Source organism: Bacillus sp. ChL18 (assembly GCF_026241425.1).
Lineage (GTDB): Bacteria > Bacillota > Bacilli > Bacillales > Bacillaceae > Bacillus > Bacillus velezensis.
Genome location: NZ_JAPHWE010000003.1, coordinates 1 through 230,686, shown reverse-complemented (window position 1 = coordinate 230,686; position 230,686 = coordinate 1). Strand labels below are relative to the sequence as shown.

Genomic DNA, 230,686 nt, shown 5'->3' with positions numbered 1-230,686 from the left:
GCTGACCCTGCTGAAGATCCGGGAGCGTCTGGTCTTTGTCTTCCTCATGATCGTCGTCATCCTCGTACATATCATACACGGCTTTCCAGCCAGGCGATTGAACCGTTTTCCCTTTTGCGGTAAATGTTTCGCCGCCGATATCGGCTGTGACCTTTGTTTCTTCGTATTCGAACGCCGGCATTAACACGGCGAGAAAACGTTTGGCGATCAGATCGTAAAGCTTTCGTTCTTTGTCGCTGAGGCTTGAAAGGATCAGCGGCTCCTCTGTCGGAATAATGGCATGGTGATCCGATACTTTCGCATCATTGACGAATCCTTTATGCGCTTTGACGCCCCGCTTCAGTATTTGATTGACGTATTGCGCGTACGGCTTAACTTCCATGCCGTTTAAACGGTCTTTTAAAGTCGGCACGATGTCTGCGGAAAGGAATCTGGAATCTGTCCGCGGGTAAGTGACAAGCTTATGCTGTTCATACAGCTTTTGAAGCACGGACAGCGTTTCTTTTGCGGAGAAACCGAAGCGCTTATGAGCGTCCCGCTGCAATTCCGTCAAGTCGTAAAGACCGGGTGCGAAGCTTTTCTTCGCCGTTTTTTTCAATTCTGAAATGACTGCCGGCTTTCCTTGCAGGTCTTTTGCCAAACGGCCGGTCACCGTCTGATCGAATGTTCTAGTCTGCTTTGTTTTTTTATCCTGCCATGTCAGCGTCATCTGATCAGCCGCCGCGCGGAGACCGTAATAAGGAACGGGTTTGAACGCCTGAATGTCCGCTTCACGCTTGGCGATCATCGCCAGTGTCGGAGTCTGGACGCGTCCGCATGACAGCTGCGCGTTAAATTTTGTCGTCAGCGCGCGAGTCGCGTTGATGCCGACGATCCAATCCGCTTCCGCTCTGGCAACGGCGGAATGATACAGGTTTTCGTACTCTTTGCCGTTGCGGAGCTTTTGAAATCCTTCTTTAATCGCCTTATCCGTCACAGAGGAAATCCACAGCCGCTTAATCGGTTTGCGGACGTTTGCCTTTTCGATAATCCAGCGGGCCACTAGTTCCCCTTCCCGTCCTGCGTCTGTAGCGATTACGATCTGGCTGACGTCTTTTCGGACAAGCTGAGCTTTGACCGCATTGAACTGTTTTCCTGTTTTTTTAATGACGACGAGCTTCAAAGGCTCCGGAATAATCGGCAGATCCTCAAGCCGCCATGATTGAAATTCTTTGCCGTATCCTTCAGGGTCAGCGAGCGTTACCAGATGCCCGAGCGCCCATGTGACGATGTAGCGGTCGCCTTCAAGATATCCGTTTCCTTTTTTATGACACTTCAGCACGCGGGCCAAGTCCCGGCCGACTGAAGGTTTTTCAGCTAATACAACTGTTTTTGACATGCTTTTCACTTCTCTTTCTTTCACAATCATCCTGTTATTATAACAGACTTCCTCACGCTCTCTCTAATCGAGGACGTTTTTTGTGTCAATTTCTGAGAAAATGACGTGGGTCACGGTTTGGGCATACGGAGAGGTGCGGTTGATGAAGTGTTCGATCGTTTCCAGGCTGTCCGCGTTCATCTTCAGCATATAACACGCCGCCCCGGCGACCCGAAAACAAAATTCAATGTTGGGAATGGATTGAATGTAGGTTTTGAATTGATCGTATTTTCCGTTTTTCACCGTCGCTTCGACAATGCAGGAGACGGGAAGTCCGATCTTTTTTTGATCAATGTCCAATGTATAGCGCTTAATAACGCCGAAAGATTCAAGCTGTCTGACACGTTCTGTGACGGACGGGGCTGACAATTTGATTTTTCTGCCAAGCTCCCGCATGGACAGGCGGCTGTCCCGCTGCAGCTCTTTAATGATGCTCAGATCAACATTATCTAGTTTCATGACTGTAGTCCTTCCTTACCCTTTTGGCTATATTATCAAGAGAAATCCGAAAAATGACAAGAACAACAGGCTGAATTAATAAAGGTTTTTTAGGAACTGACGCGAAATGGTCATATTAGGACTGCCCTTTGCTTATAGTATAGAGGAAAAAAGATGTCCGACAGGAGGGAGCTGTATGTTACACACGCCGATCGGCAGACTTCGCACGATGGGGTTTATTGAAGGAATGTCGCTTTTGGTGCTGCTGTTTATCGCGATGCCGCTGAAGTATTGGGCTCATCATCCGCTCGCCGTCACCATTGCCGGTTCCATTCACGGCGGTTTGTTTATCATTTATCTGGCGGTGCTGGCGTATGCGGCGTTTACTGTCAAATGGCATGTGAAATGGTCAGCCGCCGGTTTTATCGCGGCCTTTATTCCGTTCGGTAATTTTATTTATGACCGCGGCCTTAGAAATTATCAATAAAAAAGCTCCTCTGCAGAAGAGGAGCTTTTTTATTGCGTTACATCCATTTCGTCACCCAGGCGATATAATAAGCGCCGGGGATGAACACGAGCTGGGCGAGAAGCGTGCCCGCCACCCTTGATGTCACCATCGTCAATGATGTCCATTTTAAGGAGACGTAGCTGCGCTTGCCCTTCGCCACATCGTCTGCCAGTACGGATACTTTCGGGTCAACAAATACAGCCAACAGCATAGTCGCAACTCCGTTGATTAAACCTGATGCCATCACGGCCGTCGTGCTGTGCTCAGGCGCCAAAAGGCCGGCGTACAGAGCGGACAGAACACCGATCGTGTAAATAGACGTAATGACCATATTAATGACAAACAAGCGTTTCGGGATCATTCGGAATTGAAGCCCTTTTAAATAGGAGACTGACGGCCGTCTGATATAAGAACGCGCATGCTTCAGCCCGTTCAGTGAAAATCCTTTTTTAAATACCTGCATGACGGAGCCTCCTCCGTCCGCCAAGTGTATAATCGCCCGGGTGAATAACGCGACGAATGTCGGCAAAAGACAGATACCGAGTATCGTTCCGACCGTGGAGCCGAATATTAAAAATCGAAACTGGGCGCCCACAAGAGACAGGGCGTTTGATCCGGCGGCATCAATCAGATGTCCGGTAAACGGCTGCTGAACCATGTTTGACATGCGCGACACGATGACCATGACATTAAATAATGACAGCGCGGACGCGATAAATCCGACTCTCGCGCCGGAAAGCCGTGTTGCATAGGCAAGCGTTTCAATCGAATGTATCAGCAGCAGAAAACAGAAGATAAACAGTACTTGTGAAGTAATAACGTGCAATGTATGATTCCTCCAAATCTTTTCTACTGATTAGACTCTGCAGACTGCGGCGAGGTTTCGGCCTGTTACATAAAAAAACCGCCCGGATGCCCGGTGCGGTTTTGTCTTATTCTTTTCTTACGCAAATAAATAATATATGTTGCCCGCCTTAGCCCGCGGGTGATTCGTATAAACAGTTCCGACAGAATCATTCTTCGAAAGTAAACACCATGGAAGTTCTTGAACACAAGACAACGAAAGCCCTACCTCTCAATCGTCACTGCGGCTCCGAAGCCGCGCCGGTGTGAATTGTAAAACAAAAAGTCTTTTTTCCATCTCTTCGTTAGGGGCGAATGTCAGAAGGAAAAGAATAAGCTCAGCTTTTTTTCAAGCTGTCCGTTGAAGCCTGAAGCTTCTATATCAAAACAGAAAAAAGAAGTTTACTTTCTTTTTTATTTGCATGTTGTCACTTAACAATTAATTATAACAGATTGCCCCTGAATAATCAAATGATTTATTAAAGTTCCAGCTCGGCCGGCGTTTTTTCACCCGCGTTCATGAGCTTGATCTGCTTCGGTTCAATTTCAAGAATCACCAGATTCGGATCATCTTTTCCGTCAAACCAGCGTTCCAGTTTCGGATCCCACAGCTTTTCTTTTAAATCGGCTGAGTTGTTCAGTTTGGCGGTTCCGGCCACTTCCACATAAGCGTCACCGAATCCTTCACAGTCATACCCTAACAAGATATGAACATTCGGATTGTTTTCAATTTCTTCCGCTTTATGAGTGTCTTTGCTCGTCGGCGTGTAAATCGTTAAGCCGTCATGGAAAAATGTCATGTAGCGTGAATGCGGTTTGCCTTGCTCTACCGTCGCAAGCGAACCGACTTTATGATGATCCAGTACTTCAAGCACTTTTTCTTTGATTTCATTTTGATTCATGAAGAATCACTCCTTTTTAACGTCTCCGCTGTTACTTTTCCACATTGGGGAGACATTTAAACCAAGAAATGTGCTCTTCTGCCGATCTTCGCTCCATTCCCGCTTCAGCATGCTGTAGGTCACCGTGTCATGATAGGCGCCCTGTACGAAAATGCCTTCTCTCGTCAGTCCTTCTTTCTGAAATCCGAGCCGTTCTGCCACCGCCCTGCTTTTCGTGTTTTTTTCAGCCGCGCTGATCATGATGCGGTTCAGGCCGAGATCCTGAAATGCATGGGTGATGACCGCCCGGCAGCTTGCGGTGATAATGCCGAATCCTTCATGCTCTCGATCCAGCCAGTAGCCGATTTCGGCTTTTTGATTGACTGGATCGGCATTATGGATGCTGATCATGCCGCAAAACCGGCCCTTCACAAAAATTCCGGCGTCAAACCCATTCTCTTCCGCGTATTTATAGCGCCATTCAGGGATGATCACATCTCGGTACGTATCAATATCAGCCAGTTCTTCCGCCCAGCTGAGCCATTCGCTGAGATGGTTTTGATTTCGCTTCATAACAGAATACAATTCGTCCGTATCTTCTTTGGCAAGCAATCTGATCGTCAGATGTTCCCGGATTTGACAGGAAAACACGACCACACCTTCTTTCCTTTATTAGCCATTATACAGGTAAATTCATTTTTTTCCATACAAAAAAAGATGAGGCGTGCAGCCTCATCCTTAAATGCGCGGGTCGGTGAAAACATCGTGATCATCCGTGCTTGTCGATGACATTTCCGTAATGACCGCCCCTTCTTCTCCCGCTTGAAACCAATGCTTCGTATCCGGCGGAATGGTGTATTGTCCGCCCGGCTCAAGCACAATCTCATGCCAGACGGTGTAGTATTCCTTGTCTTCTTCCGGCGGGAGGACGCTTGGGTTCTCTGTCTTTTCACCTTCCACGTAGAGGTACACCTTCCCCCAGCGGCAGCGGAATGTCTCTTGTTTTCCCTTCTCGCCGCCGACCGGCGGATGGCGGTGTTCCGGACACGTCTGGCCCGGGAAGAGCACCAATTCTTTCGAACAGTAGCGGTCTGTATTCACGTAAATAAACAGCTGAAGCCCGGTTTCCTCAAGCTTGTCTAAGCCGTAATCCATGATTTGAATGTCTTCGACTTCATCATCAGTCAGAACGATTCCCGCTTTTTGATAGTATGCATTCACGTCATGTTTCGATATCGTCATGCTTCAGCCCCCTTATGTGGTCACAAATTTGCCGCCGTTGACATGCAGCGTCTGCCCGGTCATATAAGATGATTCATCTGAGGCCAAGAGCACATAGCAGCCGACATGTTCAACAGGCTGGCCTGCCCGGCCCATCGGCGTAGTCTGACCGAAGGAAGCGACTGTTTCTTCTGAGAATGTCGCCGGAATAAGCGGTGTCCAGATCGGCCCCGGCGCCACGGCGTTGACACGAATACCGTCGTTGACGAGCGCTTGCGCCATGGATCTCGTAAAACCGTTAATCGCGCCTTTCGTAGCCGTGTAGTCAATCAGCTGCGGATTGCCTGTGTAAGGATTAATGGATGTCGTATTGATGATCGCGCTGCCCGGCTTCATGTAATCAATCGCTTTTTTAGTCAAATAAAATTGTGAGTAAAAGTTTGTCTTAAAGGTTCTGTGAAGCTGCTCGCTTGTGATGTCTTTAATGCTTTCTTTCGGATGCTGTTCCGCGGCGTTATTCACGAGAATATCAAGACGCCCGAATTCTTCAACCGTTTTTTCAACGGCTTCATTACAAAAGTCTTCCTCACCGACATCGCCGGGGATTAACAGACATTTTACGCCTTCTTCTTCCACTCGTTTTTTTGTATCTTTCGCATCATCGTGTTCATCAAAATAGACGATCGCGACATTTGCGCCTTCCTTCGCGTAAGCAACCGCTACGGCGCGTCCGATACCGCTGTCGCCCCCTGTGATAAGTGCGGTTTTTCCTTTTAATTTATCAGCGCCTTTATATTCTTTGTATTCGTAAACAGGCGCCGGATTCATTTCGCTCTCAATGCCCGGCTGGCGGTTTTGTGATTCCGCCGGGAATTCCTTCGGATAGTTTTCCATGTCAAGTTCCTCCTTCTTGTTCGATCTCATATTTCTTGTCTACCTCGGCTGTCTTTTGGATAAACATGAATGAGACAGTTCAAAACGTTTTCGGAGAAAAATGTTTCACATGGAACGCAAGAAAAAAACCCGGCTGGCAGCCGGGTTTTTATTTTCTATTATGAACGTACCGCTTGTTTGCGGAGCACGTCTTTTCTCACTTTTCCAAGGTTGTTTTTCGGAAGTTCGCTGACGAACTCAATTTCCGGAATTTTAAAGGCGGCAAGACGTTCTTGAAGGAATCGGGTCACTTCTTCTTCTGTCAGGCCTTCTCTGCCGTTTGTCACGATGAACGCTTTCGGCTTTTCGCCGTAGAGCGGATCAGGGATACCGACAACCGCCGTTTCGAGAATGCCCGGCACTTGCTGAATGACCTCTTCAATCTGGTCGGGATAAATATTGTCCCCGCCGTAGATGATGACATCTTTATAACGTCCGGTGATAAAGATAAATCCGTCTTCATCCACATAGCCGGAATCGCCGGTATGGAACCAGCCGTCTTTCAGCACTTTTCGTGTCGCTTCTTCGTTACCTTCATAGCCTTTGAATAAAAACGGACTTCTCACAGCGACTTCTCCGATTGAGCCTTGCGGAAGGACTTCGCCTGTTTCCGGATCTACAACGCGGACGTCCACTTCTTCCATCGGTTTACCCGCGGAAGCGGCTTTATCCATTCCCATTTGCGGATTCCAAGAGCTGATGCCCCACGCTTCCGTGCTTCCGTATCCGTGCATGAGCGGGATGCCGATGTCGAGATACTGCTGGATCAGACTGCTTGGCACCTTTGTGCCTCCCGTCATCATATAAACGATAGAAGACATGTCAGTCTGATGCGTTTCCCATGCTTTCAGCAGGTATGTGTAATAGACAGGCAGCGCCATCACGGTTTGAATTTTCTCTTTTTCGATGAGCTTCAGGTTTTCCACAGGGTCCTGATTGTCTGTCATAATGAATGTCGTTCCGCTCATCGTGCCGACCATCTGGCAGATAATCGCGCTCGTATGGTAATTCGGATGGCATGCTAAGAAGCGGACATGCTGCATTCTCCCCGTGTATGCCAATGTCGCGTTTACGTAGTTGTATATGCCGCCGTGAGTGATCATGCAGCGTTTCGGATTGCCGGTTGTGCCTGAGGTAAACATCAGCAATGCCGTATCGTTTTCAGACACCGTTTCGACATCCGGTGTATCACCGGAGCCTGTCAATAAAGCGTCAAACTCAGGCGTTGTCTCCGCAGCTGTTCCTGTTACGACCTTCAGTTTAAGAGAAGATGCAAGCGCAGGAAGCACTTCTTCCATGATCTCTTTAAATTCAGTGCTGTAAAAAACAGCTTTCGGTTCACAGGCTGCTAAAATGCCTTTCATTTCGTAAGGTGTTAATTGCCAGCTGACCGGCACAACCACCGCGCCGATTTCGAGTGCCGCAAACATGACAATGGATGCCGCGTGGCCGTTTTTGCAAAGCATCGCCACTCTGTCGCCTTTTTTTATTCCTTTATCAAGAAGCGCTTGTGCAAGCTGGTTGATTCGTTTTCGATATTCCGCGTAGGTCAGGGTATACGCACCGCTTTTTACAGCTTCGATCTCTTCGCTATTTGAAATGTCATGCAGAATCAGATGCTGTAATGTCTCCATATTTTCATCTCCCATAATGATAAATCACAAAAAAACTCTGTCAGATTTTCTTTCTCACGCAACCCATTTTAAACCAAAAAATATAACTTGTAAAACTATTTTGTTTTAGAACTATTCCATCAGTGAATGATACAATAGTCCCGTGTTTTTAGTTTCTTCCCTTCCCCTTACCCTCATACATGCACAAAAAAACACACCCCACATGAGGTGTGCGCTTCCTGTTTACCGCTGTCCTTTCTCCTGAATGAAATGATAAAACAGCTTGTTTAAACGTTTGTATAAATCGGCCTCATCCTCCGTCTGGAAGGCTTTTATACTGTCTTCAGACTCGATAATGGCCGAGCTGACCGCACTTAGTATTTCCGACCCTTCAGCGGGCATATCAGCCGGCGCCATCATCACCAAAGCGCGGTCGACGGTCAGGGAATTTCCGTCCATGCCTTTGACACTGCATGGAGCTGTCAAATCATAAATTTTGAAAAAAGGCGTGACAATTTCTTCATTTTTGAGATGGTACAGGGCCATCACCGTTCCCGGAATGCCGAGTCCGCCCTGTCGTTCACGCTCAGCAAGGCGCTGTGCGGTTTTTTGGGCATTATGAACCAATCCTTCTTGTTCCAGCATGTCAAACATACGGTTCAAAAACAGCTCATACGCCGTGTTTGAATCAATGGATTTGACCGAAAAGTTCCGCAGCACGCTTTGGATAACCGCCGCGTAATGCGCCATACGGCCGGCCGCTTCCAGCATATCAGGCGTCTCCGGCTGCTTCTCTTCTCTTTTACCGTTTCTTTTTTTGTCAAGAATCAGCGGAATTTTTCTTTTGATGTACTGCTTGACCTGATCAGCGTCTTCTTCGTTTAAAAGCGGACTGACCATGACGTAATCAATGTTTTCATACGGGATCGGAACGGTGGATACGATCATGTCATACGCGGTGATGTCTCGATCCTTCAGTTCGATGAGGGAAGACATATCAAAGGAACGGATTTCCGGAAGCTCTTTTTTCAGCCTGGATGCGAGCATTTTGGACGACCCGATGCCGCTAGAACAGACGATCAGCGCTTTGATCTTCGCTTCTTCCCGTTTGATTTCCAGAGCGGAGCCGAAGTGAAGAACAATGAAAGCGATCTCATCATCAGAGAAAAGAAGCCCCGGAAAGAATTTTTCCATTCCTTCTTCTACGGCCATGTACAGCAGAAAGTAGTCGCGTTTAATTTGCTCGGTCATCGGGTTGTACATGTCGATATTTTCTTTTACCCGGTTGATCGCAGGCTCCAGATGGGCGATTAAACCGTCGTATAAAGAACCGTTTTCCGTCAGATCAATTTTAATTTTTTCAGAAATGAAGCCGATCAGCTGCTTCGTTTGCAAGGCCGTTTCAACCTCTATGTCTTCCGGTTTGAATTCCGTTTTGTATTTGCGGTTGGCGCTCCGCAAATGAATGGTGATATAACCGATCTCAGCTTCCGGAATTGAAACGCCGAACGCTTTTTCAAGCTCTTTTGCCATTTCCAGCGCAGAGCCGTACTCCCTCGTCTGCTGCAGCGCTTTTAGTTCCGAAGCCTCCATCGTGATGGTTTCTCCGAGCCTGATCCGGTCCATCGCAAAGGTTAAATGAACCGCAAGCGCCATGTATGAGCTGTCAGATAAGGCGATCGCGATTTTTTCCTTGAGCTGAATTAAGAGCCGGTCCATTTTCAAAAGTTCCGCTTTATTTACGACGCCGAACATTTTTTCAGCATCGTCCGGTTTTCCTTTAATATTCAATTCAACCGCTTCCAAAAAGCTTTGAATATCAAGGCGGTTGACGATGAGATTGCCGACGATTTTCCGTTTCGCATTTTCCGGCCCCGTCAGCTGAATGCCGAAGCCCCTTTTTCGGATCAGCGTCAAGCCGAAGGGCGCAATCCAAGTCTCCAGCTCATCCAGGTCATAGCTGATCGTCGCGTTTGTCACTTGCAGTTCGTTCGCCAGACTGTAGAGCTTGATCGGCTCTTGAGACTCTAATAGTGAACATAGAATTAAAAGTTTCCGCTCCTCAGCGCTGTATTCATGCTGTTCATAGGACAGGTCTGACAGGAGTTTTTGTTTGTCCTCCGGGTTTCCTACCGCTTTCAGTCCTTTGCCGGGCTGTTTATCAAGTGCCAGACCGAATGATTCCATCATCGGTTTGATTGTTTTCAACTCGCGGTGAACGGTTCTTGTGCTGACTTGTAAAGCTTCCGCCAGTTCATGCACTGTCTCGTACCGGTTCTGCAGTAATAGATGTTTCATTAATTTTTGTTCTCTCGCTGTCATATACATGAAACGCGCCTCCAGATTTTCTAGTTGTGAGAAGTATGGCATATGGGGAGTGCTGCCGGGGAAAGTGGTGTAAGTTATAATATAAAACGCTTTCAATGATTATTCAACCATTTTCAAATGGCAATTTGGCACTGGGCCGTGTGACAGTATTGAAAAAGAAAAATGTGTCAGATAATATGCCATGACGCTTGTTACTCTTGATCCGCACGGCTATACTTCAAAGTGACCTTACTTGTTTTTAGACATTGCACACCACATAAACAAACGCCCGGAAGATAGCTTCCGGGCGTTTGTTCTGTTTATGGAATATCGCAGCCTTGGACACCGGTATAAATCCGGAACCACTGATCATGGCTGAGTTTGTACGCGGAGGCACGCACCGCGGCGGAAATGCGGTTCTTTTTTCCGCTGCCGACAATCGGCATGATGTCCGCCGGGTGGGTGAACAGCCATGCGTACATGACTTCGTCAATGGAAGCGGCGCCGATTTCTTCCTGTACGGAACGAAGCGCGGCACGGATACGGACGTCCTTATCTGATTGTCCGGTAAAGACGCTCCCGCCCGCAAGCGGTGACCACGCCATCGGCGGAATGCGTTTTTCCTGACAGAAATCCAGCGTGCCGTCATGAATATTTTCCAGCTCGTACGCCGAGATTTCAATTTGGTTTGTGATGAGCGGATCATCCAAATAGGATTCGAGCATTCTGTACTGGTGCGCTTTAAAGTTCGACACCCCGAAATATCTGACCTTTCCCGAGCTTTTCAGCGCATGAAACGCTTCAGCCACAGCCTCCGGGTCCATAAGCGGGTCCGGTCTGTGAATGAGCAGCACGTCCAGATAATCCGTATTCAGATTCAAAAGCGACTGCTCCGCCGACGCTAAAATGTGAGACTTCGATGTATTATAATGATGCGATTTGTTTCCGGGCCGTTCCGGTGATTCAATGACAATCCCGCATTTTGTGACGATTTCGATTCGCTCCCTTATTGAAGGCGAAAGGGACAAAGCGCCGCCGAACAGCTTTTCACACGTATAACCGCCGTATATATCGGCATGGTCGAAGGTGGTGATGCCTTGGCTGATGCACCATTCAATCAGATTCAGCAGCTCTCCGTCTGAAACATTCCATTCGTTCAGACGCCAAAGCCCGTGTATCACTCTTGAAAATTCCAGGTCTTCAGCCAATTGAATGCGCTGCATGTGAAATCCCCCTTTTTCTTAGAGCCTCTTGTATCTCTGTTTTCAGGAATTGCCCATGCTGTTTCATTCTGCTTCGGCGGCCGATTTTCCTTTCAGCCCGCAAAAATCGTCATTTAATGATTCTGAAACTGCTTTTTCGCTTTTTCAACGACGTAATGGCTTCCGCCGCGTTTTTTGACGTCTTGAATCATCATCGCGATCAAAAGGTCTTTCTTTTTATAATCGTAACCGACAAACCAGCCGTTTTCTTTGCCGTCTTTATCTTCTTTAGACGTTTTCAGCTCGGCTGTACCGGTTTTTCCGGCTACGGTAATGCCGCTTACGGCCGGCTGATATGCAGAGCCGCGCGGATCTTCAACGACGCCTCTCAGCCCTTTCGTGATTTCTTCGGCATTGGCTTTCGATACCACTTGCTTATGCCAGATTTGCGGTGTTTTTTCTCCGTCTTTGATCAATGTCGGTTTGACGAGATTTCCGTCTGTTACAAATGCGGTATAGTCAGCCGCTAAGTGCAGCGGAGACATCATCATCTGCCCCTGGCCGTAGCCCGTATCTCCGAGAAGGATCTCGGAATCAAGCTTGCCGTTAGCGATTGAAGACTTTTCAATCGGAAATTGGTACGGAATCTCTTCATCAAAGCCAAATGTTTTTAATCCTTTTGTAAACGCGTCCGCTCCGGCATCTATGGCATTTTGCGCAAAGTAGATGTTGTCCGATGTGATCAGCGCGTTTTCGAGATCCACTTCATTCAGGCGCTCTGATACGCGTGTGACATGGTAACCGCCCCAGCTTGAATCTTTCTGCCACTCTTTTCCGGTGATTTTTTTCTTTTCTGACGCTTTCAATGTGCCGTTTGTCAGGCCGACTGCCGCGGCAATCGGTTTAATCGTTGATCCCGGCGCATAGAGTTTGTTGAATTTCGCTGAAAACGGATTGTTTTTATCTTCATTCAGCTTTTTCCACTCTTTGCCGCTCCAGCCGAAAATAAAGCCGTTCGGGTCATAAGACGGTGCGCTGACGAGCGCGAGTGTCTCTCCCGTTTGCGGTTCGAGGGCGACTGCCGCTCCGCTGTCATCTTTCATAGAATCATACAGCTTCGTCTGCGTTTTCATGTCAATCGTTACATGAATATCCTGCCCGCTTTCGGCTTTCTTTTCAGCAATGACCTCACCTGTTTGCGGGACGTAAATTTTCCAGCCGGCCGTGCCGCGCAGCTTGTCTTCATATACATTCTCAAGGCCGGCGATGCCGATTTTGGAAGTATCGCTGTATTGGCCGTCTTTCGCTTTTTTCAGCTGCTCTGCTGTGATGGTTTTAATATAGCCGGTCAGATGGGCCGCTTTTTCACCGTACGGATAGTAGCGGGAGCTGACCTTCGTTTTCGTCACGCCGTCTAATGCGAGCAGGCTTTTGACCTTGCTTTCATCATCCGGTCTGATTTTTTGAATCGGGACATAGGAGTCGTCTTTTACCCAGCCCTGGTTCAGTTTGCTTTTGATATCGTCTTCAGAAAGGTCCAGTTTTTCAGACAGTTTTTTGATCACGCTGTCTTTATCCTTGCCGAGTTTTCCAGGGATAATGCCGATTTCCGGCACCTCGGTATTCACGGCGAGACCTTTTCCGTCTTTGTCGTAAATTTGTCCGCGCTTCGGTTCTTCATTTGCGATCTGCACGGTTTTGTCATCGGAAAGCTGTTTGAAAATAAAAGAAGGATTCCAGTCAATGTTCCATGATTCTCCATCGTCTGTTTTTTCTTTTTTCAGGACGGCCGTGTTTTCAAAAGCGACCTTACCTGCTTTTGTATCCATGCTGACTTTATAATCGATGTGCTGGAGGTCATCTTTTTTCTTGTCGTCTTCGTCCTGTTTTTCGGCAGTGACTTTCAGATTTTTGACCCCTGCTTGTTCATAAATGGTTTCATATCGTTTTACAAAATCCTTTTTGGATAGTTTTTTCTTTTCATCCTGGGTGAGGCTTTGGTACATCTTATCGTAATGACCGCCGTTCCAGTCTTTTACGAAATCTTTCATTCTGTCTTCGGCCGATTCCGTTTTCGAGCAGCCGATCAAACCTATGATTCCTGCGAGTAAAAGTAATAGGTATAACCCTTTTTTCACTGTCTATTCCCCTGCCTTCCAACTGTTATTTTCTCCTAAACCAAATCAGGCTGGCAAGAATTTTTTTCTCATAGTGTTTAAAATTTTTTTGTTTTTCCTGCCGTCACGGGCCATATTCTTATACAATGTATCTATTAAAAAAAGGGGGAATTTCAGATGATCAGAGAAGCAGCCATGCTTTATGTAAAAGAAGGTCTTGAGGGAGAATTCGAAGAGGCATTCCGCCGGGCGGAGCCGATTATCGCGGGTATGAAAGGTTATCTGTCCCATTCCTTGTCCAAATGTATGGAAAAGACGCATAAATATTTGCTGCTTGTGGAATGGGAGACATTGGAAGATCATACAAAAGGCTTTCGCGGATCGCCGGAATATCAGGAATGGAAAGCCTTACTGCACCGTTTTTATTCACCATTTCCCATTGTGGAGCATTTTCAGGATCTATCAGACTCAGATCGCGTGAAGCGTAAAACCGATTAAGGAGATTGACCATACAAAAACGGCGGTATAGATATTGAATTTCCCGGAGCCGTCGTTTTCTTTCCGTTTTTCCTCCAGCCCCTGAATGAACATGACCGCACCGAGAAACACGAGCATAACCGGCTGTATGACAGAGGTATGTTCCGCATACGTAAATGCGGCGGCCGCAAGTATAATAATCAGCATCGCGAGTGACAGTTTTAAGGCGCGCAGCAAAGCAATCCATCCTTTCTGTTATCATTTTTTGAACACAATTCTATTTCTGTCTTTATCCCCCATTATTCTAGCGTATTTTTTGCGCGGATAGAACGAAAGTCGGACAATTTTAAGTTTGTTTTAAGGAGCACGAAAAGCGCGCTCCCGATGAAAAGGAGCGCGCGGTTATGAGCGGGCGAGGCTTCCGTATCCGAGCCCCCGCAGGACGCATGCCATGACTTCATATCCCTTGCTGTTGGGGTGTATGCGGTCATGAGAGAGATATTCATTCATTTTTCCTTTGAAAGCGCTGTGGACGTCGGCGATTTTGACGTGCGGCGCCGATGCGAGTGTGCTGAGGTGCGCATTATAAGAGGATATCCATTTTTCTGCAATGGAGATGCCCGGGAAAGGATTGTATAAATTAAAGACGCGGATCTCATAAGGAGACGGGTGCGGCCCTTTTAAGGCAGCGATCTTGGCTATCATCTTTTCAAAGTTCTCATGGCAGTGACTGGACACGCTGGTGAACACCGAAGCGTCCGATGTTTGCTGATATGCCTGAACCGAATCGATCAAATCGTTGCCGCAGCCTGTAATCGTAATCATATCAGCAGCCTGAATCCGCCTCTGAATGTACGGCAAGGACATAAGCCCGAGAATTTCTCCCGTCTCAAGGCCTGATTTGGCAAAGATGGATACGTCGGTTCTTGTCTGTAAATCTTCTGCCATCATACGCCCGAACCGCTGGACAAAACCGGCGGAAAACGGCCCGGATCCCCTTCCCGTCGTCAAAGAATCCCCCAGCGCCGTATAAACAAGTCCCATTTACTTTCCTCCACTCGTTACTATCGATATTGTAATGTACGCGAGTGAAGAAAAATTGGCTCGGTCAATAACCCAATTTCTCAGAAATATGCTGTGCGGCGTTTTTGACCTTTTCGGTTAAATACGGCAGCCTGTCCTCTGAAAACCGGGCTTCGAAGCCGGCGATGCTGATTCCGGCAGCCACCTTACCTTCGTGATTGAAAATCGGCGCTCCGATCGCCGCCGTGTAATCCTCTAATTCCGAATAGCTGATCGTATAACCTGATTGTAAGGATCTTTCAATAGATTGAAGCAGTTCAGCCCGATCCGTCATCGTGCCTGAGGCGATAGCGGCAAGCTTTGTCTTCTGAATGTATGTGTCGATCTCCTCTTTTGGCAGAAACGATAGAATGCTTCTGGCGCACGCTCCCGCGTACAGCGGCGACCGGCGGCCGATTGCCGTATACAGGCGGACGGTTTGGGCGCCTTCAATTTTTTCGACGTAAATGGCTTCATCCCCGTCCCTCATGATCAGCTGAACGGCCTCATCCACTTCGCCGCACAGCTCTTCCATAATCGGTTTGGCTATTTTCCTGATATCCAGACGTTCAGAGACGAGCTGGCCGAATTGTAAAAAGATCAGACCAAGCTGATAACGGCCGTCCGCCGCCCGGGTGAGAAACCCCGTTTCCTCCAGTGAGCTTGCCATCCGGTGAACCGAGGTCTTCGGCATCTCCGATAGAGAAACCAGTTCATTTAAGCTCAGGCTCGGTTCAGTGAGAAACAAATGAAGCAGTTCCATTGATTTGATGACGGTTTTGTTTTTGTTTTCCATGGTCTTTAGCCCCTTTGTCAGATCAGCCATTCCATTTTGAGCCTTGCTTTCAGCTCCTTCAGCTGCTGTTCCTTCTCCAAAAGCAGCATTTCCGCTTCCTCCAGCGAAACGGCCCGGAACGTGATGTGTTCCCCCGGCATCGTTTGGGCGACGAGAGGAAGATCGGCGGATATGATATGCGCCATCCGCGGATAGCCCCCCGTCGTCTGTCTGTCAGCCAGCAGAATAATCGGATTGCCGTCCGGAGGCACCTGCACCGTTCCGAACGTTACGGCCTCAGATACCATCTCCAGCGGCTCCCGCAATTCAAGCGGAGCGCCCTTCAGCCGGTAGCCCATTCGGTCGGATTGAGGCGTGACCGTATATGACTCTTGATAAAAACACAATTTTGCTTCTTCTGTAAAAGCGTGAAATTGAGCGCCTTCAAGCACTCGTATGACCGGATTTTTTTTCAGCGGCAGAAACCCTCTGCTGCTGACAGACCAATCAGGCGCTGAGAAACCATGCTGTCCGAAAGAATCGCTCAGACGGTACGCGATTGATTCCGAACATGGCGTCATACGGCCGAGCGGCAGCTCATCATCTTTTTGCAGCGCTCTTCCGCAAAAGCCGCCGATCCCCGCTCTGACATACGTGCTTTTGCTTTCCATGACGGCGGGCACGTCAAATCCCCCCGCGACGGCGAGATATGCGCGGCTCCCCATCTTGCACGGCCCGAATGAGACGACGCTGTTTTCCTTTATCAAAACCGGTTTCCACAGAGGAGCGGGCTCCCCATTAATATGAAGGGCAAAATCAGCTCCCGTGACGGCAATAACCGCAGGTTCTGAAAATTCAAAGGAAGGCCCGGGCCCCATGAGCGTAATTTCCAGTCCCGCCTCTTTTTCTTGATTTCCGGCAAGAAGATTGGCGATGCGCAGAGAGATCGTATCCATTGCGCCGCTTCCCAGCACACCGTATTTCTGATACCCCGTGCGTCCCGTGTCCTGAACCGTCGTCAAGAGACCGGGCTTTACCACTTTCATACTCATTCGGCTCCCTCCTTGATGCGGCTGTACTCCTCTGCCGTGATCCGGACGAATTTCACCGTATCGCCCGCTCTCAAAAGACTCGGCGGATGTTCTTCCGGCCTGAAAAGCCGGAGCGGGGTGCTGCCGATCAGCTGCCAGCCGCCGGGAGTGGATATCGGATACACACCGGTCTGCATTCCCGCGATTCCTACTGAACCGGCCGGGATGGACGGCCTTGGCGACGCCTTTCTCGGCGCTCTGATCCGCTCAGACATTCCTCCTAAAAACGGAAATCCCGGCGCAAATCCGAGCATATAAACGAGATATTCGCCTTCAGTATGAATACGGATGACGTCTTCCGGGGTCAGATCGTTCATCTCAGCGACCTCTTCTAAATCGGGACCGAAATCACCGCCGTAGCAAACGGGGATTTCCATCACCCGGCGCTCTTCTTTGCGGTCGGTCATTATATGGCTGAGACGTTCTGTCACTTCTTTCTTGACAAGGGCAAAAGGAGAGACGCCTTTTTTTATGTTTGAGACGGCATACATATCATAAAAGATCGTTAAGCTTGTGAATGCCGGAATACATTCAACGAAGCCCGGGAACGGCCGTTCTTCCATACAGGCTGCCGCCGCATGCACCCGGCTGTTGACCTCTTCGCTGATGTGCCCGCCAAAGCGGATGATAACGGCGGAATCACCGTACGGCTTTATATCAAGCGCTGTATTTCCGCTATACTGCATCATTGTCATCACCTCGTTGTATTCTTTCTCACTTACAGGACAGCAAGCGATTCATTTCGTATATCGGTGATCAGCATGTGCCCCGGTGAATGTGTTATCACAATATCAGGCTTTGCTTCCATGATCACCGCCTGGGGTGTAACGCCGCAGGCCCAGAATACGGGAACTTCACCTTCCCGCACTGTTACGGCATCTCCGAAATCCGGCTGTTGCAAATCGCTGATACCGATGCTTTGCGGATTTCCGATGCGGACGGGGGCGCCGTGCACGGCGGGAAAACGTGACGTGACCTGCGCCGCGCGGACTGCAAGCTTTTCCGGAATCGGTCTCATGCTGACGACCATCTTTCCCGAAAACGGGCCGGCGGGAACACAGTCAATATTTGTTTTATACATGGGAACGTTCACGCCTTCATCAATATGCCTGATTGGAATGTGCTGATTAATAAGGGCTTGCTCGAATGAAAAACTGCAGCCGATCAAAAACCCGACATAATCACCCCTCCAATACGGCGTAATATCCGTTACCTCTTCAGTAAGCACGCCATGCCGATAAATCCTGTATTTCGGAAAGTCCGTCCGGATATCAGCTCCCTGCGCAGCTATTGCCGGAACGGGTGAACCCGCATCCGTCACGTCAAGCACCGGACAAGGCTTTTGATTGCGCTGGCAGAATAAGAGAAAATCAAAGGCAAGATCCTTTTGCAAAACGACGAGATTGGCTTGTGCGTAAGAAGCGGCCATCCCCGCCGTCGGCCCGGTCATCTGCCCTTTCCTGATCAGCTGTCTGACTTCTTCGGGGCTCATGTCACTCATATGTTTTTTCATATCATCAGCTCCATAGCTGCGGCATTTGCGTGAATAATGTATAGATGCCCATAACCGCCATGACAACTACTACGATCGCCCCTGCAATCGTGAGCCAGATCGGATGCTTGTAATCGCCGACGATTTTTTTCTTATAAGCGCCCAACAGAATCATCGCTAATGCAAGCGGCAGGATTAAGCCGTTAAGCGAACCGACCGCGACCAGAATTTTGGCAGGCTGGCCGATCGTGACAAAAATAAGAGTGGATACGATGATAAAACCGATAATTACGCCATGTGAGTGCTTTTCGATTTTTGTTGAAAATGATTTAAAAAATGATACCGATGTATAGGCGGCGCCGATGACAGACGTGATAGCGGCAGACCACATGATGACGCCGAAAATTTTATAGCCTACATTTCCCGCCGCAAGCCGGAATACAGAAGCCGCCGGATTATCAGGATCAATGCTCAGGCCCTTTGAGACGACGCCGAGCACGGCGAGAAACAGGGCAATCCGCATAACCGATGTAATCAGAACGCCTGTGATGGAGCTTTTCGTAACCTGAGGGATGACTTCTTTCCCTTGGATGCCTGAATCAAGCAAACGGTGACCGCCGGCAAATGTAATGTATCCGCCGACCGTGCCGCCGACAAGCGTCACGATCGCCAGCACACTGATATGATCAGGCATAAAAGTTTTCACAACGGCGTGTCCGACCGGCGGAGCCGTCGTTACGGCAACATACACCGTCAATACGATCATGACGATTCCGGCGATCTGCATAAAACGGTCCATGACTTTTCCGGCTTCCTTTATGACAAAAATCAGAATCGCAACCGCAGCGCTGATTAAAGCGCCGATCTCCGGTTTGATTCCGAATAATACTTGAAGACCGAGACCCGCGCCGCCGATGTTTCCGATATTAAACGCAAGCCCGCCGAGCACGACCAAAAAAGCAATGGCATAACCGGCGCCCGGAAGCACCATATTGGCAATCTCTTGGCCGCGCTTTCCGGAAACCGCGATAATCCGCCATACATTGGTTTGCACGAAAATGTCCAAAATAATAGAAATTAAAATGATAAAGCCGAAGCTTGCCGCCAATGTATTGGTAAACGTGGCCGTTTGCGTCAGAAAGCCGGGCCCGATTGATGATGTCGCCATCAAAAATGTCGCGCCTAAAAGAATCGACCATTTGCCGGAAGCCTTTCCGGCTGTTTTTTTCTTTTGCTCCATGCTGTCTTCCTCCCTCTGCTGCTCAGTCTTTTGCAAGCGCGCTGATTTGAATGTCTGCCGCTTTTAATTCTTTTTTGATTGTTTTTGCGAATGTGAGGGCGTGGGCTCCGTCTCCGTGAATGCAGACCGTGTCCGCTTTCAGGCTTACAGCTTGTCCCTTACGTGATGTCACCGTGCTGTCTTTCACCATTTGAATCACTTGACCGACCGCTTTTTTGTCATCCTGAATCAGCGCATCCGGCTCTGAACGCGGCGTCAGTGTGCCGTCTTCCTGATAGGTGCGGTCCGCAAACACTTCGCTTGCCGTCCTCAGTCCGATTCGATCTCCCGCTTTAATCAGCTCGCTTCCGGAAAGCCCGAAAAGAATAAGCCCGGGATCAAAATGACAGACCGCCTGAGCGATGGCTGCTGACAGGCCGGGATTGACGGCGGCCATATTATATAAAGCGCCGTGCGGCTTCACATGCTGCATCTCGACACCTTCTGCTTTTAAAAACCCTGACAGCGCGCCGATTTGGTACAGCGTCAGATCATACGCTTCCTCGGGTGTAATCGCGATCTGCCGCCGCCCGAATCCCTGCAGATCGAACAGCCCGGGATGAGCGCCGATTTTCACGCCTTTTTCCGCCGCAAGCGCAACCGTTTTACGCATCACGCTAGGATCACCCGCATGAAAGCCGCAGGCGATGTTTGCAGATGTCACATAATCCAAAATCTCTTCATCCAGTCCGATTTTATAAGCACCGAAACTCTCTCCTAAATCACAATTGATGTCAATCTGAAACATAAGATCCCTCCTGTATTGTAAACGTTTTATATTATTATCATTCCGCTATTCGGAATGACTATTCCGAATTGTTGAATTTCTCTTCATTATATTTAATTCTGACAGGTTTGAACATCCTTTTGTCAGAAAACCTACCATGGACCTAGTCATAAATCTGACAAACAAAAAAAGAGAGCCTCATACTGAGACTCTCTCTTTTTTCTATTATAACACCCAGTGGCGGATCGCTTTGGCGACCCCGTTTTCCGTGTTGACATCAGTCACCCAGTCAGCTGTTTCTTTCACAATGTCCTGCGCATTCCCCATGGCGACGCCGACACCCGCTTTTTCAATCATGGCAATGTCATTCAGACTGTCACCCATGGCCATCACATTTTCCATCGTGAAGCCGAGTTTTTCCGATACCTTCGCCAGCGCAGCCGCTTTGTTGATACCGAGGGCATTGACTTCGATGTTGATCGGACTGGAGTTTGTGATCTCGAGCTCCTTGTATTCCTTGAGCTCTTTCAGCACCTCATTCCGCACTTCGTCATCCTCGATTTCGAATCCGAACTTGAGCCACTGATGATCCGTAATCGTTTCCGGGAATTCCCCTCTCCACACTCTATCGACGGTAGAGGCCCAGAAATTCGTGTTGTGCTTATTCCTCAGATCCCATAATTTTTGAATATGATCGGTATGAAGAAGCTTGCGCTCAACCAGCTCAAAGTTGGAATCCCAGATTTCGCTGCCGTTTGCCGTGATTAAAAAGGATGACAGCTCGAGAGACTCAGCCAGTTCGCGGCAGGTCATCAGCGTGCGTCCTGTGCTGATGACGACGTGAATTCCCTTCGCCTCCGCTTCCTTGATCGCCCGCCGGTTTTCCTCCGGGATGAGCTGCTCGTCATTGAGCAGGGTTCCGTCCATATCAATCGCGATCAGTTTAATATCTGCGTCTTCTCTTTGTATCGGCATATATGTACCTCACTTTTTATAATGTAGTCGTCTCTATTTTAATACATATGACCCACAGGAACAAAAAACCGCTTCCTGCGTTTGGCGGGGAGAACGTTGAGGAAAAGAAATATTGAGGTGATGGAGGATGAAAGAAAGAAAACAAAAGAACAAACCGAATGAAAATCCTGAACATCATGATTTAACCGATCCGATTCCGCTGGAAGAGCTGAAGGAAAACGCTAATGACGAAAAACACAAACATGACCAAAGGGACAATTCACAAAGTGAAAGAGATTATGATACAAAATAACACGCTTGTCCGAAAGCCGCCGCTGGAGGCGGCTTTTTTTACGATGGCTGGATAAATATGCTGAGCTCAGCTTCCGCCACAGGCTTCCCGGCAACGGACGCTTTCGCCCGGCCGAACACAAAACCGCGCCTGATTCGCGTGACCTCAAACAAAAGATCCAGACGGTCTCCCGGCAAAGCGGCACCTAACCTTTCCGCTTTCTTCACCGCGGATAAGAGACCGAGGCCGTCACCGCCGGTAATTCCCGCGCAAGCCGCCGTTTGGGCCATTGCTTCAACGACGAGCGAAAATGGCATCTCTCTTTGGGATTCAGTTATAAACCAGTCATTTTCACTGATATTTTTGTAAGCAGCCGCCCATTTTCCGGCTTCACTGTTCGTCGTGCCGTCAATTAAAAGAAACGGATAACGATGTGGCAATAGCTTCTGATTCATCACGCAGCCTCCCTTCCCTCTCATTATAACGCAAGAAAAAACCCGCGTCCCCCGACGCGGGTTCATTTTTATTGATTGAGCTTTTTGAGCACGATGCCGTGCAGCGGTTCATGCGGCTGAATACCGCAAATGTCTTGAAGAACGCCGCTCGTGCCTTTTTCCGCGATAAGCTTTTGCAGCTCAACCGCTTCCGGATCATCCTGATAGTCAAAGCGCAGGGCGGCGGCGATGCCTTCTGCCAGCGCGTTCGGTTCTTTTATTTTTTTGGCCGGCCCTACTAATCTATCATTCGCTCCGAGTTTTCTGAGCGGTGATCTGGCGACTCTTGTCACATCATCCGTGATGTATTCATTTTCAAAGCGGCTGATGATTTTTTTCATGTACTGCTCGTGTTCGGCTTGCTTAAAGCCGTACGCTTTCACCAAGTACTCGCCCGTTTCTGAAAGTGCATCGTACACGACACGCCGGATTTCCGGATGGCCGATGGCCTCTTTGACGGTTTTTAATCCGCGCTGATAGCCGACGTACGCCGTAACGGCATGACCGGTATTGACGGTAAACAGTTTCCGTTCAATGAACGGCGTAAGGTCATCCGTAAATAACGCGCCTTCCAGTACCGGCTGGCCGCCGGCAAAGCCGGTTCTGTCTATGACCCATTCAAAAAACGGTTCTACGGATACTTTCAGCGGACCTTCATGGTGCTGAATCGGCACGATCCGATCCACCGCAGAATCCGGGAAGCCGACCGTCCGGTTCACGAGTTCCCGTTCCGCTTCCGTCAAATGTCCGAAAACTTCTTTTTTCAGAAAACTGCTGCCTCCGATCATATTTTCACAGGCAATGATATTGAGAGGCTCAGAGGACGTTCTGCGCTTCAGCCCTTCCGCGATGGACGGGGCGATGAGTCTGAGAACGTTCGGGCCCACCGCCGTCGTAATGATCGCCGCTTCATTGATCAGCCCGTACAGTTCTTGTTCTTGCACCGCGCTGTTGATGGCTGAAACGGGGCCGATGATTTCGGTCTGCCGGCCGCCGTCGGCAAGCTCCACGGTATATTCCTTCTTTTCATTGAGAAGGCTGACCATCGTTTCATTCACATCAGCGAAAACTACCTCATAGCCGGAATGATGGAGCAGGGCGCCGATAAAGCCCCGCCCGATGTTTCCCGCTCCGAAATGAAGGGCAATCATGTCAGTTCACCTCGCTGAAAATAGCGGCCAGTTCTTCTTCCGTCTTTGCACTGATCAGCCGTTCGATGTTTTCTTCCTCTGAGCAGATGATGGCGATGTTTGACAGGATGTCTAAGTGTTCATTGTTTTTTCCGGCGATACCGAAAACGACCTTTGCCGTATTGCCTTCACCGTATTCCACACCGTCCGGAATCTGGATGACGGAAATGCCTGAATGAAGCACCTCATCCTTCGCATCTTCCGTGCCGTGCGGGATCGCGATGAAATTCCCCATAAACGTGGATGATGTTTCTTCACGTTCGAACATTTTTTCCACATAGCCGTTCTTCACGTAGCCGTTATCGATCAATGTCTGTCCCGCGAGGCGGATGGCATCCTCTTTTGAGTTCACCGTCTGGTTCAGTTTGATGTTCGCTTTAGCCAATACTTCCATGATGAAGATCCCTCTTTCTGTTTGATTAGTTTTTAAGCTTTTCAATCAGTTCATCGTATTTCGGACTGTTCAAGAAATTATCAACCGAAATGTGCACCGCCTGCGGCAGCTTCGCTTTCGCGCGGTCAGTCAGGTCCTTATGCGTAATGACGATATCCGCATCATTCGGCAGATTATTGATCGACGTATTTGTCACATCAATATCCAGGTCTGCTTTTTTCACTTTGTTTCTTAAAATGGAGGCGCCCATTGCGCTCGATCCCATACCCGCGTCACACGCGAAGATAATGCGGCTGACTTGGTCGGCGGAAATATCAGCGGCGCTGTTTTCCGGCTCTTCCTCTTTGTCCGCCAATGCGGCCGCCGCTTCACTTTTCCTGCCTTTCATTTCCTGCATTTTTTCCGCCGCGGCTGTCAAATCTTCTTCGCCCGCTTTAGACGATTTCAGAATAAGCGCCGAAACGATAAACGATACGGCCGCGGCAACGATGACGCCCGCCAGCACGCCGAGGTAGCTTCCTTTCGGCGTCAGCGCTAAAATGGCGATGATGCTTCCCGGAGATGATGCGGCGACAAGACCCGCGTTAAAAATCGAGAATGTAAGCAGTCCGCTCGCTCCCCCGGCGATCGCCGCGAGGATCAGCATCGGTTTCATTAAAATGTAAGGGAAATAGATTTCATGAATCCCCCCGAAGAAATGAATGATCGCCGCTCCCGGAGCCGTCGATCTTGAAGAGCCTTTCCCAAAGAACATATATGCCAGTAAAATACCGAGTCCCGGCCCGGGGTTCGCTTCCACTAAGAACAGAATGGATTTACCCGCTGTGGCGGCCTGCTCGATTCCGATCGGACTTAAAATGCCGTGGTTGATCGCGTTATTCAGGAACAGGACTTTCGCCGGTTCTACGAAAACGCTTGCAATCGGCAGCAAATTCGCGTGGACAATGACTTCCACACCCGCCGCCAGCAATTTGTTAAGAGACAGGACGACCGGGCCGATCGCATAAAACGCGATAATCGTCAGCACCGCGCCGATAATTCCCGCCGTGAAGTTGTTGATCAGCATTTCAAAACCCTGTCTGACTTTATCTTTAAACACACGGTCTAATTGTTTAATGAGATAACCGCCCAAAGGCCCCATAATCATTGCCCCTAAGAACATCGGAATGTCCGCTCCGACAATGACTCCGATGGCCGCCGTCGCTCCGACGACTCCCCCGCGGTGATCGTAAATCATTTTTCCGCCCGTATATGCGATTAAAAGCGGCAGTAGATACGTAATCATCGGGCTTACCAATGTATTCAGCTGCGGATTCGGAAACCATCCCGCTGGAATAAACAGCGCGGTGATAATTCCCCATGCGATAAATGCGCCGATATTCGGCATGATCATACCGCTTAAATAACTGCCGAACCGCTGTATCTTCACTTTCATGCCAGCTTGCTGTTCTTGCTGCATGTTCATTCCCTCCCTGTTTGCTTGCCTTCAGATGAAAATAAATAAGACACGGGGTTTCTCTCTCCCCCCTGTGTCTTCATCATAAAACGCTTACAATCCCCATTCAATGAAAAGTAAAGAGGAGTTTGGCACAGAGACTGTGACAACTCCTTAACAAAAAAAGACACCTCATCAAAGGTGTCTTACCGCTTTCTGTATATAATGTGTCCTTTTGTGACGACGAGTTTGGCAATGAGCCGCTCACTGACAATAAACACCGGATACGCACATACGAGCGCGAAAATGGCGGCCGGCACATACCGCGCTGCCGGAAACATCGGCATGACGGCGGTTCTGGCCATCTGCACAAGATAAATCAAAAGCACCGTGATCGCAATGGCCGCAGCCATAATCGGAGCGGATACTTTATATTCACGCAATTTCACATGGCAATGCCCGCACTGAAACTGGCACGGGATCATGGATGATCTGACCATGTCGCCTGTAATCGGCTTGCCGCAGTTCGGGCAGGTCGTTTCTTTCATGTTTATTCCTCCATTCAACTCTTCTATTATAACAGAGTCTGACTACGTCTTTTACATTTGTGATTGTTCAACATTTTTTCACATATTTTATCATCAGGCTCTTGTGTGCATTTGTGAAAACATCTACTCTTAGAGGGAGGTTCATCACTCATTCGCATAAAAAGGAGGATGCAGAATTGCTTCCGATTCACAGACAGCAAACCTTGCTTGAATGGCTGAAAGAAGAGGGCGCGCTGAAAATCTCTGACATAAGCGAGAGATTCGGCGTCTCCGAGATGACCGTGTACAGAGACGTCAATCAGCTGGCGGATGCAAACCGGATTATCCGGACACCCGGCGGCATTACGCTCCCTCCCGCTTCAGAACAAAGCGCCAATCAATGCGGCTATTGCCTGCGGCCGATTCAGCATTCGTATTCTGTTCAGCTTATTACCGTTTCACAAGCCGTTGAGCAGATGTGCTGCATTCATTGCGCGATTTTGCGGTATGAGGATAAAAAGGAAGAAGTGTCCCACGTCATTTGTAAAGATTTTCTTCTCCAGACGACGCTGACGGCCGCTTCCGCATACTTTTTAGTCCATGCCGATATTGACCTTCACTGCTGCCGGCCTCAGGCGATTCCCTTCTCAACGCTTGATTACGCAGAACGGTTTCAAAAAGGATTCGGCGGGATCATTTGCACCTTTGACGAGGCGGCGGACATCATCTTACACGACAGGCAGAAGGGATGCACCTGCAGCAAGACATAACAACAACCAACCGGAAGGCGGTGTCATCATCCATGAGACAGAACAAACGCTGGCTCATCTTTTTGCTGTTCCTTGTTTTGATTCCGAAAACAAGCTTCGCCCACGCCTACATCACAAACTCAAATCCGGGTGTGAACAGCGAATTAAAACAAGCGCCGAAGCAGATTGAAATTGAGTTTAATGAACAGATTGAAGAAGGCTTCCACTCCATTAAGGTCTATAATTCATCCGGCGAACGGGTTGACGCGGGCAAAACGGTGATTCAAAAAAATAATGCCCGCATCATGACCGCGGCATTGAAAAATAATCTGCCGCATGATATTTACAGAGCGGAATGGAACGCGGTATCGGCCGACGGACATCCGGTATCCGGCGTCATCCCTTTCAGTATCGGAAAAGCCGGCGGAAAACTTCAGGAGCAGACATCATCGCAAGCGGCGCTTCATCCCGAAGCGGCCATCGACCGCGGTATTTTGTACACCGCTCTCTCCCTGTTTATCGGCACGGCTTTTTTCCATCTGTTTTGGTACAGAAATAATAAAGATTCATCAAAAGCAAAACGAACTGTAAAGCTGCTCGTGATTTCTTTATGTTTAACGGGGCTCGCGCTTATCTGCCAGCTCCCGATCCAGACGAAAGAAAACGCGGGCGGCGCTTGGAGCGCCGCGTTTCAGCCGGACTATGTAAAAGAAACGCTTCTGAAAACGGCAGGCGGGTACGTCTGGATGATCCAGATCAGCTTATTTATCCTGCTCGCCCTGTCCATGATCCCGCTGTTGAAGAAGAAAGCATTCCGGTCATTTGCGTACTGGACGGCACCGCTGTTGTTCTTCTTCGCTTCGCTTTTGGCAAAAGCATTTGCCGGGCATGCGGCGGTTATCGACGAAAAAGCGGTCGGCATCGCGATGGACTTTCTCCATTTATCGGCCGCGTCTGTATGGATGGGCGGTATCGCCGCGCTTGTGCTGCTTCTTTCATCAGAGTGGAGAAAACCCGATAAAACCATCGCTTGGGAAACGGTCAGACGGTTTTCTCCTTGGGCGTTCGCCTCTGTCGGTGTGCTGTTATTTTCAGGCGTGCTGAACGGATTTTTCATTATCCGCACGTTTGATTCACTCTTTCACACCGCTTACGGTAAGACGCTCCTTTTGAAAATCGGACTGTTTGTCATCATGCTTGTGCTCGGCGCCGTTCACGTATGGATGACGAAGTTCAGCAGAAAAAGGAGCATCAGCGCAACGATAAAGGCCGAATGGGCACTAGGCATTGCGGTGTTATTTACAACCGCCGTCTTCACAAGCCTGCCCAGCCCGCCGCCGCCTGCGCCATTGCCTTTTAACGGCTCAGAAACGATCGGAAACGGGGAAACCCTGTCCTTGCACATTACGCCGAACCAGCCGGGTAAAAATGAATTTCAAGTCATTGTCACCGATCACAACGGCAGCTTGGTAAAAGACATTCAGCAATTTACGGTCACTGTTTACCAGACGGGCTTCAGCGGCAAACAGCATGAAAGCACCTTTGATTTGAAGAAGACGAAGGAAGGCACATTTGAAGCCGCCAACCTGTCCATCACCGAAAAGGGAAACTGGAAGATCAAAGTCCACGGGCTGACAAACGATTTTAATGAAATCAACCAAATATTCTCAACGACAAACTAAGGAGTGTATCTCATGTTGAAAAAAAAGGCTTTATTATTCATATCCGCCGTGACCCTGTCACTCGTCGGTTTTACGGCGACAGCAAGCGCCCACGTCTCAGTCAAACCCGCGGAATCCGCGGCCGGTTCTTGGGAAACGTACACGATGAAAGTGCCTGTGGAAAAGAATGAGCCGACAACGAAAGTCGTGCTGAAAATGCCCGCCGGCGTTGAATTTCAGCAGTATCAGCCGATTCCGGGCTGGAAAACATCCGTATCCAAACATGATGACAAAGCGGTCTCCGTCACTTGGGAAGCAAAGGACGGCGGCATTCAGCCCGGCCAATTCCAGCAATTCACGTTCGTTGCGAAAAATCCTGAAAAGAGCGGAGATGCCGCTTGGGACGCTTACCAATATTACAAAGACGGCAGCATTGTAGAATGGACGGGTGATGAGAAAGCCGACACGCCCCACTCGATTACGAAAATCACGAAATCGGCCAGCGTGACGGATGCGCACGGAGCTGAACAGTCAAACGAAGAAAGCAAATCCGGCGTATCAGCGCTTGATATTGCGGCCATCGTTCTGTCAGCTGCTGCGATTATCCTTTCCATCGCGGCGCTTGTAAAGAAAAAACGCGCGTAAGCAAAAAGCGATCCGGCTCTAAAGAGCCTGCGATCGCTTTTTTTCTTATCCGCGGCCTGCCTGGAATGACGGATATTTGGTCATTCCTCCGTCAGCAAACAGCGTAATGCCGGTCACGTAGCTTGATTCCTTCGAAGCAAGCCAGACGGCGACAGCCGCGATTTCTTCCGGCTCACCGATATATCCCATCGGAATCATGCTTTCCACATCTTTTCTCTGAACGGGATCCGCAAATTTTTCCGCGTTGATCGGCGTATTGATGGCTCCCGGTCCGATATTGTTAACACGGATGCGCTTCGGCGCGTACTCAAGCGCCAGCGTTTCCGTCATCAATTTGATGCCGCCTTTACTCGCCGCGTAGTGAACAAACAGCGGCCATGGAATCATTTCATGTACGCTCGACATGTTAATGACATTTCCTTGAATATCATTCTCTACGTAATATTTAATGGCTTCGCGGCTTCCTAAGAAAGCGCCGGTCAGATTGGTATTGATGACTTTGTTCCAGTCTTTAAGCGGCATTTCATGCGACTGAACCGGATTTTCCATGCCGGCGTTATTGATCATGACATCCAGTGTGCCGAATTCCTTCACCGCGGTCTGCACGATGTTTTTGACATCTTCTTCTTTTGTGACGTCTCCTTGAACGATGACCGCTTCGCCTCCCGCTTTTTGAATCTCTTCTTTAACGGTTTGGGCGTCTTTTTCATTACTATAGTAGTTAACCACGACTTTCGCCTGCTCCTGTCCGAAGCGGATCGCCATCGCTTTTCCTAATCCTGATGAAGCTCCCGTAATGGCAACGACTTTTCCTTTTAAATCCGTGTACATGTTCAAACCTCCTGCATATGTTATGAATTTGATTTCGCAACGCCTAAGAATACCGCGGCCACAATGATCAGGATAATCCCGATGGCAATGGCGACCAGCTGACGCTTCGTTTTGCTCTCACGGAGAATGAAGATTCCGCCGAGCGTGCTGATGACGATCCCCATTTGAGAGAGGGAAAAACTTGTCGCAACTCCGACGCGCGGCTGTGAGATGAACAGAAACATATTCCCGAGCGCCCAGATGATTCCCGGCAGAATGTTCTTGAGGGCGTACTTATTAAACGGTTTATGCTTGTACGTCAGGAGCAGTCCGCCGATGACCATCCCGATCGCCTGCGGCAGTAGCGCTGACCATCCGGATACGCCGAACAGCCGGGCCACAACGACATAGACCAAATAACCGAGCGTGGAGATCAGCAGGATGACAATGCCTTTTTTTAAGTTTCCCGGTTCTCCGTCCGCCCGCCCCTTTTTATCTTCTAAAGATGTGAGCACAATCCCGATGATGATAAAAATAAGGGCGAGAATACCCAGCGTAATCGCGATCGGGGTTGACCATTCTTTGAATACGATCACACCGAACAAAGAAGTCGAGACGAGCTGCATTCCCGTTGATATCGGCATCGTTTTTGAAACACCCATCAGCTGTATGCTTTTAAGCTGATTGCTTTGGCCGAGCGACCAAAACAGCCCCGAGATGATGCCGACAATAAAAATGCGCCCAGACAGCACCGGGTGGACAAACAGATACAGCACAAACGAAACGATGAGCGCCCCGATTGTCGTTCCCAGCGTCTGGCTGTAAGGCCCGCCGCCTAATTTGACGTTAAATAACACGATGCTCCCCCAAAATAAAGCCGGGAGAAGAGCCAGTAATATATCCATGATGGCGACCTTCTTTCAATCGTATTTGCTGTTATTTTGTCTGGAATCGAACCGATTATTCCCGCAAGATCAAAAAAGCCTGCCGGCGATATTCACCGGCAGACCGCTCAATAAAAACAGCCCCGCTTAGAAGCGGGGCTTTCTTTTCGGCTCATTAAAGTCCGATAGACATGTATTTGGTTTCCAGGTACGGTTCAATGCCTTCCGTACCGCCTTCACGGCCGATGCCGCTTTCTTTCATTCCTCCGAACGGCGCTTGAACCGCGGACGGACCGCCGTCATTCCAGCCGATGATGCCGTATTCAAGCTGTTCAGAAATATAGATGCCGCGGCGGTAGTTTTCTGTGAAGAAATAAGCCGCAAGCCCGAACGGCGTATCGTTCGCAAGCTTGATCGCTTCATCAATATCTGAGAACGTAACGATCGGCGCAACCGGGCCGAATGTTTCTTCATGCATGATGTTCATGGATGTATCTACATTTGAAAGCACGGTCGGCGTTACGAAATAGCATCCTTTTTCATCGTTTTGGTCATACGTTCCGCCCGTCAGCACTTTTGCGCCTTTTTCCACGGCGTCATTAATTTGGCCGACGATTTTATCGAAGCCTTTTTTGTTGATGACAGGGCCGACGTTTACGCCTTTTTCAAGGCCGTTTCCGACTTTGAGTTTCGCAGCTTCTTCACTCAGTTTTTTCGCAAACTCGTCTTTTACGGATTCGTGTACGATCAGCCGGTTCGCACAGACGCAGGTTTGGCCGGCGTTTCTGAATTTAGAGGCCATTGTTTGGGCTACCGCCAGATCAAGATCAGCGTCTTCATCCACGATCAGCGGCGCATGTCCGCCAAGCTCCATTGACATATGTTTTACGGTGTCGGCGCTGTTTTTCATCAGGATTTTTCCGACAGGCGTTGAGCCGGTGAAAGTAATTTTGCGGATTTTCGGGCTGCTGGTAAAGACGTTTCCGATTTCGGCTCCGTCACCGATCACCACTTGCAGCACGTCCTTCGGAATTCCCGCTTCATATGCGAGACGCGCAAGGGCGTAAGCGGAAAGCGGCGTATCCTCCGCCGGTTTGATGATGAACGTACAGCCTGCCGCCAAAGCGGGCGCGGCTTTTCTTGTAATCATCGCATTCGGGAAATTCCACGGCGTGATCGCGGCTACCGGGCCGACCGCCTGACGGGTGACGACAATCCGTTTGCCCGTTGTCGGCGCAGGTACGGTTCTGCCGTAAATCCGTTTTGCTTCTTCGGCGAACCATTCAATATAGCCGGCGCCGTATAAAACTTCTCCGACCGCTTCTTCATACGGTTTGCCGTTTTCTTTCGTAATTAATTCCGCAAGTTCTTCTTTATGTTCAACAATCAGCTCATACCATTTTCTTAAAAGTGAGGCACGTTCTCCTGCTGATGTTTTGGACCATGATTGAAACGCTTGATGTGAACGTTCAATCGCTTTTTCAACATCTTCGGCCGTCTGCTGAGGGATGCTTTGGATCGCCTCTCCCGTTGCCGGATTGTACACTGTTAATTGTTCTGGCATATTGAACATTCCTTTCTCTGCTATAGTAAAGCCATTGAATGCTTGTTGATGTATCTTATACTTTTATGATAGCAGACACATCCGCCGGCATTCCAATAATTGAACTCACAGAGCTGCTTCGATAATGGAAAGGCCTTCTTTGAGCTGCTCATCCGTCACGACAAGCGGCGTCAGGAATCTGATAATGTTGCCGTTTATGCCGGCCGTCAGCAGCAGCAGTCCGTTCTCGTTCGCCGTTTTAGCGATCGCCGCGGCTTTTGCTTTGTCCGATTCCCGCGTGTCCGGATCTTTGACAATTTCGATGGCCGCCATCGCGCCGAGTCTGCGCACTTCTCCGATGCAGGCATGCTCTTTTTTCCACTCGAGCGCTTGATGCTCAATGATCCGGCCGATCTCCTCGGAACGCTGATTCAGCCCTTCTTCTTCAATAATATCCAAGACCGCAAGCGCAGCCGCACAGCCGAGCGGGCTTCCCGCATATGTGCCCCCGAGTTCCCCCGGCGCGGCGGCATCAAGCATTTCCGCCCGGCCGATGACGCCGCTCAGCGGCAATCCGGCCGCAAGTGATTTGGATACGGTGATCAAATCAGGAACGGCTCCGAAATGCTCAATCGCAAAATATGTTCCCGTTCTGGCAAAACCGGTCTGGATCTCATCCGCTACAAAAACGATGCCGTGTTTTTTACAAAAAGCGGCGACGTGCTGCACGAAACGTTTTGACGGAATGATGAAGCCGCCTTCTCCCTGAACCGGCTCCATTACGACACAGGCGACGGTTTCCGGTGCAACTGCGGAGATAAAGAAATCCTCAAAAGCGCTGATGATAAAGTCGTCATACTGCTCGTCGCTCATGCCGGCCGGCTTTTGATAATAGTAAGGAAACGGCGCCTGATACACCTCTGAGGCAAATGGGCCGAAACCGAATTTATAAGGCTTCACCTTGCTCGTCATGCTCATCGTCATGTTCGTGCGGCCGTGGAACCCTCTTGTAAATGACACGACAGCCTGGCGCTTCGTATATTTTCTGGCGATTTTCACGGCGTTTTCCACCGCTTCCGCTCCCGAATTGAGAAAAATCGCTTTTTTCGCATGATCTCCCGGCGCAAGGGCGCAAAGTTTTTCGGCCAGCTCAATATAAGACGGATACATCATGACGTTAAATCCCGGGTGAATCAGATCCTCCGCCTGTTTCTTCACGGCCTCCACCACTTTCGGATGGGAATGGCCGACATTCAGCGTTCCGATCGCTCCGGCAAAATCAATGAATCGTCTGCCGTCCAAATCGTACAAAAGCGCCCCTTCCCCTTTTACGGCCATGCCGCGGTTTCCGTTGCCGACCCCCTTGGAAACGAATTGATCCCGTTTTTGCTGCCACTGGGCAGTTGTCACTTCCGTTGATGCTGTTCGACTCATAGATTCCATCCCCCTGCATTGTTTTCTTATCATTCTGACTTCTTTTTGGTATGATAAAAAGTACCAAAATCAATTTATCCATGGTATCAGAAAGGAGCAGGGTCTGGATGCTGACGATTTCCATTGATCATTCGGAAACGGCGGATTATATCTATCAGCAGATCTATCAGCACATAAAAGCGGCCGTTTTGAAGCGCAGCCTGATGCCTCATACAAAGGTGCCGTCTAAACGGGAGCTTGCCGAGACGCTGAAGGTCAGCGTGAATTCAGTGAATTCAGCTTATCAGCAGCTGCTTTCGGAAGGTTATTTATATGCGGTCGAAAGAAAAGGCTTTTTCGTGGAGGAAATTGATACGGTTTATCATGAAGAAGCGCCTTCGCTCCTATTGCCTGATGATTTAAAAGAGCGGGAGACGGATAAGAGCGGCTGGATTTCATTTTCACATATGAGCGTGGATACGGCGCATTTCCCCCTGAAAAGCTGGTTCCGCTGTGAGCATAAAGCAGCCGCCCGTTCATTTCATACACTCGGTGAACTCGTCCATCCGCAAGGTTTATATGAAGTCCGTGAAACAATTTCGCGGCTTATTTCCCTGACAAGAGGCGTTACATGCCGCCCGGAACAAATCGTGCTCGGAGCGGGCACGCAAATGCTGGTGCAGCTGCTGACGGAACTGCTGCCAAAAGACGCGCTCTACGCCATGGAGAACCCGGGATATATGAGGATGTACCGGCTGCTGCAAAACCTCGGGAAAAAGGTTGCGACGATCAGCCTTGATGAAAAAGGCATGTCCATGGACGAAATCGAAAAACGCCGGCCCTCTGTATTGATCACCACGCCTTCCCATCAATTCCCCTCAGGCGTGATCATGCCCGCTTCCCGGCGGATTCAGCTTTTAAACTGGGCCGCCGAACAGAACGGCCGCTTCATCATTGAAGATGATTATGACAGTGAATTTAAATATGACGCCGATACGATACCGGCGCTTCAAAGCCTTGACCGGTTTCAAAATGTCATCTACATGGGGACCTTTTCAAAATCCCTTTTCCCAGGTCTGCGCATCAGCTATATGGTTCTGCCGCCCGGGCTTTTGCGGACGTTCAAAGAGAGAACGTATGACCTGCATACGTGCAGCACGCTTGCCCAGCTCGCGCTGAAAGAATTTATCGAATCAGGTGAATATCAGAAACATATTAAAAAGATGAAGCAGCATTATAAGAACATGCGGGAACGCCTCATTTCGGCTTTGGAAGAAACATTCGGAGATAGAATCAGTGTAAAGGGCGCCAATGCGGGGCTTCATTTTGTCACTGAGTTTGACTGCGCCCGTTCAGAAAAAGAGATATTGGCACGGGCGGATGCAGAACAGCTCGATCTGTTTGCGATGAGCCGGTTCCGTCTGAAAACGGGAGGCGATTCAAATAAGCCGCAGCTCATTCTGGGATTCGCCCGCCTGAAGGAGAGCGATATTCAAGAAGGCGTCTACAGGCTTTACCGGGCAGTTTTCGGCGCATAAAAAAACCCCCGGAATTCGGGGACTTATTACCAGCGGTCCGGCTCTGTCTGCAAAATCGCCTCCAGCAGGCCGGGAAACGCCGTTTGTAAATCATCTTTGCGCAGGGAATAATAACGGTGCTTCCCGTCTATGCGCACTTGGGCGATCCCCGCTTCCCGCAGCACTTTGAAGTGATGGGACAGCGTTGATTTAGCGACCCGGACATCAGCGCAGGTTCCGCACGTTTTTTCTGTTGTTTCCGCCAATTGTTTGACCAGCTCTAAGCGGAGCGGATCACTCAGAGCATGAAGAACCTTTGTCAGCTGTAAGCGTTCGGTTTCAGGATGGTTTGGAATGTTCATGAGTCAAATGTAACACATAAAAGCGGCGGGTGACAATTTAGGTGGTGAGGGTTTTTCCTTTACCTTTCGCAATGAAACATGTTACAGTTAGTTCGATAATATTCGAACTATAACAAATTAACCCAATCAGGAGGAATAACAATGATCGTCTTACAGGCTTACATGAAAGTAAAAGCGGATAAACGCGAGGAATTTTTAGGAGAAGCGCAATCACTTGTTCAGCATTCACGCGCGGAAGAAGGAAATGTGCAATACGATCTTTTCGAAAAAGTCGGTGAGGAAAATACATTCGTCATGCTTGAACAATGGAAAGATGAAGAAGCGATGAAATCCCACAACGCAACTGACCATTTCCAAGGATTCGTGGCAAAAGCGAAAGAAGTGCTGAGTGCGCCGCTTGACGTCGTCCGCACAGAACTGTCAGAGTAACGAAAGGATGAATGACATGAACGAAGTCCTTCAATTATTAACAGACCACCGTTCCATCCGCAGCTACACAGATGAACCCGTATCGGATGAACAGCTGGATCTTATCATCCAAGCCGCTCAGGCAGCGCCGACTTCCATTAACGGCCAGCAATTTACCGTTATTGCGGTGAAAGATAAGGAGCGGAAGAAAAAAATATCCGAATTGGCGGGCGGCCAGCCGTGGATTGACCAAGCGCCGGTTTTCCTTTTATTCTGCGCTGATTTTAACCGCGCCAAAATTGCGCTTGAAGAATATAATGATACACAGCTTGAGATCACGAACGGTTTAGAATCCGTTCTAGTCGGAGCCGTAGATGTCGGGATTGCGCTGGGTACGGCAACGGCTGCGGCTGAATCAATGGGACTCGGCACTGTGCCGATCGGCGCCGTGCGCGGCAAGCCGGACGAACTCATTGAATTGCTGAAACTTCCGAAATACGTTTTCCCGGTTTCCGGTCTCGTCATCGGCCATCCGGCAGACCGCTCCGCGAAAAAACCGCGTCTGCCGCAAGCAGCCGTTCTGCATCATGAAACGTATCAAGAAGAAGATTTAAGAACACATATCGAGGCCTATGACAAGCAGATGTCCGAATACATGAAAAAACGCACCGACGGACAGGAAACGAGAAACTGGTCACAAGGCATCACCTCCTACTATAAGCAGCTTTATTATCCTCACATTCGTGAAATGCTTGAAAAACAAGGGTTTAAGACGGATAAATAAGCGGATCAGCCTGCCGGAACACTCCGGCAGGTTTTTTCTATTTCTCAAACAAAAGCGTTGACACTATGTAAAAATTTTTGTTAATATTTTCATCATATACTCATTGGTTTCCTGTGAACCGATGGGTTTTCTATTGTGACGAAAGAAGGAATCTGGGCTTATGAATGATAAGAAAACGGATATTCTGCTGGCGGCAAGGAAGCTTTTTTCCGGGAAAAGCTTTTCGTCGGTTTCGATGCAGGCGATCGCAGAGGAGTGCAAAGTCTCCAAAGCGTCTTTATACAAACTGTTTGAATCAAAGGAAGACCTGCTCCTGGAGCTGCTCGATTTTAACCAGAAACAGATGGTAGCCGCCGCTTCATTATTGAATGAAGAAACAAGCCTCTCCCCTGAGGAACGGTTTGCCAAAAAACTGATGGCTGAGCTTGAAGGCTTCAGGCGCAATCAGCAGTTTTTTAATATGCTGATGTACGGAAGCCCCTCTTCCATTAATGAGCGGGTAAAACGGCATATTCACAGGGCCCGCTCCACCTTTATCTGCTGGCATCGCGATTCACTGATTCAGACGTACGGCGAAGACATTATTCCTTATGTATGGGAGCTGGTGATCGTCCTGCAGGGGCTCCTGAGAGAATGCATCACGCTGATTAAGCTGGAAAAAGAACCGCTCGCCCTGGAGCCGCTCACGGAGTTTATCATCCGCCATCTCAATCTCATCGTCGAAAACAGGACAACCGAAACCGCTTTGCCTCAGGAGATGATTGACCTTTATATCGCCTCCGCTTCCTCATTTGAGCCGAAAGACAAAACCGTATTGCTGGCTGAAAGCCTGAAGGAACTGAAAGAAGCGGTCTCAGTCCTTCCGGAGGAAAAATATGACGTCGCAGGACTCGCTTCCGCGGCGGCTATGCTGGAGAAAGAATCAGCGGACAAACAGCCGCGGGATTTTCTTATAAAAGCGCTCATCGGTTATTTGGAGCAGGCCGGACCGCTGCACCAGCCGCTTGCAGCCGTTAAAACATTGCTCAAACTATAAAGAAAGAAGGAATCAGCTTGAATAAGAGTATTGAAACTGCACCATACAAACGCTCTGTCATTGTCGGGATTCTTTTGGCGGGAGCGTTCGTCGCCATTTTGAACCAGACACTGCTTATCACGGCGCTGCCGCACATTATGAATGACTTCAATATAGACGCCAACAAAGCACAATGGCTGACAACATCGTTTATGCTGACGAACGGGATTTTGATTCCGATTACCGCATTTTTAATAGAGAAATTTACGAGCCGCACCCTCTTGATTTCCGCCATGAGTATTTTCACGGCGGGCACCATTGTCGGCGCATTCGCCCCGAACTTTCCGGTGCTCTTAACGGCCCGGATTATTCAGGCGGCCGGCGCCGGAATTATGCTGCCGCTCATGCAGACGGTATTTCTCACGATTTTCCCGATGGAAAAGCGCGGCCGCGCCATGGGTATGGTCGGCTTGGTTATTTCGTTCGCGCCGGCGATCGGCCCGACGCTTTCCGGATGGGCGGTCGAAGCATTCTCTTGGCGGTCTTTGTTTTATATCATCTTCCCGATCGCGGTCATCGATTTGCTTTTAGCGATTATTCTGATGAAAAACGTCACGACATTACGAGAAACACAGATTGATATTTTATCCGTGATCTTATCGACCCTCGGATTCGGCGGCCTGCTTTACGGCTTCTCAAGCGCCGGTTCATCAGGGTGGACCAGTGCTGAAGTGCTGACTTCGCTGCTTGTCGGAGCGGCCGCGCTGATTTTCTTTATCGCAAGACAGATGAAGCTCAAAAAACCGATGCTGGAATTCCGCGTGTTTTCTTTCGGGATTTTCAGCCTGACCACCCTGCTCGGAACGCTTGTCTTCGCGCTGCTGATCGGAACGGAAACCATTCTTCCGCTTTACACGCAAAAAGTCCGGGGCGTATCCGCGTTTGATACCGGATTAATGCTTTTGCCGGGCGCGATTGTGATGGGAATGATGTCTCCGTTTATCGGCCGGGTGTTTGACAGAATCGGCGGAAAAGGCCTTGCGATGACCGGATTCTTCATCATCCTGCTCACGTCCCTTCCGTTTATGAATCTGACAGACTCGACGTCTCTCATTTGGATTGTCGTCGTTTATACCGCGCGGCTTTTGGGAACAGCCATGATTATGATGCCGGTGACGACAGCGGGAATCAACGCCCTGCCTCGCCACTTAATTCCGCACGGCACAGCCATGAACAATACCGTCCGCCAAGTCGGCGGTTCTATCGGTACGGCGCTTTTAGTTTCCGTAATGAGCAGCCAGGCCGCACACGCCAATGCGTCAACTCCGGGAAACGCCGCCCTGCACGGTATGAATGCGGCATTTGTCGTAGCCGCCTGCATCGCGCTGGCCGGCTTCCTCTTATCTTTTACATTAAAGAAAAAACCGCGTCAGCCCGAGCAGCAGCAGGCCGTTACGCGGTAAACCAAAAAGAACCCGATCACGTATGTGACCGGGTTCTTTTTTTACTTCTCGATTCCGTCTTTTACTTCTTTCACCATCTGCGCCATGGATTCCAGGCCGCCTCCTGATAAATACCATGTAGCTGAATCAAGGTAGACAACATGGTTGTTTTTCACAGCTTTCACCGATTTTACATAATCATTTTCAACCACTTGTTTTGTTGAAGATTTTGTGCCGATCGCTGTTCCGCGGTCAACGACAAACATGTAATCAGGATTTGTTTTGGCGATATATTCATAGGAAATGCTTTGTCCGTGCAGTGAGGCTTCGATGTTTTTGTCAGCCGGTTTGACGCCGAACACATCATGAATGAAGCCGTATCTTGATTTAGATCCGAACGCGCTGATTTTGCCGTCGTTCGCCATCACCACTAACCCGTTTTTATCCGTGCTGCTTGTCTTTTTCTTCAGATCGGCAATGGATTTGTCAATTTTCGCAAGCTTATCTTTCACTTCATTTTCTTTGTTGAAGATTTTGCCGATCACTTCGGTGTTTTGCTTGAATCTGTCAACGTAGTTTGTATAGTCATCATCAAGATAAATCGTCGGCGCGATTTTTGAGAACTCTTTATAAGAATCAGATTGTCTGTGGGCGATAATGATTAAATCCGGATCAATATCCGCGACTTTTTCAAAATCCGGTTCTTTTAAACCGCCGGTATTGGCGTATTTATCACTTTTATATGAAGATAAGTATTTTGGAAGGTTTTGTTTCGGAAGTCCCGCCACGTGATCCTGTAAACCGAGTTCATCCATCGTGTCCAGCATTCCGAAGTTGAATACGACGACTTTTTTCGGATTCTTCGGCACTTTGACTCCTTCTTTGTTCAGATCATCTTTGATTGTGATTGTTTCTTTTGATTTACCTGATGTTTTGTCCCCGTTTCCGCATGCAGAAACAACAAAAATCGTAACGAGCGCAATGAATAGCAATGCGAATTTTTTCATAATTTTCACCTCATCTGGTTTTTAAGAAAAGTACACACCGATCCGCTGACTGTCAATCTCTTGAATCGGGATGGTCATATCATAAATATCTTCAAGCACGGAGGTTTCAATGATCTCCTCCGCCGGCCCTTCTTTGACGATCCGTCCGTTTTTCAGTGCGACGATATGGTCTGAATATACGGATGCGAAGTTGATATCGTGAATCACTACGACGACCGTTTTTCCGAAGTCTTCCACAAGCCGCTTCAACAGCTTCATCATTTCAACGGAATGCTTCATATCTAAATTGTTCAGCGGCTCATCGAGAAAAATATAGTCCGTATCCTGAGCGATGATCATCGCGATAAACGCCCTCTGACACTGGCCTCCGCTGAGCTGATCGAGGTATTTATCCTTTAATTCATCCAGCTTCATATAACTGAGGGCCTGGTTGATATGCACCCAATCTTCATCCGTCAGTTTCCCTTGGGAATACGGAAATCTGCCGAAGCTGACCAGGTCTTTAATCGTCAGCCTGATATTGATTTGGTTCGTCTGCTTCAAGATGCTGATTTTTTTTGCCAGATCGTTGCTTTTGCAGGCCCCGATCTCTTGCCCGTCGACCGTGATTTCCCCGGAATCCGTCTTAATCAGCCGGCTCATGATAGACAGCAGCGTGCTTTTTCCCGCGCCGTTCGGACCGATAAATGAGGTGAGCCTGCCCTTTTGAATGGATAGAGACGTTTTCTCAAGGACGGTTTTCCCTCCGTATTGTTTGCTTACATTTCTGACCTCTACCATGATTTATTCTCCTTTAACAGCAGATAGATAAAATAAATCCCGCCGGCAAAATTAATGATGACGCTCAGCGTCGTGGAAAACGTGAACACTTTCTCCACGACGAACTGGCCTCCGACGAGCGCGACGATGCTGATCAGGACAGAACCCGCGATTAAATACGTGTGCCTGTAGGTTTTTAAAAACTCTCTCGCCAGATTGACGACAAGCAGTCCTAAAAACATAATCGGCCCGACAAGAGCCGTAGAGACAGACACAAGAATGGCGACGACAATGAGCATCTGTTTCACAAGCTTATCGTAATCAATCCCAAGGTTGACGGCGTGCTCCCTGCCGAGCGACAGCACGTCAAAAAACCGCGTGAACCGCCAGACATAAATGCCCGTCAGAAGAAAGACAGCACCGGCAAACCATAAAAGATCGGTGTTGATATTGTTAAAGCTGGCAAACATTTTGTCCTGAACAACCTGGAACTCATTCGGATCAATCAGCATCTGCATAAAGGATGACAGACTGTTGAACAGCGTGCCGAACACGACGCCGACAAGCAGAAGGAAAAACACGTTCCGCCCCTCGCCTTTAAACATGAGCTGATACAAAACGAGTGACAAGAGCACCATCAGCCCGACGGAGATGACGAAATTAAGATTTTTGTTCATCATGACGATATTCATTGAACCGAACAGGAACACGATGACGGTCTGAATGAGCATATACAGGGAATCGAGGCCTAAAATACCCGGTGTCAGTATGCGGTTATTTGTAATCGTCTGGAAGATGACCGTTGAAAACGCGATCGCTCCTCCGGTGAGCATCATGGCAAGCACTTTGAAGCATCGTCTCGGCAGGGAGTATTCCCAATTGCCCAGTCCGTAGAACAGGAAAAATCCGATACATATCATGGCGAGCGCCGCCAGCAGCGTAATTTTTTTATTATGACTCATATGCTTTTCTCCTTAACAGCATATACAGGAAGATGCCGCTGCCGATAACACCGACCATCAGGCCGATGGAAATTTCGTACGGGAAGATGATCACCCTTCCCAAAATGTCGCAAAACAGCACAAAAACAGCGCCCAGCAGAGCGGTGTGAGGCAGGCTGCTCCTCAGGTTGTCCCCTTTGTAAATCGACACCATATTGGGAATGATCAAACCGAGAAACGGCAGCATCCCGACGGTCAGGATCACCAGTGAAGCGATGAGCGACACGATAATCAGACCGATATTAACGACGCGTTTGTATTTCAGGCCGAGATTGACGGAAAAGCTCTCTCCCATTCCCGCCACCGTAAATTTATCCGCATACACATAAGCGATGATCACCAGCGGGATACTCAGATATAAAAGCTCATACCGGCCTTTGACGACCAGTGAGAAATCCCCCTGCAGCCAGGACGACAGGTTTTGGATCAGGTCGTATTTATATGCGATAAACGTGGCGACTGAACTGACGATATTCCCAAGCATTAAACCGACGAGAGGAATAAAAATCGCATCATTAAACTTGATTCTCTCGAGGATTTTCATGAACAGGAAATTTCCCGCCAACGCGAAAACGAAAGCGATAGACATTTTCACAAGCGGACTGGCTGACGTAAAAAGCATTAATGAAATCAAAATTCCGAGCCTTGCCCAGTCCATCGTTCCCGCAGTCGTCGGCGATACAAATTTATTCCGGCTGATCTGCTGCATGATTAATCCGCAGATGCTCAGGCTCATGCCGGCGATGATAATGCTCACCAAACGCGGCAGCCGGCTGTCAAACAATGTACCTGCCTGTTCTTTATTTAAATGAAAAATATCCAGCGGCGACAAATCTTCTACACCGATAAATATAGAAGTACACGCCAAAACCGCCAGTAGCAAAAGTAAGTAACGTAGCTTCATGCTGCCTCCCTGCACCCATCACAAACGGTATGACTGATTGCCAAACAACTCCCATATACCCCACTCGTAATGATTATCATTATCAACGACAATTATAATCTTATCATCTTTCCAAGCGCAGTCAATACAGTTTTGCTTTCAAAAGCGGTCATCCGCGGGCCGTACACTAAATTGTCTTACAATCAGTCTATCAAGAATTTGCAGGATTTTCTATAACCTTCATTTGGCTGCTTATCATTTTTTGCACATGATGACACGCTTGAGGGAAACAAATCTGACAAACAGCGGAAAAATTCCTCCATGAAAACACAAATGTTCTCCCCACGTAGAAAAAATCCTTGATTTACATGTTTGAAAGAGAGATAATAAAAATTAAATTTGTGAGAAAATTTAAATATTAGGGGATGTAAATCATGAAAGTTGTAAAATTCGGAGGCAGCTCTCTTGCGTCAGGAGCCCAGCTTGAGAAAGTGTTTCAAATCGTGACGGCTGATCCCGCGCGGAAAGCCGTCGTCGTATCGGCACCGGGAAAACGCTTCTCGGACGATACAAAAGTGACGGATCTGTTAATCCGCTGTGCGGAGCATTATTTGCAAAAAGGTGCAGCGCCCGAGCTTGCCGAAACGGTCATTGAACGGTACGCAGCCATCGCGCGTGAGCTGAACCTGGATTTCTCTATTATAGAGAGAATCCGCAGTGACCTATTCGCTCTCTTAAACAGCTGTAAAACCAATCCCGAACAATATATGGATGCGGTGAAAGCGAGCGGCGAGGACAACAACGCGAAGCTGATCGCAGCCTACTTCCGGCGCCAGGGCGTGAAAGCGGAATACGTAAGTCCGAAAGAAGCGGGGCTGTTTGTGACGAATGAACCCGGAAGCGCGCAGGTGCTCCCTGAGTCTTATGATCATTTGTACCGTCTGAGAAACCGTGAAGGCTTGATCATTTTTCCGGGATTTTTCGGTTACACGAAGGAGCATGAGATTGTGACGTTTTCCCGGAGCGGTTCTGATATTACCGGCTCCATTCTCGCCAGCGGCTTAAAAGCTGACCTGTACGAAAACTTTACTGATGTGGACGCCGTCTATTCCGTCAACCCGTCAATCGTGCGGCATCCGAAAGAAATTAACGAACTGACGTATCGGGAAATGCGTGAGCTCTCCTATGCCGGATTTTCCGTTTTTCATGATGAAGCGCTGATTCCCGCATTTCGGGCCGGCATCCCCGTTCAGATTAAGAATACGAATAATCCGAATGCAAAAGGAACACGCGTCGTCAGCAGCCGTGACAATACGAACGGGCCAGTCATCGGCATCGCAAGCGACACGGGCTTTTGCAGCATTTACATAAGCAAATATTTAATGAACCGGGAAATCGGTTTCGGCCGCAAAGCCCTTCACATTTTGGAGGAAGAAGGATTGACGTATGAACACGTTCCATCCGGCATTGACGACATCACGATCATCCTTCGGCACAATCAGATGGACTCAGAACTGGAACACAGGCTCGTCACCCGTCTGAAGCAGGAACTTCAAGCAGATGAAGTCACAGTCAGGCACAATCTGGCGCTGATTATGGTCGTCGGGGAAGCGATGCGCCATAATGTCGGCACAACCGCCAGGGCATCCAAAGCACTGTCGGAAGCCGGCGTCAACATCGAGATGATCAATCAAGGGTCATCGGAAGTCAGCATGATGTTCGGAGTGAAAGAAGAACAGGAAAAACACGCGGTGCGGGCACTGTATGACGAATTTTTCGCCGGAGTCTTACTCTCATAGGACACCGCCTCTTTTTTCTCTTGTCCACTAATATCCCTTACAAAGCAGCTTCTTTTACATATTGTATGGTATAGACAATATGGAGGTGAAGCTCATGTCAGGATATTCTGGAATCAGCTCTTTCGCTTTGATCGTTGTTTTATTTATCCTGTTGGTTATTGTAGGTACTGCCTATGTTGGCGGTTTCTAAGCATCGCTCCGTCTATATGAGGACGCTGCGGGTTTTGACCTGCGGCGTTTTCTTTTGTTTTCCGCCGCTGTCCGAGTCCGGACGCGCAAAAAAAGACTGCCGGGAACATTCCCATGCAGTCTTTTCCTTTGTTCAGGCTATTTTCTTCTCACGTCATTCCTCTTTCAGCTACATGGAAGTCAGCCTGATCTGTCTGGCCTGCTCCTGTCACTGTAAAAATCGCGGCGGCTGCTAAACAAATAACAAACCATTTAGATTTCAATTTCATACAAACCCTCACTCCTTTGTATTTGTTTCCTTGCCTCTTCGACTTTCAGAAAATAGTCAGAAGAAATCTTAAAGCAATTTTGTTCATAGTAATATTTAGCTGCTTCTAGTGCTAAATCCTCTATATCGGCGTATAAATTTTTATCTTCCAGGTAACGGAAACACGCGCTGATTGTTTCCTCATCCGGTTTCGCCTGATACAGAGCCTGCAGCCATTCGAATTTTACCGTGTAAACGGGATCGTCTGTTTCTTTAGCATATTCATATCCCCGCTTGTGATATTCCGACGCTTTTTCTTTTTTTCCGAGTTTAAAGTAAATGAGTGTGATTAGAAAATATGCTTGAGGAAGAGAATTGACGATTCTTTGTGATTCAAATGTATCAACCGCCCGTTCAAAGTACGGAATCGCTTCGCCGATGCGGTCCTGATTGTAGTAGCACAGTCCGAGGTTATACAGCGCCCTCCCGACAAGCTGCGCTTTTTGTTCTTTTTCGGCCATTTGCAGAGCGTGCTGAAAATGTTTGGCCGCCTGTTCAAAGCGCCTTTCATCCATTAAATTGACGCCGAATACAAAATGGCATTGAATGATCCGGACGTTATATGTGTCCTGCTCTACGTAAATTTCATAAGCGTTTTTTATATGTATCAAAGAAAAATACGTTTGTTTCATATGATAATAAGCTTCGGCCACTTTAAAATAAAACTCCGCCCGTTCCACATGGTCCGATACGAAGGCCAGTTTTTTCTCAGCTTGTTTATAATATGTAATCGCTGAGATAAATTCTCTTTTATCAAATTCAAACATGCCTTTGAAAAAGTTGACGTAATAATCGAGAAGCCCTTTGAGGCCGGCCTGGCTGTTATCAATGTTATCAAGAATTTCCGACAGGGTCGGCTGGTCTTCTATCTTCAGTTTTTCCAGCGGCTCCAAGTAGTCCAGCATCAGCTGATGGCGAAATTCCATGAGGGAATAATAAAGCACTAAGTTCGAATCAGGCTCCATATGGTCAAGCTCTTGTTTGATCTCGGCCTTCAAGATCTCCGCATCCGGCACGCTGAATGTTCTGATGTATCGATACCACTCGTTAATTTTCTGCCCGACTGCTGAAGAAGGAATTAACCCGCTCTTCATTCCTTCACCCTCCCCATCCAAGACCTGTTTACCAGTTATTTTATCACGTTTCCGTCTCTTTCCATCCCGAAAAACACGCAAACTTTGTTTCGGCAGAGCGCAATTTTCCGAGTGGAGTTAAAACAGACGGCGGCCAGACGGGACCGCCGGTTTCAAGATGATTCATTTTTCGTATTCAGCGGAAGGCGGATTGTAAAGGTCGTGCCTTTCCCTTTTTCGCTGTCAATATCTATCGTGCCTTTGTGCATTTCGACGAGCTGCCTGACGATGGAAAGGCCGAGTCCGTATTCGCCGTATGCCGTATTCGTCCGGGACACATCCGCCTTATAAAACCGCTCCCATATATGCTCAATTTCCTCTTTGGAGATGCCGATCCCGGTGTCTTCGATTTCAATCACCGTTTCTTTATAGCCTTCATACCCGCGCAGCGTGATGTCTCCCTTTTGCGTAAATTGAATGCTGTTTTTCGTGATGTTGACGAGAATCTGGATCAGCCTGTCATAATCGGCGAACACTTTGACGCCGTCCTCCACTTGAATCCGCAGCTGATTTTGTTTTTTCTCCGCCTGCTGATTGAGATGCTCTTTAATAATTTCAAACACCTCGATGAGCGGCAGACTGAGCTTGTCCAGTTTGATTTGCTGGGATCTGATTTTTTCATAATCCAGATTTTCTTTCACGAGCCTGAGCATCCGCTTCGTTTCTTCGCTGATCAGCGAGAAGCATTTCTCTTTATCTTTTTCCGGGATGGTGTTGCTGTTAAGCCCCTCCACAAGTCCGTTAATGGTCGTCAAAGGCGTTCTCAGCTCATGGGAGACATCGGCGATAAATTGGCGCCTCCGTTTTTCCAGGCGGTCAATCTGCTCTCTCGATTGCTTCAGATTTTTGGCCATGGTGTTGAAATCGGACGCCAGCATGCCGATTTCATCGCCGCCGCTGTTCTTGAGCGAAATATCGTAATCACCGGATGCCACTTTTCCGGTCGCATCCCGCAATGTCTGAATCCGCTTGACGTGAAATTTAGATAAAAGCCAGCTCAGCAGAATCGTGATGATAAGGGTGCTGATGATCGCGTAAATCATATAGCGGTTGACCTGGCTGATCATCTGCTCGACTCCTCTGACTGGAGACACGAGCAGCACCGCGCCTTTAAATTGATCGTTGATAAAAAGCGGTTTTGCGACAAGCGATACTTCCAAGCCTTCCGTATTAAAACGGTTCATCTCCGCTCTGATCTGAACGGTTTTCCCTTGCTTCAGCATGTGCCACTCTTTACTTTTCAGCTTCTCGCGCGGCGGCATATCGTCAGGAAAAAAGTAAGGCCGCTGATGTTCATCAAAAATAATAAACCTGGTCTCGCGCGTTTTTAACATGTCCTGATACGGATACAGGCGGCGCAGATCAAGATCGCGGCCGTTCAGCTCACTTGTGATCTGCTGCGCGTAAGAAGACAGCTCATCCACTTTATTTTGATACGCAAAATCTTTCACAAAGTGCGAAAACAGGGAAATGATGATGAAAAAGGCCAAAATCAAAATGCTGACATGGCTTAACAGCAGCTGATATAAGTATTTAATCCTCATCAAATTTGTATCCTACCCCCCACACCGTGTATAAAAACGGTTTTTCGTCACTGGACAGTTTTTTGCGCAGCCGTTTAATATGAACATCAACCGTACGTTCATCTCCGTAAAATTGATAGCCCCACACCTGCTCAAGCAGCTGCTCTCTCGAAAAGACCTGGCGCGGATTTTGTGCGAGATAAAAGAGCAGATCGAATTCTTTCGGCGTCAGATTCTCGACAGGTTTTCCGTGCAGAAACACTTCCCGCGTCTTCTTATTGATTGAAAAACACGCCGTTTCGATCAAGTCGTCGCTTTTTACGGCCTGCCCCGTCGCCCGGTATCTTCTGATCACCGCTTTAATCCGCGCTACTAGTGTCAGCGGGCTGAACGGCTTGGTGACATAATCGTCGGCCCCCATTTCAAATCCGATCACCTGATCAGACTCCGTGTCCTTTGCGGTCAGCATAATAATCGGCACACTGCTCGTCTCTCTTATTTTCCGGCAGATCGTCACTCCGTCCATGGATGGAAGCATAATGTCCAGAATGACCAAATCCCAGTCCTCTTCCGTGAACCGCTGATAGCCTTCCACTCCGTCATGGACAAATTCGGCTTCAAACCCTTCTTTAAAAAAGAACATTTCCGTCATGGTGCATACGCTTATATTGTCTTCTATCATTAATATCTTCATTGGTTCCTCCGCTTATCTTGACGCTTTTTCTTATAATAGCACCATTTTACTCGGATGTTTTCGGGTTTCACAATTGTTAGTTTTTATTTCATCACCCGGAAATAGTTTGTTCATATTTTTTTCATACATTTCTCCTACTATATACATATCGGATGACCGGTGCTAAAGAAGGCCGGTTTTACAAGATCTGACACCCACACGGAGGAACAGACATGAACTTTATAAAAAGAGCCTTTTGGAGCATGAAGGAAAAAAAGGGAAAAACATTTTTGCAGCTGGTTGTGTTTTCAGTGATTTGCATTTTTGTCCTGTCCGGTCTTACGATCCAGTCAGCGGCAAAGAAATCAAGCGAACTGGCAAGGCAGCAGCTCGGCGGGAGCGTCACACTCCAGGCTGACCGCCAAAAGCAAATGGCGCAGCAGCAAAAAGACGGTGAAAAGAGGACGTTTGAATCAACGCCGATTTCCGTCTCAGATGCCAAGAAGCTTACATCTTTACAGCATGTTAAAAATTACAACTTCCTCACGACAGTGTCAGCAAATGCAGAAAGCTTTGATGCGATAAAAAGCTCAGGCGAATCAGCCAGTTCCGGCACCGGCCGTTTTCAAGGCGGCGGAAGACAGATGATTTCAGCGGATATCTCGATCGAAGGCGTGCTCTCTACGGCATTGCTTGATGATTTCACAGGCGGGAGTTCAAAAATCACTGACGGACGAGCTATCACAAAAACAGATGCGGACGCAAAAGTCGCCGTGATCAATGAAACGCTGGCAGACCAAAATAAGCTGAAAGTCGGCGGCTCCATTACCGTTTCCTCAGCAGCGGATGATTCTGTGAAAACGAAGCTTAAAATTGTGGGAATCTATAAAACAACATCATCAGGAGACGATCAGGCACAGCATTTTTCATTCTTAAATCCTGACAATAAAATCTATACGCCTTACACCGCCGCGGCGGCGTTAAAAGGGTCTGATTACAAAAACAAAATCAGCTCAGCCGTTTATTATATGGATGATGCAAAATATATTGACTCATTCGTTGCGGCTGCGAAAAAAACATCCATAGATGATAAAACCTACACGCTGACGACAAATGATCAGGTGTATCAGCAAATGGCCGGTCCGATTGAAAATGTCGCGTCATTTTCTAAAAACGTGGTATACCTTGTATCCATCGCGGGCGCGGTCATTCTCGGGTTGATCGTGATGATGTCGATCAGGGAACGCAAGTATGAAATGGGTGTCTTGATGGCGATCGGCGAAAAGCGCTGGAAGCTCATCGGACAATTCTTAACGGAAATTCTGGTTGTCGCCGTGATTGCCATCGGGATCGCATCCGTCACGGGCAGCCTTGTGGCGAATCAGCTCGGAAATCAGCTTCTTTCCCAGCAGGTCAGCTCAGCCGATGATTCAAAGCAAACAAGCGGCTGGGGCGGCGGAGAAATGCCGCGGGGAGGCGGATTGTTCGGTCAGCATTCATCCGGCGCGGATGTCATCAGTACAATGCAGGTAAACGTCTCGCTGAATGACCTTCTGATTCTTGGCGGGATCGGCGTCGCAATTGCCGTCATCGCCACATTACTGCCGTCTGTATCAGTCATGCGGCTTCACCCTAAAACGATCCTGACCAAGCAGGAATAAGAGGAGGCAGCATAATGAGCCTATTAACCTTTCAACAGGCCGGCTACTGGTACCAAGACAAATCACAGCCGCTGTTTAAGGATATAACGATCAGCTTTGAAAAAGGGAAGTTTTATACAATTGTCGGCGCCTCCGGAACGGGGAAAACAACGTTTCTGTCTCTGGCGGGCGGCCTTGACACACCTAAAGAGGGAAGCATCCTTTATAACGGAGAAGACATCTCCAAAATCGGATTAACCAAATTCAGAAATCAATATGTCTCTATCGTCTTTCAATCTTATCATCTGATCCCGTATATGACGGCGCTCCAGAATGTCACAACGGCGATGGAGATCACCGGCTCTAAGGAGAACAACAAAGATGCGTTCGCGCTCAGCATGCTGAAAAAAGTCGGCATCACCGAACAGCAGGCCCGTCAGCGGGTGCTGACATTAAGCGGCGGACAGCAGCAGCGCGTTTCAATTGCGCGGGCTTTCTGCTGTGACACGGATTTGATTTGCGCGGACGAGCCGACGGGAAATCTCGACGAGGATACGTCAAAGGAAATCGTCCGGCTCTTTCAGGATCTGGCGCATAAAGGCGGCAAATGCGTCATCATGGTGACGCACGACGAACAAATCGCCAAAGTTTCGGATATCAACATCCGCTTATCAAGAGGAAGTTTCACGGTCAAAGAAAACGGCACGGCCGTTTCCTGATACCGCGCCCCTGCCAGCGCAGACAGGGGCGCACCCTATATCCCCCTATTCAATAGAAGTGAACGTAAAAAGAGCGAGGGCTGCATCCCCTCGCTCTTTTTATTTATATCAGCTGTAAATAACGGTCAATATTTGATTGTCCGGCTGCTTTGATCAATTCTTCCGCCTTTTCCTCTTCCCCCGGCAAAGCGAGCCGGAGTTTGTCTTTAATGTCTTTTTCAGAAAGACCGTTTCCCGGCGCTCCCTTCGGACAGTCGATACGTGTTTCATAGACATGACCGCCGGAAGCCGTGACCCGTACAATTGTAAAACGGCCCTTCGGAACGGCGTTGTCAGCCGGCTGAATTTGGTCATCACAGCTGCGGTGAATCCGCTCAAATCCTTTTTGAAGGGATTCCGGAATCGGCTCAGATGTGAAATGTTCAACTGAAAAATCCTTACCGTGCAAAGCTAAGGTGATCACATATTCCACGCTGAATCTTCCCGCTTCGCCTGTTTTCGGACGCCGTTCTGTCAATGCGGCGTCCCCGCCCGGCGGAAAAATCACGTCGATCCGTTCCGTTTGGCCGAAAGTGAGACCATGTTCGGCCTTCAGCTTGAGAATGGCGTCCGCTGCATGATGAGCCGCCGAGCAAAACGGATAAACCTTAAACCAAAGTCCCGGGCTCACAATCCGCCAAGGGTTTCCCCACCTGTTTACAAGCAGGGTTTCTGCCCGTTCAAGATCGCCGTACAGTCCGAAAAAACCTTTCTCCCCGTCGAGCGCATGAACTGAGCCGCCGAAACCGGCCTTTGCAAGCTTTACGGCGAACAATCCGGCTTGAGCGGCCAGTCCGGCGTGGAGCGGCTTCATTTCTGTCCCGAATTGCACTCTCATGCCTCCGGAACGGGCAGCCGCAAACCCGATTGCTTTCTGCAATTGGATTTGATTCAGATTCTCCGCGAATCCGACGGCGCATGCGGCCGCAATGGCACCTAACGTTCCTGTATTGTGCCAGCCTTTCTCGTAATGATGCCTTCCAGCTGACTCGCCGAGCCGCGCCATCACTTCGATTCCCGTCACATAAGCACCGAGAAAGCGGCTCTTGTCTATCAGGCCGGCTGATGCGGCTGCAATCAAAGCCGGAAGGATGACTGCGCTCGGATGTCCTCTTACATCAGAATGAACATCGTCAAAATCAAGCGCATGTGCGATGAATCCGTTAATGAGCGCGGATTGGGACGGCGTGGTTTTTTGATTTCTGCCGATAAGCGGCGCTATCGGCGCCCCGCCTTCTTCTTCGGCCAGTTTTACCAGCTTTTCAACTCCTTTATCCCGTCTCCCCGCAAAAGCTGCCGCTGTAAAATCAAGCAGTCCTTTGCGCGCTTCTTTCATCGCTTCAGCGGATGTTTCCGGCACAGACGACATGACGGCCTGAGCAAGCCCGGCCGTCAGATTTTCCGTATTCATTCCGTCTGCTCCAATACATTGACGGCAAGCCGGGCGAAAAACTCAGCCGCTGCCGGGAGCGCTTTTTCGTCGAGTGTGAAGGCGGGATGGTGCCATTCTTCTGTTCCGTTTGTTCCCATCCAGACGAAAAAGCCGGGGATTTTTTCTTGATATAACGCGAAGTCTTCGCCGCCGGGCGACTGTTCTGCCCGAACGGTCTGAAGCCCAAGATCTTCAGCCGTTTGTTCCGCCGCCTGTATGAAACGGGCGTCGTTCATCACTGACGGAAGGTAAGGATACCAGCGGAATTCGGCTTCTGCCCCGAACCCGGCCGCGATTCCTTCGGCAACCCGCTTCATATGTTTCGGCACAGCGTCACGCGCTTCTTTTTGAAACGTCCGGACGGTGCCTTCCATTTCAACATGGTCCGGGATGACATTCCAAGAGCTGCCGCCTTGAACTCTTGTGATGCTGACGACGGCATTGTGAAGCGAGCTGATATTTCTGCTGACAACCGATTGCAGGCCGCCGATAATCTGCCCTGCCGCCTGAATCGGATCAATGCTGTTATCAGGGATTCCGGCGTGGCCGCCTTTTCCTTTAACGGTGATTTCAAAGCGGTCGACACTCGCCATCAGCGGGCCTTCTTTCAGACCGACCGTGCCGACGGGGAGGTCAGGTTTGTTATGCATGCCGAATATCGCCGATACACCGTCAAGCGCGCTGGCTTCAATGACCTGTCTTGCTCCGGCGGCGATTTCTTCCGCGGGCTGAAAAATAAACCGCACCGTTCCTTTCAGCTCATGCTTTCTCTCATTTAATAAAAAAGCCGTGCCGAGGATAGATGCCGTATGGAAATCATGGCCGCAGGCGTGCATCACGCCGCTGTTGCGCGAAGCAAACGGAAGGTTTGTGTTCTCTTCGATCGGCAATGCGTCGATGTCTGCTCTGACGGCGATGACGGGGCCGCTTTTGTCTCCTTTGATTTCAGCAATCACTCCGGTTTGAAGTTTCGGCACATCAAGAACCGTGATTCCTTCTTCCTCCAGCCAGCGGCGGATTTTATTCGTCGTTTCGAATTCCTCGCCTGACAGCTCAGGGTGTTCATGAAGGTCGCGGCGGATATTGATTAAACGTTTGTTTAATGATTCATACGTTTCATTTGCCATTTCTTCTTCTTCCCTTCTTAGACAAGTTCGGCGGGCTCTCCCACTTGCTTAATGAATTTTTTCGTCCGTTCGTTCTGCGGATTGTCAAACAGCTCTTCCGGCGTTCCCTGTTCGATGATGCGTCCGTCCGCCATAAATATGACCTTGTCGGCCACTTCACGCGCAAACGCCATCTCATGCGTGACGATGATCATGGTTGTCTGTTTTTCGGCAATTGATTTGATGACTTGGAGCACCCCGGCTACAAGCTCAGGGTCAAGGGCCGAAGTCGGTTCATCCAGTAAAATCGCGTGAGGATCAACGGCCAAGGCGCGTGCAATCCCGATCCGCTGCTGCTGCCCGCCCGACATCGTAATCGGGTAGCTGTCCGCTTTGTGTTCTAAACCGACTTGCCGCAGCAGATCCATACCGATCTGTTCCGCTTCTTTTTTCGGTTTCTTTTGCGCGGTGATCAGCGCCTCTGTCACATTTTGCAGGGCGGTTTTGTTTTTGAACAGGTTGTAATTCTGAAACACCATCGCCGTCTGCTGGCGAAGCTTATGAACGTCTTTGCGCGAATAGGACGCTGCATTCAGTTTTGCATCACCGATTTCAATGATGCCGTCATCCGGGCGCTCCAGCAGATTCAAACAGCGGAGGAGCGTTGATTTTCCCGAGCCTGACGGGCCGATGATGGCCGTGACTTCGCCGCTTTTGATCTCAAGGTCGATCCCGTCAAGTACGGTAAGGTCTTTAAATGCTTTTCGAATATGTCTGACTTGTATCATCCTGAGCCTCCTCCTATGTGCGATAAGGCTTGCTGATCGCCCGTTCGAGCAGATCCTGCAGCACACTGTAAATAATCGTAAGAATCCAGTACATGACCGCGACGGCTAAATACGTCTCAAAATATTTGAGGTTGCCTGATGCGTACATTTTTCCTTGGGCGAACATTTCCATCACTCCTAATGTAAAGGCGAGCGATGTTTCCTTTAACAGGCCGATAAACGTATTTCCCGTCGCGGGAAGCGCGTTTCTGACGGCTTGCGGGAAAATGATCCGTCTGTACGCCTGGGATTTTGTCATTCCGACAGACAAACAGGCTTCAAGCTGCCCCTCATCGACTGAGTTGAGCGCCGCGCGGAAGATTTCAGCCAAGTAGGCGGCATTCTTCAGGCTTAACCCGATAATCGCCGCAGTTAACGCCGTCATCTTGCTCATTCCGGGAAAGAGCTGGGGCAGGCCGTAATAAATTAAGAAAAGCTGCACGAGCGTCGGAACGCCCCGGAAAAATGAAATATACACCTTTGACAGCTGGTGAAGCACAGGAACACGATTTTTTGTGATAAGCGCTAATATAAGGCCGCCGATCACGGCAAATACCATGGCCGCGACGGCCATTAGTAATGTGATCGGCAAGGCTTCGATTAACGCGGGAAAAGCTGAAAACATAAATCCCCAATCAATGCTGTTCATTCTCGATTTTCACCGCCGTTTCTTAATGCTTTGTTTCTGTTGTGATGTCTTCTTTAAAGTACTTTTCAGACAGCTTTTTCAGCGTGCCGTCTTTTCGCAGGTCTTCAATGGCTTTGTTTACTTTTTTGCGGATTTTATCGTGAGCCGCATCTTTCGCAAACGGGAAAGCGACTTTTTCATAGACAATCGGGTCTCCTGCTAATTTCAGAGGCAGACCTGTCTTTTTGATCTGGGCGATCAGGACGCTGCGGCTGTTCACATAAGCGTCAACCCGTCCGTAAGCCACGTCTTTCAGCGTGCCTTCTTGTGTTTCATACGTTTTAATGTTGATTTTTTTATCCGGGTCCTTGCTCTCAAGGTTTTTCGCGTGGTTTGAGCCCAGAACGGCCGCCACTGTTTTTCCTTTTAGATCGTTGACTGATTTGATGTCTTTGTTATCGTTTTTGACGACGATTTGAGTGCCCGCATACGAATACGGTTCTGTGAAGTTATACGTTTTCTTGCGTTCGTCCGTGACAGCGACCTGGTTAGAGATGGTGTCGAGTTTGCCGGTCTGGAGCTCTCCCATCAGACCGCTGAATTCAAGCAGCTTCCAGTCCAGTTTCATGTTGATTTTTTTCGCGACGGCTTCCATGACATCCACGTCAAAGCCGGTCAGCTTGCCGTTTTCTTTATATGCAAACGGATAGCTTTGTCCCGTGGCGCCTACATGCAGTACGTTATCGCCGCCTTCGTTTTCTTTTCCGTTTCCGCATGCTGATAAAACCGCCAAAAGCGCGGCAGACAGCAGCAAAGCCCATGTTTTCTTCTTCATTGAAATCCCGCCTTTTCCTATTAAAATGTTAATCCTGCAATTGTTTTTTTAAATAAATGGTGATGTGCCCTTTTCCTAAATCCTTTTCGCCTGCACGAACGTAGCCTTTCCGCTCGTACATGCCGATCAGCCACGGATGCTTGTCCGCTGTGCCCAGTGACACGAAAGGCGCTTTTAATGTATCGCGGAGCACTGTATTCTCCAGCCACTCCAGCATGTCTGAGCCCGTCCCTTTTTTTCCGGTTTCAGGATCGACGGCGAACCACCAAATATGAGGGACACCGTACGGCCCGGGATTCGGCCCCCACGGCATCCGCAGAGAAATCGTCGCCAGAATCCGTCCGTCTTCCTCCAAAACGTAACAGGCGTTTTTTTGTATGTTATTTAAAACGAGTTCTTTATCCGCCGTGGCAGCGGCAAAGTTGATGCCGAGCTTGCGGATCGGTTCATACGCCCGCAGTGTCAGTGAAAGCAGCTCATCAGCGTCTGCCTCCGTTGCGAGCCGGTATTGTCTTGACATGATGAGCCCTCCTTTAGTCGGCATATCGGTTTGCCGGTTTTTCCAGTCCGAAATGTTCTCTGAGCGTCGTTCCTTCATACTCTTTTCTGAACACGCCCCGTTCTTGTAAAATCGGAATCACTTTGTCTACAAAAAGAGTGAGACCTTCAGGCAAAAGCGGCGGCATGATGTTGAAACCGTCACAAGCTTGTTTTCCGACCCATTCTTCCATCTTATCGGCAAGCTGTTCTGGCGTTCCGACAAAGATATGATGGCCTCTTGAACCCGCCACATATTTGTAAAGTTCGCGGATGGTCATGTTATCGCGTTTGGCCATCTCCTGAACGAGCTTGAACCGGCTTTTAACGGCATTCGACGCATCCGCATCCAATTCAGGCAGCGGGCCGTCAAGCGGGCAGGCGGAAAGGTCGACGCCGCCCAGATAGTTTTGCAGAATGTTCAGGCCGACAGACGGGATGATGAGGTCTTGGAGCTCTTCATATTTTGCCTGCGCTTCTTCTTCGGTATCGGCAATAACGGGAAAAATTCCCGGCATGATCGCGATTTTTTCAGGATCACGGCCGAAAGAAGCCGCTTGTTCTTTAATAGATTGATAGAATTCCTGCGCGGACTCCAAATGATTTTGCGCGGTGAAAATGACTTCCGCCGTTTTGGCGGCCAGCGCTTTTCCGTCTCCTGATGATCCGGCCTGAATAATGACCGGGCGCCCTTGTGGTGTGCGGGCGACATTTAACGGCCCTCTCACGGAGAAATATGTTCCTTTATGGTTCAATTCATGCATTTTGTCTTTATCGAAAAATGCTCCTGATTCTTTGTCACGGATAAAGGCGTCTTCCTCCCACGAATCCCATAATCCTTTGACGACTTCAACGAATTCTTCCGCGCGCTGATATCTGAGATGGTGCTCAAGATGCTTTTCGCCGCTGAAATTAAGCGCGGTCGATTCAATCGAAGATGTGACGACATTCCAGCCCGCGCGGCCGTTGGAAAGATGATCAAGCGATGCAAATTGTCTCGCGATATGGAACGGTTCGCTGTATGTGGTAGATGCGGTCGCCGTCAGACCGATGCGGGATGTGACCTGAGCGAGCGCCGACAGCAGCGTAAACGGCTCAAAGCGCGTCAGCACATTCGGATGTGATTTGCCGTCTATTGATAAACTGTCCGCCAAAAACAGCATGTCCAATTTCCCCCGCTCAGCCGTTTTTGCCAGTTCTTTGAAATAATCCAAATTCATGCTCGCGTCCGCCGGTGCCTGAGGATGTCTCCAAGAAGCGACATGATGGCCGGTGCCCGCAAGAAACACACCGAGTTTGATTTCTTTTTTCTTTGTCATGATGGATCTCCTTCTATTCTGAAATACGGTTCGGAAAATATTAACACCACTAAACCTATATTTCCTAGTAATTTTATAAGAATAAATCAAAATGTACAATTGTCAGGCAAGTTTGTCAATGCATTAAGACAAAAATCATGATTTTTAAAAAAACCCGGCGCACCGGCCGGGTTATTTCTTCGAAACTGTATAGACTGTCCCTTTGACCTTTTTCTTAATAACGGCAATGATAAGCAGCAAAACGGGGAACAGCACTTGAAACGGAAGATGAATATAGATCGGCACAATGTTTAAGCCTTCATTCATGTGTTCCGAAAAATTGCTTGCGATGCTGATGGAGAGAATCAGCACCCCCAATCCGACCGGGAAGGCCAGCTGGGACGGATTTTTTTCTTTAAACAGCGTGGACACGCCCACGACAACCGCATATGTAAAAAGGCTGACTTTGAAAAAACCGCCGATGACGAGCACGAGCATGAAAAAGACATCCAGCCGGTCTAAAAACTCTTCCACTTTAATTGTCTGTATGGTGCTCAGCAGCGGAAATTGAGAGCGGAGCATTAAGTTGACGTCCAGCACACAAATATTAATCGCCACTGACATTGCCAAAAACAGCCCGCTGATGATAATCGCCATAAATCCGGTTTTCTTCACCTTTTTCCGATCTTTTAAATAAGGGAAAATCATGACAAACACGATTAATTCACCGAACGGGATGAACATCGTCTGTTTAAACACGGAATAAATGACCGTTCCTGCCCCCTCCGCTAAAACGGGCTGGAGAAATCTGAGGTTTATCGTGCCTGAGCTGATAATGAGGATCAGCCCGACGGCTGTCAGGAAATACATAATGCCAAACAGCAGCTCGCCGGCTCTCGCTATCACTTCAATTCCCTTTCTGACCGCAAATATCGCGGCGATCATCAGCATGGCATTCACAATTAAAATCGGCGTGTCCTGATAGGCGAAGGTGACAAGCATTTCGCCAAAATCCCGCAATACGCGGGCGGCGATATAAGCAAAATAGAGAATATAAAGAAGGGAGACCGCCCAGCTCAGATGTCTGCCGATCAGTTCGTTCATGTAATCTCTCGGAGAAGACTCAGGAAAAAATTGATACAGCGCCTGATAAACGTAGAAAAGCCCGAGACCGATAACGCACCCGAGAAGCACGGACAGCCATGCATCCCGCCCGGCCATCGTGCCCGGCGGGATCAATAACGAACTGCCCAATTCAAACAAAATGATCATAATAAACAGCTGACGCGTGCCGATTTTCGCATTTTCCATACGCTTCGCTCCTTTCTCCTCAAATCAATCATGCTCAAGCTTGTCTGAGAGAGGATTATTCCGCAAGCCCGTTCTTCTGATAATGACTTCCGTTTTGACATCTACGGGGAGATTGGGGAAATATTCTTCATCCCACTTCCCTTTGAACTTTTTCCATTTGTCTGGATGCTTCCGATAGATCAGGTCTCCGAAGCCGACGAAGTCATTCTTATGGGCTTTTATATCTTCAATCGATTTGGTGATATCTTTCTCAAGCTGCCCGCTGAGCGCCTTTTGCATCGTCATCAGCACTTGCGGATCAGACAGATGGAAAGGGTATCTGACAGCGTCCACCAGCCCCTCGACCTGAGCATGCACGTGAATATGCGGTTTTCCGTTCGGAAAAGTGGCCGTCACCTTTGTATTCTGACGGGTGACCTGCAGACTGATTGCATGCTTCACGTTCTTCCAATCCGCATTGATGAACGTATGCTTGATCCTATTGAGAAGCCATACAGCCCCCACACTGTCGTCATCCTCAATCCAGTAATCCAGCCTCCCATCCTTTTTGAACACCGCCAGTCCGTCCGCTGACAGCACTGCTTTCGGTTCAGTTGTCTGCGTATTTTCCATCGTAGGACCGGCTTTATCGTCTCCGTGCATTTCATAACCAGGAATAAACGGCGACCCGGTCGGAGAAGCGAGATCAATCAGAACGTCCTGAAGGCTGGTTTTAATGACTCTGCCGTATTGTTCCTGCGTGAAGCTGAGCGTCTTGTTCACTTTATTGGAAGGGATTTTATCAATCGGCGTCAGCACTTTAATAATGTCTTCAGCCTTACAATTATGCGCGATCACAACGGTTGCGGTCGTCCTGAATTCGGTGTCGCGGTCAAGATTGTCCAGAATAAAACTGAGCCCTTCCTCTTTCGCCAGTTTTTCACTGAACACCACGAGATTCGTATGCGCAAAATAGAGCCTTCTGGACACTTTCATCGAGCCTTTTCTCAAAGCTTCCGTCAAATTGTCTCCGGACACCGAATAGACGGAAACCGGAGGCCGGTCTCCCGCTCCGCCGCCCTGCAGACCGCCGGCCACGTTTCCCGGATTGATAATTTGAAAGTGAAGGACGTATTTTCCCGTTTCGGTCCGGTCAATACCGATGGCGGAAATCACCGCTAAATCGGTCAGCTCCCTTTTATCCCAGCATCCGGATACAAACATAAGGGAAACCATCGTACAAAGGATAAGCATCCATTTACGTCTTTTCATTACCGTCGCCCTCTTCTACATCTTTATTAACCATTCCTCTGGATGTCTCCGGTTTCGGTCTTTGATGTTCCCCTTGGCGCCTGTTGTTTTCCTGCACGAGCAGTCCCGGCCTTTTTTCATCCGCCCATAACGGAGCGCGGAGGAGGGAATCCTTCAGTCCGCCCGGGGTTAAAGGAGCGAGCGGGGACATATACGGAAATCCGAATGAACGCAGGCCGCACAGATGGACAAACATCATGATAATGCCCAGAATCAGCCCGTAAAATCCCATGACCGCCGCCGACAGAATAAAGAGAAACCGGATCAGCCGCGCAGATATCGCCATGTCAAAAGCCGGGGTCGCAAAGCTGGCAATCGCCGTCAGCGCGACGACGATAACCATGGCCGGGGAAACGATGCCGGCCTGTACGGCGGCCTGGCCGATGACAAGCGCTCCGACTATGGAAACGGCGGAGCCGACAACTCTCGGAAGCCGGACACCCGCCTCCCTGAGAATCTCAAAGGCCACTTCCATCGTCAGCGCTTCAATCACGGCCGGGAACGGCACCGTCTCCCGCTGGGCCGCGATGACAATCAGCAGCTGCGTCGGAATCATTTCCTGGTGAAAGGTCGTCGCCGCCACATAAATCCCCGGCGCCACCAGTGAAATGAAGAAGATCAAAACCCGCAGCACCCTGATGCTGGTGGCGATATCAAATCGTGAATAATAATCCTCAACCGATTGAAAAAATTGAATAAATAAGGCCGGCGCGAGGAGAACGAACGGCGTTCCGTCCACGATAATCGCAAATCGTCCTTCCAGCAGATTCCCCGCCACAACGTCCGGCCGCTCCGTATGATATACGGTGGGAAACACGGAAAACGGCGCGTCTTCAATGAGCTGTTCAATGTAGCCGGATTCCAAAATGCTGTCGATGTCAATGTGCTTCAGCCGTTTGCGGACTTCCTTAATCAGCTTTTTATCGCAAATTCCGTTAATATACATCAGCGCGACATCCGTATTCGTTTCGTGTCCGATCTCCATTTTTTCAACCCATACATCAGGCGTTTTTATATACCTGCGGATCATGGAAATATTGGTTTGCAGAGATTCAGTGAATCCCTGCCGCGGGCCGCGGAAAGAGACCTGAGTGCTCGGCTCTTGAATGGACCGGTGCTCTCCCCCTTCCGTGCTGGCGATCAGCGCCTTGTCAGCCCCGTCGACAAAAATGAGCGTGCTGCCCGCCACCAGCCCGGCATAAAGACTTTTCCACTTCTCTTCCTCTTTCACCCCGCCGATCGCAAGCGTTTTATCGTATATCAGGCAGACCGCTTGTTCCGGCTGAACGGACGGGATGTCGATTAAATCCTCCAGAAGGGATTGGCTGACGAGCTGTTCGTCTACCAAACCGGCGATATACACAATTGCGGCCGGAAGCTCTTCTTTTCCGATTTTCAGCCGGCGGATGACGACATCGGCACTGTTGCCGAACCTCTCAGACAGTTTCTTCATATTTTGCTTTAAGCTGAGGGAGATCGGCTCACCCCGCTCTTTGTCCGGCTGGCTGTCCGCTTCTTTTCTGCCTTCATTGTCACGGTCGTTTTGATCGGCTTTTTTTTGTTTCTTCTGCTTGAAAAATGGCGGCATATCGCAAAAAACCTTTCCTCGTTTTTTTCATATTCTTCCTGTACGGCAAAAGATTATGCACGGCGGAAAGTCTGTATAAGTTTTGCGTAATCGAAAAGGATAAAAAGGGAGAGTGTTGCTCATGAAAATATTGGGAGTTTCATTTTTTTTGCTGGCTGCCTTGCTGGTGATTTCACTCGCGATGGATATGCTGCAAGGTTTCAGTTTCTATGGAGCGGTCCAAAACAACCTGTCCGCTTTTAAATTGACCACCTTCTCAGAATGGCTGATGCTGTTTTTATTCGTCCTCTTTTTAATCAGAGAAATGATCGCTTTATATAAATCAGGTAAAAAAGATGCCTGACAGGCGCACGGCTGTATTGTGTCAAAAAAGAACACATCCCTCCTTCTCTCGGAGTTCATGTGTTCTTTTTATTTTTCGATGCAGATTGTTTTCAGATGACGATATTTCCGCTTTCCGTATCTGTCGTGTGTTTCACAATGACGCCTCTGATTATGCGGTTGCCGATGATTTTGGTGCTTGCGGAGGAATTGGTTTGGATGGCGGAAGCAGAAGCGGCGGAAAGGTTGTTGATGGTATTGCCCGACACGAGGGAATTGGAGGCTCCGTTCAGATAGATGCCGATCGGGCTGCCCGCCGTTCGGTTGATCGTGAGCGTATTGTCTATGACTTCATGCGTGCCTGAGTTCAGATACACGGTAACGATGAGCGGTGATGATTCAAAGCGGTTGCTGATGACAGAGGTTCCCGAGGATGTTGAACTGAATACGGGATAGTTTTTATAGTTCTTAAAGAGATTGCCTTTGATGACAGCCCTGGCGTCATTTGTTACAGATACGGCATAGGACTCCGCGGCGCCCTGATACGCATTCGGAATGAGCGTATTTCCTTCAATAACGGCATTTCCGCCTGTGACCCATATGCCCCGGCTGAACGATTTCAGCACATTTTGTTTTACGGTGATATTGCCGGCCGACATGCTGATTCCGTCTGTCACCTGATTCAGAGTGTTATTCGTAAAGACGGCGTTTTCCGAAAGCGTCGCCCGCATCCCCGTGCTTCGTCTCGTTTCGGAACGTCCGTTTTCAACGACATTGCCGTCAACGGTCACATCTTCTGCCTGATAGACGGAGATGCCCGTATTTTCAAATTGATTGATTTTGTTGTGGGTGACGAGGACGCTTTTTCCCCTTACATCTATTCCGGTGGAAAACCCGGTAATCAGATTGTTGGAAATAACGGCATTGCTGCTGTCCTGTCCCTGTGACACACCTTGTCCGGCGACTGCGGTTCTTGAGCCGCCGTCTGACCGAAAGAAGACATTCCCCGAAATGACGGTATGTGCCCCATACCCGTAGCTGATTGTGTTATCGGAATGATTTCCTTCAATTAACACATTATATCCGTTAAAATTGGTGACTGAGCTTGCGGCGTTTCCGGAGAAGAAGTTGTTGCGGACCGTAATATGAAGAGCTTCCTCATAATCAATATCGCCTTCTCCGTACGATTCAATATCGATTCCGAATTTCGGAGCCGTTCCGTTCCCTTGCCCGGCGTCTTCAATCACGCATTCTTCCACCGTAACGGTATGGCAGCCGGTGATTGAAATGTTGTTCCGCCTTGACTGCCTGACCTCACAGCGGCGGATGGTCACCTGTTCTGAAGTTTCGTAATCACTGTTTGTTTTTAACCCGAGCGGGCTGACAATTATGCCGTCTCCCGTAAAATCCGAAATCTTCACATTTTCGATCAGCACATTGCTGCTGCCTTCAATACAGATTCCAAACCCCCATTCATGGGTCGACCGCAAAGGGACATTGGTATACGTGTGTTCATCCCGTTCCCCGATGATCCGGCCGCCGGTGATGGTGACATTTTCACGCCTGCCTATATAGAAAGCCGAGTAGCCCCAGGAGCTGTTCGGCGCCACTTTAATCGTGCATTCCGGATCTAAAACGATGGTGAGATGGCTCGGCACGTTAATCCCGGCGTTCCGAAACGGCTGGCTTCTGTCCCCGCCAAGCGTGCCGTTGATTTTATACGTTCCGGGCGGAAAAAACACCGTATGACAGCCTTCGCTTACGGCCCTGGCCAAGCATTGATTGATGGCGACCGTCACGTCGGTTTTTCCGTCTGCCGCCACACCGCAATCCGTAATATCCAATATACGATTCGGCAAGTAATAATCTCCTCCTTCCTCTCTTATTGTCATCTTATTCCGCTCTATCCCGCTCCGCCTGTACATACTTTAAATTTTATTAAAAAAGTTTATAAAGATAGTTTCGTCAGATAATATAACAAAATAAGTCATTGGAATTAGGAAGATTCGTCTATATTCAACGTTTTAATATCTTTTCATTCTGGAATTTTTTGAATTCAGTATAAATTATATTGACACAAGTATTATATAAGAATATGATTTTTGTAATACACTTTTTTAAGAAAGGGTTGGCTCAGGTGGCATCTATTGATAAGGACTCTATAACAGAAACTGTGCCGCAACGAGGCTTTTTCGGTCATCCCCGCGGCTTGTTCACACTGTTTTTCACCGAATTTTGGGAGCGTTTCTCCTACTATGGTATGAGAGCCATATTGCTTTACTATTTATACACGGAAGTCGCTCATGGCGGTCTCGGCTTTGATAAAACGACCGCAGTTGCCATCATGTCCATATACGGGTCTCTCGTATACATGTCGAGCGTCATCGGCGGATGGCTGGCCGACCGGGTATTCGGCACGGCAAACACCGTATTTTACGGCGGAATTTTAATTATGTTCGGGCACATCGCTCTTGCCTTCCCTGGCAGCACGGCGGCGTTTTTTACCAGCATGGCTCTGATCATTATCGGAACCGGCCTGCTTAAACCAAACGTATCCAGCGTTGTCGGAGATTTATATACGAAGGAAGACGAGCGCCGCGACTCAGGTTTCAGCATCTTTTACATGGGGATCAACCTCGGCGGATTGCTTGCGCCGCTAATTGTCGGAACACTCGGACAGAAGTACAACTACCACTTAGGCTTCGGATGCGCCGCGGCCGGTATGTTCCTCGGACTGATTGTTTTCGCTCTTACGAGAAAGAAATACCTTGGCAAAGCAGGCTCCAATGTACCGAATCCGATTTCTAAATCATCAGTGATCGGCACGGGAATCGGAGTGGTCATCGCAGCAGCCGTTATCATCGTTCTGATTCAAACCGGCTGGCTGACGATCCAGCGTGTGATTGACACCGTCAGTATCCTCGGCATTGTCATTCCGGTTATTTACTTTATCGTGATGTTCACGAGCAAAAAAGCGACGAAAACGGAAAAATCACGGCTTGCGGCTTATGTTCCGCTGTTTATTGCAGCCGCAATGTTCTGGGCGATTCAGGAGCAGGGCGCGACGATTCTTGCTTTATATGCGGATCAGCGCACGAGACTTTCCTTTGCGGGCATGCATCTTGAGTCTTCATGGTTCCAGTCTCTGAACCCGTTATTCATCGTTATTTTCGCGCCGGTGTTCGCGTGGATCTGGATGAAGCTCGGCAAACGCCAGCCTTCAACACCGATTAAATTCGCGATCGGCATTATCCTTGCCGGATTATCATTTTTAGTCATGGTGCTTCCGGTTATGGGCGGAAGCGGCGAGCTTGTGAGCCCGCTTTGGCTTGTGCTCAGCTTCCTTTTGGTTGTGCTTGGTGAGCTTTGCCTTTCACCGGTCGGTTTATCCGTCACAACAAAACTTGCGCCTGCCGCTTTCTCAGCGCAGACGATGAGCATGTGGTTTTTAACAAACGCCTGCGGTCAAGCCCTGAACGCAAAAGTAGTCGGTTTGTTTGATAAGATTTCTGAAGCGGCCTACTTCGGCTCAATCGGTCTTGTTTCGATCATTCTCGGTATTATTTTGATTCTTCTGTCTCCCGTTATTAAACGGGCGATGAAAGGCGTACAATAAAAGAAAAGCCTGCGGAATCGTCCGCAGGCTTTTTTATGCGTCTATCGTTTTAACTCCTCAAGTGTTTCTCTCCATCTCTTCAAGACATCTTCCGGTTCGTGAAGCTGGATGGCCGGTCCGGATGTCAGATCCGCGTATTTCGCCCGATCTTCCTTGACGGTGATCACGCGGCAGCTGAACCGTTCCCGCTCGTGTTTTGCCTCTTTCAGCGGCGGAAGCGCCTCACATTCCAATGTGACGTAATATGCGGCTCCTCCGTGCCAGGCGATGAAAAGAGCTTGTCCCGAATGCAGCAGGCTGCTTACGGTCGTCGTGTTTTTCCATAAGGCGAGCCGGAGATTTGTTCTGCTCACGGCCACGATTTCACCGGCGCTGATCATGGCCGCGTGCGGACGGCCTTCTTTTGTCACAGATTGCAGCACAAACGCGTCGTGCTGCTTTTTTTCTAGCTCCGTCCCATCTAAAAGCGTGTAAAGCGCCTCCGGCAAGTGCTCCGTCAGCATTACGCTTTTCTTTCCGGAACAGCGGGAACATGTGCGGCCGTCTCCGTTTCTTTCGGATCAATTTTAAATGCCGGATTGAATGCCGCCGGATTCGTGATGCTTTCCGGTTCACAGGATCTCCATGTGAAAAAGCAGGTTTGGCATTGGTAAATTTCCCAAGCGCCTTTGACCGGCGATTGGCTGACGGTTTCTCCTTTTTTCGATTCACAGCGCGGGCATGTTTTCATTGCAACCTCATCCTTTCTTATTGATTCATTAAGTCCATCAGTTTTTGTTCCCACTCTTTCGTTGTCAGCGGAGAATCAAGCGGCTGCGAATAATGGCCTCTTGTTTCCGGCGCGACAGGCGTTGTGGCGTCAAGAATCATTTTGTGTGTCATCCCTGCCGGATCAGACCCCGGGTCAAGCGGAAGGACGGACAGGTCAGGAATGATGACTGCATCGTGTTTCGGATGCATTTTCGTTGAGAGCGCCCACATGACTTGCGGCAGGTTAAACGGATCGACATCTTCATCCACGACAATGACCATTTTGCAGTAGCCGAGTCCGTGCGGCGTGGTCAGGGCGCGCATGCCGACCGCCTTGGCAAATCCGCCGTAGCGCGTTTTCGTGGAAATAATGGCGATCAGCCCGTGCGTATACATCGCATTCACGGCGACAATTTCGTTCGGATAAGCTTCCTTGAGCTGCTGGTAAAGCGGCACGCACGTATTAATGCCGATCATATAATCGCACTCCGTCCACGGCATGCCTAAGTATAAATGTTCAAAAATCGGATTGTTTCTATGATATACCCGTTTGATTTTGATCACCGGCATGCTGCGGCCGCCTGAATAATGGCCCGTGAACTCACCGAAAGGTCCTTCGTATTCCCGTTTTCCCGCAAGGATCTCTCCTTCCAGAACGACTTCAGCGCCCCAAGGGATGTCTAAATCAGACAATTTAGATTTGACGATTCTGTAGGGCTCCCCTTGAATCGCGCCGGCCATTTCATACTCGGATTGATCGTATAACAGCGGAGTTGACGCAGCCGTCGTAATCACCGGCTCACAACCAAGCGCTATCGTAACGGGAAGATTCACGAATTCACGCCGCGTTCTTCAGCTTGGCGAAGATGAATCGCAATATCATGCTGAGGCACGGGCTGAATGCCGAGGCGGTCTTTTCCCTTTACCTGCATTCTGTAAATGCCGACATTCTGCTTGCCGAAATTGTCCGGATCTTCAAGATCGCGGGAAATGACGCACGCTTTATCCAGATAGTAGCCGCCGTCCCCCTGGTTGATTCTGAATAGCGGGAGAATGTCAAATAGATTGATATCTTCCGTTATTTCATTTTCATGAAACGGCGCGGTTTCTTCCCGTTTGACCGGCACCGGAAATGCATCGTACCGTTTGGCGAACTCAAAGAATTGTTCTTTAACAGGCGTATCTTTCGGCATGCCGAGCATCATCGCGTGATTCGGCCACGAGCCGATGACATTCAGAGCCACCTGCGCATGGTGATGTCCGTAAATATTGTTAAACAAAAGCGCAGGGGTTTTATCCCCGAGATTGCTGGCTGCACGCGCGGCGGCGCCCAGATCCGGCTCCGGTTTCACCTCTTCGTTGACTGTTAAGAGCTGCCCTTCTTTTTCAAGAGCGGCGAGAAATTCCCTAAAATCCTGATAGGCCATTATCAGATTCCTCCTTTTTGTTTTTCAATTCCGTACCACCGTTTCGCTTCCGGCAGACGGATGCCGAACTGATCGAGCGTCCGGAACACAATATGGTCGATCAATTCATCCATGTCAGCCGGCTTGTTATAAAATGCCGGCATCGGCGGAAGAATGACGGAACCCATTTTTGTAAGCGCTAGCATATTTTCTAAATGGATTTGGCTGAGCGGCGTTTCTCTAGTCAGCAGCACAAGTTTTTTCCGCTCCTTCAGGATGACGTCAGCCGACCTTGTCAGCAGATTGTCAGCCATTCCGGTGCGGATGCTTGCCAGTGATTTCATGCTGCACGGAGCGATGATCATCCCGTCCGTTTCAAACGAACCGCTTGAAATCGCCGCGGCTTGGTCTTTGTGAGAATACGTATAGGATGCGAGTTTCTCGACATCTTTTAACGTATAATCGGTTTCATGTGTAATGGTGACATTTGCCCAAGGAGAAACGACAAGATGGGTTTCGATCTCCGCGGCTTTTAAATATTCTAAAAGCCTGATCCCGAATATGGCTCCCGTTGCCCCGGTCATTCCGATGACGAGCTTCATATTGACCCCTCCTTTACGCTTGAAATGTGGTGTCAAAACCATCATACTCCTGATATATCCATATGAAAAATATTCGTTAAATCTATGTATCATACCTTAAAGGTATAAAAGAAAGGAGCGAGCGTTCTCATGGATATCCGGCAATTGCGTTATTTCATCACCATTGCCCAAGAGCAGAAAATCACGACGGCCGCCAAAAAGCTCCATATGGCACAGCCGCCTTTAAGCAGACAGCTGAAACAGCTCGAAGAAGAATTGGGCGTCATTCTGTTTGACCGCAATAAAAAGAAACAAATGACCCTTACATATGAAGGAAATGTCTTTTTGAAAAGAGCGAAAGAGATTCTTCATAAGTTTGAGGATGCCATTATCGAGGTACAAGAGCTGAAGGAAGAGGTGGCCGGGACACTTGCCGTCGGGTCAACCATTTACTGCGCAGCGCTCATGCTTGAGAAAGTGTCACAGATGAAAGAGCGGTTTCCGCATCTCACCTTTAACATTTGGGAAGATGAACCCGTCTCACTGCTTGAGCTTCTGGAAACCCGGCAGATTGACGCCGCCGTCACCACCACCTTGATTAAAAACGACGGCATTGAATCGAAGGAGCTTGAAGACATTCCGTGTGTATTGGTGCTGTCCGAGCATTCAAAACGACTGTGCGGAGAAACGATTAAACTGAATGACATCGCCTCTTTGCCTCTGATCCTTTTGCGCACCGTCAATGGAAGAGGTGTGTATGACCAAGTCCTCCATGTTTGTGAACAGTATGGTCTCGACCTTCAGGTTGTCTGTGAGTGCCATGACTCCGCGACGCTCTTGAGCCTCGTATCATCAGGGTTCGGCGCCACAATTCTGCCTTTGACGATGATTCCCGTCCATATGCGTTCGCATGTCAAAACGGTTATCATCGAAGACAACCCGTTTGTCATGACACCGGCCGTCATCTGGAGGAAAGACAGCTACCTGCCGAAGCCTGTCAGACAGTTTTTGGAATTATTTTGATCCCGGAACACGAAGAATTCCCGCTCATGAAAACCAATTACTTGACTCATACTAAAAAAAAGTTATCCTTTACAGTTGGGAGCTATTTTTTCTCAATAAAACTACTCAGAAAAGTGGGGAATAAAGAAGATGAAAAAAGCATTATTCGCTTTGTTCATGATGGTCAGCATCGCAATGCTTGCAGCCTGCGGAAACTCACAGGACAGCGGATCTAAGTCAAAAGACGGCGATCTTTGGGCTTCTGTCAAGAAAAAAGGCGTACTGACCGTCGGCACAGAAGGAACGTACGAACCGTTTACCTTCCATGATAAAAAGACTGACAAACTGACTGGATATGATGTTGAAGTGATTCAAGAAGTGGCGAAACGCCTCGGTCTGAAAGCTGACTTCAAAGAAACGCAATGGGACAGCATGTTTGCCGGTTTAAACGCGAAACGGTTTGACGTCGTCGCCAACCAAGTCGGCAAAACAGGCCGTGAGGACCAATATGATTTTTCTGATAAATACACAACGTCAAATGCAGTCGTCGTGACGAAAAAAGACAGCACGATAGCGAAAGAGGCTGATGTCAAAGGAAAAACAGCGGCTCAGTCATTAACAAGCAATTACAATAAATTAGCGAAAGAAGCCGGCGCGAAAATTGAAGGCGTTGAAGGCATGGCGCAATCCCTTCAGCTCATTCAGCAGGGCCGCGCTGATTTGACTTACAACGATAAGCTTGCCGTACTGAACTACTTAAAAACGTCCGGCAATAAAAACGTGAAAATCGCGTTTGAAGCAGGCCAGCCGCAGCAGACGTATTTCGCATTCCGAAAAGGAAGCGGCGAACTTGTGACTCACGTCAACAAGGCGTTAAAAGAAATGAAAGAGGACGGGACTCTTTCTAAAATAGCGAAAAAATGGTTCGGCGAAGATGTTTCTAAGTAACTTGCCGGAGCCCGTGATTGCAACAGCCATTCCATGGGATTTGGTGCAGCAGTCATTCTGGCCGATTCTTTCCGGGGGAATCTATTACTCGATTCCCCTTACCATTCTTTCCTTTATTTTCGGAATGATCATCGCGCTGATTACGGCGCTCGCCAGAATGTCAAATATGAAACCATTGAGATGGGTGTTCAGCGTATACGTATCAGCAGTGCGCGGCACTCCTCTTCTCGTTCAATTGTTCATCATTTTTTATCTGTTCCCGACATTTAATATTACGCTGGACCCTTTCCCAAGCGCAGTCATCGCGTTTTCATTAAACGTGGGCGCCTACGCTTCTGAAATCATCCGGGCATCTATTTCATCCGTGCCGAAAGGGCAATGGGAAGCCGGTTATACGATCGGCATGACCTATCGCAAGACATTGTTCCGCGTGATCCTGCCGCAGGCGTTTCGCGTGTCCATTCCGCCATTATCAAATACATTTATCAGCCTGATCAAGGATACATCTCTCGCGTCACAGATTCTCGTCGCGGAGCTGTTCAGAAAAGCGCAGGAAATCGGCGCGCAAAACCTTGATCAAATCTTGGTCATCTATATTGAAGCCGCCTTTATTTATTGGATCATCTGCTTCTTGCTGTCAATCGTACAGCACGTGATCGAACGGCGTCTCGATCGTTATGTGGCCAAATAAGGAGGTTTCGATATGCTTTCCGTCAAAGGATTAAATAAATCATTCGGACAGAATGAAATTTTAAAAAAGATAGATATGGAGATAGAAAAAGGGAAAGTCATCGCCATTCTGGGGCCGTCCGGTTCAGGAAAAACGACGCTTCTGCGCTGTCTGAACGCGCTTGAGATCCCCAATCGCGGCGAGCTGGCATTCTCCGATTTTTCAATAGATTTCTCCAAAAAAGTGAAGCAGGCTGATATTCTTCGCCTCCGCCGCAAATCAGGCATGGTCTTTCAGGCGTATCATCTGTTTCCTCACCGCACGGCGCTTGAAAACGTCATGGAAGGACCCGTTCAAGTGCAAAAGCGCGACAAGGAGCAAGTCAGAAAAGAAGCGATAGAGCTTCTGGAAAAAGTCGGACTGAAAGACAAAATGGATTTATATCCGTTCCAGCTTTCCGGCGGTCAGCAGCAGCGGGTCGGCATCGCCCGCGCGCTTGCGATTCAGCCCGAGCTGATGCTGTTTGACGAACCGACGTCAGCGCTCGATCCGGAGCTGGTCGGCGAGGTGCTCAAAGTGATTAAGGATCTGGCGAACGAAGGCTGGACGATGGTCGTCGTCACCCATGAAATCAAATTCGCGCAGGAAGTGGCCGATGAAGTCATCTTCATTGACGGCGGCGTCATTGTGGAACAAGGACCGCCGGCCCACATTTTTTCCGCGCCGAAAGAAGAACGCACGCAGCGGTTTTTAAATCGTATACTGAATCCTTTGTAGGAGCGGGAGAAGAAGCGAAACACTGATTTCGCTTCTTCTTTTTTTTGGCGGTTATGCTACAATGACAATTAATGAAATTTTATGAAAGAAGGGACCTCTTTGAAGCGGGAATTCTTGATGCGCTGGACGTTTTATTTTGCCGGTCTGTTAATTTTGTCTTTCGGGGTATCGTTAACCATTAAAGGAAAAGCTCTCGGCATCAGCCCTTGGGATGCCTTTCATTATGGGCTTTTTCAGCATTTCGGGCTTTCTGTCGGCCAATGGTCCATCGTGGTCGGCGCGGTCATTGTGGCTTTAACCTGCCTGTTCACGAGGACACTCCCGAAAATCGGCGCTATCTTAAACATGGTGCTGATGGGAATGTTTATTGATTTCTTTTCGTTTCTGCTTCCTGAGACGCACGCTTTTTCCTTAGCGGCCGTGTGTTTTTCTATCGGATTGCTGCTGATCGGGTGCGGCGTCGGTATTTACGTATCAGCAGGGCTCGGCGCGGGCCCCCGGGACTCTCTGATGATGCTGATATCTGAAAAAACGGGCTGGAACGTGCAATGGGTGCGGAACGGCATTGAGCTGACGATTCTTGCCGCAGCCTGGATGATGGGCGGACCGATCGGCGCCGGAACCATTATTACGGCTGTTTTGACGGGGCTGATTCTGCGTTTTTCTTTGCCGCAGTCCTCTAAACTGTTAACATACGCGATCTCCGGGCGGGCAACGTCCGTTCATTAAAAACAAAGCCGAAACGGTTTTGTTTTTTTATTTTCGGACAGCTTTCGTCTGATATGATAGGATGGTTTTGACAATATTTTCAGACGGAGGATCTGGACATGAAGATTTACGGAGTATATATGGACCGCCCGCTTTCTGCAGGGGAAGAGGATCGGATGATGGCGGCCGTGTCCGCCGAAAAGCGGGAAAAATGCCGGCGCTTTTACCATAAGGAGGATGCTCACCGCACCTTGATCGGCGACATGCTGATCCGCACCGCTGCGGCGAAGGCTAACGGACTTGATCCGGCCGGGATTTCATTCAGCGTTCAGGAATACGGAAAGCCGTACATCCCCGCGCTTCCGGACATGCACTTTAATATTTCCCACTCCGGTCGCTGGATCGTGTGCGCCGTTGATTCAAAACCGATCGGCATTGATATTGAAAAAATGAAGCCCGGCACGATTGATATCGCCAAACGGTTTTTTTCGCCGACGGAATACAGTGATCTGCAAGCGAAACACCCCGATCAGCAGACCGATTATTTTTACCACCTGTGGTCGATGAAAGAAAGCTTTATCAAACAGGCCGGAAAAGGGCTTTCCCTGCCGCTTGATTCATTCAGCGTCCGCCTTAAAGCCGACGGCCATGTGTCCATTGAGCTCCCGGACGGACATGAACCTTGTTTCATCCGCACATATGAGGCGGACGAGGAGTATAAGCTGGCCGTTTGTGCGGCGCATCCCGATTTTTGTGACGAGATTGAGATGAAAACGTATGAAGAGCTGCTGTAAGCATAGAAAAAGGAGGGTGTCCCCCTCCTTTTTTGTCAGCCTGATATTTCCGCCTGTTTCTGCAGCTGCTTTGCTTCTTGATAAATTTCTTCGAACAGATCCGCGATGTGTTCTTCTTCAACACATGAAAATGCGATTCGCAAATCGGTTTCATTAATGGATATCGTCCCGATTCCTCTCTTTTCAAGCAACGACACTCTCAATTCGCCGGCGTTTATGTCTTTCAGCCGGACACACATGAAATAGCCCGAGTTAAACGGATAAGGCGTCCATACGTCTTCATAGTGCTTGTTTTCTGCAAGAACGGCTTTCACTTTGTCAGCCCGTTTTTTCATGATATTATATTTCAGCGATTTTTCTTTCTCGTATTCCGGTGACTGCATCGCCCGCAGCATAAACGTTTGGGACGGGTGCGGGGCGCTTGAAATCGTTCCCCTGATAATCCCTTTTGTTTTTTCCTCGAGCACGCGCAGCGCTTTTTCGCTTTTTGTGCTGTACGTAATAAAACCGACGCGGAAGCCCCACGCGTAATTTTCCTTCGTCGCGCCGTCTATTTTCACGCAAAGCACCCGGTCGTGCACTTGGGCGAGTTTGCTAAAGATGGATTCCTGAATGGCCGTTTCATCGTAAAACAGATTGTAATACGCATCGTCTACGAGCACGACAATCTCTTTGCCGGCTTCTGCCGCCTCCAGGATCACGCTGACGATTTCTGCCGCTTCCTCTTCTCCCGGCGTATAGCCTGTCGGATTATTCGGGAAATTCAGCACGACAATCGCCTTTTCTTCCTGCTTTTTCAGCAGCTCGGACAGCCCCGCCGCATTAAAACGCCCATCCTGCTGAAAAAGCGGGTACGTCTCAATGGATGCCTTGCGCCGGACACCGAAAATGAAATTGTAATTTCCCCAATATTTATCAGGCAGAAGCAGTGTATCCCCTTCATTGACGAACAAGTCGGCGGCGATGCTCAGCCCGTGTGTTAAAGCGTTTGTCACGATCGGCGTGCTGATGTCTTTGCCGGCTAATGAAGGATTTTCGAGACGCATTTTTGTCAGCCATTCCTGTCTGAGCGGCTCTTTTCCCTGCGGCGGAGCATAATCGTAGATATCATCGGGGTTATAGGCCGACAGTGTCTCTTGAATATGGGAAAAGTGCATGGACTCGCCTTGTGAGGTGGCAATCCCGATCGTGGCATTATACTTTCCGGCCTTGGCTTTCGCTTCCGCCGATTGTGTCAGCACCCCTTTCGGATAAAACAACTCTCTGCCCAAATCAGAAAGCATATGAAGCACGTGCAGGTTTTCTTCAGATAATGTTCTGTTCAGCTCTTTTGCTGCATCATTCATGTACGACAATCCCTTCAAAATTATATTCCATCAAATCATAACATAAAATTTTTGATAAATGAGAAAACGCGCGGGCGGATTTTGTTACAAAAAACAGACAGCGAATGCTGTCTGTCATATCCTATAACAATTGGCCTGCCGTGCTCCTGTTAATAATCTCATAGATTCGTTCCGCCACTTTTTCAGTTTCACTTAATATGAACATGTGGCCGTCCGAAAACTCATGAAATACGGGATTGTCGACCCATTTTTTCCATCCGTCCGCATCTTTGATACATTTTTTATCTTTCCGCCCGTTAAAAATATGGGCGGGTGATTGAATCATGTGAGAATCAGACGGACGGAAGCTTTCAAGCGCGCGGTAGTCCGATCTGAAAGAAGGCAGGAAAAATGACATGACCTCCTTATTCTCCACTAACTCCTGCGGCATTCCGCCAAGCTCGATAATATGGGCGAGAAATTTTTCATCATCAAGATGAGACACTTTTTTCCTTTCCACATGCGGCGGCTGAATGGCTGAGATGATCACGGCCTGCGGGTAAATGCCCTCCCGCTCCAGCTTTTGCGCCAGCCTGAAAGCGACCATGCCTCCCATACTGTGGCCGAACAGCACAAACGGGCGGTCAGGATGGAGATTCAACTCCTGCTTGTATAAACTGACAAGCTGTTCAAAATCCTCAACGGGGGACATTTGATTTGTTCCGTGTCCCGGCGGTTCCGCGGCAAGCATCTCACACTCACCTTGAAGATAGGTGTGGAGCGGGCGGAATGATGCGGAATAGCCTCCTGCGAACGGAAAACAGATGAGCTGCGTTTTTTCTGTGGTATCGAACGATTTAAAGAGCTGGACCATTGGCGGGCTTCCTCCTTTTCTATCGTGAAGTTGTCAGCTTCAGATGTTCCTTCCTTAGGAATTCGAGCAAATATGCCGCATTCCTTTCGAGACATTCTCCCTGAAGCATTTCTGCGTGCGTGCCGCAGCCTTTTTTCACACGGTATTCACCTGTCGTGGCTTCCTCCCACGAAGCGAGCCACGGCGGCATCGCAAAGTCCGGTGCTGACGTTAATAGATCTATATCCGCTTTGACCGTGCCGGTGCTGACGGTATGCACGAAATAAGAATAAAACGCGTTTGTTTTTTTGGCGAGACCTTCTTTGACGGCTTCGTTATTCAGCGCTTCATTGTCCCGGTTTACCTTCATCAGGGCCTGGACATCACTTTCTACGGTGCGGCCTTCTAAGTCGCTGATGCCTTGTTTTTTATAAGAATCAACCATGATCAGCCGCTCCACTTTCCGTCCTTCGGCTTCAAGCCGTTTGGCCGTTTCAAAGGCGAGCGTGCAGCCTGCCGAGTATCCGAACATCTTGACCGGTCCTTCCGGCTGGAGCTGATTGATCAGCTCTGTGTAGTGTTCGATGCGGTTGTCTTCCTCGATAAAATCAAACGCACAAATTCTATAGCCGGACAGCTGTTTTGCCAGCGGCTGGTACATCAGCCCGTAACCGAGAACCGGCGGGAACGCAAACAGTGTGTCAGACTGTTTTTTATTCATGATGGTGAGATTTTTCATACCTTTTTCTTCACCGTGAAGCAGATAACCGGCAATGTCTGCGATTGTCGTCGCTTCGAATAACAGCTGCACCGGAATGTCCGTACCGAGCTCTTTTTTAATGCGCGACGCTGCCGTCATCGCTTTTAAGGAATGGCCTCCGAGCGCGAAGAAATCATCATGAATCCCGATCTGCTGTCTGCCGAGAATTTCGGACCAGATGTGCGCAATTGTTTCTTCCGTCGCGTTTCGAGGCCCGATCCATTCTTTCGCCAGCTGAGTCTGATCCGGTTTCGGCAGCTGCCGTTTATTGACCTTCCCGTTTGTCGTTAACGGAAGCTCCTCTAAGAAAGTAAAGGTTTGCGGCACCATGTAAGCAGGAAGCTGTTTTTTCAAGTGCCTCTTTACGTCTTCAGCTGAAAGCGGCGTCCGGTTCACGAGGTAGGCGTTGATTGATGCATCTCCGGACTCATGGCGGTCCGCAACAACGACCGCATCTTTCACACCCGGGTATTCCTGCAGCTGCTTTTCGATTTCTTCAAGCTCAATCCGGTGTCCGCGTATTTTGACCTGGTCATCAATACGCCCGGCGTATTCAATTGTTCCATCCGGCAGCCAGCGTGCTAAATCCCCTGTGCGGTAAAGCGTTTCTCCCGGCTTGAACGGATTTGGAATAAACGTTTGCTTCGTCAGGTCGTGACGGTTCAGATACCCTTTTGATACACCCATTCCGCTGATGCACAGTTCACCGACAGCCCCAAATGGCTGAAGCTGATTTTGCCCGTTAAGAATATAAACACTTGCATTGCTGATCGGCTTTCCGATCGGTAATGAGGAAAGGGAATCCGGGATATCGTGCACGACGTGAGCTGTCGCAAACACCGTTCCCTCAGTCGGCCCGTAGCAATTAATCAGCTTGCCAGGCCCCATGATCTCAAGCGCCTTTCTGACGTGAGGCACTGACGCGCGCTCACCTCCGAATAACACGCAGCGAAGCCCCCTCAGCCACTCCTCTCCCGCATCGGTGAGAAGATTAAAAAGTGCGGTTGTCGCAAACATGACATTGACATTCTCCTGCCAGATCAGATCAGTGAGCCGTTCTGTATCAAGCAGTGTATGTTCATCTGCGATAATGAGCCGTGCCGCATTCAGTATTGATGCGTAGAAATCAAAGGTAAATGCGTCAAAGGCGTAATTGGAAACAGATAAGAACGTATCTTTTTCAGAAAATGCCATGTAGTCTACATGCTTGACCAATCCTTGAATATTGGCATGAGTGGTGATATTGCCCTTCGGCTTTCCGGTTGTGCCGGACGTATACATAATATACGCCGGATCATCGGGATCAATTGCGGCTGCAGGATCGCTTGCCTGTTCCTCAAACCGTGCTTGATCATCGATGATGAGTGTTGTTCCTGTATACGGCAGCTGAGCCGCTTTTTCTTTCATCTCCTGATGTGTCAGCAGACAGGCTGCCGCACTGTCAGCCAGCATGTACGAGATTCGGTCTTCCGGCAGCTTCGGATCAACCGGCAGATAAGCCGCTCCCGCTTTTAATACGCCGAGAATGCCGATCACCAGTTCAAGCGAGCGCTTCGTGTACAACGCGACAACGGAGCCTTTGCCCGCACCTTGCTTTTGCAAACGGCGCGCAAGACGGTTCGCTTCCTCATCTAATTCACGGTAGGAAAGAGTCTGGCCGGAATACGTAAGCGACGGCGCATCAGGATTTACATTCACCGCTTCCTTGAACCAATCCGTCAGAGGCTTCGCCTGATGAGTCTGAGCCGGCGGGTTTAAGCCGGTAAGCAGAAGCTCTCTTTCCTTTTCATCAACAAGTCTGATCGTATTGACAGGCTGATCCGGCTTCTGGATGAGCTGCTGAATCGCTGTGAGAAGCTGAGATTTTAAGCGCAGGATAAACGCCTCATCAAACACATTCCCGTTATAGGCAAGCTTAATCAGCATCTCATCACCTGGAGAAGCCATCAGGTTGAGATCATAATTCGATTTCTCAAAAACGTGTACATCCTCCATATCAAAGCCGTTTTCACTGTTCTCTTCATTTTTTGCATCCTGAAGCGGATAATTTTCAAACACAATGATGTGGTCAATCAGCTTTGGCTGATCGGCCTGGCTTTGGATGTCATAGAGCGGCACATATTGATGCGGCTCAGACTGCAGCGATTGCTCCTGCAGCTGCTTGAGCAAGCCGTTAAATGTGGTATCCCCAGACAGCTTCACCCGCCTCGGAACAGCATTGATAAACAGCCCGACCATATGTTCAACGCCTTTGATTTCTGCGGGACGCCCGGAAACGACTGTGCCGAAGATCAAATCGCCGGACTGCTGGTAGCGGCTGATTAATACACTCCAAACCGCCTGCAGCGCCGTACTCAAAGTGGTATGCTGCGATTTTGCAAGCTCGGTAAATGCTTTTGTTTCCTCCTCCGGCAGTGAGAAGAGCAGCTCTTTCGGCTCATAGCCGTCCTTTTGTTTCTTTCTTTGCTCCGCAAATGTCGTTTGTCCTTCAAAATCTTCTAAGTACCCGCGCCAGTAATGCAGTGATGCTTGTTTATCCTGCTTTTCAAGCCACTTGATATAGTCTTTATACGGTTTGACCGGCGGCAGGCTGTACGGCTTTTGTTCACGCAGGGCATTGTATACCTTAAACAGATCCTGCACGACGATGCCGAAGCACCAGCCGTCCAAAATGATGTGGTGGTAGCTCCACACCCATTCAAAGCTTTCTTCCGATTTTTTAAAAATGGCTGCCCGCATCGGAATATCCCGCGTCAAATCAAAGCCCTTGATCTTATCCTGTTCTTTGTATTCATTGATTTTGGCTGTTTGCTCGCTGTCCGTTACATGTGTCAGATCGATTTCTTCTATCTGAAACTGCCGTTTTTTCAATACGACTTGGACCGGCCTTTTTACTTTTTCGTGAATGAACACGGTACGAAATACATCGTACCGGTCCATGATCACATTCATGCTTTCTTCGAGGCATTTGATATTCAAGCTGCCTTTTACTTTCATTGTCATTTGTTCGATGTAAAAACTTTGGCCGGGATTCAGGAGAGTATGAAACAGCATTCCCTCCTGCATCGGCGACAAATAATACATGTCCTGAACTTGATCTTTTTTGAACTGGCTCATCTGCTCCGCTCCCCCCTTCTGTTATCTGTTTTTGTCACGTTAAATTCTCCTCAAGCATGTCAAAGATGTCTCCCATTTCATCCATCTCAAGATCCTGCGCGCTGAAATCGCTCGGCGTAAATTCTTTCTCCTCTTTGGCCGTGCAATGGCGGATGATCATTAAGAGATTGTCTTTAAACCGCTGCATCTGTGTTTCGACGGTGCTTCTTTCATATTCTTGCTGATTGTATGAGCAAGAAATGACGAAGCGGCCGCCTGTAACCATCCCGCTGAAGCTCAGTGCGTATAACGCCTCTGACTCTTCGCTGACTTGACGTCCCATATCATATGGAGACGGCTCAAACCATTCCGTTTTCACTTCATTGTCAAACTGCCCCAAGTAGTTAAAACTGATTTCAGGCGTGACGCCTCTTTCTGTTTTATCGGATGACAGATACCGGAGAATCCCGTATCCTACACCTTTATCAGGAACGCGCCGCACCGTCTCTTTTACCGTTTTAATAACGGAAGAGACGCCGTCTTCCTTGCTGATCTGCAGAATCAAAGGATATTGGGCCGTAAACCAGCCGACCGTCCGTGAAATATTGACATTCGGTATGATTTCTTCCCGGCCGTGTCCTTCTAAGTTGATGCCGACTTTGCCGTTTTCCGTCCATTCACCGATCGTTAAGCCGAGCGCGCTGAGCAGAATGTCGTTGATTTCCGTTCCGTACGGATGATGAACATCTGTGAGCAGCTGCGCCGTTTCTTCCTCAGTCAATTCACATTTCACGGCCGCCGTATGTTTGACGAGCCGTTTGTTCGGATCATGATCTTTCGGCAGCGGCTGGAGTTCTTCCGCATCTGCCTGCGCCCAATAATCCGCCTGCTTTTTCAGCTCTTCTGATTGCGCAAATGTGTTCAGCGCCTCCGCCCAATCTTTAAAGGAGTGGGTTTTCTGCGGGAGGACGATGCTGTTTTGCTGCTGCGCCTGTTTATAACCTGAAGCGAAATCCTCAAGCAGAATTCTCCATGAAACCCCGTCCACGACGAGATGGTGAATCGCGATTAACAGATGATCGCCTTGTTCTGTCCGGTATTGCTCCGCTTTTAACAGCGGACCGTTCTCCAGATCAAGACTTCCCTGAAGATGATCGGCAAGCCGCTGAATCTGGCTTTTCAGCATATCCTCGTCAGTTCCGTACAGATCAACGATGTCAAAGCTTGCCTTGCATTCTGTGGCAGGGAGGTATGTCTGAATGATGCCTTCCCTTTCTTCACGGTAAACCATGCGGAGCGCATCATGGTGTTCAATCAATGCTTGCAGGGTTTTTTCCACCAGGTCCGGATCAAAGCCGTCTTTCGCGTGAAGCATGACGGATTGATTCCAGTGGTGTTTGTCGGTAAAGTTTCGTTCAAAGAACCAGCGCTGAATCGGCGTTAACTCCGCTTCGCCTTCGACAGGGCCCTGGTCGGCCTGCTTGCCTTCCGTCCGCTCCACATAAGAGACGAGCTCTTCGATGGTCGGATGCTGGAAAAGATCCTTCATCTCCAGCTTGTAGCCGTGCTGGTTCAGGCGGCTCGCCATTTGGATGCCTTTGATCGAATCGCCGCCGAGCGTGAAGAAATTATCGCTTACGCCGATCTGGTCAAGACCGAGCACTTCCTGCCAAATGTCAGAAAGCAGCGTCTCCATCTCCGTTTCCGGCGCTTTGTAAGCGGCGCTTCCCGCTTCAATGTCCGGTTCCGGCAGGGCTTTTTTGTCAATCTTTCCGTTTGCGGTGACCGGAAGCTCGTCCATCTCCACCCAGAATGCCGGCACCATGTAGTCAGGCAGCGTGTCTTTCAGCGCGGATTTGAGCGCTTCAATATCGTCCTGCTGAGGCGCGACATAGGCGCAAAGCGCGGTATTGCCCGCTTTGTCTTCCACCGCCGTCACCGCTGCGTCATGAACGTCCGCAAGCTGGGCGAGGCGGACTTCGATTTCTGAAAGCTCGATCCGGTAGCCCCGCACTTTGACCTGCTGGTCGATACGGCCGATGTATTCAATGCCGCACTGCGCGTTCCATTTGACGAGGTCGCCGGTCCGGTACATGCGCTCGCCGGGCACGAACGGATCTGCGGTAAACCGCTTCGCCGTTTCTTCTTCACGGTTCAGGTATCCGCGCGCAAGACCGCGGCCGGCCACACACAATTCACCGGCAATGCCTTCCGGCTGCACCTGATCGCCGTCCCCGAGAATATAAACTCTCGTATTGGCAATCGCCCGTCCGATCGAAAGCGATCCTTCCTCCGGATTGATGACGCCGCTTGTCGCGACGACGGTGTTTTCCGTCGGGCCGTAGTTGTTGACGATCGTGTACGGCTGTTTCACCGCCCGCTTCAGCTTGTCGCCGCCGACGAGAAGCATGCGGAGGGAGGTATTTTCCAGCTCCATAAATTGTTCGGCCAGCTGCGTCGGCAGGAAGGTGATGGTCACGCCGTTCTCCTCGAAATAGTGATTTAAGCGGGTGATATCCAGCCGGATCGCTTCGTCAATGACGTGAAGCTCCGCGCCGATGGTCCATGTCGGGAACATCTCCCAGATGGAGGCGTCAAAACCGAAGCCCGCGTATTTGGCGCTTTTATCATCCGCCGTCATGGCGAATGCGTCGTGATGCCAGAAGCACAGGTTCACCAGCGCATGGTGTTCGACCATGACACCCTTCGGCTGTCCGGTCGTTCCTGACGTGTAAATCATATAAGCGAGATGATCCGCCGTTGTTTCTGTCTGCGGATTCGCTTCATCGTTTTCATCAAGCGGCAGGCTCAGAATGGAGCGTCCGCCGTCAAGCAGGATCGTTTCTCCTTTGTAGCTTTCCGGTACGTCCAGCGCTTCCTGTGTGAGAAGAAGCTTGGCGCCGCTGTCCTGCAGAATGTAGCTGATCCGCTCTTCCGGGTATTCGGAGTCAATCGGCACAAATGCCGCGCCCGCTTTCAAGACGCCGAGTACGCCCGCGGCCATTTCCAAGGACGGTTTCGTCAAAATGCCGACACGTTCGTCAGCCGTGACGCCGCAGTCCATGAGAATGCGTGCGATGCGGTTCGCCCTTGCGTTCAGCTCGCCGTACGTCCACTTCGCGCCGTTGTATGCCGCGGCCGGCCGGTTCGCGTGGCGGGCGGCCGTTTCTTCAAAGAGACGGTGAACCGTTTTGTCCCGCGGCACAAAAATTGTTTTTCCTTTCCATGCGTTGAGGAGAGCTTGTTTTTCAGCATCGCTGATCAGTGAAATCTCAGGCAGCTTTCTGTCCGGGCTTTCTGCCGCTTGCTTCAGAATCCGCAGGAACCCGGCGCTCCACTTTTCAATTGTTTCTTTTTTAAACAGATCAGCCGCATATTCAAACTGAAGGCCGAGGCCTTCTTGATCCGTAAAGCCGCCGAGTGTCAGATCGAATTTCGCCGTGCCTTGGTTCGACTCATACGGAGTGATGCGCAGGTTCTCCAGTTCCAGTGTTTCTTTATCCGGATCTTCTGTCGTCATCATGACCTGGAACAACGGGTTGCGGCTCATGTCTCTCGGCAGGTCAAGCTTTCCGATCAGATCCTCAAACGGATAATCCTGATGCGCCAGCGCGTCGAGATTGGTTTGTTTCACCCGTTCGAGCAGCCCGGCGAAGGTCTGCTCTTTGCGCGTTTCATTGCGAAGCGCAAGCGTATTGACAAACATCCCCGGCATTTCCTGAACTTCGGCGCTCGTTCTTCCGGCTGTCACCGAGCCGATAATGATATCGCGCTGCCCCGTGATTTTGCTCAAAAAGACATGGAACGCGGCGTGAAGCACCATATGAAGAGTCGCTCCCGATGATTCCATTAATTCACGCACCGCTTTTTCCGTTTCACGCCCCGCTCTGAAACGGACGGATTGTCCTTTAAAACTTTGGACCGGCGGACGGGGAAAATCAGTCGGCAGATTCAATTCAGGAAGCTCGCCGGAAAATGCGGAGAGCCAATAACGCTCATGGTCTTTCATCCGTTCGGCCTGCTCAGGTTCATTCTGCCAGACGGCGAAGTCTTTATAGTGCAGGTTCGGCGACGGCAGACTTCCCCCTTTATAAAGGTGAGCGAGCTCTTTGACCAGCATGCTTCTGGACACGCCGTCGGCAATAATATGATGCATATCCAGCAGCAGCAGGTGTTTCTTTTCATTCAGTCTAACAAGAGCGGCTCGAATGAGCGGAGCCGCGCTCAGATCAAACGGCTTAATGAATGCCTGAATGATTAGATTTGCTTTCTCCTCGTCCGCTGCTTCAAAGATGTGCAGGTCAATGTCAGCCTGTTCTGCGATCTGCTGCATCGGGCGGCCGTTTTGATCGATAAAGGACGTCCGCAAAGACTCGTGGCGATTGATCATCTGATTGAGGGCTTCCTGAAGCCTTGAAATATTGACTTCTCCTTCCATCAGAAGAACGGACGGCATATTATAGCTGATTGTCTCCCGGTCAAGCTGGTTCAGTACGTACATCCGTTTTTGGGCGGATGATAACGGGTACGCGTCTGCACTGTCTGCCGGTGTGATCACCCGATATCCCTCAGATACCGCCGATTTTTCGATATATGCGGCAAGCAGGCGGACAGTCGGCTGTTCGAACAGCGCTTTTAACGGAACCGTTTTGTCCAGTTCAGCCTGAATATTGGCGAGGAGCATCATGCCTTTTAAAGAGTGCCCGCCGTAATCGAAGAAATTATCGTCGATGCCGAGCGTATCCGTACCGAGTGTCTGTTTCCAAATGCGGCACAGCTTTTCCTCCAATTCCGTTTCCGGCAAGGCTGAAACTGTTTGCGCCGTTTGGCTGACGCCCGGTTTCGGCAGGGCGTTTTTATCAGTTTTTCCGTTGGCTGTGAGCGGAATGCGGTCTACTTCCACGAAATAAGCCGGAAGCATATGAGACGGCAATGTTTCGGAAAGCCGTTTGCGAAGCTCAGAGCCTTTCAGCTCGCTGCCGGCTTTATAGTACGCGCACAGTTCCGGCAGCCCGCCTTCGCTGACTGCGAGAACGACTGCCTCCTGAATGCCGTTTACGCTTAACAGCACGGTTTCAACCTCTTTTAATTCAATGCGGTAGCCCCGGATTTTCACCTGATCATCCGCACGGCCGATAAATTCAATCGTCCCGTCAGGAAGCCTGCGGACGACATCTCCCGTTTTGTACATGAGGCTGTCCGGTGAAAAAGGATTTGAGAGAAATTTCTCCGCCGTCAGCTGCGGACGGTGAAGATATCCTCTGGCAAGCCCCTTCCCGGTAATATAAAGCTCGCCGCTTGCGCCCGGAGGAACGAGCTGCATTGCTCCGTCCAATACAAGCGCGCCGGTATTCGCGATCGGGCGGCCGATGACGGGACGCTGCTCATATTGATCAAGGCGCTCCATATTGATCCGTCCGGCAATGGCGCCGATCGTCGTTTCCGTCGGCCCGTAGTGATTGATGAAGTCGGTATGGGCGTATACGTCATGAAACTTGCGGACATCGGACGTGATGATCTTTTCTCCGCCGAGCACCACTAAACGAAGCGGGCTGAAACGGCGTTCTGCCGCAAAACGGGCTGTATTGACGATCATATGGAACAATGACGGCGTCAGTTTCACATACGTAATGCCGTTTTTCTGTATATACTCACCAAGCTGATCAGGCGCGGTGTACGTCTCTTTCGGCACAATGTGCAGCTCGCCGCCCGCCTGAAGAATAGGGAATATAGCCGTATAGCCGAGATCAAATGCGTAAGAAGACAGCAGCACAGATTTGTCAGCTTCGGTCAAACCGGCTTCACGGCTGAACCATGTGACATAATTGATTAGATTGCGGTGCTCCAGCTGGACGCCTTTCGGTTTGCCCGTTGTTCCCGAGGTATAAATGATATAGGCAAGCTGGTCGGCGCCGGGATTCGTTTCAAGCCGGCCGGCGCTTTCGTTCTGCCATTCTCCGTCTTCCATTACGACCGTTTTTCCTTTATAAACGGCGGCCGCGGTCATGTTTCTCTCATTGACGACCAGAAGCTTCGTTCCGCTGTCTTCGAGAGAGTAGCGGATTCTCTCTTCAGGAGTCTCAGGATCAATCGGGAGAAATGCCGCTCCGGCTTTCATGACGCCGAGAATCGCGGTAATCAAGTCGGCCGAACGATCCATCATAATGGCCACGATGTCCTCACTGCCCGTTCCGCAAGCCTGAAGGTGGCGGGCAAACCGGTTCGAGCGTTCATCAAGCTCACGATATGTCAGACTTGTTCCGCCCGCAACCGCCGTGAGATCAGGCGTTTTTTGCGCTTGCCGTTCAAACAGCGAAACAAAAGTGCCCTCAGGCAGTTCCGCTTCCGTACGTTTTTCATCAGAAAGGAGCGCTTCCCGTTCAGGAGCGGACAGCAGGCTTGCGTCGGCCAGCTGAATATCCGGATTTTCGGCGCAGGCTTTAATCAGATTGACAAAATGAGCGCTCCAGCGGCGGATGGTTTCGTCCGCAAATAAGGCTTTCGCGTAATCAAAGCTCAATCCGACCTCTTCTCCGCGTTCAGCCGCTTCTAAGGAAAGATCAAATTTAGCGACATGATGATGCATGGAGTATGAAGAAATCTCCAAATCTCCGAGCCGCAGGGCCGGGATCTCCATGTTCTGCATATTAAATAACACGCTGAACAGCGGACTCCGGCTTGTGTCCCTCGTTAACGGCAGTTTTTCAATTAATTCTTCAAGCGGATAGCTTTGATGCTCAAAAGCTTGAAGGCTCGCCGTTTTCACCTCATCCAGAAATTGTTTGAACGTTTTTTTGCCGGCAGGATGCGATCGAAGCGCAACTGTGTTGACAAACATGCCCGGCACGTCTTGGAGATCAGGATGCTGTCTACCGGCCGCCGGAGACCCGACTATGATGTCTTCCTGACCCGAATATTTGGACAGCAGCACTTGAAAAGCGGCTAACAAGAACATGTACATCGTCGTATCCGTATCAGCCAGCAGCTTCTTAATCTGCGCCGTCACCTGTTTATCAAGCCCGAAGATGACGCGTTCCCCTTCAAAACTGCGCTCGGCAGGACGCGGGAAATCAAGCGGCAGATCCAGCACCGGCAGATCGCCTTTGAACGTATCAAGCCAGTAGGCTTCGTGCTGTTCGAGATTTGCTTTTTCACGCTGCCAGATTGAAAAATCCTTATAATGAATCTTTGGCAGCGCAAGCTCCGTGCCTTGATAAAGCTTCGCAAGATCACCGATGAAAATGCCCATTGAGCTTCCGTCCGTAATAATGTGGTGCATGTCAATCAGCAGAAGATGCCGATCTTCTTCAAGCCGGATCAGCTTCGAACGGACAAGCGGCGCGCGGTTGAGCGCAAACGGCCTGATAAAGGCTTTTGTCAGCTCTTCTGCATCTTCTTCCCGGCCCTCGGCGGTTTCAAGCTCAAACGACACATTTTTATGAATGGTCTGCACAACTTCTCCATCTGCCATGTCAAACGACGTACGCAGTGTCTCATGACGGTTGATTAATGCCTGCATGGCCTCCTCAAGACGCTTTTTGTCTACTGATCCTTCCAGCAAAAGTACAGCAGGGACGTTGTAGCTCGTGCTGGCCTGTCCGAGCTGATTAAGGATATACATCCTGCGCTGTGCTGAGGAAACAGGATAATGCTTCTGATAAGGCGCTTGTCGGATCGGTTCAAACTGCTGTTCCTCCTCGCTCTCATGCTCCAAATAATGCGCAAGCTCCTGAATGGTCGGCTTTTCAAATAACACTTTAATCGGCACTTCTTTTTGAAAGTGCTCCTGGATTTTAGCGGTCATCATCATGGCTTTTAAAGAATGTCCGCCAATCGTGAAGAAATTGTCAGTCACACCCGCTTTTACACCGAGAATGCCTTCCCAAATGTCCGCGAGTTTCTGCTCCGCTTCCGTTTTCGGCGCTACGTATTCTTTTTGAACGGCTTCAGCCTGAGGCTCAGGCAGCGCTTTTTTATCAATCTTTCCGTTCGCCGTCAGCGGAAACTGATTCATCTGGATGAAGTGCGCGGGAATCATATATTCCGGAAGTGATTCCGAAAGCGTTTTGCGCAGGTCTTCCGGCGAAAGAGCTTGGTCTGCTGTAAAGTAAGCGCAGATTTCATTTTCATCCGCTTTATTTTTCCGGATCACAGCCGCAGATTCCGTCACATTCTCCGCCTGGCTGATTTTCGCCTCGATTTCGCCGAGCTCGATTCTGAAACCGCGGACCTTTACTTGGTTGTCAATTCTGCCGAGAAACTCGATCGTGCCGTCCGGAAGCCACTTCGCCAAGTCCCCCGTCCGGTATATCATTTCATCCGGTCTGAACGGATCGCGGACAAACTGCTTCTCCGTTAATTCAGGCAGATTCACATAGCCCCTTGCCACTCCGCTTCCGCCGACGCACAGCTCACCGGGCGCGCCGATCGGCTGGAGGTTGCGGTTTTCGTCCATAATGTACGCAGTGGAATTTCCGATCGGCTTCCCGATCGGGACCGAACCGTCATAATCCTGATCAATGAGAAAACTCGTCGAAAACGTCGTATTCTCAGTCGGCCCGTAGCCGTTCCAAAGCGACAGCTCCGGTGATGCCTTTCTCACTTTGCTGACGATATGCGGCACAAGCGCATCACCGCCGATGATGAGGTGCCGGAGCGTGTTAAACATGCCGGCATCCTTTTGGGCAAGCTGATTAAACAGCGGAGACGTCAGCCACATGGTCGTGATCCGCTGCTCTTTCAGAAATTGGGCGAATTGTCCGGCGTCAAGCAGCGTCTCTTTTTTCACCGGGTGCAATGACGCTCCGTTCAGCAATGCGCCGAAGACTTCGAAGGTTCCGGCATCAAAGCTGACGGCTCCCGTTTGCGCCATCCGGTCTTCTTCATGAACCGGCACGTAATTCGAATGTTTGACGAGCCTGATGATATTTCTGTGTTCAATCATGACGCCTTTCGGTTTGCCGGTCGATCCGGATGTATACATGATATACGCCAAGTCGTTGCCGCCGGCCGGAAGATTCAAGTCTGTTCCGCTTACCGTTTCATCCGCGCTTTCATCCAGCATGACGACCGGGACTTGCAATGCGCCCGCTTGTTCTTGATAGTCCTGAACTGTCAGCACGAGCCGAATCGAGCTGTCTTCCGCCATAAAGCGGAGACGGTCCTCCGGAAAAGCCGGATCAATCGGCACATATGCGCCGCCTGCTTTTAAGACGGCAAGCATTCCGACAACGGTTTCCGCAGACCGGTCGTTCATAATAGCGGCGGTCCGGCCTTTTTCCAGCCCGCTCTTCACAAGGTGTCTCGCCAGGCGGTTGGCCGCTTCGTTCACTTCACGGTAGGTCCATTCGTGTCCCGCTTCTTTTATCGCGATACTTGCAGGCGTCCGGTTTGCCTGTGCTTCAAACAAACGGTGAACGGCCTCCTCTTCCGGAAGCGCCGTTTTCGTATCATTGAATACCTCAACAATCTGCCGCTCTTCTTCGCCTGAAACAAGGCCGAGTTCCCGCACGGGCGCGTCAGGCGTTCCGACCGCGGCTTTCATCATGCGGGTCAGATGGTGCGCCGTTCGTTCGATGGCATCATGAGCGAAAGCCGCTCCATTGTATTTGATTTTGACAGTCCACGTTTTTCCCGGATACACGATAAGATTGAAATCAAAGCTCGTCTGCTCAAAAGCATGTTCCACTTTAATGGAAAAGCCGAGTCTTTCCTCCATGCCCCCGTTTTCCAGCTCTTTGTCCAGCGGATAGTTTTCAAACGCGACCAAATGATTTAAGAGGCTGCCGTCCAGGGCGGAGCGCTTTTGAATGTCATAGAGCGGCACATAATCATAGCGCTCGGCTTCCACGGCGTTTTTCTGAACTGCCGCCATCACGTCCGAAAAGGCTGCACCTTTGTCAATCTTGATTCTGACAGGAATCGTATTGATGAACAGCCCCGCCATCGTTTCTATGCCGTTGATTTCTGAAGGACGGCCTGATACGACGGTGCCGAACACCACATCGTCTGTATAGTTGTATTTGCTGAGCACCGCACCCCAAACGGCCTGAAACAGGTTAGGCCCCGTGACTTGATGCCGGTTGGCGGTCTGCTGAATCTGTGCGACCAGCTCTTCATCCCAGACAAAAGAATATTCTTCATTTTGGTAGTCTTTCTTTTCTGCTGCCAGACGGCCCGGGAGCAGGCTCGGCTGTTCGAAATCCGCCAGGCGGCTGCTCCAATATTGTTCCGCTTCCTCATAATCCCGGCCTCCGAGCCATTTGATATAGTCAGAGTAAGGTTTGCCCTGGCTTCCCCCGGCGTGCCGGCCGGCACGAAGCGCTTCATAGTTTTGAAACAGGCTTTTCATCAAAACGCCCATACTCCAGCCGTCCATGACGATATGATGATTGCTCCAGACGAGATACAGCTCCTTCTCACTGAGTCTGAACACCGCCGCTTTAAAGAGAATATCCTTCGCCAGATGAAAGCCCTGCTGCTGCACGCCGCGTTTATAGCGTTCGATATACTCAGTTTGGCGCGCTTCATCTAATTGACTGATATCTTCATAGTGCACCTTCGTCTTCCGCTCCGCCAATACGACTTGGCGCGGTTTTTGAAGCTGCTGGTGCACGAATACCGTACGCAGGATGTCATATGTCCGGATCAGCTCATTGACGCTTTTTTCAAAAAGCTCCAGCTGAAAGCTTCCGTGAATCCTAAGCTCTAATTGTGTGAAGTAGGAGGAAGAATGCGGATCAAGCAGCGCATGATACAGCATTCCCTCCTGCATCGGTGTGAGTGCATACACCTTTTGAATCGATTTTTTGCTCATATGTCACCTCTGTCTTTTCTGTTAGAGAATTTCCATTAATTTATCAAGTTCATCAAGCGTCAGATCATCATCGCCAAGATCGCTAGGCGTAAGCTCAGGTCCGTCTTGGGCCAGGCAGTGATCTATGATTTTCAAGAGGTGCCCTTTAAAGCTGTCACTGAACGATTGAATGGTTTTTTCATGAAATTCGAGAGAATGATAGGCAAACGTCATCGTCATCTGCCCATTTTCTATAAATCCGACAATATCAAGCGCATTCGGCTTCTCTGTGTCAGGGCTCAGCGATTGTCCTGACGGCATCCCGGATCTTGTAAATAAGCCGGAATCCGACATCTCATTAAACTGGCCTAAGTAGTTAAAGCTGATATCCGGATCAATCTCAAATGAAAGATTCTCTTTATGCTCAGGCGCCGTTACATAACGCAGAATGCCGTAGCCGACTCCTTTGTTCGGGATGTGTCTGATGTCTTCTTTCATTTGTTTCAGCTGATATGAAAGATCGTCGGCGTGCTTCATCTCAAGGATCATCGGATACATGCTCGTAAACCATCCGACCGTCCGGGTGATATTCAAGCCGTCAAGAATGTCTTCGCGCCCGTGGCCTTCCAAATGAACGCCGATCGTGTCTTCACCCGTCCACTCTTTCAGCGCCAGTCCGAGCGCCGTGAGCAGGATGTCGTTCATTTCGGTGTGATAGGCTTCATGTACGTTTGTCGTCAGCTGTTCAGTTTGTTCAGGCGTCAGAGAGAAGCTGACTGTTCTCGTATGTCTCATGCGCTGATCACCAGACTGCCTGTCTTTCGGAAGCTGAGTGCATACCTCTTTTTCCTCAAGCTCTCTCCAGTAATCCGCTTCTTTCAGAAACGCCTTCGTATTTGCGTATTCTTTGATTCTCTCAGCAAATTCGGCGAATGAATGTGTTTTCGGCGGCAGCGCCGGTTCATTGCCTTGCTTCAGCTGCGTATAAACGGACGTGAAGTCCTCCAGTAAAATCCGCCAAGATACACCATCCACGACTAAGTGATGGATTGCGAGAAGAAGGTGGTCTCCATCTTCAGCCCGGAAGAGCCCGGCCTTCAAGAGATGTCCTGTTTCCAGTGAAATACTGCTTTGAAGACGGTCTGCTTCCCTTTCGATACGGTCCTCATGGTCTTCAGCAGGTCCGTTCAGCTCAAAGACGTTCAGTTCAACAGACGCATCCTCAAGCCCTCTGTAATACGGTTTTTGTTCACGATAAATCATCCGGAGCGCATCATGGTGCACCGTCAGGACATGTAATGTTTTTTCTGTTATCTCCGGATCAAAGCCGTCTTTCGCGTGAAGCATGACGGATTGGTTCCAGTGGTGTTTGTCCGTGAAGTTTTTCTCAAAGAACCAGCGCTGTATCGGCGTTAACTCCGCTTCGCCTTCGACAGGGCCCTGGTCGGCCTGCTTGCCTTCCGTCCGCTCCACATAAGAGACGAGCTCTTCGATGGTCGGATGCTGGAAGAGATCCTTCATCTCCAGCTTGTAGCCGTGCTGGTTCAGGCGGCTCGCCATTTGGATGCCTTTGATCGAGTCCCCGCCGAGCGTGAAGAAATTGTCGCTTACGCCGATCTGGTCAAGACCGAGCACTTCCTGCCAAATGTCGGAAAGCAGCGTCTCCATCTCCGTTTCCGGCGCTTTGTAAGCGGCGCTTCCCGCTTCAATGTCCGGTTCCGGCAGGGCTTTTTTGTCAATCTTTCCGTTTGCGGTGACCGGAAGCTCGTCCATCTCCACCCAGAATGCCGGCACCATGTAGTCAGGCAGCGTGTCTTTCAGCGCGGCTTTGAGCGCTTCAATATCGTCCTGCCGAGGCGCGACATAGGCGCAAAGCGCGGTATTGCCTGCTTTGTCTTCCACGGCCGTCACCGCTGCGTCATGAACGTCCGCAAGCTGGGCGAGGCGGACTTCGATTTCTGAAAGCTCGATCCGGTAGCCCCGCACTTTGACCTGCTGGTCGATACGGCCGATGTATTCGATGCCGCACTGCGCGTTCCATTTGACGAGGTCGCCGGTCCGGTACATGCGCTCGCCGGGCACGAACGGATCTGCGGTAAACCGCTTCGCCGTTTCTTCTTCACGGTTCAGGTATCCGCGCGCAAGACCGCGGCCGGCCACACACAATTCACCGGCAATGCCTTCCGGCTGCACCTGATCGCCGTCCCCGAGAATATAAACTCTCGTATTGGCAATCGCCCGTCCGATCGAAAGCGATCCTTCCTCCGGATTGATGACGCCGCTTGTCGCGACGACGGTGTTTTCCGTCGGGCCGTAGTTGTTGACGATCGTGTACGGCTGTTTCACCGCCCGCTTCAGCTTGTCGCCGCCGACGAGAAGCATGCGGAGAGAGGTATTTTCCAGCTCCATAAATTGTTCGGCCAGCTGCGTCGGCAGGAAGGTGATGGTCACGCCGTTCTCCTCGAAATAGTGATTTAAGCGGGTGATATCCAGCCGGATCGCTTCGTCAATGACGTGAAGCTCCGCGCCGATGGTCCATGCCGGGAACATTTCCCAGATGGAGGCGTCAAAACCGAAGCCCGCGTATTTGGCGCTTTTATCATCCGCCGTCATGGCGAATGCGTCGTGATGCCAGAAGCACAGGTTCACCAGCGCATGGTGTTCGACCATGACACCCTTCGGCTGTCCGGTCGTTCCTGACGTGTAAATCATATAAGCGAGATGATCCGCCGTTGTTTCCGCCTGCGGGTTCGCTTCATCGTTTTCATCAAGCGGCAGGCTCAGAATGGAGCGTCCGCCGTCAAGCAGAATCGTTTCTCCTTTGTAGCTTTCCGGCACGTCCAGCGCTTCCTGTGTGAGAAGAAGCTTGGCGCCGCTGTCCTGCAGAATGTAGCTGATGCGCTCTTCCGGGTAGTCGGGGTCAATCGGCACAAATGCCGCGCCCGCTTTCAGGACGCCGAGTACGCCCGCGGCCATTTCCAAGGACGGTTTCGTCAAAATGCCGACACGTTCGTCAGCCGTGACGCCGCAGTCCATGAGGATACGCGCGATCCGGTTCGCCCTTGCGTTCAGCTCGCCGTACGTCCATTTCGCGCCGTTGTATGCCGCGGCCGGCCGGTTCGCGTAGCGGGCGGCCGTTTCCTCAAAGAGACGGTGAACCGTTTTGTCCCGCGGCACAGAAATTGTTTTTCCTTTCCATGCGTCAAGGAGGGCTTGTTTTTCTGTTTTATTCACCAATGAAAGCTCAGAAAGCTTCGCAGCCGGATTTTCCGCTGCGGCTTCTAACAGTTGAAGCCAGTAATGCTTCCATGTCTCTGCCGTTTCCGGTTTAAACAGCGCGGTGTTATATTCAAGCACAAACGTTAAGCCTTCGTCTGTGTCCTCAGCCGTCATTGTCAGGTCAAACTTGGCTGTTTTTCTGTCAAACGGATGGTGCTTCAGCTCAATTCCTTCCATGACCAGATCTTCCGCATTTGCATTTTGCATTGAAAATACTGCATCAAACAGCGGATTTCTGCTCGTATCACGCTGCACCCCAACCTTTTGCAGAAGGTCTTCAAGCGGATAATCCTGCGCGTCAAATGCATGTAAAGCGGTTTGTTTCACTTCTTTAAGATAGTCCGTGAACGTTTTGTCCGCTTCCGGATACGTACGAAGCGCGAGTGTATTCACAAAAACACCGATGACGTTTGCGAGATCCGCATGTGACCGTCCCGCAACCGGCGAACCGACAATGATGTCATGCTGTCCGCTCAGTTTTGAGAGAAAGGCGCTGTATGACGCCAGCAGCACCATGTACATGGTAGAATCCGTTTGTTTCGCAAGACTGCGAAGAGCCGACGTCTGTTCCCCAGTCAGAGAAAAGACCAGCTTGTCTCCTTCAAAGGTTTGCACGGCCGGACGGCTGTAATCAGCCGGCAGCGTCAATACCGGAAGCTCGCCGTCAAGCTCCCGAAGCCAATGCTCCTCCTGCTTGCGGTACTGCTCTGATTGAATAAATTTCTGCTGCCATACCGCATAGTCTTTATAATGGATCCGCAGCGGATCAAGCGTTTCGCCGCCATACAAGCGGGACAGTTCATCTATCAGCACGCCGACTGAAGCGCCGTCCGAAATGATATGGTGCATATCAAACAGCAGCAGGTGGTCATGTTCAGCCAGCTTGACCAGTCCCGTTCTGACGAGAGGAAGCTGATCCAGGCGAAACGGCCGGATAAAGCTCTGAATAATCCGTTCAGCATCTTCTTCAGAGGCTTCATAATATTCCATGTCGATATCAGCTTTCGCCCATATGCGCTGAACCGTTTCTCCATCCTTTATGTCAAATGTCGTTCTGAAGGCTTCATGGCGTTCTGTCAGCTGTTTCATGACGGATTTCAGCTTTTCTGCATCAAGCTTTCCTTTTAAGCGGAGCACAGACGGCATGTTATAGCTTGTTTCAGCGCCTTCCATCTGCTGAAGCACGAACATCCGCTTCTGCGGTGAAGAAACCGGATACGTTTCCCGCTCGGCCGCCGGTGCGATGCTCTCTGCCGTTTTCTGCTCAGCCCCTTCAATCAGCTGCGCCAGCCCCGCAGCCGTCGGAGAAGTGAACAGATCCTTTAAGGTAAGCTGCACGCCGAATGTCTTCTGGATAAGGGCCAGCAGTTTCATCCCCGCTAACGAGTGGCCCCCGATCTCAAAGAACTGATCATGGACGCCGACCCGCTCCATTTGCAGCACCTCAGCCCAAATATCCGCCAGTTTTTGTTCTGTTTCATTGCGCGGTGCCGTATATGACACGGCATTCGCTGCGGTCACATCCGGCATCGGCAGCGCCCGCCTGTCGATTTTTCCGTTTCCTGTAAGAGGCAGTTCATCCAATTGAATAAAGACGGACGGAATCATATAAGCCGGAAGATCCTTCGCCGTATGCTCCCTCAGCTCCCGGGAAGAGATTTCCCTGAGGCCGACAACATACGCGCAAAGAAGTTTGTCACCCGCGCCCTGATCCACAGCGAGCACAATGCATTCCTGTATCTGGTCATGACTTTGAAGCTGATGCTCAATTTCGCCAAGCTCAATCCGCTGACCGCGGATTTTCACCTGATGGTCGATACGTCCGATAAACTCGATATCGCCATTCGGAAGCCATCTGGCCAAGTCGCCCGTTTTATACATCCGTTCACCTTCCTCAAACGGATGCTTTACAAATTTTTCTTCCGTCAGTTCAGGACGGTTGTAGTAGCCTTCTACGAGACCTTCACCGCTGACGCACAGCTCTCCCGCGATACCCGCCGGCTGAATGCGTCCGGCTGAGTTCATGATGAAGACTTCCGTATTGCTGACCGGTTTCCCGATCGGAACGGAGAGCGTATCCTCTTCAATGACATCCACCGGATGGTATGTCGCAAACACTGTGCTTTCCGACGGGCCGTACATATGAAGCAGTCTTCCTTTTCCGACTGCCGCAAGCGCCTTTTTGACATGTTCTACAGACGCTCTTTCGCCCCCGAACATGATTTTCCGAAGTGTCGTCAGACAGGACGGCTCCATATCAACAAGCAGGTGGAACAGGGCCGTCGTAATCATCAGAATGCTGACGTTCTCCCGTTTGACCACCCGGGACAGACGTGACATATCCAGCACCGTATCTTTCGGGACGATCACAAGCTTTGCACCGTTTAACAGCGAACCGAACATATCAAACATAAAAGCGTCAAAGACGTAGTTTGACAGACCGAGCACTGTGTCCTCTTCAGAAACGGTCAAATAGTTCGTGTTTTTTACCGTCCGCAAAATGTTGGCATGTGTGACGATGTTTCCTTTCGGCGTTCCCGTCGTGCCCGATGTATAAGTGAGATTGGCAATCGTTTTGGAATCAAACGGCAATGCTGGATTGCGAGAGTCCTTTTCATAGCTCGCCTCATCATCAGCAAGCACAATGACGCCTTGAAAACCGGCCTTTTCCGCAAGCGGCTTGAGACTTTGCTGAGTCATAAGCACATTCGCCCCGCTGTCGCGGAAGAAATGCTGAATCCGCTGAACCGGATGCTCAGGATCAATCGGCACATAGGCGGACCCCGCTTTTAACACAGCCATAATGGAAACAATCATATCCATTGACCGTTCACACAGAACAGCCGCGGTTTTCCCGCCGCCTCCGACTGAAAGAATATGCCGCGCAAGCCTGTTGGCGCGTTCATTCAGCTGCTGATAAGACAGGGTTTCCCCTTCGAACTGAAGAGCCGTCCGGTCAGGGTTCTTTCGGGCTTGTTCTTCAAAGATCTGCACGATCGTTTGCTCTTTCGAGTATGCCGTGCGTTCCGGATTGAACCGGTGTAATTGAGTCAAAGCCTCCCGTTCAGAAAGCAGATCATATTCGCTGATTTTCGCATCCGGCTGAGCTGCCGCGCTCTCCAGCAGACGGACATAGTGCGCAAGCATGCGATCCGCAGTTGAGCGCTTAAACAGCTTCGTGCAATAATCCAAATCAAGCGCAATGCCTTCCGCTGTTTCCCGAGCCTGCATGGTCAGGTCGAATTTGGCGATGTTGAAATTTGTTTCATGAAGAGACAGCGTCAGATTACCGATCTCCGGAATTCCGTCCGAAGCATTTTGCAGACTGAACATCGTATCAAATATCGGATGCCTGCTCATATCCCGGGGCACGTTCAGCTCCTCGGTCAGCCACTCAAACGGATAGTCCTGGTGAGAAAACGCGTCCAGCACCTGCTTGCGCACATGACCTAACAAGCCGGCAAATGTCTGATCCTGCTTCACGGAGCTTCGCAGCGCGAGCGTGTTGACAAACATCCCGATAAGCCCCTCAGTATCAGAGTGATTTCTTCCCGCTGACGGTGTTCCCACGATGATGTCTTCCTGTCCTGAATACTTAGAAAGCAGCGTATAGTAAGCTGATAACAGCACCATGTAAAGGGTGGCTCCGTTTTTCTCGGCAAGCTTCTGCAGCCGTTCCCGCAGCATTTTCGGCAGCTTGGCGGACACGCGGTCACCTTCAAAGCTTTGCACCTGCGGCCGCGGATAATCAGGGAGCAGCTGAAGCACCGGCAGTTCGCCGCTGAAGACTTCTTTCCAGTACGCCCGCTCCTTCTTGTAGCCTTCTTTCGCCCGTTCCGCCTGCCATACGGCATAATCTTTATATTGAATGCGCAATTCAGGCAGCTGATTTCCGCCGTAGATGTCAGCCAGTTCCTTCAGCATGATGGAAATAGACACCCCGTCAGAAATCAGGTGATGCATATCAAACAGCAGCATATGGCGATTGTGACCGAGCGTTTGCAGGCCGATTCTGAACAGCGGCGCCTCAGATAAATCAAAACGGCGCACAAAGTCCTTCATGACCTGTTCATTCGTTCTTCCGCGCGCTTCGATCATTTCAATATGAAACGGAACATGTTCGTGAATCACCTGTCTCGGCGTGCCGTCCTCTGATTGAAACGATGTTCTGAGCGCTTCATGCCTGCTGATTAAGGCAGAAAATGCACGCTCAAGCTTTTCACGGTCTAAAGCGCCCTCAATCATGGCCGCAGCCGGCATGTTATACCCGACTCCCGCGTCTTCAAATTGGCTCGCGATATAAGTCCGCTGCTGAGCGAGCGAAAGCGGATAGCTCGCCTGCTTCTCAGCCGGCTCAATCGCACTGAATGCCGGTCCTTCGTTTCGGTTTTCCGCATAATCGGCAAGCGCTGCAATCGTCGGATGCTCAAACAAGTATTGCAGCGGAATTTCAACGCCCATTTGCTTATGAATTTTCGTCAGAAGCGTCATGGCCTTTAATGAATGACCGCCTGACTCGAAGAAATGATCATAAATGCCCGCCTTGTCCATTCCGAGGACTTCCTGCCAGATGACGGTGAGCGTTTCCTCCGTTTCATTTCTCGGCGCGGCATATTCGGATGAGCTGACAGCCTGCACATCAAGCGCAAACAGCTTTTTGCGGTCCGCCTTCCCGCTCGGCGTGAGCGGAATTTCGTCCGTTTTTGTAAAGTAAGCGGGCACCATGTAATCAGGAAGGTGCTTTGACACATACTCTCTGTACTCGGCAGGGTGAAACTCGGTTCCTTTTTCCTGAACGATATATGCGCAGACATCTAAGCTGCCCTGCTGATCCGGCCGTGCCAGCACGACGGCCTGCGCCGCGCCCGGAGCTTTTCTGAGCACCGTTTCAATTTCTCCCAGCTCAATGCGGTAGCCGCGGACTTTCACCTGATCATCTTCACGGCCGATATATTCGATCGTCCCGTCCGGCAGCCAGCGCGCCATATCACCCGTGCGGTACATGCGGCCGCTTCCGTTAAACGGGTCTTGCAAAAACTTCTCTGCGGTCAAATCCGGCAGATTTAAATAGCCGCGGCCTACACCGTCACCCGCGATATACAGCTCACCGGCCGTGCCGTCGGGCTGAAGCCGCTGGTGCTTATCCAATATATACAGACGGGCGTTGCCGAGCGGTTTTCCGATCGGAACGTACGCCGCCTGTTGATTCATTCCGTTATCGGCTGACACCTGATGCACGGACGCATCTACGCACGTTTCTGTCGGCCCGTAGACATTTGTCAGACGCGGCGCCCTGCCCGATTGATGAAAGAGCGTCATCAGCTGCTCGGCAACAGCCGCGGACAGGCCCTCTCCCCCAATGAGCATGTGGCGCAATTCAATTCCGCTGACATCTCCCGCCGCAACCATCATCTGCAGATGCGCAGGCGTTCCGTCAGTGGCTTCAATCCGGTTTTGACGATAATAGTCCAGCAGTGCCGAGCCATTCGTTACAGTCGTTTTCGGCACGATATAAAGCGTCTGTCCCAAAAGAAGCGATGCAAAAATCTGTTTGACGGACGCATCAAAATGAAACGGAGCCAAAAGCGCCATTCTTAACGTCTGCTCACCGCATTGATAAATCTCCTGCTGCAGTGATTGCACCAGATGATGAACTTGCCGGTGCTCAATCATCACGCCTTTCGGCCGCCCCGTTGTACCTGACGTGTAGATGATGTAAGCCAGCCGGTCTGATTGTGTGCTGACACCGTCCGCAGCCGTTTCAAACTGAACAGCCTCGTCAAAATCAATCCGTTCGGCATCCGCTGCAGGCACCTGTATTCCGGTCTCCGTCAGAACAGCCTTCGCTCCGCTGTCCTCTAAAATGTACTGAATCCGATCCGCCGGAAAGTCAGGATCTATCGGCACATAAGCGCCGCCCGCTTTCAAAATTCCCAATATTGCCGCAATGACACGCTCAGATCGGCCAAGCAGCACCGCGACAGGAGAATCGGCTGATATCCCGGCTTGAAGAAGGCGTCCGGCAATACGGCCTGATTGTTCATGCAATGTGCGATAGGACAATGTTCGGCCTTCATACACAACCGCGGGTTTGTCAGACAGTGACTTCACTTTCTCTTCAAACAGCCCCGGTATCGTCATCTCCTTGCGGTAATTCACCGGATTGCCGGAGGCCCGTTTCAGCAGCCGCTCTTTCTCGGATTCAGAAAGAAGAGTAAGTTCATCAATTATGCGATCAGGAGATGAAATCGCATCTTCAATCAGCGTGATCAAACGTTCAGAAACAGATTCAATCTCTTCCGCCTTGAAAATGTCGCTGCGATAGTCAAAATCAATCGTCAATTTCCCGGTGTCCCATCGTTCCTTCACATGAATCGAAATATCATTTGTACCGCTTCCGCTGAAAATAGGGTCTGTCAGGAAGGACAGATTCTCTTTTTTCTGCCACTGCATCACCTGGTACTCCAGAGCCACCGTAAACAATCTGCTCAGCGAACTCTTCGAAGCGCGCAAATCATTGACTAGCAGGTTATACGGATACTTTTGGTGGCGGAGAATTTTCATCAGATCCTTCATCCGGCCTTTAACGAATTCCAAGAACGACTGTCCTCCGTCAACGCTTGTCCGCACAGGCACCGTAGATACGAACATCCCGAGCATCTGCTTTTCTTTCGCATTCGTCCGGTTTCCCATAAACGTACCCGTGACAACGTCATCCCGGCCGGTCACTTTGTAGAGATAAGTGATCAGAGCTGACTGGAACAGAGATAGTACGCTGACTTTATGCTCCTCGCAGAATGAATGAATGCGGCCATATAAGTCGTGAGGAATTTCTTGAGAAAACCGTTTCGCATCAAGACCCGCATCTGCCCGGCTCCGTTTCAGGGACACAAGCTCCGGCACGGTCTCAAACTGCCCGTTCCAAAAGTCCCGATCCTTCTTAAACCGCTTCGACTGCACATATTCCTGCTCTGTCAGCACGTGCTCGATAAAAGAAGGAATCTCCGTCTGTTCCCCACTTGTCCCGCCTGAAAGCTCCAAATAAATATCAGTAATCGCATTGCCCAGAATCGTCATGGAAATCCCGTCTGAAATAATGTGATGCACATTTGCGTAAAACCAGACCTCATTTTCACTGATCGTGTGCACGGAAAAACGGAATAAATCCTGATCATATAACGCCAGAGGCTTGCCAGCTTCTTCACGCCCCCATTTTGACAGCTCGTCCGCAGAGCAGCCGGCTTGCCTGATATCTGTGTGTCCGATGGAGAGCGGACGGTATTCGCTCACATATTGAACGGGCTCCCCCTCATCATCAAGCCGCAGACGGATTCTCATCGACTCATACCGCCGGACGAATTCCTGTATCGCTTTCTCAACGTAATGAGCCTGTACGCCGTCTTCAGAAATGAGTTTCCCGAACCCGGCAAGATTTGAAATACTTGTGTTCGGATAGAATTTTTCTGTATACCAGATACGTTTTTGAGCATTTGTTAAAGGATAAAAAGTTATTTCCATATGTGTGCGCCTCCCCTTTTTAAGATATAGTTGTCAATTCTCCCTTAGAAACAGCCTCCCTCTATGTCCCTAACTCATTCTCAAGCCAAAAGAACCACTTACCTCAAAAACGATCCCGATTCAATCACCGCCGAAATCCGTCATCCGTTCACCCGCGCAGTCCGAAATACGGCATCAAATTTATGAGAAATCAAGACAAAAAGCCATTGATTGTAAGCACGAAAGGTTTACCTATTTCTGCATGTATTTCTATATATCTACTTACGTTCACTTTATATGAAAATATTGTTTTTATCACCGAAAAATGGGTGAAAAGTTTCATGCGGCACACCGAAAAAAAATCCGACAAATCCAGAGGGTATTTTGCGGCATCCCGCAATTTATTTTCAAAAATATTATTTACGTAAAATTAAAAATCTTTAAACTATAATGAAAATCTGTCGAATATCCAGTTATGGCAGAAATAAAAAAAATTTACGTACGTAAGCTGACCCGGAAAAAACAGCGCAAGAACCGAAACAGACGGCCCGAATGTTCGCAATATGATTTCATTAAACCGCAAAAAAAGCACTCTATTTTACATAGAGCACTTCAAAAAGATTCCTTTATTGCAGTTTTATCAATGTTGATTAATTCCATATAATCTTTTCCCCACTTATACATGGCGTCCAGAATCGGCATAAGGCTTTCTCCTTGCGCCGTTAAAGAATACTCCACTTTCGGAGGGACGACAGGGTAAACTTCCCTGTGAACGATCAGATCCTGCTCCAGCTCCCTGAGCTGATTCACAAGAATTTTGTGCGTAATATCCGGAATTAAAGCTTTCAGCTCATTAAACCGCTTCGTCCCTTCTTTTCCCAAGTGCCACATAATCAGCATTTTCCACTTCCCGCCTATCACGGCAAGCGTCAATTCCTTTTCGCAATTAAACGTTTTCTCATCCATTCGGCTCACGGACAATTCTCCTTCCTCTTACTTTTTGTACGGTCATCATCTATTCATACACGCTTACTTTTTCACACAACTTTCATCAGTTTATACTACCACGCAGTTTTGCTGAAACAAAGCGCATTGCCTGCGGGGACAGTATCCTCAAAGTAACTATTAGACTTCAAAGTGCGTACTTCTCAACATGCGGGGCACTCTATAGAATGGAAATACATGAAAAAGAGGAGTGGATATAAAGTGGAATTACAGCTGGCATTAGACTTAGTAAATATCCCGGAAGCAATTGAACTTGTGAAAGAGGTCGAACAATATATAGATGTTGTAGAAATCGGCACTCCCGTTGTCATTAATGAAGGACTGAAAGCCGTGCAGGAAATGAAAACAGCCTTTCCTCACTTGAAAGTGCTTGCCGATCTTAAAATCATGGATGCAGGCGGTTACGAGATTATGAAAGCGGCAGAAGCGGGAGCCGACATCATCACCGTTTTAGGAGCGACAGACGACTCAACGATCAAAGGGGCCGTTGCCGAAGCAAAAAAACAGCAGAAAAAAATCCTCGTCGACATGATAAACGTAAAAAACCTTGAAACACGGGCAAAAGAAATTGACCAACTCGGTGTTGATTATATTTGTGTTCATACGGGTTATGATCTTCAAGCAGAAGGAAAAAATTCATTCGAGGAACTGACGGCGATTAAAAAAGCGGTCAAGAGCGCTAAAACCGCAATTGCCGGAGGCATTAAACTTGATACGCTTCCTGAAGCCATCAAACAAAACCCAGATTTAATCATTGTCGGCGGAGGCATTACGGGAGCTGACAATAAAGCGGATGCTGCTGCTAAAATGAAACAGCTGATCACACAAGGATCATGAAAACGACTGAATACTTACATGAAATACTAAATGAAATATCCCGCACCGCAGCATTAATATCCGACAGTGAAGCTGACAAGCTTGCGGATCAGATTTTATCGGCAGATCAAATCTTCACGTCCGGAGCGGGGCGTTCCGGCTTTATGGCTAAAGCGTTCGCCATGAGGATGATGCACATCGGCCTGAACGCTTACATCGTCGGTGAGACGCTTACCCCTCCCCTCCAAGAAGGCGGTCTCGTCATCATCAGCTCAGGCTCAGGCGAAACAAAAAGTCTGCTTCATACAGCTGAAAAAGCCAAAAGTCTTAACGGTATCGTCACTGCATTAACGATTAACCCCGGCTCAAGTCTCGGCAAACTTGCGGATCTTACAATAACGATTCCCGGCTCTCCTAAGGAAGAGACCGGCGGAGACAGAAAGACGATTCAGCCGATGGGTTCTTTATTCGAACAAACTCTTCTGCTGTTTTACGATGCGGTTATTCTAAAAATCATGGAGAAAAAAGAATTGAATTCAGCAGACATGTTTACAAAGCATGCGAATCTGGAATGATTTGCTGACGGCCTTCTTATCAGATGGCCGTCTTTTTATCGTCTTGTTGCGCACGGTCATGCAGGCCGAGGTTTTCGGGTCGGACACTCGCAGACGAAGATATCCTGCCGGTGAGCTTATCGCTATAATAAGTCAATTGACGATACGGCCGCAACCGTTCATTTCTGAATAGGGAAACGGCAAAAAACACTTTCTGATCGAATTTTTAATGAATAAAGTTGATTTGTGCAGATGGTTTTACAGATATTCAGCTGAATTGCGGCTGAGAAATATATTTTAACAGCTTTACAGCCGGCCGATTCTGCATTATTCTTGGACCAGCTTAACAGCAATTTATAACTGGAGGTGATTGATACTCTTGAAAACATTAAAAGCACTGCTGCTTGTTCTTATCATCATTGCCGGAGCAGTCGCGGCCCTGATCAAGGGTGATCTTTTCTCAGATAACGAGCAAACCGTTCAGAAGAGTGATTACGACAAGGTAATCCTATTTCCGTCCGATCGATATCCGGAAACAGCAAAGCATATTAAGGACGCGATAAAAGAAGGGCATTCCAGCATATGCACCATTGACAGAGACGGAGTACATAAGCGTCGTGAGCAATCTCTTAAACATGTACCTGTAAAAACGGGATACGATAGGGATGAATGGCCGATGGCGGTTTGTAAACAGGGCGGAAACAACGCCTCCGTAGAATATATTTCTCCGGCAGACAACCGCGGAGCCGGCTCATGGGTCGGACACCAGCTTACCAATGATCCCGACGGAACGAGAGTATTATTTAAAATCAAGTAAAAAACAGGAGGAACAGCGCATTGATTAAATCATGGAAACCGCAAGAACTGGCCATTTCTTATCATCAATTTACAATCTTCCAAAAAGATTCAGAACCGCCTGTTATCGATTGGACCGATGAAGCCATTGAAAAAGGATATGCGGAAGCTGACGGAGCTGTTTCATTTGAGGCAAGGAGAAATACGAGGGCATTTATCGTTCTCAGGCTTAACACAAGTCAACCGGTACCATCCTATGAGAAAAAAGCGACTGTTCCCTTTGAGGCTGTAAAAGATGGAATTGAGATTGAAAGCGTGATGTCAAAGCGGCTTTTCTTTCATATTCCGAAAGGCCGATACAGCCTTACCTGTTATTCAGTGCCTGCCGAAATATCCGATCTTCATGCGGATACGTATATTATTGATGCAGCCGCAATGTAAAAGAAATCCCTGAGAGAATCATATTTCTCTCAGGGAACTTTTATAAACTTTTACCGTTTGTTTCAATTACATTCCGGTACCAATAAAAACTTTTTTTCCTGATCCGTTTCAAATCCTTTTCATCTTCTTCATCTCGATTGATATACACAAAACCGTAGCGTTTTTGATAGCCGTTCAGCCAGCTTAACAGATCCGTGAATGACCAGCTGCGTAGCCGATGAGATGAACTCCTCCGTCACTAATAGCCACTCTGCACTGTTCACCCATACTGAAGGATTACCGTCTTTATCCCAGGCTCCTTCAGCCTGATAGGCAGCCGAGGCTGCCCCCCATAGAAATGTATCAGGGAACAGGCCCTGTTTTTTATGTATCATGTGTTTCATCCTCCTGATGCCTATGATATTGATATACGTTATGAAACGCGTTTCAGAGCAATCCCGATAAAAACAAAAAAGCATCCGGCTTGCCGGATGCTTAAGAATGATGATGCCGCTTTTCCAATTTATGAGGCGGAGGCTTCGGGACAAATCCATTTTGTTTCATCATGTTAAAGCGCCTGTCCATATGCTGTTTAATATGTTCTGCTTTTTCTTTCGGCAGGACCCCGTACTCAACATATTTGGATATGACATGTTTTCGTTTTTCGAGCACTTCTTTTTCGAGTGATTCAATTTCTTTTTTCTGCTGTTCCGTGAGTGACATTGTTGAAGGCATTTTTGTTCCGGCTGCATGTGCCGGCATTGTGAAAACCATTGCTGTAATGAAAAACGCAGCTAAAGACAATGCAGCTTTTTTCATGATTCTTTCCTCCTTTAACGTTTGTTATATGTTTCTCCCTCATCCATTTTTTATGCAAAAAAAAGAGCGAAATTATTCGCTCTTTTCAATCGATTCGTCCGGCAGCGCGTACGTGACATACGTTCCCGCTACAAAATCGTGGATTGACCGTCTGTCTTCTCTCATTCCGACCATGAATGCGCTCACGATCACACCGATTCCAAACGTCACGCCATATATCAGGCCGCCCACAAGCACTCTCAAAATCATAGTGAGAAAGCCTACCTGAGTTCCGTCTTTTTTGACGATACGGATACCGCAGATCTTTTTGCCGATAACATAACCGTTCCAGTATACAGGGAGCAAAATACCATAAAGAGTCAAAATAATGCTGATCATTGCGCTCTCATTCGGATCTTTTCCTGTTGCCAGCATAAAAATAATCGCCAAAGGCACTGAAGTAATTAAATAGTCGAGTACCACAGCTCCCAATCTGATCCAAAATCCCGCCGGTCTGTAAATATTCATCGTGTTTCTCCTCGCTATGGCTTTAAAATCACTTTAATGTTGCCATCTTCTTTTTTGTCAAATATATCATATGCAGCAGGAGCTTCCGCAAGACTCATTTTGTGTGTAATGATATCCGTCGGATCAATTTCATTTTGTTCGATCATTTGATACAGCATCGGCATCAGATGAATAACGGGTGCCTGGCCCATTTTTAAAGAAACGTTGCGTGTGAAAAAATCACCGAGCGGAAAGCCGTCCGCTTCAGAAATGTATGCGCCCGTGAGCTGCAGGGTTCCGAACTTCTTAACGGCTTCTGATGCTGTAAGAATCGGACTGATCGTTCCGAACTGATTCGGTTTTTGCTCTGTTTTTTCTTTTGAAAGCGGCGTGCCGTCCATTCCGACACAATCAATCACTACATCCGCGCCCCCTGACGTTTGTTCATGCAGCAGTTTCCCGATCTCATCATGTTCTGAAAAATTGAAGGTCTCTGCTCCGTTTATGCGTCTCGCATGTTCAAGGCGATGCGGGACTTGATCGACTGCGATAACCCGCTTTGCTCCTTTTTTCCACGCGAATTTTTGCGCCATTAAGCCGATCGGACCTGATCCCAGAATCACGACTGTATCCCCTTTTTTCACTCCGCTGTGCTGGACGCTCCAAAAGGCGGTCGGCATGACATCTGACAGAAGCAGCACCTGCTCATCTTCAAGCTCACTGTCTGCCGGAACCAGAAAAGAAGAGAAATCAGCATAAGGAACACGTAAATATTCAGCCTGCCCGCCGGGATAATTACCGTTAAACTCCGAAAAACCGAATAAGCCGCCGGCATCTGTATGAGGATTTGGATTAGATTCATCACACTGGCTTTCCATCTGGTGCTTGCAATAATGACATTCTCCGCATCCGATATTAAAAGGAATCACGACCCGGTCGCCTTTTTTCAGCTTTTTGACTTGACTGCCCGTTTCTTCAACGATTCCCATCGGCTCATGCCCGACGATATAACCCGGATCGGCGGGTATCCCGTTTTTATGTAAATGAAGGTCTGAACCGCATATCCCGGTTGCGGTGATTCGAACGATGACATCTCTCTCATCTTGAATGGCGGGTGCCGGGACTTCTTTCACTTCCATATGTTCTTTTCCTTGGTATGTCAGTGCTTTCACACTTGGTCAGCTCCTTTTTCATCACTCCTTCCCTTTTCACCTGCTTCTAAACTTGGCCGGTATGTTATTCGGCCCGCTGAATATCCCATTGAAAAGGATCTTCAAGCTGCGACCAATCGGAATCGAACTCAGACGGCGTGAGCAGGCACTGATCCAATTCCTTTGTAATGGCTGCTTCATCTAAATCTGTTCCGATAAACACCAGGTTCGTATGACGGTCTCCGAATTGGTCGTCCCAATCTTCCAGAATCTCCGGTTCCTGCTGTTTAATCTGCTCCTGCTCAAGTTTCGGCATTGCCGCCACCCAATAAGAAACAGGCTCAATCGAAACCGCCGGACCCGCCTGAGACATCAGCAGCGCAAGGCTGTTGCGGGTTGCGCACCAAGCAATTCCTTTTGCGCGCACAATGTTGTCAGGCATTGATTGATGCAGCCAGCTGTCAAAACGAACGGTATGAAACGGCAGACGCCGCGAGTACACAAACGAAGTGATGCCGTACTCTTCCGTTTCGGGAGTGTGCGCTTCATGACCTGCCGTCAGTTCCTTTATCCATCCTGCTGATGAACTCGCTTCCTCAAACTCAAATAAACCGGTATTCAATATGTATTCGGCGGGCACTTCTCCGCGGACGGACCGGATCAGTCTGGCACGGGGCTGTAATGCGCGAAGGACTGTTTCCAGCTGTTCAAGCTCTTTTTCGCCCACCATGTCGCATTTATTTAAAATGAGCACATCACAAAACTCGATTTGGTCAATTAATAAATCGGCAATCACCCGTTCATCCTCTTCTCCCGCCGCTTCCTTCCGGTCAAGTAGGCTGTCACCGGACTGGAAATCATGCCAGAAGCGGTTTGCATCCACCACGGTCACCATTGTGTCCAGCCTGCAGAATGTTGTCAGATCAATACCCATTTCTTCATCTATATAAGAAAATGTCTGGGCAACGGGAATCGGTTCGCTGATCCCTGTTGATTCAATCACTATATAATCAAATCTGCCGTCTTTCGCGAGTTTCTCAACTTCGACTAATAAATCTTCACGCAGCGTGCAGCAGATACAGCCATTGGATAATTCTACGAGTTTCTCATCCGTCCTTGACAAGCCGCCTCCCTGCTTCACCAAGCCCGCGTCTATATTTACTTCGCTCATGTCATTGACGATGACGGCAATTTTTAAACCGTTGCGGTTTTGTAAAATATGATTCAAAACGGTCGTCTTTCCGGAACCAAGATAGCCGCTCAATACTGTAACCGGAATTTTTTTCATGAAATAGCCTCCTATCAAAATAGAATAATTACGATTTACATACTGCACCTGCCTTATTTTCATCATGATGTACATGGTTATAAATCGTAATCGTTACTATTTATTCTGATATATTCTCCGTTTAAAATCAAGTGAAAATGATAAATCATAAAAAAGACACGCTGTCATACGTGTCTTCCGCCCAAACTTAAACATCCGCAGGACTGTTTTCAGTGCCATAGCTTTTTCTCCAAAAATAGCCTGCGGCCAGAACAAGCACAAATGCGAGCAATGCGATACATGAAAAAGAGATAAAACCGATCGCATAAGTACCCGTCATCTGCTTCAATGATCCTAAAATATTCGGAAGGAAAAAACCCCCTATGCCGCCGGCTGCTCCGACGATCCCCGTCACCATTCCGATTTCTTTTGCAAAGTGCTGAGGGACAAGCTGAAATACCGCTCCGTTGCCCATACCGAGCGCCATCATTCCGATAAACAGCAGAACGATCACCGTTGAAAGCGGAGGCAGGCTGCTGACTCCCGCCATACACAGAGCCGCGATGACAAACAGTACAGCGAGAACTTTCGCACCTCCCGCACGGTCTGAAATCCAGCCTCCTGCTGGGCGAAAAAAACTGCCCGCCGCGACACATATTGTAACGAAATCACCGGCATGGATTTTTGACAATTGATATTGATCAACGAAAAAAATCGCCAAAAAACTTGATAATCCCACAAAACCTCCGAAAGTGACGCCGTACAAAAGACAGAAACACCATGTCTCCTTCTGCCTGAAAACGTGAAGGTAGTTTTTAAGCGGCTGCGGTGCGGGCTGTGCAGGAGAGTCCTTCGCCATGACGATAAACAGTATAAAAACAATCATCAACGGAAGAAGCGCAATTCCCATTACACTGTGCCACCCAAACTGTTCTGCAAGGCGGGGACCGAACAATGTCGCAAACAAAGTGCCGCTGTTGCCGGCACCTGCTATCCCCATCGCAAGCCCCTGCAAGTGAGGCGGATACCACCGGCTCGCCATCGGAAGCGCAACAGCAAAACTTGCGCCCGCTACGCCCAGCAGAATGCCGATCGCATACAGCTCAGTCAAAGAACGGCCCCCGAATGCCCCCCAAAGCAGCGGGATCATCGTGATCAGCATCCCGATCACGGCTGTTTTCTTCGGCCCGATCCTGTCCGTTAACACACCTAAAATGATCCGAAACACAGATCCTGATAAGATCGGCAGAGCCACGACAAACCCTTTTTCAAAAGAAGATAACCCGAAATCCTGAGAAATATAAACGCCGAGAGCCCCCAGCATGACCCAAATCATAAAACTCACATCAAAATATAAGAAGGAACAGAGCAGAGTGAGCGGATGGCCGCTTGTTTTTAATTCCGACAGCTTCATAACATTCTCCTTTCCGGTCTTCTATCATTTCAAATTGCTGAATCAAGAATATATGACCGGCATTCACCGGAAAAGACATGTGTAAGATAATGCGACACATTTAATGCGTTAATCAGGCAATGTGCCATAATTTCTCATAGAGAAGCAAAACTTACAGGCAGCTGCAAAGGAGGTTTGGCGAATGAAGAAACAACGATTAATTGCAGCAGGGAACGGAATGGCCGGAATCCGCTGTATTGAACACATTTTAAAGATGAACCGTGACATGTTTGAGATTGTTATTTTCGGAACCGAACCTCATCCCAATTACAATCGCATTCTCTTATCCTCCGTTTTACAAGGTGAGGTTTCGCTTGATGACATTACGCTGAATAGCCGCGAATGGTACGAAAAAAACGGAATTACGCTTTACACGGGAGAAACGGTTGTAGACATTGATACAGAACGGCAGGTTGTCACAACGGATCGAAAGCGCAGCATGACTTACGATCATTTCATCGCGGCAACGGGCTCCTCTCCTTATATTCTCCCCATACCCGGAGCAGATAAAGAAGGTGTGTACAGCTTTCGGACAATAGAGGACTGCCAATCCCTTATCAATGCGGCCGGCCGGTATCAAAAGGCGGCGGTCATCGGCGCCGGTTTATTAGGTCTTGAAGCGGCCGTCGGCTTACGGCAGCTCGGCATGGACGTCAGCGTCATTCACCACTCTTCCGCCATTATGCAAAAACAGCTTGATCAAACGGCATCCCATCTGCTGCAGAAAGAACTGGAGCGAAAAGGCTTAGTCTTTCTTTTAGAGAAAGACACAGCATCCATTACAGGAAACTCACGGGCGGAAGGCATCCGTTTCAAAGACGGTTCTTCCATAGAAGCAGACCTGATTGTCATGGCCGCCGGTGTGAGGCCCAATATCCGATTGGCTGCATCTGCCGGACTTTCAGTGAACCGAGGAATCATCGTCAATCAATTCATGCAGACGAACAAACCGAATGTGTATGCCGTCGGTGAATGCGCAGAGCATGACGGGATTGTATACGGATTGGCGGCGCCGCTTTATGAACAGGGAAAAGTGCTCGCACAGCATCTATGCGGTATTCCGTGCGAAGGGTTTCAAGGCTTTGCACAATCTGCGGCCTTAAAAATAGCCGGTATTGATGTATGGTCGGCAGGAAAGGTGCACGAGGATGAGCACACAGCCGGCATATTGTTCCATGATGAGCATGCAGGCATCTACAAAAAAGTGCTCTTTGAGGACGATAAACCGGCCGGCTTTATTTTATTCGGGGACACGCGCGGTAAACAGCGGCTTCTCGACAGTCTTGTGAAGCAAAGAGATATTTCCATCGTGAAAAAACAGCTCATGGAACCGGATCAAGGCGGTATATCCTTTGAATCCATGCCTCCCCATGAAACCATTTGCCAATGCAGCTCAGTGACCAAGGGCTCCATTGAAGAAGCGGTGAACAAATATAGCTTAAAAACCGCGGAGGAAGTGAAGCACATGACAAAAGCGTCCGGGTCTTGCGGAGGATGCAGGCCGCTCGTTGAAGACTTGCTGAAGTATATGGCGAGCGATGATTACACAAAACCCTCCCGCCAGCCTTCGTTTTGCGGCTGCACCGATTTGACGGAAGAAGAAGTCATCGTGGAACTTCGGCGCCGTCCGTTCACTGATGCCGCCGAGGTAATGAAAGAGATCGGCTGGAAAACAGAAAACGGCTGCCGCATTTGTATTCCGGCGCTTCACTATTACCTGGAAAGGACGCGGCCTGATTTTATGCAGTTCAATGAAATATCGGCAGAAGAGACATGCACCCTGATTCCGCAAATGTACGGCGGACTGACAAGTGCGGCAGAGCTCAAAAACATCGCAGACGTCATCGAAGAATACGGCATCCCCGGCGTTTCGATGACTGACAGTCACCGGCTGAGGCTTTCCGGAATCAGGCCAAATGACCTTGCAAGCATCAGAAAAGCACTGAACATGCCGGTTTTCTCCCCCCGGCACCGCTGGACGATTCAAATCAAAGCATGTACGTGCGGACAGCATCGCTCCTTTCAAGAACTGGCAAGCAGGATTGAACGAGATACCGACATGCTTGCCGTCCCCGCTTATGTATCCGTCAGTTTGTCATGTGAAAACAATTGCACCGATGCTTACATTCAGGATATCGGCGCGCTTCAGACACAAACTTGCTGGGAGATTTATATCGGGGGCGTCCGCGGAAAACAAGCCCGCGCCGGCAGCCTTTTTTGTGTGACGAATAACGAAGACAGTACCGCCGCTATGATGAAAGGCCTTATTCAGTATTATCGCGAAACGGCTCACTACAACGAAGCGATTTATCAATGGGTTGACAGACTCGGCCTCGTCCATATCAGAGAAATGCTGTTTGAAGAAGATATGCGGACACAGCTTCTGAAAAATCTCAGTTCAGACATATCCCTGCTGCAAAACCTGCCTGCCGGGAAAACGCCATACGAAAGGATGAAGCTTTTTGACTGAACCGATGCTCCGTTATTTCCGTGACAAACTGCAAGATATCCAATCGGAAAAAACATATGAGACGCAATGCCCGTTCTGCAGCATGCAATGCAAAATGCAGCTTACGGAACAAACCTTCGCGGCACGAAAGAAATACACTGCAATCGGCATTGATAATCCGACGACACATGGCCGTTTATGTACAAAAGGCATGAATGCCCATCAGCATGCCGTGCACTCATCCCGCATTACACGCCCCCTGCTTAAAAAAAACGGTGAATTTGTGCCTGTCTCTTGGGCTGAAGCGCTGAATCGCATAAAGGAACAAATCAATCTGATCCAAACCGAACACGGCAATGATGCGATGGCCGTCTACGGGAGCGCCTCCATTACAAATGAAGAAGCCTATCTGCTTGGAAAGTTCGCACGGGTCGGCTTACAGACGAAATACATCGATTACAACGGGCGGCTCTGTATGTCTGCCGCAGCAACAGCGGCCGGCCAGACATTCGGCGCGGACAGGGGCCTGACGAATCCATTATCGGCCATTCCGCATACACGTGTCATCATCCTGGCAGGCACAAATATCGCCGAATGCCAGCCGACGATCATGCCGTATTTTGATAAAGCGAAAGAAAACGGGGCTTACATTATCGCTATTGACCCCCGGGAAACGGCGACGACCAAAATAGCCGATCTTCACCTGAAAATCAAGCCCGGCACAGACGCCGCCCTGGCAAACGGACTCGTCAAAATCTGCATTGACGAACAGCTTACAGACAAAGACTTTATCCGTACACGCACAAACGGATTCGATAAGCTCAAACGGCATACCGACGCTTTGGATCTGAAAGAGATCTCCGAGCAGACAAGTGTTCCTTTGGAGCATATGCGAAAGGCCGCCGTGAAGTTTGCCAAGGAAACATCCGGCATGCTGTTTACAGCGCGGGGGATCGAACAGCAGACTGACGGTACCGCGGCGGTGAAAGCTTTCTTAAATATGGTGCTGATCACTGGAAAAATCGGCAAGCCCTTCTCAGGTTACGGGGCGATTACCGGTCAAGGCAACGGACAAGGCGCGAGAGAACACGGCCAAAAAGCGGATCAGCTTCCGGGCTACCGTTCTATCGAAATTGAAGAACACCGGGCGTATATTGCGAAGGTGTGGGGGATTCATCAGGATGAGCTGCCGCGAAAAGGCGTCTCAGCCTATGAAATGATAGAAAAAATAGATAGCGGCGACATCAAAGGACTGTTTCTCATGTGTTCCAATCCGGCTGTTTCCGGCCCAAATGCGAATTTCGTCAAACAAGCAATCAAGAAACTGAGATTCTTTGTCGCAGTTGATTTATTTATTTCTGAGACCGCGGCATTCGCAGATGTGATTTTACCCGCCTCCTCTTATTTGGAAGACGAAGGCACGATGACAAATGTAGAAGGCCGCGTGACATTAAGAGAAGCGAGCCGCACCTGCCCCGGAGAAGCGAAACATGATTGGCAGATTATCTGTGACGTTGCCTCGGCTCTTGGTAAAGGGCATTATTTTCCCTATACGTCAGCGGAGGAAATCTTTAACGAACTGAGAGAAGCGAGCCGCGGCGGAATTGCTGATTACGCTGGCATCACCTATGACAGGCTCAGGAGGGAAGGCGGCATTCAGTGGCCATGTCCTGAAGCGGATCACCCCGGAACCGGGCGATTGTTTGAGCACTCATTTGCCCATCCCGATCACAGAGCTGAATTAAGCGTGATTCCAAATGAACCGGCCGTCCCGAAAGAGAAGCCGAGCGCCGGCTATCCGCTTTATTTAACCACGGGAAGGGTGATGTCTCACTACTTAACGGGTGTCCAAACGAGAAAAAGCTCCGCCCTGGCTGCAAGACATTTCGAATCCTTTGTGGAAATCCACCCAAAAACGGCAGCCGCCTATCATATCGAAGACCGTGTTCTCGTGAAAGTAGAATCCCCCCGGGGCAGCATCACCGTCCGGAGCAGATGGTCGGAGAACGTACGAAAAGACACGTTGTTTGTCCCCATCCATTGGTCTGACACGCAAAACGTCAACGATTTAATTGGTGAAGCCTTGGATCCGGACTGTAAAATGCCCGGTTTTAAGATGTGCGCGGTACGAATCAGCCCTATATAATTTTTCATAAAATTTTTAGATTTTTTAGTATTTTTTGTTACATTTCATAACATGCACCTTAAATATTTGTTTTTGCTGTGCTACGCTAAAGAAAACATAGATAAGGAGCGGATCATCTGATGGGAAAAAAACAGCTAGTCCTTGTTGGAAATGGAATGGCCGGGGTAAGAGCGATTGAAGAAATACTGCGTGTTTCAAAAGACGAATTCGAGATTACAATATTCGGGGCCGAACCTCATCCCAACTATAACCGAATCCTTCTGTCAAAAGTGCTGCAAGGCGATACCGACATTCAAGACATTACGTTAAACGATTGGAACTGGTACAAAGAAAACAACATCCAGCTGTATACCGGTGAAACAGTCATCAAAGTCGACACGGAAAACAAAACCGTCATCACCGATGCAGACAGAATCCAGCCTTACGATGAACTCATCCTGGCGACGGGCTCTGTCCCTTTTATCCTTCCGATTCCGGGCGCAGACAAACAAGGCGTCACGGCATTCCGGGACATAAAAGATACAGACACGATGCTCGCCGCGTCAAAACAATATAAAAAAGCAGCCGTCATCGGCGGAGGACTGCTGGGTTTGGAAGCCGCACGCGGACTGCTGAATCTCGGAATGGACGTGTCTGTCATCCACCTCGCCCCATTCCTGATGGAGCGCCAGCTTGACGCAGCGGCGGGACGCCTGCTGCAAAACGAATTAGAAAAACAAGGCATGACCTTTTTCCTTGAAAAGCAAACCGAAGAAATTCTCGGTACTGACCGTGTCGAAGGCGTACGCTTCAAAGACGGCACAAGCATCGAAGCTGACCTGGTCGTCATGGCGGTCGGCATCCGCCCGAATACACAGCTTGGCACAGAAAGCGGCATTCCGGTAAACCGCGGAATCATTGTCAATGATTATATGCAGACTGACATTCCGCACATTTACGCGGTCGGTGAATGTGCCGAGCACCGCGGAATCGCATACGGTCTTGTGGCGCCGCTCTATGAACAGGCGAAAGTGCTGGCCAAACATATTTGCGGCATTGAAACAAAACCGTATGAAGGCTCCGTTCTCTCCACTCAATTAAAGGTATCAGGCGTCGAAGTCTTCTCTGCCGGTGACTTTGACGAATCAGAGGACAAAAAAGCGATTAAAGTGTTCGATGAGCAGGACGGCATTTATAAAAAAATCGTCCTGAGGGGCAATCAAATTGTCGGCGCTGTTTTGTTCGGCGACAGCAGCGAGGGCGGCCGCCTGTTTTCTATGATTCAAAAAGAAGCCGATATCTCCGAAACTTCCAAAATATCAATCTTACAGCCTCTTGACCAGGAAGCAGGCGCAAGCATGACCGCGGCGATGAGCGACGATGAAATCATCTGCGGATGCAACGGCGTTTCAAAAGGCGCGATTATTCAAGCCATTCAGGAAAAAGGCTGCACATCAACGGACGAAATCAAAGCATGCACCGGGGCATCCCGTTCCTGCGGAGGCTGTAAACCGCTCGTGGAAGACATTCTTCAATATACACTGGGCTCAGAATTTGACGCGTCCGCGCAAAAAGAAGCGATTTGCGGCTGCACCTCACTGTCGAGAGATGAAGTCGTAGAAGAAATCAAAGCCAAAGGGCTGTCGCATACAAGAGAAATCATGAACGTGCTCGGCTGGAAAACGCCGGAGGGCTGCTCCAAATGCCGTCCTGCCCTCAACTACTACTTAGGCATGATTAATCCGGCTACATACGAGGATGACAGAACATCCCGTTTTGTGAACGAACGGATGCACGCCAATATTCAAAAAGACGGAACATACTCAGTCGTGCCGCGGATGTACGGCGGCGTGACCAACTCTCAGGATCTCCGCAAGATCGCCGATGTCGTCGACAAATATGAGATCCCGCTCGTTAAAATGACCGGCGGCCAGCGGATTGATCTCATCGGCGTCAAAAAAGAAGACCTGCCGAAAGTATGGGCCGAGCTTGATATGCCGTCAGGCTACGCGTACGGAAAAACACTCCGCACAGTAAAAACGTGCGTGGGCGAACAATTCTGCCGCTTCGGCACGCAAGACTCCATGGCACTGGGCATTGCGCTTGAGAAAAAATTCGAAGGGCTCAATACGCCTCATAAGGTCAAAATGGCCGTGTCCGCCTGCCCTCGGAACTGTGCGGAATCAGGCATTAAGGACCTTGGCGTTGTCGGCATTGACGGAGGCTGGGAGCTTTATGTCGGCGGAAACGGCGGAACCCATTTGCGCGCCGGTGATTTGCTGATGAAAGTAAAAACGAATGAAGAAGTCTTAGAATATGCGGGGGCTTACCTTCAGTACTACAGAGAAACGGCAAACTATCTGGAGCGGACATCCGCATGGCTTGAGCGCGTCGGTTTATCTCATGTCCAATCCGTATTAAACGATCCGGAAAAACGGCAGGAGCTCAACGACAGAATGAATGAGACACTCTCTGTCCACAAAGATCCGTGGCAATACTTCCTTAAAGATAAAAAAGCTTCTAAAGATCTATTCGAAAATGTCGTCACGACTTCATAAAACAGTAAGGGGGAACGGACATGGTTAATAAAGATATGACAAAGGTTTGCATAGGCAGAGTAGACGAATTACCCGAGGAGTTAGGAAAAACCGTATATATAGAAGATAAAGAGCTTGCCGTTTTTAAGCTTTCTGACGGGAGCGTGCGCGCCGTCGAAAACCGCTGTCCCCATAAAGGGGGCGTCCTGGCTGAAGGCATCGTCAGCGGAGAATACGTCTTCTGCCCGATGCATGACTGGAAAATCTCCTTAGAAGACGGAAAAGTCCAAGAGCCGGATCATGGCTGTGTCAAAACATACGAAACACTGATTGAAGGAGAGAATGTATACCTCCTGTATTGAACAAAGACCGGATCACTTTTTCAAGTGGTCCTTCATTTTTTAAATTGCTGAAGGGATGACGCCATCATGAAAAACGGAATCGTATATTTTGTCGGTGCCGGACCAGGAGACCCGGGGCTGATCACCGTAAAAGGAAAACAGGCTCTGGAGAAAGCGGATATCATTTTGTATGACCGGCTCGCAAACCCAAAGTTTCTTGAATATGCCTCACCGGACTGCCGGTTCATTTATTGTGGAAAGCTGCCCGACCGCCATTTTATGAAACAGTCTGAGATAAATGCCCTGCTGATTGAAAAAGCGGCGGAGGGCTGCACCGTCGTCCGCTTGAAAGGCGGAGACCCAAGTGTGTTCGGCAGAGTCGGCGAAGAAGCGGAGGCGCTTCATCAGCACGGCATCCGCTACGAAATGGTGCCCGGCATCACCTCGGGAATCGCAGCGCCGCTGTATGCGGGAGTCCCCGTCACCCATCGTGATTTCGCTTCGTCCTTCGCGATGATCACCGCTCATGATACATCATTGCAAGGCAGGCCGAATCTCGACTGGGAAGGGCTTGCCCGAAGCGTTCAAACGCTTGTGTTTTACATGGGCGTTAAAAATCTGTCATTTATATGCCGGCAGCTTATGGAGTACGGAAAATCCCCTTCCGTTCCCGTACTCGTCATTCAATGGGGGACGTGGGGGCGGCAGCGAAGCGTTAAAGGAACGCTTCAGGATATCCATGAAAAAGTTCAAAGCCAAAACATCACCAACCCTGCCATTATCGTCATCGGTGATATTGTCAATTTTCAAACACACAGCTGGTTTGAAAGCAAACCGTTCATCGGGCGGCATATCATGGTTGTCACTCATGGCGATGAAGAACATACATTGACAAACAAGCTGCGCGAGTATGGCGCCGATGTTATTGAATGGCCGAAGCGGATCGTTAAAAAAATGCCCGCAAACGAAAACATCCTGAAACAGATCAGCACCTTTGAACATATATCTTTCACATCGCGCCTTGCGGTATGCGAATTCTTTGACACACTGGCTTTCAAGCAGATCGACATCCGCCGGGTGACCGCAACCCTGAATGCGGCGACTGAGGCCGCAAAGACGGAACTGACAAAACGGGGCTTTCTCCTATCCGAATGTCAAATTGATTCTCCGCATTCACTCATTGTAGGAAGCCGTCAAGCAGCAGAAAACTTGTCAGACTCAAAATCATGCTCTTTTTATATCACCCATGAACATATCGCGGATGAGCGGTTCACTTCCATGATCGAACGCACGATCAGTGAGTCTCCTCTGCAAATGATTATCTGTACGGGCAAAGAATCCGCTCAGCATTTGATCAGCGCCGGAAAACAAATCGGCATATCACCGGATCCGTCAGCAAACCGCCCTCCCGTCATCTGCATGGGCGAAGACGTCCCCGCCGGCTGCGGGTTTACCGCCGTGAAAAATCAGGAACAGTTATTTGCGTTTATACGAAATGAAATGAAAGACATGCTGGTTCACAGCTGATACGCCGGAATGCTTTTCTGACCCCCAGGCTCAACATCGGGGGTCAGCCCTTTTTTATTGTGTCACCAATTTTTTATGGTGAGTCGAATACATCGCCATCTGATCCGCCTGCGGGTCCAAATAGGCTTTGGCGCTGTTCACGGCGGTCGGCCCCTCCGTGAAACCGCCGGCAATCAATCTGAGCTTGCTTTCATAATGGGCGGCGTCACCGGCGACAAACACGCCCGGAAGATTCGTCCGCATATGTCTGTCAGCTTTAATTCTGCCTTCTTCTATCTCAAGCCCCCAGTCCTTCATCGGACCGAGATCAATTTTAAACCCGTGGTTGATAATGAGCTCATCAAGCTTGATGACTTCAGAAAGTCCGGACTCAGTTCGGCAAATGGTGACGCTCTCGATCCGTTCTCCGGTGCCGTTGAGATGCTTCAGTCGATACGGCGCAAGCACCCGCACGGAAGACCGCTTCATTTTCGCCACGCTGCTTTCCAAACCGCCGAACTCCTCCCTGCGGTGCAAGACGGTAACAGACGCCGCAATCGGTTCCAGCTCATTCGCCCAGTCAACCGCGGTATCTCCTCCTCCGGAAATCACGACATGCTTATCTCGAAACGAATCAAGCTTCTCCACCTTATAATGAAGGTTCTTTCCCGAATAACGGCTCGCATCCGCGCTGTCAAGTTCATTGACCTCAAGCGTTCCCATGCCGACGGCCAAAATCACCGTGCGTGTATAGTGCTTTTCCCCTTTGGAACTTTCCAGCACAATGGTTCCGTCTTCCAGCCGTTCAAATCCGGTCACCCGCTGATTCAACACGATATCCGGCTTAAATGTCGCAGCCTGTTCCTTCAGCTGCTTAATCAGCTGTTCTCCGACAATCCCAGGTATTCCGCCGATATCACGGATGATTTTTTCAGGGAAAAACATAGACACTTTCCCTCCGAGCCGCGGCAAAAACTCGATCACTTTCGTTTTCAGCTCACGCATCCCGCAATAAAAAGCCGCAAACAGGCCGATCGGGCCACCGCCTATAATCGTGACGTCATACACCTCATGATTTTCCGCCATCGTTCTGCCTCCCGTTTATATCTATACTTCAACATTTTTAATTGAGAATCAATATCAATGAAAGTATAACACATATTGTGGAGCAGTGTTTATTCATTTCTCATCTTGCGGAAAAGGAGTGATTCAGAAGTGAGGTTAAGCGGGAAGGTATTAAAACTGAAACCAGTACAACGACTGGTTTCTTTTTTATCTCTTTTTCATCAGCATGATATCGAGATACAGCTGGCACCTTGTCCTGAAGTCGTTTAAATTAATTGATGTCATGTCAAGAATCTGTTTGATACGGTAGTTCAATGTGTTTTGATGAATAAAAAGCTGTTCTGCGGCTGGTTTTGTTTTGCAGTTATTGAGGAGATAGATTTCTAACGTTTTCAGCAGTTCGGTACTGCTTTCTCTGTCTTTGGCTTTTAATAACGCTAAATCATCGTTTACATATTCCAGTGAGGCGTTTTTTTCTTCGATGCTTTCAAGATAGCGGTAAATCCCGAGCTTACTGTATTCGTACGGGATATTTTCCTGGTTTCCAGTAATTTCGGCGGCCTTTATGACTTCAAGGGCCTCTATATAACTTTTGCCGAGCTTCAGGATGCTGCTGTATTCATTGCCGATTCCGATATAGATGGGAGTGGGGATCTTCTGAAAGTGAAAATGAGTCAGCAGTTTGTGGATAAATTCAGATGCTGCCGAAGTGCCGGAGCTTTTTTGCGAGAAGCTTGCGACGACGATGACAATATTGGAATCAATGGTTAAGACGTGACTGACTTTATCCCGCAAATTCAAGTACGATTTGATGTTTTCCTTCACATCTTCGACTGCCTCCCCATCCCCATTTGCGGCGTGCAGGACGACCACTGAAAAAACCGACGGCAGCACGGCGTTCATCTTTTCCGCTTCCCGCCTGAACTCCTTTTCAGAGGAGAATTGCTGAAAGATCGCCCGTTTCACCAGGTCTTCCGCTCTTTCTTCTTTTTCTTGTTTCAGCCGGTTCGTTTTATAGATGATTTTTCCGACATGAAATGAAGTTTCATATAAAAAATCGAGCTCCTCGTCCGTCAAGTTTCGGTCGAGCTCCTGAATCCAGATGTAGCCCATCACTTCCCCTTTATGTTTTGCGCTTACAACCACTCTCTGATTCAGTCCGATACTGTCTATTTTTTCGACACGGAACGGTTCAGGAACGGTTTTCAGCTTTTCGATCACCCCGTCCTTCAGAAACCTTTCAAAAATCTGCACGGGGCATTTTTTTGAAAATATCGTCTGCTGGTTGGCGGAGTCGAAGTGATTAATGTAATAAGAATTATAGGCAAGCAAAAAGAAATCCGCGCTTTCCAGAATAACGGGCTTCTGCAATTCATAACTGATGAAATCAATTAATTTATCAATGTCCGTAAATGAAAAAACTCTCTCTAAAAGCTCTTCCATACCTATTTCTCCTATGCTCTTTTTATCTTTATCATACTCTGCGGGGTGACTTTTTGTATAGAAAAAAATTCACATATTCCCAAAACGGCATGATCCGAAAGCCTGTATCGTGAAAAGAGGAAAAAGGGCGGTCCCTTCTTCCTCTCGTTCCTTGCTTTTATTGAGAAAGTGTATCACGGTAATCATGAAACTGATCTGTGACATCTTTTGACGGAGCCTGTGTCAATAAGCTGACGACAAATACAGCGGCAAGGCTTACAGCAAAGCCCGGAATGATTTCGTACAAAAAGTCTGAAAGACCGGCATTCGCCCAAATGATTACGGTAATCGCTCCCGCAATCATGCCGGCGAGTGCCCCCCATTTCGTCATCCGTTTCCAAAATAAACTGAGCAGTACGACCGGCCCGAATGACGCGCCGAATCCCGCCCATGCATAGCTGACAAGACCAAGTATCGTGTTGTTTTTCTCCCAAGCGAGCACCAAAGCGATGATTGACACCGCAAGCACTGCCATTCTCCCCAGAAATACGAGTTCCTTATCAGAAGCCGAACGTCTGAACATGGACTTATACAAATCCTCTACTAAAGAACTGGACGTAACGAGCAGCTGAGACGAAATCGTACTCATAATGGCCGCTAAAATCGCAGAAATGAGAAATCCCGTAATAATCGGGTGGAACAGAATGTTGCCGAGCTGAATAAAAATGGTTTCCGGATCAGCCAGCTTCAGTCCGTGCTGGTGGTAATACGCGATTCCCGCAAGACCCGTAAACAGCGCGCCTAGTGCAGACAAAATCATCCATCCCATTCCGATCCGTCTGGCGCGTTTGATTTCTTTCACAGATGTGATCGCCATAAAGCGCACAATAATATGCGGCTGCCCGAAATAGCCGAGCCCCCACGCAAATAAAGAAATAATGCCAAGGACGGTGGTCCCTTTGAACATATTAAACAGTTCCGGGTTGACGGAACGGATATCGGCAACGGTTTCCCCCGGTCCGCCCGTATGAAAAATCGTCACAATCGGCACGAGAATAAGCGCCGCAAACATAATGATCCCTTGGACAAAGTCCGTCCAGCTTACCGCCAAAAAGCCCCCGAACAAGGTGTAGGCGACAACGACGCCTGTGACGACCCACAGCCCCGTGTGGTACTTCAACCCTAAAATGCTGTTGAATAAGACGCCTCCGGACACCATGCCGGATGATACGTAAAAAGTGAAAAAGATAAGAATAACAAGACCTGAAAACAGTCTGAGAAGCTTCGTATGATCACCGAAACGATTTTCAAGGAAACCCGGAATGGTGATGGAATTCCCCGCTTTTTCGGTATACGTTCTCAGCCTCGGCGCCACGAAAAGCCAGTTCGCCCACGCTCCGAGAACAAGTCCGAACACAATCCAAGCGCCGCTTAACCCCGTCGAGAACATGGCGCCCGGAAGCCCCATCAAGAGCCATCCGCTCATATCCGCCGCTCCCGCGCTGAGCGCTGTGACGGCAGGGCCTAAAGAACGCCCCCCGAGCATGTAATCCGTCAGATTTGACGTCCGTCTGTAGGCGTAATAGCCGATAAACAGCATGCCCGACATATAAATACAAATGGAAATAATCAACTGAATGTTTGCTATGGCATTTCCTCCTCCGCTTTATATGTTTATGGTGAAATGGACACCCCCCGCGAGGAGGATGCCCATTCAGTCCCTCTTAAAACATTTCACTGATTGTTTTCGCCTGCATGTGGAGGGCCAAATAATCCGGGCCGCCCGCTTTTGAATCAGTGCCGGACATTTTGAAGCCTCCGAACGGATGGTAGCCGACAATCGCTCCCGTACAATTGCGGTTGAAGTACAGGTTGCCGACATGGAATTCCTGTTTCGCCCGTTCAATATGTTTGCGGTTATTTGTAATGACCGCGCCTGTCAAACCATATTCAGTATTGTTGGCCACTTCTAAAGCTTCATCAAAGTTTGACACTTTAGAAAACGCCACGACAGGCCCGAAAATTTCTTCCTGCATGAGTCTGGCTTTCGGATCAAGGTCAGCGAAGATCGTCGGCTTGATAAAGTAGCCTTTTGAATCATCTCCGGTGCCGCCGCTTACTAAACGGCCTTCTTCTTTTCCGATTTCAATGTAGCTCATGATCTTGTCGTAAGAACCTTGGTCGATGACAGGCCCCATATAAACATCTGCACTGTCAGGTTTAGCAGTTACTTTTGATTCCGTAATTTCAATGACACGCTCCAATACTTGATCATACACTTTTTCATGGACAACTGCACGTGAACCTGCAGAACATTTTTGTCCGGCAAAGCCGAATGCAGATGTAAAGATGGATTGAGCCGCTAATTCAATGTCCGCATCCTCGTCGACAACAACCGTATCTTTACCGCCCATTTCAGCAATGACACGCTTTAAGTGCTGCTGGCCCGGCTGCACTTTCGCCGCGCGTTCAAAAATTCTCGTACCGACTTCACGTGATCCTGTAAATGTGATAAGGCTTGTTTTCGGATGGTCAACAAGATAATCGCCTACTTCTGCTCCGCTTCCCGGCACAAAGTTGACTACGCCTTTTGGCAATCCGGACTCTTCAAGCACTTCAACAAATTTTGCTGCAATAACAGGTGTAGCACTCGCAGGTTTTAGAACCACTGTGTTTCCAGTAACGATCGGCGCCACTGTTGTTCCTGCCATGATCGCAAACAAGAAGTTCCACGGCGGAATAACAACTGTCACTCCAGTCGGCGTGTACACATATTGGTTTTTCTCGCCTTCACGGCTGTTGACCGGTTTGCCTTTTGCCAGTTCGATCATTTGGCGTGCATAATACTCCATGAAGTCAATCGCTTCAGCCGTATCTGCATCAGCTTCGTTCCAAGGTTTTCCCGCTTCCTTGACGAGCAGGGCGGAGAATTCGTGCTTTCTGCGGCGGACTTTGGCAGCTGCGCGGAACAAAACGGCCGCTCTTTCTTCAGGGGATGTGTATCTCCACTCTTCGAACGCTTTCGCAGCAGCTTCAATCGCTTGCTCAGCGTGCTCCTGGGACGCCTTTGACACTTTTCCGACGACTTCTTCTTTATCAGCCGGATTGATTGAAACGATTTTCGCTTCCGTCTCTACCTTTTCACCGTTGATGACGAGCGGATAATCTTTTCCCAGATACTCATTTACCGTCGCAAGCGCTTTCTTAAATTCTTCAACGTTCGATTGATCTTGGAAATTCGTGAATGGTTCGTGTTTATAAGGTGTAGTCATTGTCATCTCTCCCTTTTTTACTTCTTAGTCATCCCTTTAAAGGCGAATGCGATGTTTGAGGGGCGTTCGGCGAGCCGTCTCATGAAGTAGCCGTACCAGTCATCCCCGTAAGGCAGGTAGACTCTCATGCGGTATCCTTCTTCCACCAGGCTGAGCTGGGTTTGCGAGCGCATGCCGTACAGCATCTGAAACTCAAAACGGTCGTTTGGAATGCCGTGCTCTTTGGCAAGCTGTTTTGTAAACTCGATCATTTTGTCATCATGCGTGGCAACTGCCGTATAATGTCCTTTTAAAAGCTGTTTGCGGATGAGTCTTTTATAATTTTCATCGACGTCGCTTTTTTCAGGATAGGCCACCTTTTCCGATTCTTTATAGGCCCCTTTGACAAGCCGCAGAAACGGATTCAGCGGGCTGAGGTCATCAAGATCCTTCTCCGTTCTGTACAGATAAGCCTGCACCACGGTGCTTACATATTCATACCGGCTCCGGAAGTCTTTAAAGATATCCAGCGTTTTCTGGCATCTCGTTTCATCTTCCATGTCAATCGTCACCATGACTTTATGTTTTTCAGCCGTCTGGAGGATTTTCGTCATATTTTCATAGACGAGATCGAGATCTATATCAAGACCTAAAGATGTCATTTTTAATGACACTTGGGAATTCAGCTGTTCATCAGCGATTAAGGCGATGGTCTGCATGCACTCCTCGGTGCGTTCTTTCGCGACATCACCGCTGTTGACAAATTCACCCAAATGATCGACAGTAACTGACAGCCCCTGGCTGTTCAAATGTCGGATTGTCGGGATAGAACTGCGGAAATCCATTCCTCCGATGATTTTGCCGGCTGCCACACGGCTTCCCCAGCTTCGCGCCATCTTATTGAGAAAGCTGCTCTTGGATAAAAATAAGAAAAAATCTCTTGTAATCACTTCCAACCTTAACACCCCGCAATCTAAGAAGTATTTGTATGAGTCTATTGTAAATGGACAAAACATCCTCTCACAATATTCTAAAAATACAAAGATTCTGATAAATTTTTGTGGTTTTACCACAATCAGCTTCTTAGATAGCAGGCGGATTATGCCGAAAAATGGCGGACGGAAATGACGGCAATCGTCAATTTCCGCCTTTTTCCCCCCACGCCTCTTCGACGGACTGAATCAATAGCTGATTCAGTTCCTCCGTTATGTCAGGTTTCGGCGTTTTGATCGTTTTGACATAGTGCCCGATGCGTTCTATTTCTTCTTCTATAAATGCATGAATGATCGTATTTCTCGGTTCCGGAGCCAGCTCCTGACCGCTTTTTTTCCTTGTAAGCAGTGTATTGATTTCAGAAATGAGCGCTTCATCCGTCAATAAGGCATCGGCCAGTACGGGAAATGACATCGGCGGTACGGAGCCGAACGTTTCAATCCATCTGCAGGCAAGGAGAGGACGCAGAACATAAAAATACTTTTTAATCCTCACTTCACTGCCTCGCAATTCCGTTTTTTCATTCCGTTTTGCCATATTGAGATAATGATAGATGCCGGCTTCAGGCGAAAAGGCGCGGTTTTTCAGTTTTCGAAGCTTTTCAGCCGCTGAGAAAGCTTCATAATAGATCATCTCAGAAGAGAGCCATTCCAAAAGAGGCGGATTTGATTTTTTATAAAGCCTAAGCGCTTTTCTCAGTTCCCAGCCGCTGATGTCAAGCATGTCATGAATCGGCTCTTCTATGACATCCCTATGCGGTTCGATCGAAAAGTACCATTCTTTTTTCGGCACATAGAGAAACCGTACATCGTAGTCGCTGTCGCTTGACGGAAATCCCCATGCGCGGCTCCCTGATTCTACGGCATAAAGCACCTTGACGCCGTGCTGTGCTTCAATTCGTTTTAATTCTTCGATGATCCTTTGTTCCATCTGTATCCGTCCTTTTCCGTGATGATTCCTGAAAAAAGCCCAAGTACTTGGGCTTTTCGCTATCGTCAGCCTTTCAGATGCGCTTTCAGAAAGGCCAGCTTTTCCGTATGGAAAGAAGGTATGTATTCATGTCCGAAATACCGGTAAACCTTCAATTCTTTTTCCGTTTCCAGGTGATTGTAAGCGGCAAACACCGTCGACGGCGGAGTCACGCGGTCAATCAGCCCGATGGACATGAGCACCGGAACTTTTACGCGGTCCGCCAGATTCATGATATCAAAATAGGCCAGTGTATTCATCGCGGCCTTCTCCGTTTCAGGGCTGCCGTTCTTTCTGAAAAAGGAGTTAATCTCAAGATACGGCTCATCAAGAGCGACATCAATGGCCCGCTCAAAATTGCTTAAATAAGGATAATCGGCCGCAACCGCTCTCGGGATGTCAGATAGTGCCGCCGCGGCGATTGAAAGTCCGCCTCCCTGGCTCCCGCCGATGACGGCGATCCTCGTTTCATCCACTTCCTCAAAGCCGCTGATGACTTCCAAAGCCCGGACGGCGTCTAAGTACACGCCTCGGTAATAATATGTATCTTTATCTAAAATCCCTTTTGTCATCCAGCCGGGAACGTGTCCGTGCGGTGAGACACCTGTATCTGTGCTGCTGTGCTGACCGCGGACAAGCATGCCGAACGCGGCATATCCGTGTAGCGCCCAATTTACGATGTCATGTATATCCCCGTCATAGCTCGCGTTATAGCCGTGATATTTCACGATGGCCGGATGCGGTCCTTGCCGGTCGGGAACGGCGTACCATCCCTCAATTTCCGCCTTGCCGAAGCTTCGGTATGTCAGCCGGAATACTTTCACACCGTCAGCCGGGTAGCTTTCAGCCTTCAATTCAGGCTTTGCCTCTTCCTTTGCAAGCTCATGTAATGATGATGCCCAAAAATCCGAAAAGTCATGAGGAGCGGTTTTATTTGGTTTATAGGTTTGCAGTTGGTCGAGCGGCAAGTCGTATAATTGCATATCCGATTATTCTCCTTTGTTTTATAAGATTTAATTTTCTGACTCTATCTTAACACGATTTTGCACTCATTTTCTAAACATTTTAATAAACGTTTGTTTAAAAACAAAAAAGCCGTGCGCTCACAGCGTCACGGCTCTTTTTACATCGGCTGATACAGGTCCCAGCCGATTTTTAACGTTTCTACGATATAATCGGCTATTTCTTCTGGTTCCAGATTATCCGTCGCCACTTTTGAATTATGTTTATCATAGATGCTTTGGCGCTCGTTAAAGAGCTGCTGCATTTCATCCATGGAACGGTTATGCAGAACGGGACGGCTTTCAATCAGCAGATCAGCCCGCTGCTTCCAATTCTCCCATGATAGATCAAGATGGAGCACGAGACAGTTTTCAAGGCAGCACTGTCTGATTTCCTCTTGTTTAAACGAACCGCCCCCAAGTGACACGATCTTGAATTTTGTATTGCGGCAGATATCTAATATATAGTCCTTTTCAGTCTGACGGAAAAAGGCTTCACCTTTTTTCTCAAACATTTCCGGGATGGACATCTTGAAATCTTTCTCAATCTGCAGGTCAATATCAATGAAGTCTCTGTATAATTTCTTAGCGACCAGCTGGCCGATTGTTGTCTTTCCGACACCCATGAATCCGATCAGTACGATATTTCTTTCTCTTACGGGAATGGCACGTTTTGCGTTCATCTTCGGCGAAATCCTCCTAAGAAATGAAAAAGTTATGTTTATTATATGATAACTCAATATTGAAATATAGAGATAATGCAATGAAAGAAAACCCATCCTTTATTAAGAAGAGATGAGTTTTTCTTTCTATCGGAGCGTAATGCGTTCCACCTTTCCGACAATGAAAATATAAGAAAATGCCCCGATAAATGCGACAGCGCCGACAAACAGAATCGCTCCGTTATATGAACCGGTCGCAGAAACGATAAACCCGATGATAAGCGGGGTGATAATACCGGCCATATTGGCGAAAAAGTTAAACACGCCTCCAGCCAATCCGATTGTCTCGCTTGGCGCCACCTCACTCAGCATCGTCCAGGATATATTGGACATGCCCTGCGCAAAAGAAGCAATGGATAAGATCGTCAAAACCGCAGGAGCAGAATCCGTAACATTCGCGAGCACGATGGAGCCTGTCAGCAGAAGACCGAGGATGACGGGCGTTTTCCGGGCAACGTTCACCGACACGCCCCGTTTCATCATTCCGTCAGACCAATATCCGCCGAACAATACGCCGAAAAAGGCGGCGATATACGGAATTGATGCGGCGAAGCCGACTTTTAAGAAAGCCATGTGCTTTGCCTCCGCCAGATAAGTCGGAAACCATGTCAAAAAGAAGAACAGCGTGGAGGCTACTGCGAATTGGCCGATATACAAGCCGACAAGCTTGCGGTATTTAAGAAGCTGGACGAAATCCGGCCACGTGATCCTGCCGGCTGATTCTGACACCTCTGTCAGTCCGCCGCCTTCTCTAATATAATCAAGCTCCTCCCGGTTCACTTTCCGGCACCGATTCGGCTCGTGATACATTTCGAACCAGAAAATGGAGAAAACAAGCCCGAGCACCCCTGAGGAAATAAAGACGGCGCGCCAGTCAAATGCCGTTAACACCCAGAATAAAACCGGTGTGGCGAACGCCAGCCCCACATATTCCCCCGCCGTATAAGCACCCGTCGCAAAGGCGCGTTCCCGCCTTGGAAACCATGTCGTGACAATCCGGTTGTTTGCCGGAAACGCAGGCGATTCAGCCAGCCCGATAATCAGGCGGCAGCCGAATAAAAATCCGAAACTGGCCGCAAAAGCCTGCACTCCGGTGAAAACAGACCAGATCAATAAAGAAACGCCGTACGTCCGTTTTGACCCGAAATTGTCCAAAATGAGCCCGCCGGGAATCTGCATTCCCGTATAAGTCCAGCTGAATGCGGAAAAGACGACGCCCAAAAGCGCGGGCTTATGTTCAGCGATGTCTGAATGGACGGGGCGGCGATGGATACACTGGCACGGTCTATATAATTAATCGCAGTGATAAAAAACAAAAGAATCAGTATCACATAACGAGCGCGAGTCGGTTTATTGCGGACGGGACTGAAGTCCGTCAGCTCCGTTTCATTTTTCAATGGCTTCTCCCCCTTACTCGAATGAAATTAATTGTACAACACTTCGGTCAATTATTTAATACTTTGACGCAAAAAAGCGCTAAACAATTTACACACCCCGCTTATAAAAAAGTGTCTGCCCTTTTCATCTGTTTATCCGTATCGCACCCGGGGAAAAAGTGCACATATGATAGAAAGTTACGGGAGGATTACCGATGAAACTGAGTTTTTGCACGACAGGATTTAAAAAAAAGCATATTTTCGACGTCATTTCTTTCGCGAAGGAGCACTCCTTTGAGGGAATCGAACTGTGGTACGGACACGCTAAACAATATATAGAGGAAATCGGCCCGCTCGACAGGCTTGATCAGCAGCTTCAGGAGGAAGGCATCGGGGTGCCTGCCGTCAGTTTGTACACTGACTTCGCCACTCAGGATGAAAGGCAGGCGTTAAAGGATGTTCAAAGGGCATTAAGCGCGGCACGACAGCTGCGCAGTCCCTTGATCAGAGTCTTTGCCGGCAATCTTCCTTCGCATCGGACATCACCGGAAAAGTGGCAGCGTGCGGTTGATCAATTTCAGCAGGCGGCACGGCTCGCAGATGACTATGAAGTCGATATCGGGCTTGAGATTCATTACGATACGTACGCGGATACACCGGAGGCGGCGCTGGCATTTTTGGAGGATGTCGGACATCCGCGGGTCCGCACCATTTTTGATGGCTCCAACCTACACGTCAATCACGTTGACCAAATGTCCGCTTTAGAAAAACTGTATCATACCGTCAGCCACATTCATCTGAAAAACTATCACTGGAATTTTGACAACTGGTATCTCAGCAAGCCGGTGTCTGTTCTGCAAGGGGATTTACGGCAGGAACCCTTTCTGAAAGAACTGTTGAACAGGCAATACGGCGGTTTCGTGTCACTCGAATACTTCGGTCATCATGCTGAAGCGCATATGAAAGAATCTCTGAATGAGATCAGGCACTGCTTTAAGAAATAAAAAACATCCCTTCAGAGGGGATGTTTTTTCAAATTAAGAAAAAAATTTTAGAAACATAGAAGGGATTTTATGGATAATAATCTAATTATTAACACTGTAATACATTTCATTTGAAAAGGGAGTGCTCGAAATGAAATTCAAAAAAGTGTTAACCGGTTCTGCGCTGTCTCTTGCCTTACTGATGTCTGCCGCTCCTGCCTTTGCCGCATCACCAACAGCATCTTCATCCGTGGAAAATAGCCCAATCTCAACGAAAGCAGATGCCGGCATTAATGCCATCAAACTCGTTCAAAGTCCTAACGGCAACTTCGCTGCTTCTTTCGTTTTAGATGGAACAAAGTGGATTTTCAAAAGCAAATACTATGACAGCAGCAAAGGGTATTGGGTAGGGATTTATGAAAGTGTAGATAAATAAAAATGAAATAAACAAAAAACCTCCCTTTCAAAAGGGAGGTTTTTTTCATTCTATTTCCACCAATCATCAAACATTGATGCCGGCACCTGGCGCTTGTGCTCCGTACTGAGGTAGCGTTTTTCCAGCGCCTCAATCACTTTGGAAGATACGTCCTTGCCTTCTAAATAATCATCAATGTCATTGTATGTGATGCCGAGTTCGGTCTCATCAGTCTGCTGCGGTTTTTCATCAAGCAGATCGGCCGTCGGTAATTTCAAATACAGGCGCTCCGGCGCACCGAGCTCTTCTAATAAACGTCTGCCCTGGCGTTTCGTTAATCCGGTCAGCGGCAGCAGATCAGCTCCGCCGTCACCGTATTTCGTGAAGAAACCGGTCACCGCCTCGGCCGCATGATCGGTTCCGATGACAAGCAGCCCCTCTTGTCCGCCGATGGCATATTGAGCGATCATTCTCATTCTGGCCTTTACATTTCCTTTGTTAAAGTCAGACAGCTGATCGCCCGTGTCTTTTTTGTACTGATCAGCGAACGCGCTGACAGCGGACTTAATATCAAATGTCCATGATTTATCAGGTTTAATGAATTTGAGCGCCAATTGGGCGTCATCCTCATCCTGCTGTGTGCCGTGCGGAAGCCGGACGGCGATAAATTCCGCATTTCCGCCTTCTTCTCTGATGCTCTCAGCCGCCAATTGGGCGAGGCGTCCCGCAAGCGTGGAATCCTGCCCCCCGCTGATGCCGAGCACAAAGCCTTTGGCACCTGTTTTTTTCAAATATTGTTTCAGAAAGTTCACTCTGTCCTCAATTTCTTGTTTCGGATCAATTGAGGGCTTTACATGGAGATCATTCATAATCTGTTTCTGGATGCTCATCCCAATCACTCCTCCTGCATTGTTTCTTTATGATCCATTTCCCGTTCATGCTGAAAATGAATCATGCCACTATGTACGACTCTCTGTTAAATATAGCACAGGTCCGGATTTTAAGTGAATCAAATACACCGGGATCAGCTGATTTCCACCCGCAGCGCCGTGATGCTGTCTCCGTTGCATTTTCCTTTTTCGATCGGACAGGAGGAGAATGCGACGACGAGATCCATTTCCGCACGGAGCCGTACATAATCACCCGCGTCAGAAAGAGGCGTTTCGACTGATAAGTTCCCTTTCTCATCGAGCACCGTGTTCATAAAAATGGCGAATGGGTAATGCATATGCGGCCGCGGCACCCCGAATGGTTCAAGCGCTCCGCTCATATTGTCATAGCACGTATCCTGGAGCTCGTCTTTATGCTTTCCGTATAAAAGCCTGTTCATATCCGGACGGCAGGCGGGAAGCAGCAGGTCATGCTTGCCGACTGTATCCTCAATCAGCGTCAGCATCGGCTTGTATAAATTCGAATAAATATGATCACCCGTTTTTACATGAATGGACTGGTTGGCATCAATCGTCGCGCCCTGATCAAGATGTTCATAGAAGTCCTTGGCATGATACGCCGTGAAGTCAGCCACCTGCTGCCCTTCCACATCGACTACTTTTATAATCTGCCCTTTGTGAACCTTCAGGCCGAGCCCTTTTTTCGGCGGTACGATAAATTGCTGTGTCATCAGACTGCTCCTTTTTTTCTTCTATTATGAACTCCGTCCGTTTGTTTCATGTAAAGCAATTTATTGGATGTATATTCCCCTTCTGACGGCTGCAATCTAAGCTTTGATAAAGGGGTTGAACTTCATGGGTAAATCACAGGACCAGCCTAAAGGAAATCTCGCTTGGTGGCAGCTCTCCTTAATCGGCGTCGGCTGCACAATCGGGACGGGCTTTTTTCTCGGGTCCAGCATCGCTATTGTCAAAAGCGGATATTCCGCGCTGATCTCATTTCTTATTGCCGGGCTTGGCACCTATTTTGTCTTTGAGCAGCTCGCGAAGCTTTCGGCTAAACAGCCCGAAAAGGGGTCTTTTTGCGCTTATGCGAGAAAGGCTTTCGGCACTTGGGCCGGTTTCAGCAACGGATGGGTGTACTGGTCGTCCGAGATGCTGATTACGGGAAGCCAGCTGACAGCGATCTCGCTGTTTACGAAGCATTGGTTTCCGAATGTGCCGCTGTGGATTTTCGCCTCCATCTATGCGGTGCTCGGTCTTTTGATTATATTTACGGGGCTGTCCGTTTTTCAAAAAACGGAAAATGTGCTCGCTGTTGTCAAGACGGCGGCGATTTTTATGTTTATCGTGATCGCCATATTGGCGCTGTGCGGTATATTTTCTCATAAACCGGATGTGCAGGTGCCGAACGAATCAAAGGATTTGTTCCCGCACGGCGCGATGGGGTTATGGACGGGACTGATTTATGCGTTTTACGCCTTCGGAGGAATTGAAGTCTTGGGGCTGATGACCGTACACTTGAAAAAACCGGAGGAAGCCTCAAAATCAGGCCGGCTGATGCTTGCCGTACTTGCGGTGATTTACGTCATTTCTCTCGGCCTGGCGCTGCTGTTAGTGCCGCTGGGCAAATTCACCGAGCAGGACAGCCCGTTTATTACATCGCTGAAGGGTTTTCATTTAGATATCATTCTTGATATTTTTAACGGGATTTTTATTATTGCGGGATTTTCCACGCTCGTCGCCTCGCTGTTTGCCGTGACGACATTGCTTTGTACAATGGCCGATGACGGGGATGCGCCGAAATGCTTCAGATTAAAGGAAAACAAAAAAATCTGCTGGCCTGCGCTCGGATTGACGTTTGCCGGACTCATCGTCTCCATCATCCTGTCATTGGTGCTGCCGAAAAATATATATGAACACATGACAACCGCGGCGGGTCTGATGCTTCTTTATACGTGGCTGTTCATTTTGTTCTCGGGCAAGAAACTGCTCGAAACGACAAAGATGGGAACCGCACAGATTTTTATCGCCCTTGTGCTGATTGTCGCGGCCGTCTCCGGGACGCTGTTTGAGAAATCGAGCCGGCCCGGTTTTCTGGTCAGCCTTTGTTTTCTCGCCGTCATTGCGATCGTGACATGGATCGTACAAAAAAAGCAGGGACACAGCCCTGCCGGATCATAGCTTATTTCGTCGGTTTAAACAGTCTTTTCAAATAAGAAAAGGGACACTTTGACACTTGCGTCTCATCATCACGGAGGAAATATTGCTTCCATTCTAAATTGTCTTTTCCTCCGTACCACCCCAATCGGGGATGAAGAGGGGCTTCATCATACGCCTCTAAGCGTTTTCTGATCAGCCGGCTCATGTTTCGTCCGAACGCGGTTGAATCATTTAATCCTTCGAAAACCCATCTCGGCTGAAACGCCAGCATAAAAAACGGGAAGCTTCTGCTTTGTCTCGCTTCATGCGCAGGCGTCGCGCACAGAATAAAATACGGCTCGCCGTCAAAGCAGAACTCCCATTTATAATGTTCAGGGTCTTCCGGCATGTCTTCCGGCCAGTCATTCGGGTCGCAGCCGCTCATCCGGTTTAAAAAAGACCAGAACAGCTCTTCATACGCCTCAATGGAATAATGCTCAGCTAAATCCTCAGGCGTATCAAAAATCACAAGCAGCGACGCGTATCTTCCAGTATCCCTTGAGATCTTTCCGTACTCGGACAGCAGCATCCCCACTTCCTCCGGGGTTCCGTCTTCGCGGGGATCACCCGCAAAGGATATCCGGAGCTGATCTGTCAAAAATCCCTGACGTCCGGGAATGCACGGAAACGTATCCGCTTTATCGCCTACTTTTTCTGATAGAAGCTCAAAAGCGATTCTCTGCCAATTTGGCAGATCCAATAACTTTTCCTCAAGGCAACTTTTTGTGTACAGCCCGCTTGCCATCGGCCCACCTCCAGTATCGTCAAGATACGTTATGACGGAGATAGGCGATGGGTGACTCTTCTATTTATGAGATGAGCATTTGAATCCCCTGCCATCCGAAATAAAACCCGAAAACGATCAAAGACACACCCGCCGCTCCCGTCAGCCAGCGGAGCGCTTTTTCATGAAGGAGATTTCTGAAAGTGCTCGCGGCGACCGCCATGCAGAAATCCCAGATCAAAATGCCGAGAAGAATGCCGGAGCTGTAAATCAAAAGCTGATTTGCATCGAAGGATTCAGCGGTTTTGGCGAGAATACTCCCGTATATGCCGAGCCAGAATAAAATGCTCAGCGGATTGGAAAGAGAAATAAAAAATCCCGCGCCGAATGTTTTGTAAAAAGCCGGTTTTCCTTTTCCGCTTCTGACATTCATGGCTTCCCTTATATTTTTTAACGTTTCGACTCCCGTATAGGTCAGCACAAAAAAACCGAAGAGCCACAAAAACGTTTTAACGAAAGGTGCCGTCAAAAATTGAGACAGCCCGAAATAGATCAGAATCATATACAGCCCGTCCGCGGCCATGGCGCCAAGACCGAAAATCCATGCATGCCAAAAGCCGTTTTTGATGCCCTTGTCAATTTGCGCCGCATTGACCGGGCCGACAGGTGCTGACAATGACAGCCCGAGAACGATGTAGCTTAAAAAGATGTTCATTGGCTTCCCCCTCATTCATGCAACTTGTACAAGTTATTCATGAATGGGCCGTGCTATGATACATTATTTTAATTTCTCAAGCTCGTCTTCCATCATGTCCGTCGCTTTTCCTAAAAAATCGAATATCAGCTGCAGTTCTTCTTCTTTATATTGCCGGCAAAGGCTGATCGTGGACTGGGATAAGGAGCTGAACAATTGCTTCACATTCGCTTTTCCAGCTGTCAGCGGCACGATGATCACCCGCCGTTTGTCTTCCGGGTCTTTTTTCCTCATGACATATCCCGCTTTTTCGAGCCGGTCAATGAGCGCCGTTACCGAACCTGTGCTGAGGCCGGTTTTTTTCCCAAGCTCGCCTGCGGTCATCGGGCCTGCTTCATTTAAGATATCAGCTGATTTTAAATCGGTCGGAAACAGACCGAGAGATTGAGCGGCCGCCTGATGAAACAGGATCGTCCTTGTGGCCATCTTCCGGAATAACTGTATCGCGGTTTCCTCCGTCTCGCTTCTGGTATTTCTTGTTGACAACTGACAGGCCTCCCTATAAAATCAATTTATCTTGACGATCAAGATAATTTTCGGCAAATCTAATATGATCATAGCAAATTTAATGATCAAAAGTAAGTATGGGAGGAAAAAGCATGGAACAAACAGCCGCGAAGGACGCCTCGACGAAGTTTGTCGTCATCGGTCTTTTGCTGGGCATTTTAATGTCAGCTATGGATAATACAATCGTTGCCACTGCGATGGGAAATATCGTGGCGGACCTCGGAAGTTTCGATAAATTCGCGTGGGTGACGGCATCATACATGGTAGCCGTTATGGCCGGTATGCCGATTTACGGAAAACTGTCCGATATGTACGGACGCAAACGTTTCTTTTTATTCGGTCTTATTCTTTTCTTAATCGGATCTGCATTATGCGGAATCGCCCAAACAATGGATCAGCTCATTATTTACCGCGTCATTCAGGGAATCGGCGGAGGCGCGCTGATGCCGATCGCCTTCACGATCATTTTTGATTTATTTCCGCCGGAGAAACGCGGAAAAATGTCGGGCATGTTCGGTGCCGTTTTCGGCCTGTCCAGCGTTCTCGGGCCGCTTTTAGGCGCGCTCATTACCGACTCCATCAGCTGGCACTGGGTGTTTTACATCAACGTGCCGATCGGTATTTTATCATTGTTTTACATTCTTCGTTATTATAAAGAATCCCTTGAACACAAGAAACAGAAAATCGACTGGGCCGGCGCGATTACGCTGGTGGTTTCCATTGTCGGTCTAATGTTCGCTCTTGAGCTCGGCGGAAAAACGTATGATTGGAACTCCGTGCAGATCATCGGTCTGTTCGCTGTGTTCGCCGTGTTCTTTATCGCCTTTTTTATTGTGGAAAGAAAAGCGGAAGAACCGATTATCTCATTTTGGATGTTTAAAAACCGTTTATTTGCCACGGCACAGATTCTGGCGTTCCTTTACGGAGCCACGTTCGTCATTTTAGCGGTGTTTATCCCGATCTTCGTTCAGGCTGTGTACGGAAGCACCGCGACAAGCGCGGGCTTTATTTTGACGCCGATGATGATCGGTTCTGTTATCGGAAGTATGATCGGCGGAATTTTCCAGACGAAAGTGCGGTTCCGCAATTTAATGCTGATTTCCGTGGTCGCTTTCTTTATCGGAATGCTGCTGCTTTCCAATATGACACCGGATACGGCGCGTACGATGCTGACGGTATTCATGCTGATCTCAGGATTCGGCGTCGGCTTCAACTTCTCACTGCTGCCGGCCGCGTCCATGAACGATCTGGAGCCGCGTTACCGCGGAAGCGCCAACTCAACAAATTCGTTTTTGAGATCATTCGGTATGACGCTCGGTGTGACGATTTTCGGAACCATCCAGACAAATGTGTTTACCAATAAGCTCACAGATTCATTCAGCGGCATGAAAGGAGCGGGCGGCGCGATGCAGAACATCGGAAATCCGCAGGACATTTTCCAGGCCGGCACGCGCGCCCATATTCCGCCGCACATTCTGGATCGCATTATTGACGCCATGTCGCAAAGCATCACTTATGTATTTACGCTTGCGCTGGCGCCGATCGTCATTGCGGCCGTTACCATTTTGTTTATGGGAAAAGCGAGAGTAAAAACCTCTCAGGAAATGCCGAAAAAAGCGAATTAAAAAAAGCAGTACATGGCGTTTGTCATGTACTGCTTTTTTATTTACCCAGCGAAATGCGGAGCGAGAATATCTTTCAGCACGTTTGCGCTGCGGCTGAATTGAGCCTGTTCTGTTTCATTCAGCTCAAGTTCCGTCACACCTGCGATACCGTTCCGATTGACGACGGCCGGGACGCCGATAAAGACGTCGTTTACACCGTATTGGCCGTCCAGATATGTGCTGACGGTTAAAATGCTGTTTTCATTACGCAAAATCGCTTTTGTGATGCGGGCGAGGCTCATCGCCACTCCGTAATATGTCGCGCCTTTTTTCTCGATAATATGGTAGGCCGCGTTTTTCACATCATCAACGATCTGATCCAGCTCGTCCTGTTTGTAAGCTGCATTTTTCTCCAGCAATTGCTGCACCGGCACTCCGCCGATATTGGCGTGACTCCATACAGGAAGCTCGGTATCGCCGTGCTCGCCGATAATGTGGGCGTGTACGTTTTGCGGAGCGGCTCCGAAGTATTCGCTCAGCATATAACGGAATCGCGCAGAATCCAGTGTCGTGCCGCTGCCGATGACGCGTTCTTTCGGCAGGCCGCTGAATGTCCAAGTCGCATAAGTGAGAATGTCGACCGGGTTTGTGGCAACGAGGAAGATGCCGTCAAATCCGCTTGCCATTACTTCACCGACAATACTTTTAAAAATGGCGAGATTTTTTTCGACCAGCTCAAGTCTCGTTTCGCCCGGTTTTTGATTGGCCCCTGCACAGATGCACACGATATCGGCATCCTTGCAATCCTCATATGTGCCGTAAGACGTTTTGACCGGATGAGGCGCAAATGCCTTTCCGTGGTTTAAATCCATGACATCTCCCATGGCTTTTTCTCTATTTACATCAATGATCACAAGCTCATCTGTGATCCCTTGGTTAATTAACGCAAATGCATAACTGCTTCCAACAAAACCTGCTCCGATTAATGCTACTTTGTTCACTCGTTCGTTCATCATGTATGCTCATCCTCCAGTGTTTCGTGGTGTCTGTTTTTAACTTGTGAAGTATTTCACATTTATATTGTGCAATACTTCACAAACTTTTGCAAGAGAAAAGTTTGATTTTTGGACAAAAAATATCGATGATGGTTTCCAGATTGTTGACAACATCCTAAAACGGACCCGTTTTAGGATGTTGTCATCTTTTCAGCGTGATTGAAGACACGCTGTCCCTTTCCCAGAAGCGGGGGTTTGCCGGCACGCTGATGTGATGATGGCTCTATCCATTAATGCGGAAGATAACCATTTAAACCAGAATTGTTATACAAACCATTCTGCACATAATCAAAGCCGGGCTGGTTCTGTCCGGGCACTTGGGCGCTGCCATTGTTAAAAATCACTTTGGCGTTGGCCGTATCCGCATTCTCAGGCAGCGTCAGCGTGTACATTCCATCTGCATTCTTAGTCATGGCTTTCCCTGGCCACGATCCGGTTAATTCTATGGCCCTGCCTCCATCATGTTTATAGATATAAGCATTTACCTGGCCCCAATGATCCGGATTTTGATAGCCAATGATGTTGGTTTGGGACGGGTCTTTTTTGACAAACGTGTATTCTTGGGTTCTCGCTGCACCCTCGCCGTTCGTTCCGGTTAACTTGATGTTGTATGTCGTGCCGATTGGATCTCCTTTCCCGATCGTTAATCGGTTCCCATCCTTAAATGCTGTCTGCTGCCCATTATTGATTTGGTAAACGGCTTTTGTTGTTTTCGCATTTGCACGCAGGGTGACCGTCAGCTGATCATTGAAAGAATGGACTGCCCCCGTTTGGTAATTCTCAAGGAAGACATGAGGCGCATTTCCAATGTCGTCAGGATAAAGAACAGCCGCGGATCTGGCATTGATCGTACCTGTCAGTTTGCCGTTCGCTACTTGAAATGAACCGGCGCCGGCCTTATTATCATACCTGCCGTCAGGTAATTTCGTTGAAGTATTGATGGTGACAGAAGACGATCCTGCATTTGCCAGCACAACGCCTTTTGAGCCGCGCTGATTCATAAATATTTGATTGTTCCCATTCGGATTCGAGAGTTCCTCGGGCTGCCCGGCCATTTCATTGTGAAATTGATTGACCGCAGTGATCGCCTGATCTTTAAATAAGGCGCTCCCGCGATCTCCTATTTGACTTTTTCCGGGAAATCTTACACCATTTCCTCCGCCCTCAGGTCTGGAAAAGAAAAGAGGCGTGCTTCCTGAGCGGGAACCAATCACTGCCCAGCCTAAACGAATATCGTCATCACTCATCCATGTGGATTCTTCATCATCATTGGCATACGTATCATGTGATTCCACCCATGTGACTAACTTGTCCGCAGACACGTCAGATGCATAATGGGAGATATTCGACACACTCAGATTACGGTTCTTTAAAGCGGATCTGATGGAATGCCCGTAGTTAGAAGCCGTCACATTCATATAATTCGCATAAGCAGTATCTCTGGACGCGCTGTCTTGCAGGATTTCTCCGTATTGGAACTCCGCTGATGTATTTGTGATATTCGGCCAAAATTGGCTGCCGTAATTCCCATCATCCGGAAGCTCTATATGCTTGGCGGCATCATAGCGGAACCCGTCCGCTCCGTCATTCAATGCTCTTTCCAAGAAACGTTTCAGATAGGTTTGCACCTCAGTGTTCTGTGTATTCCAATCATACAGTCCAAGCAAGGAATTTTGAGTGACGTCCCATCGATCCGACCAATTTTTAATTTGTGTGTTTCCGTGGGTCCAGTTTGGAATACGCTTAATCTCGTCAGAAATCGCGGCATAATCGCTGGTGGTATGATTGATAACCGCATCAACAATGACTTTTACGCCATATTTTTCCGCGGCTGCACACATGTCCTTAAATTCTTGTTCAGTGCCTAAGTAACGGTTGCCGATTTGGTACGATGTCGGCTGATACAGCCAGTACCAGTTCCTCATGCTTTTATCTCCTTGGTTCCCTTCCTTTACTTGGTTAATCGGAGACGTCTGAATGGCTGCATAGCCCGCATCACGAATCTCTTTCATATTTTGTGTTAACGTATTGAACGACCAATTCCAAGCATGAAGGATGGTCCCGTTTTTGACCGATGACGCGGCCATCTCATTCGATTTGTTTGCAGTTTCAGCGTTTGCAGCCGCCGGGCCTGACAAAACCAAATGAAACAGCAATAAAAATCCGGCGAATAACGGCAGTAAAGAGGTTTTGAATCGTTTTTCAAACATTTTTGACACTCCTTATTTCATTTTTGAAGACTGACTGCGGAGTCAAAAATTCCTCTTACTCTTTCTTCAGCTCCTTTCAACTGTTGTGAAGACTGGAGAATTATGTTAACGCTTACATTTCAACTTATCACACTCTCTCTATCAAAGCAACGTGACAGAGTGAATTCAAATCTATATTCCTATCAATTAAAAAGACTTCCCGCTTTCAAACAAAAAAAGAAACCACCTGTCAAGATGATTTCTTTTTTATTTCTTTTATCGCTCTTCTGTAAGACAGCTTCACAATGACATACCGAAGCAAAAACAGAACGCCTCCGCAGACGATAAAAAGAAAGATCATTTTCAGCCAAGCAAAGAATGTATGGGGAAACCCCCTGTCGTACATCGTAATCGCCGCTACCGCAAAAGTGACCGCAATTGAATCTATCCGCTGCTGCTTCACCCGCTTTTGCAATTCTTCTTTGGTGTCTATTCTCGGCATGAGCATTCCCGACGCTCCCGCCCTGATACAATAATAAACAATTATAATGAAGAAAACCGCCAAGCTACCGGCCCATTCCCTAAACGGACAGTTCAGAACAAGTCCGCGTACGATGATGTCAAGCAAAGACAGTGTGCCCACAAGCATTCCGACTTCTGACCAAATCATTCGTTCTTTCTCTTTCACACTCTCACTCTTTCCATTCACGTTTGAAAGTCTGTTCCGACGCTGATTCATGACTTCCTCCCGTACTATTAAGAATGGCTTACAACTCCCATTATATCTTGCCGATTCATAATGATAAACCGAAATATCATTGACAAAAATGTTAATAAGGACCCCAATTGATCAGGACGCCTATGCAGATAAACACAAGGCCGATGACAAACCAAATCAGCGCCAGCGGAATCATGAAGCGAAGCCACTTTACGTACGGAATGCCGCTGGCAGCCAGTACGGCCATCAGCACGCCGGAAGTCGGATTGACACAGTTTACGACGCCTTCCCCAAGCATGACCGCTTCAACCGCGACCTGTCTCGTGATACCCATCAGATCGGCAAGCGGCGCCAAGATCGGAATAAATACGACCGCCTCTCCTGAGCCTGATGAAATCAGAAAATGAAGCAGGGCGCTGGAAATATACATTCCGATGGCGCCTGCCATCGGGCTGAAACCGTGCAGCAGTGACGCAAGTCCATTGACTACCGTATCAAGCAGCTTTCCATGTTCCAGGATAACGGAAATGCTTCTCGCCATTCCGACGATCAGCGCGCCGTAAACGAGCCCCTGACAGCCTGTAATAAACGTTTTTGCAATATCATTTGCCGCCATTCCCGCAATCAGGCCGGACACGATTGAGATAAAAATGAACACGGCGGCCATCTCTGAATCAGACCAATCAAGAGTAAGCGCGCCGTATAAAAAGCCTGCAAGCGACAAAGCCGCGACAGCCAGAATCAATTTATGGCGGACGGTAAACGGGACATGCTTGTCCTCCGGCTCAGAAACCTGCGGGAGTGAACCTGCCGCCGGAAACCAATCGTTCCCCAGCAGACTGGCGTCCTTTGCTTTTCTGAGTTTTCTCGTATACCGATAAATATATAAAATAGATGATAACAGAAAACAAATGTAGACGGCAATCCGCAGGCCGATACCGGAAAACAGCGGCAGCTCCGCGATGCTTTGTGATAACCCGAGCGGTGAAGGCGATAAAATCGTCGCGTTAAACCCGGCATAGCAGCCGATATAAATGACGGCCGCTCCGGCCACGGCGTCCCATTTCAGCGAGCGGGCGACGATCAGGCCGATCGGAATAAAACCGATCACGGAATTAACGACGATGCCGGTTGTGCCGAGGATCGAAAATAGAGATCCGACAATCGCAATAAACAGCAGCTGTTTTGTGCGGAACGTACTGATGACATTACTGATCAATCCATTGATGGCGCCCGTTTTCTCCAAAATCGCAATAGTGCCGCCCGTAAACAGGATTAAAAAAATGATCGGCGCGGAACTTGTCATCCCTTCCTGAATCGCGGTAAAAAAAGCGATCGGGCTGACAGGAGACTGGTCTAAAGAATGATAGCTTCCCGGGACGGCGGACGTCACACTGCCCTTCGTCACCCTGTCAAATTCCCCCGCGGGAACGATGTACGACGCTATCGCGCATAGTAAAGCGACAATGAACAGCAGCACATAAGCATCAGGCATCACAAACAATTTCTTCTTTTTCAATACAGGTTCGGCCTTCGGCACAGCCATACCATCACCATCCCGCTTTAAATTTATAAACTATTCAGAAAATACAGATATGTGCTATATTATATACAGACCGATTGCCTGTTTTCAATATCAAAAATAAAAAACAGACAGCTTTTGAAGGAGGACTTACGGCATGAACAGACTCACAGCGCATGAAAAGCAAGTCATTATGGATATTTTTGACCACCTGCACGCCAATCCCGAAGTAAGCTGGAAAGAATATCAAACAACTGAATATCTGACTGAAAAACTGAAAGAGGCCGGCTGCCGGACCCGCACGTTTGATGATTGTACCGGGGTTGTCGGCGAAACCGGAGAAGGCTCGCCCGTTGTGGCTGTCCGGGCGGATATTGACGCACTGTGGCAGGAAGTGGACGGTGTCTTTCAGGCGAACCATTCATGCGGACATGATTCACATATGACGATGGCGCTCGGCACGATGATGCTTTTAAAGAGGCAGCCGAAACTTCCGAAGGGCACCATCCGCTTTATTTTTCAGCCGGCTGAAGAAAAGGGCGGCGGAGCGCTGAAAATGATTGAAAAAGGCGTACTGGATGATGTTGACTTCTTATACGGCGTGCACGTGCGCCCCGTACAGGAAACGGCAAACGGCCGATGCGCACCGTCCATTCTGCATGGCTCAAGCCAGCATATAGAAGGCCTGATTATCGGAGAAGAAGCCCACGGCGCGAGACCGCATCTCGGCCTTAACAGTATCGAAATCGCCGCTCTTCTCGTCCAAAAACTCAGCTTCATTCATCTTGATCCCGGCATCCCGCATTCCGTGAAGATGACAAAGCTTCAGGCTGGCGGCGAGAGTTCCAATATTATTCCGGGAAAAGCATCGTTCAGCCTTGATCTCCGCGCACAAACCAATGCCGCCATGGAGAAATTAACCGCCGAAACCGAAAGAGCCTGTGAGGCGGCGGCTGCCGCATTCGGCGCAAAGATCGAACTGCAAAAAGAACACAGCCTCCCGGCAGCCGAGCGAAACAAGGAGGCGGAAGCCATCATGGCATCTGCGATCAGCAGCATTCTCGGAGAAGAACATCTGGATGAACCTCTTGTGACAACCGGTGGAGAGGATTTTCATTTTTACGGGGTAAAGGTGCCGAACTTAAAAACGACGATGCTCGGCCTAGGATGCGGTCTGGAGCCGGGACTTCACCATCCCCAAATGACATTTGACCGAAGCGCCATCTTTACTGGGGTTGAGATATTAACGGCCGCCGTCCTTAAATCGTTTGAAACATAAAAAAGCAGCCCGTTTACAGGGCTGCTTTTCCTTATTACTTCTTCAGATCTTCAATTGAATTGACATTTTTCATGTACTGAGGAACGACCAGACCCATCTTGACGCCTGTCAGACTCGTTCCTACATCTTCATATTTGCCTTTATATTTAGACGCATATGCCTTATGGGTATTCGGAAGCCAAGCAGACAATGACGCATCCGCGCTGCCTGTCGCAATCGCAGTCCACATCGGTCCTGCCTCCACTTGCGTCAGCTTCACGTCATAGCCGAGGTCTTGAAATACTTTTCCGATTACATTCGTACTTGCGATTTCACTGTCCCATGCCACATAAGCCAGGTTGATTTTATCCCCTTTGACTTTATGGGCGCCTTTTGTCCATTGAGCCACTTGGTCTTTGTGTTTTTTCACATATTCAGCTGCGGCTTTGGCCGGCTTTTCGCCTTCCTCAACGGCAATCATGACTTCTCCCATATCGTCCTGCGTCCATTTGAACTGGCTGAGAACTTTGGCCGCGTTAGGCTGTTCCTTACTGAAGCCGGTTCTTGTAATCGTATGAATCTGCTCGGCAGTTCCATACGTTTTTTTCGGATCATCAAGGAACTTCAGCTTGTATCTGGAGAACATCCAGTGCGGCGTCCAGCCCGTTACGATGATCGGCTTTTTCCGGTCATATGATTTCTTCAATGTCGCCGTCATGGCAGCACTTGACGCCGTGACGACATTCCAGTCTTTCAATCCGTAATCCTTCACGGCCTCATCCGTCAGGGCCATGATCCCCGATCCCGGATCAATACCGATAATGGTTTTGTTCACCTGGTCCGCAGCCGTTGCCTTACCATCAGTCTGTGAACCGCAGGCAGCCAAAGAAAGAGCCAGCGCAGCGGTAACGCCGACACCGATGATTTTCTTAAGCATCAGGCATTCCCCCTGCTCTTCTTCTTCACTTTAATGTTTTGCGTGATACGGTCGAGTGTAATCGCTACGATAACGATCGCGATACCCGCTTCCACTCCGACACCGGTTTTCAACTGTGTCACGGCGCTGTATACTTCAGAACCGAGGCCCGGTGCACCGACCATGGCCGCGATAACGACCATTGATAAAGCAAGCATGATGCTTTGGTTAATACCGGCAAGAATTGTTTTTGTGGCAAGCGGAAGCTGAACCTTGAACAGACGCTGAGACGTCGTTGAACCGAATGCTTCCGTCGCTTCAATCAGATCAGCCGGAACCTGTTTAATACCGAGAACCGTCATGCGGATCGTCGGAGGCATCGCGAAAATAACAGATGCCACGACGCCTGGCACAACCCCGATATTAAAGAAGAAAATTGCAGGCAGCAGATATACGAAAGCCGGCATGGTCTGCATTAAATCCAGAATCGGTGTAACAATGCGGCGGACCGTTTCTTTCTGAGACGCCCAAATGCCGATCGGAACCCCGATAATAATGGAAATCAAAACAGATGTGACGACAAGCGCCAACGTTTGCAGCATCGGCGACCAATAACCTAAATAATCAATAACAAGGAATCCGATTAACGTAAAGAGTGCAATTCCTCTCGTACTGATCCACCAAGCGAGAGCTGCAAAAATAACAGTCAATAAAATAGACGGGATGAAACCCAAACCGCTCACAATCGCGTTTACGAAAGCGGCCAAACCGTTTGAGATTCCGTCAAAGAAACCTCCGAACGTCATGGTAAGCCAGTCAACAAACCGGTCAACGATATCTGCTAACGGAATTCTAGGCAATCTGTCCATTTACTTCACCCCCTGAACAGAAGAATCCTGAGCTTGTTCAGCAGAATCTTCAACATTTATATAATCGTTATTTCCTGAAAGCGCGCCGATTAATGCGCCTTTTACGACAATGCCTTTCATGCGGTCCTTATCGTCCGTGACGGCGATCGGAATATTCGCATCAGACACGACATCGAAAATTTCCGTCAAGTACGTGCTTTCGTTTACAGTCGTAAATTCAGTATTTAAAATATCCTGAAGCGATAAGTCGGATTCCACCGCTTTTTTCGCATCCGCCGCGTGAATGACGCCGAGAAGCTGTTTCTGTTTATCAACGGCGTAAATAGAAGAAATACCGAGATTCTTCATGAGCTGCAACGCTACACGAGGCCCTTTGTCAATCCTCACGGTTTCAGCGCGCTTCATGATGTGGCCCGCTGTCAGAACTTTGGATAAATCAACGTCCTCAACGAATTTCTCAACGTATTCATTGGACGGGCTCATCAGAATTTCTTCAGGCGTCCCGATCTGAACGATGTTACCGTCTTTCATCAGCACGATTCTGTCGCCGATGCGCAATGCTTCATCAAGATCATGCGTGATGAAGATGATCGTCTTGCCGACAGAGTCATGAAGGTCTAAAAGTTCATCCTGCATATCTTTGCGGATCAGCGGATCAAGCGCACTGAAAGCTTCATCCATCAGAAGAATGTCAGGATCATTCGTCAATGCGCGCGCAAGTCCGACACGCTGCTGCATTCCTCCGCTGAGCTGATCTGGGAATTGGTGTTCAAAGCCTTCAAGACCGACAAGTTTAAGCGAATCAAGCGCTTTTTGCTCACGCTCTTTTTTGTCGACGCCTTGGAGCTCTAAACCGTATTCCGTATTTTCAAGAATCGTTCTGTGCGGAAACAGTGCAAATTTTTGAAAGACCATGCTGATTTTTTTCCGGCGCACTTCCCGGAGCTGGTCTTTTGACATATTTGTTATCATGTCACCATCAATATAAATATTCCCGGCAGTCGGTTCAATAAGCCGGTTTAACAGCCGAACTAAAGTTGATTTACCGCTCCCCGATAGACCCATGATGACAAATATCTCCCCATCATATACATCAAAGTTTGCTTGATTGACACCAACGGTTGATCCGGTCGCTTTCAGGATCTCTTTTTTGTTTTTTCCGCTGGACAGCATCTGAATGGCTTTTTTTGTCTGTTTTCCGAAAACCTTAGATACATTTTCGACTTTTATCTTAATTGGTTTCTCATCCAAATTCATATTTTCCCTCCATAATAAGCAATCTTTAATACCGTAACACGTTTGTAATAAGTCAAACAAACATCATAATCCCTTTTTATTTTGTATCATCACTTTAAAAACATCCCTGTGTCTTATTTTCCTCTGGTATGCTTCTAAATACTCTCTAATCCTCCTTATTGAGGATAAATTATAAAGGAAATCGGGCTTTTATCAGGCTTGAGAACGTTTCCATCGAATGTGCTGCAAACTGATTTCCTATCCTTTTTTTACAAATACAAGAATTTTTTTGCGACATTGTCCCGGAAAAAGAAGTTTTCGCCTCCTGAAAATAAGGAATATTAAGGAAAAATATAGGTCTGTCAACAGACAGCTCACTAAAAAAGCACCCCAAAAGGGTGCTCATTGCGCAAGCTCTGTCTGTTTCGTTTCTTTTCCGAGAATAAGAATGGTGATGACGGCAATCAGGATGGCCGCACAAAAGACGGCGAAAATCACTGTAAACGAAACGTTCCGGGCTGCAAGCGATCCGACGAGAAGCGGACCGAAAATGCCGCCGATTCTGCCGACGGCCGCCGTTGTGCCGGAACCGGTCGCACGGATCTTCGCAGGATACTGCTCCGGTGTATAGGCGTAAAGCACGCCCCATGCGCCGAGATTGAAGAAGGACAGAAGCATGCCGGCTGTGAGCAGCATGGCCAATGAATCCGCGGCACCGAAGAAATAAGCGCTCCCCGCCGTTCCGAGCAAATAGATGACTAAGATGGTCTTCCGCCCCGCTTTTTCGATCAGCCACGCCGCAGAGAAATATCCGGGAAGCTGGGCAAGTGTCATCAGAAGGACGTATTCGAAGCTCTCAATCATGCTGTAGCCTTTCATCAGCATCACGCTCGGCAGCCATAAAAACATGCCGTAATATGAAAAGACGACGCAGAACCAAACGACAGACAGCAGCACCGTCGGACGAATATACGGTTTCGTCCAGACACTTCCCGCCTGCCCGCGTATGCTTTTTTTCTGTGGCAATGCCTGATGCGCCGGTGATTCCGGAAGGCTTTTCCGCAAGTACAGCGCATAAAACGCGGCCAGCGCCGTTAAGAGCAGCGCGGCCTGCCAGCCGAATGACGGTATGACAAAGTAGGAAATCACCGCCGCAAGAAGCCAGCCCGCGGCCCAAAAGCTCTCAAGCAGCACGATGATCCGTCCCCGCTTTTCGGGAGGGGACGCTTCTGACACGAGCGTTGAGGCGACAGGCAGTTCCCCGCCAAGCCCCATTCCGATCAGAAAACGCAATATGAGAAAAACCGTCAATCCCGTTGCGAAAGCGGATATGCCGCTTCCGACAGAAAAGAATAACAGCGTGATCATAAACACTTTTTTCCGGCCGATCCTGTCAGCCAGCATTCCGAATACAAAGGCGCCCGCTGCCATACCGATGGAATTGACGCTTCCGATCCATTTCATTTGATCGGGTGTTAAATTCCAATCAGTGTGAAGCGCGGCGATAATAAACGATAAAATTCCGACATCCATCGCATCAAACAGCCAGCCCATTCCGGCAATCGCCAGAAGTTTTCGCGGAGTGACGGCAGGTTGTTTGTTCATAAGCAGCACCTCAAATCGAAAATGATTACCGTATAAGTTTACACCTGTCTTTACACATTGTCATTATCTTTTTTCGCAAAAAAATCCCGCTTGCCGTAAGCAAGCGGGGTGTGTGTTAATTCTTTAAGACTGCGTTTTTAATATTATCCTGAAGCTGTTGAATCCGTCTCGCGCCGTCTTCACGGAGGCGTTTGTTCTCTTCCTCGATCTGTTTCGTTTCCTGCATACCGCTGACGATCGTATTCCAAGACGTTTCAATCGTCTCAATGTCAATGCTCGGACGGCCTGCCATACGGGCAATCTCCACGCTTTGGTTTGAGATGTTTTCAGCGTTGCGCTTCAGCATTTCATTCGTGCGGCGGTCCAGCTCGCTCATTGAATCAGCCACAAGCTTTTGCCGTTTGACTGTGACAGCCTGAATGATGCCGTTTTTGAAAATCGGAATCGTAATGACGAAAGCGGAATTGATTTTCCCGATGAGCTTCGTATTCCCGCGCTGAAGGAGGCGGATCTGCGGCGCCGTTTGCAGCGCCACCATCCGCGCCATATCTAAATCATAGACACGTTCCTCAAGCGCCTGAAGCCCGTCACGCAGCGTATCAAGCTGCATTTGCGCAAGCTGGTTTCCGCCTGCCGCTTTTTCTTCATAAGAAGGAATGAGCGCCTGCATTTCCTCAAGCTTCATCTGCCCGGCAACGACATACTTTTCAAGCTCCATGTAGTAGTTAATGTTGTTTTCATACATCTCTTCAAGCGTATGGTTCGTCTTTGCCATTTCATCTTTGTATTTTGAAATTTCGACGTGGATTTTTTCAATTTCTCCGCCCAGGGTGCGGTACTTTTGAAAAATCTTTTCAATCATGCTGTTGCCGCGTTTGAACATTTTAGCGAGAAATCCTTTTGGTTCATCGAAATCATTTTTGTCAAAACGGTCCATGATTTTTCCGAGCTGCGTCAGCATTGTGCCTGAATCCGTGACACTTGTTGTTTTCATCATATTTAAGATGCGGTCAGAGAACTTCGAGATTTCAACTGCCGGTTCTTTTCCGTACTCCAGCAGCTCCATTTGGTTTTTCACATCAATCTGCTGCGAAATGCGCTGCACCTCAGGGTCTTGGCGCAGTTGCACCCTGATGTCATCTGCTTTTTGTTCAGAAATCTCTTCATTTTTATCAAGAACAAGCGGATTTTGATTTTCTGTCATGTTTATTTACTCTCCCTGCTTTTGCGTAATGGTTCTAAACAGCTTTCTTACGAGTGACGGCTCCTTATATTCCTGCTGAAACACCATGTCCTCCAGCCAATGGACATCAAATTGGCTTTCTTCTATATAGTGCTCAATATCTTGATGCCCCGGCGGATTATACAAGATGATATCGACGCCGAATTTATTTAAAAACAAAAGAGCGGCGGCGTCCGAACGTGTGAGTTCGCCATTTTGTTCCGTATGATATAAAACGAGTTTCGGAACGGTTTGGGCGTAATCAAACGTCTGAATCAATTGCAGCAGCGAAGCGGGCAGGTTCGTCGCCTGGCGGAACAAATAGATTGCGGCATCCCTTGCCTGCTCCCCGGGCAAAGCCTTCAGCCCTGGGTTTCTGCACATGTCAGAAATCACATTGGCGATGGCGCTCTGCACACCTGAAGGCAGATGCTTGTACTGCCAGATGTTGCTTCTTTTCAGCCTGTCCGCGTCAATCGCTCCTTCTTCGTTCAAAACCTGAGTGTAGTGATACTGGTAGTTGGCTTTCAGCTCTTCCGTAAACGGAAAACTGCGGATCATGTGTGTCTCCTGATAGTCCGCGGCGGTATGGAGTCTGTTCCAATATTCTTTCGTATCTTTGGAAACCCCCATCACTTTCGCAAAAAGGTTCGGAACGGCCACCCGCTCCCTGTCCGCTTTAAATTGCGGCCGGATAAACGCCCGCTCCTTCGCAATGAGAAATAACTCATCATACGTCGTTTTTAAAGTCACGGACTGCGGGGTATGATCCCTGAACTGCCAAGGCTTATACATCATAGATTCCTCATGGTTCAGCACATGCTCAATTTCTTTCGTTGACCGGTAGGCCGTCGTGGACGTTCTGTCCGGCTTTTCTTTCGGGAATGGCTCAAGGCCGCCTGTTGCGGGGAGCTTTATCACAAAGCTGAGTTCCTCATCCGGATCAATCAAGCTGAACGGATCTTCCGCAGCCGGATGAAACAATAGGACGTCACAGCCGATCAGCATGAGATAATAGAGAAAATAGAGCTGGCTTTTGGTAGCGTCTCCATACCACACCACCTTCGGCATCTCACGCTCTATATCGGCTTGTTCGAGCCATGGATTCAGGTGGTTCAGCGAAAACTTTGACACATCCAAGAGCACACGCCGGAAATCGGGATGATTCAGCCCGTTTTCATGCCGGTCCGCAAAGGTTTCCAAAAGCGTCATAAACGCGGTTCTCAGCCGGCGGTGCATAAGCGGTTCAGCATGTTTGGCAAGCAGCCTGCCCCCATCGAGAAACGCGACAAATCTGGAAACCGAAAGCCCTTTCTCTTTTTGATTGACCGAATGGATGTGCTGGAGCGCCTGAAACGTTTCAGGCGCGATGGTCTTATCCAGCGTTTCGCTTAACACATGGATGTTTTCATGAGAAGACAGCTCGAAAAGCTTATTGTAATACTCCGTCTCATCATAAGGAGTGCCCAAAATCCGGACGGCAAGCCGGGTAAACGCCAGCCCGTTTTCCCGCTCGTAACCGGGACGTTCCGGCAGCGGCCGCATCAGAAACGTTTCCCAGTCATCGTTTTCCGGCTCGGCCTTTCGGATCACCAATTCTTCCTGCCTCATCATCTTCCTCCTTTCTCTTCATGATTATCGGTACAAAAAAGGAAGGAAATGAACTCTCCCTCCTTTTTTGTTTTATTCTTCTTTAGATGCAGCCGTTTGCTCCTGAACCTGCTTTTGTTTGTTGAAATAGTGGATAATAAACGTTACCACAAACGCAGCGATGATGATTCCGAAGAACACAACGTGCGGCATTTCATAATCAAAGGCGCTCGCCGCCATTTTCACGGCGATAATCCCGATCAGCACAAAAGCCGTATTTTCAAGCTCAGGGATTTTATCAATTAAAACAAGGAATACTTTTGCGACTGTACGCATCATGAGAATGCCAAGCATACCGCCGATCAAGAGCACCCACACTTTTTCCGATACCGCAAACGCGGCCAAAATGCTGTCAACAGAGAAGGCCAGATCCATTAACTCAACTGAAACGACAGTGGCCCAGAAAATTCCGAACGTACGGACCATCCATGAATTTTTCTTCATGCCTTCCGTATCGTCATCACCTTCTCCGATCCAGAAATGCTTAATGACGAGCCAAGCCAGGTACAGCGCGCCAAGCACTTTGATCCACCAGAACTTAATGAGCAGCATTCCGATCCCGATAAAGATAAAACGGAAAATATATGCCCCGAACAATCCGTATGTTAATGCTTTCTTCCGCTGTTTTTCAGGCAGATGCCTTACCATAACCGCAAGCACTAACGCATTGTCGGCCGACAGCAGCCCTTCCAGCAGAACCAAGGAACCGATCAGCCCCCATGATACAGGGTCAGTCAGCACCTCACCCCACATTTTCCAATCAAAAAAGGAAGCGTAGGTCGACATAATATGATGTAGAAAATCCAAGTTTTTTCCTCCTATTTAGTAAAACGGTAATTTCCTGCTTACACCTGCAAGCCGTAATTCCGGCAAAGTGATGCCAGACCGCCGGAAAACCCGCTGCCGATGGCGTTAAACTTCCACTCAGCCCCATGGCGGTAAAGCTCACAAACGACAACCGCCGTTTCAATCGAGAAGTCCTCCCCTAAATCGAAACGAAGCAGTTCATTCTGGCTGTTTTCATCGACGACGCGCACGAACGCGTTAGACACTTGTCCGAAATTTTGGCCGCGCGCTTCCGCATCATGAATCGTGACGGTGATGCCGATCTTTTCAATATTTGCGGGTATTTTTGAGAAGTCGACGATAATTTGTTCATCGTCTCCCTCGCCCTCGCCCGTCCGGTTGTCTCCCGTATGGATGACGCCCCCGCTTGGGTGTTCCAGGTTATTGTAGAAAACAAAATCAAGATCATTTACACAGTTGTCATGGGCATCGACAAGAAAAGCCGACGCGTCAAGGTCAAAGTCATGCCCTCCGGAGTACTTGTTCGTATCCCAGCCTAAGCCGATCACCGCTTTTGTAAGGCCGGGGTTCGTTTTTGTCAGATCAACACGCTGTCCTTTCGATAATTGAATAGCCATGTGCCGTCCTCTCCCTTCTGTGTTTGATATGGTTCAGCCGATTTGCAGGCCGTAATCTGTCGCAATACGGGCCAGTCCGCCTTGGTAGCCTGAGCCGATCGCGGAAAACTTCCATTCGCCGTTATGTCTGTAAAGCTCCCCTGCGATAATGGCTGTTTCAATTGAGAAATCTTCAGCCAGATCGTAGCGGATCAGCTCTTCATTTGTCTCTTCATTGACAATACGCACGAACGCGTTGGAAACTTGTCCGAAGTTTTGGCCGCGCGCTTCCGCTTCATGAATCGTGATGACGAATGAAATTTTGTCAATAGCCGCAGGCACCGCGCTCAGGTTGACTCTTACGCTTTCGTCATCGCCCTCGCCCTGGCCTGTCAGGTTGTCGCCTGAATGTGCGACAGAGCCGTTTCCGCCTTCAAGCTGATTATAGAAAATGAAATCATCGGGCGACGCGCATCTTCCTGCTTCATTTAATAGAAAGACGCTGGAATCTAAATCAAAATCATGTCCGCCGTCGTATTTGTTTGTATCCCAGCCAAGGCCGACAACGACTTTAGAAAGACCCGGATTTGTTTTAGTCAAATCTACTTTTTGTCCTTTTGCCAATGAAATTGCCATGTGTGCACTCTCCTTTTTATCGTTTAGGCGTATCGGTTAACGATATCGCCGATTTTTGTATCGTTTGTGCCTTCTCCTACTGCGGCGAATTTCCACTCGCCGTCCTCGCGGTAGATTTCAGCCGCGATCAGGCTCGTTCTGCCTGAATAGTTATCTCTTAAATTGTAAGTCACCAGTTCTTCGCGATTAGCCTGATCAACGACGCGGATGAACGCGTTTTGAATCATGCCGAAGTCCTGTTTTCGTCTGACGCAGTCGTAAATATTGACGACAAACACAAGTTTATTAATCTGAGCGGGCACTTTCGCCAAATCGATGAGAATTTGTTCATCATCGCCGTCACCTTCACCCGTCAGGTTGTCACCCGTATGTACGACACCGCCGCACCGGCTTTTCAGATTGCCGAAATAGATGACGTTTTTGCTGTCTGTCATTTTATCATTTTCAAGCATCAGTACGGAAGCGTCACAGTCGATATTGGCACCGCCTCCGCCGAACAGCTTTCCGAAAAAGCCCCCGGATGATACAGGGTCCCAGCCGAGTCCGACCAGCAGTTTTGACAGGCCGGCTTTTCCTTTTGTTAAATCAATCCGCTGTCCTTTTTGTAAAGAGATCGCCATATGATTCACTCCTATTCTGTAAGGGTGCCGCTAAGCACGCCGCAAGTGCGCATTTTTACTTAATTCCGGGACAAGAATCCCGGTGTTTATTAAGATATACGTCTTTTATTATATCAAAGTTTCATAAAACATAAGAATTTTTGGCGAAAAACGGCGAAAAATCACTTCCTATATTCTCCTTCGTTCCGGAGAGAATAGAGAAAACAAAGAAATTGACGGGGACTGAACATTTTTCCTATCCTTGTATCAATACATGTCAGGAAAGGGGCAGACGAGTGATTGATTTAAGCATACTTGATCAGGCGCCCGTATCCAAAGGAAACGGGCCGCACGAGACGCTCCGCCGTTCAGCGGAGCTCGCCCGCCTCAGTGAAGGATGGGGCTATAAGCGGTACTGGTTTGCCGAGCATCACGGCACAAGAGGGCTCGCAAGCGTTTCGCCGGAAATTATGATCGCTCATACCGCCGCAGCCACAACATCCATCCGTGTCGGATCAGGCGGCGTGCTGCTGCCGCAGTACAGCCCCTATAAAGTCGCGGAAACTTTCCGTCAGCTTGAGGCGCTGCACCCGAACCGGATTGACCTCGGGGTCGGACGCTCACCGGGCGGCACGACGAAAATCCGGCTCGCCCTCACAGACGGGGTAAAGAAAAGCTTGACCGAGTTTAACAGGCAGCTTCAGGATTTATCATCCTTTCTGACAGATTCGGTTCCCTCGGACCATGCTTATGCCGGAATAAAAACAGCGCCTTTGATTGAAACAGCCCCGCAGCTTTGGGTGCTCGGCCTCGGGGAAAACAGCGCCAGACGCGCCGCTCTTCAAGGTGCGGGCTATGTCTTCGGCCATTTCATTAATCCGGAACGCGGGGATAAAGCCTTTCAGATCTATCGGGACCATTTCCGGGCCTCCGCCCACTTTTCCGCTCCCGCCTCGCTCTGTGCCATTTTCGTCATATGCGCGGCTACGGATGAGAAAGCGGAAGAACTCGCCTTAAGCCAGGATTTATGGCTTCTTCGTGTCGGAAAAGGCGCCGACAGCCGCGTGCCGAGTGTGGAAGAAGCGAAGGCTTATCCGTATTCGCCGGAGGATCGTAAACAGATAGAAGAAAACAGGAAGCGGATGGTGATCGGCTCTCCTGCCGCAGTGAAACGCCGTCTGCTTGAACTTTCCGAGCGGTATCAGACAAAAGAGATGATGGTGCTGTGCAACGTCTTTGATTTCGAAGCAAAAAAAGAGTCATATGAGCGTCTTGCTGATATATTTCTGTAAAAAAAAGCCGTCAAACGGAGCAGCAGATGAGACTGCTGCACCGCTTAACGGCGGTTTTTTCGTTCTTTTCCTTTTTTAAACGCATTCCAAATCCCCTGCAGCGTAAACCCGAGCAGAAGCAGAATGATTAACAGTAAAGTGATTGACGGCCCCGGAGGCGTTCCGAGCTGGTACGAAGACGTCAGCCCCATGAACACACTGAAAAGAGAAATAATAATGGCTGCCGCAAACACCCATTTAAACCCTTTGGCGATACGGATTGCAAAAGCCGCGGGCAGTACGAGGAGCGCGGAAACGAGCAGCACGCCGATAATCGGAATAATGACCGAAATCGCCAGCCCCGTCACGATGCTGAATGACATTGACAGCAGGTTTGTGTTAATGCCTGATGTCTTCGCCGTCGCCTCGTCAAAGGTAAGCAGATAGAGCGGTCTGTTCAATATAATGAAATAAAGCAGAATCAGCAGGGTAATACCTCCGATAATATAGACCTGCTGCTGGCTGACCGTGACAAGCGATCCAAATAAATATTGATCGATGCTCATCGACGCGCCGCCTTTTGACAGGCTGATCAGAAACATCGCAAACGACAGCCCGGCCGCCATTAAAATTGCGATAGATACCTCTGAATATGTACGGTACGCCCGCCGCATGTATTCAATGCCGATCGCTCCGATCGTGACGACAACGATGCTCGCCGCCGTAATATTGGTACTGAGAAAAAAACCGATGGCCACGCCCGACAATGAAATATGAGACAGCGTATCCGCCATCAGCGCCTGTCTTCTCAGCACGAGATATACGCCTAATATCGGCGCCATAATTCCGATCATGCTTCCCGCTAGAAAAGCTCGTCGCATGAATTCCAAGTCAAACATTTCCATCCGCCTTTTTCCCCCCTCTCAAGCCGTATGACTTTATCCAGATACTGCTGTACTTCGTTTTGTTCGTGTGTCACCATGACGACGGTGCGGTTGTGATTTTTCACCTGATGGTGCATAAATTCGTAGAAACCCTGTCTGCTTTCATAATCAACCGCGGTTGTCGGCTCATCAAGCATCAGCAGATCCGGATTGCTCGCAAGCATTCTCGCAATGCAGATTTTCTGCTTCTGTCCGCCGGATAAATCGCCGATTTTCCGATGGCGGAAATCCCACATTTCTACCATCTTCAGCGCGTTTTCCACCTCGTGGTGATCCGTTTCGTTCAATCGTTTAAACCATTTTCCTTTCGTATAACGGCCTGATTGCACAAGCTCCAGAACCGTGCTTGGGAATCCTGCGTTAAATGAAGAAATCTGCTGGGGAACATAGCCGATTGTCAGGCGTTTTCCGGCTGCGTTTTTTTTACTGATCTCGGCCGTTCCTTCCCAAGGTCTGAGCATGCCGAGCATGACTTTCATCAGCGTCGATTTTGACGCGCCGTTCGGTCCTGTAATGCCGACGAATTCGCCGCTTTTGATTTCCAGCGACACGCCGTCAAGCACGGGTGTATGCGAATAACCAAAAACGATATCTTTTAATGTAACGAGATTCATGCTGACCTTCCTTTCCCGCATAGAAATAGTGTGCACCCCGCGGCGCACACTATGTTATTTAACCAATAGCGAATCTTTCAGTGCATCAAGGTTTTTCTCCATAATGTCGATATAACCGATGCCTTTATCCCGTTCTTTTTGGCTTAAACCTTCCAGTGTATTGAGCACTTCCGTTTTCGCGCCGATTTCACCGGCAAGTGTATCTGCAACTTTAGGCGATGCAACTTCTTCAAAGTAGATGATCTTCACATCATGCTGTTTGGCAAACGTTTTGAGATCCGCCAGTTTGGCCGCACTCGGCTCTTCTTCAGGAGAAAGGCCTGCAATCGCGACTTGTTTTAAGCCGTATTCTTTGGCGAGATAGCTGAATGCCGCGTGCTGTGTGATCAGTTCTTTTTTCGCCGCTTTATTTAATGTTGTACGGTATAGTTTATCAAGATCCTGCAGTTTTGCAATATATTCTTTACTATTTTTCTCATAGTATGCTTTATTCTTCGGGTCCTGTTTTACGATCTGCGCCGTAATGGTTTTGACCTCTTTTTGCGCAAGAACCGGGCTGAGCCACACGTGAGGGTCCATGCTGTGGCTGTGGTCATGACCGCCGTGTCCATGTTCCTCTTCCTCTTCATCCGAACCTTCGAGTAAGTCAATTCCTTTTGACGCCTTTACAAACTTTGCATGATCAAAGCTCATGCTTTTTTCCGCTGAAGGAACCCATGTCTCCATATATTCGCTGTTGTATACGAAAAGATCGGCGTTTTGAATGCCGGCGATATCCTTCGGCGTCGGCTCCCAATCATGGGGTTCGACCGAAGACGGGATGAGAATGTCTACATCGCCTTTGTCTTTGACAATTTGTTTCGTGAATTCGTACATAGGATAAAAGGTCGTCACGACGTGCAGTTTGCCGCTTTTTGAAGAACCTGACGAACCTTTTGATGATGAATTGCCGCAGCCCGCCGCGATTAAAAAGCATGCCGCAATGACAATGATTCCGCTCCATTTTTTAAACAAGCCGTTTCCCCCTGTTCTGTAAATCAGAATGATGACGATTTCCAAAGCGTGCTTTCTCGTTCATTTGTTACCTATACCATAATAAAACGAAGTAATTACGTTTTGCAAGATATTTTTTTCTAAATTGATATCCGATTTACCTAAAAAGCCCCCGCCATGTATGGACGGGGGCGTCGTATCACATATCAGGCTAGCAGATAAACTCTTGTTTCATAAGGGCGGAATGTGATGCGGGATTCCGTGCCGCCGTCATTTTCATAGTTGCTGAGAAGCAGCTCGGCCCTTTCAGGTTCGGAGCCGTCCGGCCAATAAAAGGCGGCCTCTTCTTTCGATACGTTGCTGATGGACATGAGTTTTTGTCCGTTTGCCTGTCTTTCATACACAAACAGCTGCGGGTCATCAGGAAGCAGCAGCGTGTAGCTGCCTTTTATGATATCAGCATACTGTTTTCGCAGGCGGATCAGTTTTTTGTAAAAGTTCAATATAGAATCGGGATCATCCTGAGCCTCGGCCGCATTGACGGTTTTGTAATTGGGATTGACCTTCAGCCACGGTTCGCCCTCCGTAAATCCGGCATTCTTGCTGCCGTCCCACTGCATCGGTGTACGGGCATGGTCCCGGCTTTTCGCCATAATGGACGCCATGACTTCTTCCCTGTTGCGGCCCATTTCAAATACCCTTTTATGATACATATTGATGGTCTGAATATCTTGATAATCCTCTATTCTGTCAAACGGAGCGTTTGTCATGCCGATTTCTTCCCCCTGGTAAATGTACGGCGTGCCTTTCATGAAATAAAGCAGGGCGGCAAGCATTTTGGCGGATGCTTTGCGGTATGTGCCTTCGTCTCCGAAACGGGATACGATCCGGGGCTGGTCATGATTGCACCAATACAGCGTATTCCAGCCTCGATGTTCCAGTTTTTCCTGCCAATCTGTGAGCACTTTCTTCAAATCGGACAGCTCAAGCGGTTTTACATCCCAATGCTCTTGGCCCGGCTTTTGATCAAGCTCCATATGCTGAAAATGAAAAATCATATTCAGTTCATGCTCATCGGTTCCCGTGTAGACCAGCCCTTCCTCAGGCGTCACTGATCCGGCCTCGCCGACCGACATCACGTCATATTTGGAAAATACCTCTTTCGTCATTTCTTTTAAGTAATCATGTATCCGTGCCCCGTTTGGCCGGAAAGGCTTCGGATCGGCTCGGCGGGCGATGTAATCTTCATATGGCGGCAAATATTCTTTTTTTGACAGAAGATGAAGCTGGTCTATTCGCAATCCGTCCACGCCTTTATCGAGCCAAAATCTCATCATCTCGTATACTAATTGCCGAACCTCGGGATTTTCCCAATTCAGATCGGCTTGTTTGACGGCGTTCATATGCAGGTAATATTCGCCCGTATGTTCTTCGTACTGCCAGACGGATTGTCCGTAATCCGACACCCAATCGGTCGGCGGGCCGTCCGCGGTGCCCGGCCGCCAAATATAATAATCGCGGTATTTGCTGTCCGGATTCATTTCCGCCTCTTTGAACCAGGGATGCTCCGTGGAGGTATGATTTAAGACGAAATCCATCACAAGCTTTAATCCGCGGCTGCGGCATTCTGTAAGCAGATCGTGAAAGTCCTCCATCGTTCCGTAAGATTCCATAATTGCTTGATGATCCGTCACATCGTAGCCGTTATCGACGTTTGGCGACGGGTAAATCGGGCAGATCCATATCACATCAGCGCCAAGTTCTTTTATATAATCGAGACGCGCGATAATCCCCCGCAGGTCGCCTATGCCGTCGCCGTTCGTATCTTGAAAGCTTCGCGGATAGATTTGATAGACAACGGCGTCTTTCCACCAGTCATTCGCCATCTTGCGCTCCCCCTGTTTTTTTAGAAAACCATTTCCTTTATGACCCTGCTCTAAACAAAAAAGAGAAGGTTTCCCCTCCTCTTTTATCTATCCAGCTGAGACGGATAAAGCGTCATGCCTCCGTCGACGAAAAGTGTCGTTCCGGTCACGTAACTCGCTTCTTCCGACGCCATCCATGCGGCGGCCGCGGCGACTTCTTCCGGTTTGCCGAAGGCGTTCATCGGAATTTTTTTCAGCTGGGCTTGCTTATGTGTTTCATCTTCCAGATCCTTATTGGACTCCGTGGCGATCGTGCCGGGAGCGATGGCATTCACCCGGATGCCTTTGTCTGCGTAATTAAGCGCCATCGTTTCCGTCATCATTTTGATCCCGCCTTTGGATGCCGAGTACTGCACGTTTTCAGGGCGGGGTATTTGCTGATGAACGCTCGATATGTTTAAGACCGTTCCTTTTTTGCCGCGCTCGAGCATATGTTTCAGTGCCGCTTTCGCCCCCAAAAAGGTGCCGGTCACATTGACGTCGATGACCCTTTGCCAATCCTCCAGGCTCATTTCATGGGGCATCGCTTCGGTCCCGTTAAAGCCGGAATTGTTGACCATCACGTCCACACCCCCGAAATGCTCCTGCGCGGCATGAAACAGCGCCTGAATCCCTTCTTCTGAGGATACATCGGCTTTTACGGTGACGGCTCGGCCTCCCGCTTTCTCAATGATGTCCGCCGCTTCTTCCGCTCCGGCGGAATCACCGAGGTAATTCACAACCACATTCATCCGCTCCTTGCCGAAGCGTTCGGCAATGGCCTTTCCGATTCCTTTCGAAGAACCTGTTACGATTGCTGTTTTTCCCTGTAAATCCTGATACATTGTCTCTTTTCCTCCCTGATGTTAATACAGAGCATGTACCCGGTTTTAATCAGCTGAAAACAAAAGAGATCATAAAAAGAACGATGAAACCGAAGCTCCCTCGTTCTTTTTTTCATTATGCGTAGTTGTTCATTTGCAGCCTTTTTTGCACGCCGACAAGCCTGCTGAAAAAATAAGCTGCCGCTTTGTAGTTCTCCCGTTGATGAAAGAAATGAGCCGCGTCCTGAAGCAGTTCCTCTGTGTCAGCCAACAGCTCTTTTGATTCCAGAATGTCAAAATACTCTTTGAGCGAATCCTGTCCGCCTTCCCCCTGATAAAGCTCTTTAATCAGACGGAATTTCGTCAGATAGATCTCATCTTCCCATTCCGCCGCGCTTCTCATGCCCCGCGCGCAGCTGGCGGCGGCTTCACTGTATTTTTCCGTTTTAAAGTAGATATGCGTGAGTGAAAAAACAGCCTGGATGACCTGCCGGAAGCTGTGTGCTTCAAATCCGGCGGCCGCCCGTTCAAAATCCTCCGCCGCCTTGCAAAAGTCACCCAGACTGTACATACAGTGCCCGATATTATAATAGGCCGCAGCAATCATATATTGATCATCAAGCCGCTCCGCGTGTTCCAAGGCGCATTCGAGGTATTCCAGCGCTTTTTTATGCTGCTGGGCGTCCATCAGATTTCCGGCAATGATAAATTTGCACTGCACCCTTCTCATTCCGTATAATTCATATTTCTTGTAAATATCAAGCGCCTGCCCCGCGTAATTCATCGAAAAGAAAGTCTGCTTGATATGATAGTACACCTCAGAAATTTTATACAGAAACTCGGCTTTCTCTATGTCATCTTCCACATATTCAAGCTTTTCCTCAGCCCGCTTATAATGAGAAATCGCTGAGATGAAGTTTTTCTGCTTAAATTCATACATTCCCCTGAAATAGTAAAAATAATATTCCAGTAAGCCGGTCAGCTTTTGCTGGTTCATCTCAATCTCAGTGAGCATTTCAGAGAACGGAGGCTGGCAGTCGCCGTCTTTCATGGGTTTTAATTTATCCAGCATGATGCGGTGCCGAAATTCCATCAATGAAAAATACAACAATAAATCCTGGTTCTCTTCCATATCTTCGAGTTCATATTGAATCTCCCGCTTCAGCGCTTCAGCTTTATCGGCTTCAAACGCGCGGATCAGCTTATACCATTCATTCATCTTTACGGCCACTTCTTCAGATGGAATCTTGGATTTCATAGATTTGCCTCCTTCCTCCGGCTACTAATTATGTTATATTTTATCATAGCAAATTTATGGCAGTGAGCAAACAAAGATTTTAATCAATTAAAGAAAGAGAGAATTCACCATGAAACGACCAGTCAGAATTGCGCTGCTTTTGATCCTCTTCTTTTCCGCAGACCTATGTTTTTCCTATGTGCAGAAAGAATTGAGGCCGCAGACGGCATTACAAGATAGAGCCATTCCAAGCGCTCTTCATCCGCTCGTGAGGCAGAATGCGGAGCTATTGCAGACGGCCGCTCTGAAAAAAGGCATCACCGTCGTTATCACAGAGGGTTTCAGATCAATTGAGGAACAAAACGAATTGTACCGTCAAGGACGTTCAAAAAAAGGAAATATCGTCACCTACGCAAAAGGCGGGGAATCTTACCACAATTACGGCCTTGCGATCGACTTCGCCCTGCAAAAAAAGGATGGAAGCCTGATTTGGGATATGACGTACGACGGAAACCGAAACGGCACGCCCGATTGGCTTGAGGTCGTATCGATTGCCAAAACGCTCGGTTTTGATTGGGGAGGCGATTGGAGAGGCTTTAAAGATTATCCTCATTTACAAATGATCCCTGGCTAATAAAACCTTTTCTTTTTTCGCTTTTGCGCATCAATGTACGGAGGATAGACAGGCCTGTACACAAGCTTATATCCTTCATTGCCGGACGGCGTAAAATCGCGCTGCCACTCCAGCCGCAGATGGAAATCGGATAAAAAAGCGGCCTTTGCTTCTTCGGGAGTAACGGCCGGCACCGGATTGATCTTCTCCAGCTGCTCCGGGTCAATGTCAGGCGCCATGTAAGCTTCCACAAGCCCCGTTACGGGACTGACAAGAATTCTCGCAGCGCCGAACCGCAGCGGAATATCCTGATGCCATATGGAAAAATGGAAGCGGAACCTGCCCCTTCCGTCCGTTTTCAGCGGGTTCATTTTAAAAAACTCGTCCGCTCTCGGATAAAGCTTGTATAAAAATTGAAGCGCGACGGCCTCACACTCTTCCGCAGAATAAAAGGCCGGGCCCTGATGCTCAATAAAAGATTTAAAGGCTGTCATTTTCCCTGTCTTTTTGTCCGTTTTCATCTTCATTGTATTTTTGTTGCTGCTTTCAAAATAGCTTTCGATACTCAAATCTTTCCGTTCCGGAACCGACCCTTTCCGCCATGTCGTTCCGATCTCATCCCCGAGATCGCGCCGGCGCGTCTGAACCATATCCGCGGTAAACCCCATTAATTCATCCAGGCTGATTTCCCGTTTATGTTCAAACGCGGGAAGCGGTTTTGCCGGCTCATTCCTGTCTTCGCAAAGCTGCTGATCCGGCACGATATCATCTTCACCGGCCGGATAGCTGTAAGCCGGCAGAATCGGTTCATAGACGAGACGCGGTATTTTCTCAAAATTGACCACATCATAGACAAGACTGAATGTCAGCACACTCATATAATGCGAGACGACTTTTTCCCGATCGACGAATGTTTCCGGAACGGGCGCTTCACCCTTATCCCCGTAATAGATAAACTGCACGACGAAGCCGCTCCTGGTTACGTCAACGAAAAAACCTGAATCGGGAAGCGGCCGGCCGAGCACTTTTTTTGTATAGATAAATCGGATGCACCCATTGCGTTCTTCCCTCGCCTGAAAGGTGAAATTCATAAAAGTAAGCGGGCGGTGTCTCGCCGCAAACCGAAGAGCCGTCAGCTTTAATTCGGCTTCTGACAGCTGTATGTCTGAACTCGGACAGTCGTTGCGTGAATAAGTAAGCAAAGATCCGTCGTCGCCCAGCTCAATCGTGACCGTTTTATCCGGCTGGTTACGATTTTTCCAAATATAATAGGCTTTCGTTTTTTGTTTTTCATCATAATCTTCTATTTCAAGCTCATAGTGCGGCGGTATGTTCCCGATTTCCAGCGCTTTTTTTCTCAGATGTTCTTTCAGCAATGGGGTCATCCTTTCAGAAGAGTGTATAAAAAAGAACTGTTTTTTATTATATAAAAACGCCCTTATCCTTTTAAAGGGAAGAAAGTGCCTTTTATGTGTCTATTTTTAGCAAAGAGGGAAAAGAGCCGTATTCAGAGCGGCTCTTTTTCATACAAATGTCACACTCCCCGTGAAAGCCCCGGGACGAACGCCCATGACCTTCAGCCTATTAAACTCGTGATCGCTTCTCCCGTATGAGCCTCAATAAACCGCGGGAAAACCGGCTTGTATACGAGCCTGTACACTTTTCCGGAGCTGTCGTCATCGTAACAACGATCCCAAGCGAGCTCTGCTTTGATGGCCCGGCGGATCGCGTCCTTCGCCTCTCCCATTGTCAATGAAGGAACGGGATCGATTTCCTCGAGCTCTTTCGGATCAATTTCCGGCGGCATATATACAGTGACAAGACCCGTAATTTTGCTGACACAGATTCTCCCCTCTCCAAATCGCAAATCAACGCCGCCCGAACAAGCCTTATATGTAAGCCCTGCGTTTTCTCCTTCATCATCCGGTTCATCATATTGAACCCGGAAATACTGATCCGCTTCCGGAAACATGGCGAATAAAAAGCGGATGGCCATGTGATGGCATTCTTCCTCGGAAAACTCCGGTTCGCCTTCACTATGTATAAATGACATCACTCCGGCGAGCCGGCCCGATTCTTTATCATGCATTGTTTTCAATACATGTTCACTCCGCTCTTTGAACAGACTTTCTAAGCTTTTATCTTCCCGTACGGATTTTGTTTTTTCAGGACGCCAGGCAATGCCGATGCGGCCGTCTCCAAGATCGCTTTCCCTCTCTTTATAAAAACCGTCGTGCAGCCCGATCATGTCATTGATGCTCATCTTTTCCGCTTCAGGTGCAGGGCGTGAAATCGGGACATACGGCCGCGTGTCGTCTTCCAGTTCTTCATATTCGTCTATTTCTTCATTCTCTTCCTTCAGGTCGGCCGATATCGGCCGCGTCGGAGACACGATTTCATAGACGAGATGGGGCTTGTCATCCCCCTGCATATAGACGGACTGATGCAGGACGGTGAACAACAGCTCTGCTTCTATATGTTTGACAAAGTGAGCCAATGCTTCCCGCTTGTCCGCAATTGTCCCGGGCCTTACAAGATCATCGGCCTTCCCATGGTAAGAAAAACCGGTTACTTCCCCTGCCAAAGACAGGTCGACGTAAAACCCGGTCAGCGGAAGCGGCAGACCGTCAGCCATCTGAACATAGGAATATCTCACATCACCATCATTGGCGGAGCCGCAGTTTTCCAATTCGAACTCAGCCAATGCCCCAGGACGATGGGTTTCTAAAAACGCCCGCATCCGTTTTTCTATGTCCGATTCCGAAAGAGGCGGCAGATCAGTCTGGAAAGCCGGACGGGATAAGTATTTCAGTTTTCCGTCCCGGTCTAATTCGACCATGATGCCGGCTTCCGGGTCATTCTTATCTTCCCACCAAAACAGAACCTCATCTTCCTGGTATTCTTCCACATTACTCTCATAGCGGGCAGGTACGTTTCCGATTCGGAGAGCCAGCTGTTTCAACTCTTCTTTTTTCATCATAACACTTCCTTTTCTTCCAAAAAGATTGATGATTACCAAGACTCTTTTATACAAAACTAGTATAATTAACCTGTCCATCTTCATGACTATCGAATTAATCATTAACAACAGGGGGTAAACCAGATGTCCATCAAAAAAATGAGCGCCGTGTTTTTCATTCTGCTTCTCACGGCATTTACCGCCGCATGCAGCAGCGAAACGAGCGGCGGCCAGGAAAGCAGCACGGCGAAAGTGAAAATAAAAGAGACGGCATGGGCCGCTTCAGACGATACTGAACATCCGGCCGCGCTGAAAGTAACGGTCACCGTCAAAAATACGGGCAAAGACCCGCTTACCGTCAAAAGCAGCGACTTCTCGCTTTATCAGGATGACGCGAAAACAGCCAAAGCCGATAAGGAAGACTTGATGCAGAGCGGCACGCTTCATGCGGGTAAGACAGTGACGGGCAATCTGTACTTCACGGCTGACGAAGGCAAATCATATGAATTGGTATATCAGCCGCAGGCAAAAGACGCGAAGCCTTTATCTTATAAGCTCAAAGTCAAAGGCACAGCCTCAAAAGCAGTACCTGACCCGGCGGACGCATTATCCGCCTACATTGATGTGATGCTGTACGGCAAACACAATAAAGATTTCACCCGCCTGACCGGGGTAAATGAAAAAATGACGGCCGCCGCATATCAGGAATCGGCGAAAGCCAGCTTTATCACCTCAGCAGGCATTTCACAAGAACAGGCGGATCCAAAAGCCATTTCCGCTATTATTGACGCCATGTCATCAGCGCTGCGGGATAACACAGAGCTCAAGGTGCATACCAAATCCATGTCAGGCAAAAAAGCCGTCCTTGAAGCAAAAGTGACGCCGCTTGATATGTCTCCGCTTGCGGGCCAGCTGCAAGACCGCGTGCAAGACTATGCCGGAAAGCACCCTGATGCTGATGAAAATGAAATTGTCAGCCACCTGCTTTCTGTCTATCCGGAAGAGTTTATGCGCCTGAAACCGGCTTCTTCTTCCGTTACAAGAGAAATCGAGATGAAGAAAAACGCCCGCGGCCAGTGGTATCTGGATACAGACGCCGATCTGGAAGGATTGACAGAAGCGTTTTTGAAAACGTCCTGACAACAAGAAAGGAAATAGCGCAGGCTATTTCCTTTTTTGATTTTCACTTAAAGATGTCACTGATATATTGAACCTCATCCTCGGTTAACTGCACATGAAGCGCGTCCAGATTGTGTTTCAGCTGGTCGGGGCGTTTGGCTCCGGGAATGATCGCATCCACCGCCGGCTGCGACAGAAGCCATGCGAGTGCGATATGCGCTGTCTGCGCCCCTTTTTCCTCCGCAACGGCCCGAAGCTTATCCACTCGCTCCAGGTTTTGGCGAAAAGCTTCTCCCTGAAACGGCGGCCTGTTCTTTCGGCTGTCCTCAAAGACTGTGTCTTTTGTAAACTTTCCCGTCAGCAAGCCGGAAGCAAGCGGAAAATAAGGAATAAAGGAAATGCCGTTCTTTTCACAATCAGGCAGCAGATCATGCTCCGCCTCACGCTGAATCAGTGAATATTCCGATTGAAAAACCTCTAAATAGCCGTCCGCGTTAAACTCCTGCAATTGCCGGAAACTGAGATTGGAGGCGCCGATTGCTCTGATTTTCCCTTCGTCCTTCAGTTCTTTTAACGTGCCCGCCACTTCGGAGAGCGGTGTTTTGCCGTCAGGGAAGTGGACGTAATACAAATCAATCACGTCTGTTTTCAGCCGCTTCAGGCTGTTTTCCGCCTCACTCCGGAGAAATTCACGGCTGTTGTCCAGCTCGATTTGTCCATTGACTTCTTTATGCGCGCTTTTTGACGCAATCACGAGGCTGTCCCGCACGCCGCGCTCTGCGACAACTTCACCGATTAACTCTTCGGAACGTCCCAAACCGTATATAAACGCCGTATCAATAAAATTGACGCCGCCGTCCAACGCTGTGCGGATGAGTTCTTTTCCCGTTTCATCATTAAGATTCGGAAACAGATTATGTCCTCCGACCGCATTAGCGCCAAAGCCGATACGCTTTACCCGTAAATCCGTCCTGCCCAGCGTACGTGTCTCATCCATGGCTCAGGCTCCCTTCCTTTTATCGCTCTGTTTAGTATTAGATAACCGGTAAGAATTATCCTGCCTGAGAGCCTATCTATAGAAAAAACCTTGAAAAGCGTTTGCCCTTCAAGGTTTTTTTGCTGTGTATTAAGATGTCAGAGCTGCGGCGAAGCGTTCGGCTTCATCCGTGAGAGCACCCTCGATTTCCTTATAGCGGCTGGAAATCGTTGAGGCGCTGACGCCGTACTTCTTCGCCAGCTTCGCTTGAGAAACGGACGCGCCGTTCAGAGAAATGCTGTTCACGTAATATTCGACCGCCGCTGCGAAAGCTTCAGGCTTTCTGATCGTCGGTGTTTTTTTGACACAGAACGTTTTCCACAGATCAATTACGGCCGGAACCAGCTCAGCCGGGTATTCATCCCCGCTCAGGCCTTTTTCAATGGCGTCCGCCGTTTCCTTCTCCATGTCGTTCGCCCACTCTGTCTGTTTTTCTTCAGCAGCCTGCTCAGGCTCTTCCTCCGTTCCTAAAAGAGCGGCCAGCACAGTGTCGAAGTTTTCCTGCATAAAGCGCTCAGGCGATTTTCCTTCCGCAAGGGCCGGGGCAGCCGCCTTTTTCACTTTGCTGATCAAAGCTTCGGTCCGCTTCACAGGGAAGATCGTAAACTGCATGAAGAACTCCGCTTTTTCCGCTTCGTGGATCGGATAGCCGAGGATCAGGCTTCCCGCCGGCGGAAGATCCTGCTGGCTGACGTCCATTTCCACTTTGAATTGTTTCTTGGTCATCACATCTTCAAAGTGAATCATTCCTTCTTTCACATCTTCAAGAACCATAACGGCAGGTGTCATGCTTTTCCATGATTCAACGATTTCCCGTGTTTTCGGGCGGTTGATCCCGCCGGCTTTTTTCTGAAGATATTCTTCAAAAATCGTCTTGCCGCCTGCCAGCGGACGGAAGAAAATTCCCCAGATGCCGAGGTTGAAGACTCCGATGTCTTTTGTCTGTCTGTCCAGCTCCGTAATGAATGCGTGCTGGTTAATAAATGATGATATGCCGTCTCTATGTGCTGTAAAGGCGTACTCCATTAGGCTTTCCTGAATCTGTTTCGCTTCTTTTGCCGCGATGTCTGCCGGAATGGCAGCTTCTTTGCTTCCGCAGCATTTTTTATATTTCTTCCCGCTGCCGCATGGGCAAGGGGCATTTCTTTTCACTTTTCCCACAATAAACCCTCCGAATTCTGATATAACTTTATTATTTTAACAAAAATAACTTCAGAGGGCTTGGTTTACGGCGAAAAAAGAATATGGAAGAAAAAAAGACCCCGGGATATTCTCATTCTCCGGGGCTTTGAAACTGTTAATTTGTATTTTGTCCGCCGCCGTTCAGACCTTCTTTAATCAGCCCGTTTACTTGGCTGTTCATCAAAAGTCCGATGTGTCCGACACCGTGAATCTGCACGTTTTTCCCGCCGATCAGTCGTGACAGCGGGTTCAGGACGATTAAGTCCGCTGAGCTGTAAATCGATGTATATAAAATCTTTTGGTTCGGATCAGTCCCCGGAAGCGCCCGGTTGGTCACAAGGCCGTTCGCTCCGCCGAGTGTGACGACGTTTGCGATTTTGTCTCCGCCGTCAAGATTTTTAATGTAATAGAGCGTGTTGGCTCCGCCCATGCTGTGCGCGACGATATCGACTTTTTTCGCACCTGTTTCGCTGAGCACTTTTTTCACGTAATTGGATAGTCTCGGCGCATTGTGTCTGTTGTTTCCGGTTTTGTCTAAGAAATCAATGGCGTACATCTCTTTTCTTGACCAGCCTTGGGATGCCAAGTATGTTTTGATTCCCGCGAAGTTAAAGGATGCCCCGCCGATTCCGTGGACCATGACAACAGGGTTATGCCCTGAGGAGGCTTTCGATACGGTTGGCTGGAAGGCAAATACGGAAATGACGGACAGCATACAAACTGTAAGGATGACTAGAATTTTGTTTTTTATTTGTTTCATGAACTTTCCTCCTGCTATGTAATATTTTTGCAGTTTTCATTCTATTAGAGGAGAAAAGGAAAAAATAGTGTATTTTTTACTGTTTTAAACAATTTAAAAAGAGCGGAAAAATGAGAAAGACGCCCCTATCCCGAAAGCACGCTTATGCTTTAATACGGCATACCAAAAAAGGAGAGAACACCCGGTTCTCTTCTCCTAGTACTCATTGAAATAGGTTTGAATCCGCTTAGGGTCATGCGTTTTTGTCAGCGCAAGCATCAGAAGAATCCGCGCTTTTTGAGGGTTGAGAGAGTTAGAAGCTGTCAAATGGTCTTTTTCATAATCTCGATTAGGTGTTACCGTTCCGTTTCCCGTCCTTGTGGAGCGGACGACCGCCAGCCCGCTTTTGACCGACTTTACGGCGCCTTTTTGCGCCTCATCAGACATTGAGCCGTTTCCCGAGCCTGCAAAAATAATGCCTTGCGCTCCTGATTTTACGGCGGCTTCAAAGAGATAGCTTCCGTCATTTTGATAGCCGTATATAATATCGACCTGCGGCAATTTATCAAGTTTATCTATCTGGAAATCTGTATCCTTCGTATGCTTTCGGGTGATGACGTTATTAAAATAGACGTCATCAGCAATTGTTCCGATATAACCCATTTCTTCCGATTTAAAAGTGTCGGCCGCGGTTGTATTGGTTTTTGTCACATAACGCGCCGAAGCGATTCTGTCATTTAATACGACAAGCGCCCCCTTGCCTTTCGCATCAGGCGCAGCCGCTGTTTTTACAGCGCTATATAAGTTGGACGGCCCGTCCGCTCCGATTGCCGTGGACGGCCTCATTGACCCGGCGACAACAACGGGCTTGTCACTTTTGACCGTCAGATTGAGAAAGTAGGCGGTTTCCTCAAGTGTGTCTGTTCCATGTGTAATGACAATGCCGTCTGTATCATCAGACTTGAGCAGCTTGTTTACCCGTTTTGCAAGTTTCAGCAGTGTCTCGTTATTCATATTCTGGCTGCCGATATTCACAACCTGTTCTCCGCTCACATGCGCGATCTCTTTTATCTCCGGAACGGCCTGAATCAGGGCATCAACTCCAATTGCCCCCGCCGTGTACTCCGTAGCGGACGTCTTTGAAGGAGCAGCGCCTGCAATTGTGCCGCCGGTGGCAAGAATTTTAACATTCGGAAGTCCGTCTTTTTTCGCTGAGGCTGCGGCTGCCATCCGGGGCGGTGTTTCTTTCGCTTGAGGAGATTGGGAGCAGCCGGCCGCAATGAAGAGCAGAGCCGTGATAAATGTAATGAAGGGCATGAATTGTTTTTTCATTCTATTCTCTCCTTTTCTTTATTTATGAAGATTTTCCTCCCACCGGTCAACGCGCTTGTCAGGCAACCTTCCGAAGAAAATAACCGTTAAAAAACCTTGACACCGTCATGTGAAATCAAGATAATAGACCAGTCACTATATTTTAAATTTGTCAAAAATCAGTAAGGTGGGAACATTATGAGCTATGGAGATTCTCGTGAAAAAATCCTCGCCGCGGCAACCAGGCTGTTTCAGCTTCAGGGGTATTACGGCACGGGGCTGAATCAGATTATTAAAGAAAGCGGTGCGCCGAAAGGTTCTCTTTACTATCATTTTCCGGACGGCAAAGAGCAGCTCGCCATTGAGGCTGTCAATGAAATGAGCCATTATATCCGTATGAAAATAAAAGAAAGCCTTGATGCCTATCCTGATCCTGCGGAAAGCATTCAAGCGTTTTTACAGGACTTATCAAGCCAATTCACATGTCCGGAGAACTTTGAAGGGTTTCCTGTCGGTTTACTGGCTGCCGAGACGGCTTTAAAGAGCGAAAAGCTCCAGCAGGCCTGTCAAAGCGCTTATCAGGAATGGGAGAATCTGTTCGCGGGCAAATTGAGTTCAGCCGGTTTTTCTGATGAGAGAGCGGCGGAAATCAGCACTGTTTTAAATGCCATGATAGAAGGCGGCATCATTGTGTCCTTAGCCAAAAAAGACAAAATGCCGATCCTCCATATTTCTAAACAAATCCCGAACCTGCTGAAGACATAAAATACGAGAGACATGTACGTATAGAAAGAGAGGAGAATGATTTTGGAAAACGCTCAGCCTTCCAAACAATATAAAGTCATGCCGATCATGATTTCTTTACTGACGGCAGGGTTTATCGGCATGTTCAGTGAAACGGCGCTGAATATCGCCCTGACTGACCTGATGAAGGAGTTACATATCACTCCTGCGACCGTCCAGTGGCTGACGACGGGCTATCTGCTCGTTCTCGGTATTCTTGTCCCGGTATCAGGTCTGCTTTTGCAATGGTTTACGACAAGACAGCTGTTTATCGTTTCACTTGCTTTTTCCATTATCGGTACGCTGATTGCAGCGCTTGCGCCGAGCTTTCCGTTTCTTTTAGCGGCAAGAATCGTGCAGGCTTTAGGAACCGGGCTGCTGCTGCCGCTGATGTTTAATACAATCCTCGTCATCTTCCCGCCGCATAAGCGCGGAGCGGCGATGGGGACGATCGGGCTTGTCATCATGTTCGCTCCTGCGATCGGTCCGACATTTTCAGGGCTTGTGTTAGAGCATTTGAACTGGCATTGGATTTTCTGGATTTCCCTGCCGTTTCTTGTGTTGGCTCTTTTATTCGGCATCGCCTACATGCAGAACGTGTCTGACATTACAAAACCGAAAATTGACGTGCTTTCCATTATTCTGTCTACGATCGGGTTTGGCGGCATCGTATTCGGATTCAGCAATGCGGGCGAAGGATCAGACGGCTGGTCAAGCCCGACGGTTATCGGTTCGCTCACTGTCGGTGCGATCGCGCTCATCTTATTTTCCATCAGGCAGCTGACAATGAAACAGCCGATGATGAATCTGCGCGCTTTCCGCTATCCGATGTTTGTTCTCGGTGTCGTGATTGTATTTATCTGTATGATGGTTATCTTATCGACAACGCTTCTATTACCTATGTATTTACAAAGCGGACTGATGCTGACGGCGTTTACGTCCGGGCTCATCCTGCTGCCGGGCGGTATTTTAAACGGCTTTATGTCTCCGGTGACGGGGCGCCTGTTTGATAAATACGGACCGAAGTGGCTTGTCATTCCCGGGTTTGTCATCACGGCAACTGTGCTTTCGTTTTTCTCAAACATTAACGGCGCTTCAACGGCGCTTCTGATTGTCGCGCTTCATACATGCCTGATGATCGGCATTTCCATGATCATGATGCCGGCGCAAACGAACGGCTTAAATCAGCTGCCGCCGGAATTTTATCCGGACGGAACAGCCATTATGAATACGCTCCAGCAGATGGCCGGCGCAATCGGCACTGCGGTGGCGGTCAGCATCATGGCTGCCGGCCAGAAGAATTATATGAGCACCGCGAAAAACCCGAATGATCCTTCCGCATACTCTCACGCGCTGATTGCGGGCGTCCAGCACGCCTTTATCTTCGCGATGATTGTCGCCGTTATCGGCTTGATCAGCGCTTTCTTTATGAAACGGGTCAAAGTGAATCACTCATAAGAAAAACAGCAGGCTCCCCGTGAGTCTGCTGTTTTTTTATATACCGCGCGCTTCAGCCAGTTCATCAATCGCATAGATCAGATCGTCAGCCGTGTTATAGAAATGAGGCGCCAGCCGGATGATTTGTCCGCTGGGGGCGCATACGATGTTTTTCCGCCTCAACAGCGCAGCCGTTTCCGCCGCTTTTTCATCCCGTATGGAAATCATGCCGGGTCTGTCATCGGCAGACGGCGGCCCTGTGAGATTCAGTCCTTTTTCAGAAGCGTATTCATACGCAAATGCGCTGAGTTTTTTTACTTCTTGGTGAATGCGGTCTGTGCCGGCATCGTTTAATAGAGATAAAGCCGCCTGTGCCGCATATATGCTGATAAATGCCGGAGTTCCGGTCTCAAAGCGTTTGGCTCCGTCCGCATAAGAAAAACGGGTTGAATCCAGCATCGACGCCCGCTGCTGCCCGAACCACCCGGTGACTTTCGGCTTCAGCCGTTCGGCAAGTTCCTTTCTGACATAAAGAAACGCCGTTCCCGGTATGCCGAGCATATACTTTCTCGCACCCGCGGCCAGCATATCAACTCCCCATTCTTTTACATCAATCGGGATGTGCCCCGCCGATTGATAAGCATCGACAAAAAGAAGCGACCCTTCTTTGCGGATATCTCGGCAATGCGCTTCATATCCTGGACAAAACCGGACGTATATGACACATGGGGCACACAGGTGAAAAGCGTCTGTTCCGATATGTACGTCTCATACCGCTCTAACGGGATCATTCCATCTTCAGACGGCACGACTGAAAGCTCCATCTCAGTCTGTGCCTTCAAAATGTGGGCGATCGCCGGAAAATCCAATTCCGTATACACCGCCTGTTTCTTTCGGCAATCCGGTAAAGCGGAAACGACGGCAGAGACAGCAGCCGTTACTGAAGGTAAAACGGCAATTTCTTCAGGATGGGCGCCGATCAATTTCGCAAATTCACACCTTGCCTGTTCCGTTCGCCTAATGGCTTCTTCCCAGTTTCCGCCATGCTGAAGCAGGCTTTCCTGATAGTCATTGATCGCTTTTGAAACCGGCAGGGCAAGAGCGCTTTGAGAGCAGCTGGCGAGCATCGTATGTGTGCGGAGCGCCGGAAATAAAGATCGGTATTGCACCAGAGGCGAATTCAAGACGTGTTTCCCCCTTCGGCAGGAATATATGTCCATTATAGAGTATGGTAAAAAGAAAAGGAGGGTTTTATATGGAGAAAAAAGTATTGCTGACAGGCTTTGACCCCTTCGGCGGGGAAACGGTCAATCCTTCATGGGAAGCGGTCAAACGGCTGGACGGTGCCGCTAAGGGCCCCGCCTCTATCGTATCTGAACAAGTGCCGACCGTTTTTTATAAGTCCCTTGCTGTGCTGCGCGAGGCGATCAAAAAGCATCAGCCTGACATTATCATCTGTGTCGGACAGGCAGGCGGCAGAATGCAGATCACGCCGGAACGGGTCGCGATCAATCTCAATGAGGCGCGCATACCGGATAACGAAGGAAACCAGCCTGTCGGGGAAAACATTTCTCAAGACGGTCCCGCGGCCTATTGGACCGGCCTTCCGATCAAACGGATCGTTGAGGAAATCAAAAAGGAAGGCATTCCCGCGGCTGTATCCTACACGGCGGGGACGTTTGTATGCAACCACCTCTTTTACGGCCTGATGGATGAAATCGCCTGCCGCCATCCGCACATCCGCGGCGGGTTTATACATATCCCGTACATTCCGGAGCAAACCTTGCAGAAGTCTGCGCCGAGCCTCAGCCTGGATCTCGTGACAAAAGCGCTCAAAATCGCCGCGGTGACCGCCGCGGCGCATGAGGACGATATTGAGACCGGCGGAGGCGAACTTCACTAAGCTGCAGACGCCGCCTCGGCCCATTTCTTCCGGTAAACGATGCGGGACAGCGTCACACTGATTTCATAGAGGACGAGCAGCGGAATCATGACGAGAAAGTCAGACATAAAATCCGGAGGCGTAATCAGCACCGAGACGACGATCAGCACAAAATACGAAAGCTTCCGAGCCTTTGCCAGCCGGGTTGGATTCACGATTCCGAGCCGTGTCAGAAACATGACGGCCAGAGGCATTTCAAACAAAAATCCGAACGGCAATGTAAGATTCAGCATAAAGGTAAAATACTTGTCCGCCGTAAATACCATGTCAAAATGGCCGGCGGATAATTGTGTTAAAAATCCGAGCACAATCGGAAACAGCACAAAATACCCGAAGGAAATTCCGATGATAAACAAAACCGAAAGCCCCGGAATGTAAAGCAAAGCGGCGCGGCGTTCAAACGGGGTCAAAGCCGGCGCCGTAAAACGCCAGAGCTGAAAAGCGGCAACCGGAATCGCTGCCGTAAGGGCGCATATTCCCGCAATCATCATATACACCCATAAAATCTCGCTCGGCCCTAAAACGGCCAGCCTTCCATCCAAATCCTTGATCAGCCAGTCATAAATGTCCTGCACAAACCAGCAGGCGCCGATAAAAAATAGAAGAAAGGCGATAACGGTTTTAATGAGACGCTGCCGGACTTCCTCTAAATGCCCGATCAAGTGGGTTTCTTTTTTATCCAATCGTACATCCTCCTTATAGAGAAAGAGGCAGAAACGGATTCGTCTGCCCCCATGTCAGGATTCAGCCTGCCGTTTTGTCTTTCTCAGCCGCCTGCTTGTCCGGCTCTTCATTTGAGACCAATGTTTTTGCGGCGCTTTTAAATTCAAGCAGCGTGCGGCCGGCGGCACGGCCGATCTCCGGAAGCTTTGAAGGTCCGAAAATGATGAGAGCGATGACGAAGATCAGGATCAACCCGGGAATGCCGATATTTGAAAACATGAGTGTGCCTCCTTATTGTGAGATTTTGGCCCGTTTCTTTCTCATTTGCTTTTCATGCGCATTGTTATGGGCGAAGAAACGATCCTCTTCCACCTCGTTTGACTGCTTTAAACCGCCTGCAACCGCAGCTTGAGAGACCTTCCGAATCCCCGTCTGGTCTTTCTGATAAATGAATGAAGCCCGCGTGGATACCTCAGCCCCCGGCTCCGTCACGTACGGCACCACTCTGTAATCCGCTCTCCATTGGGCAGGGGTCACCGTACAGCGGACATAGCCGCGGTAATCGTTGAAAAACTTAATATGCGGGTTTTGTTTTAAGATTTGATCCGTATCGGCCCGTTTATCCGCCCCGTTTCCTCCAGATGTAATGGAAGTCCCGACGAATTCGGCTCCGAAAATCTTTGAATTCGTTTGATTAAAATCGGTATGCAGGTTTGACGCCCAGCTTGCGTGAACATCACCCGTCAGCACGATGACATTGTTCAGGTTTTTGCTTTTTATAAAATTGATGACCCGCTCCCGCTGAGCCGGGTAGCCGTCCCATGAATCCATGCTGTATATCGGATTGGCGGTTGTTCCGAAATTCCATTGCGCGAAAAAGATTTGCTGCGCCAGCACATTCCACTTCGCTTTTGAGGCGGCTAAATTTCCGAACAGCCATTGCTCCTGTTCTGTCCCCATCAATGTGCGCTTCGGATCTCTCCACTCATCAGAAGGCGGCTTATTCCCGTCGCCGTTGGCCTGATCATCTCTGTACTGTCTTGTATCAAGCACATTGAACGATGCCAAATTGCCATAAGAAAATTGCCTGTACAGCCGCATATCAGGACCGTTCGGCAATGACATGCGCCTGAGCGGCATGTGTTCATAATAAGCCTGGTAAGCTGCGGCCCTCCTGAGCACAAACGCTTCAACGGATTGGCCTTTTTCAGGGATAATATTGGCATAATTGTTTTCCACCTCATGATCGTCCCACGTCACGACCCACGGAAATGCGGCGTGGGCGGCTTTCAGATTGGCATCAGAGCGGTATTGGGCATGACGGTTGCGGTAATCTGACAGTGTATACACTTCAGCGCTGCTGTGCGTCCTGACATTTCCCGTTTTTGACACATATTCGTTCGGTCCGTATTCATAAATGTAATCTCCGAGATGGAACACGAGATCAAGCTTTTCCTTCGCCATATGTTTATACGCCGTATAATAGCCGTGTTCATACTGCTGGCATGAGGCAAACGCAAACGTCATGGCGGATACGTCAGCGCCGGGAGCGGGCAGCGTTTTCGTCCGGCCGACGGGACTGAGCTCATGCCCGCTTTTAAACCGGTAATAGTACACTTTATTGGGCTTGAGCCCGTCCGCCTCGACATGGACGGAGTGTCCGAGATTCGGCTTGGCCATTTCCGTTCCGCGTTTGACGATGTGACGGAAATGTTCATCAGCGGCGATTTCCCATTTTACCGGCACGGCCTGCTTCGGCATGCCGCCCCCATTCAGCGGGTCAGGGGCAAGACGCGTCCAGAGAATGACGCTGTCAGACAGCGGGTCGCCGGAGGCTACGCCGAGGGTGAACGGATAGTTTGAAAATTTCGGAGCGGCATTCACTTCAAACGCGCCGATGGATTGCGCGATCGCTAACCCGAGGGAAAGACCGGCGATTTTCCCGGCGCCCTGTATAAATGCGCGGCGGTCAAACGTATTGTTCTGAAAGCTTTTGTTCTCCAATTCCTTGATCCATTCATCTAAACGGCCGTCATGTGTCATGTCAGTTCCCCTTTCGTCTCATTGATCGCCCTTATTATAAAAAAGAAATGTTAAACCGCTATGAAGAAGTGTGAAGGGTTTGTAAGGCTGAAAAATGGACGGCGGGAGACATTTTTCACATTGTTTCGACAAACCTTGCCCCGCCGGGAGAAAACCCCCTCCGTTTCTTTTTGGCTTGTCATCCGTCAAGCGCACTTTTTTCCTATTTTTCTTCACAAAAAATTAAAAAAACACCGTTCATTCTAAGAACGGTGCGCCCGGGATTAAAATGTATTGTACACGTTTTCGCACGTTTCACCTGTCGGCTGATAGAAGCAGTGGGATTTGAATCTGGCGACAAACGGCTGATCATACCAAGTCGGCGGGCAGTTTCCCGGCGGCTTAAAATACCACAGGCTGAACTTAGCCGGCCAAAACCGCTCTCCGTTAATCGTCCGGCGGGCAAGCCTCCGCTCTGATTCGCGCGGTCTTTGATAAAAATATCCGTGAGTCACCGCTTCAAACGCGTGCGGCTGAAACACCATCTGCCTGATGGTGCGCAGGCCTTTAAAATCAGAACAATTCGCCCGCACCCGATTGATTCCCACATTGCCGACCAAAAGCATTCCCTGCTTCCCTTCGCCTTCCGCTTCCGCCCTGAGCAGCCTTGCCATTAGATCCAAATCGGCGCTCGATGCTTTTACGACTGCCATCATGACACCTCCCGTATTTTCTCCCTTCATCATATTCAGCAGCGGCCCAGTGATGACAGCCAAAAGCCAGAAAACAAATGTTCACGAAAAAAGGGTTTATATTTCTCGTTATGAGGAAACATACTAACATGATTTCCATAAGGAGGAATTCGCATGGAACACATTAAAGCGCTTGCCATTAAAGGCATTATGACCATCATTATTCTGTATCTGATACTCGGCTTAGGTTTTCGCTTTACATTCGGCGACGTGCTGCTGATGACCATTGTGCTGGGAGCCATTTCCTACTTTACGGGCGACCTGTACGTGCTTCCGAGATGGAATAATATCACGGCGGCGTCCGCTGATTTCGGAATCGCTTTTCTTGTTGTCTGGCTGATGGGAATGCCGCTGTCCATGGGCATTTCCGGAGGAAGACTGGCGTTTGCCGCTCTTATTTCCGCCGTCATCATCGCTGTCGGAGAATATTTTTTCCATATTTATCTGATGAGAAAAGACTTGGGTGGGTCCCGTTTTTTAGAACCCCGGTCCGAATAACGTAAAAAAGGCCGGATAACGGCCTTCAGCTTGTAGAAAAAATGATGTTTTTTCTGCAAGCTTTTTTGTTTTGTGCTGTTTCTTCACATATTCATTTGATTTCAGATGCAGAAAAAGCACTCCCACATGCCTAGCCTTGCTTGGCTGGGTATGTGGCAATCTTCAACATCATTTTGAATAAGATCAGCGGATCAAGTGAGCGCTGCAGTAAGGTTTGACCTTTTCAACGATGAAAGAGAAGTCTATGTATTTATCAATTTTTCGAAGAAGGTGATCCTCTTTGACGAGTTGGTCAAGCAGAACGAATTCGGCTGTGCTTTGAGAAGCGTTTCTTGTGCGGAACATGAGAAAGACACCGTCCTTTTCTGACTTTCTTTTATTTTATGACAGGGGAATGGATATTTTAAGGAAAAAATAAAGGCTGTCGAGATTTTCTCGACAGCCTGAGCCCCATAAAGGGGGCTTTTTATTTGTAAAGTATAAACACTTTATACATCTTGATATAACTGATAAACCCTTTTCAGCCTTTCTTCGAGCTGTTCAAAATGAACAAAGCGGGCTTCTCTCAGAAACTCAGTCCCATCAATGAACAAAAGAAGCACGGGGACAGTGAAGACTGAAAATCTGCCGGCAACCTCTTCTACCTCGTCGGCGTTGGTATGCCCCAATTTGATATTCGGAAACTGATCCAATACCTTTCTGAGCTGCGGCAGAACAGCGTGACATACTGTACAGGCGGGTCTTGAAATGTAGATAAAACTGAATTGATGCTGCTTAATAAAATTCTCAATAGAATCTAATGAATGTAAGTCTGTCAGCTTTTTCATCAAAATCCTCCTTCAAATCGGCTCGTCTTTCATGACCAAGCTCATCAATACTCGTACATTCACTATACACATTTATATTGATCATATCCGCTTTTTTGCTATTCAGAGCACCTTAACGTTGTGCCTGAAAAATAAAAGAACAGTTACCGCTTTTCAGTAACTGTTCTTAGATACTTATATTAAAAATGCAAAGCGTACGCCCCTGAACCGATGAGTGCAACTCCGATGGAGACTGCAATCAGCACCAAGTTATATTCAAAACCGCCGGCACCATTCGCAAACCCTTTCGCTCCATGTACTTTTACAATGGCGCCTAACATAATGATCGTTATGATAGCAGCTCCAAGCGGGAGGAATACACCTAAAATAAATAAAATTCCGCTTGCGAGTTCCCCGAGACCTGATAAAGCGGCCGCGGCATTGCCTGGTTTAACTCCAATTGACTCGAACCATTGTCCGGTTCCTTTAATCCCGTATCCGCCAAACCAGCCGAATAATTTTTGTGATCCATAAAACAGAAACACCACACCAATCATGATTCGAATAAGTAATAGTCCTGCATCTTCCATTTTTATCTCTCCTTATTTTTCATATTATATAATGTGCTGCAAGGCAGCTTGTTTACCAACAGTCGCTTCAACAAACATCTGTTAAATGTATGCCTTATTATTTTTCTTCATGCTTCACGTTCATCTATCAATCAATCTAATTCTCTCACTTCAAACGGCAGCAGCCCTTGTTCAATATGAGCCCGGTGCGGTTCATACTGCTCAGGGAGCATCAATTTTCCGCCCATTGTTTCTTGTGACTCATCATGGGCAAAGCCCGGCGGATCAGTTGCGATCTCAAATAAGATTTCCCCGTGTTCTCTGAAGTAAACCGCATTAAAATAGTTTCTATCCTGAACAGGAGTCACACCATATCCGTGCGCAGCAATGAATCTTTGCCAATCTAATTGATCTTCGTCATCCTGAGCCCGCCAAGCGATGTGATGCACTGTGCCGACACCCATTTGTCCGCGGCCGATCGGCGTTAATTTAAGATCAATCACATTCCCGATATCACCGGCAGAACGATAACGAACGAAGTCTCCTTCCTTGCCGACTCGCTCAAGCCCCATGATGTTTTCCAGCAGTTCACCTGTTTTTTCAGGCTGTGCTGATAACAGGGTTGCACCGCCAAAACCTTTAATGGCAACATCCGGGGTTACATCTCCGAAAGTCCACGTATTGGCCTCCCCGGCTTCTCTTTCCACGATTTCTAAATGCAGGCCATGCGGATCATCAAATTCTATATATTGTTCTCCAAAACGCTCGATTTTTGTGTATGGCACGTTGAACTTTTCAAGTCTCTTTTCCCAAAATGCCATGGCACCTCTCGGCACGACGTAAGATGTCACGCCAACCTGTCCGTCTCCAATGATGCCTTGACGGGCATCCGCCCACGGAAAGAATGTGATGATTGTTCCCGGCTTCCCGCCTTCATCCCCAAAATAAAGGTGATACGTCCCCGGATCATCAAAATTGACTGTTTGCTTGACCAATCGCAGCCCCAGCACTCCCGCGTAGAAATCTGCATTCTCTTGAGGGTGACCGACAATTGCTGTAATATGATGGATTCCCATCGTTTTTTTAGCCATTTTTATGCGCTCCTTTACAAATATTTAAATATACTCCACAAACTCATTCACAGGCTTTCGGTAGCCGCGCGGCCTTCTGTTTTCTATTTTTTCTTTCCCGATTGTAATCATCATGACAACCTCAAATTGATCATCTATATTCAAAATCTGTTTCACGGCTTCAGTATCAAACCCTATCATCGGACAGGTGTCCCAGCCTTTTTCCTTAGCACTCAGCATAAACATCATCGCAGAAAGTGAAGCATTTCTTATCGCCTCATCTCTCTTAAACGGTTCTCCCCTGTTTTCATAAAACGAAACGGTGTTTTGAACCATGTGATCATACTCTTGTTTATTTAATACCCCCAGCATCTTCAACCCTTCATAGATGTCAGCCGCTTGCTGATATGCCTGCTTATCCCCTAAAACCAAAAGAACCGCTGATGAGCTGAACACTTTATATTGTCCGTTTGCGGCCTGCTTCAGCTTTTCTTTTACCTCCGGGTCAAGAACCGTCACATATTTTGTATGCTGCAAATTAAAAGCTGATGGAGCCAACGCAACCAATTCAAACATTTCGTTGAGCTCATCTCTTGTGATTGGATGTTCTGGAAGAAAGTTGCTTGCAGATCTTCTTTCATTCACCAGCTGTACAAATTCAGCCATTTCTCTCGCACCCCTTTTATCTCGAATTCGAGATATTATAGTATAGAAAATCAAATAACGTATGATTAAAAAACGAAACGTTCTCTTCACTGATCTTTTCGTGAATCAAACGATCGGCAGGTTCTTATCCTGCACTCTAAATAAATTATCTTGAATTAAAAAATCTTGAATTCGAGATAATAATAAAAGATAAATACTCAAATGTCAACAGTTCATTTTTAAATTCAGCGCCATTTTGTCTGTGTACTGTTTAGCCCTGCTCCAACTTTTTTTCTGTCACCTTATTTATTAGTAAACAGGAAACAACCTTGCTATAGACCCACTCGAAACTGAATTGGTACGATAAGCAAAGTGATTACACAAGAAAGGATACGGAGAGCGAATCAAAAGCGCCCCTATTTTTTTGTGCAGTTTTATAGGAGGAAAAAATGACAAGTGAAAGAGAACAAATAAGCAAAAAAGTTGCTTTGATTGCATTGATAGCCAATCTGATCTTAATGGCAGGAAAGATCTTTTTTGGACTGATAGGCGATAGTGAAGCAGTTTTTGCCGACGGTATACATTCTGCAGCGGATGTCGTGGCTTCAATTGCTGTCCTGGCCGTCATCGGCATTTCTAATAAGCCGCCCGATCAAGACCATCCTTTCGGGCATGGCAAAGCTGAGGTCATCAGCGAAGCGATTGTAGGAATAATATTAGTGCTCGTTTCCGTGTATATTCTAATAGAAGCGATTTCGTCCTTTGTTGAAGGTCCAAGCATCCCGCAATACAGCGCATTTTTTGCGGCTCTGATATCCTACGTGGCTAAGCAGATCTTATATCGTTATTCGATCAAACAAGGGAAAAAATGGAACAGTAAAGCGATTATAGCGATTGCATACGATCATAAAGGCGATATCGTTGCCTCTCTTGCCGCTTTTATCGGCGTCCTATTGGCGATTATCGGGAACACATACGGATGGTCCTATCTGTTGTACGCCGATGCAATTGCCAGTGTCATCGTGGCGTACCTCATTTTTAAGATTTCAATGGAATTAATCAGGCCGTCTGTTGACGTTCTCATGGAAAAAAGTGTTGATCCCGAACTGATAGAGGAATATAAAGCGGTTATTTTGCATTGCCCTCAAGTCAAACGGCTCGATAAAATCCGAGCAAGAGAACACGGCCACTATAAATTGCTTGATGTCCGGTTATCTTTGGATCATGATTTGACGATTAAGCAGGGACACGATATTGCCCGCGAAATCAGAAATGAAATCAAAAGACACTTTTCAGATGTTGAAGAAGTGCTCATCCATGTGAATCCTTATTTTGAAGAATGAAAAAGCAGCTTGTAGAGAAAATGATGTTTTTCTGCAAGCTTTTTTGTTTTGTGCTGTTTCTTTACATATTCATTTGATTTCAGGTGCAGAAAAAGCACTCCCACATGCCTAGCCTTGCTTGGCTGGGTATGTGGCAATCTTCCACATCATTTTGAATAAGATCAGCGGATCAAGTGAGCGCTGCAGTAAGGTTTGACCTTTTCAACGATGAAAGAGAAGTCTATGTATTTATCAATTTTTCGAAGAAGGTGATCCTCTTCGACGAGTTGGTCAAACAGAATGAATTCGGCTGTGTTTTGAGAAAAATTTCTTGTGCGGAACATGAGAAAGCCATTTTTTCTGTCTTTCTTTTATTTTATGACAGGGGAATGGATATTTTAAGTGAAAAATAAAGGCTGTCGAGATTTTCTCAACAGCCTGAAGGCCGGATAACGGCCTTATTCGTTTGATTTCACTGATCAATATGCTTTCTGATAAAATGCAGCAGCGTGTTTCCTTGAGCGGTCAATATGACGCCCTTCGCGCCGCACTTCGGACAGGGCGTCCCTTCCTTCTCCTGGCCGGTTCCTTCACAATGCGGACACGTGAGCTCAAGATCGTCGGTTGCGATCACCATGAATATCCCTCCTTTTTTGATTGTCTGTCCGTCTCCAGTCACTTTCCATGGCCATCACCTCCTTAACAACACAAAAAAACCCCGTCCATCAAAGGACGAGGTTTTCGCGGTGCCACCTTTATTAACGGCTGAAAAGCCATTCTCTCAAAAAGTACAGAAACACACGGTTTCAATACTCCTTTCTTGATAACGGGGAAAGAATCCCGGCACCGCCTACTGTCATTTCAGCGCAGCAATTCAGAAGCCCATTCGGCACCGGACGGGGATCGGTTCACAGCGGCCACCGACTCTCTGAACCCCGCGCGCTGATGCGTACTTACTCTTCCTCAGCATTGTTCATCCGTTCTTTTATTTTAAAATGTATCATACGCTGTCATCCGGCGGAAGTCAATAACCTTTCGGATCGGACAGGCCGAGCATGTCCCGCGCCATTTGCATATGCTCCTCTTGCCCCGTCTGAAGCGCGAACTTCGCCGTTTCCACAGGGTAAGCGGCCTGCCATTCTGTCACATGCTGATTTTCGTTTATAAAAATATGCGGAGGGTGCATGCCATGGATCAGCGCGGAAAAATCAGGCCAGTACGAACTGTACTTTATCCACGTTTGCCATCTTTTCCAAAACCAGCTTACCGGCTGCCTCCGCTGACAAACTTTGATCCTTCGCGTAAATCTTTCGCCTCTAAAAAGAAGACGTGAATGAATTTTTTCATATTCACTTTAACCGGAGAAAGCGGCACGGTTTCCTTAGCCTGCATTTCTTTCATTCTCTTGCTGACAGCGGGGAAATCAAAGAATTTCGAGGCGTAATATTCAAATTTGGGGTTTGAAAAATCAGTTGTGCCCAATGAAGCGAAATGGTTTAACGAATGAATGACGGCCCTTCTGATCCGCTGTTCCGAGGCTTTGATTTCCCTGTTAACCTCGGCTTGTGCCGCCGCAGGCCCCAGCTTCCGGATGGCGACGTTTGTAAACATCTGCTTTAAAGACGGGATGTTTCTTTCCGCCTGTTCATCCTCAAATAAATAGTGAAGGACGGCCATGAGGTCATGCGCCCCGCTTTCTCCCACGATGCCTAATTCCGATAAAAGAAATTTTCCTGTTTCTTTGATTGATTTCTCATGCATCCCCCCCGGCCCGCTTTTTTTCGGCTCATTCCGCTGAATAAGACGGCTTAACGAATGTTGGATGTCGCCGATCGAAGTTTCCAGTTCAATCCGCTCTTTTACTTTTCGCAAAACGGTGACGATCTCGATTTTGTTGATCGGTTTGTGGATAAAGTATTCGATGCCGAGAGAATAAGCTTCTCCCACCATTTCCTTTGCCTCCACCTGCGATATCATCACCGCTTTTCCGTTGTACGACCCCTGAAGATGCCGGATCGTCTCAATCCCGTCCCGCCCCGGCATCAGCAGATCAATTAATAAAATATCGACTTGTTTAAAATGGAGATAATGCCCTTCAATCTGGCTTCCGTCCTCTGCCTCACCGACGACTTCGCCTAAGTCCTCGTCCTCGATCATCTGTTTTAAAATGGAACGGATCGCCCGGTCATCATCAGCTATAAAAAAACGCATATTATGAGTTCATCCTTTCTGCAATCAAATGCTTCACCGGCAGCTTAATCGTAAATATGACGCCTTTTGGCTTGTTGTGAAAGGAAATGTCTCCGTGAAGTTCAGTTACGATTTCCTTCACGTAAGTAAGCCCGATGCCCGTTGAAGGTGTGCCGAATTCATCGTATTTGGACGTAAATCCGGGATCATAAACGACCTCTCCGATTTTTTCCGGAATGCCGGGACCGTCATCTTCCGCCTCAAATTCGGCCATCTCCCACTCCGCCCTGCGCAGCGCGAGGCGGATCTCACCCCTGTCACCCATGGCTTCGACGGCATTGGCGGTCAGATTATTTAAGATCGACAAGACGGTAAAGACGTGATAATCGGGATGTTCTCCTTCAATCACGCTCCGGAATTGAATGTCCTTGCCTAAAGATTCGGCGTATTTTTCATTGATTCGGATGACGATGCCGACCAGAGCGGCGGCATTCATGTAATCCCGGAATCTCTCATTGGAAATCAGCTTCGACAGGCCGGAGAATATTCGCTGATTGTCTTTTTTCACTTCATGAATTTCTCCCGCAAGGCGCAGCATTCGGCTCCCGAGCTCCCGGTCGTTCCCGCTCATTTCCCGATACAGCTGATAGGATTCTTTCGTCACATGCTCCGTCGTTTTCAGCGTTTTTTTCAAATGAATCGTTTCTTCATATAAGTTAGACACAATCATCAGCATGTGCTCATGCTGCTTTCTCGTTTGTTTTTCCCTGACCTGAGATTCGTGCAGCTTCATCACGTTGAAAAAACTCAGCACAATAAATGTGTGAGAAACAGCGATAACCGCAATATCCGCCAGCTTGTCCGGCATCATAATCTGCCGGCCGCCGGAAAACTGAACCGTCATTTCAACGGCATCGGACGCAATTTCAATGAGAAAACCGAGAAACCCGATCATCAGCGGCCGATCCCAAAAAAGCCTGACCTTCAGCACATAAAACAAGCAGGCATATGTAAAGTAAAAAAAGAAACTGGGATATTGGCTGAAAAAAGCCTCCGTAAAGCCGGCATGCTCTCCTCCCCAGCACGCCAGGCCGATCCGGAATGCCACAACGGCTGCACCTGTCAACAGCCCTGACAATACTGCCGGCACATGCCGAAGCAGCAGCAGAAAAAAGAAAAAAGCCGGGGCGCCAAAGCTGATCCGATATACCTCATTCAGGGGGTAAAATTTCAGTTCCCCCGCCAGCGGCACGGTGATCAGCATAAGGGCGAAAAGATAGCCGTCTTTTTTCAGTAAATAGTCGAGCCTGATCATAATCACTTCCTTCTTCTGTCTATTTTGAACAAGACCGATACAGTCCGCAAATTTCTTTAGACCCGAATGGCGGGACACTCCGGCTGATTTATAAATCTATCGGCTTATTTTAAGAATGATTTTGTCGTATTTTGTATGATTCTGTAGATGTCATTATACATTAACATGGAACACGCTATTTTTGAAAACGTTTTCCAAGACCGGGTTCCGCTTCGGACAGGCTTGCAATAGAGGAGGAATGTTATGAAAGATACGGTAAGAGAGCGCCTTGAAAAAGAGGAACTGGCTTCACTTTTACAAGATTGGGTCGAGCATTACCGACCGTTTTCCGTCAATGGAAAAAGCGCAAATTATATACCCGCCCTCGGAGAAATCAACGACTCTCAGCTGGGCATTTGCATATTAGAGCCGGATGGCTCAATGATTCATGCCGGTGAATGGAATGTCCCGTTCACATTGCAGAGCATCTCAAAAGTCATCAGCTTTATTGCCGCCTGCATGAACAGAGGCATTTCTTACGTGCTGGATCGTGTGGACGTGGAGCCGACGGGTGATGCGTTTAATTCTATCATCCGGCTTGAAATCCATAAACCCGGGAAGCCCTTCAACCCGATGATCAATGCCGGCGCCATTACCGTCGCCTCGCTGCTTCCGGGTGAAACGGCGCATGATAAATTAGAATATCTCTTTTCCGTTTTTGAAAAATTAATAGGAAAACGGCCTCACATTCACGAGGAGGTCTTCCGTTCTGAATGGCAGACCGCGCATCGGAACAGAGCGCTCGCCTACTATTTAAAAGAAACGAACTTTCTCGAGGCGGATGTGGAAGAAACGCTTGAAGTGTATTTAAAGCAGTGCGCCATGGAGGGTACAACCGAGGACATCGCTTTAATCGGATTGATACTTGCGCATGACGGCTACCATCCGATCCGACGGGAACAGGTCATTCCGAAAGATGTCGCGAAACTGGCCAAAGCCCTGATGCTGACATGCGGGATGTACAATGCGTCAGGCAAATATGCGGCTTTCGTCGGCGTCCCGGCCAAAAGCGGGGTATCTGGCGGCATTATGGCATTGGTTCCCCCAAGCGCCAGAAGAGAACAGCCTTTTCATAACGGCTGCGGCATCGGCATTTACGGTCCGGCCATTGATGAATACGGCAACAGCCTGACCGGCGGCATGCTGCTGAAACATATCGCACAGGAGTGGGAGCTCAGTATTTTTTAATCAAACGAACCAAGAGGTGATTGGATGCAGGAATTCCTTGAAAATGTAATCGGCTCGGCAAATGATTTTTTATGGTCAAAACTGTTAATCGTACTGCTTCTTTCTCTGGGACTGTTTTTTACGTTCAGATCAAAGGGTCTGCAAGTCCGCATGCTGAAGGAAATGATCCGGGTTTTGAAGGAAGGCGCGGCCGCCCGGACAAAAAACAGCATTTCCCCGTTTCAGGCATTTTGCATCAGTATGGCGGCGCGTGTCGGAACCGGGAATATTACCGGAATTGCCATTGCGATCTCACTCGGCGGTCCGGGCGCTATTTTCTGGATGTGGATTATCGCAGTCATCGGTTCGGCTTCAAGCTTTGTTGAAAGCACGCTGGCCCAAATTTATAAAGTAAAAGATCAAAACGGATTCCGCGGGGGCCCGGCCTATTACATGGAAAAGGGCCTGAAGAAACGCTGGATGGGCGCGCTGTTCGCCGTATTAATCACACTGTCATTCGGGGTTGTTTTTAATTCCGTTCAATCCAATACGATCAGTGTCGCCTTTCAAAACGCATTCGGCACCAGCCGGCTTACATTGGGCATTATTTTAATCTTGGTTTTCGGCGGCGTAATCTTCGGCGGCGTCAAACGGATTGCGAAAATGGCGGAATACATCGTAGTCGTCTTGGCCGTTTTATATATCGGTGTCGCTTTCTTTGTCATTCTGACGAACATCACCCAATTGCCCGGCGTTCTGTCGCTAATCGTAAAAAATGCGTTCGGCATTGATCAGGCAGCGGGCGGCGCTTTAGGTGCGGCCTTGATGCAAGGTGTAAGACGCGGGATTTTCTCAAATGAAGCGGGTATGGGAAGCGCTCCAAACGCGGCGGCGACAGCTACGACGAGCCACCCGGTGAAACAGGGGCTCATTCAGGCATTCGGCGTCCTGACGGATACGCTCGTCATTTGCACAAGCACGGCGCTTATCATTTTATTTTCAGACGCGTATCACCAGCCGGGACTGAGCGGCATCGCGCTTTCTCAGGCCGCCTTGAGCGATCATGTCGGCGCGTGGGCGTCAGGTTTCCTTGCCGTCTTAATGCTTTTGTTCGGCTTCAGCGCTCTGATGGGCAACTACTATTACGGAGAAACCAATATCGGATTTTTAAGCCAGAACAAAAAATGGCTGTTCATTTACCGCATCTGCGTGCTCGGAATGGTACTGTTCGGCTGTATTTCCAAAGTCCAGCTTGTGTGGGATATGGCTGACTTGTTCATGGGCTTAATGGTGGTCGTGAACTTAATCGCGATTTTCCTTCTGTCGAAAAAAGCGTTTGCCGCTTTGAGCGATTATGTCCGGCAAAAGAAAGCCGGAAAGGACCCCGTCTTTTACAGAGATGTGCTCCCTGATGATGACGGGATCGACTGCTGGGAGTATTCAGACATCGCGAAAAATGCGAAAGGCAAACACATTTCCTAAACAAAAGGTGTTCGGGCAGCGTCCTGAACACCTTTTTTCTGCCGGTTCATTGACAAAGAGAATAGCGTCCATTACCCTTTTTATATATTTTCAGTAAAGTCAGAAAGGAAGGCCTATGAATCCCATTACACAAATATTAAATGAATACCCGGTTATGATCATAGACGGCGCGATGGCAACCGAGCTTGAGCGGATGGGCTGTGATTTACATGACGATCTGTGGTCGGCCAAAATTCTTTTGGAGAGGCCGGAACTGATCAAACAGGTGCATGCAGAATATTTTGCCGCCGGCGCTGATTGCGCGATCACCGCCAGTTATCAATCGACAATCGAAGGATTTGCAGCGCGCGGCATCCCGGAAACCGATGCGATACGTCTCATTCAGACATCTGTTGAACTTGCCGCACAAGCACGCGATGAATTTTGGGCGCATGAAGAAAACCGTTTACACCGGCCCAAACCTTTGGTCGCCGCTTCTATCGGACCTTACGGCGCGAGCCTCGCTGACGGCTCCGAATATCGCGGGCATTACGGACTGACGGAGGATGAGCTGATCAGCTTCCACCGCCCCCGGATGAAAGCCCTCATAGAATCCGGCGCCGATCTTTTGGCCTGTGAGACCATTCCGTGCCTGTCAGAAGCAAAAGCGATCACAAGGCTGCTGGAGGAATTCCCCGGCACTTATGCATGGATCAGCTTCAGCGCCAAAGACGGACGGCATATCAGCGAAGGCACGCCTATTTCCGAATGCGCGGCTCTGCTCGGCTCCTGCAGCCAAATCGCAGCGATCGGCATCAACTGCACACCGATCGAACATATTCCGCAGCTGGTACAAGAAATCAAACGGGCAACGTCCAAACCGATTATCGCCTATCCGAACTCCGGCGAACAATATGACCCAGTGACAAAAACCTGGAAAGGCGCAGCGTGCGAAAACCATTTCGGAAAAAGCGCGCAAAGCTGGTACGAAAACGGCGTGAGCCTGATCGGAGGCTGCTGCCGGACGAAACCTGCGGACATTCAGGCCATTGCCGATTGGGCCAAGACCTTAAAAACAACTTGACTAATCGGAATAGTTTGTATATTCTATTCAAAAAGCCGGTTCGCCGGAATCTCGTGCCGTTCGCCGGCATGAGATTTTTTATTAGGACGGCCCTCGCAGAAAGTTGGAAAACAATGAACAACAAGAACGAGACGAATTTTCAGAGAAGTATGAAAAGCAGACACCTCTTTATGCTATCACTCGGAGGTGTGATCGGAACGGGGCTGTTTTTAAGCTCTGGGTATACCATTCATCAGGCGGGTCCGGCGGGCACCATTTTCGCTTACCTTTTGGGAGCGGGCATTGTCTATCTTGTCATGCTTTGCCTCGGTGAACTGTCAGTGGCCATGCCGGTGACGGGCGCATTCCACACCTATGCGAAGACCTATATCGGGCCGGCGACAGGCTTTACGGTCGCATGGCTGTACTGGCTGACGTGGGCGGTGGCGCTGGGCTCTGAATTCACGGCGGCCGGGCTTTTCATGCAGCGTTGGTTCCCGCATACTTCGGTTTGGATGTGGAGTGCGGTATTCGCTCTTCTCATCTTTTTATTAAACGCCTTCTCCGTGAAATTTTTTGCTGAATCGGAGTTTTGGTTCTCAAGCATTAAAGTCTTAGCCATCTTACTGTTTATTTTATTGGGCGGAGCGGCGATGTTCGGCATCGTCCCGATGAAAAGCGGTGAGGCCGCACCTATGCTGTCGAACTTTACGGATGGCGGCAGCCTTTTTCCAAATGGCTTTTTCCCGATACTGATGACGATGCTTTCAGTAAACTTTGCTTTTTCAGGGACGGAATTGATCGGAATCGCCGCAGGAGAAAGCGCCGATCCGGAAAAAACCGTTCCGCGCGCCATTAAGACCACAGTCTGGCGGCTGGCGCTTTTCTTTATCGGAACGATTTTTGTGCTGTCAGGGATGATCTCCATCAAGGAAGCCGGTGTGATTGAAAGCCCGTTTGTCACGGTATTTGACAGAGTCGGCGTGCCTTATGCGGCCGATCTGATGAATTTCGTCATTTTAACGGCGCTTCTGTCTGCGGCCAATTCAGGGCTGTACGCGTCATCACGTATGCTGTGGTCCCTGTCTAAAGAAGGGGAGCTTCATCCCGCCTTTGCCAGGCTGACCTCTAAAGGCATTCCTTTTAACGCTCTGATCTTCAGTATGATCGGCGGCATTCTGTCGTTGTTGTCAAGCGTATTTGCAGCGGATACAGTCTATCTTGTTCTCGTCTCCGTCTCAGGATTTGCGGTAGTGGCTGTGTGGATGAGCATCGCCGCATCGCAATTTTTGTTCCGAAGACGGTTTCTTACAGACGGGCACCAGCTTTCAGACTTGAAATACAGGACACCGGGATATCCGGCCGTACCGATAGCGGCCTTTCTCCTGTGCCTCGCCTCCTGTATCGGCATCGCTTTTGATCCGAACCAGGCCATCGCCCTTTATTGCGGGATTGCATTTATGGCCGTTTGCTACACCGCTTATTACTTGAAAAACCGGAAAAGCAGAGCCCGCGTGCAAGCCGTAAAATCCCAATAACCGAAAAAAGAACCCTGCAGCGCAAGGGTTCTTTTTTCATTTATACTTCAACCACCCATCTGAACGAATCCCGCACCTTCCCGACTTGGATGCCGGCAATCGTTTCATAGAGCCTTTCTGACACTTCACCGATCAAACCGTTATTCAGCTCAATCGTTTCTCCGTGAATGTGCAGCGCGCCGACCGGCGAGATGACGGCCGCGGTTCCCGTACCGAATACCTCTGACACCTCGCCTCTCATCGCAGCCTCATAGATGTCATCAATGGCGACCTGTTCTTCCCTGACGCGGATGCCCCAGCTTTTTAACAGCTCTATCACAGATGCGCGGGTGATGCCCCCGAGAATGCTTCCGTTTAATGACGGCGTTACGGCCTCTCCGTTTATGATGAAAAAGATATTCATACTCCCTACCTCTTCGGCATATTTCTTTTCCACCCCGTCGAGCCAAAGCACCTGATCATACCCCAGTTCTTCGGCTTTCCGCTGAGCCTGTAAGCTGGCCGCATAATTTCCGGACGTTTTGACGTCGCCCACTCCGCCGGTGACGGCACGCACATACTCATCCTCCACATAAATCCGGATCGGTTTCAGCTGATCGCCGTAGTACGAACCGACAGGCGTCAGAACAACCATGAACTTGTAACGCTTTGAAGGCCGGACGCCTAAAGAAGGCTCAGTCGCAATTACAAACGGCCGGATATATAAAGAGGTTCCTTTTTCTATCGGTATCCATTCCTGCTCCAGCTCCACCAATTGTATCAATGCTTCCAGCGCCAGCTTCTCGTCAAGAGGCGGCATGCTCATCCGCCGTAACGATTTATTCAGCCGTTTTATATTTTGGTCAGGACGGAACATCAACACCCGGCCGTCTTCTGACCTGTAAGCCTTCAGCCCTTCAAATACGGCCTGCCCGTAATGGAAAACCGATGCGGACGGATCCAGATGGACCGGTTCATAAGGGGTGATTCTCGGATCATGCCACCCTCTCTCCTCTTCGTAATCCATGACAAACATGTAATCTGTGAAGTACTTGCCAAATCCCAATGAAGCGGAATCCGGTTTTTCTTTTCTTGCTGTGACCTTACGTCTTTCAATCAGTTGATTCAACAAAAGCACACCTTTCTTCTAATTGTTTAAATTTTCAGTCTTTTATAAGCTGCCTGTTTTCTCTGCCTGAATCGTGTATGCACAGATATATGAGGATGCAGTTGACCGTATCATATCAAATATACCACTTATAAGAAAATAATTATCAAAATTTTTGATATTTTCAAGCGAAATTCTAACTTTATTTTATTCTGCTTCATTTTTTCCAATGAGGACTTTCTGTCATATTAAATGATTGCGCTTACATAATGTAAAACAATCCTTCCTTTCGCACAGTCAATAATGTGACAAATTTATGGCGGATAGGAAGGTGGTTGCCGCCTGCTTCACGAATTACGTATGAAATGCGCAAGTAAAAGGGGGATTCGCTTGAAAAAATTTATCGCATTCCAGATTTTGATCGCTTTAGCCATCGGAGCATTGATCGGCCATTTCTTCCCGGATTTCGGGATGGCGCTGCGGCCCGTCGGAGACGGATTTATCCGCCTGATTAAAATGATTGTCGTGCCGATCGTGTTTTCAACCATTGTCATCGGAGCCGCCGGCAGCGGCAGTATGAAAAAAATGGGCAGTCTCGGCATCAAAACGATTATTTGGTTCGAAGTGATTACGACGCTTGTTCTGGCGCTCGGTCTGTTATTGGCGAACGTGCTGAAGCCGGGAGTCGGACTTAACCTTTCTCATCTTGCTAAAAAAGACATTCACGAGCTTTCCGGCTATACGGAAAAAGTAGTCGACCTGAAACAAATGCTTCTTGATATTATCCCCGTTAATATCATTGACGTTATGGCGAAAAACGATCTTCTCGCCGTCATTTTTTTCGCGATTTTATTCGGTGTTGCCGCAGCCGGCATCGGCAAAGCCTCCGCACCTGTCATGAGTTTCTTCGAATCCACGGCAAATATTATGTTCAAGCTGACGCAGATGGTGATGGTCACCGCTCCGATCGGCGTTCTCGCCCTTATGGCCGCCTCCGTCGGGCAATTCGGAATCGCGCTTTTGCTTCCGATGCTGAAGCTGATCGGCACTGTGTTCCTCGGGCTGTTCCTGATACTCTTCGTTCTGTTTCCGATCGTGGGGCTTATCTTTAAAATCAAGTACTTTGAAGTGCTGAAAATGATTTGGGATCTGTTTTTGATCGCTTTCTCCACGACAAGCACAGAAACCATTCTGCCTCAGCTGATGGATCGGATGGAGAAATACGGCTGTCCGAAGCGGGTCGTCTCCTTTGTGGTTCCGTCAGGTTTATCGCTGAACTGTGACGGCTCAAGCCTCTATTTATCGGTGTCCTGTATTTTTCTGGCGCAGGCGTTTCATGTGGAGATGCCGCTTTCTCAGCAGCTTCTGATGATGCTTGTGCTCGTCATGACAAGCAAAGGCATTGCCGCCGTCCCGTCAGGCTCCCTCGTCGTGCTTCTGGCGACAGCCAATGCCGTCGGTCTCCCCGCGGAAGGTGTCGCCATCATTGCCGGTGTCGACCGCGTCATGGACATGGCGAGAACCGGCGTCAACGTGCCCGGCCATGCGGTCGCCTGCATCGTCGTGTCCAAGTGGGAAAAAGCATTTAAATATAAAGGACCCGTCACGGCAGACCAGACTGCCCGGACAGAAAGTATATAAACACAAAAAAGACCACCTCATTGGTGGTCTTTTCTATTAATCAATCGCCGCATGATCCTCTTTTTCAATCAAAGCAAGGCGTTCATTGATTTCTTCCTGAGTCATTTCGTGCTCTTTCACATACATGTTGCGTTCGTTCGTACGGCATTCGTGACTGCAGCTGCGCATGTATTTGTATTCATTCTCAGGTGTGCAGATCATTTTTTTATTACATGCCGGATTTGCGCAGTTCACATAACGCTCGCACGGCTCGCCCGTGAAATAATCTTTTCCGATGATAACGTGCTCTACGCGGTTGACCGGTACGCTGATTCTTTCGTCAAACACGTAGCACTGTCCGTCCCACAGCTGCCCTTTCACTTCAGGATCTTTACCGTAAGTGACGATACCGCCGTCAAGCTGGGACACGTCTTCAAAGCCCTTCTTCAGCAGCCAGCCGGAAAATTTTTCACAGCGTACGCCGCCTGTGCAGTACGTGAGAATTTTTTTACCTTCAAGCATGTCTTTGTGCTCTTCAATCCAGTCCGGCAGCTCACGGAACGCCTCAATATCAGGTCTGACCGCTCCGCGGAAATGACCGAGGTCATACTCATAGTCGTTTCTGGCGTCGATCACGATCGTGTCAGGATCCTGCATTTGCTCATAAAAGTCTTTCGGTTTCAAATGCTTGCCCGTCGTGACATTCGGATCAACATCATCTTCGAGACGAAGCGTCACCAATTCTTTTTTATGGCGCACAAACATTTTGCGGAATGCATGTCCGTCAGCCTCGTCAATTTTGATCGGCATGTCAGCAAAGCGCGGATCAGCTTTCAGCGCATTCATGTATTGTTCCGTCTGTTCAACCGTTCCGGACACCGTACCGTTAATGCCTTCCTCAGAAATCAAAATACGGCCTAACAGACCGAGCTCCTTACAAAACTTCAAATGCTGAGCCGTGAACTCTTCAGGCTCATCAATCTTTACATATTTATAATAAAGTAAAACTCTATATTGTTTTTCCATGATTTATACACCCTGTTCAATTAAATTAATGATCGCACACTCTACTATATCATACAGGAAAACGGGCGAAAGATGAACATTTCCGTCCGGACTCTTTCTTCCAGTCACGCTTCGCCTTTTAAAACCTGCTGAAAATAAAACCGATACGTGTTGCGCAAAAAGGTCTCAAGCGAAAGGCCGGCCGAGGTCTGATACTTGCCGATAATAAACGGAAAACGGTCACGGCCTTTTGCCCGCAGAAGATCGGCGCTGTCTTCAGCCAGTTCTGAGATGAGCTCCTCAACGACAGGCCGGCATGCGTCCCGCACGGCTTCAAGAATTTGCTGATCCCCTGTATGCTGGTACTGCTCTATCAGCTTTGCCAAATCCTTTTCTTTCATAATGTTCACTTCCTTACACCATATAAAAAAGAGGAGCAGCTTTTATAAAGCGGACGCCTCCTCCTGTGACTCCGCATAACCGATGATCTGACCGACCTGTAATTCACGGCCTTCAGTCAGGTTATCCGAAGGGGTAAACATATCTTTCTCGAATACTAAAATAACGGTCGATCCAAATGAAAAATAGCCCAGCTCTTCCCCCGTCTCAAGCCTGTTTCCGGTGTTTGTCTGAACGATCGAGTTAATATTCATCGCACCTACCGGAATCATCAGCATCTGCTGGTCAGCACGGGTCAGCTCGTACACATAACGGTAATTTTTTGAGAGCACATCTTTCCCGTACTTCAATCCCATCGTATTAACGGGATAGGAGCGTTTCCCCAACTCGGCCAGCTTCTGATACGTGCAGCTGACGGGAGAATGGAAGCGGTGGTAATGTCTCGGGCTCAGATAAAGCACGGCAAAACGGCCGCCGTTGTATTTGTGATCGGCGTTTTTAAACCCCGTCAGTTCAGCAAACGAATAATCCTTCCCTTTTACCATGAAGGTTTGATTCGGATTAATCATGCCCACCGTCTGAACGACGCCGTCCACAGGACTGACGATGGCGTTCTTCTCTTTTGCCACGGGGCGGAGATTCAAATTAATATCACGAATGAAAAATGACGCCAGTGAATCAAAGTCAGAAGCCGTACGTTCCGTTTCATTCCAGTTGATGCGATAGTGTTTGGAAAACAGCGGAATCATCGGCTTGCTCAGTTTCGATTCACAGAAGTTTTTAATGAGATAAGACGTCAATCGATTATTAGTCAGTTCAATCAATGAACGGTAAAGAACTTTAGCGGCAGTATTAAACATTGATTACTCCTATGAATTTTCCTATAGTAATAAAAATAAAACACCATAAAAACGCTCCGATGGCGGCGAAGCATAAGTAGGTTTTGAATTCCATTCTGCCGATTCCGGAAAAGTAGCAGGTCACGTGTCTGATGCCAGGGATGAAATAACCTAAAATAATGGTGTACGGCCCGTACTTCTTCATCCACCTGTCTACTTTCTCCATCCTCTTTTCCTTCAGGCCGACCCATTTTCCGAACTTATTAATAAACGGCCGGCCGGCTTTTCTGCCGATGAAGTAGCTGATAATCATCCCAAGGAGCGCTCCGATAAAGCTGATCAGAATGGAGAGCCCGTAATTCAGCACGTTTAAATGAGCGAAGTAGCCCACAAGCGTCATCATGACTTCATCCGGAATAGGCAATCCGATAATACCGAGTGTCAGCATAAGAAAAATCGCGATATATCCGTAATCGGATATTAATTGCTGAACTAATTCCATCTTCTGCTCTCCAGGTTTTCAGGCGCCTGTTTTTTAAAGTGCGGAAATTTAATGTTGCTGACCATTAAATAACCGAGCGCGATCGTTCCCGCCCCCAGAAGAAAAGCGTTATTGATAAAGCTCAAAATGACAAGACACATACCCGCAAACGGAATCGGCATCCCGATAAACGTCGGCAGCTTGCTTTGTTCAATATTAAATCTGGAAAGACGGATCATCCCGCAGATACTGTAGGAAAGCGCGATTAAAATTCCGATGAACGGAATCGTATATAGTGAAACACTGTAAGCGAGCATGGACGGCGCTACGCCGAACGTCACGAGATCCGCAAAAGAGTCAAGCTCCCTTCCCATCTCCGATACCGCGTTCAGCTTACGGGCGGCCAAACCGTCAAAGAAATCAAGAAACATCCCGGTGAAAATAAAGATCACCGCAGAGTATATATTATGATACAAAAGGGAATGAATCGATAAGAGCCCGCAAATGAAATTTCCAATTGTAATCATACTAGGTATATAATTCACAGTTTACACAAACCTCCAATTAAAACCATATCAAATCGGACTGCGTATGCATAAAGACCCCATTTTACGGAAACATAAAATGAAATACTTTCAATGCTATCATTCAAATTCTTTTATTATACAGCATTTGGTGTTATTTGAACAATCTAATCAGGTGATTTTTGTTTTTTCGCCGTTCATATTAAGGTAAGCAATCATGGTTTCCTCTATTCCGGATTACCCTGCTTAAATATTCCATGCTGCGATCCGGATTGTCCGTTCTTGATGAATGAAAAGCCGTATGATGTATTGTTATTTCCTTCTCCGTGAAATGAGAACATTACATATAACGATTGCGGACATAAAAAGTTTCAAGAATTAAAAAGCCGGCACAAAACGGCCTCATACATTATCTCACAACCCCGTTTTCCAGTATATAGTCTGTCCAAACAAAAAAGGCGCCTTACCATTACGGTAAAAACGCCTTTTAAGATCATTTTATGTAATTGATAAATGACTGAGTGCTTCAGCCGCTCTTTCTCTGGCCTCTTCAACGGTCTCAGCTGCAGAAAGCGCAACCGCCATACGGCGTCCTACTTTCGTGACGGGTTTACCGAATACGCGGACCTGAGTGCTTTTTACCGCCAAAGCCTTTTCCACACCTTCAACCGCATAATCAGCAAGCTCTTTTGGCGCCTTCAGCGGACGGCTTGCCCCCGGCGACAGCTGAGTGATTTCCGGAATCGGGAATCCCAATACCGCGCGGACATGCAGCGCAAACTCTGACAAATTTTGCGTCACAAGCGTAACGAGTCCCGTATCGTGCGGACGGGGAGACACCTCGCTGAAATATACTTTATCTTCAGTAAGGAAAAGCTCCACCCCGAACAAACCGTATCCGCCGAGCTCGTCCGTTATGCTTTTCGCAATGTGTTTCGCCTCTTTGATCTGCTGTTCCGTCATATGATGAGGCTGCCATGATTCAATATAGTCACCGTCTTTTTGTTCATGTCCGATCGGCGCGCAAAAGGACGTACCGTTCGCCGCGCGCACTGTCAGAAGCGTGATTTCTGATTCAAACGGAATGAATTCCTCAACGATGACCCGGCCGTTTTTCACCCGGCCGCCTTCCATCGCCATGTCCCAGCAGCTTTTCAGCCCGGAAGCCGAGCGGCACACGCTTTGCCCTTTTCCGGAAGAGCTCATCAGCGGTTTTACCACGCACGGAAAGCCGATTGTTTCCGCCGCTTCTTTAAATTCTTCATATGTATTCGCGAATTCATAGCCGGCAGTCGGAAGATGAAGCGTCTCTGCCGCAAGCCGTCTGATGCCTTCACGGTCCATCGTCAGCTTTGCCGCACGCGCATTCGGAATGACGTGAAAACCTTCTTCCTCAAGCTTCAGCAGCTCATCCGTCGCAATGGCTTCCACTTCCGGCACGATCAAGTCCGGTTTTTCTTTCTCAATGACTTCTCTGACCTGCGCTTTATCAAGCATATCAATCACATAGCTTTTGTGCGCGGCCTGCATGGCGGGAGCATGCTCATAGCTGTCAACGGCTACAGTGACAACCCCGAGCCGCTGCGCTTCAATGACGACTTCTTTCCCCAGCTCGCCTGATCCTAATAACAACATCTTCTTCGCCTGATACATGTCTTTTGGCCCCTCCCTTTCTATCCCCCACTCATTATAACGGAAATATTCAAAAAATAAAGACAAGATAGATGACAAGCTCTATCCTGTCTTTTGCGCTGATTCGAGCGATTCAATCGCAGCTGACACGTCCTTCTCGCGATATCGTCCCATTAAGCATAACGATTCTTCCGCCCGGCAGGCGTGAGAAGCAATACAGCGCTTGGCTTCCTCATGATTGTCAAGGATGCCGAGATCACAGAGGCTGACAGGGAAACCGAGCCGGCGGTAAAACGGAAGCAGCTCCTCAATCTCAGGTCTCCGATTCTCAAGCGCGAGCTGCACCAATATGCCGTAAGCAACCTTCTGGCCATGCAGCACCTGATGTGTCTCCTGAAGAAAACTGAGTCCGTTGTGGACCGCATGCGCCCCTGCCATCCTGCACAAACGGCCGCCATACCCGCCGACCGTTCCCGCAAGCATAATGATCGTTTCCGCCGTATGGATAAACGGCACGGACAGCTCGCCTTTCTCCATGCTTCCGACGGCCGCTTCACTGTAACGCAATAACAGATTACGGATATATTCCGCCTGTCTCAGCCCCGCCTGCGCCATCAGCGGCGCCGCCTCCTCCGTATTTCTGATGACCGCCTCGGCCTCATACCATTTCGCCAGCGTATCACCGATCCCGCTTTTCATATATTCAATGGGAGAGGAAAGCAAAAACAGCGGATCAACAAGCGTCAAATAGCTTGAACGCTTATGATAATCAACTCTGATAAAATTGCCGCTCTCATCATATATGACACTCAATGGTGTACTTGCCGCACACGTCCCCGCAATGGAAGGAACCATCACAGCCTCTATATCAAGCCGGTCTGCTGCCGCTTTTGCCAAATCCAAAATCGTGCCGCCTCCGATACCGATGATCACATCCGCGTCTTCCGCCTGCTCACAGACCTTACGCACCCCCTCAGGTGAACAGTATCCTTTATGCTGAATCACATCCCAGGAAGAACCGCCGCTGTAATCGGAGAACGCCTGATAGGATTTGATTCCGGTCACAATAACGGGTTTTCTGAATGTCTCCAGCAGCCCCGGAAGTTCTTTTGCGATTCCTTCCTTGCATATGTACTGATTCGGGCCGCTTCGGACGATATCTTCAGGCTTCATTCGAATCTCTCCTTTGGCTGGAATTTATATATATTTTCCCACTTGTCAGAAAATACATCAACCGGAGGTGCGTCAGCGCTTCGCTTCTTCCGCCTCCAAAAACAGCTCATCAAGCCGCTCCAAAGCCTCTGCCTTTTCAAAACTGCTGAACCACAGATCATCATAGGAATCAAGGATGCGGTAATGGTGGGAAATCAAATGCTGCTGCAAGCGGAACTCGCCTTTTTTCTCGATAGCTTTCCACCACACCTTGCCGCCCATCGTCTTCCCCTTCGGCCTGTCAATTGTGCGGTGAGCAACCGTTTCAATGACCTCCAGCGGATCATCTCCTAATACGGATTGCAGTGTTTCACTTGATCTGAAAAGCGCGCAAACCGCCACAACGTGCGGCCATTCCGCAAGCGCCCGCCCTTTCTCAATCTGCACCAGCGACTTTTTAGAAAGGCCGATCACATCCGCCATTTTCTCCTGTGTGTAGCCTCTCTCCGACCGGATTTTCTTCAGCTGGACTGAGACAAGCTCAGTCATATAATCTTGATCCATCTCAACCTCCATATTTATCAATATAGCCATTTTACACCGGGGCACGCCTTTTTTATATCAGAACATTTTCAAACGAATCAAAAGAACCCGGGATTGGCTTATCATTGAAGCGATGTACCTTTCCGCATAATCCAGAATGATGCGTTGAAATACAAACGTACGCCCGAAGAGACAGGTGCGGGCTCCCTGGCGGTTGAGCTCCGGAGAAAATAAAAAGCTGCCGCAGCAGCAGCAGCTAAAACTTTATAGACCGGAAAATCAGCATTATGAAGCGAATACAATCCATCTTGCACTATAATTGACACGTTTTTTCGAACCCTGATTGACCAATTTAAATCTGTATGAATCTCCTTTTTTCAACGAAGGTGTTTCAAAATAAGTCGTTCCATTTTTCTTTGCATTGGCGGTTTTGATTGTTTTCCAGGCACCTTTGCCGTTGACTTGCTTTTGGACGTATATTTTATACGTGCCCTTCCCTTTACTGTTGGATTTAAAAGTCACGGCTCTCAAGCTGTACTTTTTTGTCGTTTTAGTGAATTTAGGATGATATGTATTGATCACATAGTTAGTGAAATACCCGCTTTTATAAGTATGAAGCCAGTCTTTAGCCTCTGCTTTTTGCGGAGAAGAAAAACCCATAAAACTAATTCCGCTGATTAAAAGAGTAAAAATAATGATGAGCGACTTAAAAATCTTTTTGCTTTTCATCGAGAAAATCCTTCCTTCCTGTAACTATTTACCCTATTTATGTTAATGACAATATAGCCAATCATAAATCCGTCCAACTAACCATTTTGACTGCAGGAAGAGATGTGAACAGCCCTTAAAATGACTATATGACTACTACTTATGATTCTTGTTATTTTTGATTAAGTGATAAAGTTACTTTAAACCGCTATTCATTTGTTGTTTTTGTATCAATTGTCATAGCGAGGTCTTTTCCTATCAATGCCTCTCTTTCGGCGTTTGTGCTGCGGCTGTATGATGGGACTCTCCTTGGATAAACTCCTGCACCCATGACAAACTGTCATACGTTTGCCACCTATGAATGAACGCACACTACACCTAATGGAGGGATTGCAATGGACGAAATGGTCCTGGAAACACAACAATGGCTGAATGAGACGTACAAGGGCAGACACGGGTACAACAAGGTGCCGGAAAACGGAAAAACGGGCTGGGATACCATTTACGGTCTGACACGGGCGCTTCAAATTGAGCTTGGTATTTCAGAACCTGCCGATAACTTCGGCCCGACGACACAAAGATTGTTTAAGCCGTTGAAAAAGCAGGCTCCCGATTCTAAGCCGACAAACATGAATTACATTCTGCAAGGGGCGCTGTGGTGTAAAGGTTTTAACCCCGGCGGATTTTCAGGCGTTTTCTATGAAAATACCGAAAGCGCTGTAAAAGAGTTTCAAAAAGCGGCCGGGCTCACTAAGCAAGACGGCATCGTCACGGCACTCATTATGAAAGCCTTGCTGGATATGAGCGCTTTTCGATTAGTAGCGGGAGGCGACAAAAAAATCCGCCAAATCCAGCAGAACCTGAACCGGGATTACAATGACTACATCGGCTTGATGCCTTGTGACGGCTTATATGCCCGCGATACAAACAAGGCTCTCATTTATGCCCTGCAAAAAGAAGAAGGCATGAGCACAAGCGTCGCCAATGGATTTTTCGGGAACGGAACGACCAGCTTATGTCCTACCTTGACTCCCGGCGACTCACGGACAGGCTTTGTTTTGATTGTTCAATACGCGCTTTACTGTAATGGGAAGTCATTTGACCCCGGTGAATTCGACGGAAAATACGGCGTCGGCGTTGTATCGGCAGTGAAAGCTTTCCAAAAGTTTATGTGCCTGCCGCAGACTGGTTATGCGGACATGCCGACGATTAAAGCTTTATTATCAAGCTCAGGCGACACAACCCGTGCTGCTTCAGCTTGTGACACCGCCGCCATTTTGACGGCAGATACGGCTAAAACTTTGCGTGAGAATGGCTATAAGATCGTGGGAAGATATCTGACCGGGAATGTGCGGACAAGCAGCGGACTGACATCGAAAGCATTAACGTCAAAAGAACTCTCCACTATTTTCAATGCCGGCTTAAGCGTGTTTCCGATTTATCAGGACGGCGGCTATGAATCTTCTTATTTTGTAAAAGACCAAGGAACGAGAGATGCGTACAGCGCTGCATCAGCCGCCCGAAGATTAGGCTTTCCTTCAGGAACGACCATTTACTTTGCCGTCGATTTCGATGCGTATGATTATGAAGTCACAGATAAAATCATCCCTTACTTTCAAGAAATCAAGTCAGCTTTTATGAAAATGCAGGCGTTCTCAACTGCGCCGAAATATGAAATCGGGGTATACGGACCGAGAAACATTTGTATCCGGACGTCAGAAGCAGGTCTGACCAAATATAGTTTTACGGCTAACATGTCGACCGGATTCAGCGGCAACCTCGGATACCCGATGCCGAAAAACTGGGCTTTTGATCAATTTTATGAAGGAACGATCGGAAGCGGAGCGGGAAAAGTCGCCATTGACAAAGACGGATACTCCGGAAAAGACTCAGGTGTAAGCAGCGTCCATCCGCCTTCTGATCCTGTGTATGATGCAAGACTGCGCACACTGACGGATATTTTAACAACCATTCCTGCTTTAGAAAATATATCGAATCTTGCGAATGCCATGTTTGAATTCGACAAGACAGAAACCATTTATGCATCACCTGAAATGGATATTCTTTTATCTACTTCACTTTTGGCAACAGTGCCAAGCGAAGGTTCTCCCAACACAGTTACCATTACAAATGGCAAACCGGGAGCTTATATTACCGGTCTGATGGGAGATTCACAAGTCTCTTTTACAGCATCACAAATTGATTCCTATCAAAACCTGCTTAACAGTCTGAGCTTGTCAGTCCGCAACGGTTATTTAGAAGTGTATGTCAATCCGGCTGCGGGATCGCTGAATATTCAATTTAAAATTTATACACCTGATATTCCGGTCGGTGACAGTGCTACAACTGGACTAACAACTACCATTACATTTAAAATAAAACAAAAGAGCTTCAGGCTGCCGGATTCCGAAGAGGTGTACTCCCCGGATTGGGATTCTGTCGTGAATACCATGGCTATTGCAGGCGCAGGAATTATTGTTATTGTAGGGATCGGTGCTTTAGTCGTTTTAGCACCTGAATTAGGAGGAGCTGCAGCCTTGTTCAGCACGGTTTTATCACTATTTCTATAATTGAACAGGCAGCTCCTTGCTCCAGGAATGCTCAATGAGTATTCTTGGAGTTATTTCTAAAGGAGGATTCGCATGAAGATTGATATGCAGACATACAAGGAAACCGTTCAAAAAATAGAAACCGATTTGATTCCGCGAAGTCAAAATGACGAAGAACTGCTTACATACTTAATGAAACAAGATTCGCTCACACTGAATCAAATGAAAATGTGTTTCACTGAACCGCCCCTCACCTTTCAACATACTGTCAAAATTGTATGTACAGTCACATTCATCACGTTATATATCTTTTTTTTCAGCACTCATTTTAATGATTTGATTGAAATGGCTCTGCAGATGGTTTTCGGCCTGGCCGGCCTTGTTTGGATTATTGCTGTATTTCCGTTTTCAAGAAAAATTCAAGTATCTGACCGTTTCAGACAAAAATCTGAAAACACCCGTATCACCGGAATGATAGACTTTGTCCTCGAACAACGATACAAAGACATGATCAGTTAAAAACCCCTCTGCTTAAGGGGTTTTTTTATTATGCAAACCCTTCACCCCCCTTATCAGAAAAGGCTCTTCCCCTTTGGAAATAACCGGAACACCCAATTTCGTTTTCAATATAATGAGGTAGTGGATCTGCAAAGAAAGAAGGGCGACATGATGGGTATCATTAATGGAAAAATGTTCATTGACCGATTAAATCAGCTTGGAAATGAGATTTGGCTCGATGGTGAAAAGATCGAGGGACAGATTTCTGAACATCCCGCATTTAAGGGCCTTCTGGAAACGAAGCGCTCTCTTTATGATTTGCAAACGAAACCGGATATGAAAGATCAAATGACTTACAGTCTTCCCGGTAAAAAAGAACGGGCCGGGCTTTCATACCTGCAGCCGAAAACGAAAGAAGACGTAAAAAGAAGAAGAAACATGTTCGAACATTGGGCCAGACACACGCACGGAATGATGGGACGAAGCCCGGATTATATGAATACCGTGCTGATGAGCTTCGCCTCCTCCGCCGCGCTTTTGAAAGACCGCGAGCATTGTTTTCCGGAACATGTTCAAGCGCTGTACGAACGCGCTGCTGCTCAGGATCTTTCTTTTACGCACACGTTTATCACCCCTCAGGTGAATCGTTCACAAATGGGTGTAAACGTATCGCCGACACCTATCTCGGCAAAAGTCGTCGATAAAAATGAAAAAGGCCTCATCATACACGGCGCCCGGATTTTAGCCACACAAGGCGGCCTGACGGATGAAGTGCTCGTGGTTTCTCTGCCTAAAATGTATTTTGAATCGGATGAAGCGTTCGCTTTTTCAATCCCTTCCAATACAAAAGGAGTAAAATTCATCTGCAGGGAATCTTTCGTACTCGGAAAATCAGCGTTTGATTATCCGCTCAGCTCAAGATATGAAGAAATGGATTCTATCGTTGTATTTGATCACGTTTTGGTCCCTTGGGAACGCGTATTTTTTTATAATAATTACGAGGCGGCTTTTGATTTTAATATGAAAAGCTCTTTTAACGCCTTCGCATTTCATCAAGTTATCACGAGACAAATTGTAAAGACGGAGTTTCTCCTGGGCCTCGCCCAAACGCTTGTCGAAGCGATAGATGTGGGCGAATATCAGCATATTCAGGCTAAGATGGCTGAAATCATCACCGGTCTGGAAACGATGAAAGCCCTTTTGGAAAAGTCGGAGAATGATGCGGAAACAGATGAATGGGGTTATATGCGTCCGAGTGTCACTCCGCTTCGTGTGGTCAGCACGATTTTTCCCGACATCTACCCGCGCTTCACGGAAATCATTCAGCTGATCGGGGCAAGCGGAATGGTGACTTTGCCGACTGAAAAAGCGTTTCGTTCTGACATCAGAGGAGACCTTGACCAATATTTGCAGGCGGCCGAATTGAACGCTGAGGACCGGGTAAAAGTGTTCCGCCTCGCATGGGATTTGACCATGAGCCCCTTTGGAACAAGACAGACACAATATGAGCGGTACTTCTTCGGTGATCCCGTCCGCTTAACCAGCCATCTGTACAGAAGCTACCCGAAAGAAGAACAGACCGCGGTCATCAAGGAATTCCTGCACATTCATAAATAAAACAAAGCAGAGAGCACATCTCTGCTTTTGATAGCTGGATCGGCTGCCGCCGATCCTATTTTTTATTTTGGCTGATCACCACCATCGTAATATGCGATAACGCGAAAGAGACAAGCGTATACACAACGGCCCACCCGATAAACGAGAAATTCAATACGGTAAAGGTGCATATAAGGCAAACGGCCAAAGCGGCAGCCGGCATAATGAACGCGTTTTTAAACAAATATGTTCCGGCGACTGACAAGATGATGATACAAAGCGGCAGAACACCGAACGCAAAATCCAATTCATCAATCAACAGATGCACTCCCTTCGCTTTTCTTAGTTCGGCCTAACACATCTTATGCCTGAGTACAAAATCGAGTACTTCAAATCTTTCGCTCTCCGGCTGATATTCCCTCCGGTTATTTATTCAAAAAAATGAAAACTTTCCTTAAAGCGTTTACATTCACGTCAGACTGTGATAATTTAAGAAAGCGCTATCATACACAAGTTAATGATTTTTGGATGGAGATGAGGAGAACCAGGAAACCCCGCCCTTTCACAAGGGTGATTTCTGGTTCTTTTTGTCATTTTCAAGGAAAGGAGTCATACATACATCATGATAGACGTTCAGCAAAGGGGAGGATATGATGTTTCAATTGTTTAAGCCCGCTCCGCATATTGAGAGATTGGATGATTCAAAGACGGATGCGGCCTATAAACGGCTCAGGCTGCAAGTATTTTTGGGGATTTTCATCGGGTATGCCGGGTATTATTTGCTTCGCAAAAACTTTGCCTTCGCTATTCCTTATTTTCAGGAACAAGGGTTTTCAAAAGGGGAACTTGGCTTGGTGCTTGCGGCCGTATCAATCGCTTACGGCTTCAGTAAATTTATTATGGGGATGGTGTCTGACCGCTGCAACCCGAGGTATTTCCTTGCGACAGGTCTGTTTTTGTCAGGTGTCGTAAACATTTTATTTGTTTCCATGCCGTGGGTCACGTCAAGCGTGACGATTATGTTCATTTTTATGTTTATTAACGGATGGTTTCAAGGAATGGGCTGGCCGCCTTGCGGACGGACGATGGCTCATTGGTTTTCCATCAGTGAACGCGGCACGAAAATGTCGATATGGAATGTCGCCCATAACATAGGCGGAGGTATTCTCGCCCCGCTCGTGACTCTCGGCATCGCCATGTTTGTTACTTGGAAAAGCGTATTTTTCTTTCCGGCGATTATCGCCATCGTTATTTCATTTGTGATTGTTCTTCTCGTTCGGGACACGCCGCAATCCTGCGGGCTTCCGCCGATTGAAGAATACCGGAATGACTATCCGAAACATGCGTTCAAAGACCAGGAAAAAGAGATGACGACCAAAGAAATTCTTTTCAAATACGTGCTGAATAATAAATTTCTGTGGTATATCGCATTTGCCAATGTCTTTGTTTACTTCGTGCGGTACGGTGTCGTTGACTGGGCGCCGACTTATTTGACGGAAGCGAAAGGATTCTCTCCTGAAGACTCCAGGTGGTCTTATTTCCTTTATGAATATGCGGGAATTCCGGGAACGATTTTGTGCGGCTGGATCAGCGATCGTTTTTTCAAAAGCCGCCGCGCGCCGGCAGGCGTACTGTTCATGGCCGGCGTATTTATCGCTGTATTGGTCTACTGGCTTAACCCTGCCGGTCATCCGCTCATCGATAATATCGCGCTGATCAGCATCGGCTTCTTAATCTATGGACCTGTCATGCTGATCGGGCTTCAGGCCATTGACCTTGCGCCTAAAAAAGCGGCGGGAACGGCAGCCGGCTTAACCGGGTTTTTCGGCTACATCGGAGGCTCTGCTTTCGCCAACGCCATCATGGGTTATGTCGTAGACCGCTTTGACTGGAACGGCGGCTTTATCATGCTTATCTCCTCATGCGTGCTGTCCATCGTCTTCTTGGCTATGACGTGGAATACGGGCAAGCGGGCGGAGCATGTGTAAGAAAACAACATAAAAGATTAATATTTTTGCAGTACAGCATTTACAACGATTTTCTACACTAGAGACAGATATTGATTTTTAAGGGGGAAGAAAACATGCGGAAACATAAGTTGTTTGCTTTGGTATTGCTTTCACTCGGTTTATTGTCATTCATCGTCACGCCTGTATCGGCAGCGGGAAAAGGAAACCTCTTGTCTCCTGACAGAATTTTGACCATTGCCCATCGCGGTGCTTCGGGGTGTGTCCCGGAGCACACGATCCTTTCTTATGAAACTGCGCAAAAAATGAAGGCTGACTATATTGAGCTGGATTTACAAATGACAAAAGACGGCAAGCTGATCGTCATGCATGATGAAAAACTGGACCGCACCACAAACGGACAAGGCTGGGTGAAGGATCATACATTAGCCGAGATTCAAAAGCTCGACGCTGGCTCTTGGTTCAATAAGGCCTATCCGGAAAAAGCAAAACCGCAATACGCCGGACTTCGCGTTCCCACACTTGATGACGTGTTAAAACGGTTCGGCAGACATGCAAACTATTATATTGAAACAAAGGCGCCCGAAACATATCCGGGTATGGAAGAAAAACTGATCGCTTCACTGAAAAAATACAAATTGGCAGGCAAGCATGCGAAACTTGGACAAGTTATCATTCAGTCTTTCAGCAAGGACAGCCTTCTGAAAATCAAACAGCTCGATCCGAAACTTCCCGCCGTCCAATTGCTTGAAGCGGAACAGATGACGTCAATGACTGACGCAGATTTAACGGACATAAAAACATATGCCGTCGGAATCGGACCGGATTACAAAGCGCTGAACGCTCAAAATGTCCGAAACATTCGCAGCCACGGCCTTCTGCTGCACCCTTATACCGTGAACAGCGAGGCGGACATGCGCCGTCTGCTGAATTGGGGCGTAACCGGTGTGTTTACCAACTATGCGGATGTATTCCAAAAGGTTAAAAAAGATTACAAATCATAAAGGCAGCATGGGTTCGGAGATGATGCCGAACCCATGTTTTTTCGTCCGATAAAAAAACCTTGCGGGAACGTTACCGCAAGGTTTTTATCAATCACTATTCTTTTCCGGCAGCGGCTTCCGCCTGTCCGCCTTTTAATTGATCGTTGATTGCTTTGGCGTCTTTCAAATACTCAGTCTTGAAGCCGCTCTTCAGCGCCCACGCATAGAAGGCAAGGGCAACGATTGCGATCAGCCCCATATCCCAGCCGTACGGAATGATGTTCAGACCGCCGAATTTTTCACTTCCGAGCCATGAAATGACCATCATGCTGAGCAGATAGACAACCATCCAGACGCCGCCTTTAAAGTTTCTGCGGAATCCTTTCCACTTCGCTTTCGCTTGGTAGTAGAAATAAATCGGAAGGCCGATCAAAATGATAAACAGCACCTGCCCTGTTAACGGCCAGCGCGCCCAATACAGCACGAGAGACGCGAATACGAAGCCGAGCGGTGCAACCACGCTGAGGCCTTTCAGACGGAGAGGCCGGTATAAATCCCCCGCCGTCCGCCGCAGCGTCATCACCGTCACGGGACCCGTGATATAAGAAATCAGCGTCGCAACGGAAATGATTTCAGCAAGCACGCCCCATCCTCTGAATAAAAACAGAAAGATAAACGATACGATCAGATTGAAAATCATCGCTTGGCGCGGCACGCCGTACAGCGGATGAAGCTTTCCGAAAATGCTCGGCATATATTTATTTTTTTCCATGCCGTAAATCATGCGTGACGTCGTAGCGGTATATGTGATACCCGTTCCTGACGGAGATACGAACGCATCCGCATAAAGAATAATGACAAGCCAGTTGATATTCAATGCGATCGCCAAATCGGCAAATGGAGAATTAAAGTTCAGGTGACTCCAGCCGTGAACGATCATGGAAGGTTCAACCGCACCGATAAATGCGATTTGCAATAGGACGTAAATGACGGTTGCGACCAGCAGCGAACCGACAACCGCAATCGGAATCGATTTGCCGGGATTTTTTGCTTCTCCGGCCATGTTAATCGGGCTTTGAAACCCGTTAAACGCAAATACGATACCCGATGTGGCCACCGCCGTCAGCACGCTTGCCCAGCCGTTCGGCGCAATGCTTGAACCGGATGTGAAGTTTCCGCCGTGAAAACCGGTAAACAGCAGCGCTCCGATTGTCAGCCCCGGAATAATAATTTTAAAGATGGTAATCAATGAATTCGCTTTTGAAAATAAGTTAACTGTCCAATAATTCAGTAAAAAGTAAATAATCAGTAATACGGATGCGAAGCCGAGCCCCTCTCCCGTAAGAGTGCCGTTGTGAACGAGATTGCTTGTCCATTTTGCCCATTCCCAAGGCCATGAGCTCATATATTGAACAGACGCAACCGCTTCCACCGGAATAACGGAAACAATCGCAATCCAGTTTGCCCATCCTGCGATAAATCCAATAAATGATCCATGAGAATATTGAGTATATTTTACCATTCCCCCGGCTTCCGGGAACATTGAACCCAATTCACTGTAAGAAAGTGCGATAAACAAAATAACGATCATACCGATAATCCAGGAAATAATTGCGGCAGGTCCCGCAATCTGAGCCGCCCGCCACGCCCCGAATAACCAGCCGGAGCCAATCATCGACCCAAGTCCGACCATCATGAGTGCAAACGTTCCCATTCTGCGATGTAATTGATTCATAAAGTTAACACCTTTCAATTAAAATATGACTCCAGCGCTATCATGTATTTATAATATTATTCTGAAAATAGTTTTGTCAATCTTTATCGCATTAAAGCAGAAAGCCAAAATTACCCTTCAGATGTTTAAACAGCCGTTAAGCGGGAATAACTACTGCAAGCCAGAAATAGAAAGGAGTTTTTATCGTGAAACAAAAACTGCTCATTTCAGGACTTGCCGTGTCGACTGTCGGAGTGACTTCCTACCTGCTCAAAGATAAATCAAACCGCCAAAAGGTGATGAACTTTATCCGCAATATGAAAACATCGCTCTCCGGGAAGCAGGATATTGAATCATTCCCCGTCAACAAAGCAGGCAACCCGCATCCCGAAGATATTGAAGATAACAAAATGGTATCTGAAGGCTCCATGTACCCGGTTCAATATTATGATGACAAGAAGAAATAATCTGTTCCCGGGCTGCCCGGCCGTATCAAACGGCGGCAGCTTTTTTTATGCAGACGGCGTTTGATAGATCCGCCAATATTGGCGCGAGCCTTTCTCCCGCACGGTAATGCCCAGTTTGGATATTTCCGCTTTCAGCTCTTTCGCGTCAGCCTTTTCCTCCTCTTTCAGCGCCTTTTCTCTCGCTTTAAAAAGAGCATTAGCCCCCGGCTCCAAATCCGGCGTGTCCGGCACCCACCGTTTATATTCTTCTTTAAAAGGATCTTCCGTCCCCAGCCAGACATACCCATGCGCGCGAAACGCATCAGCCGCTTTTTCAACCGCCGGCTCAAGCTTCTCCCGAAAAAGCTCCTGCCCTTCAGTCCCCAATAAGACAAGATGCTTTTCATCCGTAAACACACCGGAAATGCTGTCTTTCGAGTACACGCTTTCTTCATTATATATGGTTAAGGACACCTCGCTGTCCGTCACGACCGCCGTAAGACATTCTTTAAAAACAGTCCGCGTCAGCCACATTCCCCCGATTAAGCCGATAACGGCGATGACAGCCGCAGCCTTCCATCCGTGAAAAGAAGCGATCATTTCCAGCGGCCCGATAACAGGCAGCCAATCCAATGTTACGGCCCATTTCGCAATGACCGGCAGAAACCATCCGATGACCAGCCCCAATAATGGCGGCACCAGAAAAACTAAAGCTTTTTCAACCGATGATAACTCAAGAACCGTCTGTTTTTTTATTTCGTTCATGTTTCTCCTCCGTCTCTGTTTTTCACAACTATCCATTATACAAAGGGTTGGATGATACTGTAAACTGTTTCCGAAACAATAAAAAGCCTCCCGGCCGCCGGGAGGCTTTTTTAAAACAGGAGCTCATATACTTCATTCAATTCCATCGTGCGCTTCTCATCCTGCTCGTTCTCAGCATATTTGATTTCCTTTTCAAGCACCTGATTCAGCGCATCCATTTCCAAATCATTTAGACCTTTCACAAACTCGCCCTCATTTGCATAATGCTTCACCTGAAGCTTTTTATAAATCCCTCGGCACACGTCATGCTCCAAGTGGTTCGAAAGCGACTCGCGCAAATATCCGAGTGTCCTGTCCATCATGTAAGCCCTCCCTTTTCTATAGGAATAGCTTCCCGGAAAGAGAGAAAAACTATACATGAAAGCACCGAACGGCTGTTTTAACTCTGTACCTGAATGGAGAAAAACCCGCTGCTTAATGGCGTGTACGGCCCGTTCAGCCCCGTTGCGGAGAAAGAGAACGTTCCTGAACTGACATAAGAAAGAGGAACACTGTAATATTTAATATAGCCTGTAACGATATTGCCGTTTTTCGTATATTCATCTTCCAGCGCTTTTGACGTAAGATTTGTAATATTCGTTCCGTTGTTAAACGCCTGGATCGTGTTATTGTTCGGATACCCTTGGAAATATACGGCTAAATAACCCGTTGTACCCTTCATCGGTTTTGATGCGCTGATTTGGTTCGGCCCGATATTTTCCCATTGGTAACTCTGACCGTCAGACGTCACACCGATAATACGGATTTGTGTTAAAGCAGGAGCCGGCGCCGCAGACGCTGATGGAGCCCACAACCCGCTCACAAGCAACAAAACAGCAACGGCCGCCGCGAATAGCGTAACGAGTCTCTTTTTCATGTTTCTTCCCCCTCTTATTCTTTTCGTAGAATCCTATACTATTTTACACGATTTACAAGGAAAAAGATTACATTTTATAAAAGAGTCCGGAACACTTTGTGAACTAGATATGAAACGCTCTTGAAACGCCGTTGATCATGAGAAAGATGCCGCAGATTCTTAACACGACTCTCGAACTTCTGTCATCTTTACCGAACCGAGCTTGCCGACTCTGATAACGTTGCTCAGGAGAAAAGAGCCTTGATATACAGCCGGCCTTCTCTTCATATACAGCGGCCGCAGGCAGTCATTAGCCGTCAGCATAATCACGAGCACAGACAAAAAAACCTTCAGCTCCCCCCGGCCGGGAGGAAGCTGAAGAATCGCATGAAAGATTGATAGTAATGCAAAACCCCTGATCAGTAACTTCGTATGTGCAATCTTCATCGTATTCTCCTTACAAATGAGCGGCGGCTTTTCGCTCCACGTTCAGCACATCATACAGCTCATCAAGCGAATGAATCTCGTATGTCGGGATGATTCCGGACTCATTTGCTTTCTTTCCGGGATTAAACCAGCACGTATCCATTCCCGCCATCTGGCCGCCTTTTATGTCCGCGCTCAGTGAATCGCCGATAATAAGTCCGCCCTCGGCAGAAAAACCGGGAATTCTCGCAAACACGTAATCAAAGTATTCCTTCATCGGCTTTTGAAAACCCGTGTCCTCAGATACAAACACATCTTTAAAGAACGGATACAGACCGGAGTCGCCCAGCCGCTTATATTGTGATCTTGAGACGCCGTTCGTCACGATGTATAAATCAAATAAAGGACTCAGCCGTTCAATCAGCTCATAAGCTCCGTCTATCATCTGGTGCCCTTCTTCTAAGTATTGGCGGTACGCCTGATTCATCAGCACGCCGTCGGCTTCGAGGCCGTATTCTTTAAACAAAAGGGCAAACCGTGTATTGACCACTTCATCGCGGGTCATTTCCCCCTCTTCAAACGCCTTCCACAGCCCCTGATTTAACGCTTTATAACGGGCTTCCACCTCTGCCGTCAGGTCCAGCTTTGAACCTTGAAACAATTTTTGAAGAGCATCGGTTTCTGAAGCGGTAAAATCCAGCAGCGTATTGTCTATATCAAATAATAACGTACGGTAATGACTCATCGATGTTTCCCCCGGTTCTGCTTTTTTTAACCAGTATACCACTCGCGGACAGGCCGAAAAAGACACCCCTGTAAGAGAGGTGTCTTTTTGAATTATACAGCGTCTTCTATTTTCGATTTTTCACCAGGCACGCGCTTGCCGATACCGAACGCATAATAGCTGACCGTCACAATCGCCAGGAAAATCACCCCGACAACCAAAGATATCCGCGTATCTTTGTTAAACCACATGCCGATCAATACCATGAGTAAGAAAGTGATCGTCAAATAGTTTGTAAACGGCGCAAAAGGCATCTTAAACGGATGCTTATCAAGCTCAGCGCCCTTCGCTCTTCTGAAACCGAGATGGCTGATTAAAATGACGAACCACGGAATCATTCCCGGCAGCACACTCGCGCTGTACACATAGACAAAAATTTTCGGAGGCGCGATGTAGTTCAGCACGACACCGATCACAAGTCCGATTAATACCGCAAGCGTACCGAATATCGGCACACCGCTCGAAGAAACTTTCTTAAAGAATTTCGGGGCCTGTCCGTTCACGCCCAATGTATAAAGCATGCGTCCCGCACTGAATATCCCGCTGTTGCATCCGGACATCGCAGCGGTAATCACAACAAAGTTAATCAAACCGGCCGCCGCCGTAATCCCGACTTTCGCAAATGTCGAAACAAACGGACTGCCGAGTGAGTGAAGCTCATTCCACGGATATACGGTAACGATGACGAAAATCGCACCGATGTAGAAAATTAAAATCCGCCAAATAATACTCTGAATCGCGCTTCGCAGCGTTTTTTGCGGGTCCTTCGCTTCTCCTGCCGTAATCCCGATCAGTTCGACCCCTTGATAGGCCGCAACAACCAAAGACAAGGCAAAGAAAAATCCTGAAAAACCATTCGTAAAGAAACCGCCGTGCGACCATAAATTAGATAATCCGATCGCATGCCCTCCGTTACCGAAACCGAAGAAAATAATCCCGATTCCGGCCACGATCATCAGAATAATGGTGACGATTTTGATCATGGCAAACCAAAATTCAAACTCACCGAAAGATTTTACCGAAATTAAATTCGCCGCACCGAGAATGGCCATGGCGATAATGCCGGGAATCCATGCCGGCAGATCAGGAAACCAATATTTCATATACGAACCGACGGCGATAATTTCAGACATCCCGACGATCACCCATTGAAACCAGTTGCTCCACGCCGTCATATAGCCGGCTAACGGATGTATATACTTATGGCCGAATGTCGCAAACGACCCTGTACTCGGCTCTACATAGAGCATTTCGCCCATCGCACGCATGATAAAAAAGATAAAGATACCTGAGATCGCATAAGCCAGCAGGACAGACGGCCCGGTCCATCCGATCGTGCTGGATGACCCCATGAATAAACCGACACCGATCGTGCCGCCCAGCGCAATCATCTGTATATGACGCGCGCCTAAGCCTCTCTTTAATTCTTTGTTTGCCACTTCGCTTCCTCCTCTTAACAGCTCTGATATATGTGAAATAATGAAGCAGAAGGTGCACCTGTTGAACCTAACTCACTCTTCATTTCCCGCAATATTAGAAATATTCTATCTTTCTATTGTTATATAATCTCCAATTTCCTTATTCCATCATAATAAATTTTCGTGGAAAATACAATTGTTTTTTTCAGGTAAACACCTTGCACCCTAAACCAACAGACTAAAAATAAAGCGCTTTCATTTTTATTGAATTATGAATATTGAGATAATAAATGCCGCAGCCTCCGAGAAACAGGATGTCCCTGGAGAAACATGTTCCGCCCCCTATTCAATATTATTTTTGCTAAGCAGAATGGCGTAAAGTCTTACTCTCTTCCATTCTCCCTTGTATACGCCATAATCCTGCTTAACCGGCAAAAATCATACATTAATCGATAAATGCCTCATTCAGCCGCAGCAAAAGCCGGCCGAACATTTCTTTTTCATCGCCTGACCAATCGTCAAGCATACGATGATACCGCTCAAGACGCATCTTTTTATCAGCTTTTAACCTCTGTTTGCCAAGCTTCGTAATCGCAAACAGACTGACCCGCCCGTCAGAAGGATCGGAAAAACGCTGGATCAGCTCTTTCGACTCCAAGGCCGCGGCCTGGCGTGACAATGTGGAAATATCCAGCTTAAAAGATTCGGCTAATTCCTTTACACGCGCCGGTCCGAATTCATCCAGCTGCCGTAATAACAAATACGCAGCCCTTTCCAGATGTCCGATTTTACGGTCGGAGTTATCCAGATAAACAGCTCTCCTGATAAAAGTGGTGAGCTCATATTCAATTAATTCAATCGGATCTTGTTTTGACAACAGCCTCACTCCTTACAATTGACAACAGCAATATTAGTTGTATAATACAAACATATACACATTTACTCAGAAGACATATAGAAAGATTTTGCATACATATATTTGTATAGTACAAATATATGCGCAAAAAGTAAAGAAACATATCGAAGCATCAAGAAAGGGGGAAGCTGCTCTTCTCCAAAGAACAGCATTGTCGTGAAAGTCATACGCATCATCTTGCAAATCATTATTTTATTCGCATTTTCCTTTATCGGGGGAGCCGTTCAGCAGTTCTTTCACCTGCCCATTCCCGGCAGTATCATCGGTTTGATCCTGCTGATCATATGTTTATCGGTTAAGATCATTCCCGTCAAAATGATTGAAGACGGAGCCGGATTTTTGCTGTCTTTTCTTCCGCTGTTATTCATTCCGGCCATGACGGGCGTCATCAATTACCCGTCACTGTTTTCCGCCAGCGGGGCTGCTCTGTTTCTGATCATCGTGCTGAGCACCATCGTCACAATGATCGCCGCAGGGTACGCCAGCCAGCTGTTAGAGCACAAAGCCAATCAGAGAAAGGAGAAAAAGAAGTGCAGCAAGCATGTATCGCAATCCTTATAATTTTGTTCACGGCCGCCGCCTATCTGGCTATGGTGAAATTATATGTGCGCTTTCCAAATCCCTTTCTCATACCGGTTTTGACGACTACGATTTTCATTATCGCCGTGCTGCTTGTTTTTCATATTCCGTATAAAGACTATATGATCGGCGGACAATGGATCAATTCACTGCTCGGCCCCGCCGTGGTGGCTTTGGCATACCCGCTTTATAAGCAGCGCCGGGTGTTAATCAAGTATATGTTTCCGATCATCGGCGGCGTGTTGGCCGGTTTATTCTCCGGAATGGTCAGCGGCCTGCTATTTGCAGAGCTGTTCGGCATCAGCCGGAGTTTGATTTTGTCAATTATCCCAAAATCAATTACGACGCCTGTCGCCATACAGATTGCGTCCGGTATCGGCGGTGTCCCTTCCATGACAGTCGTGTTCGTCATGATCGCAGGGTTTTCCGGCGTTATCTTAGGACCGCTGCTTCTCAAGTGGATCCGCATCCGCAGCTCACTCGGGAAAGGAATTGCATTCGGGAGCGCTTCCCATGCGCTCGGCACCTCAAAAGCAATGGAGTACGGAGAATTAACGGTCTCCATGAGTTCTGTTTCCATGACGCTCTGCGCCGTGTTAGGATCGGTCTTCGGCCCCGTTGTAGCATGGATGTTTCAAATTTAAAGCTGACGGTTCTCCGTCAGCTTTTTTCATATGCGGATCATCTCATTTCCTTCCATTATTACGTTTCATTTGTAAGAATAATGGTAAAGTAGAAAACAAGGAGGGATTTAATGATGACTGGGACAATTCCGCAAAAGAAACTGCTGGATGGGACAAGCATTCCCGCGATCGGCTTCGGTACATACGCTCTTAATGAAAACAACGGCGTTCACGCCATTACCAGCGCCATTGATATCGGCTACCGTCTGATTGACACCGCTTACAACTATGAAAATGAAGGGACGGTCGGAGAAGCCATCCGCAGAAGCTCTGTTCCGAGAGAACAGCTATACGTGACGTCCAAGCTGCCCGGGCGCTACCATGACTATGACAAAGCTGTACAAACCATCCAAGAATCTTTATACCGCGCCGGTCTGGACTACTATGACCTCTATCTCGTCCATTGGCCGAACCCGAAACAAGACCGCTACACGGAAGCATGGCAGGCACTGATTGATGCGAAAAAATGGGGTCTGATCCGATCCATCGGCGTCTGCAATTTCCTGCCTGAGCATATCGAACGGCTCGAACGTGAAACCGGTGTAAAGCCAGGCATCAACCAAATAGAACTGCATCCCGCTTTTAATCAGCAGCAGCAGCGCCAATGGCACGAAGAACAGGGCATCATGACAGAATCATGGAGTCCGTTATCCCGCGCCGGTGAAGTATTGAACGATCAAAAACTCGGACGGATTGCGGACAAATACGGCAAAACCATTTCTCAAGTCATTTTACGCTGGCATATCCAGCTGGGCGCCATCCCGATTCCAAAATCAGCATCGCCCGAGCGCCAGCTTGAAAACATCTCTGTTTTTGATTTTTTCCTTGATGAAAATGACATGAAACTTATCGATTCGCTTACCCGCCCCGACGGACGCATAAACGGCCAAGACCCGGCGGAGTATGAGGAGTTTTAAGAAAACACATAAAGAAAAGCTGACGGCATCATTTGTCAGCTTTTTTCTCAATTTATATACGCACACCCAGCTCCCGTTTCCATTCAGAAAGCCAATCTGTATCCCCAGATCCGTATTGCCTGCTTTGGCCGACATCACGCAGAGATCCGTTTTTATACTCAATGGACAGCACCAAATCAGGAATGGCATCATAACCCGTTCTCGCAAGCTTCGTGAGCCTCTGTCCGTAATGGGCAGCCGCTTCTGCCGCCGTATGTTTCAGTAAAGGATCGTGCTGCAGCGCTTCCTTATAAACATCTAACTAAATAACCAGCCGTCGGTCATATCACCGACAGCTGACTTCGAAAAGTGTTCTGTTCCCTGTCCCAAAAACATCAATAAATTTATTTAAATTGTTATATCATCTTTCAATGTTTTTTCACGCCTTTGCATTTTTGATTTTTTAAAATTAAATATTTCATATACGCATGGTATCACTATTAAGGTAAGCATGGTTGCTACTGCCAAACCTCCAATAACAACAACTGCTAAGCTTTGTGAAACAAGATTGACCGACTCTGATTTCTTCACTAATAGTGGAAGCATCGCAAAAATAGTTGCAACTGCAGTCATAATAATTGGACGCATTCTTCTTACTGAAGCCTCAATGAGTGACTCACGTATCGTCATCGTTTTCTCATTTTGCTTCACACGATCTAATAACACAATAGCATTTGTTACTACAATACCAATTAACATTAAAGCACCAAGCAGAACATTAGTATCAACTGAAATGCCGCTGATCATGAGACCAAGTATCGATCCTATAGCTGCAAGTGGAAGTGAGGTTAGAATAGCAAATGGCGCTTTAAAACCTTTAAATGTCACAACCAGAATTAAAAATACTGCCCCTATCGATACAAGCATTGTCGTAAATAGATCATTAAAGTCTTCGGATTGTTGGACACTTGCCCCTCCAACAAAAACTTTTACATCTTTAGGGATTTTAATCGCTTCTTTTCCGTCCTCCCCAGAAATTGCAGATTCTATCTTGGCATTTATATCAGAAAGTTTCGACGGATCAACTTTAGCCGTTACTTGTAAATATGGTTTACTATCTTTATGGAACTGCGTGGTTGATTCTTGGTCACTCTTTAATGTAGCGACTCTAGAAATAGGTGTACTTCCTGACTCTGTCATGATCTGAATATCCTTTAGATCTTGAGAAGTGTCTGTATTAAGAACAGGTTCTAACATAACATCAGTCTGTCTATTGTCAATTGTAAGTGTTCCAAGCGTTGTCCTGTTTAACATAACTCCCAGCTGGGAGGCAACCAGTTCGGTATTACCTTGCGATGGGTTTACTACAAAGGAATAAACTGTTTTCTTTTCATCCTGATTCGTAGAAACCTCTTGAACCCCTTCAATATTTTTAATTTTACCTTCTATTTTATTTGTAACATTCTCGAGATCATCTAGATTATTTCCTGTAACGTCAATCGTAATATTTGTATCAGCATGGCCGGTCACTGATGAAGCCACAACAGTAAACTCCGCGTCTGAGAATCGCTCTTTCTCCTTTTCTTTTTGAATTTCTTTTATGATTTTATCTGCATCACCTTCATCTTTTAAAAAGACCCTAAATTGACCCTTTGTTGGAGAATCCACTCCCCCTCTTTGGTTTGACGACATTGAATTTCCTAGATATGTCATCATATATTTAACTTCATCTTTTTGTTTGATGATTTTCTCTAAATTAAGAATATTGTTTTTAACCTTAGCAAGAGGTGTATCCGATGGGTAATTTAAAGTCACTTGGATGTAATCTGTATTCTTGCTTTCAACCGCTCCTTTTGGCATTGTGAAATAAGCAATAATTGAGCCTGCAAAAAGAACAAAAGATAAAGATAGTACAATCCATTTATGATTTAGAGACCAAGTTATTACCTTAGTAAAACGTGCAGGAGAATTATATTCTTTAAGTTTTTCTTTTTTTAAGAGCGCTCCACTCATTACTGGTACAATAGTTACAGCTACCAATAACGAAGATAGCAAAGAATAAGTGACAGTTAAAGCAAATGGCAAAATATACTCCTGTAAACTTCCATTTACTAAACCTATAGGCAAGAATACAGCTACAGTGGTTAGGGTAGATGCTGTAATTGCGCCTCCAACTTCTTTGGTTGCCTCTACTATCATATATACTGAGAGTTTCTCAGCCTGCATTCTTTTATAGATGTTTTCAATGACAACAATACTATCATCTACAAGCCGGCCGACTGCAACTGCCACCCCGCCAAGAGTAAGTGTATTTAAGCTAATACCGGATTTAGATAATAGAATGACCGTTATGCACAGGGATATCGGTATTGATACGATAGTAATAAATGTGGATCTAACATTTTTTAAAAAGATCATAATAACAATTGTTGCAAATAAAGCCCCTAGTAAAACTTCTTTGATCATCGATTGTACTGAAGTTTTTACCATATCAGAAGTTGAAAGGAAAACTGTCGCTTCCACGTTATCATATCTTTTATTAATCGTATCTGTTACTTTTTCAATTTCCTTACTTAGTGTCACCGCATTTGTTTGACTATCTTTACTAATTCCTAGCTCAATACTGTCTTTACCATTAAATCGATTAATGACATTTTCAGGTTTGGTCTCTTTTATAGTGGCAATATCCTTTAACTTTACATTATCCTGTACAGATATGTTCCCAAGTTCTTTTATGCTTGATAAACCACCTAATACATTAATATTACTTGCTTTTCCATCGATCGTATCTGCACCGACAGAAAATGCTCCGTTTTGCCCTTCAAGAATGCCCATGACTTTTTTGATAGGAATATGATTTTGATTTAATTTTTTGTTATCAACCTTTACAGATATAAAAGATTTTTCATTTCCCGTTTTTTGAACCCCAGATACTCCTTTTACATCATTGTATATCGGTTCAATTTCTTTATTCAAAAGGTCTATATTTTCTGACGTCAATCCGTCTTTAAATGTAAGAGCTACAAAGGAAACTGGAACCGATGAAGTATCGCTCTGAGTAATGGAAGGCTTGGAAACATAGTCAGGTAAAGAACGCGAATCAATGGATTCCTGTATTTCTCTTTTTGCTTGTTTCATATCAGTCCCAACTTCAAAATATATATCAACCTTTGAAAATCCGTCACCCGTGGTTGACAATACTCCATTTTTTCCTTTAACCGTAGATGTGGCTTGCTCAATCGGAAATGTGACCTGTTCCTCCATCGTTTTAGAATCTGTTCCTTGCCCCATGACAACAATTGTTACTTGAGGATTTTCTGCCTGTGGTAAAAATTCCATCGGTATACGAAGATAACTGACTACTCCCCAGGCTATTATAATAATGGATGTTAACGTAATAGCAGCTTTATTAGCAAAGGACCATTTAGTTAACCATGACATATGAAATCTCCTCTCTCTTTATAAATTCACTGGACAATTCTTCTCATTTTTTTACTACTCTTCATATACTAATTTGGTGTAGTTTTTACAGAGTCCTATATAAAAAGCAACCATTATAAGAACAAATAATCCGATGCCGCATAGAATTGGAATGGTGAATTTTACATTCATAATCTGTTCCAGCATATTCATTGCTACAATGCTATGAAGGGCCCCCACAATCACAGGCAGTAAAAATGCAATTCCAACTTGCAGATAGACAGACCTCTGCACTTCCTTTTTACTCATACCAATTTTTTTCAACATTGAATATTGTTCCCTATCAGTGAATGCATCACTTAAAATTTTAAAGTAAATTGTACTAAAGGTCGCTAGTATGAATACTAGGGACATAATCAGGCCTAAAAAGAAAAATTGACCTAAAGCATAATACTCCCATGTAAAGCTTTGATTCTTTCCATTTACATTCAAATCTCCACCTGGTACAACTTCCTTGGTTCTATTAACCACTTTCCTACTTTCTTTTTCATCTGTAATTCGCACACCATTTAATACAATCTCTTGGTTTTTCTTTCTTAATTCTTTATAATCATTGTCATTTAAAACATAAATGTTTTTGTCACCATATTTTTTAATTTTCCCTGTAAAAGGGAGCTGTGTATGTTTAGAAACTAGGAAATTATTATTATTAATGCTCACTTTATTACCATCAACATAAATAGGTGAAGCTATCGAATCAGCATTTAGAATAAAAGAAATTTCATGAATTTCTGGTTTAATTTGATTCAAAATACTCGATTTGTTACTATAATCCAAAAATATTAATGTTTTCTTTATTTGTGAGTAACTAGTGATGATAGCTTTGTTATTCGGATCAATATTTTGCTTATTATCGTCGTATTGGACATTACCAATAAAAAAGTGAATCTTATTGATTCCGATTAAGTCATGCTTTGACTCTCGGATCACTTCTTTGACTTTATCTTTGACATCTTCAGAATTGCTTTCAAAACTTAAACTGTATGGGGAGGCTGTGATGTCATAATTTATTTCAAACTGTTTGAACGAAATGCTTACATTGAATGCAGTTACGGTAGCTGCTGTTAAAATAGCCGTCATCGCTAAACTTCTATAATTAACTTTTTGTCTAAAGAAAGTATTGCTTATACTGACTAACCTTACATCTTTATAAATAATTTTTTTTGAATTTGTTAACTTCCCTAAAATTATAGTCAGAGAACTTCCAAAAAACAGGTAAGTCCCCGTGCTGACCAAGATCAAGATTCCCATCGCAGAAAGCAATAAATCCAAATCCCATTGCTTAAAGTTTAGTGCCACTATATAGCCTGCAGCAATTAATACTAAACCTGTAAAACCCTTTGTATAATTATATTTTGGAGGTGAGGGCTTTGCTTTCGAAGCATTCAACATATTAATTAGTTGTGTTTTTTTCACAACTCTATAGTTTTTCATTCCCAGCATTACAAAGATGATCCCGAACACAATAATAAGTTGAATGATGGCTTGTGCAGATATACTAAAAGGAATTTCACCACCCAGTGTCATGGACTTACTTAATAACATTAAGAACAATTTCGAGAATAATATCCCGATCAATAAACCCATTAATAGAGACAAACTGCCTATTAGAATACTTTCAATTGCGAATACTCTTCCAATTTTAGACGTACTTATTCCCATTAGCATGTATAACCCGGTTTCTTTTTGACGTTGTTTTAAAAAGAATCCATTGGCATGCCACATAAAAAAGACCACTGTGCAAATTAGAACAAAGCCAGATGTTGCACTTGCCACTACAGCTGATTGAAACCTTTCAGTTAATTGGACAAACACTTCATTGTACTGTATAGCAGTAAAATTGTAGTAAGTTGCCACAGTTACAACTAAAACCACAAAATATAATCCATATATTTTTAAATTATTCTTCAAAAGCTTAAAGGCAATTTTAAAGGAGTTCATTTTCCGATCCTCCCATTACGGCAAGCATGTTTAACACTTTCTTAAATAATTCCTTTTTATCTCCGCTGCTGTCTAGTCTTCCGTGCAATTTACCGTCCTTTAAGAACATAACCCTATTACAATAGCTTGCTGCGTTTGCATCATGGGTTACCATGATGATGGTTGTTCCTATGGTTTTGTTAATATTTTTAAAACATTCTAGAACCTCTGAGGATGACTTAGAGTCAAGAGCCCCTGTTGGTTCGTCTGCAAAAATAACCTTTGGAGAGGTAATTAACGCACGACAAATAGCTACTCTTTGCTTTTGACCGCCTGACAATTCATATGGATACTTATCTAACTGATTTGAAATTCCTAAGAGCTCAGTTAGTTCATCAATTTTTTTTAGAATGATTTTGTGTTTTACATTGTTTAGTGCAAGAGGCAGAGCAATGTTATCTCTAATTGTCATATTGTCTAATAAATTAAAAGCTTGGAAGACAAATCCGATTGTGTCTCTCCTGAATTTTGCAAGGTCCTCATCCTTGTAATAATCTATTCTTTTACCATCGATTAAAACTTCTCCTAAAGTAGCTTTGTCAATAGTAGACATAATATTTAACAATGTGGTCTTACCTGAGCCTGAAGGACCCATTATACCAACAAATTCTCCTTTGTTGATATTTAAGCTTACCTCCTTAAGCGCTCGAAAGGTACTGCCAATTTCACCATACTCCTTTATTACGTTTGATACCTCTACGATCTTATTCATCTATAAACCCCCATAAAATCTGATTATGCGTAGGACATTGATTCTTATAGTTGTATTATAATTTAGAGCACAAAACGCTGCTATCGATTTAGGTTACATTTCTAAAAGTGAATGTGACATTCATGTTAGGTTGGGGTGATGAGTTAGAGGACTTTTGTACAAAACCATGGATAATCAGTATGGGAGGTTTTTAAGCAGATATAAGGAGCGGCACCGCTCCTTATATAACAAGGCGGATTGATTTTCACCTTATATTACCAATTGGATTTACTTACTAAGTGATTAGTCTGTTTGTTCTCATTTTCAAAATATACTGATAAAAATGCAGACAGAATTATACCCAACGAATTGAGGACTTTAATCATTTCCAAAGTAAACATGAACTATGTTTCCAAGGTTAAATAAATTAGAGGAACCCATAGGTCATAAACCTTTTTTAATCAACTCATAATAACTAAACACTGTTACTTTCTGATTCATTATTTTTAATGTATTTAACGTCTCATTGATTTTTTACTACTTGTTCGGTATATTCATTTATAAGAAATATCATCTTATTAAGGCGAAAATTTAACATCTCTTTCGAGTTACTTTTCTCCAAAAAGATAATTCTTCAAAATCAACAGTCTTATCGTCCATAAAAACAGAAAAATCAGAATTCACTAAATTGTTTTTAGGATTAAATTCATAGGTTTCTATTGACTTAACTCAGTTCTCAAAATCGGCAAGAACATATCTTCTAACTCCTTGTTCTTAAAAATAAATTACCTGTACCATCTAATTTTAAAATCACAGAAAAAAATCATGTTTTGGAAAGATGTGTATTAGTCGTTTTCTTCCCTTCAATTGAGGAGCTTTTCTACGGAGACAAATAGGCACGAGGGCAGGATTTCCTTCATTTCGAAATTTGTGACAAAGCTCATATGTAAGCAGTTCACCCATACTATGTTCGAAAATAGGCAAAAGGTTCAGTTATATTATTCTTAATAGAATTATATATATCCTCAACCATTTCTTCCATATTGTCTATTGAGGGTCTTTCAATCTTCTTCCTCTGCCAGCCAACTCTACTTCATTTACCTCAACAAGTGGATCCATGAATTTTTTCCACTTAGAATAAACTATCGATGACCCACTGCAAATGGAATATAAAATATTTTAGCCTTTCTTCTCATTAGATTACCCCCTGTTTTTAACTAATTACTTATTGCTTCATTTGCCACTTTATAATAATCGGATAGTTTATAAAATATAATGTGAAATTCAGTATATTCACCCTCTACGCTGTCTACCTCAATTCCTATACTTAGTTTATCAGCCATTTTTTTAGCATAATATAAACCCATCCCTGTAGATTTCGTTCCTACCTTACCATTTTTACCTGTAAAGCCTTTATTGAATATCCTAGATAAATCCTCTTTTGAAATGCCAATTCCATTATCTTTAATCATTATATAATAGGCTTGTTTCTCTTCTTTAGTTGTAATAGTCAGCGTTCCCCCCTCAGGTGTATATTTACTGCTATTATTAAGAATTTGACCAAAAATATAATAAATCCAACGTCCATCACTGATAACACTAAATGGTTTTAAATTAGTCTCAATCTCAATGTTTTTATTAATAAAAAAAAGAGCATTTTCTTTTATTGCACTTCTTAAAATATGACATACATCTACTACTCCCGCTAAAATGTCTTGATCGTAGTGATTAGCTCTTGTCACATGTAAAATGTGATTAATCCTAAATTTAATTTGTTCAATTTGATTACGCAGCTCTCTGCTGCTTTCTAAGTTAATCTCATCCAGTAGCAGTTCACACACAGCTATATTAACTTTTATGTCATGAACCCATTGAGTAGTATAGTCTTGAATTTCGTTAATACCGTTTTTATAATCTTCTTCTGCTTTCAAAAATTTATTTTGTTGCTTTTTGGAGACTTTTATAAGCATATCTATAAAATAATCATTTCCAACTTTGTTTTTTTCTAAAGTTTCGATAGAACTATTAAACACAACTTCGTATTTCTTTTTTGCCTTGATGAATCCATAGAAAATGTTGATCAGTAGAATAAAGACAATCAACAAATCCATATAAAAAATGTCTATATAACTTTGATGAATAGAGGTACTCGCAAACAAAATCCCATTGATTACAACCAGAATAAGTGCACTGCATAAAATCCATAATATATGATTTTTCACATAATCAATTAATTTCATTGAATTATATATCCCATTCCTTTTTTTGTTAAAATAAAGTCATCAACATTAATCCCCTCTAATCTATTCCTTAATCTATTTATATTTACTGTCAATGTATTTTCGTTTACGTAAATATCATCATTCCAAAGCTGTCTCATTAAATTATCCCGCGAAACAACTTTCCCTTTGTTTTCCATTAACGTTTTTAGAATTTTAAATTCATTCTTTGTAAGCTCTAAACTCTGATCTTGGAAGTATATTTTTGCATCGTTAAGGTTTAATATCACATTATTAGATTCGATTAGATGAGATTCTGCTGTTATGTACTCATAAGTTCTTCTTATAATTGCTTGTAATTTCGCCACCAACACATGGCTGTCAAATGGTTTTTGAATATAATCATCCCCGCCATTGTTAATAGCCATGACAATATCCATATTACTGTTTCTAGACGAGCAAAAAATAATTGGGACACTTGAAACTTCTCTTATTTTCTTACACCAATAAAAACCATCAAATGAAGGAATATTGATGTCCAATAATATGATGTGAGGCTCTTCTTTTTCATATATTGACAAAATATTATCAAAATCTCCGCATATAACAGTCTCAAAATTCCATTTAACAAGTAAATTTTGTAAAGCCTTAGCCATATCCTTATCGTCTTCTATAATCAGCAATTTATATATATTATCCAATTTCTCACCTTCTTATAAAAATAGCTCACCATTCTCTCAAGGATTATTTAAAAATAAAACAGGAAGGAAGAAAAAATCAATTCCCTCCTGTGTTAAATGTTACATTCCTTTATAAGGTAATGAATGTTCTTCTGTTTTTTTAAATATATCAGTAATTAATGCCGTATTCCCTGATAAATAATCCTTTGAAAGCATTTCACCATGTTCCCCGAATCCATTATAATAATGCACTGCTCTCTCAGTAAAGTCTCCCCAATTATATAAAAGGAATTGATCATTATCTTTTTTCTCTTTATTTCCTACTGCCTTAATAAGATGAAGATTTGCAGCAATTTTGTGTTTATGTGTAATACTGTTTAAAAATCGAGTATAGGCTTTTATTTTATCAATTGCTTTTTCTCTAAAGTACTCAGTTTCAAGATACTCTTGGAACATTGGTTCCTTTTTTGCTCCTTCGATTATATTTTTATACAAATTGTCTGAATAAGTTGACTGACTCTGTTTATTTTCAACCTTATAACTATCTAATAGAATAACATCCGATACTTCTTTTCTGTTCCGTTCTAATTCTGCTGCAACTTCAAATGCTAAGTTACCCCCAGCAGAGTATCCTAATAATAGATATGGCCCTTCAGCCTGTGTGTTTAAAATTAACTCTACATATTGTTCAATTCTCTTATTTTCTTCAATAAAATCAAATGCATAAAAGGAATGAGTTTGGATTAACTTTGCCAAATCACTGTACACTATTCCAATCCCGCCGACTGGTGGAAAGGCAAAAAGATTTCTATCTTGCTTCTTGTTCAGTAGCTGTAATTTATCCGCGCCACATATACGGCTATACTCTTTTTTGAGAATATATTTTGCCATAGATACTATATTAGGATTCTTATACATTTTATTCAGTTCAATGTCCATTCCAAAAATATCTTTTGTTCTGGATAAAAGCTTTATTAGTTTTAGGGAATCCCCTCCCAATTCAAAAAAATTATCTTCAATTCCAACTTTATTCGTTCCTAAAACTTCATTCCATAAAGCTGCTAATTTTGTCTCTGTTTCGTTTCTAGGCGCTTCAAACTTTCCATAAATTAAATCTTTTGGTATTGGTTCAGGAAGAGATTTGCGATTCACTTTCCCGTTTGTAGTAAGAGGAAATGATTCTACTTCTATTATATAAGCTGGTACCATATAGTCCGGCAGACTCTCTTGTAAATATTCTTTAAGCTTTAGTTTATCCATAACTCCATCTGTAGTTACGTAAGCACAAAGGTACTTCTCATTCTGTTCATTTGCTTTGGCTAAAACCAAAGCCTCTTTAATGCTTGGATGGCTCAATAATTTTCGATCAATCTCTTCTGTTTCTATTCTGAATCCCCGAATCTTGACTTGATGGTCCGCTCTGCCGGCAAATTCAATGTTACCGTCTCTGCGCCATCTGGCGATGTCTCCGCTTTTATATAATTTCTCCCCAGAGACAAACGGGCTTTGTATAAATTTCTCCCCAGATAATTCAGGCTGATTTAAATAGCCCCTTGCTACGCCATCTCCGCCTAAATATAGTTCACCATAAATCCCTGTTGGGAGTAAGTTTCCATATCGATCCACTATATAAGCACTTGAATTGCTTATAGGCTTACCGATTGGAATAGCGCCTTCATATTCTTTTTCAATATGAAAGGTTGTCGAGAACGTTGTATTTTCTGTTGGCCCATATGCATTTAATATTTTCACGTTTTCACATTTTCTTTTCACTAAGTTAATGTGTTTAGCTGATAAAGCATCTCCCCCAACAATCAAATACCGCAGTTTCCTAAACATTTCTGGCTTTTCTTGCGCTAATTGATTAAATAAAGCTACAGTCAGCCACATGATACTAGTTGCTTGAGACGAGATTTCTTTTTCAAGCCGATCTGCCGAAAGGATGATTTCTCTGCTGACTAAACAAAGGCTTATACCATTCAATAACGCTCCCCACAACTCAAAGGTAATTGCGTCAAAGACTGGTGATCCTGTCTGCAGTATCACATCATTGTCTTGGAATTGAACAAACTGATTATTTTTCACCAGTCTTACCACATTTCGGTGTTCTAAAAGAATTCCTTTTGGTTCCCCAGTACTGCCGGATGAGTACATAATATACGCTAAATCGAGAGGAGAACCGCCGAAACATAAATTACTTGTGTCATTTTGATACAGTCGTTCTTCCTTAATATCGAGTCTCTCTCCTGAAAAATCTGCCAAATCTTGTTCACTGCCCGCAGTTAACAGTATTTGAGCGTTGCTGTCTCTCAACATATAGCCAATTCTGTCTGCCGGATAGCTTTTATCTATCGGAAGATAGGCACCGCCTGCTTTTAACACACCTAGAATTCCAATCACCATCTCAATTGAACTTTCG

195 protein-coding genes, 11 pseudogenes and 1 other annotated feature (1 of these 207 cut by a window edge) are annotated in these 230,686 nt (G+C 47.8%); of the genes and pseudogenes, 59 read left to right on the top strand and 147 right to left on the bottom strand.

The window, feature by feature from the left end:
- Both OQ477_RS17555 and OQ477_RS17550 read right to left on the bottom strand, forming a co-directional pair.
- Positions 1-1,378 carry the 5' portion of a DNA topoisomerase III gene (locus tag OQ477_RS17555; RefSeq protein ID WP_029326219.1) on the bottom strand. 809 nt of this gene lie to the left of the window's left edge, so only the first 1,378 of its 2,187 coding nucleotides appear in the window; the start codon lies at positions 1,376-1,378; the stop codon falls past the left edge of the window.
- Positions 1,379-1,441: 63 nt separating this feature from the next.
- Positions 1,442-1,876, bottom strand: coding sequence for an Lrp/AsnC family transcriptional regulator (locus tag OQ477_RS17550; protein ID WP_007410180.1), 435 nt, complete (start codon positions 1,874-1,876; stop codon positions 1,442-1,444).
- Positions 1,877-2,051: 175 nt separating this feature from the next.
- On the opposite strand from OQ477_RS17550, the gene OQ477_RS17545 reads away from it, so the two are divergent.
- Positions 2,052-2,342, top strand: a complete 291-nt coding sequence (locus OQ477_RS17545; protein WP_003156265.1) for a DUF3817 domain-containing protein — start codon at positions 2,052-2,054, stop codon at positions 2,340-2,342.
- Between the two features lie 37 nt (positions 2,343-2,379).
- Here the strand turns inward: OQ477_RS17545 and OQ477_RS17540 are convergent, their stop codons facing one another.
- The 9 genes from OQ477_RS17540 to OQ477_RS17500 form a co-directional block, all read right to left on the bottom strand.
- Positions 2,380-3,189, bottom strand: a complete 810-nt coding sequence (locus OQ477_RS17540) for a lipid II flippase Amj family protein (RefSeq protein ID WP_007609475.1) — start codon at positions 3,187-3,189, stop codon at positions 2,380-2,382.
- A gap of 496 nt (positions 3,190-3,685) precedes the next feature.
- Positions 3,686-4,108, bottom strand: a complete 423-nt coding sequence (locus OQ477_RS17535; protein WP_003156270.1) for a pyridoxamine 5'-phosphate oxidase family protein — start codon at positions 4,106-4,108, stop codon at positions 3,686-3,688.
- 6 nt (positions 4,109-4,114) lie between these two features.
- Positions 4,115-4,738, bottom strand: coding sequence for a GNAT family N-acetyltransferase (locus tag OQ477_RS17530; RefSeq protein ID WP_022552606.1), 624 nt, complete (start codon positions 4,736-4,738; stop codon positions 4,115-4,117).
- 87 nt (positions 4,739-4,825) lie between these two features.
- Positions 4,826-5,329, bottom strand: coding sequence for a D-lyxose/D-mannose family sugar isomerase (locus OQ477_RS17525; RefSeq protein ID WP_021495101.1), 504 nt, complete (start codon positions 5,327-5,329; stop codon positions 4,826-4,828).
- 12 nt (positions 5,330-5,341) lie between these two features.
- Positions 5,342-6,202, bottom strand: coding sequence for an SDR family oxidoreductase (locus OQ477_RS17520; protein ID WP_021495102.1), 861 nt, complete (start codon positions 6,200-6,202; stop codon positions 5,342-5,344).
- Positions 6,203-6,360: 158 nt separating this feature from the next.
- Positions 6,361-7,875, bottom strand: a complete 1,515-nt coding sequence (locus tag OQ477_RS17515; RefSeq protein ID WP_265973373.1) for a class I adenylate-forming enzyme family protein — start codon at positions 7,873-7,875, stop codon at positions 6,361-6,363.
- Positions 7,876-8,097: 222 nt separating this feature from the next.
- A complete protein-coding gene (locus OQ477_RS17510) occupies positions 8,098-10,182 on the bottom strand; it encodes a BglG family transcription antiterminator (protein WP_265973372.1) in 2,085 nt (694 codons plus the stop codon).
- A gap of 299 nt (positions 10,183-10,481) precedes the next feature.
- Complete coding sequence (locus tag OQ477_RS17505; protein ID WP_021495104.1) at positions 10,482-11,384, bottom strand: aldo/keto reductase; 903 nt, start codon at positions 11,382-11,384, stop codon at positions 10,482-10,484.
- Between the two features lie 113 nt (positions 11,385-11,497).
- Positions 11,498-13,501: a penicillin-binding transpeptidase domain-containing protein gene (locus OQ477_RS17500; RefSeq protein WP_045206795.1), complete on the bottom strand. Its 2,004-nt coding sequence runs from the start codon at positions 13,499-13,501 to the stop codon at positions 11,498-11,500.
- 156 nt (positions 13,502-13,657) lie between these two features.
- Here OQ477_RS17500 and OQ477_RS17495 point away from each other — a divergent pair, with 156 nt between their 5' ends.
- Positions 13,658-13,978 (top strand): antibiotic biosynthesis monooxygenase family protein, encoded by a 321-nt coding sequence (locus OQ477_RS17495; protein ID WP_265973371.1) that lies wholly within the window; start codon positions 13,658-13,660, stop codon positions 13,976-13,978.
- On the opposite strand, the gene OQ477_RS17490 is transcribed toward OQ477_RS17495, so the two are convergent.
- From OQ477_RS17490 to OQ477_RS17450, 9 genes are all read right to left on the bottom strand, one after another.
- Entirely contained in the window at positions 13,949-14,164 is a 216-nt protein-coding gene (locus OQ477_RS17490; protein ID WP_369719110.1) for a YczI family protein, read from the bottom strand. The genes OQ477_RS17495 and OQ477_RS17490 overlap by 30 nt on opposite strands.
- A 195-nt stretch (positions 14,165-14,359) precedes the next feature.
- Complete coding sequence (locus tag OQ477_RS17485) at positions 14,360-15,001, bottom strand: GDSL-type esterase/lipase family protein (protein WP_174738521.1); 642 nt, start codon at positions 14,999-15,001, stop codon at positions 14,360-14,362.
- A gap of 64 nt (positions 15,002-15,065) precedes the next feature.
- Positions 15,066-15,815: an IclR family transcriptional regulator gene (locus tag OQ477_RS17480; protein WP_265973370.1), complete on the bottom strand. Its 750-nt coding sequence runs from the start codon at positions 15,813-15,815 to the stop codon at positions 15,066-15,068.
- Positions 15,816-15,832: 17 nt separating this feature from the next.
- Complete coding sequence (locus OQ477_RS17475; RefSeq protein WP_265973443.1) at positions 15,833-16,840, bottom strand: biotin-dependent carboxyltransferase family protein; 1,008 nt, start codon at positions 16,838-16,840, stop codon at positions 15,833-15,835.
- Positions 16,841-16,842: 2 nt separating this feature from the next.
- Entirely contained in the window at positions 16,843-17,574 is a 732-nt protein-coding gene (gene pxpB, locus OQ477_RS17470) for a 5-oxoprolinase subunit PxpB (RefSeq protein ID WP_061581770.1), read from the bottom strand.
- 29 nt (positions 17,575-17,603) lie between these two features.
- A complete protein-coding gene (locus OQ477_RS17465; protein WP_265973369.1) occupies positions 17,604-18,398 on the bottom strand; it encodes a putative hydro-lyase in 795 nt (264 codons plus the stop codon).
- A gap of 4 nt (positions 18,399-18,402) precedes the next feature.
- Entirely contained in the window at positions 18,403-19,617 is a 1,215-nt protein-coding gene (locus OQ477_RS17460) for an NRAMP family divalent metal transporter (RefSeq protein WP_061581768.1), read from the bottom strand.
- A gap of 22 nt (positions 19,618-19,639) precedes the next feature.
- Positions 19,640-20,404 carry a 5-oxoprolinase subunit PxpA gene (locus OQ477_RS17455; RefSeq protein ID WP_265973368.1) on the bottom strand — a complete coding sequence of 255 codons (765 nt, stop codon included), beginning with the start codon at positions 20,402-20,404 and terminating at the stop codon, positions 19,640-19,642.
- A gap of 204 nt (positions 20,405-20,608) precedes the next feature.
- Positions 20,609-21,358: a Cof-type HAD-IIB family hydrolase gene (locus OQ477_RS17450; protein WP_003156292.1), complete on the bottom strand. Its 750-nt coding sequence runs from the start codon at positions 21,356-21,358 to the stop codon at positions 20,609-20,611.
- A 127-nt stretch (positions 21,359-21,485) separates the two neighbouring features.
- On the opposite strand from OQ477_RS17450, the gene OQ477_RS17445 reads away from it, so the two are divergent.
- Positions 21,486-21,650 carry a hypothetical protein gene (locus tag OQ477_RS17445; protein WP_003156294.1) on the top strand — a complete coding sequence of 55 codons (165 nt, stop codon included), beginning with the start codon at positions 21,486-21,488 and terminating at the stop codon, positions 21,648-21,650.
- A 38-nt stretch (positions 21,651-21,688) separates the two neighbouring features.
- Here the strand turns inward: OQ477_RS17445 and OQ477_RS17440 are convergent, their stop codons facing one another.
- From OQ477_RS17440 to OQ477_RS17420, 5 genes are all read right to left on the bottom strand, one after another.
- A complete protein-coding gene (locus OQ477_RS17440; protein WP_007609441.1) occupies positions 21,689-22,084 on the bottom strand; it encodes a 3-hydroxyacyl-ACP dehydratase FabZ family protein in 396 nt (131 codons plus the stop codon).
- Between the two features lie 68 nt (positions 22,085-22,152).
- Entirely contained in the window at positions 22,153-23,274 is a 1,122-nt protein-coding gene (locus OQ477_RS17435) for a mannitol-1-phosphate 5-dehydrogenase (RefSeq protein ID WP_265973367.1), read from the bottom strand.
- Position 23,275: 1 nt separating this feature from the next.
- Entirely contained in the window at positions 23,276-23,707 is a 432-nt protein-coding gene (locus OQ477_RS17430; protein WP_012116817.1) for a PTS sugar transporter subunit IIA, read from the bottom strand.
- A 25-nt stretch (positions 23,708-23,732) separates the two neighbouring features.
- Positions 23,733-25,172 (bottom strand): PTS mannitol transporter subunit IICB, encoded by a 1,440-nt coding sequence (locus tag OQ477_RS17425; RefSeq protein ID WP_265973366.1) that lies wholly within the window; start codon positions 25,170-25,172, stop codon positions 23,733-23,735.
- Positions 25,173-25,348: 176 nt separating this feature from the next.
- The gene (locus tag OQ477_RS17420; RefSeq protein ID WP_003156306.1) at positions 25,349-25,690 is read right to left on the bottom strand and encodes a hypothetical protein; all 342 of its coding nucleotides are present in this window, start codon (positions 25,688-25,690) and stop codon (positions 25,349-25,351) included.
- 176 nt (positions 25,691-25,866) lie between these two features.
- Here OQ477_RS17420 and OQ477_RS17415 point away from each other — a divergent pair, with 176 nt between their 5' ends.
- The 3 genes from OQ477_RS17415 to OQ477_RS17405 are packed head-to-tail and all read left to right on the top strand — an operon-like array spanning position 25,867 to position 28,724.
- Complete coding sequence (locus OQ477_RS17415; RefSeq protein WP_265973365.1) at positions 25,867-26,439, top strand: DeoR family transcriptional regulator; 573 nt, start codon at positions 25,867-25,869, stop codon at positions 26,437-26,439.
- Positions 26,440-26,471: 32 nt separating this feature from the next.
- Complete coding sequence (locus tag OQ477_RS17410) at positions 26,472-28,100, top strand: copper resistance CopC/CopD family protein (protein ID WP_265973364.1); 1,629 nt, start codon at positions 26,472-26,474, stop codon at positions 28,098-28,100.
- A 12-nt stretch (positions 28,101-28,112) separates the two neighbouring features.
- Positions 28,113-28,724: a YcnI family protein gene (locus tag OQ477_RS17405; RefSeq protein ID WP_007410287.1), complete on the top strand. Its 612-nt coding sequence runs from the start codon at positions 28,113-28,115 to the stop codon at positions 28,722-28,724.
- 45 nt (positions 28,725-28,769) lie between these two features.
- Here OQ477_RS17405 and gdh read toward each other — a convergent pair whose 3' ends face one another.
- The 4 genes from gdh to gabT form a co-directional block, all read right to left on the bottom strand.
- Positions 28,770-29,555, bottom strand: coding sequence for a glucose 1-dehydrogenase (gene gdh / locus OQ477_RS17400; protein ID WP_007609424.1), 786 nt, complete (start codon positions 29,553-29,555; stop codon positions 28,770-28,772).
- A gap of 20 nt (positions 29,556-29,575) precedes the next feature.
- Positions 29,576-30,439 (bottom strand): RhaT/GlcU family sugar-proton symporter, encoded by an 864-nt coding sequence (locus OQ477_RS17395; RefSeq protein WP_003156317.1) that lies wholly within the window; start codon positions 30,437-30,439, stop codon positions 29,576-29,578.
- 154 nt (positions 30,440-30,593) lie between these two features.
- Positions 30,594-31,982, bottom strand: coding sequence for a succinate-semialdehyde dehydrogenase (gabD, locus tag OQ477_RS17390; RefSeq protein ID WP_265973363.1), 1,389 nt, complete (start codon positions 31,980-31,982; stop codon positions 30,594-30,596).
- 105 nt (positions 31,983-32,087) lie between these two features.
- Complete coding sequence (gabT, locus tag OQ477_RS17385; RefSeq protein ID WP_265973362.1) at positions 32,088-33,395, bottom strand: 4-aminobutyrate--2-oxoglutarate transaminase; 1,308 nt, start codon at positions 33,393-33,395, stop codon at positions 32,088-32,090.
- A gap of 107 nt (positions 33,396-33,502) precedes the next feature.
- On the opposite strand from gabT, the gene OQ477_RS17380 reads away from it, so the two are divergent.
- Entirely contained in the window at positions 33,503-34,912 is a 1,410-nt protein-coding gene (locus OQ477_RS17380; protein WP_265973361.1) for a PLP-dependent aminotransferase family protein, read from the top strand.
- Positions 34,913-34,938: 26 nt separating this feature from the next.
- Here OQ477_RS17380 and OQ477_RS17375 read toward each other — a convergent pair whose 3' ends face one another.
- Entirely contained in the window at positions 34,939-35,253 is a 315-nt protein-coding gene (locus OQ477_RS17375; RefSeq protein WP_224224032.1) for an ArsR/SmtB family transcription factor, read from the bottom strand.
- Positions 35,254-35,394: 141 nt separating this feature from the next.
- On the opposite strand from OQ477_RS17375, the gene OQ477_RS17370 reads away from it, so the two are divergent.
- From OQ477_RS17370 to OQ477_RS17355, 4 genes are all read left to right on the top strand, one after another.
- Entirely contained in the window at positions 35,395-35,682 is a 288-nt protein-coding gene (locus OQ477_RS17370; protein WP_012116809.1) for a putative quinol monooxygenase, read from the top strand.
- Between the two features lie 16 nt (positions 35,683-35,698).
- Positions 35,699-36,445, top strand: coding sequence for an oxygen-insensitive NADPH nitroreductase (gene nfsA, locus OQ477_RS17365; RefSeq protein ID WP_265973360.1), 747 nt, complete (start codon positions 35,699-35,701; stop codon positions 36,443-36,445).
- 160 nt (positions 36,446-36,605) lie between these two features.
- Entirely contained in the window at positions 36,606-37,481 is an 876-nt protein-coding gene (locus OQ477_RS17360) for a TetR/AcrR family transcriptional regulator (protein ID WP_032872887.1), read from the top strand.
- Positions 37,482-37,498: 17 nt separating this feature from the next.
- Positions 37,499-38,923 (top strand): MDR family MFS transporter, encoded by a 1,425-nt coding sequence (locus tag OQ477_RS17355; protein WP_045555063.1) that lies wholly within the window; start codon positions 37,499-37,501, stop codon positions 38,921-38,923.
- Between the two features lie 41 nt (positions 38,924-38,964).
- Here OQ477_RS17355 and OQ477_RS17350 read toward each other — a convergent pair whose 3' ends face one another.
- From OQ477_RS17350 to OQ477_RS17335, 4 genes are read right to left on the bottom strand one after another with little or no spacing between them, the layout of a single operon-like run.
- Positions 38,965-39,909 (bottom strand): siderophore ABC transporter substrate-binding protein, encoded by a 945-nt coding sequence (locus OQ477_RS17350; RefSeq protein ID WP_007609406.1) that lies wholly within the window; start codon positions 39,907-39,909, stop codon positions 38,965-38,967.
- A gap of 21 nt (positions 39,910-39,930) precedes the next feature.
- The gene (locus OQ477_RS17345; RefSeq protein ID WP_265973359.1) at positions 39,931-40,689 is read right to left on the bottom strand and encodes an ABC transporter ATP-binding protein; all 759 of its coding nucleotides are present in this window, start codon (positions 40,687-40,689) and stop codon (positions 39,931-39,933) included.
- Entirely contained in the window at positions 40,683-41,630 is a 948-nt protein-coding gene (locus OQ477_RS17340; protein ID WP_014416905.1) for an iron chelate uptake ABC transporter family permease subunit, read from the bottom strand. Before OQ477_RS17340 ends, OQ477_RS17345 begins: the two co-directional genes overlap by 7 nt.
- On the bottom strand, positions 41,620-42,573 hold the full coding sequence (locus OQ477_RS17335; protein ID WP_032872883.1) for an ABC transporter permease: 954 nt from the start codon (positions 42,571-42,573) through the stop codon (positions 41,620-41,622). The genes OQ477_RS17340 and OQ477_RS17335 overlap by 11 nt, the downstream gene beginning before the upstream one ends.
- Positions 42,574-42,986: 413 nt before the next feature.
- On the opposite strand from OQ477_RS17335, the gene OQ477_RS17330 reads away from it, so the two are divergent.
- Both OQ477_RS17330 and OQ477_RS17325 read left to right on the top strand, forming a co-directional pair.
- Positions 42,987-44,351, top strand: coding sequence for an aspartate kinase (locus tag OQ477_RS17330; RefSeq protein WP_265973358.1), 1,365 nt, complete (start codon positions 42,987-42,989; stop codon positions 44,349-44,351).
- A gap of 79 nt (positions 44,352-44,430) precedes the next feature.
- Complete coding sequence (locus OQ477_RS17325; RefSeq protein ID WP_369719092.1) at positions 44,431-44,541, top strand: YjcZ family sporulation protein; 111 nt, start codon at positions 44,431-44,433, stop codon at positions 44,539-44,541.
- A 148-nt stretch (positions 44,542-44,689) separates the two neighbouring features.
- Here OQ477_RS17325 and OQ477_RS17320 read toward each other — a convergent pair whose 3' ends face one another.
- The 4 genes from OQ477_RS17320 to OQ477_RS17305 form a co-directional block, all read right to left on the bottom strand.
- Positions 44,690-44,809 (bottom strand): PhrC/PhrF family phosphatase-inhibitory pheromone, encoded by a 120-nt coding sequence (locus OQ477_RS17320; RefSeq protein ID WP_033575081.1) that lies wholly within the window; start codon positions 44,807-44,809, stop codon positions 44,690-44,692.
- Complete coding sequence (locus OQ477_RS17315) at positions 44,793-45,941, bottom strand: Rap family tetratricopeptide repeat protein (RefSeq protein ID WP_007410270.1); 1,149 nt, start codon at positions 45,939-45,941, stop codon at positions 44,793-44,795. The genes OQ477_RS17320 and OQ477_RS17315 overlap by 17 nt, the downstream gene beginning before the upstream one ends.
- A 152-nt stretch (positions 45,942-46,093) precedes the next feature.
- Entirely contained in the window at positions 46,094-47,527 is a 1,434-nt protein-coding gene (locus OQ477_RS17310) for a sensor histidine kinase (protein WP_265973357.1), read from the bottom strand.
- The gene (locus OQ477_RS17305) at positions 47,514-48,197 is read right to left on the bottom strand and encodes a response regulator transcription factor (protein WP_014416901.1); all 684 of its coding nucleotides are present in this window, start codon (positions 48,195-48,197) and stop codon (positions 47,514-47,516) included. The genes OQ477_RS17310 and OQ477_RS17305 overlap by 14 nt, the downstream gene beginning before the upstream one ends.
- Positions 48,198-48,409: 212 nt before the next feature.
- Here OQ477_RS17305 and OQ477_RS17300 point away from each other — a divergent pair, with 212 nt between their 5' ends.
- Together OQ477_RS17300 and OQ477_RS17295 are read left to right on the top strand one after the other, a co-directional pair.
- Positions 48,410-49,837 carry an ABC transporter permease gene (locus OQ477_RS17300; RefSeq protein ID WP_265973356.1) on the top strand — a complete coding sequence of 476 codons (1,428 nt, stop codon included), beginning with the start codon at positions 48,410-48,412 and terminating at the stop codon, positions 49,835-49,837.
- Positions 49,838-49,851: 14 nt separating this feature from the next.
- A complete protein-coding gene (locus OQ477_RS17295; RefSeq protein WP_265973355.1) occupies positions 49,852-50,535 on the top strand; it encodes an ABC transporter ATP-binding protein in 684 nt (227 codons plus the stop codon).
- A gap of 103 nt (positions 50,536-50,638) precedes the next feature.
- Here the strand turns inward: OQ477_RS17295 and OQ477_RS17290 are convergent, their stop codons facing one another.
- From OQ477_RS17290 to gerKA, 10 genes are all read right to left on the bottom strand, one after another.
- Positions 50,639-51,985 carry an MmgE/PrpD family protein gene (locus OQ477_RS17290; protein ID WP_265973354.1) on the bottom strand — a complete coding sequence of 449 codons (1,347 nt, stop codon included), beginning with the start codon at positions 51,983-51,985 and terminating at the stop codon, positions 50,639-50,641.
- The gene (locus OQ477_RS17285; RefSeq protein ID WP_265973353.1) at positions 51,982-53,133 is read right to left on the bottom strand and encodes a M20 peptidase aminoacylase family protein; all 1,152 of its coding nucleotides are present in this window, start codon (positions 53,131-53,133) and stop codon (positions 51,982-51,984) included. The genes OQ477_RS17290 and OQ477_RS17285 overlap by 4 nt, the downstream gene beginning before the upstream one ends.
- Positions 53,134-53,150: 17 nt before the next feature.
- Positions 53,151-53,900 carry an amino acid ABC transporter ATP-binding protein gene (locus OQ477_RS17280; RefSeq protein ID WP_003156349.1) on the bottom strand — a complete coding sequence of 250 codons (750 nt, stop codon included), beginning with the start codon at positions 53,898-53,900 and terminating at the stop codon, positions 53,151-53,153.
- A gap of 13 nt (positions 53,901-53,913) precedes the next feature.
- Entirely contained in the window at positions 53,914-54,588 is a 675-nt protein-coding gene (locus OQ477_RS17275) for an amino acid ABC transporter permease (RefSeq protein WP_007410261.1), read from the bottom strand.
- 22 nt (positions 54,589-54,610) lie between these two features.
- Entirely contained in the window at positions 54,611-55,402 is a 792-nt protein-coding gene (locus OQ477_RS17270; RefSeq protein WP_265973352.1) for an amino acid ABC transporter substrate-binding protein, read from the bottom strand.
- 28 nt (positions 55,403-55,430) lie between these two features.
- A complete protein-coding gene (locus OQ477_RS17265; protein WP_003156352.1) occupies positions 55,431-55,922 on the bottom strand; it encodes a GNAT family N-acetyltransferase in 492 nt (163 codons plus the stop codon).
- Positions 55,923-55,935: 13 nt separating this feature from the next.
- Entirely contained in the window at positions 55,936-57,261 is a 1,326-nt protein-coding gene (locus OQ477_RS17260) for an LLM class flavin-dependent oxidoreductase (protein ID WP_029326230.1), read from the bottom strand.
- Between the two features lie 168 nt (positions 57,262-57,429).
- Positions 57,430-58,548: a GerAB/ArcD/ProY family transporter gene (locus tag OQ477_RS17255; protein ID WP_044802607.1), complete on the bottom strand. Its 1,119-nt coding sequence runs from the start codon at positions 58,546-58,548 to the stop codon at positions 57,430-57,432.
- A 24-nt stretch (positions 58,549-58,572) separates the two neighbouring features.
- Positions 58,573-59,799 carry a Ger(x)C family spore germination protein gene (locus OQ477_RS17250; protein ID WP_265973349.1) on the bottom strand — a complete coding sequence of 409 codons (1,227 nt, stop codon included), beginning with the start codon at positions 59,797-59,799 and terminating at the stop codon, positions 58,573-58,575.
- A complete protein-coding gene (gene gerKA / locus OQ477_RS17245; protein ID WP_265973347.1) occupies positions 59,786-61,426 on the bottom strand; it encodes a spore germination protein GerKA in 1,641 nt (546 codons plus the stop codon). Before gerKA ends, OQ477_RS17250 begins: the two co-directional genes overlap by 14 nt.
- 121 nt (positions 61,427-61,547) lie before the next feature.
- Here gerKA and OQ477_RS17240 point away from each other — a divergent pair, with 121 nt between their 5' ends.
- On the top strand, positions 61,548-61,769 hold the full coding sequence (locus tag OQ477_RS17240) for a hypothetical protein (RefSeq protein WP_007609365.1): 222 nt from the start codon (positions 61,548-61,550) through the stop codon (positions 61,767-61,769).
- A 91-nt stretch (positions 61,770-61,860) separates the two neighbouring features.
- Here the strand turns inward: OQ477_RS17240 and OQ477_RS17235 are convergent, their stop codons facing one another.
- Complete coding sequence (locus OQ477_RS17235) at positions 61,861-63,606, bottom strand: right-handed parallel beta-helix repeat-containing protein (RefSeq protein ID WP_265973345.1); 1,746 nt, start codon at positions 63,604-63,606, stop codon at positions 61,861-61,863.
- A 278-nt stretch (positions 63,607-63,884) separates the two neighbouring features.
- On the opposite strand from OQ477_RS17235, the gene OQ477_RS17230 reads away from it, so the two are divergent.
- Positions 63,885-65,363, top strand: a complete 1,479-nt coding sequence (locus OQ477_RS17230) for a peptide MFS transporter (RefSeq protein WP_007410252.1) — start codon at positions 63,885-63,887, stop codon at positions 65,361-65,363.
- A 41-nt stretch (positions 65,364-65,404) separates the two neighbouring features.
- On the opposite strand, the gene OQ477_RS17225 is transcribed toward OQ477_RS17230, so the two are convergent.
- The 4 genes and pseudogenes from OQ477_RS17225 to OQ477_RS17210 form a co-directional block, all read right to left on the bottom strand.
- Positions 65,405-65,866: a pyridoxamine 5'-phosphate oxidase family protein gene (locus tag OQ477_RS17225; protein WP_151295773.1), complete on the bottom strand. Its 462-nt coding sequence runs from the start codon at positions 65,864-65,866 to the stop codon at positions 65,405-65,407.
- Positions 65,866-66,093 carry a non-oxidative hydroxyarylic acid decarboxylases subunit D gene (locus OQ477_RS17220; protein WP_007410250.1) on the bottom strand — a complete coding sequence of 76 codons (228 nt, stop codon included), beginning with the start codon at positions 66,091-66,093 and terminating at the stop codon, positions 65,866-65,868. Before OQ477_RS17220 ends, OQ477_RS17225 begins: the two co-directional genes overlap by 1 nt.
- Before the next feature lie 17 nt (positions 66,094-66,110).
- Positions 66,111-67,540, bottom strand: a pseudogene (gene bsdC / locus OQ477_RS17215) (phenolic acid decarboxylase BsdC).
- A 2-nt stretch (positions 67,541-67,542) separates the two neighbouring features.
- Positions 67,543-68,157: a non-oxidative hydroxyarylic acid decarboxylases subunit B gene (locus OQ477_RS17210; RefSeq protein WP_087920750.1), complete on the bottom strand. Its 615-nt coding sequence runs from the start codon at positions 68,155-68,157 to the stop codon at positions 67,543-67,545.
- Positions 68,158-68,250: 93 nt separating this feature from the next.
- On the opposite strand from OQ477_RS17210, the gene OQ477_RS17205 reads away from it, so the two are divergent.
- The 6 genes from OQ477_RS17205 to OQ477_RS17180 all read left to right on the top strand — a co-directional run bounded on the left by OQ477_RS17205 (position 68,251) and on the right by OQ477_RS17180 (position 72,999).
- A complete protein-coding gene (locus tag OQ477_RS17205) occupies positions 68,251-69,123 on the top strand; it encodes a LysR family transcriptional regulator (protein WP_129091997.1) in 873 nt (290 codons plus the stop codon).
- Between the two features lie 129 nt (positions 69,124-69,252).
- Positions 69,253-70,050, top strand: a complete 798-nt coding sequence (tcyA, locus tag OQ477_RS17200) for a cystine ABC transporter substrate-binding lipoprotein TcyA (RefSeq protein ID WP_265973342.1) — start codon at positions 69,253-69,255, stop codon at positions 70,048-70,050.
- A complete protein-coding gene (locus OQ477_RS17195) occupies positions 70,037-70,741 on the top strand; it encodes an amino acid ABC transporter permease (protein WP_007609343.1) in 705 nt (234 codons plus the stop codon). The genes tcyA and OQ477_RS17195 overlap by 14 nt, the downstream gene beginning before the upstream one ends.
- Positions 70,742-70,753: 12 nt before the next feature.
- Positions 70,754-71,497, top strand: a complete 744-nt coding sequence (gene tcyC, locus OQ477_RS17190; protein WP_007609342.1) for a cystine ABC transporter ATP-binding protein TcyC — start codon at positions 70,754-70,756, stop codon at positions 71,495-71,497.
- Between the two features lie 81 nt (positions 71,498-71,578).
- Positions 71,579-72,226, top strand: a complete 648-nt coding sequence (locus OQ477_RS17185) for a YczE/YyaS/YitT family protein (RefSeq protein WP_007609337.1) — start codon at positions 71,579-71,581, stop codon at positions 72,224-72,226.
- A gap of 98 nt (positions 72,227-72,324) precedes the next feature.
- Positions 72,325-72,999, top strand: coding sequence for a 4'-phosphopantetheinyl transferase family protein (locus OQ477_RS17180; protein ID WP_265973336.1), 675 nt, complete (start codon positions 72,325-72,327; stop codon positions 72,997-72,999).
- A gap of 35 nt (positions 73,000-73,034) precedes the next feature.
- Here the strand turns inward: OQ477_RS17180 and OQ477_RS17175 are convergent, their stop codons facing one another.
- The 6 genes from OQ477_RS17175 to OQ477_RS17135 all read right to left on the bottom strand — a co-directional run bounded on the left by OQ477_RS17175 (position 73,035) and on the right by OQ477_RS17135 (position 101,579).
- Entirely contained in the window at positions 73,035-74,345 is a 1,311-nt protein-coding gene (locus OQ477_RS17175; RefSeq protein ID WP_265973335.1) for an aminotransferase class I/II-fold pyridoxal phosphate-dependent enzyme, read from the bottom strand.
- Between the two features lie 121 nt (positions 74,346-74,466).
- A complete protein-coding gene (srfAD, locus tag OQ477_RS17170; RefSeq protein ID WP_265973334.1) occupies positions 74,467-75,198 on the bottom strand; it encodes a surfactin biosynthesis thioesterase SrfAD in 732 nt (243 codons plus the stop codon).
- 19 nt (positions 75,199-75,217) lie between these two features.
- Positions 75,218-79,054 (bottom strand): surfactin non-ribosomal peptide synthetase SrfAC, encoded by a 3,837-nt coding sequence (gene srfAC / locus OQ477_RS17165; protein WP_265973333.1) that lies wholly within the window; start codon positions 79,052-79,054, stop codon positions 75,218-75,220.
- A 34-nt stretch (positions 79,055-79,088) separates the two neighbouring features.
- On the bottom strand, positions 79,089-89,849 hold the full coding sequence (gene srfAB / locus OQ477_RS17155) for a surfactin non-ribosomal peptide synthetase SrfAB (protein WP_416346537.1): 10,761 nt from the start codon (positions 89,847-89,849) through the stop codon (positions 79,089-79,091).
- Positions 89,850-89,870: 21 nt separating this feature from the next.
- Entirely contained in the window at positions 89,871-100,625 is a 10,755-nt protein-coding gene (gene srfAA, locus OQ477_RS17140; RefSeq protein ID WP_265973332.1) for a surfactin non-ribosomal peptide synthetase SrfAA, read from the bottom strand.
- Positions 100,626-101,216: 591 nt separating this feature from the next.
- Entirely contained in the window at positions 101,217-101,579 is a 363-nt protein-coding gene (locus tag OQ477_RS17135; RefSeq protein WP_007409352.1) for a winged helix-turn-helix transcriptional regulator, read from the bottom strand.
- Between the two features lie 231 nt (positions 101,580-101,810).
- On the opposite strand from OQ477_RS17135, the gene hxlA reads away from it, so the two are divergent.
- The 4 genes from hxlA to comJ all read left to right on the top strand — a co-directional run bounded on the left by hxlA (position 101,811) and on the right by comJ (position 104,215).
- Positions 101,811-102,446, top strand: a complete 636-nt coding sequence (hxlA, locus tag OQ477_RS17130) for a 3-hexulose-6-phosphate synthase (protein ID WP_014416875.1) — start codon at positions 101,811-101,813, stop codon at positions 102,444-102,446.
- The gene (gene hxlB, locus OQ477_RS17125; RefSeq protein ID WP_044802747.1) at positions 102,443-103,000 is read left to right on the top strand and encodes a 6-phospho-3-hexuloisomerase; all 558 of its coding nucleotides are present in this window, start codon (positions 102,443-102,445) and stop codon (positions 102,998-103,000) included. The genes hxlA and hxlB overlap by 4 nt, the downstream gene beginning before the upstream one ends.
- A 358-nt stretch (positions 103,001-103,358) precedes the next feature.
- Positions 103,359-103,796 (top strand): NucA/NucB deoxyribonuclease domain-containing protein, encoded by a 438-nt coding sequence (locus OQ477_RS17120; RefSeq protein ID WP_003156588.1) that lies wholly within the window; start codon positions 103,359-103,361, stop codon positions 103,794-103,796.
- A gap of 20 nt (positions 103,797-103,816) precedes the next feature.
- A complete protein-coding gene (gene comJ / locus OQ477_RS17115; RefSeq protein WP_265973328.1) occupies positions 103,817-104,215 on the top strand; it encodes a competence protein ComJ in 399 nt (132 codons plus the stop codon).
- Positions 104,216-104,255: 40 nt separating this feature from the next.
- Here comJ and OQ477_RS17110 read toward each other — a convergent pair.
- The 7 genes and pseudogenes from OQ477_RS17110 to OQ477_RS17080 form a co-directional block, all read right to left on the bottom strand.
- A pseudogene (locus OQ477_RS17110) lies at positions 104,256-104,476 on the bottom strand (family 1 glycosylhydrolase); the annotation flags it as partial.
- A gap of 14 nt (positions 104,477-104,490) precedes the next feature.
- Positions 104,491-104,589 (bottom strand): annotated as a pseudogene (locus tag OQ477_RS17105) (family 1 glycosylhydrolase); the annotation flags it as partial.
- 100 nt (positions 104,590-104,689) lie between these two features.
- Positions 104,690-104,968 carry a YckD family protein gene (locus OQ477_RS17100; protein WP_263612330.1) on the bottom strand — a complete coding sequence of 93 codons (279 nt, stop codon included), beginning with the start codon at positions 104,966-104,968 and terminating at the stop codon, positions 104,690-104,692.
- Between the two features lie 117 nt (positions 104,969-105,085).
- The gene (locus OQ477_RS17095) at positions 105,086-105,520 is read right to left on the bottom strand and encodes an RDD family protein (protein ID WP_014416871.1); all 435 of its coding nucleotides are present in this window, start codon (positions 105,518-105,520) and stop codon (positions 105,086-105,088) included.
- 14 nt (positions 105,521-105,534) lie between these two features.
- Positions 105,535-106,671 carry a zinc-dependent alcohol dehydrogenase gene (locus OQ477_RS17090; RefSeq protein ID WP_265973324.1) on the bottom strand — a complete coding sequence of 379 codons (1,137 nt, stop codon included), beginning with the start codon at positions 106,669-106,671 and terminating at the stop codon, positions 105,535-105,537.
- A 64-nt stretch (positions 106,672-106,735) separates the two neighbouring features.
- Complete coding sequence (locus tag OQ477_RS17085; RefSeq protein WP_265973322.1) at positions 106,736-107,938, bottom strand: GTP-binding protein; 1,203 nt, start codon at positions 107,936-107,938, stop codon at positions 106,736-106,738.
- Positions 107,939-108,125: 187 nt separating this feature from the next.
- Positions 108,126-109,331 carry an MFS transporter gene (locus OQ477_RS17080; protein WP_014416869.1) on the bottom strand — a complete coding sequence of 402 codons (1,206 nt, stop codon included), beginning with the start codon at positions 109,329-109,331 and terminating at the stop codon, positions 108,126-108,128.
- Between the two features lie 181 nt (positions 109,332-109,512).
- On the opposite strand from OQ477_RS17080, the gene nirB reads away from it, so the two are divergent.
- From nirB to cobA, 5 genes are all read left to right on the top strand, one after another.
- The gene (nirB, locus tag OQ477_RS17075) at positions 109,513-111,840 is read left to right on the top strand and encodes a nitrite reductase large subunit NirB (protein ID WP_265973320.1); all 2,328 of its coding nucleotides are present in this window, start codon (positions 109,513-109,515) and stop codon (positions 111,838-111,840) included.
- On the top strand, positions 111,833-113,965 hold the full coding sequence (gene nasC, locus OQ477_RS17070; protein ID WP_265973319.1) for an assimilatory nitrate reductase catalytic subunit NasC: 2,133 nt from the start codon (positions 111,833-111,835) through the stop codon (positions 113,963-113,965). Before nirB ends, nasC begins: the two co-directional genes overlap by 8 nt.
- A 119-nt stretch (positions 113,966-114,084) precedes the next feature.
- Positions 114,085-116,502, top strand: a complete 2,418-nt coding sequence (gene nasD, locus OQ477_RS17065) for an NADPH-nitrite reductase (RefSeq protein WP_265973318.1) — start codon at positions 114,085-114,087, stop codon at positions 116,500-116,502.
- Between the two features lie 20 nt (positions 116,503-116,522).
- A complete protein-coding gene (nirD, locus tag OQ477_RS17060; protein WP_265973316.1) occupies positions 116,523-116,843 on the top strand; it encodes a nitrite reductase small subunit NirD in 321 nt (106 codons plus the stop codon).
- A gap of 66 nt (positions 116,844-116,909) precedes the next feature.
- Positions 116,910-118,349, top strand: coding sequence for a uroporphyrinogen-III C-methyltransferase (gene cobA / locus OQ477_RS17055; RefSeq protein WP_265973315.1), 1,440 nt, complete (start codon positions 116,910-116,912; stop codon positions 118,347-118,349).
- Between the two features lie 54 nt (positions 118,350-118,403).
- On the opposite strand, the gene OQ477_RS17050 is transcribed toward cobA, so the two are convergent.
- The 9 genes and pseudogenes from OQ477_RS17050 to OQ477_RS17010 all read right to left on the bottom strand — a co-directional run bounded on the left by OQ477_RS17050 (position 118,404) and on the right by OQ477_RS17010 (position 129,148).
- Entirely contained in the window at positions 118,404-119,414 is a 1,011-nt protein-coding gene (locus tag OQ477_RS17050; protein ID WP_265973314.1) for an NAD(P)/FAD-dependent oxidoreductase, read from the bottom strand.
- Between the two features lie 186 nt (positions 119,415-119,600).
- Positions 119,601-120,836, bottom strand: coding sequence for a PucR family transcriptional regulator (locus OQ477_RS17045; protein ID WP_003156600.1), 1,236 nt, complete (start codon positions 120,834-120,836; stop codon positions 119,601-119,603).
- Between the two features lie 157 nt (positions 120,837-120,993).
- A complete protein-coding gene (gene putP, locus OQ477_RS17040) occupies positions 120,994-122,448 on the bottom strand; it encodes a sodium/proline symporter PutP (RefSeq protein WP_265973313.1) in 1,455 nt (484 codons plus the stop codon).
- 91 nt (positions 122,449-122,539) lie between these two features.
- A complete protein-coding gene (gene pruA, locus OQ477_RS17035) occupies positions 122,540-124,087 on the bottom strand; it encodes an L-glutamate gamma-semialdehyde dehydrogenase (protein WP_011996302.1) in 1,548 nt (515 codons plus the stop codon).
- Between the two features lie 17 nt (positions 124,088-124,104).
- Complete coding sequence (locus OQ477_RS17030; RefSeq protein ID WP_087920787.1) at positions 124,105-125,016, bottom strand: proline dehydrogenase family protein; 912 nt, start codon at positions 125,014-125,016, stop codon at positions 124,105-124,107.
- Between the two features lie 187 nt (positions 125,017-125,203).
- Entirely contained in the window at positions 125,204-125,989 is a 786-nt protein-coding gene (locus OQ477_RS17025) for a nucleotidyltransferase domain-containing protein (protein ID WP_265973312.1), read from the bottom strand.
- Between the two features lie 65 nt (positions 125,990-126,054).
- The gene (gene cah, locus OQ477_RS17020) at positions 126,055-127,011 is read right to left on the bottom strand and encodes a cephalosporin C deacetylase (protein WP_045206676.1); all 957 of its coding nucleotides are present in this window, start codon (positions 127,009-127,011) and stop codon (positions 126,055-126,057) included.
- A 140-nt stretch (positions 127,012-127,151) separates the two neighbouring features.
- A complete protein-coding gene (locus OQ477_RS17015; RefSeq protein ID WP_032872779.1) occupies positions 127,152-127,712 on the bottom strand; it encodes a shikimate kinase in 561 nt (186 codons plus the stop codon).
- 126 nt (positions 127,713-127,838) lie between these two features.
- Positions 127,839-129,148: pseudogene (locus OQ477_RS17010) on the bottom strand (MFS transporter).
- A gap of 194 nt (positions 129,149-129,342) precedes the next feature.
- Between OQ477_RS17010 and OQ477_RS17005 the strand changes: the two are divergent.
- Both OQ477_RS17005 and OQ477_RS17000 read left to right on the top strand, forming a co-directional pair.
- Positions 129,343-130,131, top strand: a complete 789-nt coding sequence (locus OQ477_RS17005) for a sugar phosphate isomerase/epimerase family protein (RefSeq protein ID WP_224181559.1) — start codon at positions 129,343-129,345, stop codon at positions 130,129-130,131.
- Positions 130,132-130,261: 130 nt separating this feature from the next.
- Complete coding sequence (locus tag OQ477_RS17000; RefSeq protein WP_265973309.1) at positions 130,262-130,546, top strand: antimicrobial peptide LCI; 285 nt, start codon at positions 130,262-130,264, stop codon at positions 130,544-130,546.
- 50 nt (positions 130,547-130,596) lie between these two features.
- On the opposite strand, the gene nadE is transcribed toward OQ477_RS17000, so the two are convergent.
- Positions 130,597-131,415, bottom strand: coding sequence for an ammonia-dependent NAD(+) synthetase (nadE, locus tag OQ477_RS16995; RefSeq protein WP_094032907.1), 819 nt, complete (start codon positions 131,413-131,415; stop codon positions 130,597-130,599).
- A 134-nt stretch (positions 131,416-131,549) separates the two neighbouring features.
- Positions 131,550-132,146 carry a DUF1989 domain-containing protein gene (locus OQ477_RS16990; protein WP_011996295.1) on the bottom strand — a complete coding sequence of 199 codons (597 nt, stop codon included), beginning with the start codon at positions 132,144-132,146 and terminating at the stop codon, positions 131,550-131,552.
- Positions 132,147-132,270: 124 nt separating this feature from the next.
- Here OQ477_RS16990 and OQ477_RS16985 point away from each other — a divergent pair, with 124 nt between their 5' ends.
- A complete protein-coding gene (locus OQ477_RS16985; RefSeq protein WP_007609261.1) occupies positions 132,271-133,599 on the top strand; it encodes an amino acid permease in 1,329 nt (442 codons plus the stop codon).
- Between the two features lies 1 nt (position 133,600).
- On the opposite strand, the gene OQ477_RS16980 is transcribed toward OQ477_RS16985, so the two are convergent.
- The 3 genes from OQ477_RS16980 to OQ477_RS16970 form a co-directional block, all read right to left on the bottom strand.
- Positions 133,601-134,362, bottom strand: coding sequence for a YqcI/YcgG family protein (locus tag OQ477_RS16980; protein ID WP_265973306.1), 762 nt, complete (start codon positions 134,360-134,362; stop codon positions 133,601-133,603).
- Between the two features lie 64 nt (positions 134,363-134,426).
- Complete coding sequence (locus OQ477_RS16975; protein ID WP_007409057.1) at positions 134,427-135,056, bottom strand: LysE family translocator; 630 nt, start codon at positions 135,054-135,056, stop codon at positions 134,427-134,429.
- 63 nt (positions 135,057-135,119) lie between these two features.
- Positions 135,120-135,581, bottom strand: coding sequence for a MarR family transcriptional regulator (locus OQ477_RS16970; RefSeq protein WP_032872770.1), 462 nt, complete (start codon positions 135,579-135,581; stop codon positions 135,120-135,122).
- A gap of 113 nt (positions 135,582-135,694) precedes the next feature.
- On the opposite strand from OQ477_RS16970, the gene OQ477_RS16965 reads away from it, so the two are divergent.
- On the top strand, positions 135,695-137,227 hold the full coding sequence (locus tag OQ477_RS16965) for an MDR family MFS transporter (protein ID WP_265973303.1): 1,533 nt from the start codon (positions 135,695-135,697) through the stop codon (positions 137,225-137,227).
- A gap of 41 nt (positions 137,228-137,268) precedes the next feature.
- On the opposite strand, the gene OQ477_RS16960 is transcribed toward OQ477_RS16965, so the two are convergent.
- From OQ477_RS16960 to OQ477_RS16945, 4 genes and pseudogenes are all read right to left on the bottom strand, one after another.
- Positions 137,269-138,222, bottom strand: coding sequence for an L-lactate dehydrogenase (locus tag OQ477_RS16960; RefSeq protein ID WP_007609256.1), 954 nt, complete (start codon positions 138,220-138,222; stop codon positions 137,269-137,271).
- 269 nt (positions 138,223-138,491) lie between these two features.
- The gene (gene amyE / locus OQ477_RS16955; protein WP_265973302.1) at positions 138,492-140,471 is read right to left on the bottom strand and encodes an alpha-amylase; all 1,980 of its coding nucleotides are present in this window, start codon (positions 140,469-140,471) and stop codon (positions 138,492-138,494) included.
- Between the two features lie 232 nt (positions 140,472-140,703).
- Positions 140,704-141,189 (bottom strand): annotated as a pseudogene (locus OQ477_RS16950) (DUF6773 family protein); the annotation flags it as partial.
- A 91-nt stretch (positions 141,190-141,280) separates the two neighbouring features.
- Complete coding sequence (locus OQ477_RS16945) at positions 141,281-142,714, bottom strand: YfcC family protein (RefSeq protein ID WP_174737841.1); 1,434 nt, start codon at positions 142,712-142,714, stop codon at positions 141,281-141,283.
- Between the two features lie 133 nt (positions 142,715-142,847).
- Here OQ477_RS16945 and OQ477_RS16940 point away from each other — a divergent pair, with 133 nt between their 5' ends.
- Entirely contained in the window at positions 142,848-143,969 is a 1,122-nt protein-coding gene (locus tag OQ477_RS16940; protein ID WP_265973300.1) for a M20 peptidase aminoacylase family protein, read from the top strand.
- Positions 143,970-144,003: 34 nt separating this feature from the next.
- Here OQ477_RS16940 and OQ477_RS16935 read toward each other — a convergent pair whose 3' ends face one another.
- The 10 genes from OQ477_RS16935 to OQ477_RS16890 all read right to left on the bottom strand — a co-directional run bounded on the left by OQ477_RS16935 (position 144,004) and on the right by OQ477_RS16890 (position 154,105).
- The gene (locus OQ477_RS16935; protein WP_007409051.1) at positions 144,004-144,885 is read right to left on the bottom strand and encodes a glycine betaine ABC transporter substrate-binding protein; all 882 of its coding nucleotides are present in this window, start codon (positions 144,883-144,885) and stop codon (positions 144,004-144,006) included.
- Positions 144,885-145,733, bottom strand: a complete 849-nt coding sequence (gene opuAB, locus OQ477_RS16930) for a glycine/proline betaine ABC transporter permease subunit OpuAB (protein ID WP_003156639.1) — start codon at positions 145,731-145,733, stop codon at positions 144,885-144,887. Before opuAB ends, OQ477_RS16935 begins: the two co-directional genes overlap by 1 nt.
- Positions 145,734-146,990: a glycine/proline betaine ABC transporter ATP-binding protein OpuAA gene (gene opuAA / locus OQ477_RS16925; protein ID WP_015416756.1), complete on the bottom strand. Its 1,257-nt coding sequence runs from the start codon at positions 146,988-146,990 to the stop codon at positions 145,734-145,736.
- A 381-nt stretch (positions 146,991-147,371) separates the two neighbouring features.
- Positions 147,372-148,574 (bottom strand): MFS transporter, encoded by a 1,203-nt coding sequence (locus tag OQ477_RS16920; protein ID WP_265973298.1) that lies wholly within the window; start codon positions 148,572-148,574, stop codon positions 147,372-147,374.
- Positions 148,575-148,689: 115 nt separating this feature from the next.
- On the bottom strand, positions 148,690-149,778 hold the full coding sequence (locus OQ477_RS16915) for a toxic anion resistance protein (RefSeq protein WP_265973296.1): 1,089 nt from the start codon (positions 149,776-149,778) through the stop codon (positions 148,690-148,692).
- 6 nt (positions 149,779-149,784) lie between these two features.
- Entirely contained in the window at positions 149,785-151,407 is a 1,623-nt protein-coding gene (locus OQ477_RS16910; protein ID WP_265973294.1) for a YceG family protein, read from the bottom strand.
- Between the two features lie 72 nt (positions 151,408-151,479).
- Positions 151,480-152,253, bottom strand: a complete 774-nt coding sequence (locus OQ477_RS16905; protein WP_003156644.1) for a TerC family protein — start codon at positions 152,251-152,253, stop codon at positions 151,480-151,482.
- A 38-nt stretch (positions 152,254-152,291) separates the two neighbouring features.
- Positions 152,292-152,870, bottom strand: coding sequence for a TerD family protein (locus OQ477_RS16900; protein WP_032872756.1), 579 nt, complete (start codon positions 152,868-152,870; stop codon positions 152,292-152,294).
- A 33-nt stretch (positions 152,871-152,903) separates the two neighbouring features.
- Positions 152,904-153,485: a TerD family protein gene (locus OQ477_RS16895; protein WP_003156648.1), complete on the bottom strand. Its 582-nt coding sequence runs from the start codon at positions 153,483-153,485 to the stop codon at positions 152,904-152,906.
- A 23-nt stretch (positions 153,486-153,508) separates the two neighbouring features.
- Positions 153,509-154,105, bottom strand: coding sequence for a TerD family protein (locus OQ477_RS16890; RefSeq protein ID WP_003156649.1), 597 nt, complete (start codon positions 154,103-154,105; stop codon positions 153,509-153,511).
- Positions 154,106-154,380: 275 nt separating this feature from the next.
- Here OQ477_RS16890 and OQ477_RS16885 point away from each other — a divergent pair, with 275 nt between their 5' ends.
- Positions 154,381-155,376: an LLM class flavin-dependent oxidoreductase gene (locus OQ477_RS16885; protein WP_265973292.1), complete on the top strand. Its 996-nt coding sequence runs from the start codon at positions 154,381-154,383 to the stop codon at positions 155,374-155,376.
- 44 nt (positions 155,377-155,420) lie between these two features.
- On the opposite strand, the gene OQ477_RS16880 is transcribed toward OQ477_RS16885, so the two are convergent.
- The 6 genes from OQ477_RS16880 to OQ477_RS16855 all read right to left on the bottom strand — a co-directional run bounded on the left by OQ477_RS16880 (position 155,421) and on the right by OQ477_RS16855 (position 161,892).
- A complete protein-coding gene (locus tag OQ477_RS16880; RefSeq protein WP_007409044.1) occupies positions 155,421-156,260 on the bottom strand; it encodes a metal ABC transporter permease in 840 nt (279 codons plus the stop codon).
- On the bottom strand, positions 156,218-156,913 hold the full coding sequence (locus tag OQ477_RS16875) for a metal ABC transporter ATP-binding protein (protein WP_021495283.1): 696 nt from the start codon (positions 156,911-156,913) through the stop codon (positions 156,218-156,220). The genes OQ477_RS16880 and OQ477_RS16875 overlap by 43 nt, the downstream gene beginning before the upstream one ends.
- A 54-nt stretch (positions 156,914-156,967) precedes the next feature.
- Entirely contained in the window at positions 156,968-157,927 is a 960-nt protein-coding gene (locus OQ477_RS16870) for a metal ABC transporter substrate-binding protein (RefSeq protein WP_265973290.1), read from the bottom strand.
- 185 nt (positions 157,928-158,112) lie between these two features.
- On the bottom strand, positions 158,113-159,792 hold the full coding sequence (locus tag OQ477_RS16865) for a glycoside hydrolase family 13 protein (RefSeq protein WP_265973289.1): 1,680 nt from the start codon (positions 159,790-159,792) through the stop codon (positions 158,113-158,115).
- 83 nt (positions 159,793-159,875) lie between these two features.
- Positions 159,876-160,655 (bottom strand): glucose 1-dehydrogenase, encoded by a 780-nt coding sequence (locus tag OQ477_RS16860; protein WP_265973288.1) that lies wholly within the window; start codon positions 160,653-160,655, stop codon positions 159,876-159,878.
- Between the two features lie 115 nt (positions 160,656-160,770).
- Positions 160,771-161,892, bottom strand: coding sequence for a tetratricopeptide repeat protein (locus OQ477_RS16855; protein ID WP_265973287.1), 1,122 nt, complete (start codon positions 161,890-161,892; stop codon positions 160,771-160,773).
- 109 nt (positions 161,893-162,001) lie between these two features.
- Between OQ477_RS16855 and OQ477_RS16850 the strand changes: the two genes are divergently transcribed.
- On the top strand, positions 162,002-162,505 hold the full coding sequence (locus tag OQ477_RS16850; RefSeq protein WP_032872745.1) for a M15 family metallopeptidase: 504 nt from the start codon (positions 162,002-162,004) through the stop codon (positions 162,503-162,505).
- Here the strand turns inward: OQ477_RS16850 and OQ477_RS16845 are convergent.
- Complete coding sequence (locus tag OQ477_RS16845) at positions 162,502-163,860, bottom strand: YcdB/YcdC domain-containing protein (RefSeq protein WP_174737849.1); 1,359 nt, start codon at positions 163,858-163,860, stop codon at positions 162,502-162,504. The two genes, OQ477_RS16850 and OQ477_RS16845, sit on opposite strands and share 4 nt — an antisense overlap.
- A 200-nt stretch (positions 163,861-164,060) precedes the next feature.
- Positions 164,061-165,461 (bottom strand): YcdB/YcdC domain-containing protein, encoded by a 1,401-nt coding sequence (locus OQ477_RS16840; protein WP_265973286.1) that lies wholly within the window; start codon positions 165,459-165,461, stop codon positions 164,061-164,063.
- Positions 165,462-165,587: 126 nt separating this feature from the next.
- Between OQ477_RS16840 and OQ477_RS16835 the strand changes: the two genes are divergently transcribed.
- Positions 165,588-166,583, top strand: a complete 996-nt coding sequence (locus OQ477_RS16835) for a DUF5105 domain-containing protein (protein ID WP_038456882.1) — start codon at positions 165,588-165,590, stop codon at positions 166,581-166,583.
- Positions 166,584-166,626: 43 nt separating this feature from the next.
- On the opposite strand, the gene OQ477_RS16830 is transcribed toward OQ477_RS16835, so the two are convergent.
- From OQ477_RS16830 to OQ477_RS16815, 4 genes are all read right to left on the bottom strand, one after another.
- Entirely contained in the window at positions 166,627-167,559 is a 933-nt protein-coding gene (locus OQ477_RS16830; RefSeq protein ID WP_265973284.1) for an aldo/keto reductase, read from the bottom strand.
- A gap of 129 nt (positions 167,560-167,688) precedes the next feature.
- Positions 167,689-168,759: a helix-turn-helix domain-containing protein gene (locus tag OQ477_RS16825; protein ID WP_265973283.1), complete on the bottom strand. Its 1,071-nt coding sequence runs from the start codon at positions 168,757-168,759 to the stop codon at positions 167,689-167,691.
- Between the two features lie 136 nt (positions 168,760-168,895).
- Complete coding sequence (locus tag OQ477_RS16820; protein WP_032872735.1) at positions 168,896-169,540, bottom strand: esterase/lipase family protein; 645 nt, start codon at positions 169,538-169,540, stop codon at positions 168,896-168,898.
- Positions 169,541-169,735: 195 nt separating this feature from the next.
- The gene (locus OQ477_RS16815) at positions 169,736-170,851 is read right to left on the bottom strand and encodes a type II asparaginase (protein WP_265973282.1); all 1,116 of its coding nucleotides are present in this window, start codon (positions 170,849-170,851) and stop codon (positions 169,736-169,738) included.
- A 177-nt stretch (positions 170,852-171,028) separates the two neighbouring features.
- On the opposite strand from OQ477_RS16815, the gene OQ477_RS16810 reads away from it, so the two are divergent.
- Positions 171,029-171,595 (top strand): TetR/AcrR family transcriptional regulator, encoded by a 567-nt coding sequence (locus OQ477_RS16810; protein ID WP_265973281.1) that lies wholly within the window; start codon positions 171,029-171,031, stop codon positions 171,593-171,595.
- 36 nt (positions 171,596-171,631) lie between these two features.
- Complete coding sequence (gene lmr(B) / locus OQ477_RS16805) at positions 171,632-173,071, top strand: lincomycin efflux MFS transporter Lmr(B) (RefSeq protein ID WP_265973280.1); 1,440 nt, start codon at positions 171,632-171,634, stop codon at positions 173,069-173,071.
- A gap of 36 nt (positions 173,072-173,107) precedes the next feature.
- On the opposite strand, the pseudogene OQ477_RS16800 reads toward lmr(B), so the two are convergent.
- Positions 173,108-174,234 (bottom strand): annotated as a pseudogene (locus tag OQ477_RS16800) (aminotransferase class V-fold PLP-dependent enzyme).
- Between the two features lie 71 nt (positions 174,235-174,305).
- Between OQ477_RS16800 and pcp the strand changes: the two are divergent.
- Complete coding sequence (pcp, locus tag OQ477_RS16795) at positions 174,306-174,953, top strand: pyroglutamyl-peptidase I (RefSeq protein WP_265973279.1); 648 nt, start codon at positions 174,306-174,308, stop codon at positions 174,951-174,953.
- Here the strand turns inward: pcp and tatC are convergent.
- The 4 genes from tatC to OQ477_RS16775 form a co-directional block, all read right to left on the bottom strand.
- Complete coding sequence (gene tatC / locus OQ477_RS16790) at positions 174,950-175,675, bottom strand: twin-arginine translocase subunit TatC (protein WP_265973278.1); 726 nt, start codon at positions 175,673-175,675, stop codon at positions 174,950-174,952. The two genes, pcp and tatC, sit on opposite strands and share 4 nt — an antisense overlap.
- 61 nt (positions 175,676-175,736) lie before the next feature.
- Positions 175,737-175,934 carry a twin-arginine translocase TatA/TatE family subunit gene (locus OQ477_RS16785; protein ID WP_014469689.1) on the bottom strand — a complete coding sequence of 66 codons (198 nt, stop codon included), beginning with the start codon at positions 175,932-175,934 and terminating at the stop codon, positions 175,737-175,739.
- Positions 175,935-175,946: 12 nt separating this feature from the next.
- The gene (locus OQ477_RS16780) at positions 175,947-177,698 is read right to left on the bottom strand and encodes an alkaline phosphatase D family protein (protein WP_021495297.1); all 1,752 of its coding nucleotides are present in this window, start codon (positions 177,696-177,698) and stop codon (positions 175,947-175,949) included.
- 263 nt (positions 177,699-177,961) lie between these two features.
- A complete protein-coding gene (locus tag OQ477_RS16775) occupies positions 177,962-178,390 on the bottom strand; it encodes a cell wall hydrolase (protein WP_011996267.1) in 429 nt (142 codons plus the stop codon).
- Positions 178,391-178,543: 153 nt separating this feature from the next.
- Between OQ477_RS16775 and OQ477_RS16770 the strand changes: the two genes are divergently transcribed.
- Positions 178,544-178,927, top strand: coding sequence for a DUF2512 family protein (locus tag OQ477_RS16770; RefSeq protein WP_265973277.1), 384 nt, complete (start codon positions 178,544-178,546; stop codon positions 178,925-178,927).
- Between the two features lie 166 nt (positions 178,928-179,093).
- Here the strand turns inward: OQ477_RS16770 and OQ477_RS16765 are convergent.
- From OQ477_RS16765 to OQ477_RS16745, 5 genes and pseudogenes are all read right to left on the bottom strand, one after another.
- Positions 179,094-179,272: pseudogene (locus OQ477_RS16765) on the bottom strand (IS5/IS1182 family transposase); the annotation flags it as partial.
- A 143-nt stretch (positions 179,273-179,415) separates the two neighbouring features.
- Positions 179,416-179,754 carry a thioredoxin family protein gene (locus OQ477_RS16760; protein ID WP_265973276.1) on the bottom strand — a complete coding sequence of 113 codons (339 nt, stop codon included), beginning with the start codon at positions 179,752-179,754 and terminating at the stop codon, positions 179,416-179,418.
- A gap of 179 nt (positions 179,755-179,933) precedes the next feature.
- The gene (locus OQ477_RS16755; RefSeq protein WP_007609195.1) at positions 179,934-180,323 is read right to left on the bottom strand and encodes a DoxX family protein; all 390 of its coding nucleotides are present in this window, start codon (positions 180,321-180,323) and stop codon (positions 179,934-179,936) included.
- Between the two features lie 131 nt (positions 180,324-180,454).
- The gene (locus tag OQ477_RS16750) at positions 180,455-181,393 is read right to left on the bottom strand and encodes a ring-cleaving dioxygenase (protein WP_265973275.1); all 939 of its coding nucleotides are present in this window, start codon (positions 181,391-181,393) and stop codon (positions 180,455-180,457) included.
- A gap of 24 nt (positions 181,394-181,417) precedes the next feature.
- A complete protein-coding gene (locus tag OQ477_RS16745; RefSeq protein WP_265973274.1) occupies positions 181,418-182,038 on the bottom strand; it encodes a nitroreductase family protein in 621 nt (206 codons plus the stop codon).
- A 428-nt stretch (positions 182,039-182,466) separates the two neighbouring features.
- Here OQ477_RS16745 and OQ477_RS16740 point away from each other — a divergent pair, with 428 nt between their 5' ends.
- Positions 182,467-183,360 carry a cation diffusion facilitator family transporter gene (locus OQ477_RS16740; protein ID WP_265973273.1) on the top strand — a complete coding sequence of 298 codons (894 nt, stop codon included), beginning with the start codon at positions 182,467-182,469 and terminating at the stop codon, positions 183,358-183,360.
- Between the two features lie 141 nt (positions 183,361-183,501).
- Here OQ477_RS16740 and OQ477_RS16735 read toward each other — a convergent pair.
- The 5 genes and pseudogenes from OQ477_RS16735 to OQ477_RS16715 form a co-directional block, all read right to left on the bottom strand.
- Positions 183,502-183,683 (bottom strand): annotated as a pseudogene (locus OQ477_RS16735) (IS5/IS1182 family transposase); the annotation flags it as partial.
- 128 nt (positions 183,684-183,811) lie between these two features.
- Positions 183,812-183,976: a tryptophan RNA-binding attenuator protein inhibitory protein gene (locus tag OQ477_RS16730; protein WP_032872714.1), complete on the bottom strand. Its 165-nt coding sequence runs from the start codon at positions 183,974-183,976 to the stop codon at positions 183,812-183,814.
- A gap of 88 nt (positions 183,977-184,064) precedes the next feature.
- Positions 184,065-184,315: a binding site (T-box leader), on the bottom strand.
- A 48-nt stretch (positions 184,316-184,363) separates the two neighbouring features.
- Positions 184,364-184,594 (bottom strand): annotated as a pseudogene (locus OQ477_RS16725) (hypothetical protein); the annotation flags it as partial.
- 8 nt (positions 184,595-184,602) lie between these two features.
- Positions 184,603-185,550, bottom strand: a complete 948-nt coding sequence (locus OQ477_RS16720; protein ID WP_007409014.1) for a DNA-binding domain-containing protein — start codon at positions 185,548-185,550, stop codon at positions 184,603-184,605.
- A gap of 1 nt (position 185,551) precedes the next feature.
- Entirely contained in the window at positions 185,552-186,844 is a 1,293-nt protein-coding gene (locus OQ477_RS16715) for a sensor histidine kinase (protein WP_323054518.1), read from the bottom strand.
- 243 nt (positions 186,845-187,087) lie between these two features.
- On the opposite strand from OQ477_RS16715, the gene OQ477_RS16710 reads away from it, so the two are divergent.
- From OQ477_RS16710 to OQ477_RS16695, 4 genes are all read left to right on the top strand, one after another.
- Positions 187,088-188,071 carry a glutaminase gene (locus tag OQ477_RS16710; protein ID WP_265973272.1) on the top strand — a complete coding sequence of 328 codons (984 nt, stop codon included), beginning with the start codon at positions 187,088-187,090 and terminating at the stop codon, positions 188,069-188,071.
- Between the two features lie 24 nt (positions 188,072-188,095).
- Positions 188,096-189,532 (top strand): alanine/glycine:cation symporter family protein, encoded by a 1,437-nt coding sequence (locus OQ477_RS16705; RefSeq protein WP_265973271.1) that lies wholly within the window; start codon positions 188,096-188,098, stop codon positions 189,530-189,532.
- A gap of 115 nt (positions 189,533-189,647) precedes the next feature.
- Entirely contained in the window at positions 189,648-190,595 is a 948-nt protein-coding gene (gene mmuM / locus OQ477_RS16700) for a homocysteine S-methyltransferase (protein WP_265973270.1), read from the top strand.
- Positions 190,596-190,708: 113 nt separating this feature from the next.
- Positions 190,709-192,112, top strand: a complete 1,404-nt coding sequence (locus OQ477_RS16695; protein ID WP_265973269.1) for an amino acid permease — start codon at positions 190,709-190,711, stop codon at positions 192,110-192,112.
- Between the two features lie 40 nt (positions 192,113-192,152).
- Here the strand turns inward: OQ477_RS16695 and OQ477_RS16690 are convergent, their stop codons facing one another.
- Positions 192,153-193,220 carry a branched-chain amino acid aminotransferase gene (locus OQ477_RS16690; protein WP_029973949.1) on the bottom strand — a complete coding sequence of 356 codons (1,068 nt, stop codon included), beginning with the start codon at positions 193,218-193,220 and terminating at the stop codon, positions 192,153-192,155.
- 369 nt (positions 193,221-193,589) lie between these two features.
- Here OQ477_RS16690 and gltP point away from each other — a divergent pair, with 369 nt between their 5' ends.
- A complete protein-coding gene (gene gltP, locus OQ477_RS16685) occupies positions 193,590-194,840 on the top strand; it encodes a glutamate-aspartate/proton symporter GltP (RefSeq protein ID WP_110124493.1) in 1,251 nt (416 codons plus the stop codon).
- Positions 194,841-194,876: 36 nt separating this feature from the next.
- Here gltP and OQ477_RS16680 read toward each other — a convergent pair whose 3' ends face one another.
- The 9 genes from OQ477_RS16680 to OQ477_RS16640 all read right to left on the bottom strand — a co-directional run bounded on the left by OQ477_RS16680 (position 194,877) and on the right by OQ477_RS16640 (position 202,123).
- Positions 194,877-195,845 (bottom strand): rhodanese-related sulfurtransferase, encoded by a 969-nt coding sequence (locus tag OQ477_RS16680; protein ID WP_007609165.1) that lies wholly within the window; start codon positions 195,843-195,845, stop codon positions 194,877-194,879.
- A 104-nt stretch (positions 195,846-195,949) separates the two neighbouring features.
- Positions 195,950-196,225: a hypothetical protein gene (locus OQ477_RS16675; RefSeq protein WP_265973264.1), complete on the bottom strand. Its 276-nt coding sequence runs from the start codon at positions 196,223-196,225 to the stop codon at positions 195,950-195,952.
- Positions 196,226-196,267: 42 nt separating this feature from the next.
- Positions 196,268-197,083: a phosphatidylserine decarboxylase gene (locus OQ477_RS16670; protein WP_265973262.1), complete on the bottom strand. Its 816-nt coding sequence runs from the start codon at positions 197,081-197,083 to the stop codon at positions 196,268-196,270.
- Positions 197,076-197,564, bottom strand: coding sequence for a DedA family protein (locus OQ477_RS16665; RefSeq protein WP_003156711.1), 489 nt, complete (start codon positions 197,562-197,564; stop codon positions 197,076-197,078). The genes OQ477_RS16670 and OQ477_RS16665 overlap by 8 nt, the downstream gene beginning before the upstream one ends.
- On the bottom strand, positions 197,555-198,088 hold the full coding sequence (pssA, locus tag OQ477_RS16660; RefSeq protein WP_265973261.1) for a CDP-diacylglycerol--serine O-phosphatidyltransferase: 534 nt from the start codon (positions 198,086-198,088) through the stop codon (positions 197,555-197,557). Before pssA ends, OQ477_RS16665 begins: the two co-directional genes overlap by 10 nt.
- A gap of 477 nt (positions 198,089-198,565) precedes the next feature.
- A complete protein-coding gene (gene purT, locus OQ477_RS16655; RefSeq protein ID WP_101669936.1) occupies positions 198,566-199,720 on the bottom strand; it encodes a phosphoribosylglycinamide formyltransferase 2 in 1,155 nt (384 codons plus the stop codon).
- An 81-nt stretch (positions 199,721-199,801) separates the two neighbouring features.
- Complete coding sequence (locus OQ477_RS16650; protein ID WP_265973260.1) at positions 199,802-200,872, bottom strand: iron-containing alcohol dehydrogenase family protein; 1,071 nt, start codon at positions 200,870-200,872, stop codon at positions 199,802-199,804.
- A gap of 72 nt (positions 200,873-200,944) precedes the next feature.
- Positions 200,945-201,415 (bottom strand): helix-turn-helix transcriptional regulator, encoded by a 471-nt coding sequence (locus tag OQ477_RS16645; protein WP_003156718.1) that lies wholly within the window; start codon positions 201,413-201,415, stop codon positions 200,945-200,947.
- A gap of 264 nt (positions 201,416-201,679) precedes the next feature.
- Complete coding sequence (locus OQ477_RS16640; protein WP_265973259.1) at positions 201,680-202,123, bottom strand: hypothetical protein; 444 nt, start codon at positions 202,121-202,123, stop codon at positions 201,680-201,682.
- 374 nt (positions 202,124-202,497) lie between these two features.
- Here OQ477_RS16640 and OQ477_RS16635 point away from each other — a divergent pair, with 374 nt between their 5' ends.
- From OQ477_RS16635 to hpaB, 3 genes are all read left to right on the top strand, one after another.
- Positions 202,498-204,672 (top strand): glycoside hydrolase domain-containing protein, encoded by a 2,175-nt coding sequence (locus OQ477_RS16635; RefSeq protein WP_088461498.1) that lies wholly within the window; start codon positions 202,498-202,500, stop codon positions 204,670-204,672.
- 72 nt (positions 204,673-204,744) lie between these two features.
- Entirely contained in the window at positions 204,745-205,170 is a 426-nt protein-coding gene (locus OQ477_RS16630; RefSeq protein ID WP_044802693.1) for a hypothetical protein, read from the top strand.
- A gap of 150 nt (positions 205,171-205,320) precedes the next feature.
- Positions 205,321-206,766: a 4-hydroxyphenylacetate 3-monooxygenase, oxygenase component gene (gene hpaB, locus OQ477_RS16625; protein WP_101669930.1), complete on the top strand. Its 1,446-nt coding sequence runs from the start codon at positions 205,321-205,323 to the stop codon at positions 206,764-206,766.
- Between the two features lie 55 nt (positions 206,767-206,821).
- On the opposite strand, the gene OQ477_RS16620 is transcribed toward hpaB, so the two are convergent.
- On the bottom strand, positions 206,822-207,064 hold the full coding sequence (locus OQ477_RS16620; protein ID WP_007408994.1) for a DUF2651 family protein: 243 nt from the start codon (positions 207,062-207,064) through the stop codon (positions 206,822-206,824).
- Between the two features lie 334 nt (positions 207,065-207,398).
- On the opposite strand from OQ477_RS16620, the gene glpT reads away from it, so the two are divergent.
- Both glpT and OQ477_RS16610 read left to right on the top strand, forming a co-directional pair.
- Complete coding sequence (glpT, locus tag OQ477_RS16615) at positions 207,399-208,733, top strand: glycerol-3-phosphate transporter (protein ID WP_003156725.1); 1,335 nt, start codon at positions 207,399-207,401, stop codon at positions 208,731-208,733.
- Between the two features lie 95 nt (positions 208,734-208,828).
- Positions 208,829-209,716: a glycerophosphodiester phosphodiesterase gene (locus OQ477_RS16610; RefSeq protein WP_265973255.1), complete on the top strand. Its 888-nt coding sequence runs from the start codon at positions 208,829-208,831 to the stop codon at positions 209,714-209,716.
- A 94-nt stretch (positions 209,717-209,810) separates the two neighbouring features.
- Here the strand turns inward: OQ477_RS16610 and OQ477_RS16605 are convergent, their stop codons facing one another.
- Positions 209,811-211,430, bottom strand: coding sequence for an APC family permease (locus OQ477_RS16605; RefSeq protein ID WP_265973254.1), 1,620 nt, complete (start codon positions 211,428-211,430; stop codon positions 209,811-209,813).
- A gap of 185 nt (positions 211,431-211,615) precedes the next feature.
- On the opposite strand from OQ477_RS16605, the gene OQ477_RS16600 reads away from it, so the two are divergent.
- The gene (locus OQ477_RS16600; protein WP_003156732.1) at positions 211,616-211,876 is read left to right on the top strand and encodes a hypothetical protein; all 261 of its coding nucleotides are present in this window, start codon (positions 211,616-211,618) and stop codon (positions 211,874-211,876) included.
- Positions 211,877-211,921: 45 nt separating this feature from the next.
- Here the strand turns inward: OQ477_RS16600 and OQ477_RS16595 are convergent, their stop codons facing one another.
- The 7 genes and pseudogenes from OQ477_RS16595 to OQ477_RS16565 form a co-directional block, all read right to left on the bottom strand.
- Complete coding sequence (locus tag OQ477_RS16595) at positions 211,922-212,620, bottom strand: DUF308 domain-containing protein (RefSeq protein ID WP_265973253.1); 699 nt, start codon at positions 212,618-212,620, stop codon at positions 211,922-211,924.
- 110 nt (positions 212,621-212,730) lie between these two features.
- Positions 212,731-212,979, bottom strand: a complete 249-nt coding sequence (locus OQ477_RS16590) for a sigma-G-dependent sporulation-specific acid-soluble spore protein CsgA (RefSeq protein WP_265973440.1) — start codon at positions 212,977-212,979, stop codon at positions 212,731-212,733.
- A gap of 80 nt (positions 212,980-213,059) precedes the next feature.
- Complete coding sequence (locus OQ477_RS16585; RefSeq protein WP_044802685.1) at positions 213,060-213,536, bottom strand: DUF4879 domain-containing protein; 477 nt, start codon at positions 213,534-213,536, stop codon at positions 213,060-213,062.
- 213 nt (positions 213,537-213,749) lie between these two features.
- Positions 213,750-213,962 (bottom strand): annotated as a pseudogene (locus tag OQ477_RS16580) (sensor histidine kinase); the annotation flags it as partial.
- A 10-nt stretch (positions 213,963-213,972) separates the two neighbouring features.
- On the bottom strand, positions 213,973-214,686 hold the full coding sequence (locus OQ477_RS16575) for a YjjG family noncanonical pyrimidine nucleotidase (protein ID WP_265973252.1): 714 nt from the start codon (positions 214,684-214,686) through the stop codon (positions 213,973-213,975).
- A gap of 92 nt (positions 214,687-214,778) precedes the next feature.
- Positions 214,779-216,164, bottom strand: coding sequence for an amino acid permease (locus OQ477_RS16570; protein WP_265973250.1), 1,386 nt, complete (start codon positions 216,162-216,164; stop codon positions 214,779-214,781).
- A 424-nt stretch (positions 216,165-216,588) separates the two neighbouring features.
- The gene (locus OQ477_RS16565) at positions 216,589-217,020 is read right to left on the bottom strand and encodes a MarR family winged helix-turn-helix transcriptional regulator (RefSeq protein ID WP_003156749.1); all 432 of its coding nucleotides are present in this window, start codon (positions 217,018-217,020) and stop codon (positions 216,589-216,591) included.
- 195 nt (positions 217,021-217,215) lie between these two features.
- Between OQ477_RS16565 and OQ477_RS16560 the strand changes: the two genes are divergently transcribed.
- The 3 genes from OQ477_RS16560 to OQ477_RS16550 all read left to right on the top strand — a co-directional run bounded on the left by OQ477_RS16560 (position 217,216) and on the right by OQ477_RS16550 (position 219,238).
- Positions 217,216-217,620 carry a CidA/LrgA family holin-like protein gene (locus tag OQ477_RS16560; protein WP_003156751.1) on the top strand — a complete coding sequence of 135 codons (405 nt, stop codon included), beginning with the start codon at positions 217,216-217,218 and terminating at the stop codon, positions 217,618-217,620.
- Entirely contained in the window at positions 217,590-218,282 is a 693-nt protein-coding gene (locus tag OQ477_RS16555; RefSeq protein WP_265973249.1) for an LrgB family protein, read from the top strand. Before OQ477_RS16560 ends, OQ477_RS16555 begins: the two co-directional genes overlap by 31 nt.
- Positions 218,283-218,392: 110 nt before the next feature.
- On the top strand, positions 218,393-219,238 hold the full coding sequence (locus OQ477_RS16550; RefSeq protein WP_265973247.1) for an aldo/keto reductase: 846 nt from the start codon (positions 218,393-218,395) through the stop codon (positions 219,236-219,238).
- Between the two features lie 52 nt (positions 219,239-219,290).
- Here the strand turns inward: OQ477_RS16550 and OQ477_RS16545 are convergent.
- The 7 genes and pseudogenes from OQ477_RS16545 to OQ477_RS16515 all read right to left on the bottom strand — a co-directional run.
- Positions 219,291-219,539: pseudogene (locus OQ477_RS16545) on the bottom strand (DUF4885 family protein); the annotation flags it as partial.
- A gap of 86 nt (positions 219,540-219,625) precedes the next feature.
- Positions 219,626-222,658, bottom strand: a complete 3,033-nt coding sequence (locus OQ477_RS16540; protein ID WP_265973245.1) for an efflux RND transporter permease subunit — start codon at positions 222,656-222,658, stop codon at positions 219,626-219,628.
- Between the two features lie 54 nt (positions 222,659-222,712).
- A complete protein-coding gene (locus OQ477_RS16535; protein ID WP_265973243.1) occupies positions 222,713-224,638 on the bottom strand; it encodes an ABC transporter permease in 1,926 nt (641 codons plus the stop codon).
- On the bottom strand, positions 224,625-225,389 hold the full coding sequence (locus OQ477_RS16530) for an ABC transporter ATP-binding protein (protein WP_007408973.1): 765 nt from the start codon (positions 225,387-225,389) through the stop codon (positions 224,625-224,627). Before OQ477_RS16530 ends, OQ477_RS16535 begins: the two co-directional genes overlap by 14 nt.
- 1,196 nt (positions 225,390-226,585) lie before the next feature.
- Positions 226,586-227,608 carry a sensor histidine kinase gene (locus tag OQ477_RS16525; RefSeq protein ID WP_265973242.1) on the bottom strand — a complete coding sequence of 341 codons (1,023 nt, stop codon included), beginning with the start codon at positions 227,606-227,608 and terminating at the stop codon, positions 226,586-226,588.
- Positions 227,605-228,288 (bottom strand): response regulator transcription factor, encoded by a 684-nt coding sequence (locus OQ477_RS16520; protein WP_007609089.1) that lies wholly within the window; start codon positions 228,286-228,288, stop codon positions 227,605-227,607. The genes OQ477_RS16525 and OQ477_RS16520 overlap by 4 nt, the downstream gene beginning before the upstream one ends.
- 99 nt (positions 228,289-228,387) lie before the next feature.
- Positions 228,388-230,686 (bottom strand): amino acid adenylation domain-containing protein (locus tag OQ477_RS16515; RefSeq protein WP_265973240.1); only part of this gene is annotated, 2,299 nt, incomplete at its 5' end.

What these genes read in the sequence shown, in the direction of transcription:
- gabT (WP_265973362.1), bottom strand. Translation starts at nt 33,395, where the DNA reads ATGAGTCGAACAGCATCAACGGAAGTGACAACTGCCCAGTGGCAGCAA.
- OQ477_RS17425 (WP_265973366.1), bottom strand. Translation starts at nt 25,172, where the DNA reads ATGAACATGCAGCAAGAACAGCAAGCTGGCATGAAAGTGAAGATACAG.
- OQ477_RS16750 (WP_265973275.1), bottom strand. Translation starts at nt 181,393, where the DNA reads ATGGCTAAAAAAACGATGGGAATCCATCATATTACAGCAATTGTCGGT.
- nfsA (WP_265973360.1), top strand. Translation starts at nt 35,699, where the DNA reads ATGAACGAAGTCCTTCAATTATTAACAGACCACCGTTCCATCCGCAGC.
- OQ477_RS16715 (WP_323054518.1), bottom strand. Translation starts at nt 186,844, where the DNA reads ATGATCAGGCTCGACTATTTACTGAAAAAAGACGGCTATCTTTTCGCC.
- gabD (WP_265973363.1), bottom strand. Translation starts at nt 31,982, where the DNA reads ATGCCAGAACAATTAACAGTGTACAATCCGGCAACGGGAGAGGCGATC.
- OQ477_RS17015 (WP_032872779.1), bottom strand. Translation starts at nt 127,712, where the DNA reads ATGAACGCAAAACGTGCCATTCCCGTAAGAGAAAGAAATATCGTACTG.
- OQ477_RS16850 (WP_032872745.1), top strand. Translation starts at nt 162,002, where the DNA reads ATGAAACGACCAGTCAGAATTGCGCTGCTTTTGATCCTCTTCTTTTCC.
- tcyC (WP_007609342.1), top strand. Translation starts at nt 70,754, where the DNA reads ATGCTTTCCGTCAAAGGATTAAATAAATCATTCGGACAGAATGAAATT.
- nirD (WP_265973316.1), top strand. Translation starts at nt 116,523, where the DNA reads ATGGTTAATAAAGATATGACAAAGGTTTGCATAGGCAGAGTAGACGAA.
- OQ477_RS17535 (WP_003156270.1), bottom strand. Translation starts at nt 4,108, where the DNA reads ATGAATCAAAATGAAATCAAAGAAAAAGTGCTTGAAGTACTGGATCAT.
- OQ477_RS17450 (WP_003156292.1), bottom strand. Translation starts at nt 21,358, where the DNA reads ATGCCGATACAAAGAGAAGACGCAGATATTAAACTGATCGCGATTGAT.
- OQ477_RS17180 (WP_265973336.1), top strand. Translation starts at nt 72,325, where the DNA reads ATGAAGATTTACGGAGTATATATGGACCGCCCGCTTTCTGCAGGGGAA.
- OQ477_RS17345 (WP_265973359.1), bottom strand. Translation starts at nt 40,689, where the DNA reads ATGGTAGAGGTCAGAAATGTAAGCAAACAATACGGAGGGAAAACCGTC.
- OQ477_RS16630 (WP_044802693.1), top strand. Translation starts at nt 204,745, where the DNA reads ATGAAGATTGATATGCAGACATACAAGGAAACCGTTCAAAAAATAGAA.
- OQ477_RS17435 (WP_265973367.1), bottom strand. Translation starts at nt 23,274, where the DNA reads ATGATTGCCCTTCATTTCGGAGCGGGAAACATCGGGCGGGGCTTTATC.
- OQ477_RS17370 (WP_012116809.1), top strand. Translation starts at nt 35,395, where the DNA reads ATGATCGTCTTACAGGCTTACATGAAAGTAAAAGCGGATAAACGCGAG.
- OQ477_RS17305 (WP_014416901.1), bottom strand. Translation starts at nt 48,197, where the DNA reads ATGAAGATATTAATGATAGAAGACAATATAAGCGTATGCACCATGACG.
- nirB (WP_265973320.1), top strand. Translation starts at nt 109,513, where the DNA reads ATGAAGAAACAACGATTAATTGCAGCAGGGAACGGAATGGCCGGAATC.
- OQ477_RS16530 (WP_007408973.1), bottom strand. Translation starts at nt 225,389, where the DNA reads ATGAATAAGATCGTAGAGGTATCAAACGTAATAAAGGAGTATGGTGAA.
- OQ477_RS17340 (WP_014416905.1), bottom strand. Translation starts at nt 41,630, where the DNA reads ATGAGTCATAATAAAAAAATTACGCTGCTGGCGGCGCTCGCCATGATA.
- OQ477_RS16960 (WP_007609256.1), bottom strand. Translation starts at nt 138,222, where the DNA reads ATGATGAACGAACGAGTGAACAAAGTAGCATTAATCGGAGCAGGTTTT.
- OQ477_RS16745 (WP_265973274.1), bottom strand. Translation starts at nt 182,038, where the DNA reads ATGGCTGAATTTGTACAGCTGGTGAATGAAAGAAGATCTGCAAGCAAC.
- OQ477_RS17405 (WP_007410287.1), top strand. Translation starts at nt 28,113, where the DNA reads ATGTTGAAAAAAAAGGCTTTATTATTCATATCCGCCGTGACCCTGTCA.
- OQ477_RS17440 (WP_007609441.1), bottom strand. Translation starts at nt 22,084, where the DNA reads ATGAATCAGAAGCTATTGCCACATCGTTATCCGTTTCTTTTAATTGAC.
- OQ477_RS16650 (WP_265973260.1), bottom strand. Translation starts at nt 200,872, where the DNA reads ATGAAGCCTGAAGATATCGTCCGAAGCGGCCCGAATCAGTACATATGC.
- nadE (WP_094032907.1), bottom strand. Translation starts at nt 131,415, where the DNA reads ATGAGCATCCAGAAACAGATTATGAATGATCTCCATGTAAAGCCCTCA.
- OQ477_RS17095 (WP_014416871.1), bottom strand. Translation starts at nt 105,520, where the DNA reads ATGAATATTTACAGACCGGCGGGATTTTGGATCAGATTGGGAGCTGTG.
- OQ477_RS16780 (WP_021495297.1), bottom strand. Translation starts at nt 177,698, where the DNA reads ATGACACATGACGGCCGTTTAGATGAATGGATCAAGGAATTGGAGAAC.
- OQ477_RS17195 (WP_007609343.1), top strand. Translation starts at nt 70,037, where the DNA reads ATGTTTCTAAGTAACTTGCCGGAGCCCGTGATTGCAACAGCCATTCCA.
- OQ477_RS16665 (WP_003156711.1), bottom strand. Translation starts at nt 197,564, where the DNA reads ATGGAATTAGTTCAGCAATTAATATCCGATTACGGATATATCGCGATT.
- OQ477_RS16540 (WP_265973245.1), bottom strand. Translation starts at nt 222,658, where the DNA reads ATGTCATGGTTAACTAAATGGTCCTTTGCTAATAAAGCTGCTATTACG.
- OQ477_RS16775 (WP_011996267.1), bottom strand. Translation starts at nt 178,390, where the DNA reads ATGGCAGTCGTAAAAGCATCGAGCGCCGATTTGGATCTAATGGCAAGG.
- OQ477_RS16975 (WP_007409057.1), bottom strand. Translation starts at nt 135,056, where the DNA reads ATGAACATCTTTTTAAGCTACATCGTTCTCGGGCTGTCATTGTCAGCA.
- OQ477_RS17475 (WP_265973443.1), bottom strand. Translation starts at nt 16,840, where the DNA reads ATGAAAGTGGTAAAGCCCGGTCTCTTGACGACGGTTCAGGACACGGGA.
- srfAA (WP_265973332.1), bottom strand. Translation starts at nt 100,625, where the DNA reads ATGGAAATAACTTTTTATCCTTTAACAAATGCTCAAAAACGTATCTGG.
- OQ477_RS17050 (WP_265973314.1), bottom strand. Translation starts at nt 119,414, where the DNA reads ATGGCGGAAAATCATGAGGTGTATGACGTCACGATTATAGGCGGTGGC.
- OQ477_RS17250 (WP_265973349.1), bottom strand. Translation starts at nt 59,799, where the DNA reads ATGAAAAGACGTAAATGGATGCTTATCCTTTGTACGATGGTTTCCCTT.
- OQ477_RS16840 (WP_265973286.1), bottom strand. Translation starts at nt 165,461, where the DNA reads ATGAAAAAAGAAGAGTTGAAACAGCTGGCTCTCCGAATCGGAAACGTA.
- OQ477_RS17100 (WP_263612330.1), bottom strand. Translation starts at nt 104,968, where the DNA reads ATGGTTTTCACAATGCCGGCACATGCAGCCGGAACAAAAATGCCTTCA.
- purT (WP_101669936.1), bottom strand. Translation starts at nt 199,720, where the DNA reads ATGTATCAGGCGAAGAAGATGTTGTTATTAGGATCAGGCGAGCTGGGG.
- nasD (WP_265973318.1), top strand. Translation starts at nt 114,085, where the DNA reads ATGGGAAAAAAACAGCTAGTCCTTGTTGGAAATGGAATGGCCGGGGTA.
- OQ477_RS17505 (WP_021495104.1), bottom strand. Translation starts at nt 11,384, where the DNA reads ATGCAGCGCATTCAATTGGCTGAAGACCTGGAATTTTCAAGAGTGATA.
- OQ477_RS17290 (WP_265973354.1), bottom strand. Translation starts at nt 51,985, where the DNA reads ATGAATACGGAAAATCTGACGGCCGGGCTTGCTCAGGCCGTCATGTCG.
- OQ477_RS17265 (WP_003156352.1), bottom strand. Translation starts at nt 55,922, where the DNA reads ATGTCAAGACAATACCGGCTCGCAACGGAGGCAGACGCTGATGAGCTG.
- OQ477_RS16990 (WP_011996295.1), bottom strand. Translation starts at nt 132,146, where the DNA reads ATGACACAGCAATTTATCGTACCGCCGAAAAAAGGGCTCGGCCTGAAG.
- OQ477_RS17270 (WP_265973352.1), bottom strand. Translation starts at nt 55,402, where the DNA reads ATGAAGAAGAAAACATGGGCTTTGCTGCTGTCTGCCGCGCTTTTGGCG.
- cobA (WP_265973315.1), top strand. Translation starts at nt 116,910, where the DNA reads ATGAAAAACGGAATCGTATATTTTGTCGGTGCCGGACCAGGAGACCCG.
- srfAB (WP_416346537.1), bottom strand. Translation starts at nt 89,849, where the DNA reads ATGAGCAAAAAATCGATTCAAAAGGTGTATGCACTCACACCGATGCAG.
- OQ477_RS16640 (WP_265973259.1), bottom strand. Translation starts at nt 202,123, where the DNA reads ATGAAAAGCAAAAAGATTTTTAAGTCGCTCATCATTATTTTTACTCTT.
- OQ477_RS16605 (WP_265973254.1), bottom strand. Translation starts at nt 211,430, where the DNA reads ATGAATCAATTACATCGCAGAATGGGAACGTTTGCACTCATGATGGTC.
- OQ477_RS17205 (WP_129091997.1), top strand. Translation starts at nt 68,251, where the DNA reads ATGGATATCCGGCAATTGCGTTATTTCATCACCATTGCCCAAGAGCAG.
- OQ477_RS16875 (WP_021495283.1), bottom strand. Translation starts at nt 156,913, where the DNA reads ATGAATCTCGTTACATTAAAAGATATCGTTTTTGGTTATTCGCATACA.
- mmuM (WP_265973270.1), top strand. Translation starts at nt 189,648, where the DNA reads ATGAATCCCATTACACAAATATTAAATGAATACCCGGTTATGATCATA.
- OQ477_RS16590 (WP_265973440.1), bottom strand. Translation starts at nt 212,979, where the DNA reads ATGGACAGGACACTCGGATATTTGCGCGAGTCGCTTTCGAACCACTTG.
- OQ477_RS16645 (WP_003156718.1), bottom strand. Translation starts at nt 201,415, where the DNA reads ATGGATCAAGATTATATGACTGAGCTTGTCTCAGTCCAGCTGAAGAAA.
- opuAB (WP_003156639.1), bottom strand. Translation starts at nt 145,733, where the DNA reads ATGGACAGATTGCCTAGAATTCCGTTAGCAGATATCGTTGACCGGTTT.
- OQ477_RS17255 (WP_044802607.1), bottom strand. Translation starts at nt 58,548, where the DNA reads ATGGAAAATGCGAAAATCGGCACGCGTCAGCTGTTTATTATGATCATT.
- OQ477_RS16770 (WP_265973277.1), top strand. Translation starts at nt 178,544, where the DNA reads ATGGAACACATTAAAGCGCTTGCCATTAAAGGCATTATGACCATCATT.
- OQ477_RS16680 (WP_007609165.1), bottom strand. Translation starts at nt 195,845, where the DNA reads ATGGAAAAACAATATAGAGTTTTACTTTATTATAAATATGTAAAGATT.
- OQ477_RS16985 (WP_007609261.1), top strand. Translation starts at nt 132,271, where the DNA reads ATGGGTAAATCACAGGACCAGCCTAAAGGAAATCTCGCTTGGTGGCAG.
- OQ477_RS17045 (WP_003156600.1), bottom strand. Translation starts at nt 120,836, where the DNA reads ATGGAAGAGCTTTTAGAGAGAGTTTTTTCATTTACGGACATTGATAAA.
- OQ477_RS17360 (WP_032872887.1), top strand. Translation starts at nt 36,606, where the DNA reads ATGAATGATAAGAAAACGGATATTCTGCTGGCGGCAAGGAAGCTTTTT.
- OQ477_RS16710 (WP_265973272.1), top strand. Translation starts at nt 187,088, where the DNA reads ATGAAAGATACGGTAAGAGAGCGCCTTGAAAAAGAGGAACTGGCTTCA.
- OQ477_RS16785 (WP_014469689.1), bottom strand. Translation starts at nt 175,934, where the DNA reads ATGTTTTCAAATATCGGCATTCCCGGGTTGATCCTGATCTTCGTCATC.
- hpaB (WP_101669930.1), top strand. Translation starts at nt 205,321, where the DNA reads ATGGGTATCATTAATGGAAAAATGTTCATTGACCGATTAAATCAGCTT.
- OQ477_RS16740 (WP_265973273.1), top strand. Translation starts at nt 182,467, where the DNA reads ATGACAAGTGAAAGAGAACAAATAAGCAAAAAAGTTGCTTTGATTGCA.
- OQ477_RS16810 (WP_265973281.1), top strand. Translation starts at nt 171,029, where the DNA reads ATGAGCTATGGAGATTCTCGTGAAAAAATCCTCGCCGCGGCAACCAGG.
- pcp (WP_265973279.1), top strand. Translation starts at nt 174,306, where the DNA reads ATGGAGAAAAAAGTATTGCTGACAGGCTTTGACCCCTTCGGCGGGGAA.
- OQ477_RS16820 (WP_032872735.1), bottom strand. Translation starts at nt 169,540, where the DNA reads ATGAAACAAATAAAAAACAAAATTCTAGTCATCCTTACAGTTTGTATG.
- OQ477_RS16965 (WP_265973303.1), top strand. Translation starts at nt 135,695, where the DNA reads ATGGAACAAACAGCCGCGAAGGACGCCTCGACGAAGTTTGTCGTCATC.
- OQ477_RS16935 (WP_007409051.1), bottom strand. Translation starts at nt 144,885, where the DNA reads ATGCTTAAGAAAATCATCGGTGTCGGCGTTACCGCTGCGCTGGCTCTT.
- OQ477_RS17005 (WP_224181559.1), top strand. Translation starts at nt 129,343, where the DNA reads ATGAAACTGAGTTTTTGCACGACAGGATTTAAAAAAAAGCATATTTTC.
- OQ477_RS16830 (WP_265973284.1), bottom strand. Translation starts at nt 167,559, where the DNA reads ATGGATGAGACACGTACGCTGGGCAGGACGGATTTACGGGTAAAGCGT.
- pruA (WP_011996302.1), bottom strand. Translation starts at nt 124,087, where the DNA reads ATGACTACACCTTATAAACACGAACCATTCACGAATTTCCAAGATCAA.
- OQ477_RS17280 (WP_003156349.1), bottom strand. Translation starts at nt 53,900, where the DNA reads ATGATACAAGTCAGACATATTCGAAAAGCATTTAAAGACCTTACCGTA.
- srfAC (WP_265973333.1), bottom strand. Translation starts at nt 79,054, where the DNA reads ATGAGCCAGTTCAAAAAAGATCAAGTTCAGGACATGTATTATTTGTCG.
- OQ477_RS17495 (WP_265973371.1), top strand. Translation starts at nt 13,658, where the DNA reads ATGATCAGAGAAGCAGCCATGCTTTATGTAAAAGAAGGTCTTGAGGGA.
- OQ477_RS17480 (WP_265973370.1), bottom strand. Translation starts at nt 15,815, where the DNA reads ATGGAAAACAAAAACAAAACCGTCATCAAATCAATGGAACTGCTTCAT.
- srfAD (WP_265973334.1), bottom strand. Translation starts at nt 75,198, where the DNA reads ATGGTCCAGCTCTTTAAATCGTTCGATACCACAGAAAAAACGCAGCTC.
- OQ477_RS16695 (WP_265973269.1), top strand. Translation starts at nt 190,709, where the DNA reads ATGAACAACAAGAACGAGACGAATTTTCAGAGAAGTATGAAAAGCAGA.
- OQ477_RS17185 (WP_007609337.1), top strand. Translation starts at nt 71,579, where the DNA reads ATGAAAGAAGGGACCTCTTTGAAGCGGGAATTCTTGATGCGCTGGACG.
- OQ477_RS17300 (WP_265973356.1), top strand. Translation starts at nt 48,410, where the DNA reads ATGAACTTTATAAAAAGAGCCTTTTGGAGCATGAAGGAAAAAAAGGGA.
- OQ477_RS17465 (WP_265973369.1), bottom strand. Translation starts at nt 18,398, where the DNA reads ATGAAAAAACATATGAGTGACATGAGCCCCGAAGAAGTCAGACAGCTG.
- OQ477_RS17350 (WP_007609406.1), bottom strand. Translation starts at nt 39,909, where the DNA reads ATGAAAAAATTCGCATTGCTATTCATTGCGCTCGTTACGATTTTTGTT.
- OQ477_RS16755 (WP_007609195.1), bottom strand. Translation starts at nt 180,323, where the DNA reads ATGGAAGATGCAGGACTATTACTTATTCGAATCATGATTGGTGTGGTG.
- OQ477_RS17395 (WP_003156317.1), bottom strand. Translation starts at nt 30,439, where the DNA reads ATGGATATATTACTGGCTCTTCTCCCGGCTTTATTTTGGGGGAGCATC.
- OQ477_RS16635 (WP_088461498.1), top strand. Translation starts at nt 202,498, where the DNA reads ATGGACGAAATGGTCCTGGAAACACAACAATGGCTGAATGAGACGTAC.
- OQ477_RS16860 (WP_265973288.1), bottom strand. Translation starts at nt 160,655, where the DNA reads ATGTATCAGGATTTACAGGGAAAAACAGCAATCGTAACAGGTTCTTCG.
- OQ477_RS16550 (WP_265973247.1), top strand. Translation starts at nt 218,393, where the DNA reads ATGATGACTGGGACAATTCCGCAAAAGAAACTGCTGGATGGGACAAGC.
- pxpB (WP_061581770.1), bottom strand. Translation starts at nt 17,574, where the DNA reads ATGATGCAGTATAGCGGAAATACAGCGCTTGATATAAAGCCGTACGGT.
- OQ477_RS16900 (WP_032872756.1), bottom strand. Translation starts at nt 152,870, where the DNA reads ATGGCTATTCAATTATCGAAAGGACAGCGTGTTGATCTGACAAAAACG.
- OQ477_RS16670 (WP_265973262.1), bottom strand. Translation starts at nt 197,083, where the DNA reads ATGTTTAATACTGCCGCTAAAGTTCTTTACCGTTCATTGATTGAACTG.
- OQ477_RS16535 (WP_265973243.1), bottom strand. Translation starts at nt 224,638, where the DNA reads ATGAACTCCTTTAAAATTGCCTTTAAGCTTTTGAAGAATAATTTAAAA.
- OQ477_RS17445 (WP_003156294.1), top strand. Translation starts at nt 21,486, where the DNA reads ATGAAAGAAAGAAAACAAAAGAACAAACCGAATGAAAATCCTGAACAT.
- OQ477_RS17545 (WP_003156265.1), top strand. Translation starts at nt 2,052, where the DNA reads ATGTTACACACGCCGATCGGCAGACTTCGCACGATGGGGTTTATTGAA.
- OQ477_RS16895 (WP_003156648.1), bottom strand. Translation starts at nt 153,485, where the DNA reads ATGGCAATTTCATTGGCAAAAGGACAAAAAGTAGATTTGACTAAAACA.
- OQ477_RS17325 (WP_369719092.1), top strand. Translation starts at nt 44,431, where the DNA reads ATGGAGGTGAAGCTCATGTCAGGATATTCTGGAATCAGCTCTTTCGCT.
- OQ477_RS17315 (WP_007410270.1), bottom strand. Translation starts at nt 45,941, where the DNA reads ATGAAGAGCGGGTTAATTCCTTCTTCAGCAGTCGGGCAGAAAATTAAC.
- OQ477_RS17420 (WP_003156306.1), bottom strand. Translation starts at nt 25,690, where the DNA reads ATGAAAGAAACGACCTGCCCGAACTGCGGCAAGCCGATTACAGGCGAC.
- OQ477_RS17375 (WP_224224032.1), bottom strand. Translation starts at nt 35,253, where the DNA reads ATGAACATTCCAAACCATCCTGAAACCGAACGCTTACAGCTGACAAAG.
- OQ477_RS16730 (WP_032872714.1), bottom strand. Translation starts at nt 183,976, where the DNA reads ATGGTGATCGCAACCGACGATCTTGAGCTCACGTGTCCGCATTGTGAA.
- OQ477_RS16720 (WP_007409014.1), bottom strand. Translation starts at nt 185,550, where the DNA reads ATGCGTTTTTTTATAGCTGATGATGACCGGGCGATCCGTTCCATTTTA.
- gerKA (WP_265973347.1), bottom strand. Translation starts at nt 61,426, where the DNA reads ATGCCGCCATTTTTCAAGCAGAAGAAACAAAAAAAAGCCGATCAAAAC.
- OQ477_RS17550 (WP_007410180.1), bottom strand. Translation starts at nt 1,876, where the DNA reads ATGAAACTAGATAATGTTGATCTGAGCATCATTAAAGAGCTGCAGCGG.
- OQ477_RS17000 (WP_265973309.1), top strand. Translation starts at nt 130,262, where the DNA reads ATGAAATTCAAAAAAGTGTTAACCGGTTCTGCGCTGTCTCTTGCCTTA.
- OQ477_RS16760 (WP_265973276.1), bottom strand. Translation starts at nt 179,754, where the DNA reads ATGAAAAAGCTGACAGACTTACATTCATTAGATTCTATTGAGAATTTT.
- OQ477_RS16945 (WP_174737841.1), bottom strand. Translation starts at nt 142,714, where the DNA reads ATGGCTGTGCCGAAGGCCGAACCTGTATTGAAAAAGAAGAAATTGTTT.
- OQ477_RS17285 (WP_265973353.1), bottom strand. Translation starts at nt 53,133, where the DNA reads ATGGCAAATGAAACGTATGAATCATTAAACAAACGTTTAATCAATATC.
- OQ477_RS17240 (WP_007609365.1), top strand. Translation starts at nt 61,548, where the DNA reads ATGAAAATATTGGGAGTTTCATTTTTTTTGCTGGCTGCCTTGCTGGTG.
- OQ477_RS17460 (WP_061581768.1), bottom strand. Translation starts at nt 19,617, where the DNA reads ATGGAGCAAAAGAAAAAAACAGCCGGAAAGGCTTCCGGCAAATGGTCG.
- OQ477_RS17515 (WP_265973373.1), bottom strand. Translation starts at nt 7,875, where the DNA reads ATGGAGACATTACAGCATCTGATTCTGCATGACATTTCAAATAGCGAA.
- OQ477_RS17220 (WP_007410250.1), bottom strand. Translation starts at nt 66,093, where the DNA reads ATGAAAACATGCCCGCGCTGTGAATCGAAAAAAGGAGAAACCGTCAGC.
- OQ477_RS16575 (WP_265973252.1), bottom strand. Translation starts at nt 214,686, where the DNA reads ATGAGTCATTACCGTACGTTATTATTTGATATAGACAATACGCTGCTG.
- tcyA (WP_265973342.1), top strand. Translation starts at nt 69,253, where the DNA reads ATGAAAAAAGCATTATTCGCTTTGTTCATGATGGTCAGCATCGCAATG.
- OQ477_RS17080 (WP_014416869.1), bottom strand. Translation starts at nt 109,331, where the DNA reads ATGAAGCTGTCGGAATTAAAAACAAGCGGCCATCCGCTCACTCTGCTC.
- gdh (WP_007609424.1), bottom strand. Translation starts at nt 29,555, where the DNA reads ATGTACACGGATTTAAAAGGAAAAGTCGTTGCCATTACGGGAGCTTCA.
- OQ477_RS16855 (WP_265973287.1), bottom strand. Translation starts at nt 161,892, where the DNA reads ATGAAATCCAAGATTCCATCTGAAGAAGTGGCCGTAAAGATGAATGAA.
- OQ477_RS16920 (WP_265973298.1), bottom strand. Translation starts at nt 148,574, where the DNA reads ATGAACAAACAACCTGCCGTCACTCCGCGAAAACTTCTGGCGATTGCC.
- OQ477_RS17335 (WP_032872883.1), bottom strand. Translation starts at nt 42,573, where the DNA reads ATGAAGCTACGTTACTTACTTTTGCTACTGGCGGTTTTGGCGTGTACT.
- OQ477_RS16880 (WP_007409044.1), bottom strand. Translation starts at nt 156,260, where the DNA reads ATGGAAATGTTTGACTTGGAATTCATGCGACGAGCTTTTCTAGCGGGA.
- OQ477_RS17430 (WP_012116817.1), bottom strand. Translation starts at nt 23,707, where the DNA reads ATGGAAGTATTGGCTAAAGCGAACATCAAACTGAACCAGACGGTGAAC.
- amyE (WP_265973302.1), bottom strand. Translation starts at nt 140,471, where the DNA reads ATGTTTGAAAAACGATTCAAAACCTCTTTACTGCCGTTATTCGCCGGA.
- OQ477_RS16865 (WP_265973289.1), bottom strand. Translation starts at nt 159,792, where the DNA reads ATGGCGAATGACTGGTGGAAAGACGCCGTTGTCTATCAAATCTATCCG.
- OQ477_RS17410 (WP_265973364.1), top strand. Translation starts at nt 26,472, where the DNA reads ATGAGACAGAACAAACGCTGGCTCATCTTTTTGCTGTTCCTTGTTTTG.
- OQ477_RS16610 (WP_265973255.1), top strand. Translation starts at nt 208,829, where the DNA reads ATGCGGAAACATAAGTTGTTTGCTTTGGTATTGCTTTCACTCGGTTTA.
- OQ477_RS17510 (WP_265973372.1), bottom strand. Translation starts at nt 10,182, where the DNA reads ATGTATATGACAGCGAGAGAACAAAAATTAATGAAACATCTATTACTG.
- OQ477_RS17455 (WP_265973368.1), bottom strand. Translation starts at nt 20,404, where the DNA reads ATGTTTCAGATTGACATCAATTGTGATTTAGGAGAGAGTTTCGGTGCT.
- OQ477_RS17275 (WP_007410261.1), bottom strand. Translation starts at nt 54,588, where the DNA reads ATGAACAGCATTGATTGGGGATTTATGTTTTCAGCTTTTCCCGCGTTA.
- OQ477_RS16705 (WP_265973271.1), top strand. Translation starts at nt 188,096, where the DNA reads ATGCAGGAATTCCTTGAAAATGTAATCGGCTCGGCAAATGATTTTTTA.
- OQ477_RS16585 (WP_044802685.1), bottom strand. Translation starts at nt 213,536, where the DNA reads ATGAAAAAGAGACTCGTTACGCTATTCGCGGCGGCCGTTGCTGTTTTG.
- OQ477_RS16675 (WP_265973264.1), bottom strand. Translation starts at nt 196,225, where the DNA reads ATGAAAGAAAAGGATTTGGCAAAGCTGATAGAGCAGTACCAGCATACA.
- OQ477_RS16915 (WP_265973296.1), bottom strand. Translation starts at nt 149,778, where the DNA reads ATGACAGAAAATCAAAATCCGCTTGTTCTTGATAAAAATGAAGAGATT.
- OQ477_RS16525 (WP_265973242.1), bottom strand. Translation starts at nt 227,608, where the DNA reads ATGAAATTAATTGATTATGTGAAAAATCATATATTATGGATTTTATGC.
- OQ477_RS17380 (WP_265973361.1), top strand. Translation starts at nt 33,503, where the DNA reads ATGCTGACGATTTCCATTGATCATTCGGAAACGGCGGATTATATCTAT.
- OQ477_RS17085 (WP_265973322.1), bottom strand. Translation starts at nt 107,938, where the DNA reads ATGAAAAAAATTCCGGTTACAGTATTGAGCGGCTATCTTGGTTCCGGA.
- OQ477_RS17485 (WP_174738521.1), bottom strand. Translation starts at nt 15,001, where the DNA reads ATGGGACTTGTTTATACGGCGCTGGGGGATTCTTTGACGACGGGAAGG.
- OQ477_RS17175 (WP_265973335.1), bottom strand. Translation starts at nt 74,345, where the DNA reads ATGAATGATGCAGCAAAAGAGCTGAACAGAACATTATCTGAAGAAAAC.
- OQ477_RS16595 (WP_265973253.1), bottom strand. Translation starts at nt 212,620, where the DNA reads ATGAACGAAATAAAAAAACAGACGGTTCTTGAGTTATCATCGGTTGAA.
- OQ477_RS17520 (WP_021495102.1), bottom strand. Translation starts at nt 6,202, where the DNA reads ATGGAAAACTATCCGAAGGAATTCCCGGCGGAATCACAAAACCGCCAG.
- OQ477_RS16910 (WP_265973294.1), bottom strand. Translation starts at nt 151,407, where the DNA reads ATGAGGCAGGAAGAATTGGTGATCCGAAAGGCCGAGCCGGAAAACGAT.
- OQ477_RS16835 (WP_038456882.1), top strand. Translation starts at nt 165,588, where the DNA reads ATGTCCATCAAAAAAATGAGCGCCGTGTTTTTCATTCTGCTTCTCACG.
- cah (WP_045206676.1), bottom strand. Translation starts at nt 127,011, where the DNA reads ATGCAATTATACGACTTGCCGCTCGACCAACTGCAAACCTATAAACCA.
- OQ477_RS16890 (WP_003156649.1), bottom strand. Translation starts at nt 154,105, where the DNA reads ATGGCGATCTCTTTACAAAAAGGACAGCGGATTGATTTAACAAAAGGA.
- OQ477_RS17330 (WP_265973358.1), top strand. Translation starts at nt 42,987, where the DNA reads ATGAAAGTTGTAAAATTCGGAGGCAGCTCTCTTGCGTCAGGAGCCCAG.
- OQ477_RS17525 (WP_021495101.1), bottom strand. Translation starts at nt 5,329, where the DNA reads ATGACGATATCGAAACATGACGTGAATGCATACTATCAAAAAGCGGGA.
- OQ477_RS17225 (WP_151295773.1), bottom strand. Translation starts at nt 65,866, where the DNA reads ATGCTGACGGAGCACTTGCCGGAGGCGCTTTACACGCTTTTAGATGGG.
- hxlB (WP_044802747.1), top strand. Translation starts at nt 102,443, where the DNA reads ATGAAAACGACTGAATACTTACATGAAATACTAAATGAAATATCCCGC.
- OQ477_RS16940 (WP_265973300.1), top strand. Translation starts at nt 142,848, where the DNA reads ATGAACAGACTCACAGCGCATGAAAAGCAAGTCATTATGGATATTTTT.
- glpT (WP_003156725.1), top strand. Translation starts at nt 207,399, where the DNA reads ATGTTTCAATTGTTTAAGCCCGCTCCGCATATTGAGAGATTGGATGAT.
- OQ477_RS17490 (WP_369719110.1), bottom strand. Translation starts at nt 14,164, where the DNA reads ATGCTGATTATTATACTTGCGGCCGCCGCATTTACGTATGCGGAACAT.
- OQ477_RS17025 (WP_265973312.1), bottom strand. Translation starts at nt 125,989, where the DNA reads ATGGAACAAAGGATCATCGAAGAATTAAAACGAATTGAAGCACAGCAC.
- opuAA (WP_015416756.1), bottom strand. Translation starts at nt 146,990, where the DNA reads ATGAATTTGGATGAGAAACCAATTAAGATAAAAGTCGAAAATGTATCT.
- OQ477_RS17295 (WP_265973355.1), top strand. Translation starts at nt 49,852, where the DNA reads ATGAGCCTATTAACCTTTCAACAGGCCGGCTACTGGTACCAAGACAAA.
- OQ477_RS17320 (WP_033575081.1), bottom strand. Translation starts at nt 44,809, where the DNA reads ATGAAATTGAAATCTAAATGGTTTGTTATTTGTTTAGCAGCCGCCGCG.
- OQ477_RS16815 (WP_265973282.1), bottom strand. Translation starts at nt 170,851, where the DNA reads ATGAAAAAACAATTCATGCCCTTCATTACATTTATCACGGCTCTGCTC.
- OQ477_RS16980 (WP_265973306.1), bottom strand. Translation starts at nt 134,362, where the DNA reads ATGGCAAGCGGGCTGTACACAAAAAGTTGCCTTGAGGAAAAGTTATTG.